Genomic DNA, 230686 nt, shown 5'->3' with positions numbered 1-230686 from the left:
CGTAGCCGAGATTAAGCTGGAGAACGGCGAAATTACGGTGCGAGAATTCATCCGAGCACTGGCGAAATCAAATGTATTCCGCAGCATGTATTGGACACCGCTCTACGTGATGAAGGCGGTTGAGTACATTCATCGTCGGTTGTTGGGACGTCCAACCTATGGACGGCAGGAAACCAACAAATACTTCGATATCTGCGCCAAGCAAGGGTTCTACGCTCTGATTGATGCAATTATTGACAGTGTTGAGTACTCTGAAGCCTTTGGAGAAGATACGGTTCCCTACGAGCGTTATCTCACTCCTGCTGGTCTTGCTCTGCGGAATATGCGGGTTGGCAGTGCGGCTGAAAAGGCTGTCAAAGTCCAGGCGGAGGGTACACCCCGCTTTATTGAACTGGGTCAGGTTACGGAAACCCGGACTGAGCCCGATGTTCAGTTCCGTATTGCTCAAGGTGTCACGAAGAAGCGGGAACAGACGAAGATCTTCAAGTTAACCAACCTGGTAGACAAGGCTAATCTGAAGACGGTAATTGGTGCTGCTTACCGGCAGATCTTCGAGCGGGATATTGCTCCCTACATCGTGAAGAACGAGTTCACAGTGCTGGAAACCCAGTTGAGCAATGGCGACATTACGGTTAAAGAATTCGTTGAGGCACTGGGTACCTCTAGCCTCTATACCAAGGAGTTCTATACTCCCTATCCCAACACCAAGGTGATTGAGCTGGGGACCAAGCACTTCCTGGGACGGGCACCGTTAGATCAGGCTGAAATTCGTAAGTACAATCAGATTCTGGCAACCCAGGGTTTGCGCGGCTTTATTCAGGCTATGGTGAGCAGTGAGGAGTATGGGCAGGCGTTTGGCGAAGATACGGTGCCTTACAACCGTTATCTGACCCTACCCGCGGCCAACTATCCCAATACTCAGCGGCTTTATAGCAAACTGACCAAGCAGGATAAGGAACTGGTTGTGCCCAGCTTTGAGCCGACTCACTCAAGTGTGGACACGGCTAAACTACCGTTGACGGGCAAGGCGATCGCCGAAAGTGCGAAAGCCAATGGTGAACCGGCCTATGTTGGGCTGGGCCGTTCTTCCAGTGCTGTGGATGTGCAAGCTGCTGGAAGTACCTCCCAAAAGCCTTCACGCATCTATCGTCTCAACCCTGGTATGTCCTCTATTGAGGCAGAGCAGGTGGTCAATGCCATTTACTGTCAGGTGATGGATTTGGCGAGTGGTTCAATTCCTGAATCATTCCGTCAGCGGGAACTGGAAGCTGCACTCCTCAACAACAACCTTTCTGTGAAGGAATTTGTCCGGGCTCTGGCTAGCTCAGATGCTTACCAGACCCGTTTCTGTGCGCCGTACCCCACTGGCAAGGCGGTTGAATTCCTGTTCCGGCACCTCTTGGGTCGGGCACCTGCTACCCAGTTGGAAATCTTCCAGTACAACAAGTTGTTGACTGACAGTGGATTGAAGGTGACGGTGAATGCGATCGTGGATGGGTCTGAGTACAATTTGTACTTTGGCAACGACACGGTTCCTTACAAACGCTTCCCCACCCTGTCGGATGGAAACTACCTGGGCAGTGTCAAGGTAGATAACGGTCTGGTGTAGTTGTTGATTGAAAATAAGAAGATATGAGTCAGGAGAGAGAGGGCAGAGTACCTTTCTCTCCTAACTTTTTTAGTTAGAAGTGTGATGGGGTGGAGGATGGATGAATTCTGAGTTTTGACTCTAATTGACTGACAAAACTTGAAAAGGAGGGAGGCTAAGCCCTTAGTAAAAGGGCACTCGCAGATTAGTATGAAAGTTACCACCCAAACACAACTGAACCATGCGAACCTCCCCAGCTATGGGACCTTCTGGGTCAATCCACTCAATGGGCTGATCAACGGCATCTGCAACCCCTGATTTGGATGGTGAACTGATTTGTGGATGGTGAACTGATTTGTAGTGAATGCATCAGCCAGACCCAATGGGGTGTTTACGTGCAGAGTCGAGCAAAATTCGCCCAAAGCCATCCACGCCGTTCAGTCGCTGGTTGCCCAATAGCCGCATCCATGTCCAAAGAGCCTACTACAGTCCGCTGCTTGCAGCCGCATTAGCCCAGTGAGGCGTTTCTGAAATTACCTTAATTGAAGACACGACGATGTTATGGGACGAGTTCTGCCCGATTCGCAGATCGATTCAGTACCGGGGATGTGCCATTCCCTTGATTGGGCGGGTACTACGCCACGGCAGTAGTAGTGTTCGCTTGGAGGTCTACCAACTATAGCTCTACGCGGGTGCATTAGGACATTGGAATTAGAGAGGGAGTGGGGGCTTCGCCCCCAGCCAGGGGTTCCACCCCTGCACCCCATCCTAAACATAATAATGACTACCGCTATACCAGACTGATCCACCGCGTCCTGCAAAAGAATTTTTGCCAATGATGTATGATCGGCCTAGTGAAGATCCGGAGGGAACCTGGTTTGCCGGACTAGCTTCACCTATGGCAACCGCGGCTGTTGGACGAAACCTTTCAACTGCAGACCTACTCCTCAGACGAGGTCCTTACTGCCAGTGACTTAAATCTTTTTTTTACATTGCAGGCTGATCGCTACACCGAATTGAATTTGCAAACCCCTGGGTTCTGGATGCCAACTCTGGAGCTTGGTTTAGGACTCTGGCGGGGACGCTATCACGGAATGGAGCGGCTCTGGTTGCGCTGGTACGATGCAACAGAAAACTAGACCCCGACTGCTGGTGAACGCCTAGAGCAAGAGCGACAACAGGTTCAGCAGGAGCGGCAGCAAGTTGAACGATTAGCTGCAAAATTACGCGAGTTAGGCATCGACCATGAAGCAGTATAGAATAAGCGACGGCAACAGGGTCAGGTGACAGGAGACAGGGGTTCGATATTAGAAGCATCGACGGGCAAGAGAACTTCTGGCTGATTTGCGTTGCCATTTTCTGGAGGGTTAGTAACCGGCTGTTCTTGATAGACTTTGAGATCAAACCAGAAGGTGGTTCCCTTACCGACTTCGCTGACCAGATGCACCCGGCTGCGGTGCTTTTCGACGATGTTTCGGACAATGGACAGCCCCAAACCAGTACCTTCCAGGGTATGAACCCGGTTTTCAACCCGGAAGAATCGATCAAAAATAGCTTCCTGATCTTCGGGATCGATGCCAATCCCAGTGTCGGCAACTTCCACTCGAACGAATTTGGGCGGGTCATTCAGATCACCGGATGGGTCACTGATGGGGGAGAAGTCAGCAGGCGGCAGTAGGAATGGGTTGGCGTTTGGTTTCTCGGCAGATGATTGTTTCTCACCCAACAAATAGGCTCGCATAGCGACTTTGCCGCCGGGTTCGGTAAATTTCAAGGCATTACCCACCAAATTTGTGAAAACCTGAAGCAACAAGTCGTAGTGCCCCACAACAGGAGGTAAGTCAGGTTCAACGTCTTGAATCAGTTCAATTCCTTTATCTCTGGCATTGAGCTGGTAGGTACGTAGGGTCTGCTCAATGGGTTGTGCTAGGTCCACTGCTTCCATCTGGTAGAGTTTGCAAGACTCCAGCCGGGACAGATCCAGCACATCATTCACCAGGCGAGTGAGACGATCAGTTTCTCGATTCGCGGTTTCCAGAAATTCACACCGCTCCTCATGGCTGAGGTCATCGCCATATTCATACAGAGTCTCAATGAAGGATTTGATGTTGAATAAGGGCGTTCTCAACTCGTGGGACACATTGCTGATGAACTGGCTCTTGGCTTCGTTTAGCTCGGCCTCGCGGGTAATGTCCTGCACCGTCATAGCGATGCCCCTTACGTTCTCGCGGGCCAAATCCAGCACGGTTGTGAGGAGAATGCGGACGGTGCGATCGCCCAGATTCTTTAACGAAATCCGGAACTCGGCCCCTTCCCTCAGTTCCCCCTTGGCGATTTGATACAGAGGGCGAGTAATCTCAGTTTGCACAGCAGCGGGTAGGAGATAAAGGATATTGGTGCCCTCAACGGGCTTTCCCTCCCAACCAAACAAGCGGCGGGCAGTCGGATTAACCAGAATCACCTGGAGGTCTGTATCCAGCAGAACAGCACCATCAGCAATGGTGGAAACCAGGGTTTCTAGCTTGGCTTTTTCGGCAGTGAGTTCTTCAATGTTTTGTTCTTCATATCGCTCCAGGCGCTCTGCCATTTCATTAAAACTAGCAATCAGTTCGCCCAGTTCACCCCCTAGAGGAAGATCAACCCGTTGTTTGAAGTTGCCAGAGGCGATATTTTTAACTCCGACCAGGAGTTCTTTAATGGGCTTGGTAATGGTGAGGGCATTGAACACTGCCCCCAGAATTACCATCACCCAGATGGAGACAAAGACAGCGATCGTCACATCCCGTGTCAGGTGAGAAGAAGTGACGACTGTGGGATTAGGGTTAGTCCCAATCGCCAGCACTCCTTTGTATTGCCCTTCATAAATCAAGGGCACAAAGACATCTGTCACTTCCCCATCGGGGGTTAGATGCTGCCGCACCATTGGCAGGTCGCTGTGTTCAGCGTAATTCTCTGGCAAGTGAATCTTGCGGCGAATAGTGAGGGAGTTTTGAACTTCGGACTCGGAGAAGGGAATGCCAAAAAAGATGTTGCCTTCTTCATCGGCGTAGAGCATGTAGCGAATGCTAGACGTGCTGCTGTAAAAGCGGTGGGAAAAGCGAGCCAATTCAGTGCGATTGTTTTCTCCCACCAGAGGAGCGACGTTGGCTGCCAGCAGCAAGCCCAGATCGCGACCAAAACGGGTGTCGTTAAGGCGGGCATCTTGCTGGATAGTATTGACTGCCCAAAAGGTCAAGCCGCTCATAACCAGAGATACCACAAGGGTTGCCGCGGCCATCAACTTGGTCTGGAGGGTAAACTCCGACCACCAATTAGCAATAGTTTCTCTGATCTTTTGCAGGAGAGCGAGCAAGGGTCTTGAAAGGGGGTAGGGAGTGGATGAGGAATGAAGTAACGGAGTAATGAAGTGGATGGATGAGGGAGTGATGGAGAAATGAAGTGGAGGAGTGAATGATGATGGAGGAATGGAATGATGGAATTAAAGAAACCTGGATGGAATTAAAGAAACCTGACCTTATCAATCCGTCACTCTATCACTCCCCCTCACCCCTCACTTAACTAACCGCTAACAACTAAGTACTAACTACTATATGTTAACTGGCGTTCGATCGCGCGGTCTTCACCTGGTAACCAATGTCTCGTCGATAGTACATGTCGTCGAAGTGAATACAATGGACGGCAGCATAGGCCTGGGCGATCGCTTCATCAAAGGTCTCTCCTATTGCAGTTACGCCCAGAACTCTACCGCCATCGGTGACGAGGTTTTGTTGCTTGAGTTGGGTACCTGCATGGAAAACCAGAGCTCCTTGGGCTTCGGCATTGTCAATGCCCGTGATGGGGGAGCCTTTTTTGAAGGAGCCGGGGTAGCCTCCAGCCGCTATAACAACGCAGGCGGCAGCTCCTGGCTTCCAGGTCAGGGGGGGCATATCTGCCAGGCGTTGCTGGGCGCAGGCGAGTAACAGATCTTCCAAAGGTGTTTCAAGCAGAGGTAGCACGGCCTGGGTTTCGGGGTCACCAAAGCGGCAGTTGAATTCAATTACTTTGGGGTCTCCTTGGGGGGTGATCATTAGCCCTGCATAGAGAACACCTCGATAATCGATTCGGTGTTTCTGGAGGGTGGCGATCGCGGGTTCCAAAATCTCTGCCTGGATCCGTTGCATCAGTTCCGGGGTGACAATAGGAGTAGGAGCATAGGCTCCCATACCACCGGTGTTGGGTCCAGTATCGCCTTCACCAATTCGCTTGTGGTCCTGGGCGGGCAGCAGGGGGCGAATGGTCACCCCATCGGTCAGGGCCAGAACCGAGGCTTCCTGCCCCCTGAGGCATTCTTCAATCACCACCAGCTTCCCAGCCTCACCAAAGTGCCCCCCGAAAGCAGCGGTGATCGCGGCTTCTGCCTCGTCCAGCGCTAATGCCACAGTCACACCTTTTCCAGCTGCTAACCCGTCGGCCTTGACCACAATTGGCACACCTTCAGACCGCGCGTAGGATATTGCTGCCTTCTCTTCGTTGAATACAGCTGCTCGAGCAGTGGGAATCCTGGCCTCTAGCATGAGTGCCTTCGCCCATGCTTTACTTGCTTCAATTTGGGCTCCAGCCCGGGTTGGTCCAAACACCGTTAACCCTTGCCCATTCAGAAAATCGGTAATTCCAGCCGCCAGGGGTACTTCAGGACCAACCACCACCAGGGAAATCCCATTCACCAGGGCAAAACGGGCAATTCCCTCAAAGTCGTTCACACCCAGTGCTAGATTTTGGCATCGCTTCATGGACGCCGTGCCACCATTGCCAGGAACACAAGTCACCTGCTGCACCTTAGGGGATTGCAGGAGTTTCCAGGCGAGGGCATGTTCCCGACCGCCACTGCCAACTACCAGAACTTTCACAATGGTTTTCCGTCTGATTATAAAAAACGACTGAGCCAACAGCACTCAGCCAAATGCAATCAATTATGTCATGCTCCTATTATGGAATAGTCACCTGGAAGGATGAAAAGGTCAAAACAATTGGCTGCTGCTCTTTTTGCCCTTTGCACCGACCATCTGTCATACAGCAGTTCCGGATCATTTTGAAAAAGGAGCGTTGGGAAAGGCTTTCCCAGTAGGGAAGTCCGTTCCCAATCCAGATAGCATTGCTATAAGTGCATGATTGGTTTTGGATTGATGGGTTTTGGAGTGAAGCGGATGGGGCGATCACACAGGTACCGTAACTTAATTGGGGTGCTGGTGCTGTTGGGATGTTGGCTCCCAGCAGCGCAAACACTGGCTCAGTTCGACCAACCGATTCAGACTGGGCCACCGGGACAACCTCCCCAACCAGAACCCAATCTTCCCCCCCAACCCGGTGAGGCTGAAAGCGATCGCACCAATCCAATCCGTCCAACCGATCCTACCGATCAACCAGCCCCTAACGAACCCCTTGAAGCCATTCCCCCTCTGGAACAGGAAAAACCTGCTTCCAGAAAAGATGAGTTTCCTCCCAACCCGTTGGAACTCAAAGTTCCTGACCCACTTTTGCCAAAGGGGGCTGACAGCCGATCCCTGACTCCGGCAGAACGCAAACGGTTGATTCCCCAGTTGAATCAGTTGGATGCCCAGGCAGCCGCGCAACTGAAGGCGGGCGATCGCGTTGGAGCCTTCGAAACCTGGAACCGGGAGTTGCGTCTGCGGCGATACCTGGGGCCAGTCGAGGAAGTCAAAGCTCTAGGTCGAGTAGGCGCCGCCGCCTGGCAAGAAAATGATACTCCCCAGGTGCGATGGATCACCGAGCGACTGGATCAGATCTTTGCCCAGGCTAAAGCTCCCACTCCTGGGTTGGGCAATAACGTCAGCCTCAGCAGAGCCAATGTTGCCGATCGGGTAGCACTGTTAGATGCCCTGGGTATCGCCTATCAGCAAGTTCGCCTGCATCAATCTGCCGTCGCAGTGTACGAGTTGTTGTTGGTAGAAGCAAGGCAGCGGAAAGATGAGAAGAAGATTGAAAGCACCTTAGTAACGCTGGGACAGCTTTACCTGAACTGGTTTAACTATCCCAAGGCGGCGGAAACCTACAATCAGTTGCTGGCCAGGGCGAGGGCCAGGAAAGATAGCCCTAACGAAATTGTCTATCTTACCCAACTGGCTTATATTCACGAACAGGCAAAAGAACCTGCCCAGGCCATTCCCTATCAGGAGCAACTGATTAGCCTCTATCAAAAACTGAATGATCCCAAACCGATTCCTGCCCTTCGGATTAAAATTGCCGACAATTACACTACCATTTCCCGGCTCGATTTAGCCGAACGGAACTATCAGGCAGCCTACCAGCTCGCCCAACCCTTGTTGCAACTCGGTTATGCCAGCGATGCGTTGAAAAAACTCGGCGTTCTCTATCTCGATAACAACCGTCTGGATGCCGCCCTGCGGGTTTACAACTTTCTGGTGGGAGTGGAGCAGCAGGCTTACAATGTCTACGGCATGATGGATGCCTACGACCAGATCGGCAAAATTTACGTCTCGCGCAAAGCCTACCCACAAGCAATCACTGCGTTTCAGAGGGGGTTGGCACTGGCAAGACAGTTGAAATACCGGGAAGACTACTTCACGGCTCAGATCCAGCAGGTTTCTAAGCAGTCAAGTCAGTGAAATTCTGATTGATCCAATTCTGTCCAGGGTGGTGTTCTATACAGTGTCTAATTTGCCATTAGTAACAGGTAATTGAGCTGCAAACCCCGGCTTAATCAGCAAAGCTTCCGCGATCGCCCCCCGCCAATCTTCCTTTGACCCAACATGGTAGAAGTGCTGACAGACTCTGACCTCTAATCCCGCCCAGCACTGTTGAATGTGATCATTCCTGCGGTGCTGATTTTCCAGCCACATTGAAACCGCAAAGCCACAGGGAAGAGTTTGGGTAACAGAGGCCAGGTTTTCCGCCTCTTCCAGACTCCAGGTATTGTAATAATCAGTATGACGACCAATATAGGGTGGGTCAAGGTAAACAAAATCAGTTGGGGTTGCTTCGCCCAGGACCTCTTTCCAGTGGGCAACTCGAAATTCCCAACTCTTTCCCGCCATGCGTCCAGCAATCCAGTTCACCTGGTTGGCAATTTTGGTAACGTAACTCTGGGTAAACCGCTGAGGTTTGCGACAAAAGGGAACGTTGTATTCACCTCGACGATTAAAACGCATCATGCCATTAAAGCAAGCCCGGTTCAGAAATAGAAAATCCAGTGGAGAGCCTTCTGCATTGAAGCGTTCCCGGACTTCGTAATAGTAGGACTCGCCCAACTCCTCCAACTTTTTCCCCTGCTGCTTGAGAAATGATTGTACCGTTTCCCGATTTACCTCACCACGTTGAACTGCCTGGTACAGCGCAATGATGTGCTGATTGGTATCGGCTATCAGTGCCCGTTCAGGAGCAAGGTTGAACAAGACGACTCCCGAACCTAAAAAAGGTTCAACCCATCTCGCAGTTTCTGTTGAAGTCCATTGAATGCTACTGAAGATGAAGGGAACGAGCTTCGTTTTAATTCCCTGGCATTTAATGGGAGGAACCCTGACATGCGGAAGTGGGGAGGGAAGATTGGGAATACTCATCCTGTGAGTGGGCAGGGGCAGTGGTGGTAAGGAGTAGATGGGGGGTGGAGTGGATAAGTTAGAGGCAGGTTTACTGATATTTCCAGGGCAGACGACTTGAACTTTTCAACCCCCTCAAACCAGTCTTGACAGACCACTAGTGGGTCACCAAGGGAACTTTGCCTGGTTATCTAAACCTGGAAAAACCAATTCAGGGGGTTTTGAAGGGTTTGCAACCCTTCAAAATCTGCCTGGCAGACTACTCGTGTTGCAAACACTAAATTTTGCAACCTGGGAGTTTGGGGGCTTCGCCCCAAGCAGGGGTGGGATCCCTGCACCCCAACAAGACTTTCATTTTGCTGTAAGTAGCTAGGCACAATTAAATTAAGGATAATTCCGGGGGTGGAGGGGGTGCCCCCCCCTGCCTGGGGGCGCAGCCCCCACTCCCCCCTTTACAATTAATGATGACACCTACTTACTAGCTACTTACAATACTCTGACGTTGCAAGTCTTGAACAAAAGTTGTGGCATAGATTTGCATCCAGAACTGAATCCAATCCCCAGAGTCGGTAAGATCAAAGCACTGACTTTAGGGCTTTTGAGGTGATGGAACTGCACCAATCAATTCCAGTGGAGGCAATTCAGTACGACGATCGCGGACTCGTCCCTGCCATCGTGCAAGATTACCTGGATGGCACAGTGCTGATGATGGCATGGATGAACCGGGAGTCTTTGCAGAAGACCTTAGACACAGGCGAAACCTGGTTTTGGAGTCGATCGCGACAAGCACTCTGGCATAAGGGGGCAACCTCCGGGCATCTCCAGATTGTGAAATCTCTCCGCTATGACTGCGATAGTGATTGCCTGCTGATTACCGTGGAACAGATGGGAGATATTGCCTGCCACACTGGAGAACGAAGTTGTTTCCATAAAGTCAATAGCCACATTCAACCACCCCCTGCAGATACGCTGTCTCAGGTGTATGAGGTAGTCTGCGATCGCCGTGACCATCCCACAGAAACCTCCTACACCTGCAAACTGTTTGAAGGAGGAGATAACACAATCTTGAAAAAGATTGGCGAAGAAACTGCAGAGGTGGTGATGGCCTTTAAGGATGACGATGCAGAAGCAATCGCGGCAGAAGTAGCCGACCTTTTCTATCACACGCTGGTTGCCCTGGCTCACCACAACGTTGACCTGAAAGCCGTTTACCGGAAATTGCAAGAGCGGCGAAGGTAAAGGGGTATGGCAGCGTTGCTGAAAAGGGGGGTGTTCTAGAAACGGGGTTCTAACTCCTTGAAACCCTGATTCCCTCGACTCCCTTTCCAGGATTGCCACAAAAAATTGACAAACCCCTGAAAAGCAGTATGAATCGAAACGAATTCCACCACACCCCCACCCATCTACTCCTCCACCCATCACCCACCCATCCATTGCTAACAAGTGGCATAACAAGTGGCAAAAGTTAACTTTGAGTGCTGGAAGTTTCGTGCATCATGCGATCGAGGATTTGCAGAACAAAGATAGCCACAATCACACTGGCAGCCATTCCCAACCAGAAGCTAGATACCACCGTTCTGGATTGGTCTAAGGCCCAACCCCCAATGGGAGGGCCAATCATATAGCCCATTGCCCAACATTGGGAATTGACCGCCAGGTAAACTCCGCGGAGGGAATCGGGAGCCAGTTGGACGGTGGTTGAGGCTGCTGAGGGCATATAAGCCGACGTTGCCAGTCCTAACACGCCAACTGCCAGAATTGCCCAGATCAGGTGGCCGGAGGAGGCGATTCCGGTCGCCCAAACCAGGATGAACCCGATCCCCCACTGCACGGCTGAAATAATCAACCCCTGGGGATGGGTGAAGCGATTAAGCAATCGCACCATTGGCATTTGGGAAAGAACCGCTGCCACCAGATGCCAGGCAAACAAGTTACTGATAACCACAGGGGAGAACCCCTCGCCCGTAGCGGTGGCTGGTACAAAGTTCTTCAAGTAAAGGGGTAAAGTACTGTTGATTTGCACCAGGTAGGTGGTGAACATGATGTTAGGGATTAGGTAGGTCAGCAGGCGGCGATCGCGCAGTGCCTCACCCCAACCTTTCAGAGCCTGGTGGTTGCTGGAGAATTGCCTGGATTCTGCGATCGCCCAATAGACAACACCCAACAGCACCAGAAACGACACCCCATCCACAATGAACAAGAGACGGTAAGACCCCGTTGTTTCAATCAGCCGTCCTGCCAAAACCACCCCCAGCCCCAGTCCCAAACTGTCACACAGACGAGTAATCGCAAAAGCTTCGTTGCGTTGCTCCGGTGAGGTTAAATCAGCAACCATTGCCTCATTTGGTGGCCAATAAAACCCCAGCCCCAAACCGAGCAACAAGTTCCCCAGGACAAACATTGGAAAATCATTCGCAACAGCCAGAACAAAGCATGCCGCGGATGACACAATCGCTGCCAGCATCAATGTCCGCCTGCGTCCCCAAAATTGGGAATCGGTAAACGACCCACCCAAAAGTCGGCCAATAATTCCAGAAATCGCTGAACTGCCGATACCCAAACCCACCTGAGTCGCGGATAACCCTACCTGATTGACAAAGAAGATGGGGGCAGCAAACATCGTAAACCCAGAACCCGTCTGGGATAAAAGCCGCCCCAGTGCCAGAATCCAGACCTGATAATTCAGTTTCGGTAGCCAGGACAAGAGCTTGGATGGAAGAAATGCCATTTAGCAATGTCGGGAATGTATTCGTAAAGTTTATGAGGAAAATGCTGAGATTGGCCGCCTTACTGATGGGAAAACTCAATTGAAAAAGACAATTTTAGTCTTGCAGACTGCGGCTATAGTGAAGCGGAGCCATTCTTAACCCCCAACCCCCCATGAATGCTGAAAACTTTTTTAACCAGGGCTTAATGAAAGCTCAAAAAGGCGACCATCGGGGAGCCGTTGAAGCTCTGACCGAGGCGATTAAGATCTTTCCAAAATACGTTGGAGCTTACCTGAACCGGGGCAATTCCCGGCTGGCGATGCAGGATAACCGGGGAGCGATCGAGGATTTCAATCAGGTTTTGCAGATTAGCCCCCTGGTGGCAGAAGCCTATATGGGAAGGGGGACTGCCCGTGCCCGTACCGGGGACAAATCAGGTGGATTGGAAGATATTAACCGGGCGATTCAGTTAAAACCTAAAGTTCCTGCATTCCTGGTTCAGCGGGGTACGGTGCGGGCGGAGTTGCAAGACCTGGAGGGCGCCCTGGAAGATTTAAACCAGGCGTTGCAAATGTCTCCCAACGCGGTGCCTGCTTACATTCAACGGGGAATTGTGCGGGCCGGGTTGGGAGATCAACAGGGGGCGATCGCTGACTTCAATCAAGCTCTTCAGCTTGCACCCAATGCGGTGCCTGCCTACGTGCAGCGGGGAGTTCTCTATGCCCAGATGGGCGACAAGGAACGGGCGATCGCCGACTTCGACCGGGCACTTCAAATCGCTCCTAAAGCGGCCCATATCCATCTAGAGCGGGGCATCATGCGGGCCAATTTGAAAGACCATCTGGGAGCTATCTCAGACTTTAATGAAGCCCTCCAGCTCAACCCCAACTTAATGCCTGCCTATGTCCAGCGGGGAGCAATTCGGGCGGCGTTGGGCGATCCGCAGGGAGCGCTGGAGGATCTGAACCAGGTGCTGAAACGTAACCCTCAGGCGGTCCCTGCCTACATTCAGCGGGGACTGGTTTGTGCAGAATTGGGCAACAAGCTACAGGCGTTAGAAGATTTCAACCAGGCACTCCAGCGGGATCCGGGTTCTGTCGATACCATTCTCAATCGCGGTATAGTGCGGGCAGAGTTGGGCGATCGCGAAGGTGCCATTAATGATTTCACAGAAGTCCTCAAGCTAGATTCAAATCGGGCCACTGCTCACCTCTACCGCAGTGTCATGTATCTGGAACTAGACGAACGCCAGAAGGCTTCAGAAGACTTCAATCTGGCAGTGCAGATGCTTCCTAGTTCTGCTGAAGCCTACATCGAGCGGGGCTTATTCCGCGTCAGGATGGGTGCCCTACGGGAAGCCCTGGAAGACCTGAACCGTTGTCTGCGGATGCATTCTGCTTCTGCCCAGGGTTACCTGCAACGAGGCATGGTTCGTCTCACATTGGGAGATACCAAGGGCGCGATCGCCGACTTTGACCAGGGGCTCAGCCTGGATGCGAGCCTGGATGAGGCTTACCTGCAACGGGGCATTGCCAACGCCCAGCAGGCAAACTACCCTGCCGCGTTGGAGGATTTCAATCAGGCATTGAAATTAAATCCCAGGCTGGTACCGGCCCATCTAAACCGCAGTGCCCTATCCATGAAAATGGGGAACCCAGAAGGAGCAGCGACTGACCTGCAAGTGGCTCTCAAGCTCAATCCCAATCCAGCAGCGGCCCACCTCAGCCGTGGCATCATCCTGACTCAATTGGGGGATGAGCAGGGAGCCCTGGATGATTTCAATCGGGTAATTGAGCTGAACTCTAAGGAGATCGCAGTCTACTACAACCGGGGCATTCTTCTGGCCTCTTTAGGGGATCAGCAAGGGGCGCTGGATGACTTTAATCAGGAGCTTCAGATCAATCCAGCTTCTGCGCCCGCCTACCTGCACCGGGGTACCTTGCGAGCAGAACTGGGCGAAGCCGAAGCCGCCCTGCAAGACCTGGATCGAGCATTGCAGCTTGCTCCCCGTTTCCTGATGGCACGATTCCACCGGGGTACCATTCGATCCGACCTGGGGGATCCCCACGGGGCAGTGGAGGATTTCAATCAGTTGCTGGCTACCAAATCCCCTGCGATTCCGGCCTATGTTCAGCGGGCGATCGCCCTTTTAGAGTTGGGTCAACACAAACAGGCCATGGATGACTTGAGCGAAGCCGTCCGCCTGGAGCCCAAAAGCCCGGAAGACTATTTACATTTAGCTGTTGCTTACATGCGCATGGGCGAACCCAAAACGGCCAACGAAAACTTTAATCAGGCAGTCGATAGCAGCCCTTACCCGGTACGCACCTGCCTGCAACGGGGTGCCTTCCAGGTCAGGTTGGGGGAAACAGTTGGAGCCATTACCGACCTGGATTATGTAATCCAGGTTAATCCCACCCTTGCCTCAGCCTATCTGTATCGAGGACGAGCCCGCGCTAAGCAGTCGGACTATGCCGGTGCGATAGAAGACTTCACTCAAGTGCTCAATTTCCACCCAGCGTCCACCCTGGCCTATCTCAGTCGCAGTGCGGTTCACCTCCTCCAGGGTAACCCATCAGCCGCCGAGCAAGACTTTGAACGGGTTCTAAAAAGTAGTACGGAGCCGGGTCAGGCCCTATTCCATCGAGGTAGAATCCGGGCAGAACTGGGCGATAGGCCAGGAGCTGTCGCTGATTTTGAACAGGCGATCGCCGAAAATCCCCAATTTTCTCCGGTACACCTGCATCACGGCAGGCTTATGCCGCCTTAGCACAACCTTTCTGCCGAATCGGAATTGAAGGGTAGACGAAATCGCTGCCAGGTCGATAACGCGTCATTTTGAGAGTTAGCGAGAAAGCCTTTTTGGGAACTTTAACCAATAACAAAACGGCGATGCTGGTTCGTGGATGCAAGAAGTGTTCAGGACATTTCTGGGTAGCCATGACCAGCATGGGCTATAGGAAGGGTTAGCGTAACTCATGCCCCCCAATAATGGATAACAAAAATAATGGATAACAAATTATTTATCACCCTTTGATTAAGCGGTTACAACTCGGTTCCTTCGCAGCTTTCATGCTATTTATATGTCGAAATGCCTATCCTTCAGGATTGGCACTTCCAGTACCCGTGCAAAAACAGAGCCGATGCGATTATCCACCAATGTAGCTCATGATCGCCCCTGGGGATTACGTAGATGGGTATTGCCGCCTTTAATTGCGGCGATTTGCGTGCTGCAGGGTACTTTTTTGTTCACAACCTCTCAAAAGCAGCAGCAAGAGCTAGAAACAACTAAACAAGCCACAGCAAGGTACGTTCAGGATTTATTTCAGGCGAAATTGGAGAATGATCGCCGCATGATGACAACCGCCCTGGAAGTCATCATCCGTGACCCAGTGCTGATGCAGGCATTTCAGGCCCGCGATCGAGCTACTTTGCTAAGTCGTGCTAAACCCATCTTTAATCAATTTAGGCAGCAGAGCCGGATTACCCATTGGTATTTTCATCAACGCGATCGGGTCAACTTCCTGCGCGTCCATAAAAAAAAGCATAGTGACCTGATTGATCGCATCACCCTTAAACGAGCCGAACATACTCAACAGCCCAGCATTGGACTAGAACAAGGAATTATTGGTGCTCCCGTGTTACGCGCTGTGTATCCCTGGTACAGTGGCTCTCCCATCCCTACAGATCATGATCTAGCGGGCAACCCTGCTCAGCATAAATTACCCCCCAACTTGATTGGTTATGTTGAATTGGGGATAGAGTTTCAGGATATTGCCAGCCAAGTCAGTAAGATTTTGGATGTCCATCTGGTAGTGCTGGTAGACAAAAAACACCTCGATCGCCCAAAATGGGAAGCTCAGATAATTAAGCAGGGCAAGCCTCTCACATGGGATCAATTCCCTTCCCATGTGGTGGTTGAACAAACTCTCTCAACACTACCAGAGGCCATTCATCAAGTCATTCCAGCCACTAGTCAAGCAAATTTGACGCAGAAACAATTTTCTGAAAATGGTAAGACTCAGCAAGTGATTGTTTTGCCACTACAAGATCTTGATGGAAAAAATCTGGGCTACATTGCCGCATTCAAAGACATTTCCAATACAGTCAATTCATTACACCAGTCTATTTTTCAGATCTCCATGGTAGTTAGTGCAATTGGTATTGGATTAATTCTGTTTTTTGTTGCTTTTTTACGTCAGGTTGAATTAACTTTGATGCGGCGCACAGTTGAACTCACTCAAGCCAAACTAGAGAAACAAAATATTCAACGTAATCAATCCCAACTCATTCAAACCGAAAAAATGTCATCCCTGGGGCAGTTAGTTGCCGGAGTCGCCCATGAAATCAACAATCCTGTCAGTTTTATTTATAGCAATTTAAAGCCCGCACAGAATTATATGGATGATTTGCTGAACCTGGTGCAGCTATACCAGCAGCAATATCCTGACCCAGTTCCCGCTATCGAAACTAAAATTGACGAGATTGATCTGGAATTCCTGAAACAGGATTTTCCTAAGTTGCTTAGCTCAATGCAACTTGGAGCCGATCGCATTAAACAAATTGTGCTGTCATTGCGCAACTTCTCGCGGGTGGATGAAGCAGCTTATAAAGCTGTAGACTTGCACGTAGGAATTGATAGCACTCTAGTGCTTTTGGAAAATCGCCTCAAGGCCGTTGGTAATCGCCCTGCAATTCAGATCATCAAAAACTATGGTGATTTACCCTTGGTTGAATGTTATGCCAGTCAGATTAACCAGGTATTGATGAATATTTTGGTCAATGCCATTGATGTGCTGGAAGAACCTTTTGTTTGTGATGAAGCGGCACTGATCAATTCTGATGAACTCAAAAACCATAAACAGCCTGTAATCAAAATCTCAACGGAAACCAGGGATGATCACGTCACCATCCGCATTGCAGATAATGGCCCTGGCATTCCAGAGGCTGTGCAAAAACGATTGTTTGATCCCTTCTTTACAACCAAACCAGTTGGCAAGGGCACCGGCATGGGGCTATCAATCAGTTACCAAATTATTACTGAAAATCATGGCGGCACTTTGACGTGTGTTTCAACACCCGACAATGGGGCTGAGTTTGTCATTCAGATTCCAATTCAGCAGACCAAATCACAGAAACTTGGATAGGTCGGTAACTTGGAAAGCTGACAAAGGGTAATCAATTTTGGTAGGGTGCGTACAGCTTCTGGTATGAAGCCTGGTTCCAATGCTTTCTAGGATTAAATCTTGTGAATCCTTTCCTATTTGTCACAGACCTGGACAATACCCTGGTAGGCGACGATGTTGCTATGGCGGAACTCAATCGCCAGCTAGATCAGCATCGCAGTGAGTATGGCACTCAAATTGTGTACTCAACGGGGCGATCGCTCACCCGCTACCGCCAACTGACTGCTGAAAAGTCGCTTCTGGAACCGGATGTTTTGATTTCAGGCGTTGGCACAGAAATTTACTACGGTAACAGTGACACCCCCGACCCCGTTTGGTCAGAAAAACTTTCCCATCGTTGGGATCGGGATGAAGTTGTCGCCTGTGCTGCCCACTTTGCCGACCTCACCCCCCAACCGGAAACGGAGCAGCGTCCCTTTAAAGTCAGCTACTTTTTAACAGAAAAGGCGGCTGTGGAGGTATTACCGCAATTAGAGGAAGTACTGGGCGATCGCGGTCTGGATATTCAGCTCATCTACAGCGGTAGTCAGGATCTAGACATCCTTCCCCGTCAGGCTAACAAAGGAATGGCAATGACTTTTGTGCGGCAAAATCTGGGAGTTGACCCTACGCGCACCGTTGCCTGTGGTGATTCTGGCAACGACATCGCCCTCTTTGCTAATCGACAGGAATACGGCATCATCGTTGGCAATGCTATGGCCGAACTACTCCAGTGGCACCGCACGAACCCCGATCCCAACCGCTATCTGGCAAAGGCCCATTGTGCCGCTGGCATTTTAGAAGGGTTGCAGCATTTCGGTTTTCTCTAAACAGCCGGAATGATTTGTGTAGCGCCACGAATGAAACAGGGAGTCAGGGGAATCAAGGGAATTATTGTCTACCACCCCGACTGTTGATCATCCCATTGAGTAACAGTAACCTCATCAGACAAAGCATCATCATGATTTTCTGCCATCAACTTCAATGCCCCATCCCAACCGGAGCGCGATCGCGCAGTCGCCTGAATCATTGCCTGATTACGAATCAATCGTTGAACGCTCACAAGCGCCCGGTTCAGTTCGTGGGGACGGCATTCTGGATGCTTGAGGTATGCCTGTTGTTCATCTTCAATCATCGCCACATCCTGAACAACCAGCCCCTTTAAAAGTCCCCTGGCAGTATTGAACAGGCAGTTTTTCAGGAAGCGACGAAAAGCGATCGGAAGTTTATGCAGCCTGGGAAACGCTTCTAAAGAGGTGAAGTGAACCAGGTAAGCGCGAGTGTGGGTTTTGCTGACCGGACAGAACAGGCAGTAGATTTTGAAGTCTTCACCCAGACGAGATTTCCAATGGGGGTAGATATAACTCACATCCAGTGGGTCGGGGTGGAGGCGGCGCAGTTGGGGAAAGAAAAGCTGGGAAACGGACCAGATCTTATCAATCCGATAGTAGTTCTGTGCCATGTAATGGGCATCAACGCGATCGCCCGTTTCCTCCAAACCTTGCAGAACTGGGTCTGCCCATGCCTGCCAGTCCTGATGCAGGTGCCCGTGGTACATATCCATCAGGTTCTCAATCAGATAGGAGAAATGGGCTTTGGTATCAATGACCGTAAATGAACCAATGTAATTCAGATGATTCCATTCCGGTAAACCCATTGGTGCCACCATTTCTGCTAAATCTGCATCACCGGGAAACAACCAGATAAAGCCATCCTGTTCCTTCACGGGGTAACAGCGAATTTTGCAGGTGGGAAGCTTCTGATTCTCAGCTAAATAGGGGACAGCAGCACATTCCCCTGCGGCATTAATCCGCCAGCCATGATAGGCACATTCCAGTTCATCCTCAACCACTTTCCCGCGGCTAAGTTTGACAAATCGATGCGGACAGGAATCCTCCAGGGCATGAATTCGACCCTGACTATCCCGGTAAAGAGCAATCGCCTGATCCCACAGCACAACACTCACTGGTTTATCTTTGACTTCATTGGCCTGGGCAACAACGTACCAGTGATTGGGATTAATCCCCAATTGGCGGACATCCGGTTGGGAAGAAATGAGGGGAGAAGCGGTCATAGTCACTCACGTAAAAATCGATAGCATCCCTTGTGGGTTGACAGTCAACAGTGTTCGGCGTTGCAACCCTTCGGCATGGAGGATGGCATTACTCGCCAGTAGCCCACTGCTGATGGCACGCTCCATTAATCCACAAGGGAAGGGCATTTTAACCCAATCTCCAGCGAAAAAAAGATTGGCAACAGGCGTTGCGGTTTCGGGGCGATCGCGATGGCTACCGGGTGGAAACCCAGAAAAGTTCTTCTGGTTCACCAGTTCCCGGTGAAGCAAAGCCGCTTCTCGCAGAGCAGGCACAATCTCATAGAGTTCTTCCTGAAAAGTGGTTAATAGGGCTTCCTGAGTGGGGAACTCCCTTTCCTTATAGCAGTAGGCATGAAGCTCTACCACACTGCCCCCCGTCTTTTTTGCCCAGGCAATGTAGTCGTCCTGAATCCGATGGTAGAGGGTAATGCTATCAGTCAGACGGTAGCCAGAAAGGGACGTGAACCAGCTTTGCTCCCACTCAAAGTCGCGGTCGAACCAGAAACGACAGACAGCAAAGGGATCGGCGATCGCCAGTTTTTCTACCTGCTCCTTCACCGGGACATAAACATCCCCACTCATATCAGCAAACAACCGTCGCATCCCTACCACGTCAGCAGCAAACACGTAATAATCGGCGGTTAGCGTTTCTGTAGCCGCTGGAGTAATCTCTGGCTTTGCGGCCACAAGCTGAAGCTGGTCATCCCCTCGCTTGAGAATTTTGAAGCGAGTCAGATCTCGCTGGGCTGGTCCCCGCAAAACCCGCCCTTCTTTATCAAACACGGCACCATGACAGGGGCAGTGAAACTCGCCGTTAACATTGGGTTTCACAGTACAACCCTGATGGGTACAGGTGAGCGAAAGGACCTGCCCATTCTCCTCGTCTTTGACGGCATAGACATCATCTCCACCCCCATAAAAGTGGAGATTGCCGAATTCCTGATTTAACACGGAATTTGTATCGACCCAGAATGGGACAGAACTACCTGCATTTCCCTTCTGGTAAGTCAGAGAGGCAATTTGTTGCCTCTCCCAATGAATGTTGCTGATGGTGGCTTCGGTCAGGATTCTGCCACCATTGCTCAAGATGGAATGGGCGATCGGCTGCACCAGGCTGGTGCTCATATCCTGCCGGGTGCCATTGAAAGCCAGGCCCTCAGGATTGCCAAAGAAGTAGAAATGGAAGAACTGCATCAGTTCTCCCGCACTCAGAACATCGGGCGCGTTGAGGCTAGATTTGGCGAAGGGTAGAAAGTACAGATCATACAGTCCCCGGGGAAAGTCCCGCTGCACCCATTCAGTGACGGAAATATCGTCGAGCCGCTGAAAACTTCGGGTTGAATCGAAGCCAGTGATTTCACGGAACACCTGCCAGTGTTCGTACTTAGTCAGATTCAGCCCCCAGCGGAGGCGATTGGTTGAGGAAATAGCTAGATCCACGATGTTCCAGGGGAATGCGGAGTGGCTGGGACGAAACACCTCTGGTTTGTAGCGATCGCCTTTGTAAACCACAGAGTAGAAATTCAACGACTTAAAGTTCTGGTTGATCCTCAATTCATCCACCAGACTCCAGAGGTTGTAGTACTGGGGAAAGAAGCCGTGAAAACCATGCTCCATAATGAAGGGCTGACCGTTGACATCAACCATCCAGCTGGCAATCTTGCCACCAAGCTGGGGTGCCTTTTCTAACAAAGTGACACTAAAACCACGCCGGCTTAGCTCATAGGCGCAAGCAAGACCTGCCAGCCCACCACCAACCACCACCACACTACGAGGCTCACTGATACGCTGAGGCAGGGTGAGTGCATCCTGTTGAAATACAGTAGGTTGAGGTTTTGAAAAACGAGAGTAACCAAGCATTCCCCCAACCGCCCCGACCCCAAACAGTTTGAGCATTGTCCGACGGGAAAAGGTTTGCTGGAGAAAGAAATCAGATAGCCGAGTCATGAACAGTCGTTAGAGGTTAATCAGGCAAAAGACAATTGAAAAACAGGGATTAAACAACACATATCTCCGATCTAACGCTGACATCTCTCCCTTCCAAAGCAGAGAGCTTGTCGCAAGCGAGGTTAATCCCTGGAGTTATTTAATTCGCAGTTCTTGGAAATGATCTCAGGAATTTTAGAAAAAAGAATAATTAACTCTCAGCTATTGAAAAGCCGAATCACCCAAAAACCAGAAGTTCTTTGAAATTGTTTAGCAAAATTTGGGACTATCCACTAAAAACAGAGATAGAAAGCTAAATATGATACCATGACAGTTGAAATTTTATAAGCAGATTATGCACGAGAAATCCCATCAAGAAATTTTGAGTTGGGGCGCAATCGTTATCAACTCTGCCAAGCGGAGTACTGCCAAAGCTTTCAACACTAAATTTTGCATCATGGGGGTTTGGAGACTTCGCCCATAAGCAAAGGCTCTAACCCTGCACCCAAACAGAACTTTCGTTTTGCTGTACTAGTTAACTATGGGACTCCTAATTTATGCAACACCCATAGGTTCTTTTCTTTTCACTGAATGATGAAGTATTGGCACGAAACACTTGCGGTGGCTCGCCGAATCTTGATTGAACTGAGACGGCGACGGCGGAGTCTAATTTTCTGGACGATTTTTCCAGTGGCCGTGTTGCTGTTGAATGGATTCATTTATGCTGAGCGGGCAAAGGAAAATTTGTCTTTCCAGGAAGCCTTTGAGCGGGCGGCTCCGGCAACACTTGTAGGGGCAGCGCTGTTCTTCAGTTGTTTGGGTGGAAGTGTGGCCACAGTGGTAGCTGAGCGGGAGCATCGGACTTTAAGGCGGTTGTTTCTATCGCCATTAAGTGGTACTTCCTACTTTCTGGGAATTTTTGTGGCGCACCTGGCGATCGCTCTTGGGCAGACTCTTTTGATTGGGGCGATCACCGCCAGTCTTGGAGCTCAATTCCACGGCTCTCTTCCTTTGGGCGGGCTCATTATTCTCCTGAGTATTTTGTCTTATGTGGGGGTTGGCTTTATATTGGGAACTCAATTTGCTCGCCGGACTGAAGATGTCAATGCCCTGGTCGCAACCTTTGGCGTACCCTTGCTGATTTTAGGGGGAGCATTTGTTCCAGCCTTTATCTTTCCTCAATCCTTGCTCAATCTCGCTCAATACAACCCGATTTACCACATGAATGAAGCCCTCACCCAGGTGACTGCGGAAGGAAAGAGTTTTTCAGAAATTTCAGTTCACCTCTGGTTTTTGCTCGGTTTCACCCTGGCTATGATTGGGGTAGGCTGGATTTCCTACCGTCGGATGCTAAGCATTGAGCGGCAATTGTAAGTAGCTAGGCGCAATTAAACTAAGGATAATTCCGGGGGTGGAGGGAGTGACCTCCCTCCACCCCCTTTACGATTGATTATGGCTACCTACCTAGCAGGTGATAGGCAACCGATGACAGGCAGATGACAGACAATCGTTGACAGGCAGCAGGTGAAAGTCATAGCCCAAAAAGAGAGCACACAAATATGTCCTTGCAAAAGTCCACCATAATCAAAGACTATGCCTTCTTACTTTGGCGGCGACGCAGTGCAGCCATTCCAGCTCCTGCCAGCGCCAAACCTGCCATTGTTGTGGGCTCTGGTACGGCAGCGGTCGCGCCAACCACCTTAAAGTCAGGACCATTGAATGAGCGACTGCTGGTTAGCTGGATACTCTGAATCGGTACACTGACTCCCAGATCCGCCAGACTTATCCCCAGAGAACCCACCCGTTGGGCTCCGCTGATTTCGGTGGTATCAATGCTGAAGCCTGCGTACTGCCAGGTGCGGCTATCCAGCGTCAAAAGTTTGCCAATCAGGTTACCACTACTGTCAAGGGCTTGAACTCCCAACTTACTGTTCATGCCCCTTTCCCAGAAAAACAGGCTGGAAACGGCTCGTTCAAAGGAAACATTGACTTTGAAGGAACCCGTATCCTCAGTATCAATGATGTTATTCAAATTGAGGTTGCCCAGGCTGGCAGCGATGCTGGCATTGGTTGCTGCCTCCAGTTTGACTCCTGATGCATTATCTCCCCGATCTGAACTGGCAGCACCAGTATTACCACCTGTCCAGGAATCATTGCTGATGATGGTGGCTCTATTAACCAGAGAAAAATTGTTTACAGTTGTGCCATCGCCCAGGGTAACGGATTGAAGAAAGATATTTCCCTTAGGGGCGCTACTGCCAGGAGCCAGGTTGGTAGCAAAATTAAACGCCTGCGCCGATGCACCGGAAAGTACGAATCCGGCAGTCAAAAGTCCAAAACCGGACAGAAAATATTTCAGGTTCATAGTGAAGCCTAAAAGAACTTAGTGGTAGTGTTGCCTAATTTTCTAGCATCGGAGGATTAAACCCAAACATCTAGGGAAAAGTCCGGGTAATCTGCTCCTGCTTTCAATTCAATAGTCATGTCAAGAGGGGGCCCTACCATTGTTCCCAATTCACTCCCCGCCAGTGCCACCTCTGGTGTTTCTTCTATGTCAATTTATAAACAGTGGCTCTATATGAAAGATAAATGAAAAGCTTTTCTAGCTTTAATTTGGTGCTTTAAATCAGATGGGTAGTGATCCGTGTTAATATTGAAAACTTTAAGAAATTACAGTAATTCATTTTATATTTTTTGTAGGAATTACAGGAAAAGGACAGCAGTCCTTCCAGGGATCCAAATCAAAGAGGAAGGCTTTAGAAATGGGGTTCTCTGAGCGGGGAAATGATACCAATTTATTAATGATGAACCTTGCACATCACCCCACCGCCTTCGGCACCTGCCCTTGGAAAGGGGAGATCAGGAGGGGTGGGATTTGCACTGTTTTCAAATCAAATTGGTATGAGGTAAGGAATATTGGGGGATTGCGGCAAAATGTGAACAATGCTAAGTTGAAGGATTGGGCAAATTCAGCGACCGCCCCTAAAATATCCAGCGTAACAGTCCGTCAAGATAGATTTGAGGGTAGCTCAAATCTATAAAATCTATTTCCCGAGTGTTTTGAGGGTTTTCACCCCTCAAAACAGTCTTGATAGCCCCTTACTTGATAGCCCCTTAAGCAGAGCCGTTGAATTACTCGTCCTCAGCAAATACATACTTGTAGAGATCCTCTGGTTTCGGTTCAGGGCTTTCCAGGGCAAATTGAACCGCATCCTCAACCACCGATTGAATCTTCTTCTCAATCGCTTTCAAGTCTTGCTGGGAGACTAGATTTTGCTCCAACAGATAGGCAGCAAACTTTTTTATCGGATCACGCGCCAGCCACGCTTCTTTTTCGGCCTTAGAGCGTAGTTCATCGGGGTCTGCTAGAGAGTGACCTCGAAAGCGGTATGTAAGGCACTCAATCAGGGTTGGACCCTCACCCGCACGGGCACGGGCGACGGCTTCCTGGGCAGCAGCACGCACTGCCAGTACATCCATGCCATCAACTTCAACCCCTGGCATGCCAAACACACTGGCTTTTTGATAGATCTCCGGCTGGGATGTCGCCCGCTCATGGGCCATTCCGATCGCCCACTTGTTGTTCTCTACGACAAAAATAATGGGCAACTTCCATAACGCTGCCATGTTCAAGCATTCAAAGAACTGCCCATTGTTTGTCGTGCCATCACCAAAAAATGCAGCAGTTACCTGGTCTGCGGTTTCATCACCCATGACCTCTCGCCGGTACCTGGTTTGAAAGGCAGCACCCGTCGCCACCGGAATCCCCTCGCCGATAAAGGCATAGCCACCCAGTAGCCGCCGCTCCGCCGAGAACAGGTGCATGGAACCACCCCGCCCTTTGCTGCATCCCGTCTCTTTGCCAAAGAGCTCTGCCATCACATTGCGGGCAGGAACTCCTGCACTGAGGGCATGAACATGGTCCCGGTAGGTACTGCACACATAGTCTTCACCGGGACGCATTGCCAGAATGACGCCTGTTGAAACCGCTTCTTGCCCGTTGTAGAGGTGGACAAAGCCAAACATCTTACCCCGATAATACATTTCGGCACATTTGTCTTCAAAGAAGCGGCCCAACACCATATCTTCATAAAGCCGCAATCCTTCTTCGCGAGTGACCTTTGCCGTGGACGATTGGAACTTCGGGAGTGCTCTTTCTTGAACCATTAGAACTGTCCTAGTTACAACTTTACTTATTTTCTAGCGGTATCTATCTAGAATTAATGTTACTTCCTAGAAGTTTTTGAATATTTTAGGGTAAACTGCCACTCTGGCAGAGTCCGGTTATTATGGTTGTATTTTTAGACCATTGACTGTGACATTAGCTTAACCTTACTTCTTAGTGCTGGGGAAGTGTACTGTGCGTATCCCGCTTGATTACTACCGGATATTAGGTTTACCGATTCAGGCTACGGCTGAACAGTTGCGACAGGCACACCGCGATCGCACACTCCAGCTACCTCGGCGAGAGTATTCCGATGCTGCGATCGCCTCTCGCAAGAAATTGCTGGATGAAGCCTATGCGGTACTTTCCGATCCCCAGCAGCGGCAAACCTATGATGCCAGTTTCCTTGCCAAAACCTATGAGCTTGAGCCAGAGCCATCGAAACCCTCAACTTCTGTTGCTGCCGGAGATACGGGGGCAGATTCCCATACTCCCAGTATTGAAATCCAGGACGACCAGTTGGTGGGTGCCCTCCTGATTCTGCAAGATCTGGGCGAATACGAACTGGTGCTCAAGCTGGGACGACCCTTCCTAACCGGTGGCAGTGCCAGTCTCAAAGGAGGGCAATACGGCGATCCCAATATTGTCTATTCCGATATCGTGCTTACCGTTGCCCTGGCTTGCCTGGAGTTGGGGCGGGAGCAATGGCAACAGAGCCAGTATGAAAATGCAGCAGAAGCACTGGAAACTGGACAACAATTACTTCTGAGGGAAGGGTTATTTGCCGGAGTCCGCGGCGAGATTCAAACCGATCTCTACAAGCTACGCCCCTATCGAGTGCTTGAACTTTTAGCCCTCCCCGAAGCTCAAACCGAAGAGCGGTACCGGGGTATGCAGTTGCTGCAAGACATGCTGCATGAACGGGATGGCATTGATGGGTCAGGGGATGACCAGTCTGGGCTAAATATTGACGATTTTTTACGCTTCATCCAGCAGTTGCGCAGCTATCTGACCGCTTCAGAGCAACAAGTTTTGTTTGAACAGGAAGCCCAGCGCCCTTCGGCAGTTGCCACTTACCTGGCCGTTTATGCTTTGCTGGCACGGGGCTTTGCCGATCGCCAACCTGTGCTGGTGCGACGAGCGAAGATGCTACTCATGCGCCTCAGTAGCCGTCAGGATGTACACCTGGAGCAGGCCGTTTGTGCGTTGTTGCTAGGGCAAACGGAGGAAGCCAGCCGTGCCCTGGAGTTAAGCCAGGAATACGGGCCTATCGCGTTTATCCGGGAACACTCCCAGGGCTCCCCAGATCTATTGCCAGGGCTTTGCCTTTATGCAGAACGCTGGCTTCAGGATGAGGTCTTTCCTCATTTCCGTGATTTGTCCCGGCAACAGGCATCCTTGAAAGAATACTTTGCCGATCCCCAGGTGCAGTCATATCTGGAAGAATTGCCGAACGAAACAGATACGGCAAGTGAGTGGATGGTGGAGCAAATCCAATCTGCCCCGATTCCTTCGGTGCAAACGTCTAACAGTTCAGCATTTGCTGCCCGTAGCAACCTTGAGCCGCATCCAGTAATGGAACCAGTCTTGGCGAGAAGAGAGCGGTCCTTTAATGAACGACCTTCGAATGAAGCTCTGATTGAAGCAGCCCGTAGCCGCATTGCCGCTCGGACTTCGACTGCAACCCTGACTGGCGATCGCTCTCTCACTGATATTCCTCCCATGGCAGCGGCTGAGCGAGTTGGACAAGCCTCAAGCACCCACCCAGTTCCCTCCCGGACAGGTGGGGAGCGGACACGCGGCGATCGCCCTCGCAGTGGCAGTGGTGGGCGCTCCAACAGCACATCCCCTGCCCCACGTCGGAGTGGAGATGCTGCCGAAGAGCGAGTCCATCCCCGCCCTTCCAACTCAAAGAGCAGCGGCATTTTCCGCTACCTGCCCTATGGCGCGGTAATTGTCGGCATGATTGCATTGGGCTTCCTCATTGCCTGGCTAATTAAAACCCTGCAAGTGTCGGGAGCGAGGCAAACTCAGCAAGCCCAACAAATTGCCGAAGAACAGCCCATGGTTGAGCTGGATGTTCCTTTAGTGAAACTGGAGGAGTCTGTTGCTGATGCCGCATCTGAAGCTACTTTAACGACGGAATCTGCCCAGCAACTGGTTGAGTCCTGGTTGGCCGCTAAAGCTGCTGCCATGGGTCCCGACTATGCCGTCGAGAAGCTAGACCAGATTTTGACCGAGCCCAAGCTGACTGAGTGGCGGACCGCTGCCGATGCTGAAAGGCAAGCAGGCTCTTACCGGAAGTACACCCACAAGGTAAAAGTCAGTTCTGTAGAGCAGAACAAGGATAAGCCAGATGAAGCTAAAGTAGCGGCTGAAGTCAGCGAGACAACTGAGTACTATAAAGGAGATCAGCTTGACGATACCCGCTCTGATCCGGAACTTCAAGTCCAGTATGATTTGATTCGTGTAGATAACAAATGGCGGATTCAGAACTGGCAGGTCGTCCAGTAAAGCTAGTATTGCAAACACTAACATTTTGCGACATGGGGGTTTGGGAGCTCCGCCTCCAAGCATAGTTTTCACCCCTGCACCTCCAACAGGGCTTTCTTTTTGCTCTACTGGCAGACAAAAAGCCAGGTGTCGCTGGTGGATCTAGAATAGTTATGAGATTCTGTAGGTTGTATAAAACTGCGATAGCCAACAGTATCAATCCATACAAAAGCTTTGACTAGTGGTAGAATCAGCCTGACAGACAGGAATCACCACCTTTATGCTACTCACCCTACCATTAGACTCCACCAAGAGTCAGTCCAGTCTCAAGATCAGTCGTGTTTTAGTTGTTGAAGACGAAGAACTCATTTGCGAGACGATCGCCCTGGCTCTGGCAGATGAAGGCTATGAGGTATTGACCGCTGAAGATGGGCGCACCGCTTTGGATTTGATTCATCAGGCCGAAGGGGTCGATTCAAATTCTGCCAATAGACCGGCTCTTTCTGGTCCTCGCTCAGCCCAGAATCAACAGTTTGATCTCATCATTTTGGACCTGATGCTGCCTTACATTAACGGATTGGACCTTTGCCGTCTGATCCGGCGTGAGGGAAATAGCGTTCCCATTCTGATGTTGAGTGCAAAAGGTAGCGAGACTGACCGTGTTGTTGGTTTAGAAGTAGGGGCAGATGACTATTTAACGAAACCCTTTGGCATGCGGGAGCTGATAGCCCGCTGCCGGGCTTTACTGCGGCGATATAACCATCTCCAGCTTGAACCAGAGCAACCTTCGCTCAAGTTTCGTGACATTACCCTATACCCCCAGGAATGCCGCGTTGTGGTACGGGGGGAAGAAATCAGCTTCTCGCCCAAAGAATTTAAGATTTTAGAGTTATTTATGAGCTATCCCCGCCGGGTATGGTCTCGTGAGCAGCTTTTAGAACGGATTTGGGGGCCTGACTTTATTGGTGACAGCAAAACTGTTGATGTTCATATTCGCTGGCTGCGCGAAAAGTTAGAAAATGATCCCAGCAATCCGGAGTATCTGGTGACGGTACGAGGCTTTGGTTATCGATTTGGCTGAAAGCTTAAGCAAACCCATGCGTATTCATCCGAAACCATCCGCTTAGAATATGGGTAGCCGTTTGCAGGCAGATTCTGCGATGGGCAAGTCCTCTTCTATAGCGATAGCCACCAAGCTTAGGACAGGGTGCAGAGGTTCCACTATAGCTGGGGGCACAGAGCCCCCACACCCTCTTAACGCCAGTGTCCTAAGCAACCTGTGTGATAGCTGTAAATGAGTTCACAATAGGCTGAATGCGGATGACTAATCGCGGATGGCTGGAGAACTGATAAATTCTTTGTGGTTCCTGGCCGGATTATTGGCCGGGTTGGTGCTTCTGAGCTGGTATCGTGCTCGGATGAACTCCAAGCTGAAGCAGCTTGTGCGCCTGTTGCAACCGGATGCCTTAAGCTGGTCTTTTTCCTCAACTTCCCAGCTGATAAGGGAGATCACAGCCCACACTGAAGAACACCAGAACTTATTGGCCAGGTTGGAAGTTTGGCATCAGATCTGTCAGTCGGCCCCAACAGGCTTCTTTCAAGTAGATCAGGATAATCAGCTCATCTGGTGTAACCCCAAAGCCTGTGAAATGCTGGGGATTCAGCCCAGCCAGTTGCCAGTCCGCCCACGCCTGCTACTAGAGGTGGTACGTTCCTACGAGCTCGATCAACTAATTGGGCAGACCCGTGCGGCCGGCAAACCCTGTAGCCAGGATTGGATCTTTCATCCCTCCACTCCAGATCCATCAATCTTATCCCAGCAATCGCCTTATCCATTGCGGGGATACGGAATTCCCCTACCAAATGATAGCGTAGGCGTCTTTTTAGAAAATCGTCAGGAGGCGGTTTCTCTGACGCAACAGCGCGATCGCTGGATTTCCGACGTTGCCCACGAACTCAAAACTCCATTGACCTCCATTCGCCTTGTCGCCGAAACTCTGCAATTGCGATTAGATCCTCCCCTGCGAGATTGGGTTGATCGCCTGCTTAAGGAAACAATTCGCCTCAGCAATCTGGTACAAGACCTACTGGACCTGAGCCAGCTAGAGGCACGCCCCTCTCCCCAGTTAAACTTTAAGACCCTGGACCTGAATAAACTGGTTCAATCCGCCTGGGCTGGGTTGGAACCCTTGGCTCATCAGAAGCGCCTGCAATTCAACTACATTGGTCCTGAACATCTACTGATTGAAGCAGACGAATCCAGGCTACATCGAGCTTTACTCAACTTGCTGGACAACAGCATTAAATACAGCCCTGAGCAGGCATTGATTCAAGTTCGGATTAGCCTTTTACCCACTGCTGAACAGCCTCAACAAATTTGTCTGGAAGTGATTGATTCAGGACCCGGTTTTCCAGAAAGCGCCTTGCCCCACGTTTTTGAACGATTTTACCGGGCTGACCCTTCCCGTACCCGTAGTATTGCTGGAATGAAGGTGCCTGGCAGCAAAGCAACGACCTGGGTGGGAAATGCCCCTGGTGCTGAATCCTTCAAAGAAAGCACTGGTAGTAGTCAGAGAACCCTTCTTTCTAGTGGGGGCAATGGGTTGGGATTAGCGATTGTTCGTCAAATTGTGGAAGCCCACGGAGGTTCGGTAAAAGCCAGCAATCATCCTGAAACCCATGGAGCATGGTTACAAGTATTCCTGCCTTATCAGGAATCCATTTCTTAACGTTTCTTAGTGTAGTATTACTATATACGTGAGCTACAGGCGGGTTCTTCCGGATTACTAGTGGACGATGGCATCAGTCCAGTAACCATTGGGTTGGGGAGTGGGGAGTCGGAGGAAGCCAGAAGGGTATCCGTATTCCCGCCGTGCTGTACTAGCGAAAGGTGGGCAGTATCCATTAAGCGCAAAAGTTAGCTTCTGTGGGCGTTCCAATGCAAGGTTTTACATAGAGAATTCAGAGGTTTCCATTGTCCTGAGCTTAACGTTTGTTGCTACTGATTTATCCCATCATCCATCACCGCTGCGCTACAGAGTTATGTCAGGCATTGTATCTAGAGACGAGCGAGTGCAAAAAATTCTGTCTCAATGGGGAATTGCATCTCGCCGTCAGGCAGAACAAATGATTCTGGAAGGTCGAGTTCGTTTGAACGGAACTATTGCCCAGTTAGGTCAGAAAGCAGATCCCGCGTTTGACCGAATAGAGGTAGATGGGATTGCACTCCAACCCGCCAGCCGCCCTAAGCCGATTTACCTTTTGCTAAATAAACCTTTAGGGGTAGTTTCAACCTGTACTGATCCTTGGGGTCGAGTCACTGTTTTAGATTTGCTCCCTCCTGAATTTCACCATCAACAGGGAATCCATCCAGTGGGCCGGTTGGATGCGGACTCTACCGGGGCATTGTTACTGACGAATGATGGGGATCTGACATACTTTCTGACACACCCCCGCCATTGCATCCCCAAAACCTATGAAGTTTGGGTCGCTGGTTTCCCTTCGGAAACTGTTTTGCGGCGGTGGCGACAAGGGGTTGGGTTGGATGGGCGCAAAACACTGCCTGCCCAGGTGGAGGTGCTGGAGCAACACCCGGAAGACAAAACATTGCTGCGAATTATTTTAAGGGAGGGTAGAAACCGCCAGATCCGGCGAGTTGCGGAACAACTAGGACATCCGGTGATTCATTTACATCGAACGGCCATCGGATCGATCGCCTTGCAATCGCCGGGTTCCCCCCCCTTACCGAGTGGCAGTTGTCGCCCTCTGAAAGATATTGAGATCGGTTTCTTGAAAACACAAATTGACCTACTATCAGAAAGGATGCCTGCGAAGAGGAGTGACGCTCATGAATGATCCGATTCTCCAACTCGATCGGGAACAGGCAAGAAAGCTATCTGAGTTGGGCGATCACCTGCGCCAACTTCGTCAGCACAATCAGCTATCGTTGGAACAGGTTGCTGAAAGAACCATGATACCAGTTCGGATCTTGGCGGCGATTGAGGCTGGTAATGTCGCTCAGCTACCTGAACCCGTTTATATTCAGGGTTTTATCCGGCGATTTGCAGACGCGATCGGTTTAAATGGAGCTGAGTTTGCAAGTGCTTTCCCAACTGAAACCCTCCAGGAAACACCCACAACTTCCTGGCGCGGCACCGTACAGGCGCAACTGCGTCCCCTTCATCTGTATTTGCTATACATGGTGCTGGTGATAGGAGCAGTTAGCGGATTGTCCTACCTTTTAAGCCGCTCCACACCACAAATGGTTGGTTTAACCGATAATGCCCAGACAGTGCAACCTTCTTCCCACACTCTCTCACCAACCGTATCAAGAGCATCCAACACATCTACTAACCAGGCACAGCTGGGTCCATTTCTCCCTGCAGCTAGTCCAACAATCCAGCCCTCTACCAATCCCCTCGTTGCCCAGAAACCCGTACGGATTGGCTTAACAGTCACAGCTCAGTCCTGGATTCGAGTTGAGGTTGATGGCAAGACTGAGTTTGAAGGAGTTTTGCCGGAAGGCACCCAAAGAACCTGGATGGCAAACAAGCAGTTAACTTTGCGAGCAGGTAATGCTGGTGGGGTAATGATTAGCTTTAACGATGGCACTGCCAGGCGGTTAGGTGAACCCGGTGCAGTAGAAGAAGTTACCTTCGATACAAGGACTCAGGCAAATTGGACATTGGGCACTGTTGACTCTGCCAATCTCACGGCATCCAACTCCAATCCCGACTCAGACGATCTCTGAGCGACGCCTGCGAGTGTTTCATAGCAGAAGTTTTGTGCCAGTACTGTGGAGGAGTGATGGATTGGAAGAGTAAACATCAAGTTTTGCCTCTACTGGTTACCTGAACCAAGCGGCTACTATGGGTAATGACTAATGAAGTGTAAAGATAGATTCAGCAAAATAAGCCCCAAAATAAACCCAGACCTTAAAAAGAGTCTGGGTTCATTTTTTTAATTCCAGCTGACCGATATGCAGTTTTGCTATATACAGCTTGCTAGCGTTTTTTATAGAGTAAGCAAGGCTTACATTTATTTAGATTAGAACACTTAAACAAAAATCCGCATTAATTCCTCTTTTCTTAAAATTTGCTTACTTTCGTTTATACATGGCAGACCTAATGGTTCGTGAAATGAAAGGGGTTTGTAAAAAGGAATTCTTAAGGGAGTTACCCCTCAACTCCGAAGTTATAGCTGTCGCCAGGTTGGGACATTGGCTTTAAGAGGATGTGGGGCCGCGGCCTGGTGGCTATAGCTATATCCTTAATTTAATTGCGTCTGGCTACTTAGAATCACGATTTTGGCAGCCTGCTGTTTTTACGGTTATCTCAGGGAAGTTTCATACGAGTTGGATAGGCTATTTGCATTGGCAGTTCTGGCGATCGCTCACTTAACGTCAGATTCAAGCCTGTGGTTTATGATTAAGAAAGTTAAAGATATCAAACAAAAATATAGAGGCAGAACTCATGGTGTTGTTTGGATTTGGCAAAAAACTGACTCTGCCTACGCCTGAAGAGGCACTGCCAGGGCGTTCAGAGCCAATGCCTGTGCCAGAGCGTCACTTCGTCAATGGCAATCCGCTTAAGCCCCCCTTCCCTACTGGAATGGAAATAGCCATGTTTGGAATGGGCTGCTTTTGGGGAGCCGAGCGCAAATTTTGGCAGCAGAATGGAGTATTTACAACAGCCGTTGGTTATGCTGCCGGGATCACGCCTAACCCAACCTACAGGGAAGTTTGCACAGGGATGACTGGACATAATGAAGTTGTTTTTGTGGTGTACGATCCCCAGGTGATTAGCTACGAAGCCCTCCTGAAAGTTTTCTGGGAGAATCATGATCCCACCCAGGGGATGCGTCAGGGAAATGATGTAGGCACGCAGTATCGCTCTGGCATTTATGTCTACTCTGAAGAGCAAAGGAAGTTAGCAGAAGCATCCCGTAATGTCTATCAGGAAGCCCTGAACAAAGCGGGGTACGGCAAGATTACAACCGAAATTCTGGACGCGCCTAAGTTTTACTATGCAGAGGCTTACCATCAGCAGTACCTTGCCAAGAATCCAAATGGCTACTGTGGTTTGGGGGGAACAAACGTTTCTTGCCCAGTTGGAGTTTTGAAGGCATAAGTTTTGGAGGCACAAGACTCAGGCTATTCTGTGCTTCGTATTTGCGCACCAACGTAATCATATCTGGATTGTGAAAGGACTTTTCCATCGGGAAAGCCTTTCACAATTTTTTTAGCTCTACGCAGGTTCGTTAGGACATTGGAATTAGAGAGGAACTAGAGAGGAAGTGGAGGCTTCGCCCTTAGCTAAGGGGTTCCATCCCTGCTCCCCCTCCTAACCCTCCTAACCCTCCTAACCCTCCTAACCATAAAGACTAACCCCATACAATTTCAGGGGTGCTAGTACATAGCCTACAGGCCTCAATTGGGTTGCTAACGCTAGATTGGCAGCACCTCTAACCGTAGGCGTCAGTACTGAAACATCAGCTCCTGATTCTTTAATTTTCAATAAATGAAAATTTATACCAGCTTTATACTGAAGCTCAGGCCGTTTGGTGAACTATACCTTTACGGCCCAGGCTTAAAACCTATTAAAGAACTATCAAATATTGAAGTATCAAAGAAGAACTGGTAAGTTGACATGCCAGTCATGCATGAGAAGCTGTAGGTCTTTGTAAACAATCAATCAGCATTAACCCAGAGATTAACCGGACTTAATTTGGCAGCGGTATTTTGCCAATGGATATGTCATGGGTATTTCCACGGCTGTTTTTCTATACACAGCTACCTGGAAGAAACTGGAAAAGTGTCACTACTTCTTTCTGAAGCCCGGACCTATCGTGAATTCTGTTGATTCTGCCACCTCTGCTGAACCTTGGAGAGAAGAAAATTCCATGTCAAAGCTTTCCCGCAGAAAATTATTAGCGTTTTTTGGGTGTAGCGCTGCGGCTACCGTTCTGGCTCCTACTGTTGAAAGAAAACTGTTTGGCTTTAATATAGGGGTCGCTGAGGCAGCTCAGTTGCCTTTTACTCCTGTGCGCCTGCCCCATCCTTTACCTATCTATCGAGATCAGAAGAACTTTTTACCAACGGGAATTGGTTCAGGTTCAATCCTTAACCCGACAAATGACACCCGTTTGGGACAATATCAGGTGTACGATGATGTGATTGTGCCACCGGAGTATGAGCGGTATGTACTCGTTAGTTGGGGCGATCGCGTCTTCCCCAATCGAGAAGATTACTTTGGCTACAATTGTGACTTTACTGGCTATGTGGGAAGTCCAACCGATGGTTATCTGTTGGTTAATCACGAATACGTTGGCTATCCCTTTGCGTTTCTTGCACCTGCTACTGCGGCAGATCTGGCTCCTTTCCCTGATGCGTTTACCCCGGTAATTGGATTTTCTTTACCTACAGCTGCTAATGTTGGTGCGTTGAGTCCTGACGATCGTCGTATCCTGTTTGGTGAATCCTTATATAACGTGGGTATGTCCATTGTTCGGATTTCCCGCAATAATCGCCGCAGTCGGTTCGCTGTTGTGTCAGGCGATCCTAAAAATCGCCGCATCCATGGGCTTTCTGGTTTAGCTGTCAATAGTCAACGGGGTGACGCCTATCAGAGTGTAACGTCCTGGGGCCCCAGAAGCTACCAGCAGGGAGATCAGAATTACTTGATTGGTACGGGTCCTGCAGCAACTGAAGTATTTCCGCTCAGTTCCGATGGACTGGGTAACAAAATCATTGGTACTGCCTTTAACTGCTCTGGTGGAGTCACTCCCTGGGGCACCATTCTATCGGCGGAAGAAAACTTCCAGGGCAGCTCTACTTTTTATGTTGGTGTGACAGAAGGCGTAAAGCCAGATGGAACCCAAACTGGTTACATTAGCGGTACAACGGGTGCTGAATTTGGGCAGGTTGGTGAGAAGTACGGCTGGATGGTGGAAATTGATCCAGGTAATCCCGGTTTCCGCCCGCGTAAGCATTCTTGGTTGGGTCGATACCGCCATGAAAACATTGCGATGCGAATACAGGCCGGTAAGAAACTAGTTGCTTATTTAGGAGACGATCGCCGCGGTGGGCATACCTGGAAATTCGTCAGCAGCGGCATAGTCTCTAACCCCAAAAACAAAGCTAATAGCAGACTATTTGAATCTGGGATTCTTTACGTCGCTAAGTTCAATCCCCCTAGCGATCCAACCCGACCCGAAGAAGGCACAGGTGAGTGGATCCCACTCCTGCTGGATACGCCGACCAACCCCAATAGACCATCTGTGATAGCTTCGACAGCGATCGCGGCTGGGCTGACGGGATCCCTGGCTCGTGGTCGGGTAGTTCTGCCTCGCCGAAATGGAATTGCAGGTCAAACTACGGATGGTGGCTTCTTCAACTGTGAGACCACCAACGAAGATACCGCTCTTCCCGGTTATCAGAACAAGCGGCTATCAGACTTCTACACTTCCCAAGGGGCAATTCTCTGTGATGCGTTTGCAGCCGCTAACTTGGTAGGCGGTACGCCAACTGCTCGTCCAGAGGACATTGAAGTCAATCCTCGTAATCCTCGTGAAGTCTTCATCGCTTACACAGATGGAGCCCCAGGTGGGGATGGTTATCCAGACTCCCGCATTTTTGTGGTTGCTAAGTATACAACAAATCCAACCGATACTCAGCAATCTGGTGGTTTGTATAAGATCATCGAAGACAGTGCAGACAATACAGGAACAACCTTCCGCTGGCAGCGATTTGCCCAGGGTGGGGAAGCTGGCTCTGAAGATGGCGCTGGATTTGCAAACTTAGACAACTTGGTGTTTGACAACCGTGGCAATGTTTGGGGTGTAACCGATATGTCTACCGATTTGCACAATGGCTTCAATGTAGGCCCAGCTGGAACCCCAACTACGATTAATCACACAGGTAGTGGCAACGTCTCCAGTTTTGTGGGTGTGTTCGGAAACAACTGGATGTTCTATATTCCTACCAGTGGACCAATGGCAGGTGAGACCGTGCCCTTTGCCTATGGACCACCACGTTGCGAGATGACCGGTCCTACCTTTATTGGAGACACCCTGATTCTTTCAGTGCAACACCCTGGTGAAGACTGCCCCTACACTCCTCAACAAACCCTGAGCCGCAGTATTGAAATGTTAAACCTGGATGGCTCGCTGTTTAATCAGGAGCGCTCAGTTCCACGGGGCAGCAACTGGCCCAGCAACATTGAGGGCAATCCAGGTGGGCCGCCCAAGCCAGCAGTGATTGGGATTCGCCGTAAGCGGTCGAATGGTCAGTTTGTGTAAGGACAATCTACCACACCTGAACAAAGCCCCCCTCTGCAGCCCCTTCTCGGATGCGGGGCCTTTTTTGCCATTCGCTGGATGTTTGCAGAAACAGGAGAGAGACGGCAAATTTATCCTCAGAGTTTTATACTCGGAGTTTTATAGCTGTCGCCAGGTTACTTAGGACATTGGTTTTAAGGGAGTGTGAGGGCTGCGGCGCTCAGCTATGGGGTTCAACCCCTGTGCTCCGTCCTAGGCGTTGCTGAATCTGGGTATGAAATTAGGTGCCGTATGCTCGGAACTTCGTTGCGATTCATACTGCTTTTCAGCAACGCCCCGTCCTAAACCTAGTGGCTATCGCTATATCAATTTATCGAGGGTCATTCGTAAATTTTTCCAAAAACTTACGAAAAGGTAGTATTCACCAAACTTCGACAGTCTGTCGTTTGATAGGAGCAAGATTGCTCTGCAAAATGGTGAGGGAATGTCTGGCTGAGAGTTTTGCAAGCCGACGCCAATTCTTTAGTTTCATCAGTCGTGTCTTACCGTTTAATTTGCACACAATCTTTCTGCGGGTTGGTTTTCCTGACCCTATCTGTAGGTTTTGCGATCGCCCACGAAGTTGAAGTAGCAGGGGACATCGCAGGGACCTGGCACATTGAGCCTAACCACAATCCCAAAGCGGGCGTTCCAACTCGAACCTGGATTGCTTTAACTCGCAGAGGTGGAAGGCTGCTGCCGCTGAATCAGGCAATATGCCAAATGGCGGTTTATACCAAACCCCGCAAACCTGGTGTAGCACCGATTCTGAGACCTTCCCTCAAAACCATTTCCGCTGAACGTTACCAGGACATTCCCGGAGCAGATATTATCTTCCCCAAAGTCGGACTTTATCAACTGGAACTAAATTGCACTCCAAAAAGCAGAGGCGATTTCAGACCTTTTCAAATGAAGTATGACGTAACAGTGACGAAGTAGGCTACTGAGGGGTGAGCAATTGTCAGTTGAGTTGTTACTGAGGGGTGAGAAAGTGTAGCAATAGTCATTATGGTTAGGACAGGGCGCAGGGGTAGAACCCCTGGCTGGGGGCGAAGCTCCCACTCCCTCTCTAATTCCAATGTCCTAATGCACCCGCGTAGAGCTATACCTGTAGGGTGTTGTTAGCGATAGCACAATGCACCAATCGAGTGAGAAGAACTGAGGGGTAAGAAAGTCTAAGTTTTCAGTTTTGAGTTTTTGCCTCCCCATTCTCTGCTCCCTCCCACCTCCCACTTATCACATTTGTTTCTCTCCTCCAGCAGGATCACCCACTCAGGTTACACAGTTTCATCTTTTTAGCTGATACAGCCGTACGAAGTATCTTTCTCTATGTTCAACGTAAGTTCATATATAGAAGAGTTCGGTATGCCTTATGAGAAATTGGAAAGTTGGACAAAGAGTAGTGTGCGATCGCTCCAATAAGCAATTGACTGGATGTTTTGTGAAAGCAATCGATTCAGACAGCATTGTAATTTTCTGTCCTGAGCAAAACACTGTCATCTGTGGACAGCGGAGCAATTTAGAGAAACTGGGCTGGGAGAGTGACAGAACCACAGGAAGAGATTGCCTAACTTTTATAGCCGTCTTAACCCTAGTTAGGACGGGGTGCAGGGGTGGAACCCCTAGCTGGAGGTGCAGCCCCCACTCCCCCCTTCACAATTAATTGTGGCTACCTACTTTATAAAGGATTTGAGAAGCTAGAGCCAAAAAAGCCAGAAGCCATATTTATTCTCACTCCTGGCGTCTGGCTCCTGACTTCTGGATGGATTGGGGATCTATATCTCATGGATTGGGGATCTATATCTCCGCTACTGCTCGTTCAATTAAACGACGGGCAAGGGTTTGCGTACCTGTATGAGAATAGTATTTAACCGTAATATCCAAAAATGCGCCAAGATAATCAAGCTTGTCTTTTGACACATCGACAAACTTCATCAGATTATCGACCACGCTTTCTTGCGTCAGCCCCTTAGATAAAACAAAGTCACTCATCCAGTCCTTCACCGAGTCAAAGCTCTGGGTAATGAAGTTGAGCTTGCCCACCGAATCATTTCCTGGAATAAGTTCGTTGACGCCCTTAAAGGTCTGGTTATGTTCCAATTCTGATGGGCTCAGGGCTCCCAGGGTGGAAAGGGCTTTTTCAATAAAGCTGGGGCCAAGGGGAATCAGACCATCAAAACAAACCAGAGCTGCCATTCGCATTAGAGACTCGCCCCTGTAGTCCCCCAATGCCGCTAAAAAATCTCCAATACTGTCACCGGGAATGCCGTTAATCTGGCAAAAGGCAACGAGCTCTGTGACCAACTTGACTGAGAGATCAATACTCTGAGCCTTTTCTGGCTTGGGCGTGAGCTTATCCAAAAAACCCAGGAACGAAATTCCTTCCCCTACTTTGTTAGCAGCAGCAGCATATCCCAGAGCCGTTGCTGCGCTATCTACGGTCTGGTACAGCCACATGGCACGCTGGTAGCCCTGGGATTTGTCGTTGTAAAGGTAAACGGCCCGATCGCCAATTTGCTGAATCAGACTCTCATCCGTCTCCCCAGTCACAGTTCGAATGGTATTCACAAAACCGACAAGGTTTTGCCACTGTCCAGGAATGACAAAATCGAGCGATCGCAACGCCATGACGGTTAAACCACCCGTCGGCAGTTCATCCACTAGTTCGTAAATGGGTTTACTCATAAAGCACTCTCAATTATGGATTGGCTGCGGTCTACTTCAAACGAGAGAGACCGTTGAGATCAAACTTTTGAATCCAGACTTTGCGATCGGCTGGGGTAAACGAAGGGTCACGGGAAAGCACCTTCACCTGATAGCGATTTGCAACCAATAACGCCGTCTGTGTATTCCCAATTTCCATGGCAGGATAGCCCGCAATTTTGGTTGTGCTGTTTTCAAACTTCTTTGCAGCTAACGGCAGACTAATGGTGTCAGAAATGGAGAGCATCGCCATATCCTTACCACCCTTTTTCAGCTTTGCTTCTGAAAATCCCTTTTTCTCCTGAGTGAAAACTCGCTCATATCCATCCTCTGGTTTTGGAAAGAACTTATTAAAACTGCTGCCCTGTTCAGCATTTTTGGCAACCGCTGGTTGGGCTCCATTACTGGTACTTTCTTGCTGGGCCTGAGAAAACTGGGAAGGAGCTTTGGGCGTGCATCCAGTTATCAACAGCAACACAGATAATAACAGCGGCGCGAGGGGCTTGCGCCAATTAAAACCAATCATTGAAGTCTCCTGATTGATGCCAGTAAACAAAATTGATGCCAGTAAACAAACATTTCCCTAACCCTATCAGATTATCCTATTCAGGTTGGTTAATGAATGGTGATCGCAACCTGGCATTACTGAATCTAGATATGAAATAGATGCTGTAAGCTCGAAGCTTGGTTTCGATTCATACTGCTTTTCAGCAATACCCGCAATTTTTTCCAAAATCCTCACCCCTCCCCTTCGTCCCTTGCACCTTCCACCGTTTGCCCCCCTTCCCCAATTCTTTGATTCCCTGCTACAGGAGGTATTTCTTTGCCAAAGAACAGATAGTAAAACACCACAGCCTGCACTAGAAAAGGAAAAAACTCAACCCGTGCATCTGGAATCACCATGCGAGTTAGCATTGCGGGTGTATCCAAAACAGAAACCCGGTCTCTCACAATTGCTGCTAAAAAAAGATTGTTAGCCGCATGACAGCCGATCGCTAACTCCAAAGAATTATCCCGCAATGTGATTAGCGATAAGAATACCCCAAAGGCGATATAGGTCAGAGAAAGCCATCCGGCACTGTTCGTCGCTCCGACCTCAGGGTTACCCAGATGCAAAGCCCCAAACAGCAGGCTAGACAGGCCAACTAAAAACCATCGATTTTTAGTTAGCAAACTTAAACTTTGCAGCACATACCCCCTAAAGAGCAATTCTTCTGCGGTGGTTTGAATTGGGGTAAAGATGAGTACCAGTGGCAGAAATACGAACCACTTCACAGGATCAAAAGTCAGCTCAAAACGAGCAGGTGTTACTCCTGCTTCTACTAAATAAGAAACCACCAACAGCAGTAACCAGACTCCCCCTCCCTGCATAATCCGACGACTACTGACAGTTGCATCCGGGCGAATTAAGGTACGAAACCGCCGTCGGTGAATGCCCGTCATGGCTAAGAAGATTCCCAGCAACAGAAAACAGAAGGATAGGCTAAACACGACATACTTCAAGATCTGGTCATCCTCAGCTGGAATCGTAAGTGTACCTTTAGTCAGATGATTGATCGCCAACCAGATGATCAAAGGAAGGCTCCCCAGAATCAACCAAAATGACACAATCAGCAGCAAGCTGAGAAGATATCGCCACCAGGCATTTCTACCCTGCTGGACGGCATCCAGATATAGACTACTCAAAACCCTGACCTCATCCGTGGAGTTTTAGCTACGGACTTTAGCGTAGGGACTTTGGCCTCCTCAAGTCTAGCTATTGAGGAGTAACTGGCGTGGTTGGAACGACAATCCCTCCGGGGTTGGTTGGGCTGACTGGGGCTGCGGAAGGGCCAGGTGCGTAGGGGCTCTGAGGAGAAGGGGTGCTGAGTGGAGCCTCTGGACTGACCGGAGTGGCTGGACTCTGTGGAGTAGTGGGGATTCCGGCATCCGGAGGAGTGGTTGGATTTTTGGGGGCTGCGGGTGCCATTGGGGTAGTAGGGGTTGCTGCAGCCACGTAAGGAGAAGGAATGACTGGCAACTGTCCTGCATCGACCAGCGCCTGATAAATAAAGGCTGCCACATCAGCGCGAGTGGCTGTGCGGTTTGGGTTCAATTGTTGAACACGGGGATAGTTAACGACAATTTTTTTCTCAGTCGCAGCGGCGATCGCCCCTGAAGCCCAATCAGGAATCTGAGCCGTATCCTGGAAGTAAGACAACACACCCGTATCAGTGGTGCTGTAATTTAGCCCATTGGCAAGGGCTACCAGAACCTCTAAGCGGGAAATGTCCTGGTTGGGCTTAAAGGTGTCATCTGGGTAGCCCGACATAAATCCAATTTCATAGGCGGTTTGAATGGCCCTTCTGCCCCAGAAATTGGGCGTAACATCTTTGAACGCGGCTCCTGCCCGCTCCCGCCTGGGTGGTAATGACGAAAAGGCTTTAGTCAGCATTGCCGCAAACTGCACCCTTGTCACTGGGTCATCTGGGCGAAACGTCTTATCTTCCGAAAAACCACTGACGATTCCCCGTTCTGCCAGAGCATCAATATAAGCTCGCGCCCAGTGGGATTGGGTATCAATAAACGCAGAGAGATTGATATCGGGTGGTACAGTGTCACTGGTCAAATAGACATGTCCCAATTCCTTATTGTCTTGAGTCCGCTTGGTCAGCCGCCAACCCGAATTCAGGTTTATCTTGGCAAATTGCCCGCTGGGTGGTATGCCATTAGTTCTGCCAACTTCAAGTACTGCCGCTTTGCGATTGGTAATATTGGTGGCAATCAGTACCAGATCCCCTTCACGTCGAACCACATCAAGATCATAGACCAAACCAAAATCGCGCCCAGCCATGCGAACTGAGTAACCATTACTATCTGTGCTGCGTCCACAAATGCCTGTGAAATCAAACTGAAGTAGTAGCGGATCGACAATGACAGGATTCGCTCCACTTTCACTCCAGCAAGGGCGCTCATCGCTAAGCTGTTCCAGGATAAGGAGTTGATAGGAATTACCGCTGCCGTAAGGAGCCGCCAGAACAATTAATTTATTTTGATCCACTTCTTTTTGACCGAAAACCCGACTGGTAGTAGCGATCGCTATACTGGCGAGACTCATTGCACCTAGGCAAGCAATTCCAAAACCAGCAACAAGCCGAGCCGTCCAAGAACTAAGGAGCGTAGCCATACCATCACCCTTCGCTTCACTAAAGATCAATACGTTCGTTGACGACGGGCATATCTATCCAGTGCCCGCGAGAATCCTAACCTACCCACAAGCAATTAGGGCAACATCCTCCTAAAGGTCGATGCTATAGCGATAGCCACCAGGCTGAGGACGAGGTGCCAGGGTTTCACCCCTGGCTGGGGGCGAAGCCCCCACACCCCCTTAAAACGAATGTCCTAAGTAGCCTGGCGACAGCTATAACGGCAAGTCTTAAGGTTAAGTCAGAATCGGAAATAGAAGTCAGGGCAAGTAAAGGGAGTGGGGGTAGATGGGTAGAGTCGATGGAGACCCCGCTTCCTCACACTCCTCCCACACTCATTCCTCATTCACCCCTCTCTAATAACCAATTATCATCAACTAATCAACTGTCCTTAAGAGGCTGCCAGCTCTGGAGTATTGGTGAGGCTTAGAATAATCTGGCGCATATCAGCGATCGCCTGTCGCTGCTCCTCTCCTGCTTCCTGCACCTGGGACATCAGGTTAACAATACTCTCCAGCTTTTGACGTAATCCATCGACTCCGTCCTGAATCGGTTGTAGCATCTCTTGATAGAGATTTACTCGACCCCAAATCTCTGCTAGTTCTTTACGACGGTTCAGCAAGCTTTCTTCGAGATGCTTCAATTCGTTACGTTTATTCTCTTGCTCAACCGTCTGGCTGTTTACTATCCCTTGAGCCTGATTGATCGCGCCCCGCATCTGCTCAATCTGGCTTTCCAGTTTTTGCAATTCATCCGATTGCTGATGTCGCTGGGCTTCAATTTGACTCAGCATTGGGCCCAGATCAATCCCGCTATCCTGCCCTTCGCCATCCGTAATTCCTTGCCGCCGCCGTAAGATTGCCTGATGCCGATTCAGCAGATTCTTACGCTCACGCAGGTTCCGCCGTTGCCCAACCAGCGTTTCATTCAACATCTGGTAGCCATCCTGCTCATCAGCCAGGTCATTTTCCAGGTTAAGGCGATCAAAATCACTGGCACTCTGAATCCTGACTTGCAGAGCCTCAATTTCCTGCTGCTTAAAACGCAACTCTTCTTCCTGGCTTTCCACAAATTTGGACAGTTTTTCCAGGTCACGCTCTAATTCCTGGACGAGCCTTTGTAAATCATCCACAGACATTTTTTCCAATATCTCCAGATCAACCTGTTGCCCAATCGTCACATGCTCAGATGTATCTGCCAGACGGTACATCTGTTGATGCAAGTCATCATGATTCTGCAATTGCACGCCCAGCATATGGACGTAGTCCTGCTTATGACTGAGGGCACTCTGCTGAACCTTGAGTTCTGCCCGTGCCTGCTCCAGAGATTCTTGAGCCTGGTGCCACTCCTGCCAGCGACGCTGAAGGTCCTGTGCCTGACGATCCACTTCGTCTTGCATCTGTTGAGCCGTAAACCGCTGTTGCTCCAAATTATGCCAGTGCTGACCCAATACCCCTTGCTGCTGCGTCAAAATCTCTAAAGAGGCCACCAGTTCTTCCCTGACTGATTCCGTTGCCGGAATACCATTCAATAAACGACTCAATAGCTCCTGGATCACCTGTGCCTTTTCATCATCTAAAACAGCCGCCTGCTGAAACTCTGCTTGCCGTTCTTCCAATCGTCGCATTTCACCCCGCAGATGCTCCCAGGCTCCCTCCAACTCCTGGCGATTGCGCTCAAACTCATCCCGCTGCCGATTCACTTCTTCTCGAAGAGTTTCAATCTCCTGCCGCTGTTGCTCTAACTGCTCAAAGTCTTCTTCCATTTGCTGGAGTTGCTCTCGCCGGGCTTCCATTTCCATTTCCCGACGGTTCAACTCCTGGCTCTGATAGGTGAGAGACTGTTTCCATTGCTCAATTTCCTCTTCCTGGGTTTTGAATTTTTCCTGCAAACGAGAGAAATTTTGCAAAATACTGACTAGCTGCCGGGCTGCTTCTTGAACACGCTGTACTTGCCTGTTGGAAGTTAAATCAACTAGCACTAAAGCACCCGCATTGTAGTTATTAGCCTCTTCACACATCACAGTTTCGTCACCAGGCACAGCGCTCCAGTTTTGCTCAGATCGTTGGCATGCAAGCAGCTTTAGCTCTGCCTTACCGCCACCCAGTAATCCGCCTTTACCCCTTTGTACTTCCGCTAGATACAGCACGCTGATAATCCTCTTATGTGTCTGTGCCTGAATTGAAATAAGTTACTTGAAGATTTGGTCTGCTTTGCTAGACCTATTTGCTTTGCTAGACCTAGTGTAGTGAGACAACCCTGCCAAGACAATCAATTAATTATTGATCACTGAATCTGTTGCACCCAGACCACCTCGTTTGAGCTTGGATTTGAGTTTGGAGATTAAGCACCACAAATCGCTAAAGGTGCTGTAACTCAATCGGCATGAGGCTAAATGTCCCATCTCTTTCAAGACCTATCAATCAACAATTAGAAGCTTGAGCCTCAAAAAGGTTCTACTTCGGATTCAGCAAGTTGCTCAAAGAACAATTGCGATAGGCATCAGTCAGCTAGATGAACTCGGAACCCGGTAGCGACAGTAGTATCCCATACATTTCTGCGAACCAGAAATCCTGAGAACCCAAAATATGCTAACCTTCCCCAACTATTTCTACTCCTGTATTGTGTTCCGTACTGGTTCCAATAGTAAGGAGACAGAAGGGGGAACAAAAGGCAATATAGTATCATCCCCTGCGTTGAATAATGCTAAATGAAGACCAGGCATCAAGCGCAGGACTGACTGCTCTCTAATCTAGCACTGCTCCATTCGGTTCTTCCAGCTTGCTGGGAAAGAGTAACACTACTATTCTTTCGCTCTATCAAAATTCCTGAAAGATTAACGTTGTTATTGGAGACAGGCGGGGCTTATCCCCAAAACCTCAAGAGTGCTTCCATCCTTCTTTTGTAAAGAACTATTAAACAACTATGAAGGATAAAGTGATGAAAGCAAAACTGATCACCATCCAGTTCCTGGCTCAAAAACCGGCTGACACAATGCTGACACAATATAAACAGGGCAAATTATCCCTATTAAAACAAACCTGATGATGTTGGCTCGATTGGGAAAGTATTTGTGGAAATGAAAGGAGGGGTATAAAAGTTGTATTAGTCAGGTGTCTTTGCAATGTAGGAACAACCTGATGATGCTGACGGGCTGCCAGAATAGGGGTTGGATGCGGTTGAAGTTTCACATCTTTTTCTGAGGAACGATCTGAGTTGCATGCAGGGTAAGTTGAGTGAGATAGACATTCGCAGCATTCTGCAACTCATTGAGTTGGGACAGCGAACGGGTGAGCTTTTTGTTGAAGCTTACCCGGCCCAACTGCCAGTTGGTGTAGGTGTGCCGCTTTTCCAGGATACCCGCCCTTCTCAATCGGTACCAGAACGTTCCTGGTTCGTTTTTTTTCTAAATGGGCGGATTGTGTATGCGTCTGATAACAATACAAGCCTGGCTCGCCTGTCGGACTATTTGCGACGGTATCGGGTTGATGTTCCTTTGAGCCAGTTAACAATATCCTCGATCGCCTCCGTTAATGCCCCGGAATATGGTTATCTCTGGGCATTGCTAGAAAACCACACTCTGACCCCGATTCAAGGACGTAGCATTATTCAAAGCATGGTGCATGAAACCCTGTTTGATTTGCTGAGTTTGCATCAGGGGTCGTTCATCTTTGAGTTAAGTCCAGCCCTGTCTCCCCAACTGACTACGCTGGAGATTGCTCCTTTGCTGGCCAAAATTATGAAGCAGATTCAGGAGTGGAAACAGTTCTATCCTCAAATTCAGACCCCCGATCAATGTCTGGTAATTGCGGATGCCGAACGGTTGCAAGCCAGCCTGTCAAAGAATACGTTCCATTCCTTCAGTCGGTATGCCGATGGTAAAACTTCGATTCGTCAGATTGCCAGGTATCTGAACCGGGATATTTTGACTGTCGCTAGGGCAATCTATTCTTATGTCCAGAAAGGCGTGATTCAACTCATTGATTGTCCGTACCCAGAATTAGAGGGAGCGGGAGGAGCCAGGGCGGTCCGTTCTAAAGATTTTGGGCGATGGCATGAAACTCGGACTCCGCGAATAGTGTGTATTGATGATGGCGTTACACTTCGTCAAACAGTAGAGCAGATCTTGAATCAGAATGGTTATGAGGCAACGGCGATCGCTAATCCCCTGGATGCGCTGAGCCAGGTGTTTCAACTCAAGCCCGATTTAATTCTTTGTGATATCGCCATGCCTGAGTTAGATGGCTATGAGCTTTGCGGCATGCTGCGGAAGTCAACTGCCTTTCGCCAAATTCCAATTGTCATGTTGACGGGAAAAGACGGATTTATCGATCGAGTTAAAGCAAGAATGGTCGGAGCAACTGATTATTTAACGAAGCCATTTGGAGAAAGTGAGTTATTAATGTTAGTTGAAAAATATGTTGGTGTGGGAGGTTCGGAATCCCGTCAGTCTGGTGAAGCTTTAACCCATTCTGCCAAGGACGGGCTGGAAGAAAACGATAGGACCGATGCAACTTCGAGCTCATCCCCATCATTTAGCTAATAAATGAGGGTACCTTATTGATTATTAGAGTTAAGGTGAATACTAGGGTAAGGAACGTTAGGGCTCCCCATCAGCGTTTCAGCCGCCAAGCAGGTAAAGGAATATGAGCACAGTTCTAGTCGTAGAAGATAGCGTTACTCAGCGGGAAATGATCTCTGATTTGTTGAGGGGAAGTGGCTTAAATGTAACGGAGGCTAGTGACGGTGTTGAGGCGCTTGAGCAAATCCAAGGGAGTCGTCCTGACCTGGTGGTTTTGGACATTGTGATGCCACGGATGAATGGGTACGAAGTTTGCCGTCGGCTCAAAGCAGATCCCAAAACTCAAAACGTCCCTGTCGTCATGTGTTCCTCTAAAGGGGAAGAGTTTGATCGCTACTGGGGTATGAAACAGGGCGCCGATGCTTACATTGCAAAACCGTTTCAGCCAACGGAACTGGTCGGCACCGTTAAACAATTACTGCGAGGTTAGATGTCAGTGGAATGGTAGGCAATCCGGACTTTTTAACGGGCAGAGGGCAAGACCAGGCTCCTGAGTTTCAGGAGCTGAAAAGCCCTGAAGGTGAACTCCACCTACGTTTCTATGTGGCATCAGGAAATGAGTTTGCCCTGCCTGCAACGGGAATTCGTGAAGTCATTTCTCCCTCTCCAGACCGGATTACCCCCGTCCCGAATGTTTCTCCGCTGCTTTTGGGTACGCTGAACGTGCGAGGACGGGTTGTTTGGGTAGCGGACTTGGGACAGTTTCTGGGAGATCCCATGGCATTGAATACTGATCGCCCCGAGATTCCCGTAATTGCGGTGGAGGACCAGGACATCATGCTAGGGCTGGCCGTAGATCGGATTGTGGGAATGGACTGGCTTGATATTGAAGAAATTCAAATGCCAACCAATGTTCCAGATAGTGTCGCTCCATTTCTTCGGGGCGAGTGGCTATTAGACAACCAGGCGGGTAAGTTTCTTCGCCTACTGGATCAGGTGGCCATTCTTCGGTCAGCTCGGTGGGCAGCTTAGGTAGGAGGGCAAGGGTGAAAAAAGCAAGAATTGGAAGTAAAACTGAGGAACGAGTTATAAAGACTGGGGATGGGGCGATCACTCACCCCAGAACAGAACAACCTTCCGACAAACCGAGGCTACAGCACTCAATACTCACCTGGGAGGAGGCAAATGGGATCAGGAACTGAGTTGGCACAGGGATACCAGCAAGCTCAAATGGCCTACATGCAAGGCAATTATGAAGAAGCTGCTAAGATTATCGATCGCCTGGCGAAAGAATTTCCCGATGATCCGAGCGTCTGCCTACTGCGCGGTCATATCTATTGTTATGGCCTACAGCAGTTTGATCTCGCAAGATCGCAGTATCAATCGGTGCTGGCCCTAACCTCCAACGAAGAATTTACCGGGTATGCCAATCAGGGACTGGAGTATATCAGCCAGTTTGAGGCTGGCAACATGGCGGGTGAGAACAGCCCAGACGGGACAGGTGAAAGCGAGAACAGTCTGGATGAAAACTTCAGCAGTTTTCATTCGGCAACCACCTGGCAGGATCAGGAGGAAGATTTTGGCTCCGCTCCTGACTTTAGCCTGGGGGACGAGGACTTTAGCCCTCGTGCAGAAGGGGATTTAGCCCAGGACTTTGACATTCCATCCCTGGATTTTGAGCTGTCTACGGAAGTAGAACGCAGCGATCTGGCGGATAAGTCGAGTCTGGCTGAAGACCTTAGCCCCTTTGTTGATCCCTTCGCCCTCGATGATGGGACAAACAATACGCCACTGGAATCGCCGTTCCAGTCAGTTTCAAATGCAGCTGCTAGTACCCCCAGTAGTGCTTCCGTATTCAATGAACCACCTGCGGGTTACAAAACTGACCTCAACGAGAATAATTTTTCCTCCGCCCTAGAAGAGTTTGATGATGCCTTTGCGCCCCTCGATTTACCGCAAGAATCGCTGACGCAAAATCCAGCTTATTCGCCGGAAGATAGTCCCCCCCCCTCAGGTGACCATTCCAGCTCATTTCAAGTCAGCCCAAACCATCGGGTGAGTGAGGATGAAACGTTGTTTATGGGCAGCACAGGGCTGTACAACCAGGAGGATCAGACTTTTGGAGCCCCTTCCTCTGAGAACCTGGAGGTGTCTGGCGACTTTGATTCGAATCTGGCTGGGAGTGCATTTTATCAGCCTGAAACAATTAGCTCTGAGTCTAGTATGACTGGGCAGAGCAATGCCGATTTCCTGGATGAGTTTGATGAATTTGATGATCTGGGGAATCTGTCTGACTTCGATCTATCCGAAAACTCTGCTGGTTTTACAAGTCCCGCAGTGGGGGCAAGCTTCGATTTGGGCGGTCGGGATTTTGGGGATGCGGCGATCAGCGATCGTACCTTCTCCCAGAACACCGATGCCATCAGCTTCAACGACAGCGGTAGTTCCCTTATCCGCGACGATGAAGTATTCAGTATTTCGGGTACCTCTGATCAGGTTCCTACCTTCACCCAGCTCGATCAGCAGGTGGCTGAACCCACTCCCACGGTGGAACAGGGCGCCTTTGCATTTCTAGAAAATGCCCCCGTTGCTACCAAGCAAATGATTACGGCGGGGGTAACCGGGGTTCTTTCTGCCGTTGCAGTGGCATTGGTTAGTAATCTGGCTGCCACCTATGGTCCGGGTAGCCAACGAGAAGACGTTGTAAACCAGCTCCGTGGCACCGGCTGGATGATGGCCGCAGCTGCTCTGGCAGCTGGTGGAGGATCAGCCTTCTTTCTGGGACAGGCCACTGCTAAACAAATCAAGCGTTCGACCGATGATTTGCAAGCCCAATTCCATTCTGTCTGTCAAGGGAATCTCAATGCCCGTGCTACGGTTTACTCCGAGGACGAGTTTGGGCAACTGGCAACGGGCTTTAACCAGATGGCACGGGTAATTCTAACCACCACCAGTGAAGCCCAGCGGAAGGCAGAAGAGCAAGAGCAGGCGAAGGAAGACCTGCAACGTCAAGTGATTCGCCTTCTGGATGATGTAGAAGGAGCCGCCCGGGGTGATCTGACAGTTCAGGCCGAGGTGACTGCCGATGTTCTGGGTGCTGTTGCTGACTCATTCAACCTGACGATTCAGAACCTGCGCGAAATCGTGCAACAGGTGAAGACGGCAGCCCGCCAGGTGAGTAAGAGCTCAACCGATAATGAGATGTTTGCCCGCAGTCTATCTTCTGATGCATTGCGGCAAGCGGAGGAGCTAGCAGTGACCCTGAACTCTGTGCAGGTGATGACTGAATCGATTCAACGGGTAGCTGAAAGTGCGCGGGAAGCAGAGGAAGTCGCCCGTTCTGCCTCAGCCACGGCACTCAAGGGGGGTGAAGCAGTAGAACGAACGGTTGCCGGTATTCTGGAAATCCGGGAAACGGTAGCAGAAACTACTCGCAAGGTGAAGCGGCTGGCGGAATCTTCCCAGGAGATTTCTAAGATCGTGGCGTTGATTTCCCAGATTGCCTCCCGGACGAACCTGCTGGCCCTGAACGCCAGTATTGAAGCGGCCCGGGCCGGAGAAGCGGGTCGTGGTTTCGCGATTGTTGCCGATGAGGTGCGTCAGTTAGCAGACCGGGCAGCGAAGGCATCGAAAGAAATTGAACAGATTGTACTCCAGATTCAGAGTGAGACGAGCTCGGTGATGATGGCAATGGAGGAAGGGACGCAGCAGGTGATTGAGGGAACGCGTCTGGCCGAACAGGCAAAGCGATCGCTGGAAGACATTATTCAAGTGTCTAACCGGATCGATGTGTTGGTGCGTTCCATTACCGCAGACACGGTTGAGCAAACCGAAACTTCTCGTGCCGTCGCCCAGGTCATGCAATCCGTTGAGTTAACTGCCCAGGAAACATCTCAGGAGGCCCAGCGGGTATCCGCATCCCTGCAAAACCTGGTGGGAGTCGCCCGCGATCTGCTCACTTCGGTGGAGCGGTTCCGGGTAGAGACGATCGAGCGCAAATAGTAGCTGAATTCAGGATATGGAGGCTTCCGTTATCATTTTGTCTAAAGCCTTGGGCTGATAATCCTCCAAATGCACGCGCTTCCGTAGCAATTCTTACTTTCCAAAGGGATGGGGTACTGCCATGCAGCCTGAACAGCAACAGCGAATCATGGGCTACTTTATTGAGGAGGCCAAAGACCACCTCAATACGATTGAGCAGGGCTTGCTAAATCTGCAAAGCACCATTGAAGACCCTGAGATGGTGAATGAACTGTTTCGGGCGGCTCACTCCGTGAAGGGGGGTGCTGCAATGCTGGGGCTCCATAGCATTCAGCAAGTTTCCCACCGTCTGGAAGACTTCTTCAAAGTTTTGAAAGAGTCGCGGGTTACGGTGGATCAAAAATTAGAAAGCCTTTTCCTGAAAGTTTTTGACGCTCTCCAGGAACTTCTGGAGCAACTCCAGGGACCGTTTGGGTTGACGGAGGAAACGGCGAATACCACCCTGTCTGCCGTTCAGCCAACCTTTGAGGAACTGGAACGGCACCTCGAAACCCTGGTGCTCAATGCGGGCGATGTGATGACATCCATGCCAACCACGGGCTTTCTGGTCGAAGAGCAGCCAATTCCCGCCGAATCACTGGACGTGGCTGTGGCCCAAGTTTTTGGCACCGAAATTCCCTCCCGTCTGCGCGAAATGCTGCAACTGTTTAAGCAGCCTGAAACCGATGCCAACAGCCGTCAACAACTGCAAGCCATTTGCCGTGATTTCCTGGAGGTGGGGGAACAGTTTGGGTTATCTGCCTGGTGCCAACTGATTGAAACAGCAAGGCAGGCGATTGCCAACCCCAACAACTCCTATCGGGCCCTTGCTCCAGTAGTAATTAAAGACATTAAGCAGGCACAGGAACTGGTTTTGGCTGGGCAAGCTGATGAAATTGCTCCTTGTTCCCAACTGCAAACAATGGCACCAACTGCATCACCCGTCACCATTGCTGCCGATGACGATTTTGCTGACCTCCTGGCAACTGTCAATAACACCGACCTGGAGATTGACTTCTCCGCTTCTTCTGAACAGGTGACGGAAGAAGCGCTCTTTGGTGATTTAGAACTGACGCCCACGACTGAGTTAGATCTGTCATCGGATCTGGACTTTGGAGCCAGTTTTGGGGGAGAAGGCCTTACTGCCGATACTGAGCAGCATGGTCCTGAAGTGGGGATGGCAGAACTAAACAGTCTGGCTGATCTGTTTGAAGGAGAGGTTCCCGATCTGGGCTCCACCTGGCAAGAAGAAGAGATTGTAGGTGATGTAGCCGATATATTTTCGACCAGTTCTACCAGCACCTCTGGCGACCTCGACGACTCAGCCGACTTTTCCGATCTACTGTTTGAAGAGCCATCAGCAAGCAATGCAACCGCTCGTGCCGACGAAGCAGGCCTGAGCGATTTGTTTGGGGATGATTTACTGGAGGATGAGCATGCAGGTAGTGACCCTGGAGCCATGGAGTTGGCCGCTTCCGAAAGCCTTAATGATTCAGACTTGGGCGACCTGGAAAATTTGCTGGCAATTTCAGAGATGGGCCAATCCCCAGCGGATAACCTGGATGCGATCGCTGAAACTGCAACTGAAACCGATCCCTTCGCAGGTTTCGTTCTGGACGAAGGAGCAGGGATGGAGAATTTAACCACCACTGACCTTAATCTGGAGTCGGTGGGTGAGTCAGAAACTGCCCTGGGAGATTTGGGTGAACTCTTCGCTGGGATGGATGAAACCGACCTTTCCGAACTTCAAACCGAATCAGAAGCCCTCTTCCCACCTGATACAGCGGGGGATGATTTCAATCCTTTTGCACCCCCCAATAGTGAACCAGCGACCGGCTCTGATTCTGCTACCAACGCTGCTGTTGCAGATCCCTGGGATGATACTTCCGGTAATCTAACGGGTGAATCTTTCAGTGAATTAACTCAAGAACTTAGCCCTGAACCCAGACAAGCTTCACCAATAGATACCTCTGATCTGGACAGTTTGTTAAACGATGACAGCTTAAGCGAGACCATTGAAACACTGACCGATCAAAGTGACCTGGACTTCAGTGGACTGTTTGAATCTCCCTCTACCTCAGATCAGGAGGCTTCAGAAAATCTGTTTGTTGAAGAGTTAATTGACGAGCCCCTGGATTTTTCGACGGAATCCTGGCTCTCTAACACCGACAATGCGGGAGTAACCGAGCCTCAAACGAAAGCTAGCCTGCCGAATTTAGATCAGCCTCCAGGGGAAGACGAGCTAGAAGCATTTGCTTCCCTGGAGACAGAGTTCGGTATCACCGATTCTTCTGCCAGTCAGGAAGGGGGGCTCGATCTGGATTTGAGTGAACTGAATTTAGACAATGCCGAAACGGCGACCGAAGTGACGGGAGCTGAACCTGGCCTCGATTTAGAAAGAATTGGTGTCACCGCTGAAACGTCAGATGCTTCTGCCAGCCTGGTTTCCGAAGAACGGTTAGAAGAGGATCTGGGCTTAGACTTCAGTGAGCTGGATCTGGGTTCATCTGAAGCGGAGAATGAGATTGAAGTCAGTGCCAAAATACCAGATGCCTCTGCTGGTCTGACTGTAGAAGAACGGGCGGTTGAAGAAGACTTGAGCCTGGACCTCAATGAACTGGATTTGAGACCGTCAGAGACAGAGAACCTGAATTTGGATGCAGATTCTGAACAGGACCTGGAAGACCTGCTGGGTGAAATGGGGTTGGGTGATTTGGATTCAGAGCAACCTAGCTTCATGCAGTCCTTTGATTTGCCAGAAACCATTGATTCAGGAATGGGGCTAGAGTCTGAGAACGGATTGTTTGCAGACACCGCAGCGGACCCTTTCGCTGAAGATTGGGCGGCGATTGTGGGAGAAGAGGCTGAGATTGTCCCTCCTGAGGTCAGTGAAACTCCCTCAGTTGATGAGCTTTCTCTGGGTGATTTCACCACAGAATCTCCCCTGGAGAGCCTGGAGACTGAATTGACGGGAGATGCGATCGATTTGAATCGCTTTTCTGAAGAGAGCCCAACTGACCTAGAGGACTTGTTACTGGATGAAGAAACGTCTCCACCTCAGGAAAGTACTCCTGAAACAGTCGATTTCAATGAGTTTTTGGAGAGTACTGACTCGGTAGCTGCTGCTGACGATTTTGCTGACCTGGGTGATTTGCTGGATGAACCTCTGGATGAACCTACCTCTGAACCCGCTAATGACCTGAGCGATTTAGAGAATTTACTGAGTGAAGAATCCTCCTTTGAGGCAGCGGACGAGGCTGAAAACCTGAACCCTTTGCTAGCTGACGAATTTTCCCTCGCAGCAACCACTGACCTTGGGGATTTAGACAGCTTTCTGAGTGAAGAAGCATCATTCTCGACGGAAGAGTGTGCAGACCTGGGAAACCTGGTAGAGGAAGAAGCTTTAGCACCAGACGACTCTAGCAACCTGGAGAACCTGTTTGAGGAAAATCCTGCTCCCTCTGCTTCCATAAATGCTTTAGACGCCCTGGAAACTATAGAGTCTGGGGCTCAAAACCTGACTGGGACAGAGGAATTTGCTGATTTGGAAGCGCTGTTGCAGGATGATGAATCAAGCAGCTCTCTCCCTCAACCAATCGAAACCTCCAGCATTTCTGAGTTTGATGAACTGGATGACCTGCTGAAAGATGCCGAAGAGAAAATGGGCGGGTCTCCTAGTGTATCGATCAGTCGCGGGATGGCTTCTCAGAACCGGAGGTTAACTCGACCGGGACGGGTCTTCAGCGAGCAAACAATGCGGGTCCCTGTTAAACACCTGGATAACCTGAGCAACTTGGTTGGGGAACTGGTGGTCAACCGGAACAGCCTGGAGCAAGACCAGGAGCGCCTGCGCCAGTCTTTAGATAACCTGCTCTATCGGGTTCAGCAGCTCAGTGACATCGGACAGCGGATGCAGGACCTGTATGAGCGATCGCTACTGGAAAGTTCCCTGCTGGCGAGTCGTCACAGCTATCGCCAGGGGTCGAGCAGTGCGGCACGACAGGGCGATACGGCAACCCAAACTGCCAGCGAGAACGTGGAATACGATCCTCTGGAAATGGACCGTTTCACAGGGTTCCACAGCCTTTCCCAGGAGATGATTGAGCTGATTGTAAGAGTGCGGGAGTCTGCCTCTGACATCGAATTCATCGTGGATGAGACCGACCAAGTGACTCGTATGTTCCGCCAAGTCACCACCCAGCTTCAGGAGGGACTGACCCGATCCCGCATGGTGCCGTTTGCTCAAACCGCCGATCGCCTACCCCGTGCTGTGCGTGACATTGCTATGCGGGTTGGCAAACAGGCAGAGCTCATCATCGAAGGGCGTGAGACGCTGATTGACAAAATGATTCTGGAACAGCTCTACGACCCCATGACTCACCTGGTGAATAACGCCATTACCCATGGGATTGAATCGCCAGAGGTGCGGCGGGCAGCGGGTAAACCTGCCGCGGGGCGGATTACGATTCGCGCCTTCCACCAGGGGAACCAGACTATTATCTCCGTATCCGATGATGGGGCAGGGATTGATATAGAACGGGTCAAGGCTAAGGCGATCGAAAAGGGATTAATTACCCCTGCCGAAGCCAGAAGCATGTCTCGCCTGGATGTTTATGACTTGCTCTTCCATCCCGGATTTAGCACGAAGGATCAGGCGGATGACTTCTCTGGACGAGGTGTGGGTATGGATGTCGTTCGCACCAGTTTGAGCGAGATTCGAGGGGTGATTAACACCGATTCCAATTTCGGCAAAGGAACCACCTTTACTATCCGTCTGCCACTCACTCTCAGTATTTCAAAGGCGCTGTGCTGCATCAGCGATCGCGCTCGCATTGCTTTCCCCATGGATGGGGTGGAAGATATGCTGGATGTTCCCAAAGAACGAATTCAGACCAATGCTGAAGGGCAGTCTTGCCTTCCCTGGCGCGACTCTTTACTACCCCTCCATCCACTCGTTGATTTGTTATCCTACAACCGCCACTTGAGCCGGGGTAATGTCTACGGCGGGAATCAGGAAGACGACATCGCCTCAATTGTCGTATTGCGAAGTGCGGGCAACTTCCTGGCTCTCCAGGTAGACCAGGTGTTAGGCGAACAGGAGATCGTAATCAAGCAGTTGGAAGGTCCCGTGCCCAAACCCATAGGTGTGGCAGGTGCAACGGTTCTGGGGGATGGCCGGATTATGCCGATCGCCGACGTGCTAGAGTTGATTGATTTGGCTATGGGACGGATTCGTAAGGATGCAGGTGGCTCCCTATGGGAACAGGGTGCTGCAACGGTCATTCAGGAACCGCCAGCCACTAAGACAGAACCGATGGTGTTGATTGTGGATGATTCCATCACCGTGCGGGAATTGCTCTCGATGACCTTCAATAAGGTAGGGTACCGGGTGGAACAGGCACGGGATGGGCAGGAAGCCTGGGAAAAACTGCGGTCAGGCTTGCCCTGCGACATTGTCTTCTGCGACATCGAGATGCCGAGAATGGATGGTCTGGAGCTTCTCTCCCGGATTCAGAAAGATCCCAACTTGAACCACCTGCCGATCGCGATGTTGACTTCACGAGGAGCAGACCGCCACCGTCAAATGGCGGCTTCTCTCGGAGCCAGTGGTTACTTTACCAAACCTTACCTGGAAGAAGCCTTGCTGGATGCGGCGCAGCGGATGTTGAAGGGAGAACGGCTGCTTTCCTAAAGGGGGTCAGATAAGTTGAATCCAGTCACCCTGGACGATCGCGATCGCGCCACCGGGAAGAGGATCGGTTTGAGAACGATTGGGTGCATTTAACAAAGGAATGATCTTTTCAATGTGCTCAAAGCCAGGAGCGCAAGGAAGCAACGACTGGAGAAACCGTCGAATAACCCGTCGTTGGAGGGCGAGGGGGGCTTGACGCACAAGCACCCGATTCAGTCTGAGCTGGTTTTGATGAAGCGACTGCTGTAGTAGTTGATTGGCTTCGCTTTCCAGATAATCGACCTCAGCCTGCAGCAGCTCAGCAGTTTGGGCGAGGGTTTGCTCGGCTTGAGGGTTGAAGTGGGTGCAGAGGTAGGGCAACAGCTCTCGGCGGATACGGTTGCGGGCATACTTCAAATCCTGATTGGATGGGTCATGCCAAAATTCCAGCCCCATCTCCTGACAAAATTGGGCTGTCTCGGCACGGGTAACACCAAGGAGGGGACGGATGAGAAACACTCCAGCGGCCAGAGGACGTTTCCAGGTGAGGGCTTGCAGCCCATCGGCACCGCTGCCACGCACCAGGTTGTAGAGTAGAGTTTCGGCGCGATCGCTGGCTGTGTGCCCGGTCACAATACAGGCAAGATGATATTGTTGCGCCATCTGAGCCAAAGCCTGATAGCGCCACTCCCGCGCCCCGGCTTCGGTCTTATCTATCCGTTCCGCAGTTTTCAGGTAGAATGGCAATTTCCAGGCATCAGCCAGGTTCTGGACAAAATCCGCATTGCCAGTATCTGGCTGCCAGCGATGGTCACAGTGAGCGACTGCCAGGTGCCAGTTCCATTTAGGCTGCAAATCCACTAACAATCGAAGCAGGCATAGAGAATCCTGCCCCCCCGAAACAGCCACCAAAATCCGTTGTCCCACTTCCAGAAGTTGCCGCTGTTTGAGAGTGCGATGCAGATGAGCGTGTAAAAGTGTCCAGGATGGAACATCACTCATTCATAGCAGAGGTTAGTTGTTGGTTGTTAGTCATGGGAGGGGGTGAGGGAGGGTCAGAGTGGATGGGTAGGGACAGTGCCTGCGGCCTGCCCTGATTGGAGAGGCTAGTTGTAAGAGGAGTAGAAGATTTGAAGGGTAATTGGGCTATTCAAAGTCACTGTTATCTCTGTAGGCATTATCATATCGGGGTTCCGTTTTTTCAGGACGGTAGACATCTTCGTAGCGGAGATCGGGGAGTTCGCTGGGGCGGCGTTCCTTCCGACGGCTATCCAGTAGTTTGGGAGTTGGGTCCTGATCTGGGCAAAACTCCAGGCGAATGCGGACTTTACCTCGTTGCCAGCCTTTAGTGCCAAATCTGAGTGCTTCACACTCCAAACCGTTGCCAAACCAGCCTTCATTAGCGTCGTCCCAGTCTTGTTCGCGATCGCTAATCGCCTGTGCCAGAGCATCAATAAACTCACCTACCTTGAAGGTTGGGTTGGTCATCAACACCCGCCCTACACTGACAAACAGCACTTCATCATCATCTAGCGGTTGAAACTGATCATTCATCGGAGGAATTCAACATGAAAAGTTCGAAGTTCAACGAGAAGCCACACAGGTAAAAGGGTGGTAAAAGGGTTAATTTTGCATTCTGACTCAGCTGGCTAGAAAAACCAGCCGTAGCTGTGCAGCCCTTTGCCCAACAAATTCACGCCCAGGTAGCAGACCCAGACGACCAGAAATCCAGCTGCGGCCAGAATTGCCGGACGGCGGCCCTGCCATCCCTTTGTCATCCTGGCATGGAGGTAGGCCGCAAATACTAACCAGGTAATGAGTGCCCACGTTTCTTTGGGGTCCCAACTCCAGTAAGAGCCCCAGGCTTCGTTTGCCCAAACCGCTCCAGCAATGATCCCAATTGTTAACAACGGAAAGCCCAGACCAATGATGCGATAGCTGATGTTATCCAGGGTGTCTGCCAGGGTGAGACGCTGGGGAGAAAGGGGAGTAGTGGAAGAGGCAGAAGTGGGTGGGGAAGCGGGGGGAGCAATCACAGCCGTTGCAACTCCATTGGATGCGATCGCTTCATTAGGAGAAGAGTCTATAGGAGAAGAGTCTATAGAACCATGAACAGCTTCTCCAGCACGGCGTAGCTGGTAGTTTTTGTGGCGGTAAGCACCTGTACCAACTGAACTACCTTTCAATTCAACATTTTGACCACGGGTAACGACCAGAAAGGCAATCGCCAAGAGCGCCCCAACCATCAGCGTGGCATAGCTCAACATCATCACGCTGACATGCATCATCAGCCAGTTAGACTTCAAAGCAGGCACCAGGGGAGCAGATTCCTGCATGTCGTTCGGCAGGGAAAGGGCCGCAAACGCGGTAATTGCCATGGCAACAGGAGCTGTCACCACCCCAACCAGTCGACTGCCGCTCATGTTCTCAGCAACGAAGTGAATGACGGTGACCCCCCAGGCTAGAAAAAAGAGGGATTCGTAAAGGTTACTAATCGGAAAATAGCCAGCTTCCAACCAGCGTGCACTCAGAAGTGCTGCAACACAGAGGTTGGCGATCGCCATCCCAGTGGTACCTAGTATTGCCAGGTAGGGCAGGCGCGGAAATGCTGCCCCTACCCAATACAACAACATCGTGACTAGTAGGACGGCAAACGAAGCGTTGTCTAAAACGTTCTGTAACCGAACCAGATCCATCGTTTCCCCCAGGGTGTAAAAAGTGCGTTCATTAATGCTCTTCCTCTATCCTACGATGGGGAGGGAAGGGGGAGTTTTGAGTTCTAAATAACTGGGCGCATTAAATTAAGGATAATTTAAGGATAATTTCGGGGGTGGAGTGGGTGAAAGCCCATGCCGGGGGCGCAGCCCTTACTCCCCCCTTTACAATTAATTAATTGTGGCTATCGACTTAAGTTGTGAGTTCAAGGGATTGAGTTCAAGGCGACGGGCTAGCAGCGGGTGGAAACTCTAAGGCTGGGTTTATCTGATCATTAAGACGGCTGCTGGAAGCTGAAGGAATTTTAGGGCTGGGAAGCGGTTTGACGTTGCCAGCTTTTTGAAGTTGCACAAAGACGTCGTACCGGGTACTGCGTTCATCACTAATTGCGGCTGTAATACCAATGGCGCGAATCGCCGCTACCAGATCCCGATTGCCAGGGGGCAGTTGCAACAGAGGTAAATTTTTGGCATTCACGGCGCGATCTACATTCACAAAGAAATGGCCGTTGTTGGGGTTTGGCTCTGAAGGCACCGCTGTTTGGAAGGGTTGACTATCTCCTAGAGATGCACTGGGTTTCGGTACCATCGTACTGGTAATGGGAGCCCCCAGAGTTAGAAAGACAACGTTTCCATCCAACCAGCCGTGGGTGATGCTGGGCCCTCCTGCTGGGAGTATCCAGTTTGTCACTGGCAGATCGCCGACTTTGGTCTCTTCAATTTTGAACTTATACTTGCTGGCCATCACTTCATCCAGTCGCTTGAGGGCGGTTTCGGCAGCACGGCGATCGCTCGACTGTACCATAAACACCAACCCAAACGGCAGCGTTGGGGTCCCTCCTTCTGGGGCGGCCACCAGTGCCAGCGAAAACTCGCCTGCCATCCAGGAAAGCAAGTCCTGGTCTAAATCCATGCCGACCGTAGACTTCAACCCATCCCGTAAGCCTTTTGGATTAATGGGAGAAACCGGGTTGGCGGTTGCGCCCTGGCTGTAGTCCTGCCAGAACTGCTTCAAATTGCCACCTGATACCATGATGATGGTATCTGCTGGTAGACGGCTGGGCATTGTTTTGGCGGTATTTCTCACCTCATATCGGCGCTGGCTATCGGGTTTGAGCCAGGAAATGCTTTTGAACCGAACCCCTTCCGACTCCAGAACAGCGGTGGCGGCTAACCCCTGTACTTGCTGCACCTGAGCCAGGCTTTGAGGGGAAACGGACTTGCCAGAGCTAGCGGAGGTAGATGCAGCAGCGGCTGGAAGGTTAATAAATAGTTTGCCAAAGGGCTGAGTGACTTGAATTTTGCCTAAAGCCTGGGAGTAGCCAGGTGTGGCCGCCAGAGCAGGTTCTCCCTTGTAGGTATCGATCGCCCGATCCATTGCTTTCGGGTCGTTGGCTACTACCATCAGCTTGTTATCCAGAATGGTTGCCGAATAATTTTGGGGAGTTACTCCCTGGGTTTCGCGAATCTGAAACCCTTTATAAACGCGATTAGCCACTTTGCCGGTCTGAGGCTTAAATTTATCTAATGTCTGCTTTGCCCTGGCAGCATCCTGCACGGGTAGTACTAGCAGGATTGCTTGCTGGGCTCTGGGGACAGGGGGGAGAGGATTGGAGCCGCTGGGAGGTAGGCTTGCATGGGGAGACAGGAATGCAACGGTGGCTTCTTTTCCAATCCAGGGTTGAATGTCTCGTTCGTAGTCAAATCCGTTGGCGGTAAGGATGCGATCGCGGACATTGGCCAGATTTTGATCTAGAGCAGCCTGGCTCTGAGCCGTGCCAAATTCTCGTAATTTCCGCCACTGCCCTGGATCGGTTGCCACTGAAATCGCCATCAATGCATCCTGAGGAACAACTTCAGCTCCCACTGGCATTTCGCCCGGACCCGCGCCCCGCTGCGTCAATATCCAATAGGCTGCACCGCCTCCTGCTGCTAATACGGCCACAGTTCCAAAGGTCAACAACAGGGAAGGCTTCTTCGTCTTTTTAATCATGAGGACAGGGCTTTCTTAACTCAACATTGGGCAATGCCCCTGCCACTCTAGCAAACCTGGAGGCGATCGCGATAGCAATCAACCATAGTTTGCAATCGCTGTGAGCTCCTTAACTGTCAGTTGCTTTCGATTAGCGATCTCGCTGCCTTAACCAGGCAACCAGGTCCTCTGTCCGGGAAAAATCCAATAACGCTTCTCCTAGAGACTCTAATTCTTCCAGGGACAATGTTTGAATCTGCTCCTGTAAATTAGTCTCTAAATTGCCCAATCGTCGGGTTAATAACCGCAGAACAAGGGATAAGGCTTACAGAGTTTGTCCTTGCTGGAGTCCTTGCTGGAGCCCCTCTTGTAATCCCTGTTGCAAAATGTCCTGATAAATTACAGACTCTCGCATCGCTTCCTCCCGAAACAACTGACGCCTTAGAGCTTTCTCGAAACGCAATCCTGCCAGGATTTCTGCACAACTTGCCAGATTAACCCGCTGTCTGCTGTCGTCAATTCTAGCGATTCTCGCAGCAACTTCCCTTAATAGGGTAGGTGGTGAGTCACTTTGAGCCAGAGTTGCAAATGGCAACAGAGAAGGGGTTGTCAGAAAAGTAGAAGGCTCCTGTTCCCATAGGCGAATGACCCGGTAGTAATGACAGGTAGTACGATCTTTGTACTCCTGAATCTGGACGATATTTGAACTGGTTGCTTTCAGGAACAGAATAACTTGCTCAACATCGCAGTTGTACTGGCGCTTCAGACGAACTGAATAATCCAGCATCCTAAAGGGGGAGTGGGGGAGTGGATTCGGGTAATGTTTGAAATTCCAGGTGGAGAATCTGATGATTGGCCTTTAGAAATGTCACTGAATCTGCTCGAATCGGTTCCTGGTTCAACTCAGTTTTCAACGGTTGAATATTCTCTATATCAGAGCCTAATAGCCAGCGAACAAATTCAAGCGGGTACTGCTCAGCCAGGAATTTACAGATATTGTCATAGCTCATGAAAAGTTATGGAGTAGTGATAGTCATACCGATAACGTTGGTATTTCTTAAGCTGTAGACATCCTTTGATAAAGGGTATCTCGTTGCTGGTAAGGTCGTCCGATGGAGACGATCGCTCCCTGCAAATCCGCCACTTCCATACACGTTCCCCCCTGAGCCCCTGCCATGGTGGTAATATGTTCTTCCATCAACGTGCCGCCGATGTCATTGCAACCCCAGGTAAGAGCTTCAGTGGCTCCTGCTAACCCCAGCTTGACCCAACTGGGTTGGTGATTCGGAATCCAGTTTCCCAGGTAAATACGGGCAACGGCGGTGAGGAGGAGCGCATCGGAGAGAACGGGTTGATCTCGTCCGACCCGGCGACGTAATGGTTTGGGGGCTTCCTGCCCAACAAAGGGAAGCAGGATGAATTCGGTGATTCCTGGATATCCTTTTTCCAGGGAGGATTGCTGGAGCGATCGCAATTTCTCCAGATGCTGGATTTGCTGTTCTGGCGTTTCAATATGTCCAGAAAGCATAGTGCTGGTTGTGTGAAGTCCTTGCTGATGGGCCGTGCTCACAATTTCGAGCCAGGTTGTGGTGTTGATCTTTTCGGGGCACAAAACCTTACGTACCTCGTCATCCAGTACTTCCGCGGCAGTGCCGGGCATAGAATCAACTCCAGCATCCCGCAGATTAGCAATAACCTTGGCATAGCTTAATCCATCTTCTCTGGCGATGAATTGCACTTCCTGGGGTGAAAAGGCATGGAGATGTAAGTTGGGAAACTGATTTTTAATACCTCTGACAATTTGCAGGTAGTAGTCGAGCGATCGCCCATTCAGTTTCGCCTTGGGGTTCAACCCACCCTGCATACAGATTTCAGTTGCACCCCGCCGAACAGCATCTGTTGCTTTCTCTAAAATTTGCTCCAGGTCAAGCCAGTAAGCACCTTCCCCCCCCTCGTCACGTCGGAAGGCACAGAAGCTACAGTGCTGCTCACAGATGTTGGTGAAGTTGATGTTGCGGTTGATGACATAGGTAACGATATCGCCTGCCTGCCGCCGCCTGAGCTGATCGGCAACCTGGCGAATTTGGTCGATAGTATTAGCCTGTCGGCCAGAATGTATTGTCTTGCTTAGTTCCTTCACAAAGGTGTTTGAGCCAGAGTGGGAGGCTTGGAACTTTTGCTTCAATAGAAACACTCCCTCCTCTGGAGCTAAATCATGACCCTCCAGGGCACGTTCTAAAATCGCTTCGGCAGTCGTAATCTTCACAGGTATAGCTCTCGCAGGTGTATTAGGACATTGGAATTAGAGAGGGAGCGGGGGCTTCGCCCCCAGCCAGGAGTTCCACCCCCGCATCCCGTCCTGTAACCATAATGACTATCGCTATGTATTAATAAACTATTAATAAACTCAATATTAATAAACTATTAATAAACTCAGAATTCCTTCCCATTGTGACGGTTATCCGAACCTTGCTACCCTATGCAAGGATTGATTGGTATCAAATGATGCAGCGTGAAAAGCGATCGCAGACAAAGAGGAGGGATAAAAGAGGAGATAGCTGCTTCTGAGTAGCAACCATGACTAACGTCGATATAGTCGATATACTAAAACTCCCCAAAACCTGTGGGGCTTTGGGGAATTGATGGGTACTGAAGGATGATTTTGGCTAGTTTAGTCAGCGGCTCCTTCGCCGCCCCGGCTAGCGCCCTCCTGATCACCCTCCGCATCTTCCATCCGGTTACCACCATCATACCGCCTTCTACCCATGCGACCTGTGTTCGACTTCTTGCGGAACTTGCGTGCGTATGCTTGATTGCGGAGAGCCTTTTCCTTTTTCTGATTACGGCGTTTAGCCATGTTTACCCCTTATAAGTAACAGTGTGAGAAGCGGGAAAACCATCCCAGATGCCAGCCCAGTTTGGGGCTTACGACAAAGCATCTCAATATCAGCAACCGAGAAAATCACTTTAACACAGTTCGTAAGGTGATCTAGAGACCAGATTGGGTGAATTTACTCCTCACACTTAACCAATCTTGCAGCCAGTTCTAAGGCCTCCTCGACCGTCGCAATTTTTCCCTCTGCCCGAGCGAGCTGAATCGCTGCTAAAAGTTGACCAATGCGGGGCCCGGCAGGGAGATGGAGGGTAGACATTAAATCCTGTCCAGTTAAGAATGGAACGGGATGGGCAACGGGATCGTTCGGGGTCAGAAAACGATGGATGAGGGGAGCGATCGCCTCCAGGGAAATACCATGGGCAATTGCCAACACTGCCACCGCCGGAAATACCGCCCCCACTCCTTGAAAAAACTCGTATTGCTCCCGTAAGGACAGGGTGAAGGAGCGGGAAGTCGATGATTCCTGACCAGTCAAGAAAGGATCAATAGCCGCGGCAGAACAGAGCCTGGGTAGAAATTTAAGGATAGTGCTGACTGCCTGAATTTCGTTGCGGCTGTATTTTAAGCGGCGGAGCTGGGCTTCTGCTTCAGAGGGTTCTGAAGGCAGCAAACAAGCGAGTTTTGCTGTAGACAACCCCGTGCGAATGGATGCCGATGGTGAACTCGCAGAAGCTTCTGACAGCGGGGACGAATCAGAAGTCGACAGGTTTGCTGCACGAACTCCCCTGGGCATACTGCGAATTCGGTTGTTCAGCTCTTTCGAAAATTCAGGCAGGGTTTCTTGGAGCCTGACATACGTCCGGTCGATCGCTGCAATCAGCTCCATACTCTGTCCACTAGCATCTGGAAACCAGGCTTTCAATAGGCCATCCTGCCAGGCAGCCGTCAGCCAGAAGGTGCCCTTAGAAGTCCCCAAAAGGTAATTGATTTCTGACTGAACCCGTTCGGCTGCAATTTGTTGCAGCAGGGGGGCAAGTTGCTGAATGGCAGAGCGGGTCTCTGTTTCGACCGCAAACCCAAGCTGAGCTGCCTGCCGAAATGCCCGCAGCAGGCGCAGGGGATCTTCTTCCAGGTTTTCTGGAGAAACCATGCGCAACAAGCGTTTTTGCAGGTCAGCGTAACCGTGTAGTGGATCGATTAGCTGGTCAGTGTGAGGGTTGTAGGCGATCGCATTGACCGTAAAGTCTCTCCGCTTCAGGTCTGCTTCCAGGGTCGGTCCCACCTGCTGGGCAAAGTCGGCAGTGCCCTGCTCAAAGACGACACGGGCAATTTGACGTTCTGCATCCAGCAAAACGTAACCAGCCTTGTGATGGCGGGCGATCGCCTGTGCAGTTTCTACTGCCCCTTCTGGCAGAACAAAATCCAGATCTAGATATTCACCCTGTCGTCCCAACAGGGCATCCCGCACAGTTCCTCCCACCAGGTATGCCGAGTGGGGCAGCCACTCAAGGCTAAAGGGCCACGTCCTAGGAGACAGTGCGGAAAACACTTCAGAGAATTTTGGAAGACAATAGGTTTGATTCAATCCAGTCCTTAGTAACGAAAATCTACCTGGCAACTAGTGAAATAATTTGCCCGTCTGAGCTAGAGTAACAGAAAAGCATCTAGATTCCGTAACTTCATGTTCCAGATGCTGAGGGAAAAGGCCATGTGTATTTGCGTTAATTGCCACTATGTTGATCGCTGCACCACTTACCATGCAGTTGAGCATCAGCACCAGCAGCCTCACCTGACCGAAACCCCAGATTTTGAGGCTACTGAACCCACAATTAATGTCAACATCCGCCATAGGGATGAGATTATTGAAATGGAGTGGGATGTGGTTGGCTGCCTTAGCTTCAAACAAGAGATGGGCAAGTGGGCAAAATTGCGACCGGGTGAACTGGTACCAACTTGAGACAGAAGTTATTCCAGAACTTCCTCTAGCTTATGCTGGTTCCAGAGAGTTTGGTACAGCCCAGGCTGTTCAATTAATTCTGCATGCCTGCCAACCTGAGCGATCGCTCCCCGATTCATCACAAAAATACGGTCGGCTGTGGCAGCGGCTGAGAGTTGATGGGAAATGAACACTACGGTTTTTCGGTGTGTGCCTTCAGATAGGTTTTTCAGAATCTGGATTGCGGTTTGATTATCTACGCTAGAAAGCGCATCATCCAGGATCAGAATGGGAGCGTCTATCAGTAGGGCGCGAGCCAGTGCTGTTCGCTGTCGCTGACCGCCAGAAAGAGTAATTCCTCGTTCGCCAACTACAGTTTCATATTGCTGCGGAAAATTTAATATTTCGTCATGAATTTGAGCCTGTTTTGCCGCATTCATTACTCGTGCTTCGTCAGCTCCAGGGTCGCCATAGCGAATGTTGTTTTTGATCGTAGTGCTAAAGAGAAAGCTGTCCTGAGGAACATAGGCGATCGCCCCTCGCAGGTCTTCTAAACGAATCTGGGTAATATCGTGGCCATCAATAAATAGCTGATTGGGAGCAATATCAAGCAGGCGGGGCAGGGCGTTTGCCAGAGTTGATTTGCCAGAGCCAATCGGTCCCACAATGGCAACGGTTTCCTGGGGTTCAATCACAAAACTGGCATGGTTCAGGGCGGGTTGAACAGAGACCTGGCCCGTCCCTGGATAGACAAACGTCAGGTCACGGGCCACTAACTGTCCCCGTACCTGCGATCTCGGCAAGGAAATAGCATCCGGCCTATCCCAGATCTTGGGCTCAACGGTCAGGATTGTTTCAATCCGATCAATGCTTACCTCGCCCCGCTGATAGGCGGTGATGGTGAAACCCAACAATGCCGTCGGAAATGCCAGTTGTCCCACGTAAAGTAGCAGAGCGATAAAATCTCCTACCGTAATGTCGCCTGTTTCCAGCGCTCTTCCCCCAAACCACAGTACGGCCAGCAGGCTTAACCCCGCCAGACCTCGAAGAACCGGAAACAAAACGTTGCGTGTCATAGCCAGATCAAGATTGGCGTCCAGAAGCTGCTGGTTGATCTGCCCAAATGCCTGCCGCTCATTTTCTTCCTGGGCATAAATCTTTACCAGGGCAATCCCACTAATGTCTTCCTGGATGAGTTCGCTGATGTTGGAAAGTTCTTCCTGAACGGCCAGTTGTTGCAGCCGGAGGCGATCGCTAAACAACCTGACCAGCAACAGCATCACTGGATACACTGACAGCGACAGCAGCGTCAACTGCCAATCAATCGACAGCATGATTGGCAATGTTAAACCGTAGGCGAAAATAATATTGGCCAGACTGAGGACCGCAAATCCCAGCAGTCGGCGAATATTATCAACATCACTGGTAGCCCGATTAATTAAATCTCCAACGGTATTGGTCGAAAAATAGGATGGCTCCAGCTTTAGCAGGTGGGTAAAAATCCGCTGCTTTAAATCAAACTCCACCTGACGCCCCACCCCAAATAGCCAAATGCGGGAAAGCATCCGCACTCCCCACATCACAGATGCTAAAGCAATCACTAGCACCACATAGTACAGAATTTGATCGAAGCTAAACGCCACACGCAGCTTGTCAATTCCGTTCCGAATTTCCAGGGGGATGTAAACGCTCAGAACATTGGTAATCAATAGTGCCAGGATACCCAGAGCTGCTTTTTTCCAGTGGGGGCGCAGGTAAGCCCCCAATTTTCGCAGTCGGGATTGAGCCATCGTTCGCAGACCTAATCAATAGAGAAACTCTTCGATCCTAAACGATTACAGAGGAACAATTGGTTTAATCCACCCACGCAGGAAGTAGTAAAAAGCACTGATATATTCATCAATCGCTTGCGTACTCAGGTAGAGAGCATCCGCACTGGGCAGAAAATCAGATGCCTGAAACTGACGTTCCACAACATCAGTTCCGGTGGCAAGTTCTTCTCCAATACTTTCAGGTGGAGGAAGCGTATGAAAATCCGTTGGACGCACCACAATCGTGGCCTCGTCAAAAACTTTGGCAAAGGTGAGCGCAGCCCGATTCATATTCAGGGCACTGGTGACCAGGGTGATCTGTCCCCCATAGTTGATGTTCTGATCTGCCAGCAGCTTCCTCACGTTTTCTGCACTCTGACGAACTGAGCGGCTGTTATGTTCTAACAGAATTCCAGAAGCTGGAATCCGCATGGTATTGGTTAAAAACCTCTGAATATCAGCCGATTCAGAAATATCTTCTCGTCTTTCTCCTTCTTTTTGGCGACGATCAGGACGGGTTGAGGCGCTCACTACGATCAGGGGGTTGTTCGCAGTTTCTTGCTGAAAGAGTTGAGCCGCATAAATCAAACGATTACCCCTCTCAGTAAGCTGAATGGGTTGCCCTGTTAAAATCGGATAGGCTTCTTCGGTAATGGCAATCTTGGGCTTTGGTCTTGGAGATGCGGCTGGAGAAGCTGGAGAAGCTGGGGTTGCTCTTTGACCTGGAGCAGCTCCATCTGCTGGAGGGGATGCCCTTTCCTGAGCTTCTACGGCTCTTGCCCGGCTTTCTTCTGCTCTCCGCTTTAGTTCCGCAGCCCTTTCCTCAATTTCTGCGGCCCGCTTTTTCATCTCATCGATCCGGTTTTGTCCCTCTTCTGCCCGTCGCGTTAAGTCATCAAGTCGGCTCTCGCCTTCTTCGGCTCTCCGCTTCATTTCTTCGGCTGCTCTTTCAAGCTCTTGAGCTCTTTGCTCCAATTCCTGGGCTCTTCCTTCATCTGGAATGGCACCGCCCGGATCTGTCAGGGCAGTAGGAGGTCTGCGGCGAGGCATTCTTCCGGGTCCAGGTGGTGCCTGAGCCAGAAGTATTTCTTCTTCACCCCAATCATCCAAATTGACTTCAGGAGTCGTATTTTGTAAGAACGCGGTTAGTACAAGAACTGGATCTTCTTCAACCTTTTGTAAGGGTAGCCGCGCTAACATTTGAGCCGCTTCCAGGCTAAGCGGCGATGCATTTTGAGGCGGCACAAAGGCATTAGTTGCTGGTGGCCTGAGATAGGAGCGAGTGGTTCCTTGTCCCAGGAGCACGATCACCCGCCGCCCTCCTGCTTCCAGATTGGGTGCGGCTGTAATCAGTTCAATCGCCTCCATCTCCAGTTCTTGAGCCAGATAGTAAGCGACGAAGGGAAAACTACCCAGTGCAAGAATGACCAACCCAATCAGAATGGCTCGGCGGGCAAATGTAGTTAATTTCGTTCCTGACAGCAGAATTGCCAGCAGGACGATCGCTAAACCCAACGGTGTGAAGGGAAAGGAAATGATACGCCAGAGAATTTCTAATACTCCACCATCCCTGGGAGGGCCCGTGACAAACGAAAGCGCCAGGACGACCAGGATCAGCAGCAAAACCAGCAAGCTCAGAAACGCCCTGGGTAGTGCTTTCAGCAGGACAAACCAGGCAACCAGCCCAACCACCAGCCAGAGGAGAACCTGGGTTAGCAGCAGAAAAACATCTGTAAGCAGTAGAATCATGCCAGGATTCCTTATCTGCCTCCTAAATAGGTGTCTTCACACGAGGGGAAGAGCTGGGGTAAAAACCAGGGTTGGTACAGATTGTTTGTGCGAATGCTTCATTCCTCCTGTAAGCATCTGGACAGTCACCATGATGCAACCCAATCTTGAGTTGGCATCATAACTCTCCAGGCAAACTTGCACAATATTCCCTAATCGATAACTTAGAGAATCGCTTCAGGACAGTGCTGGGTAAAAAATAATCAATCTAATCTGTGGGAGGGGTTAGTCGAGCATAACCCGCACGGCTCAACAAGGATAATTTTTTGTTCTATGAAGATCCCTGATAATAACTATGTACTAATCATGCCTGATGGGTTTCAATCTTGCAAGCTGAACTAGGTGCAAAAAGAGTTGAGACTTAGCTTATAGTTCTATCTATACTTCCTGAAACAGGAGTTTTGAGAAGGGAATTATGTCGTTTGAACTCATTCTGGCTGCGATCGTTCTTCTATTTCTGGTTTACTCGGTTGTTACAGAGATAAGCGGCAACAAGAAGTAGCCTCCTGTCAAAGAATTAAGGCATGGCAAAGAATCCGGATGTTGCTGGCCTGGAAAATAGAAGTCAGTTCGTCATAAGCAGTGCTTATTGCCAATGATGAAAGTTAGATTTTCTACCTGGAAGTTAGGAGCCAGGAGCTGGAAACCAGGGCCAGGATTCAAGAGAAACACCTATCACCCCATCACCCATCTACCCCTCGCCCATCCGCCCTCACCCCTTTTAATAGCTAACAACCAACAACTACGCTCTTTACCTTAGGACCAGAGGTACTGTGCTAGATTGAGGAGTTACTCCCAAATTGCGTTGAATGCTGGGAGGAAGCTGTTTGAGTGGAATTGGTGTAAATCCCAGGCGGGTGTAAAACGAAACTGTTGAACGTAAACACGCCAGGTAGAACGGCTTTTTTGCTTTTTGAGCTAAATGGTTGACCAGAAAAGAGCCTATGCCCTGTCCTCGCCATTCGGCAACGACAAACAGATCAAACAAAATGGAATGGGCGGGAAAACGGCATAGCTTAGCGCAGGCGATCGGTAATCCGCTGTACTCAATCACCCAGAAATTAGTCCACTCGTCCTTCAAATTGAACAAAGTTGCGATTCCAACCAGTACCAGCACCAGCAAAAGAACGATCGCCATCTGGAAAAACGCACTGCCTCCCAAAATCACCAACCCTACCACCAGCAGCCCCAAAACAATTACCCCAACCATCATCCGAAGACGAGAATCGACAGGCATGGTCTCCTGTTGTAATTGCATCAGAAATTGACTGAGAATTGGCTTATCTGTAACTCTTGCTGGGCGAAGAATGCATCCGGGTGGCAACAGAGGAGGAACCGCCATAGAAATTCAGAGACTGCAAATGCCACAATCAGATTGAACGACTTAGACAATCAAACATCCACCAGGGCATTAAACTCATTACAAACTGATCCAGAGCATGCCCATCCCTCAATCAAAATCACTCATAAAGTCATGGTTTCAACCTCACTTACCCCTCTGCCTGTTGATACTTCTCGCATTCGCAAGGATATTCAGGAACTTCAGCCTCAAATTGTGAAATGGCGCAGGCATCTCCACCAAAAACCTGAATTGGGTTTCCGTGAGCAATTGACTGCTGCATTTGTATCTCAAAAGCTTCAAGAGTGGGGCATTGAGCATCAAACAGCCATCGCTCAGACAGGGATTGTTGCGGTTATCCAGGGACGGCAACCAGGTCCAGTGCTGGCAATTCGGGCAGATATGGATGCATTACCAATCCAGGAAGAAAATGAAGTTCCCTATCGATCGCAACACGATGGCGTCATGCATGCCTGTGGACACGATGGCCACACAGCGATCGCCCTGGGCACTGCCCGTTATCTTTCCCAGCATCGGGATTCATTTGCGGGCACCGTTAAGCTGATTTTCCAGCCTGCTGAAGAAGGACCGGGTGGTGCAAATCCTATGATCGAAGCAGGTGTGTTAGCGAATCCAGATGTGGATGCCATTATTGGACTGCATCTGTGGAATTTTTTACCGCTGGGTACGGTTGGAGTTCGCAGTGGCCCTCTGATGGCAGCTGTTGACCTATTCAATTGCACGATTTTTGGCAAAGGTGGGCATGGTGCCATTCCCCAACATTCAGTTGATTCCATTGTGGTGGGGGCTCAGGTAGTCAACGCTTTACAGGCGATCGTCGCGCGTAACGTAGACCCGATCGAGTCAGCCGTTGTCACCGTCGGTAAATTCCATGCCGGAACCGCCCATAATGTGATTGCGGCTTCCGCCCAATTAAGCGGGACTGTACGTTACTTTAATCCGGGCTTTGAAGGTTTTTTCCAGGAACGAATGGAGCAAATTATCAGTGGTATTTGCCAGGCCCACGGTGCTCATTATGAATTAGAGTACCGTAGCCTGTATCCCCCTGTAATTAACAACGAAAAAATAGCTGAACTGATTCGCTCCGTCACGGCAACCGTTGTAGAAACCCCTGCTGGGATTGTGCCCCAGTGCCAGACCATGGGCGGAGAAGATATGGCATTTTTCCTGCAAAAAGTGCCTGGTTGCTATTTCTTTTTGGGTTCTGCCAATCTCTCCAGAGGGTTAGTTTACCCTCATCACCATCCCCGCTTCGACTTTGACGAAACCGCTCTGGGCATGGGTGTAGAAATCTTCGCCCGCTGTGTTGAGAAGTTTTGCCGCCCTGGCTAACGGGAGGAAACTACTGTGCAGGAAGCACTGAGCTCCATTGGTGGCGGCAACAGCGCAACCACATGGGGAACTGGACGAGGCGTATAACCCACGAGTGAGTTCCCCTGATAAGCCAGGGATGTACTGGCACCAGAATCCAGCATCACCGCATCCCGAAAACCAGCTTTTGCCAAGGCTTTACCTAAATCAACTGAGCCAATAGGTTCAACCGAAACCCCAACGACTGGTTGTCCCTGCTGATTAATGCCCCAAAAGGCCCGGTGTCTCGGCTCATTAAAATCAAAAAGCTTCCCAAACCGCGCAGGAGGTTGGGGCTGTCCATTTTCAACCAGGAACGCCGCTGCCACAAAAGCGTCGGTTACGTCTGGCATTTCTGCCTGGACGCCTTCCAACGTATTGTGCTTCAAATTATTAAACGGAACAAATTTGACCGCATTTGGACTGATCAGAACCAGCGGACGATTGTTAATGAGAGGAATTTCCCCTTTTCTACCGGGGATGAACCGACCATGAACTTGACTCAAAACTGGGCCCAGCATTTCGTTAGAGTCAAGCAGTTCCAGGGAGAAGAAGCCACCATCAACGGCTGCGATCGCCCCTGTCCCTGATTTCGCCAGAATCTCTGGTACCTGATACCGGCTATCAGCATGAATGGTAATTGGCTTCCCCCCTGAAATAAAGATAAATGGGGTGTTGTCAATAGCCGTTTCTACCTTTTGCACAGGTGATAAAAAATCAAATCCTGGGTTCCAGGCTTGCAACCTGGGGCCACCCCAGGCGATGTCTACCATCTCTGTCAGACGAGATTGACCAATGCGCCCAATGGCTAGCAAACTTTCCGATTGCCCCGCCAACTGCTCATTAGCATCATTCATTGTGAGTGCAGCAGTATAGCCTGCAGCCTGCACCGCCTGGGCAACTTGAGCATTATATTTTCCCTCTGGATAGGTAAAGTAGCGGATGGGAACTCCCAACGTGGCTTCTAGAATCTGCTTCGACTCCTTCAATTCTTTCTCGACTTCAACTGGAGACAAATCAGGCATCAGCCGATGACTGAGACTGTGGGAGACGATCGTCACTAGAGGATCAGCAGCCATCTCTCGCAGTTGCTCCCATGTCACGCCGGGACGTCCCAGGCGCTTGTCAATCTTGTCTGTGTAGATTGAAAAGACTGCTGGGTAGTTGTACTTCTTCAACAGTGGGTAAACATAGGTATAGTGCCCAGCATAACCATCATCAAAGGTCAGTAGAATGGGCTTTTCAGGCAGTGGTAGCCCCGTTCGCAGATGAATTACCAGTTGATCCATGCTGATTGGCGTCAGCCCCTTTTCCTGAATCAGCTTGAGATGCGCCTCAAATTCTTCTGGGGTGACATCAAAAAATACTTCTTTTTGCGGCAGGATATCGTGATACATCATCACAGGCACCCTCGCCTGCCGGGCCTGCGCATTGATTTCAGGAAAAGGGCTGGCATTGAGATAAGCCAGTAATTGAGGGCCTACCTGCTCAATTAGCGTACCGATACCAATCGCGGGCTGGTCTGCCCAGGTAGCGGTTTGAGTCAAATTACTCACCAGCTGAGCTAGTCTCGATGTTGAAGCAGGTAACGCCTGGTTGCAGTTGATCGCAGACGTTGGCATCGGCGCTCCTTCAGGATGGGCGATCGCAGTCTTCACCTTAAACATGAATAACCCATTTAACATGGGTAACAGAGCTGCCAGCCCTCCCATTACTAGAAACCAAAATCGAAACCGAAATCCAGATTTAAAGAAACTTCCCGGTTGGCGCTCACACCACAAAGGCATAGGGATTAAAAAAATAAAAATTCCTTGTTAGATCTACCCCATTTTCAGCACTTTGTCAGGTTTTTTAAGATACTCGTTTGCCAAATCCCAAAATAGTATAGCGGCAGTCATTGTGGTTAGGACGGGGTGCAGGGGTAGAACCCCTGGCTGGGAGCGAAGCCCCTACTCCCTCTCTAATTCCAATGTCCTAATGCACTCGCGTAGAGCTATAAGTAACTGAACAAAATTCAGTTGAAATAGATTCGGGGGTAGAGGGGGTGTCCCCCGCCTGGGGGCTTCGCCCCCATTCCCCCTTCTTACAATGAATTAAGTAGAGCTAATTAAGTGGAGCCGACAGGTGTTTCTCCTGACTCCTGGTTCCTTATTTTCTTTTTCCAAAAATAAAAGCCTCCAGTGGAGGCTGCTTAAATGATGGTGATTTGACTCTCCACAATTTCCGCTTCGACAATTTGTGCGGGCTGTGCGTCAAAGTGTGCGGTGTCCTGTGCGTCCTGTGCAAAATCCTGTGCAGGATCGTGCGTGTCCGTGCAGAGATTTGCACCCAAACCGTTCAATTGCTTGTCCATAAGATGTGTTTCAACGTTTTGACATTGTTCAAACCCTTGAAAATCAAGGGTTCTGACTGTGCAGAAAGGTGCGTAAACCGTGCGCGTAGCCTGTGCGCCTTCCGTGCGAAAACTGCGCGGTACTGCACAAAAAGCTGTGCAAAACTGTGCAGATGTACTAAAAAATAAGCCCCCCATTTCTGGGAGGCAAGCATTTCACTGTAAGCTATACAGTGAATAATTCCATTGATTTACTTTTCTAAATTACTACCGTCTTGCAACTTTTCCAGCACCAGGTCCAGCATGTCAGTCCTGGTGGAAACCCCTTCCAGCATTTCTCGAATGATGTCGGCATAGGCCAGGGTAACTTCATACTGCTCCGGCATCTTTTCGAACTCCAGCCCCTTGCCCCAGCGTTGAATGGTGTTCTCCCGGACCCGCAACACCTTAGAGAGTAGGACTACACAGCGCTCTCGATAGCCCCGTGTCTGCTCGTCCTCGTCCGTTGATTTGAACCACCGACGACAAAACTCTCGTGCCTTCATTTGCTGGTCTAGAACCTCATAGGGTGAAATCCTGACCCTATTGTTCCAGGTTCCTGTCCGCATTGGATTCTTGCCACAAAACATCTGGTTCTATTTTGCAGTTAATCTCTGGTTTCGTTACCGTGATTCTGTGGTAAAGCGGCTATCCTGTGAGACAGCACAATACATCCCAGGACAATGGACCCTACCACCACCACCATTGACTCCCTCCCCGTCTCTGCCTTACCCGATCGCTACGGCGTAGCCCGTTCCCAGGTCTACAACCGCATCAACGCCCTGGGCATCACCACCACCAAGCGCAGCAACAAAGCCTATGTCGATGCTGACCAACTCCAGCTCCTCGATGCCATCCACACCCTGATCACCGAGCAGGGCAATACTCTGGAGGAAGCCGCCGCCACCCTGCAACAGGACAGTCCTGTGAGACCGTCCCGCGAGACGATAGGACAGCTCACCAGACAGGACGTTTCCCCCCTGCAAGACAGTCCTGTAGGACAGTCCTATGACACCGCAGGACATCTGCTCTATTTGCTGAGCACCTTACAGCAGGGGGCACCACCCAACCCCCTGGAACGCTTTGAGCAACTACAGGCCATAGCGGATCACGGCTGGCAACCCAGCACCTCAGAGCTGGCAGATATTCTCGGGCTGAAGTCTCTCAGTGGGCAGCAGTTTGAGCGCTACGGCTTTCGGTTTACCAGGGCTGGGAAGAATGGCCAGCAGTCGGCATGGAGAGTAGAAAAGCTGTGAGAAGCGCTACCATCTCGACAGTGTGTATCTTTCCAAAACTCCCCTGACCGTCTTCGGTTGGGGTTTTATTTTGGAGGAGCGATTACTGTCCTCCCCCTGGGCATTCTGAAAGCATCAAGGTTCCTGCAAGCGACACAGCCCCCGCATTGGTGGGGGCATTTTTACGAACTGTATCGTTAGAGCATCTGCCGTCTTACCTGGGAAGCATAGGCATGGTGCTAATGCACTCCTGAAAAGTGCCTCCCCTTGCCATCGGTAAGAGGGGGTTTTTGTTGATCCAGCTTGTTCTGGGGGAAAGCTAACGATATCTGTCCTGTGTCTTGTCTGCCGTGTCCAGTAACAGCAAAAGGGGGTCATATGGCTCGAATGGTTCCTGAGTCCTGTCCTGCCAAGGCCAGCAAGGGGAGAAAAGCGACTCTTCGATATTCTCCAGCGATCGCTACCGGATAGCTTCATCGTCTGGTACGAACCCCAGGTGAATAACCTCTACCCCGATTTCATCGTCCTGGGGCCGGACTTCGGGCTGCTGGTGCTGGAGGTGAAGGGCTGGTATGCCGGAGACATTGAACGGGCAAATCACCAGTTCTTTGATATCCGCCGGAAACGACGCGATTTCACCAAGGTTGAAACCTATCAATCCCCACTGCGCCAGGGCCAGGGCTACGTCAATGGCCTTATGGATCGGCTGCTGGGCTATCCCATCCTCTGCAATCCCGATGGCAACTACCAGGGGCGGTTGTCCTTCCCCGTCGGCGTCGGTGCCATCATGTCCAACCTCACTGAAGCCCAGGCGCGAGAAAAGGGCTTGTACTGCCTCCTGGAAAAGCCTGCCGTGGCCTACCGAGATGAGCTGGTCGAGTGGCCCCAGTGTCGCCCTGAACTGGTCATCCAGCGGCTCAAGGCCATGTTCAAGGTGGATTTCAGCTTCCCCCCCCTCACCGCTGACCAGATCAGCACCATTCGCGGCATCATCCATCCCGAGATAGCGATCAAAGAAGTCCCGGCCACCCAACTCAGCATCCCCGTGTGGGAAGAAGACACCCCAGACACCCCAGCTCCCCCCGATGGCTCCACGGTGCTGCTGAGCCTGGATGTCGAGCAAGAGCGGCTGGCCCGAACGATGGGCAGTGGCCACCGCATCTTCTACGGGGTCGCTGGCTCTGGCAAAACAGTGATCCTGTTGTCGCGGGCAAAGGCGATCGCCAATCGCCTGCTCGAACATCGTGTCCTGATCCTCTGCTTCAACATCACCCTGGCCGCCCACCTGCGCTCCACCCTCCACAATGACAGCCGCAATCCTCACTACCAGTCACGCATTACCGTCCTACACTTCCACGATTGGGCCAAGACCATCCTCGGCAGCTTGCCCCACAGTCAGGAATTCAAAGACGACGAAGAATACAACGCCTTCCTCGGCCAAAGGCTAATCGAACGCCTCAGCCAAACTCCCACAGAGCACAAATGGGATTCCATCCTGGTCGATGAGGCCCACACCTTCTCCCCCAGTTGGTTCCTCTGCTGCGTGGCTGCCCTCAAAGACCCCCAGAACGGCGATCTGATGATCGTCAGCGACGGTAGCCAGAGCCTTTACAAACGCCAGCACTTTACCTGGAAGTCCGTAGGCATCCAGGCCCAGGGCCGCTCCAAACGCCTCAGCCAGAACTACCGCAACACCCATGAGATCATGTCTGCGGCCTGGTCGGTGGTGCAGTCCGTGGGCAATGACAGCGACGATGTGACCTTCCCCGCCGTCCGCCCCGATGTCGCCCTCCGACATGGCAAGAAACCTGTCCTCCACCTGGCCCGAACCAAAGAGGATGCCGTTGAAGCATTAGTGGACCAGGTGCGATCGCTCTGCGAGTCGGGCTATTCCCCCGACGATATTGCCATCCTGTACCGCTGGAAGTCTCGCCAGGATGAGCCACAGTTTCACCATCTCCTCACCCGCCTCGATGACCTGGGCATGATTCCCTACTGGATCACCGAGAGTAGCCAGAAGAAACGTTCTTACAACAGTCAAGCCCCCGGCATTCGCATCGTCACTGCCCTGTCTTCCTTGGGTCTGGAGTTCAAGGTAGTCCTGCTGCTGTGGCTGGAACAGTTTGCCGATTGTTGTTATGCCGATCCTGAAGTTGCGGCCCTGTCCCGCCGTCAGCTTTACGTTGCCATGACCAGGGCACAGGACGAGCTGCACTTATTCGTAGGCAAGTACGCCCGATTGGTCAATGAACTGGAGCATGGCGGCACCGTGGATGTCCGCAAGCTTTAGCCCGCTTTGCAGTACAACCGATAAACCAGTCAACCTCTTAAGCAGTCCGTTCCCTCTTCTCCATTTGCAACAGTGGAATGAATGCAAAGATGACTTGCCCAACCAAACCAAGAGCCTTGGGAAGGGATTGATAAGCTGCAAAATGCCCTTGTACCGTGCTGCCCAATAGCCAAAGCGATAAAGCCAACTCAGCCGCCATCAGAAGCCCAAATGCGCTTAGCCCCATAACCAGACGGGGCCACCATTGAGATGGCACATTGAATCTAGTCGTCAGGAAACCAGACACTATCCAGGCCGCACTCAAAATAATGGTCCGCCGCCTCACTCTCACTCAACCCCATCAGCTCCTCCTGGATCACCCGCACGGCTAATCCAGGATTCCCCCTCACCTTCTGCTGTAACTCGGCAAAGCGGCTGGGACTGAGGGCCATCCCCTTGTTTACCGCCTCGGCATACATCAGCGATCGCACCTGATCGGCACTCAACGGCTCCAGCTCCAGCCTCGGCATCTTCAGAAAAATGTCCTTCGCCGGGGGGTGGTCCGCCAACAGCAGCATCAGTCCTCCCGCCCTCAGCACATCCTCCAACCAGTAGCGCAACGAGGCAGGCCAGCGGTGGGCATCGTCCGCAATCAGTAGCCGCTGGCCCCCCTTCATCAGGTCCAGGATTTCCGCCCTCAGAATCTCTGCCGTCAGCTTTCGGGGTTTGCCCTCCTCCGTCTCCGTCTCAATACCGAAAGCCTCAGCAATGCCCATCAAGGTTTGCTTGGCGCTGCCGCCATAGGTCGCTACCACAGACCGGGGGAACCGCTGCGCGATCGCCTGCCCCAACTCACTCTTGCCACTGCCCGCTTCGCCCATCACCAGCAGCGACTGTCCCTTCCCCAACGATGCGGCGATCTGCTCCAACTCCGTCTCTCGAAAGTCCAGCACTATGCCGCTTGAGGCGTCCCGCCCTGGTGAGTTGCTCGGTGGTGGTGCAATAACTGGGCTGCAATCTCGACGGGATTCGCTTTTGGGTGGGTCACCGCCTGCACTTGGGAGATCTGAGACTGCTGCTCTGGAGTGAGGTCGTCGTAGGTCATCTGCTCTGCCAGTTCCGCCACCACCAGGTCCGCTGTCATCATCCGCTGAGCCGCTAACGCCTGCGCCCGTTGGATCAGCGTTTCGGCTGTATAGTCTGCCTCTGCCCCTGGAAGCCCTACCTCTACCCTTTCGGGGGGGCGTTCCCTGAGCCTCTGCTAGTACACCCGCTCTGAAGCCCTCTCGCCGCCCTGTAGCCGTCACATGCTGCCGTAGCTCCCGAATCAGGTCAGCGCTTTCTGGCTCCAGCAGCACCCGGTTATCGGCATCCTTTCGGGTCTGGATCTCCAGCCCCAGGCCCTTCAGAAACTTCAGGTCTTCGTAATAGGCATCTTTCTTGATCCCTAATTCGGCTTGCAGGTCTTCTGGGTGGACCAGGGTTTCGGTTCTGGCAGTAGACATGGATTTTTTTTATGCTCTGTCCATAATTATGGTTTTTTCAAAACTTTTTTAAATCGGGCATTCCCTGAATCGGTTTGAAGCTTCCATAAGCCGCATTTGATATTGTTTATTTATTCCTAGGACAGGCTCTATAGTTCTACATTTTCTTCTGCAAAACTGTATACGCGATCGCCATCCAGTTCTCAATTCAATACCTAGTAGCCAGTTGCTACGGTTGATTACTGGTCTGCGGAAGCCAAAGTGGTCGCTTAGTCAGCCATCTCAAAAATGGCGATGTTCATGCCGAGTGACCCACTAGTCAATCAAAATAAAAGTTTTGAAGGGGGCACCCCCTCCACCCCCCATGCTGCAAAATTAGTGTTCGCAACACTATGAGTATTTTCTGACAAAAGGTTGGATTGGATGTTGAACAGGGAGTTTCCTATGGGAACGCTTAGAGTGAATTGTTAAATTAAATGGATTTAATTCCAAAGGAGGAATTATTCTGAGTTCATTGTATTCATTAAACACCCAACTGGATGGGCGTTATGCAACCGATGTAGAACTCCAACCAGTCGAGCACTATCTCGACTCCTATACCCTGCGCTTGAATACGTACCGAAAGATTCAAGTTTTAGAAGTCCACATCATTCAGCAGGTGCACGCCCGGCTGAGGCAAGTTGACCCTGAGATTTTGGTCTATGACAACAGGGATGCCAGCGCTATCTGTGAACGAGACATGCTTTACGTGTTGCGCTATTCAGCGATCGCCCTCCTAATTAATGGAACCGACCTGTTAGAAGAACGCGTGTTACTCTGGCTGCAAACCATTATGCGCAGCTTTAAGGATCATCAGCATCGTTCTGACCTTACCTACCGCATCCTGCAAGAGGTGATCCAACAATATTTGCTTCCATCTGAAGCTGCTCTATTTTTGCCAATTCTAGAACTAAACCGCCAGTTTTTAGGTATGAATTGATCGTCCATAATCCTATGTCAAAAAACTTTACCTTCATCCCGGTTGGGAAGTTAGATCTTTGGGGTGCAGGGAATATTAATTTAAGAACAGCCATCCAGAAACACCCAGGGACTCTTCTACTATCCCTTCTACCCTAGCTAACTTGAAAACAGTCCCCTGTGGCTGCCTTTCACTCATAATGCTGTGCGCAGTTCATTGTCATTAGGGACTCTAAATGGCTGACTCTGCTTCCCCAATTTTTACCATGGCCACCTCAGCGTTGGAGCTGACTGGCTCCTGGCTCTCGCCTCAAACCCCTTATTCACTGAGACTGCCTTATCCACTCAAACTATTGTCGGTAAATAACTATGGTGATTGCAAATCCCTACCAAAACGCTGCTAAGCTCAAGAACCCTAAAAAACACAATCACTATGGGTTCCGTGACTTCTTCCAGTTTGATACTGAGCGGGGCATCATCACTGACTGGAATGATAGCCAGAATGTGCTGACAACGGAAGACTTTATCATTGGGTTGGTTGAGGGTTTAGAAGAAGAGGTAGGCGATGCTTCGGCAGTCACCATGTACACCATTGGTTGCGAGTGGGGACAAAAAGACGCTTTTTTCTTCGAGAAGTGGTTTCAAAAGGAGTTTGACCGCAACATTCGCCAGACGAACCTGCTGTTTTTGTTAGAAACCTGGTGGTGGCCCTTCACCTCCCAGGGCTGGGGGCGTTGGGAAGTGGATATGGGCGATCGCAAGCAGGGGTTCATGTTCATCAACATTTTTGACTCTGCCATAGCTCGCACCCTGGGCGACGTAGGTAAACCAGTCTGCTATCTCTACGCCGGGCTATTTGCCGGATTCTTCACCGAAATGGTTAAAAAGCAACTGAGCTGCATCGAAATTCAGTGCTACTCCATGGGTGAAACCTACTGTAAGTTTCTGTTAGGTGGGCAAGATCGGATTGATGCAGCCTCATTCTGGCTCAATGAAGGGGCTACCGCCAAAGACATTGAGAAGCGCCTGCGGGCAGGAGAACTGCTGCGATGAGCACTATAACCTTACTCCACACTAATGGTTCTAAAGCTCGCCATCTATCCCAGTCCTGGATGCAAATTTCCGTCCAGAAATTCTTTACCGCTATCAACTGGGAAGACAACCCACCCGAAATTCAACAGGTAAGGCTGGCTGCTTCTGAGCCCAACAATATCAGCACTCTCAGCATGACAATGAATGTGAGCCAATTTTTTGCAGCCCTGAATTGGGATGGCAATGAGATCGCCGCCGTTACCCAAGACCAGCCCTCTATTCAGCCACCTAAACCAGACGAAATTACCCTTGATGATTTCTCAAACCTCTTCTAGTCACGTGAGTTAGACCTTTTTCCCACCTCTACCCCTTCCCTTCTTCCCCAAGATCCTATGCATCCAAAAATTGAAGCCATTTTCAATGAAGCTGAAAACCGCTACCTCACCCCCGATGAATTGGGCCTTATCAGCCAATACGTTGATTCTTTGCCTGAGCGACTGGAAGTTTATCGCATACTTAGAGACCGGGAGCTAGAAATGATGCAACAGGTAGCAGATCAGTTGCAGGCAGCCATGCCTGGAGAAGATATCACAAATCTGGAACGCAGTATCAAAAATGCCTTGCTGCTGCTACGCTACTGTGCCATGGGCATGCTCCTAGATGATGAGTCCTTCGTTAAAGACAGATTGTTAGGCTGGCTTCAGGCAACCCTGAGTTCATACAATACCCAGGCTATTGATACCACTCTCCACCGCCTGCTCAACCAGCAACTATCCCAAACTCTCAGTGCAAGCCAATTGAATCTGTTCACCCCCATCCTCAGCATGGCTCAAAACACCCTGCTGCAAAAGGCAACCACCCCAGAGCTGGTCCCGTAGTAAAGGATAGGCGATAGGCAAAAGCAAAAGGCAAAAGGGAGAAGCCAGAAGTCACGAGTGGGGAGTGGAAAACTCAAAAAAACTCAAAATTCAAAATCCATCATCTCTTCACCTAACTACCCATTCACCCTTCACTCCTCACTAAACTGAAAACCAGCTAGCGCTCACAAATCGTTTGTAAAAAAAGGGGGGGAAAGTCCTACACCCCGTTAAATTTCAAGCAAGATCGCTATAAAAACTAAAAACTATTCCTCATCCTGGTACTTGCCCTATGATTTCTGTCGCTGATCTTCTGGTTGATAACCGAATTCCCGGTAATTACTACGCTACTGATGCTTATGTACGCAGCGATCTGGAAATGGGTCTGTTGGAAAACCGTCGCGGCGATCGCCTGCTGGCGCTTCCAGAAACGCTGATTCAAGCAATTTATTCTGGATTAGAAAAAGAAACTGGACAGGCATCTCGCCTGGTACTACGCAATTGTGGTCGCTGGTGGGGCAAAAATTTTTACATCCGCTTTCGGGAAGAACTCACCGAGTACTACGGCACCTCGCTAGCGGACATGCCTATGATTGAGTTTTTGCAATGTCTTCAGTCCTGCTGGATAACTTACGGTTGGGGGAAAATTGAGCTGGAGCAAACCTACCATCAGAGAGGCTTCCTCATCATTAAGACATGGAATTCCCCGTTTGCGAGGTTGGCACCCAGGGGCGATCGCCCCGTATGCCACCTGGAGGCGGGTGTCTTAGGTGCCTTCTTCAGCCAATTAACGGGTAAAGATTTATCCTGCGTTCAAACGACCTGCGAATCGCTAGGAGCAGATTGCAATCGTTTCATTCTCGGCTTAACCAGGCGGGTAGAGCCGATTGAAGCCATGGTTGAAAGCCATTTAGATCACGACACCATTCTGCAAAAGATTTGTGATTAAATTGGGATTGAGTGATAGGTTCGGGGTTGGGCGATCGCTCACCTAGAATCAAACAACACCATAAGTACCATTACAGTTAAAGTGTGCAGGATGAGCTAGCACAGCACAATCCGTTTCGGTGTAAGAACCTTCCTAAAACAATAAACCACCATCGAGATGTGTCCAACTTCCTTGCAAAAGAGCTAAAGGGCTCCAGGTATCGGATCCTTGGCCTAGTTGGACAAGGGCAGTTTGGACAGGTTTATTGTGCCATTCATCGTCCAACAGGTCATCTCGTTGCCCTCAAAGAACTTGATAGAGAGCGGTTTCCCACCCACAAGTTTTTGCGTGAACTGCGATTTCTGTTGAGCTTGCAGCATCCTAACATTGTAAATTGCCGCGCCCTGGAGCATACCCAGACAGGGCGTTACCTGGTTATGGACTATTGCGAAGGAGGAACGCTGCGGAGCCTGATGGAGGAAGATGTTCGCCTGCATCCCGCCCAAGGTCTGAAATTGATTACCGATGTATTGGCAGGGCTAGATCATGCTCACAGCCGGGGTATTATTCACTGTGACATTAAACCAGAAAACATCCTGCTGACGGTAGAACCCAGTGGTTGGACGGCACACATTTCTGACTTTGGCATTGCACGGCTAAATCAGGAAATTTTTAAAGATGGAACGGGGAATACGGGTTCTCCTGCCTATATGGCTCCCGAGCGATTTTATGGACAGTACTCACAGTCATCTGACCTGTATGCAGTCGGTATTTTACTGTTTGAGTTGCTGGCAGGTTATCGACCGTTTTCTGGTCCTCCAGCAGAACTGATGTCTGCTCATTTGAATCAGCCCGTCAAACTGCCTGACACGATTCCACCAGGTCTACAAACTATCATTCTGACAGCGTTGCAGAAACTACCTGCTCGCCGCTTTCGTTCTGCATTAGATATGTTGACCCAAATTCAGGCAGCCAACGAAAGTTTGAAATCAGAATTGGGTGAAGCGTGGCGATGTCCTACGCTATTGCAATTGACTGTCGGCTTGCCGATATCTCCTTTAAAGCCTCTACGCCAAGAAATTTTGCAGACTGAAGTGAAACAGCTGACAGTAGAAGGCTTTCAGCATTCGACCCCCTTTGGCGCTGCTGACTGGCGGATGGAGCAGCCGCAGTTAGCTCAAATCGCGAAAGATGCAGAAGGCGAGCGGATATATTGGGCATCTGGTTGTTATGTAGGATGTCAATTTTATCCTGATGGAATTTTGCAGCAAGGGGCGGGGCCGGAAAAGGTAAGCGTGGCAACGGTTCGCTTACCTGACCCAGTGCGGCAAGTAATGGTGCGCCCGCAAGGATGTTTTGTTGTTACCCATCGCGCTATTTATCGAATTCCACCCGTCTTGTTTCGACCAGAGGTGGCACACCATGGGCAAAAGCGGTTGCAGCATTCAGGGCTTGAAAGTGAACTGCCCATCCAGCATCAGGTGCCCCAGCTCATTGCGGAGTTTCGGCAAGATTTTGTGGCGGCGATCGCTCCGGATGGATCATGGATGGCAACAGCCATTGCAGAGCGAGGCAGCGGAAATACGCGGCTTAGCATCTGGCAGTTATCTAGGATGCAGCCAATTAAATTGATTTACGGCTGTTCGCCCCATCCCTTTCAATTAATGGTGCTAGACTCGCGTCACATAGCTGTGTTTTCCTATACTGTGGATGCGCAAAGCACGATTTGCATCACAGGGGTCTTGAGTGAAGTGTTTACCCGGCGTGGCGATCGGGTGGGCTCTCTCAATCTGCCTGTTCCTTTGGGTGGCCTAATTAGAAGTCCAGTTCCCTACAGGCTAATGGCAATGGAGTCAGCCGATTCTGACACGGTGCTCTTAATTGATTTGAAGCCCCTCAGAATTTCGCGGATTGGAGTGGGAATCTCGCCAGTTCTGGCGGAAGCTGCTTCCTGGGGTTACATCCTGATGGATATGAATGGACAGATTGTGCTGCTGGACAGGTATGGACAGCCTTTTGGGCAAATTGATGGACCAGCTAACCCCACTGCGATCGCCATCGTTGATCCCTATGGCTTACTCATTTCAACCTGGAAGGATGGGCAGGGAAGCTTGTATACGCTTGATCTACGGCAGGCAGAGCTAGGTTTCTTATTTTGATGCTAAATTAACTGTTGATCGAGTCTCAGTTTTTAACTTCATGCCTGATTGGTTAACGCCTAGCCATTTTGTAATGGTTGGATTGTTGGTTGTTTTTGCGATCGCCCATAGTGGGTTGGCGGCCCTTCGCCCTTACGGTGAGAAATTGATAGGTGCCCGTCTGTATCGAGTGCTGTTTGCCCTGGTCAGTCTGCCTTTGGCAACAATCCTGATCATTTATTTCTTCAACCATCGCTATGATGGGTGGCAACTCTGGCAGATACAGGGAGTTCCAGGTGTGGCAACCACGGTTTGGATGCTGTCGGCGATTTCATTTTTGTTTCTGTACCCGGCAACGTTTAATCTGCTAGAAATTGCGGCAATTCAGAAACCCCATGTGCACCTTTACGAAACGGGCATTATCCGGATTACCAGACATCCCCAGATGGTGGGGCAAATTATCTGGTGTATTGCCCATACCCTCTGGTTAGGTACGACGTTTATGCTGGTTACCTCTGTTGGGCTGGTGCTGCATCACCTGTTCGGGGTCTGGCATGGCGATCGCCGTCTCCGCGCTCGCTATGGAGAAGCCTTTGAAGTTGTCAAAGCTCGCACCTCGGTCGTTCCCTTTCTGGCAATTCTGCAAGGACGACAACATATGAACCTGGTTGAATTTCTACGACCTGCCTATTTGGGAGTTGCCGTATTTGTTCTACTAATTTGGTGGGCACACCCAGTTCTAATACGTGCAACTGGGAGCATACCTTGGTAGGATGATCCCTAACTAGATATAAAAATTCAGAGTTACTACGAATGTTTTTGATCTCTATGGGTGAACAGGCATTTAGGAAAGAAGTTTTAGAATCGACAACTCCCGTTCTGGTCCATTTTGGAGCTCCCTGGTGTGGTCCCTGTCGAATGATTGAGCCACTTTTGACCCGGTTTCAATCGGAGTGGGGAAAGTGCTTCAAGCTCGTTGGGATCAATGCCGATGAGAATTTGAAACTGTCAAGTCATTACCGCATTACAACACTGCCAACTATTCTTCTGTTTGAAGGAGGCAAAGTCATTCACCGGTTAGAAGGTCTGTACAAGCGCGATGCTCTCTGGACTGAGCTTCATAAGCTAATGAATAATTCGCTTCAGGCAAGTCCTGCTACTGCCACTGCTGAACCAGTCGAACCCCGCAGGTGATTTTGATTTTACCTCTGTAGATCGCCGTAAATCCCCCACCCCAGTCCTCTGCCAGTCCTTTCAGGTCGAGGCTATTCTTTGCCGCCTTCATGTAATCTGCCTAGTGGTCTGTCAAGACTGTTTTGATGGGTTGAAAACCCTCAAAACACCTGAGAATTGGGTTTTGTAGATTTGAGTTATCCCTCAAATCTATCCTGACGGACTACTAGTGGTTCACCAAAGGAACTTTGCCTGGTTATCCAAACTCAGAAAAACCAATTCATGAGGGGATGAAGGGTTGCAAACCCTTCAAAATCTGCTTGGAAGACTATAGCTCTACGCGGGTGCGTTAGGACATTGGAATTAGAGAGGGAGTGGGGGCTTCGCACTCAGCCAGGGGTTTCCCCCCTGCACCCCGTCCTAACCATAATGACTACCGCTGTACTACAGCAAAACGAAAGTTTTGTTCGAGGTGCAGGGGGGAACTCCTGCTTAGGGGCGGAGCCCCAAACCCCTATGTTACAAAATTGAGTGTTTGCAACACTAGCCCTTCACTCCACTGCCTGCTTCGGTGGGCACTACATACCGCTGCATTATCAGAAAGAATAGAACAATCGGCGCGATCGAAATTACCGAGCCCGCCGCGACTAGTCGCCAGTCCAGGTTCAACTGTCCGGCTAACTGAGCCACCCCAAGGGGCAGTGTGTAGTATTCAGGCCGATCCAGCACAATCAGGGGCCAGAGAAAGTCACTCCAGGAGCCAATGAAGACAAAGATTGCCAGCGTCACCAGAGCCGGACGGATTGATGGAATCATGACATACCACCACAGCCCCAATTCCGAACAGCCATCCATCCGTGCCGCTTCCTCCAGTTCCTTGGGCACCCCCTGAAATGCCTGTCGTAGCAAGAAAATGCCAAAAGCAGAGGCGATCGCCGGGAAAATGATCCCCCAATAGGTATTCCGCAACCCCAGTTGCACAGTCAGCACATACAGTGGAATCATCACAATCTGAAACGGAATCATGATTGTGCAGACGATCGCAATAAAAATCCCCTCCCTGCCCCAAAATTTCAACCGCGCCAGGGGGTAGGCTGCCAGCGCACAAACCAATAAATTCAGGCAGACTGTTAACATCGCCACCAGTGTACTGTTGAACAGATAGCGCCCAAATGGATTCGTCCGCCAGACCTGAACAAAATTCTCCAGGGTTGGCTGGCTGGGCAAGAACTGGGGCGGATACTGGAAAATATTTTCATTCGGTGACTTCAGCGATGTACTAACCAGCCATCCTAACGGAACCAGCATCGTGATCGCGATCGCCCCCAGCAGAGCATACATCCAGAATGTTTTCCAGTGTCGAATCAGGTGTTTTTGAACCATTGGAAAGGGGAGTTTTGAGTTTTAAGTTCTAAGCTTCAGGTGAAAGGGATAGTGGAGGGGTGGATGAATTTTGAGTTTTCACCTCATACCTCACCCTTCAATTAATTAACAACTAATAACTGACCTTCACCCCCTTACCCCTCTTCCTACTGCCTGTCGTTTCATGCCCAGGAACAGAAGGGTGAGAAACAGTAAGCCCATAATACCGGCCAGGGGATTGCGATCAATGCCAGTAATCCACGCAGGTGCCTGACTGGAGTAATCAACTAACTGCCCCACGTTCACGATGTAATAGCCCCAGACCAGACCGGCATGCAACCCAATGGGTAGACCCAAACGTCCCCGCCAAAATCCGTCTTCCCAGTTACTGCGCGATCGCTTAGCCCAAACCAGCGTTGCCCCTAACAGTAGTAGTGCTGGAAACGTAATAATCGTGCGGAGCAGTTCTTCTAGGGGTTTAATAAAGTGTAAAGCCGCATAAATTCCCGCACTTGCCCAGAGAGCAGTTTTCGGTCGGTAGTCTCGCTGAAACTCATCCAGCAACCATCCCCGAAAGAACAATTCCTCTGCAAAGCCAAGACCGAGGGAAACCAGCCCTCCTTCCAGAACAATTCTCAGCCAGGAGGCAGAAGGCACTTTCCAGATAACCCAGCCCAAAATGCTCTGGGTACCAAACAGAGCAAACAGGCTGAAAACTCCAATTGCCAGACCAGTCAGTAGCTCTAAACCACTACGACGAGTAAATTCTAAACCATAGCGCCATAACAGGTTGGGCTGCCCATAAACCTGCCATCCCCAAAACCGTACCAGCAAGATAAATTCGGTATAGAGGAGCAACAGCGTCAAAATACTGACTGTATTCTGTATGGCGTCTGGAGTTCCGCCGGAATTGGCCACCACAAAATAAACGAGTCCCGCTAAGGGGACCCAAAGCGCTAACAGTGTAAGGATAAAAACTCCAAGCCTTAAAAAATCTGGATACTGTGACAGCCTGGATAGTTTCTGCTTTGTCAATTTTGCTTTGTTACTTTAGCTTGCTGGCACTCAGCTATTCATCCGGCTCAATTGTGCTACTCAAGCCGTGACTCTTCAAGGTTTCGCAGTAAAACTCAGCATGCTCCTGGGCACAGGTAATCACCAATGCCACCCCATTGGTGTGAGCTTCCATCATGATATCAACGGCTTGAGGCTGGGTCAGGCTAGGCACAGTTTTCATCAGAACCTGTACCACATACTCCATGGAGTTGAAGTCGTCGTTATGTAGCAAGACCCGATAACGGGGGGCCAGCTTACGGACTGTTGAACGTTGTTCAAGGGTTTCGACAGACACGGCTCTATCCTCTCCCTATCCTTTACATTGCTTAATCTCTTTTATACCATTTCAGTTCCTATTCCGGCAGTGACCAAATCGTAATGATTTTAGAGTTGTTAGTGATAGCGGCTAGCGCCGCGCATCATTACCTAGCTTAACCCCTATTCTGACACCTCCCCATTCCCCTAATCAATTGGCCCTCCTGAAAGCTTTAAAGTAACCAAATGATCAAATTCAGCATTGTAACGGTAGGGGAAGAAAAAGCTGCTGCTTAGAATTGAGTAAAGAGATATGGCAGGTGATCTATTCTCTATGGGCTTTTCGTCGAAGCAAGAATTCCTGGGAGCGCGATCGTTTCAGCCTTGCCAGATTGTTTGCCTGGAGCATGAAACTAGCCGTTTGTATGCTGAAGTGATACAAATTGTTGAGTCCCGTCAAATTTGTTGGGTGCGTCCATTGATTTTAGCTGTGGACGCTTCACTAGATTCAGGCCAAGAGAATGCTACTGATCTCTCGTACTGCTATGACCTCCGCTCTGGAGCCGATTTGCTTTACCCGTTAGTTCTCTTTCGAACAGTTCTAGACTCTGAAGTGATTCCACTGCTAGCTTTTCTCTACAATCCAGAGCGGGAGTTGAGAAATCACCCATCGAACCAAAGTGGCCACCAGCAGTTCAGACAGTTGATTCAGAAAATTTGGCAAGCTTATCCAGAAGCTTTTTGACCCATAGGCGCCATTCTTTTGGGCTTGGAAAAGATTTATGAACTGGGAACAAGCTGAATGCGCCCTGCATCCATCTCATCCATCAACAGTTCCAGTGCCTCATAATCGACATCAGAGATATGCCCCAAACGAGTCAATTCATAATTGATGGCATTTTCAATGTCGGGCGTCAGCTTCTTGATGTGGAGCGCTTTTTCTACAAGTTGCCGAATAATTACTGAGTTTTTCATTGGATATGGCAGGAACTCTGCATTAAATTCTCTGCTGAAAACCTGGGAAAAGGAGTGATCTAAAACCCAAAGTTTAGGTGATTCAGATCACTGATAGTTTGGTTATCTTACAGATTTTCCACAAAGTAGCTCCTCAATAAAAGAAAACTTTGCACTTCTTACTATCACAGCCTTTTCGCGATAAGACAAGCCTCTGGGCAATGAGCCAGAGATGGACGATAAATCAGGATTATTGAAGAGTTTTAGACAAAATTCAATTTCAAAAAATTTAACCACATAACAGTTCTGGCTCTATTTAGAGTTCTCCTTTTTGAAAGGTAAAAGGGTGAGATTTTTCTTAAATTTCTAAATCGAAATTTAGAGATGAAGTGAGCAGCTTTAAGGGAATTGTCAAGTGAGAAAAGACCAATTATCTAGAGAAAATTTAGGTAAGGGGATGGATGGGTAGGGAGTGATGGAGCGGTGGGGTGATGTCAGTTGTTAGTTGCTGGTTGTTACAGTTGTTAGTTGCTGGTTGTTAGTTGTTAGGGGAGCAAAACTCAAAATTCCTCGTCCTATCACTCCCCCACTCATCACCCTCCCACCCCCTTACTCTTCCCACTCCCCCATCCTTCACTGACCCCGGCTTCTGACTTCTGGTTTTTTGAAAGAAATAACCTCCGGATTACGCTCAATCCAATCGCAGATGTCTTTTAACACCTGGTTAGGCATTTCCCAAGGAAACAAGTGGGCTGTGTTTGGGTAACACCGCCATTCCGCATTGGGCAAATGGTCTGCGGTTTCCTGACTGGAGGCTGGGGTGATATGGCGATCGCCCGCACCCGCCAGCACTAGGCACGGACATTGGATTTTGGGAAGGTCTGCCAGACGGTTATATCCCTGATTCAGAGCTTTGTAGAGGGCCTGGGTTGCCTGCCGAGAGGTTTGCAGGTAAGCGTCCATAGCTTCCCTGGCCAGATACTGATAAGTTTCTGGAGTGTGTTGCTGGATCAAGTAGCGATAGAGCGATCGCTGCCCAAAGGTATCAATATTCCACCGCCAGCCAGGGTTCAGGCGATTGAATACCGAAGCCAATCCTGTGTAGAGATTATCCTGCCAGGTTACTGGAGGATGATTTCCCCAGGGACGGGCTGCCGTCGCCACCAGAATTAGCCCACTCACCCGCTTTAACTGCCGCAATGCCAGTTCCAATGCCAGGATGCCTCCCAAAGACCAGCCCAGAATCAAACATTGGTCAATTTGATGACGATCAAGTAATGCCTCCAGATCAATCAAATGGTCTGGCATCTCAAAATTCTGAACCGTTTGACTGCGGCCATACCCGCGCAAATCTGGTGCCAGGGTTTTGAACCGCAGAGAAAGGGCGTTCGTAAAAACAGACATGCTGCGCCCCGATCCGGGATGGCCATGCAAGCAGAGGATTGGAAACCCTTCACCCTGGATCAGAACATTCAGGGGAAAGGCTGATGAAATAGTTGGATGGGTCGATGAATCAGGCATGGATGAATAAACAAAATCTTATGCTAGCGATTATTCGTTTGCCTCTGGTTCCTGAAGCATCCTTCTATTAAGATGACTCAGAGGGACTAGTTTCCCACGCGATACCCAACGATGATAAGGATTGATTTGAGGCATGGCCGAAGAAACGACTCCCAACCGTACTGGAGAAGCAGCCCCTAGCCCTGCTGAAGAGCAAGCACCAGTGGGTTCCCCTACTGCTGAGGGGGGAGAGAGACCAGCAAGGAAGCCCAAGCCATCTAAAGCAGCCGAGGGTGGAGAGGGGGCTGAAGCAGGCAAACCCGCAGCCAAAGCAGCGAAGAAGGAAAAAGCACCCGCAGTTGAAGACAAGCCCTTTGCCGACTTTATTCAACAAGATTTCTTGCCTGCTTTGAAAGAAGAACTGGCCAAACAGGGAATTGAGGCGGTTGAGCTTTCTTTTGAAAAGCAGAAGATTGCGGTTACGGGCTTTGCCAATGAACCAGACTGCTGGCAGGTAGTTGGTCGCTGGAGTAGTGGCCGAAACCAACCACGCCAGTTCAATCTTTATTTTCTGAAAGAAGATATCCAGGGACCAAAGGTATTTTCTTACTCTGAGAGTGGTGGCAAGGCCAGTACCCTGGAGCCGTTCTTGGGTGATGAACGCAAGATCACATTATCACTGCTGGTGTTTGGTGTGGTTCAACGCCTGATTGCCCAGAAGTGGCTAGTGAGGAATTAGGTTCTACAGCCAGGAAGGAAGCCACATTCGTAATTGAAACTCCGTGGGAGACAGCGGCAACCCCAGATAAATCGGCATCCAAAAAATAAACGCCAGCGCGATTAAGACAATGGTGCCGATCCCCATTGTTCGCAGGCGGGGCTGGGTGCTATAGAGCCAGCGGTCTACGAGCCAGGCGATCGCCATCGTTGCAAAGATTCCTGCTCCCATGTAATGGTACAGAAAAACACAGCGCGTCACAGGAACCCAGGGAAGCAGATTGGCAGTGTAATTGACTATCAGGAAAACTCCCAGCCACAACTCTGTTGGGGTCAATGCTAGGGAAGAGTTCTGAGAAGAAATGGTAGACGGTACTTGAGGCGACTTTTGGGTTATCCAGGACATGGTATGTAAAAGGAGGACTCCAGCCACGAGGATAATGGCGATCGTTGAAAGCCACCATAAAAAGGGGTTCCCGATCGCATGAACGTCGTAAATGACTGTATCTGGAGTTGCCGCCAAATTTGAATTGCCATTGGGTAATGGTGCGCCCGGTTGAGTAACTTGGTAAAAGTAGGCCACCGGACGGATCATCAGCAACCAAGTATACCAGTCTGAGCAGTAGGGATGCACCCTGGGGCCGTCCCCCACCCGCTGATGATAGAGCAAAATTTGCTTTTGTAGTTCCCAGAAGCTGCTATCCGGGTTGAACCGCAGGTGGGGAATCCAGGTAATGCGGTAGAACAAAGCTGGAACCACGGCCAGGTAAAAGATAATTTGCCCTGGCTTGAGGTTGGTAAGTTGCGGTAAGGGGCTTTTTTTCCCATCATCCCGTCTGGTTTCAGCCAGAGCACTGGCTGGCTCCCCCGTTTGTTTCGCATGAAAAACCTGAGCGCTACGCACGACCCAGGCACTGGCCCACAACCCATAGGCACCCAGGAGAAACCAGAGTCCATTCCACTTAATGGCAGCAGATGCTCCAAAGGAGAGGCCAGAGAGAAGCAACCACAGTTCTTGCCGAAGCGATCGCGGACCACTGAGTGCCAGCAGAAAACACCACAACCCCAGTAATCCAAAAATAATCAGGTAGACGTTGTTAAGGGCGTAGCGCGACTCTACCAACAACATCCCATCCAGGGCTACAAAGAGGGCAGCAATCAGGGCATAACTGTAGCGGCGCGTCAGTTGATAGGCAATTCCAGCAATAGCTGGAGGGATCAACGATCCCGTCAGGGCATTTAACCAGCGGTAACTCCAGGGGGCATAGGCTCCTCCGGCCAGTCCATTCACTGCATCATGCCCAAAGGGAAGTTGTTTGGCGATCCACATACTAGCCGCGATCAGATACTTGCTTAAAGGTGGATGCCCATCAAAAAAAGGGGTCTGGGTCAGGTAGTTATGGGCAAACTTGACATAATAGACCTCATCAAACACAAGAGTATTAAATCGCCCCAGTCCCCAAAATCGGAGAACCAGCGATAGCAGCCAGACAGCAAAAATTCCCGCTCTAAACCAGGCAGCAGAACGCTTTGAAGACTTCTCAAAGGAGGGCATAGGTCACCTTGGGCGTTCACATGCCTTCTCACTTTCGCACATGAATGAGCGAATACAAAGTTTCAAAAGAAGGTAGTAGCTGGGCGCGATTAAATTTAAGGACAATTTCGCGGGTGGAGGGGGTGAAATCTCCTGTCTGGGAGCACAGCCCCCACTCCTCCCTTTAAAATTATCCCTTTAAAATTAATTGTGGCTACCTACTGAATATAAAATAATTTAAAGTTAAAAAAATCCTCGCCATTTCTGACGAGGGCTCAGGCAGCACTTCATCGGAGCAAGAACTTCTTGTCCCTGAAAATTTCCATGCCACTGAAGTCGGCTACTCAGATAGCAGCCGATCTCCCACAACCACGAGACATCATCGGCCTTCTCATCAGAGCCGGGTTGCGGGTAGTGGGACCGTTTGGTTGGCAGGGACAGGCTTGTGTCCCCCCTGATTCCCTCATGGCTCCACAGCCACTCCCACAGCCACTCCCAATAGCATTTCCCGAAGAACGATAGGGTACGGTTCCTGCCGTAACTCGGTTTGCCCTGTTTCCCTCACTCAAACTAATATCCGCAGGCGCTTCCAGCATGGAAGTAGAGACATTTTGGCTGCCACCAGCTTCAGCAGGTTGCCAGGTGACTCGACCACTCGTTGCGGAATTAGTAGGACGGGCAATGGAAATCAACCCGGCTTCTTTGAAGAGGTTGAAGGTTCTCACCGCTTCATCCACGCTCACACCATCGATATTCCAGGTGGCGTTACCTGTTTTGGCGGAGAGACACCACTTCCCTTGCAGATTGTGCTGTCGGACAACGGCATCAATCTTTTCTTTACGTCCAGAGTTTTCTCCTGGACGATCGCCCTCAATCAGTACTCCAGTCGTTTTTTGGTCTGGAGTAGGGCAGGGCGGCAGATTTGCATTCGCAGCGGCCACAGACGTTGCAGCAGTGGAAGCCGCAACGAGGGAATAATCGCGATCGCTTTCTGCCACTTGATCTACCGTCTGCCCATTCGCAGCCTGGGTGACTTCGGCACGTTCCTGTGCGTAGGACGGGGGCTTGAGGCTATGGAAGAGTGCGACAGAGCCCAGAAGGGCGATCGAGGCTCCAACCACTCTGGCCCAGAGATTAGTCTTCATAGAACAAGTGTACTAATAAAGAGCTTCTTTAGGCTACCTCCAAGGCTGCTAGAGGTCAAGCTGTTGTTAAGATTTGATAGTACAAATGAATGAGTCTTGAGTAGGGTGGGCATTGCCTACCTTACTATGGCGTGGCTTTATTTCGTAGCGACTACAGCCAGGTTCCAGGCGAAGCGTTTCATCAACGGCAGCTTTTTCAACCAGTGATCGCACCGTTCAAGCTGTCGATAACTCGGTTCTAGACGCCTGTGTTCAAGAATGATTTTCTTCCAGTAGCGCTCCTCATTGGGGTTAACCTGCTCAATCAGATAGAAGCGCAGGAAGATCCAGAGGGTAGCGAGCCAGAAGGTATCACAGACAGTGTGGGAAAACTGCGATCGCACAAAGTTCACAATTCCAATATCCAGCGGCGTTTCATCCTCAGTCCTCACCCGGCTTGCCATCCGGCGATAGACATTGATAATTGGATTATGCTTCAACGGATCCCAGAAGCAAGCTTTCCCCCCTGGTTTTAGTACCCGATGCATCTCCCGAATCGCGAGGCGGGGATCAGGGATGTGATGTAACAAGTTAGACGCGTACACAATATCAAAGGTATTGTCCGGAAAGTCAATCGCCATCGCGTTGACCACATGCCCCGCCACTTTAACGCCATTTTTTTCTGCCAGTTTCAGCGCAACTTCTACCATCCCCGGTGAGTAATCTGCGGCAACACATTGGGCCCCTTTCAGTGCGAAATAAACGCTGTTTTCTCCCGCTCCACAACCCAGGTCAAGCAAATACTTGCCTCGCACCTCTCCCAGTTGCTTCAAAATAAAACGGTTTTCAGGAGCGGTACAGGCTTCAAAGTAGTCGGCAACCCGAATGCCGTCTACATCGATCGCTGCCGCCCATTGATCGTGAAATGCCTGCTCTTTGCGTAAAACCTCATCTTGCATTACTTCTCCAGGTATTCTGTCTATGTAATAGGTAGCTGGGCGCGATTAAATTAAGGATAATTTCAGGGGTGGAGGGGGTGAACCCCCCAGGCTGGGGGGTTCACCCCCACTCCCTTTGCAATTAATTGTGGTTACCTACTTATTTGTATCAATTCATTAACTTAACGGGTGAGGAAATTGAGCAATGATCTGGAGTCCCAGGCGATCGCTGTTCCTGATTCTGGTTACCTGCATTGCTATTCTAGGGCTACATTTTTCGGCCAAAGAGTCAGCGATCGCCACGGCTCCCCAGCCGCCTCAACTGGTTATAGCAAAGCTGGGCGGTAAGCCTGTTCATGTGTTGTATATGACCCGCTCCGGAGATAGGGTTTTGGTTCGTTGCTATCCTGGCCAAACTCCAATATTGACCGTTAAAGATATGGGGGAGCAACCAGGGGTGAAAGAAGGAATGCTGGTTTGTCAGTAGGGTTTGCCAACCAGAATCCAGCCTTCTGCCTGGTTGATTCTTTTAATGGGGGTTAGGTCCAACTGATTCAGCGTTGTCTGATCAGTCAGCAGAAATGCCTGAGGATCATTCCGCCAGCGATGTTGGATAGTGGCAGTTGGAGTTGGGATAATCTGGCGATCACTATAAAAGTCGAGCGACGGGCGAGTATTGGGGTAGGTCGTCATAACAAGCTGGCCGGGAGGGGTGCCCTGCCGAAGGATGGCAGCCACTGGCTGAACCGGAAACTGTTCATTCAGCTCCCAGACCCAGTAGGGAGAAAGCATCAGCAGTAGCAGAGAGAGGTAGGAACCCCAGATCAGCACCGGGATGAATTGGGAGTCCCGCTGTGCCGCCAGAATCATGGCAGTGGTCAGGGTGAGTGCAGCCGCCGTCAAAATAAGCTGCAAATGAGGCTTCGGTTCCAGTCCAAGGTTGCTGAAATAAAAGCTGCCTGCCCAACCCGCGATCGCCACCAGTCCCAACAACACTACCCACAGTTTTGGATAGGGACGGTTCACATGCCGAAAGCCCATCAGATCGGAGAAATTCCAGACTTCCCCCAACAACGCACCCACTACCAGGGCAAACGCTGGATAGACTGGCAGTACATACCAGGGTAATTTGGTGCTCATCAATGAAATGACGAGCAGAAACCCCACTGACCACACCAGAACCAGCTTTGCCCAGCCTAAGACCCGATTCTCCCAAACTAGCCGAAAGCCCCAGGGCAAAAACAGAAGCCAGGGCAGGCTGTATTTCAGAATTTCTATCAGGTAATACCAGGGTGGCCCGGTGTTAGCCTCAACAGGAATCCAAATGCGGTTAAATGATTGGCTCAACAGGCTGATACCAATAAATTTTTCACCATAGCGCTGCCACTGGGCACCATACCAGGCAATGGCAGGCAGACTGCCCAGCCATAAACCACCCCAAACATAGGCAGAAGTGAGCAGGCGGGGAGTATCCAGCAGAATGAAGACCGCTGCGATCGCCCCCAGCAGTAACGCTAGAATTCCCTTCGTTAGGCAAAGCAGCCCAAAGGCAACGCCCACCCCCAACCCCCAGCGCAAATCTCGTCGGGTTCGCAGCAGGCAAAACAACAGCAGCAGAAAGAAACAGAGGACAGCCCCATCCAGCATCGCCAACCGTCCGTGACGCACCACTGGCAACAGGGTTAGATAAACAAGCGCTGCCAAGATTGCTGGCGTGCGACGGGGAAACACTTCTCGCCCAATCCCAAACAGCAGGGGAACGGAGAGTGCCGTCAGAATGGCTCCTGGGAGACGAGTAGTCCACTCATTGACACCCCCCAACTGGTATGCCAGCGCAATCAACCAGTGAACCAGAGGAGGTTTGCTGAGGTAGGGAGTCCCAGCGATCATGGGATATAACCAGGTCATTGAGCCAGGGCCAGCCCGGTAAATCTCCCGTGCAACTTGAGCCACCGTGCCCTCATCCCAATCGCGCAGGGGCAAGCCCCCCAGGTTAACTGTGAATAGCAAAAGTGCTGCTAGCAGTAGTCCTGCAAACCAACCTTGATCGACCCGCTCTTTGGAAAAAAGAGCAGGATTTCTAAACCATTCTAAAGTAGACATTTTGCGAATCATGGCTTAATCATCATCATCCCGCCATAGGGGGATAAATCGCTCAAGTGACTTAGCTCCACTGAGGATGAGTAGCACCAGCAATGTGCCCAAAATAGCAACCTGCCACAGGCCGCAGGCAGCAACCATGCCCAGTGCGGCTGTCGTCCAGATAGAAGCCGCTGAAGTCAATCCCTTCACCTTTGGTTTTCCTCCAGACAGACGAGATAACTGAATAATTTCCCCGGCCCCCAAAAAACCGACTCCAGTTGCTACTCCCTGAACTGCTCGACTGAGCGCATCAGAATTGGTTGAACCGTCTGTGAGAGTGACTATGACAAAGAGTGCCGCTCCAAGGCTCACCAACATATGGGTTCTCAATCCGGCCGCCTTCCCTGTTATCTGACGATTCAAACCAATAGCCCCCCCAATCAGCATTGCCAGAAATAGCCGGAATGACAGATTCAACCAATCTCCGGGATCTAACCAAATAGAATTGACAAGCGTTGCCAATAAATTGTCCTGCAATAAACAACTTACCCTCCACCCTCCACCGCACCCCTTGTCTTCAGCTAATCCTTATGGGATCGACTACATCTAATAAGCCATGGGCAGGGGAGTCATGGATTCGTCAGATCTGGGCTCCGTGCCTGGAGGGTCTGAGGTGGGAAAGCTGGCAGGGTCAGGCTGGACGATGGTCTGGACAACTGGGGAGGCAGTTTCGGTTGCCTTGCTGGCCGTTTTTTCCAGGATTGGTTTCAAATACAGGGTTTTGTTGGCTGATTTTGTGGTCGGTTTTGTAGATTTTGCCTTCTGCTTGAGATCCTTTGATTTGCTGCTGGCGCTCCTGGTACTTCCGCCACTTAAAGCCGCTTCAATTTCGTTTAGGGTGACGGGTTTTTCTGACTTGCCGGGCACTTCGACCACTACCATATAACCCGCAAATTTTTTGCCGCCCACCATTTGTAAGGCATCCAGGATCTTAGGCATGTGGGCTTCTACAAGCTGCCCTCTTTCGTTATACAGCTCCAGAGCCGAAAGGCAGCCAATGGTGGGGTTCCAGCTAAAGGTATCCGGGTTGCTACCCTTATTACTAAAGAAATCGGGAGATTCACCCGTGCCGTGAATTCGAAATTCACTGCGACCGACCTTACCCGCCCAGTAGCTCTGCTGAATTGCCCAATAGTTTTGCCAGGAAGAAGGCAGGAGTTTTTGGTAATCCTTTAAGGTACCCCTGAAAGTACCCGATTTGCCGGGTAGAAATTGCTTCGCACCCGGTTCAAACGGTACAAATAGCTTGACTAGAGAAAAGCGACCGTAGGCGCGAAAATACTTATCGTCAGGTTGGGGAACGACGCCTTCCAGCCGAAAGATGCCTTGAGGCGTTTGTCCTCGAACGAAGTTCCAATTCAGTTCATGGATAGAACGCAGTAGCAAGGGAACTGACCACAATGTGCCATCCCCGTAGCGAACAAACTGCCCATCCCGGTCTTTCAAAATTGCCTGACAAAGGATATCTCGCTTTGGGCGACAAAGGACGTAGAGATGGAGTTGTCGAGGGGCGATCGCCCAATTCAACAAATCTCCCAGTGGTGGCATGGCGCTAGGAGCAATGGATTCAGCCACCTCTCGCACAATAGTATAGAGATGGACATTCTTCGTCCAGTTCGGGAAGCGCGATTTCACTCGCTCCGTCAGGCTCTGGAGTTGCCCCGGAGAGGCACCACTCTTGACCAGGGCAGCCAGGGAAACGGCAATCCATTCCGGGTCGGGACTGCTTTCTATCGCCTGGAGAAAGCGCTGGCCAAATCGTTCGTAAAAGGTGGGATAGCGCAGATAGAGCTGGGTAGCCACCTTCGTTGCAGCATCAATGGTTCGCATTTGGGAGTTGGACAGTCCACGCAGGGTCGTCATCCCCAGGATCTGGTCGATCGCTTCAGCCACAAACGTTTCCTGGGGTTCCACAACCGCAGTTGTCCACAAAATATTGCGCCAGTGATTTTCGTTCTGGTTTGTGACTGGAAAGCGGGCCAAGTCATAGTTTTCGGGGCGAATCTGGCGAATTTGCTCTTGCCGCTGTTGCGATCGCGCATCTGCTGTCGCCTGGCTAACCTTTGCCTCGTTGCCAGACAATGCCTCCGGAGGGCGAGCGATTGATATAGCAGCCGGTTTCATAGCCAGACCCGCTACCACCAACCCACCGAATACAGCAAACTTGCCATATTTCCGAATCAGATCAATCTGCCATTTCTGCAAAATGCGTTTCATCACAGGTGGCTAAACGTTAAGAGGTGGCTGAACGTTAGAGCGATTTGAATGATTAGAGATGATAAAAGCATTCCCCCAGTTTTAGCATTCATCCGTTGCAAAACCAGGGATGTTCAAAAACTTAAAAGCATTCTTCAAAAAAAACTCCCGGCTTGTCAGTAAAGGAGTGGCGTAAGTTATTCTTTTACTCTCAACAAAATCTCATAGTCCAGGGATTTTGTTGGAGTAATAAACAACGCTTATCACCAGACTCTCAGAAGAACCCAAAAAACTCTTGTTCTGGGAACTCAATGTTTGCTTTGAAATTCTTCATAAATAGAGACACTATGCTACCATCTGGATGGTTAAGGTAGATTGTTGCTATTTATAGCTTGATTCTCTGTGGTGGAGGAGAGTACGGGAGTGCAAGATAGTTTACCTTTGGGGTTTCCAGGCGCCTATTTACAGCGCAACCATGCTGACCCCATTCGTGTCGGGGTTATTGGGGTTGGCAATATGGGGCAGCATCATACTCGCATTCTCAGCATGCTGAAGGATGTTGAGTTGGTGGGTATCGCAGATATTAATATCGAACGAGGAATTGATACGGCCAGCAAATATCGGGTTCGCTTTTTTGAGGACTACCGCGATTTGTTGAAGCATGTTGATGCCGTGTGCATTGCCGTACCCACCAAATTGCACTATTTGGTGGGTATGACCTGCCTCCAGGCAGGGGTGCATGTCTTGATTGAAAAACCCATTGCTGCCAGTATTTCTGAGGCGGAGTCGTTGGTAAATGCCGCGGCTGAATCGCAATGCATTTTGCAGGTTGGTCACATCGAGCGGTTTAACCCCGCCTTCCAGGAGCTCAGCAAAGTCCTTAAAACGGAGGAACTGCTGGCGCTAGAGGCTCATCGCATGAGTCCTTATTCTGATCGGGCAAACGACGTTTCGGTCGTCCTGGATTTAATGATCCACGATATTGACCTGCTCCTAGAATTAGCCGCTTCTCCTGTAATCAGGCTAACTGCTAGCGGCAGCCGGGCGTCGGATTCTGGTTATTTAGACTATGTGACAGCTACCCTGGGCTTTGCCAATGGTATTGTGGCAACCCTAACTTCCAGTAAGGTTACCCATCGTAAGATTCGGCGGATTGCGGCCCACTGTAAAAATTCATTAACCGAAGCAGATTTTCTCAATAATGAGATTCTGATCCATCGGCAAACTACTGCGAACTATATGACTGACTACGGTCAGGTGCTCTATCGGCAAGACGGTTTGATTGAAAAGGTCTATACCAGCAATATTGAACCGCTGCATGCCGAGTTGGAGCATTTTGTGACCTGTGTTCGAGGTGGCAATCAGCCATCAGTAGGTGGTGAGCAGGCCCTCAAAGCCCTCAGACTGGCAAGCGTCATTGAGCAGATGGCTCTAGATGGTCAGGTCTGGCAATCACAGGATCTCAAAGTTAATGAGGATTTCAAAGTTAATGGAAATTGTCGCTCCCTCACTCCTTCTGGGGCAGGGTGACTGTAACTGTTGTCCCAGCATTGGGCGTACTCTCGATATGGATTTGCCCCTGATGATTTTCCACGATCGCCTGGGCGATTGCCAATCCTAATCCTGAACCTGCCGCTGAAGTTTGGCTGCGGGAAGGATCGACTCGGTAAAAGCGATCAAACAGTTTCGATAATGCTTCGGGTGGAATGCCAATTCCAGTATCACTAACTGTGATTTGGAGAAAACGATTGCTCTGTCGTTTAATCTGCTTAAGTCCAACGTTGACCTGTCCTCCAGTTGGAGTATACTGAACTGCGTTGCCAATCAGGTTGGTGAAGAGGCGGGCAAGTTGGTCGCGATCGGCATAAAGAGTTGCCCAGGTGCCAGGGAGTGTGTCTGGGGCAGCTGTAAGGGCGGATTGCACCAATGAAGTGATAGGTGGTTGGGTGGGCACTGAAATTGCTGACAATTTCAGCGTAGGTTCTTCCAAATGCAAACAAAGCTCAATTCCTTTTTCGGCGGCAAGAGTTTCTTGTTCCTCGCAGACCTCTTTCAACAGCCCATCCACCGCCACCGCCGACCGTTGAAATTGAACCATGCCGCTATCCTGTCTGGCCAGAAAGAGCAGATCATCGACCAATCGCCCTAAACGCCGCGTCAATCGTTCGACTACTTTCAAATGCTGTTGCTGAGTTTGTGGCTGGGGGTCTGGGTCTGCCAGGGCAACCTGAACATTGGTTTGAATGATAGCGATTGGACTTCTAAGCTCATGGGAGGCATCGGCAGTAAACTGCTTCAACCGCTGATAAGATTCCCGCACCGGCTCCATTGCCAGTCCGGATAAAAACCAGCCGATCGCCCCTACAGCGGCAATGATCAATGCAGTCCACAGAATCAAATCGAAAAACAACTGGCGGGTTGGCTTCGTAACCTCGAACCAGGGATGGCTGACCCTGAGGTAACCAAGAACCTGCCGCCCAATTTGAATACGATGGGTAACCTGGCGGAGAATGAGTGGTTCTTCAGGCTCCTTCAGGGACTTAACTGTTTCCCCACTGTTGCTGGGGTTAAGTGGAATATCGAGTGGTTCAGTAAAGGTAGACCAAACAAGCTCTCCAGTTGGGCTATACCATTCCAGGTCAATGTGGTCATCTTCATCTGTCGCAGCACTATCTCGGAAACTCGCTTCTACATTCACGCGTAGGGGGCTACCTTCAAGGTGGGGATTGGTGGGTTCAATCACGAGCGATCGCTCCACAACCTCGACTACATGGTTCAACGTATCATCGATTCGCTCGATCAGCGTTCCCCGCACATACAGGTAAAATCCACTGGCAAACAGTAATAGCAGCACGGCCGTCACCGTGGTGTACCAGAATGCGAGCCGCCGTCGGGTCGTTTGAAACATAAGTCGTATTTACTTGTGAACTACAACTGGAGTTCCAACCGTTGCCCAGTAGAATAGCCAGCGGGCATGATTCACTGCCACATTTACACAACCGTGGCTAACAGGGGTACCAAAGCGGCGGTGCCAGTAGGCTCCGTGAATGGCGTAATTGCCAGAGTAATACATGGTGTAGGGAACGTCGGAAATGTCATAATCATCGCCCTGCATGCGCGCGTAGCGATGCCGCGTCTGGATTGAGAAAATCCCTGTGGGGGTAGGAGTAGACGATTTGCCAGTGGAAATTAGAACCGCGTAGACTGGAGATGCTCCTTCCCAGGCGATTAGGCGTTGATGGGGTAAGTCAATTTGAATCCAGCGCTGATTTGATTGTTGCAAATCCTGAATGACTTTCGCCAGCCTGCTGGGCTTAGCTGTGAGTTGGGGACTTTGGGCGAAAGCGGTAGAAAAACTAAAAATAGATAGAAATGCGATCGCCAGAGCGACCAGGGCAATTTTGCTCTTATACCATTGGCTAAATTTCATTAGGGGTTGCATACCTCTTCTCTTCTCAACAAGGTACGGCTGGGAATCCACACACCCAGGAAACTTCAAAATTCCCTAATCAGAAATTCAGAATTGTTTACGCCCCAATTTCCTGCCATGATTTCACCAAAATCTGCGCTCGCCGGGTAATTTCATGCCAGTCCTGCCGATAGATGGCCGATTGGGGGAATAAATTGCCAGATAGCCCCACTGCGATCGCCCCGGCCTTGAGAAATTCTGAGGCATTTTCAACTGTCACTCCGCCCGTTGGAATCAGCGGAATTTGTCCTAAGGGTCCCTGCAAGCTACGAATGTACTCCACTCCGCCCAGGGAATGAACTGGAAAAACTTTGACACTACTAGCTCCCACTTGCCATGCCCGCACAATTTCGGTGGGCGACAATGCCCCAGGCACTACTGTAATCTCCTGTTTCGCAGCTAGCCGAATCAACTCTGGCTCAACATGGGGAGTAAAGAGAAACTGGGCTCCTGCCGCGATCGCGGCCTTCATCTGCTCCGGCGTTAATAACGTGCCTGCCCCAATCCAGCAATCTGGTAAATCAGTCCGCAACTGATGAATCAACTCGGCGGGGCGATCGCTATTCCAGGTGACTTCGATCAACCGCATTCCTCCTTCGGCTACGGCCTTCGCCATATGCCAGCCCAACTTCCATTGGTTACAACGAATCACCGCAACCCCGCGAAACTGCCTGGCTACAGTTAACCAATGCTGTCTTTCCATAGAATGAAAGTTCTTCCTGGTTTGCAGATATTCAGTAAGGATACTAAGTGGCTCGATAAATAAACTGGAAGATGACTAATGGTCGATAAAATGATTCCTGGTCTTTACACGTTAAACGAACTGAAGTGGGCGATCGCAGCTCATCCTCAAAAGTGGCGACCCCTCATCCTCACCAACGGTTGTTTTGACCTTCTGCACGCTGGTCATGTACGGTATTTACAAGCCGCCAGAAATCTGGGACGAGCCTTGGTCGTGGGTCTAAACAGTGACCAATCTGTGAGAGCAATCAAACCACAGGCTTCAGGACTTCCCACCCGACCTATCGTGCCAGAACTGCAAAGAGCTGAAGTGCTGGCGGCCCTCAAATCAGTTGATGGAGTCATTATTTTTGCAGAACCAACCGCTGATCGGTTGATCGAAGCTCTCCAACCAGACATCTATGTCAAGGGAGGAGATTACACCATCGCCACTCTGCCGGAAGCACCTGCTGTTAAAGCTTACGGCGGTCGTATTGAATTCATCCAGGTTGAGGTGCCTAGCTCGACTTCGGCGATCGTCAACCGAATCCTTAGCTATAACCACCAGTAAACATTGTTAGACTCAATATCAGTCAAGCAATTTGGAAAGTACCAGAATTTATTAAAACCCCCTTTCGTGCTTCCCTTTATTTCAATTGGTTTTATTCATGGACAGTTTGCAGCAGACTCAATTAAGCGACTCAACCAGTAACTCATCCCAGAGAACTGCCTTCACCAACACCTCCCTAATTTCCGATGCTGGAATCGATTACACCCCTTTACAAACACTGCTTGCTGAACAAAACTTTCAGGCAGCCGATCAAGTGACGCTTCAAAAACTTTGTGAGTTAGCTGGACCCGCAGCGATTCAGCGGAAATGGCTTTATTTCACGGAAGTTGAACAATTCCCGGTGTCCGATTTGCAAATCATTAACGATTTATGGCTTCACTACTCAGAAGGAAAATTCGGTTACTCCGTTCAGCGGGAAATTTGGTTGGGCGTGGGCAAAAACTGGGACAAATTTTGGTCAAAAATTGGTTGGAAAACTGGAAATAATTGGACTCGCTATCCTCAAGAATTTACCTGGAACCTGACGGCCCCCAAAGGACATCTTCCCTCGTCTAATCAGCTCAGGGGCGTGCGGGTAATCGCTTCCCTGCTGGCTCACCCCGTTTGGACCAAGTTGAATTGAAAAGAGGGAGAGGTTAGGAAGAAAAAGAAGGAAGAAGGAAGAAGAAAGAAGGGGGAGTGAGGGAGTGAAGAAGTAAGGGAGTGAAGGAGTAAAGAGCAACTACCCTATCACTCATCCACTCATCCACCCTCCCTAACAAATAGAGCTAAAACAAATAGAGCTAAAACAAATAGAGCTAAAACAAATAGAGCTAACAGCTACTAGCCAATGGCTATGTGCCCTTTTCCAACAGGAACCCGAAAGCTCAGTATTCTTCCTTGTTTGCAAACCCTGTGAATTAAAAAATTCCGTAATCTCCCCTATCTGTTTTACGTTCATTGCCTTGAATGTTAGGGAACGCTGTGTATAGTTAAAAACTCTTGAAAATATCAAGGGTTCTACGCGGACGCACGGGGGTTACAGCTCAGAATGATCAACCCGGATAACAGATTATTTTGCCGTCTTGACAGTATGAATGTGACAACGCGCGAGCGACAACGCTTGTTAGTCATGGAGGAACTCGGCATTCTGGATTCCGAAAGTATTCCAGTTTTTGAAGAAGCCACCCAAACGGCTGCCCACTTCCTCGATACCCCCATCTGCATTTTGGGGTTGATGGAACAGGACCGCCAGCGCTTCAAGTCGGCAGTCGGATTATCAAGGTTGGGGCTGATGAATAAACTAGCAACTTCACGCCAGTTTCCACGATCAGAATCCTTCTGTGCCTATGTTGTGGATAGCCATCAGGCTCTGGCGATCGAAAATACCCTCACCCATCCTGCCTTTGCCAGTAGCAGCCTGACTCACCAGTATGGAATTCGCTCCTATCTTGGTGTTCCGTTAATGACATCCAACGGTTTCTGTGTAGGAACTCTAGCAGTTATGGATGTTATCACCCGTCGCTTCACCGAACGAGATGTTCAGTTTTTGGAACTGACCGCCCGCTGGAGTATGAGTGAATTTGAACGTAATCAAGCAGGCGTCGCTAAGCCCATTCCATCGTTAGAACCACCCTTTGATCTCAATTCAGTTGATTTCAATCCATCTGAACAGCCAGTAATTGCTGACCAGGTAAAGATTCAATTACTCAGCCATTTGACTCAAGAACTGCGGACTCCCTTAACTTCTGTTATGGGAATGGCCAGCGTTTTAACTCGCGAAATTTATGGACCATTAACGGCTAAACAGAAAGAATACCTGGACATTATCCACAATAGTGGACAGTACTTACTTTCCTTGGTCAATGAAATCATAGAACTATCAAGCCCCAAAGATAGTCCCCGAGGCCTGAATCTGGCATCGGTGGACATTGAAATGTTGTGTCAGCAAGCCATTAACACGCTAGAACATGCAGCCCAGCGGCGTGAGCAGGAGATTCGCCTATCAGTGGAGCCCGGTCGCCGTATCTGGTTATTGGACAAAGACAAGATTCGGCAGATTCTCTATCATCTAATTTTTGATGTAATTCAGTCCTCTAATGCGGGAAGCATTGTTCGGTTGCATGTATCCCATCGAGGAAGAAACCTGAATATTGCAGTTTGGGTTTCTCATCCCTGGCTAGGTGAGGGCTTGCCCTATGCTGAGGTTTGTGCTCAACCGTCGCTGGTAATAACCAATGTAAACAGTACAGATGTTGACCCATACAGCGGTTTTTCCTTATCTGAGTTAGATAGCGATCTGGTTAGCGATGGACTGGGGTTGACCGCAGTAGTGGAAGAAGACCCTGCGGAGAAATGGCGCAGTGGTGAGCTAGAAGGAGATCGTGAAAATTCGCCACATTCCAAGCTAGGATTGTTGCTCAGTCAACAACTAGCAGAAATGCATGGTGGGCAAATTAAAATTCAAGGTACGCCAGAGTCGGGTTACCGCTATATGATTAATTTGCCGCAGCTTGCTGAGCCTGGTGAGAATCTGTAAAATAGGGCGCATGAACTAGCGTAAGGGTCGGTGCCGTCATGAACATCTTCCAGCGCGTGTGGAATGCCATTGGACTTGGAGAACGGTATGACGACGAGTATGAGTATGAATACGAAGAGGACATGCCTCCAGAGTTCTATTCACCACCAAATGGAGCCTATCCTGGCGATCCACGTCCAGCCCCGGTGAATGCGCCTGCTAATAATGTTGTGGGGATGCCAAATCGCATGGCTTACACCGAGATGTGCTTGATGGAGCCTCGTACCTTTGAAGATATGCCACAGGCTGTGATGGCCCTACGGGAGCGGAAATCCATTATCCTCAATTTGAGCCTGATGGACCCCGACACGGCTCAGCGATGCGTAGATTTTGTTGCAGGAGCTGCCTTTGCCATTGATGGACATCAGGAGCGGCTGGGAGAACATATTTTTCTATTTACCCCTAGTTTTGTGCACATTAGCAGTTACCCCTCCACCACCGGGATTAATTCTGGGCAGGTACCCGTTCCTCCGCCGACACGCTTGACGCCACCTGTTCCCAACTGGGCAGCAGAGAAATCTCGGATGATGTAAAGAAGTTCAGTGTAATGTCCTCAAACTAATGTAATCACTGTGACTTCTGGGGGGCAAAATAGGCGACCGGGTAGGTAAGTTCCCAGCCCTCGATTGACATAGAGCGGATGGTTGGCAGTGGAGTAAAGCCCCTGTACCCACTCCCAGTGCTTTACAGTTCCAAAGTAAGAACGCATGGCTGGCATAAGCCGTTTGATTGACTTCGGAATTCTTTTGTAAATCTTAGCGAGGGGTAAGGATAGGGGGCCGATGCCAGGCAGAGCGATCTGCCCGCCGTGGGTGTGTCCTGATAGCTGGAGATCGATGCGCCACCGTTGCAGGGAAGCAGCACTATCGGGGTTATGGGACAGAACAATGCGAGGAATCGTGTCTTCTAGCTGGGTCATCACAAGAGATGGATCAAATTCGGATGACCAAAAATCTGCCAACCCTACCAGGGCGAAGTTTGGTCCCAGAGGATAGGCAATTTGGTTCCAGAGAACCTGAATCCCAGTATCGTCGAGGGCACGAGTGACGATGAAACGCGATCGCCGATAACGATGATCATGGTTACCCAGGACGGCGTAAATTCCACAGCGACTTTCCAGCTTTTGCAGCCATGGCACCAGATTGTAAATAGCATCTGGCTCATCTGTTATAAAATCACCCGTCAGAACCACCAGGTCTGGCTGAGCAGCGTTACTGGCGGAGATCGCCTGCGCCAGAAGCTTTTCGGAAAGACGCAATCCATCGAAATGAAAGTCTGAGAGCTGGGTTAATCGGGTTCCTTTGAGGGCAGATGGCAGATCAGCGATTGGAACCTGGATGTGCTCTATGGTTAGAGGACCTGTCAGTAATCGGTGCATGCACTGGCTCAAGAAAAGCATATATAGCCTAGCAGAGGCGATAGCGGGGAATGGGCGTTAGCTTGGTGCATTCTTCAGATTTTGAAAATATCTTCATAATGTTCTCCAGTAGGAATACCACTGCCCTCTGTTGAAAGCAGTGGTTAGGATGGCACCATTCTTCTGCTAGTACTTTGTCAAATTTGATTTGACGGTTAGCGGACATCCAAGAAGTTAGTGAAAGTTATAGCGGTAGTCATTATGGTTAGGACGGGGTGCAGGTTTCCACGCCCGCACGCATGGACTGAACTGATTTCCGCCTACCTGCATTAAACCTCAGAGGTTGCCGCCGTGGAGGGCTGAACTTGAGGCTGGAATTGGAACAGAGAGTACACCACATCGCGGCGAATCTCAGTCATCATTTCCAAGAACAGTTCGTAACCTTCGCTCTTGTATTCAATAAGAGGATCTTTCTGTCCATAGCCTCGTAAGACAACTGACTCCCGAAGCGCATCCATCTGCTGCAGATGTTCGCGCCAGAGGGTGTCAATCCGTTGCAGGATGAAAAAGCGTTCTGCTTGCCGCATCAAACCAGGCTGAATCTGGTCAATCTGGGCTTCTTTAAGGTCATAGGCAATTCGTACTTGCTCGTGCAGGAAGGTCTTGATCTCGGTGATGCTCATATCTTCCAGATGCTGGGGTTCCAGATCAGACAGAAGATAAACAAACTCCTGCACCTTGCTGACGAGTCCTTGCAAATCCCATTCTTCGGGGGGCAGATCAGCGTTAATTTTAGCGTCTACGATGTCATCCATCGTTTGCTCGGCGTATTTAATTACCTGCTCCTTCAGGTCTTGTCCTTCCAGCACCCGCCGACGCTCAGCATAAATGGCACGACGCTGATTGTTCATCACCTCGTCATACTCAAACACTTGCTTCCGAATGTCGTAGTAGTAGGTTTCGACCTTCTTCTGGGCTCCTTCAAGCGAACGGGTCAGCATCCTGGACTCGATGGGCATGTCTTCTTCAACGCGGAAGGCATTCATTAAGCCAGCCACCCGATCGCCTCCAAAAATCCGCAACAGGTTATCTTGCAGACTGAGAAAGAACTTGGTGGTACCAGGGTCTCCCTGGCGGGCAGAGCGGCCCCGCAGTTGGTTATCAATCCGGCGGGATTCGTGCCGTTCTGTTCCAATCACGTGAAGACCACCCAAGCGAACCACTTCTTCGTGTTCCCGCTGCGTATAAACCTCGTACTCCTGCCGAACGCGATTGTAGACTTCCCGCAGTCTTTGAATAACAGGATCATCCGTTGGCGCTTTCTCAGACGCGATCGCTACTCGATCTTCTGCTTCCAGTTCCGACAGGGAACGTTCGCCATAGGTTTGAACGGCAAAATCCACCGCAGCTTTGAGCAGTTTTTCCGTTTCTTTTGTCAATTCGGTTGGGTAAATCTGAGGTGATGCCTTCCAGGTCTTGACCTTCTTGCCAGGAACAAACCCCTGTCCCCCTTTCCGTTTATGCTCTGCACCGGGCACATCGGTGATGCCAAAGCTGTCTTCGTCTTCCGGTTGCACAATGCGGGGCATGAAGTATTCCCGCACCTTTAACCGGGCCATATAGTCTGCGTTACCCCCCAGGATAATGTCAGTTCCGCGGCCAGCCATATTGGTGGCGATCGTGACCGCACCTTTCCGTCCCGCCTGAGCAATGATTTCAGATTCCCGCTCCACGTTTTCAGGTTTGGCATTCAGCAGGTTGTGGGGTACTCCCCGCTCATACAGTAATCGCGACAGCAACTCTGACTTTTCCACACTGGTTGTACCCACCAGCACCGGGCGACCCTGTTCATGCATTTCGGCACACTCATTGGCAACTGCTTTCCACTTAGCCTCTTCAGTCTTGTAAACTACATCAGATAAGTCTTTTCGAATATTCGGTCGGTTTGTGGGAATCGTGGTTACTTCAAGGTTATAAATCTTGCCAAACTCTGCTTCCTCGGTTTTTGCCGTACCCGTCATTCCCGCCAGCTTCGGGTACAGCAGAAAGAAATTCTGATAGGTAATAGTGGCCAAAGTTTGGGTTTCAGGTTGAATTTCAACCCGCTCTTTGGCTTCAATCGCTTGGTGCAAACCGTCACTCCAGCGCCGTCCTGGCATCACTCGCCCGGTGAATTCATCCACAATCACGATTTCACCATTGCGAACAATATAGTTAACGTTTTTAATAAACAGTTCTTTCGCCTTGATGGCGTTGAAGATGTAATGCGCCCAGGGATCCTGAGGATCAAACAGGTCGGTTACCCCTAACATTTTTTCGGCTTCGATAAAACCCTCATCACTCAAGATGATATTGCGCTGCTTTTCATCCACTTCATAGTGACCATTGGGGTCTTCTTCATTCGCTTTCCGTACCAGACGAGCCGCCACTTCTGCTGCCCGGATGTACTTTTCACTGGGACGCTCAACTTGTCCAGAAATAATCAACGGGGTACGGGCTTCATCGATCAGAACAGAGTCTACCTCGTCAATGATGCAGTAGTGGAAGGGACGCTGCACCACATCTGCCATCGAGGTTGCCATGTTATCGCGCAGGTAATCAAAGCCCAGTTCGCTGTTGGTAGCATAGGTAATGTCGCAACTATAATTGCGTTGCCGTTCAACCTGACTCATACTCTGCTGAATCAGCCCTACGCTTAATCCCAGAAAACGGTGAACCTGCCCCATCCACTCCGCATCTCGACGGGCCAGATAATCGTTGACAGTGACGATGTGTACTCCCTTCCCGGTAAGCGCATTTAAATAGGCAGGCAGGGTGGAAACCAGGGTCTTTCCTTCCCCGGTCTTCATTTCGGCAATATGCCCTTTGATTCGTCCACCTTCGTTATCGTGTAGAATTATCCCGCCCAGAATTTGTACATCAAAGTGGCGCATATTCAGGACACGACGAGCAGCCTCTCTCACAACCGCAAAGGCTTCTGGTAGAAGGTCATCCAGGAATTCTCCCTTTTCAAGACGCTGCTTAAATTCGGCAGTTTTGCCCTGTAGCTCCTGATCAGGCAGCGCTTTGATCTCGTCTTCAAGTAGAGCAATTTCAGTCACAATTGGCTGATATCGCTTAAGTTTTCGTGCATTGGGGTCGCCCAGCAAAGTCTTCAACATGGCAGGAGATAGTAAATTCCAAAAAGCTTGAATGAGGTTGTGGCACCTTTCGGATGCCTTTAGCAAACCCGAAGCAGGAGCAGCTTACACTCTTCATCCTATCACTCTGGTTCAAAGTGACCGGCGAAGGAGAAAGGATGAAAAATGTAGGATTACGGTGCGTTTTGCCACTCACTACTGAGGGTGCGAAAGTCATACTTGTCGGCACCAGGGTGACAGGAGATACAGGTTGAAAGCCCAGGTTTTGACGGGAGCTTGACTCTAGGATGGAGAATTTTAAAGTATTTGGATTGATAAATGCGATAGGGAACTTCTTCTTCTGCGGATTGGGGACGAGAAAAGTAGCGGATGTATTCCCATACCACTAGCAAATATGGACCACTGAGGGGTTTTAGGTTGACTCCATAATGTTCTGGGTCTTGCAGGAGTTGCCGCCAGGTTTCTGTAGGCATAACAGCAGGGGGGAGTCCCACATGGCAGGTCGCGCAGTTTTCCAGGTAAATGGATTGCCCCAGCTTGAGGCGATCAGGAACAGCATCAACGGTACCAATCGCAGGGGAAGCTTCAGCGGGATTGGAAGGGGCCGTTCCCTGGGCAACAGGACTGACTGCACGCGGCTCAGTTGCGAGGGAAAGCCCCCAGCCCAAACAAATGCTCCAAAGAAGAAGGAGAAGAAGCAAAACACCAATTGATCGCCCTCGTCTGGGGGAACGACGCCGAATACTTCTAAAGTATGGACGAACTGAGTAAGGCACGTTTTGCGGAGAAAGGGGGAAGGGGTTCTAGAGGCTGGGGATTAGGGGCGAGGGGCTAAAGTGTGGCTTATGCAGTTGAAAGTCGCAAGTCTGAAGTAATTTTGACAACTCATTGTGTGTATTTTAGCGAGCGTCGAGTGAGAATTTCATGATTTTCTAACAGTGGCTGTAAAGGCTGTAAAGAGAGGAGGGTCCTAATAGTTAAAAATACGGTCTTCGAGCCATTCTCCGGTCAGAGGTAGGAAGCAAATTCCACCTATCGTATGACCGAGTCTTTTTGCAAATTGAATTATTTTGAGAATGCACACCTTCATTGTTAACCGTTGGGATGGATTGCAGTCATATTCAGTTTTGTGATCAGAAGGAGCGGATCGATCTCGAACAATTGCAAAGGCTACTCCAGGTTGCAGCCTTCTGGGCCAGGAATCGCCGGGTAGAGGACTTGGCGGTAGCGATCGCAAATAGTGAGCCAGTTATCACAGCCTGGGATGGAGAACAGCTAATCGGCTTTGCCAGAGCAACATCCGATGGGATCTACCGGGCTACGATCTGGGATGTAGTGATTCACCCCGACTACCAGGGCGCAGGTTTGGGACGCAGATTAGTAGAAACAGTACTGGGGCATCCTCGTATGAACCGGGTCGAACGGATTTACCTGATGACCACTCACCAACAATCGTTTTACGAACGGATTGGGTTTGAGCGTAATAGCAGCACAACAATGGTGCTGCACAACCCGCTGGTTGCCGACCCGGCGGATTTGCTGGTGGCAATGAATGGGGAAGTGGGCAAGTAGAACACTGTTCTCCTTTTGCCTTCTCCTGACCCTGACTCTTATCACCTGGTGTGTACGCAACTCCAACAGGAGACATGGAAGGTGTTTTAGAATTTAGGTATTGTTCTTTTTCCAGAGGTGTTCTTGGAGAATTTCCTGCACTGGCGGTATCGAGTAGGCAATCAGCGGGACTGGGTTTGGCGGGGATGGCAGACTCGCTATGCTTACCTGCGAGCGGCAGTAGGAGAGAGTTCGACCCCAATCATTTTACTGCATGGGTTTGGCGCATCTATCGGCCACTGGCGGCAGAATCTGTCAGCATTGGCCCAGTACCATACTGTCTACGCGTTGGATTTGTTGGGGTTTGGGGCTTCTGAGAAGACTTCTGCTCCCTATAGTGCTGTATTTTGGGCAGAACAGGTTTATGACTTCTGGAAAACCTTTGTTGGTCAACCAGTGGTGCTGGTAGGGCATTCAGTAGGGTCAATGGTATGCCTAGCAGTGGCAGCCAGATATCCGGAGATGGTAAAAGGAATCGTCATGATTAATCTGCCCGATTCTTCAGTGCTAGAGGCTCCCAAGTGGTTGCAGAAATCCATCGCCAGGCCCTTACGCTGGAGCATGTCTGCTCTGGCGGTAGTTACTCAACCCCTGCTGGGAATTACGAAAGGTGTTCTCACGTCGCCCCTTATTTTCTACCCTTTGTTTCGCTTAATCCGCAGTACTTCGGTGATTAAGCTGTGGGCAAGACAGGCTTACGCAACGCCAACCGCTATTACCGATGAGGTGTTGGAAATCTTTTCCAGCCCAGCCTATGACCGGGGAGCAGTAAGGGCTTTGCGGGCGATGATCCACCCTAAAACTAAAGCAGAAATGGATTGTACGGCTCGCAATGTTCTACCCAAACTGGATATTCCAATGCTGTTGCTGTGGGGCAAAAAAGATAAAATGGTGCCGCCTAAATTGGGGCCGCTGTTTGTCAGGTACAACTCCAAGCTGACCCTGGTTTCCATTGAAAATGCAGGTCACTGTCCCCATGATGAGTGCCCGGAGACGGTGAACAGGATTATTCTGGATTGGTTGGCTTCCTGGCAGTTAAGCAATACTGCCTCGTTTGCGGGCTTCCTTGTAAGAAATCCCGACGTTACGAAGTCCGGCGCGGATCATCTGTTGTTCTAAAAGGGCGAAGAAGCGGGCCCGATCGCCCCCTCGCACAACTGCTTGATTGTGAGCTTCTGCCAGTGCCACCGGGTAGCCGTATCCTTTCTGGACCTGAGCCAGCGTCAGACTAAGCGCTGTATCCAGTAGATGGGTATCGTGTGCTACCCATTCGGGAAACTCGATGCGGGCGATCTCCGTTCCTACATGGACATAGCAGAAATAAATGCGGTGATCGCCATAGGCATCTAAGATGCGGGCAGAGCTGCGCCAGAGGGGACTGCGCTGCCCTGGTTCTAAGTGCATTCCCCAAAGAACGGTGTCTTTCAGCGGATCCAGCACCTGGCAGGGGGCGCGATCGCTCTGTCCAGGGCAGTGAGTAACGCAGTCTGGTTCCTGGTAGGGGCAAGTCTGTAATCGCAGGAAATTAATGGATTCTCCACTCCGAGAGGCACTCAGGTAACCTACCAGGGGAATTCGATTGGTTCGTAACCGCTCCCAGGATTCAAGAATGGGAGGAAGAATGCGCTCTCGTGCCTCCCCTGGCAAGGGTTCTAGAAACCAGTGGATCAGGGAACCATCCACCATGGCAAGGGTGGAGGGGTAGATGGGTAGATGGGTAGATGGGGGTTGAGTTCTGAGTTTTGAGTTTTGAGTTCTGCGACGGGCGACAGGCGACGGGCGACAGGCGACAGGTGTTTCTTCTGCCTCCTGGCTCCCGTCGCCTGACTCCTGGCTCCTGGCTCCTGGCTCCTGCCACCTGCCACCTGCCACCTGTTCCCCCAACTCCGACAGCATAATGGCCTCTGACACCGTGCGCCGGTACCCCATCCACTCTTCGGTGCGAATGCCCCACTGACGAGAAATATAGAGGTCTTCAGGACGGTAAAAAATTTCGGGCTGGCTGTCTAGCAAGGGCAGTCGGTTTTGCCCGTAATGGAGAACGATGCGTCCGACGTTAATTAAGTAGCAGTAGGCAATTTCATGGTGGCTGGGGGCAATTTGGGAACCATCGGTAGCAAGAACTGTATGGGTAGCAGGGGCGATAGGAAGACTGGCGCGAATGTTCAGGGGTTCGACGGGTTCTGCGGCAGTAAACCCCAGGCGATCGCGCCAGGTTTGCTGCCGCTCCACTAACGCCGCCTGTTCCAGATACGCCTGAACCAGCAATGCTTGAGCCAATTCAAGCCGTTGACGGGTTGCCGTTGCCTCCTGCGTCAACTGTTGACTGATGCCTTGCATTTGTTGAGCCAGTTTTGTCAAATCGAGCATGGGAGGAGATAGGAAGTTGTAAGTATTTATTGGTTGGTTGAAGCAATGAGGCTTAAGGAATAAGGTGAAGGAGTAGACGAATAATCGGGTGATGGGGGGATAGGGTAATATTCCTTAGCTCCTCCGCTTCATTGAGCTTCCACCCCCTTACCCTTTCCCTTTTCACTTTATATTCGTGAAATGAAAAGGTTTTGTGATGCTTATTTCTTACTTGTCTTAGTTCCTTACTTGTAATGACACGAGATGCTATTCTTACTTGATCGGTGCGTCACGCTATCGCTAACAGCATCCTACAGGTATAACCTTGTGTGTCAATACACACTTAATTCTCCATTCCCTACGACTGGCACCTGGCTCCCTCAATTCCTTTTTCAGAATAACTACAAAAAATTTGACCAACCCCGTTTACTTTATAACGTTTCACTTTTCACTTTCTCACTTCCTACCGTATCAGCCCCTAAACTTTCCCTGTTTTTCTAAAATTTTTTGCTCAACTCTCAAAATTGTGTGTAACATCACTGATGAGTAAGCATATTCAACGCATAAAGGGTAGTTTTTTGAGGGGGCGATCGCGGTCAGTTAAAACAGTTTGAAAACCACTCCAGGATCGCTCATTGGTTCAGCAAATCTATCAAAGATTCAGGGTGTAGTTCCGGTCATAATCCTGTTTTCAGGAGCGATCTAAGTTAGCGCGAGTCTTTTATCATTCTCTTTTACGGCACACTTTGTAGGATGGCGTAGGGGTTTACGGTTTGTATCTTTCTCTTAAAGTTTATCGATCTAATCTAGATTGAGTAACATGTATTAGCAATATTTCTGAGCTATTTTCAAAAATCTTCTTCTGAACATTTAAGTAAGTAGTGAGCGGGCAGCATTGTGATTAACTCTCTGAAAGGCTTGTTTTCTGGGAAGTCTAAAGGCATCGGTGTTGAACTGGCTGCTGACCGGATCAATATCTCTCAACTAAGGAAACAAGGGCCTGGATTAAAGCTGGTTACGCTGAATTCTGTTCCTGTCCCAGAGGGCTTGTTTCATGAGGGGCAGATAACTGACTCAGCTGGTATGGCTGAATTGATTCAGTCGGCGCTGGCGGAGAACAAAGTCAAGGCAAAGCGGGTCGCAACGGCAGTTGCGGGTGGGCGCGATACAGTGACTCGGATTATTCCAATTCCGGCAGAGTTGAATGATCAAGAGCTGCGGGAAATGGTGCTGAACCAGGAAGCAGGTCTTTACCTTCCATTTCCACGGGAAGAGGCCGATGTTGACTATCAGAAATTGGGTCTATTTGTGGATGAGGATGGAATCGAAAAGTTTCAGGTTTTGCTGGTAGCAACACGCAAAGAAATAACCGATTCTTACCTTCAGACATTTCAGCAGGCAGGCTTACAAATTGATGTTTTAGAAATCAGTAGTTTTGCGTTAATTCGCACCATTCGGGATCAATTACGCCAATTTTCGCCTCAGGAAGCGGTAGCGATCGTCGATATCGAATTTGAAAGCACAGAAATATCTATTGCTGTAGATGGAGTGCCACAATTTTCGCGGACGGTTCCGATTGGGACTTACCAGATTCAGAGTGCACTTTCACGGGCTATGAATCTACCCCCATCGCGCAATACCGAGTTGCTTCAAAGTATGACCATTCCGGTGAGTCCTGCCGATACTACAATTGGCGGGCCAGGCAAAATGGGCGGCACCAATCCAGGGGCTGCTGCAATGTTACGAATCATTGGAGAGTTAGCCGATGAGTTGCGGCGATCGATTGATTTTTACTTGAATCAGGGAGACAACCTGGAGGTAGCACAGCTGTTGCTGGCAGGGCCGGGGGGAGCTATTGGGCAATTAGACGAGTTTTTTACCCAACGGCTGAGTCTGCCAAGTAGCCAGATTGATCCCATCACGGCTTTGGGTTTGGAAGTTAATCAGGACATTCCCCAGACTCAACGACCGGGGTTGGGGGTAGTACTGGGTCTAGGTTTGCGGGAGGCGATGTGATATGCACAGTCTGGATATTAACTTCTTAAATGATCGTCCGGAGTACAGGCCGGATGGTGGCGTCCGAACGAGAGGAGCACGAGCAGTTCCAACGGATAGTCGGCAGCCCCTGATTCTGGGGTTGTTGGCAGCGATTCTGTTGCCTGCTCTTGCCGGTGGGCTGCTGCTCTTTTTGCAGTCGAGAAATGCCGATCTGGAGCAGCGCCAGGTGGCTCTAGATAGCCAGCTAGGAGACATTCAAGCAAAGCAAAAGCAAATTGAGAGTCTGCGAACAGAGACGAAGCAGGTCAAGGAAGAGACTTTAGCGCTGGCGAGTGTATTCAATACGTTGAAACCCTGGTCGGCGGTAATGCAGGACTTTCGCGATCGCATCCCACCAGGAGTTCAAATTTTGCGGGTGAAACAACTACCAGTTCAACAGGGACAGCCTCAACCCAGCCCCAGCCCCAGCCCCAGCCCTGGTGCGACACCCGGTGCACCCACTCCCCCTGTGATTGGCAACGTCGAAATATCGGGAATTGCCAATTCGTTTAATGATGTCAACGATTTCATGCTGGTACTGCAAAAGTCAGCCTTTCTGGATCCCAAGGAAACCAGGCTGGTTGCCTCTGAGCTTCAGCAAACGGCTCCGACGCTGAGCACCCTTCAGTTAAAGAATGCTCCTGTGGGGACGGTTGATACCAATAACTTACCCAAGCTTCCCAGCCAAATCGAGTTTACGATTCGAACTGCATTTAACAACATACCCGCATCCGATTTGTTGCAAGAGCTAGAGAGAAAAACCGCCGTTGGCCTGGTGACGCGAATTGAAGAACTACAGCGTAAAGGGGTGATTCAGAAATGACCGTCAGTGACGACTTTGCTCCTGGTTCTAGCCTTGACACTGGACCTAATTATCCGGTTGTTTTTGGCATCCCCTTGACGCCTACAGTCAGTGGAATTTTACTGGGGTTATTGGGGCTGGGGGGAGCCGCTTATCTCCTCCTCAACCTGGTGCAGCCGGAATGGCAAAAGTATCAGGATCTGGAAGCAAAGGTGAGGGATAAGGAAGCCCAGATTCAGCAATTTCAGACAATTAACAAACAGATTGAGGAGGTCCAAAAAGAGCTGGAAGCTGCTAAAAAGCAGCGGCAAGGCGTGCTGACGATGTTTGCAGATGAATCCGTGCTGGATACGCTACTGCTGGATATTAACCGCCAAATTGATGCCCGTAACGCCGGGTTGGAAAGGGCCAGACAGGAAAAGTTAGCTGCCTGCCCCGCCTGGGTTAGGTCTAACATCCGCGAGATTGAAGAGCAGGTTGGTGATCTCGTTGTCAAATCACAACTGAAAAAGTTTACTCCTGATCCCAAACTGTCAGGTGTAATTGCCGATAATTCCTATGGGTCACTGGTCAACAACAAGCTCAAACGAGAAGTGGTCAACGTATCGTTTGAAGGAAATTTCAACCAGACACAGTCAATATTGCGCAGTATTGAGCGACTTCAACCGCTACTGGTATTGAAGAATGTGGAATTTGTCGTCGGAGACGGGACCCCAGGTAAGGTCGCCGCATCTCGTTTGTATGAGATCCGGGGGAATAACCTTCGCTTCCTGACCAATTGTCAACCGGAACCAAGGATAACCTCCACATTCCAATTAGAAACTCTGATGCCGCTAACACCAGAGGAAGCTGCAAAGGTGAACCCACCTCCAGCCCAACCACCTAAGTGAAGGATGAGCCAAACCATTGTTTGTCCGTCTGTGCAGTGCCTCCGCTGCGGGATCGCCTGTAAAACCTAACATACACGCTCTATTCAACCATCATTTTTCGAGTGAGGAAGAAATCGTGAAACAGTCTCAGGGATTGAATGAAATTATGCTGGGTGGAGCAGCCGTGTTGATGGCGATCCAACCTGCGTTTGCTGCACCATCGGCGGAAATAACAGCTGTTCAACTCAATCCTACAAAAGGTGGAGTGAATGTTTTGCTGCAAACTAAGCCGGGTGAGCGTCCCCATGTGTTTGCGGTCAACCGCAGCGATCGCTGGACGGCAGACATTACGGGTACCCAGCTCCGTTTGCCTAATGGTAAGAGTTTTACAAAGGAAAATCCAGCCCCCGGAATCTCCCGAATTACGGTTGCACAACTGGATAAGGACAGTGTGCGCGTCACGGCGATTGGTCAAAATGGTGGCCTGGTGGGGGACGTGCTGCGTCCCAATGCAGGCGGTGTGCTACTCAGCTTGAGTCCTTCTACAGGCAAGCGGACAGCCAGCGCCGTTCCTGCGACGTTACCACCTGTGCCTTCCAATCTTCAAAGGGCAACGACACCTACACAATCGCAGCCCCCCCTGGCGCAGGCTACCCCACCCCCTCCCAGACCTGCCGCCCCGCCACCAGCTACTACCCCACTGCCTCCCGGCCCTAATCTTAGAAGCCCAACGCCTCCCCTGGTTCCCAACCCAAACATTACGATTCAGGGAGGTTCCCCGGGTGCTACCAACCCTGTAGCACTGCCGGCCTTACCACGGGCACTACCCCCACCAACCGGTGATATTGCGATTTCTCAATTTAATCCAGCCACCAGTACCATTGACCTAGGTACCGCCGAACGGGTTCCTCGTCTGGTATTACGGGATGCACCAGCACGGGAAGTGTTGGCTCTACTGGCACGAGCTGCCGGACTGAACCTCGCCTATGCCCCTCCCAAAGTAACAGATCCGGGACAGCAACAACAGCAACAGCAACCCGGTGCGCCTGCGGATGAAGGTCCGAGAGTAACCCTGGATGTTGAAAATGAATCTGTCCAGGATGTTTTCAACAATATTTTGCAAATCACAGGGCTGGAGGCCAACCGGGTTGGGCGAACGGTGATTGTGGGTCCCCGGTTACCCGATGATGCCCGTAATGTGGCAACGCGCATTTTGCGATTAAATCAGGCCAGTGCAACAGAAGCTGCTAACTATCTCGTTTCTCAAGGGGCAGAGTTTCAGTTGCCCATCACGCGTGTCACGATCGTTCCAATTGGAACTCAGGGCCCCAACCAGGTTTTGACCCGAATTGAGGAACCCGATATTAAGCTCATTCGTGCTCAGAAAGGTGATGCTCCTCTCACCCTATCGGGTTTAGCCGTGAGTGTGGATTCCCGATTGAATTCAGTCGTGGTGAGTGGTACTCCTCGTAAGGTCGAAATTGCATCCGCTCTGCTGGCTCAACTGGATGCTCGTCGTCGTCAGGTGGCAGTGAATGTGAAAGTAATCGACATCAATTTGTCGAATGCCGAGCGAGTAGGGTTCAGCTTCTCGTTTGGTGTGGGTCAAAACCGCTTTATTAACCAGGGAGGATTGGGTATCTTTAACTTTGGTACCTCTTCTCCAGCGACAGTTTCGGCACCAGATCCAACCCAAATCGGAGTTACTCCCTTCACGAATCCCACCAACATCCCGTCGCGGGAATTTAACTTTGCCAGTAACTTCTTTGCTCAATTGCAGCTGGCAGTTGATACGGGCAATGCCAAGATTCTGACCGATCCGACGTTGGTTGTTCAGGAAGGGCAGACGGCGAGAGTTGATCTGACGCAGGAAGTGGTGACCAATATTGAAGTGGAATCAACGGGTTCTGGTGATTCTGCAACTGTGACCGTGACCACTGAAAAAGGGAATGCCGGTGTAACCTTAGAAATTGTCGTTGATCGAATCGATGACAATGGCTTTATTCAACTGGCGGTTAACCCTGTGGTGTCTGCGCCATCGTCACTCTTTAACATTACCATCCCTGGTTTTGGTGGCAGTCCGGCGTCTTCCCAACAAATTACCCTGTTGCAGACGCGATCGCTCCAGTCAGGTCGTATTCGTTTGCGGGATGGTCAGACCCTGGTTGCTTCAGGAATTATTCAAGATGCCGATCGCGCAACCGTCAGAAAGATTCCCATTCTGGGAGATATTCCCATTCTGGGTGCCTTCTTTAGGCGCACTGAGCGGGTAAATGAGCGGCGCGAGGTGGTAGTAGTTCTGACTCCGCGCATTCTGGATGATAGCGATCGCTCCACCTTTGGTTACAGCTACACTCCGGGTCCTGGTGTGCGCCAGGTTCTGGAACCGCAGCCAGTACCAGTTCGTACTGCCCCCTAGAGGGTTTGTTGGTTGTTAGGTGTTAGGTTTTTCCCTGACTCAGATCCCCGACTTCGCTAAGAGGTTGGGGATCTTTAACATGGAAGGGATAGGGAAATAGGGAGTAGGTATAGTGGATAGAAGAGTCAAGGCTATTGGCAGGAGCAGGCTTCAGCACACAGACTGCTTCAAAGCTTGCCACCTACCACGTGTCCTGGGTTCTAACTTGTGCTATTTCTGGATTTCAGTGCTGGTTGGGGTAAGTCTGGTGGCGTGTAATGTGGCTGATCATTCCCCGGTTGGGCAGTCTTCTTCAGCCACTCCAACTGTGGGTTCGGCAGAGCCTGTTAAACCATCTCAGCCAGTGATTTCCCCAGTGGCCAAGGGGATTCAGACGGAAGTTTTGTCGCCCCAACCAATCCGAATCACACTGGCGAATCTGCCCCAACCATTTGCCAGCAATAGTGCTTCTAAACCGCCCAATGTGGTGCCGATTCCTCAAAATCCTGTTCTAAAGGTGCCTCCGGGTTTTGTGGTCAATGTCTTTGCTGAAGGGCTCGATCGCCCCCGCTGGTTAGCCCTTACCCCGACGGGCGATGTGCTGGTGACGGAAACGCCCCAGAACCGGATTCGCCTGCTGCGGGATGGGGATGGAGATGGCGTGGCGGAAGTGCGTAAAACCTTTGCGGGGCCAGAAAATGGTTTAGAGATTCCGTTTGGGATGGCGTTCGCTAAGGATGCCTTTTTTCTGGGGAATACAGCGGAGGTGCTGCGGTTTCCCTACAGCCGTGGACAGGAGCAATTGAGCGGAAAAGGACAGAAAATTACAGACCTGCCTGGTGGTGGCTATCGGCAACACTGGACTCGCAATGTCATTCTTTCCCCGGACCAGAAGAAATTGTATGTTTCCATTGGATCGCGATCAAATGTGGATGTGGAAGAGTTACCCCGTGCCTCGGTGCAGGTAATGAACCTGGATGGCTCAGAGCGACAAACCTTCGCCTCTGGTTTGCGAAATCCGGTTGGATTAGCCTTTCATCCCACTACAGGAGAGCTATACACCACTGTCAACGAACGGGATGGCTTAGGGGATGATCTGGTACCTGACTATCTGACTCGCATCCAGCAGGGAGAGTTTTACGGCTGGCCGTTTGCTTACTTGAGTCCCAACTATATTGATCCTAACCACTTACAAAACGGACGTAGCCCACGTCCTGATCTGGTTGCCCGCACGCGCACCCCAGATGTTCTGTTCCAGGCACACTCTGCCGCTTTAGGGCTTCAGTTTTATAATGGCAAAACCTTTCCAGCCAAGTATCACAATGGTGCGTTTGTCGCATTTCGAGGTTCGTGGAACCGTGATCAGGGAACTGGTTACAAAATTGTGTTTGTTCCGTTTGGAGAGAATGGACGCCCCAAGGGGTACTACGAAGATTTCCTCACCGGATTTTTGATCAACCCAGCAGGTCCCGATACCTGGGGCAGACCAGTAGGACTGCTGGTATTACCCGATGGCAGTTTGCTGCTGACTGAAGAAGCTAATGGACGGATTTATCGGGTGCAGTATCGGGGGGAACAGGAAGTGGGGTATAGGGCCAGGGACGGGGAGCCAGCGGATTAGGAATAGGGGTTTGGGGAGTTTGTGGAGCTGATTTCTTTCTTCGCGGTTGGGAGGATTCTACCTTCGGTTGCAGCGGACAACTGGCGGCAGTGTAGTATTCGGTCTGGCAACCCTGGGCTGTGCAAACTTGTTTAGGGCACATCTGCGACTGACCGCGGAGTTTACCTTGCTTGATGGTTACCGTTGTATCGCCAACGGCTCCGACTACTTCGCCTTGTAGCTCAATGGAACAAGCAGTTTGGCAGACGGACTTTTCCGTTGAATTAGGTTTGATTGACAACTGAACGACACGGTTGGCTTCGACGATTTTGACCTCATAGTTTTTGTTGTCATCGTTCTGCAAATCGACTGCGAGGGCACTACCCGTTGATAGGAGCACACCCAGCAGCAGCGGGGAATACTTAAATCTCCAAATCCAGTGCAAGCTGTTGATATAGCTGGGTATTCTCATCTTCATCTCCCAGATTTGAAACAGAGATTCCTAAAAGCCGGACTTTTTTACCCCTCAAGTCAACAGTGGACAGTAGCAACTCCTGAGCCAGGCTGAGAATCAACATTTCGTCGCTGGTTGGAAAGGCTAGCGTCCGGCGGCGGGTGATTAGATGATAGTCGACGTACCGAATTTTGAGCGTAATTGTTCGTCCATGGGTGTTTTTCGCATCCAGGCGTTCTTTCAGCTTGTGGGCTATTTTTTCTAACTCTGCATACAGGGTTAGAAAATCGTCCAGGTCGTTGTCAAAGGTTTTCTCAGTACCAATGGATTTGCGGGTGCGGTTGGGGTTAACGGGGCGATCGTCCTGGGCTCTGGCAATTCTGTAATAGAACTGTCCGACCTTACCAAATCTTTGAACCAGTGCTTCTTCAGTCCACTGCTTCAGGTCGGCACCCACTAAAATTCCCAGCTTGTGCATCTTGCTGGCCGTGACTTTGCCAATTCCATGAAATTTTTCAATGGGCAGTTTTTCGACGAAGGCTGCGGCTTCTTCGGGGGGAATTAGAAAAAGACCATTGGGTTTGTTCATTCCAGAAGCTACTTTTGCCAGGAATTTGTTCATCGAAACCCCGGCTGAAGCGGTGAGCCCAGTTTCTTTGCAAATGCAATCTTTGATTTCCCTGGCAATCACTGTTGCTGAGGCTATCCCTCTGTGGTTGGTGGTGACATCCAGATAGGCTTCATCCAGTGAAAGCGGTTCAACCAAGTCCGTATAGCGGTAAAAGATCTCCCGAATTTTCTCGGACACCGCCCGGTAAACTTCAAACCGGGGTTTGACAAAAATTACCTCCGGGCACTTTTGAATGGCAATTCGGGAAGGCATAGCAGAACGAATGCCAAATTTACGGGCTTCGTAACTCGCTGCCGCGACCGCACCTCGCTTTTCGGGAGAGCCACCGACAACAATGGGTTTGCCCCGGTAGTTGGGCTCATCCCGTTGCTCCACCGAGGCAAAGAAGGCATCCATGTCAACATGGATAATTTTTCTAACCGCTTGCATGGAAGGCGAGATAGGGAGTGGAGGGTGAGGGCACCATGGCCTGGGAGATGCCTGTAAATCGGGTAATTGGAAAGGGCACCGTTACCTGGGGGTTGAGCAGATGGGTTTGTTGATGCTGGATGCCATCTGCCAGGGTTGCCTGCAAAACAGACACTTCAATCACGCGATCGCGGCCTGCCTGATGCCCAGTTGTCTCAACATCAACCACTGTTAAAAGCTGCTGGCTGATCTGGCGATAGTAGGAGAGCAGTTCCGTTGAAATCACTGGGATAGGAGACGACCAATGGTGCGGTTTTGGGGGTTAAAGGTTGACTGCGCCACACGTTGAATGTCGGCGGCAGTCACGGCTGAAATCTGATCAATCGCTTTAAACAAGTTGCGCCAGTCCCCTGTTTTCACGTCGTACTCTAACAACAGTTGAGCCATTCCAGCGTTGGAGTCGAGCGATCGCAATAACCCTGCCCGTGCCTGGGTTTTCACCCGGTTCAGTTCCTTCTCAGAGACAGGTTCCGTTTTGAGGCGATCGATCTCAGCTCTTAATGCTTTTTCCGCCTCATCAACAGTATGGCCTGGAGCCGTCATAACATAGAACAGCATCAGGTTGGGAAATTTGTTACCAGGAAAGCCGTTAGACCCTTGAGCAGTGAGTGCCAGTCGTTGTTTTTCCACCAGCGATTTGTAGAGTCGGGAAGTGCGGCCATCGCTCAGGATGCTGCTGATCATTTCGTAAACCGCATTGTCAGGATGGTTCAGGCTTGGTCGGTGGTATCCCTCCAGATACCAGGGCTGGCTCTTTAGGCGCAGGGAGACTTCACGGGTGGCAGTTTGGGGGGGCTCGGTCGCCAATACATCCGGTGGAGCGGGTTTTGCCCGGTAACGACCAAAATAAATTTGAGCCAACCGCTTTACCTCAGCAGGATTGACATCGCCGACAACGGCGATTGTCAAATTATTGGGTGTGTAGTGAGTTTCAAAAAACTGCTCCACATCCTGCCGCGTCAAGCCCCGAATGTCTTTGTCATAGCCAATCACCGGGCGACGATAGGGATGGACTTTGAAAGCAGTATCCAAAAAGGCTTCCACCATTTGACCGATTGGCGAATTATCCGTCCGCAGGCGGCGTTCTTCCAAAATCACATCTTTTTCCTTGTAAAACTCCCGAAACACAGGCTCCAAAAAGCGCTCTGATTCCAGCGACATCCACAATTCCAGCTTGTTGGAGGGGAAACTGTAGAAATAACGGGTTGCATCGCTGGAAGTATTGGCATTCAGCCCAACTCCTCCAGACTGTTCTACAATCCGCCCCATTTCGTTTTGCTTCACCAGACGAGTGGCCTGTGCTTCAACTTTGGCAAATTCTGCCCGTAGTTTTTTCTCTTCTGCTTTTTGCCCCTTTTCAGCCGCCGTTTGAATTTTCGCAGCTAGTTGATCCAGTCGGTCGAGTAACGGCTTTTCTGCACTGTAATCCAGCGTGCCAATTCGAGTGGTGCCCTTAAAGGCCAGGTGTTCCAGGAAATGGGCCACACCCGTTTTACCATCGGGTTCATCGGCCCCGCCCACATCGGCATAGGTCAAAAAGGAAACAACTGGAGCCTGATGCCGTTCCAGCACAATGAATTTCATGCCATTGTCCAGTTGAAACTCAGTCACCTGCTGAATCACCCGATCTAGGTAGGGCTGAATCGACCTTACTGGAACTGCCTGGCTGGTTGATGGTTTAATCTGTGCCAGCACAGGTTCTGCGATGGTGCCCACCAATACCAGGGCAGCCGCGATCGCACAGAGTGCTAACTGTATGGATCGCTTAAGTAAAGGTGTAATGGCCAGGGATGAGTACAACAAAGCAGATAGCCGCAAATTGAACATAAGTGAAATTCAGCAGATGATAGGCACAATCCAAATTACACAATCCAACTTATCAACACCAGGTTTTGATAACCCGCCCTGACAATTTATATCCCAGCCAGGGGGTGTTACTTGAAAGAGACTTGAGCGTGCGGGGTTCTACCGTCCAGGGCTGGTTGGGATTAAACAACGTGAGTTCTGCGGCAGTGTCAGGCGCGATCGCTCCAGGCGGCTGCTGTAAACAAAAGGCTGGATTTGTGCTGAGGCAACGCCATAATTCCAGCGCAGACCATCTACCCGTTTCAACCAGTCTCTCCCAGAGTAGCGGCAGTGCCAGTTCCAGCCCAATTGCACCGGAAGGAGCTTCGGAAAAAGCGACGGTTTTTTCTTCATAGGTGTAGGGGGTGTGGTCAATGGCGATCGCATCCAGCACTCCCTCCTCTAACCCTCTTAAAAGAGCAATCTGGTCTTCGGGATTTCCTAAAGGAGGGGTTAATCGCAGGTTGGGGTCATAGCTACCAACGGCTTCACTATTAAGCAGCAGATGCATCCAGGAAGTGCTGGCAGTCACAGGCACCCCGCGAGCTTTGGCTGCGCGTATCAGTTCCACACTGCGAGCCGTGGAAATTCGCATCAGGTGAACCGGGGTAGCAATAGTTTCGACGCATTCCAGCAAGGCAGAGAGGGCAGCCGTTTCCGCGATCGCAGGCACTCCTGCCAAACCAAACTGAATCGACTCCTGACCTTCCCGCATGACGCCATTGCCCGCCAGTCCAACATCCCACGCCCAGAGTGCGATCGGTTTACCAAAGGGCTTTAAGTACTCTAGCAAACGGCGCACCATCGTCAGATGATGCAATGGTTTGCCATCAGCAAAACCAACAATCTTAGCCGCTGCCAGTTCTGCCAACTCGCTCATCTGCTGCCCCTGCACATCTACTGTAAGCGCAGCCCAACAGTGGAGATGGGGATAGTAAGGAATTAAAGGGCGATTGGCTATGTCTCTCCTGGCCTGCCATTCTCTCAAACTCCTGGTCTTTTCTTTCAACCACGTCACACTTGCTGGATTATCGATGGCAGGCACCGTGTCAGGCAAAATAGCAACCTGGGTAAAACCGCCTGCTGCTGCAGATTGCATGAGGGATTCCAGAGTTTCTCGCTCTTCAAAACCAGGTTCCCCCGAATGGCTATAGAGATCCACTAGACCAGGGCCCAGGACAAGCCCCTGGCAGTTGCGAACGATAGTTTCAGTAGACGGCTCAGCAATATTATCACTTACTTCCCGAATGGTACCGTTTTCGATCAGAACATCCGCGATTCGATCAGTCTCCGTGATCGGATCGATAATCCGCACCTGCTTTAATAGTTCAACAACATCCATATTCTGAAGAGAGGAAGAGGGGTCGGGAAACAGAAAGATGGAAGAATGGAGACAAGAAGAGGAAAAGAGTGGATGGGGGATGAATGGAATCCCCTTTTCCCCTGCTGCCTGTTGTCTCCATCAAAATTCACTACTCAAAGCTCTAAAGGGCTCCAGCGGCTGTTTTATCAAGCACCCCACCCAGGTGACTGGTGATGTTCATCGCAGTCAGGACTGGTTTTTCAGATCCCTGGGAATAGTCAATAACGCTAACGGCTCCATTGCCCTGCTTAAAGTTCCAGAAATGGTCTGGTCCCAACCCCAGAACGTAACAGAGGATGGCCTTATTAATCGCATCGTGGGCAACAACCAGAGTAATTCCAGGTTCTTCTCGCTGGTAAGCAGCCTGTACAATACTATCCCAGGCGGCGATCGCCCGTTCCCAGACCTGTTGGAGGTTTTCACCCTCTGGCATCTGCACAGTTTCTGGTGAGTTCTGCCACTGCTGAAGCATACCCGGATAAGATGCTTCAATCTCAGACTCCAGTTTGCCTTCCCAGAGCCCGTGGCTGATCTCCCTCAAGTTATCCTCCAATTCCAGCTCAATATCAGGATGATATTGCAGAATAACTTCAGCAGTCTCCCTAGGGCGCAACATGGGACTGGTAACTGCGGCCTGAATTGGAACAGATTTCAAAAACTCCGCAGCCTTCTGCGCCTGCACACGCCCCATATCGTTCAGCGGCACATCAATCTGCCCCTGAAACCGTTTCTGGCGATTCCAGTCGGTTTCTCCATGACGTACCAGCAGAAAGCGTGGGCCCTTTCGTCCCTGCTTCGGCTGTGGTAAGAGTTCTCCCAGATGGGCAGTGAGGTTGAGCGACTCTAGCTGAACGGGATCGCCCCATCCTCCCGAAAAGTTTAGGACACTGATTCCGCAGTTGGACTGGTGAACAGATTGGTAGCGGTCCGGGGGCAATCCCACAGCCGTACTCACCAAAGCTCGATTGATTCCACTGTGGGCAACAATCAGAAGCGTTTGACCCACGTGGCGCGGCAGCAAATCCTTCCAAAAATCCCTGGCCTGATCGTAGAGAGCCAGAACAGGGTAAAAATCCATCGATCGCCCATCTGGTCCATCAATGACCATCCGCACCTTTTCGGGGGTTTCCTGCCAGTTGCGGTATTCCTCCGGATACTTCTCCGCCACCTCTGTAAACAACAGTCCTTCCCACAGAACCAGGTTAATTTCCTTCAGGCTATCGGAAACCTGTAGAGGGGTTGCAGGGGGAGTGTTTAGCCTTGAAAGAATAATTTCAGCCGTGTCTTTCGCACGGCTGAGGGGACTGGTATAAACTGCATCAAATTTCATCTCGTTGAGGGCATCTCCAACCTGACGAGCCGATTCCTGTCCTTTTTCGGTCAGCGTGGATTTGTCCCAGTGTCCCTGAACTCGGCGCTCAAGGTTGAAGCTGCTCTCGCCGTGACGAACGAGAATAACGCGGGTCGGTGAGGATTGAGTTGGCATGGAGGGTGAGAGATGAGAGGAGGGAGGGAAGTTTTGAATTTTGCGTTTTAATTTTGAGTTTTGAGTTCTAAGTTGATTCTCCTGAGAGTTTGATGATAAACCTCACTTATCACCAAACCCAAATCAATATTCCAGGAAATTTATTGGGATGAAAAAGTAGCATACGCTACTCTTTCATCAGCAAGCCAGGAGAACCTCTGAGTTTTGAGTTTAAGGTGAAGGGGGAAGGGATCGATGGTGGATACCTGATGGAGTATGAAATCCCCTATTACCCTATCACTCCTATTACCCTATCACCCCCTACCCTCACTCCTGACTCCTGGCGTCTTTCTTTCTCCTTTCTTCTTCCTTCTTTCTCCTTTCCCTATTCAATACAATCCTCTTGCAGAATGACGGGTGGAAGCAACTACAGTGTCATAATCCTCTCAGGCAGTTTACCGAAATTGCAAAGGCAAACTGGCGGGTCTTGGTCATTGGGGAAGGGGTTATGACATTCAAGCGATTGGTTTTAATTGTGCTGACGGTGTGCGTAGTGTTTTCCGTCGGTTTGCGGCTATGGCAAAGCTGGAGTCAGCCTCAATTCCAGAGTCGATTGGAGCTTTATCAAACGAATCTGGTGCTGCAAGCATCGGAATATCGGGGTGATGATACCAATTTGAATTCTGCCCGTCGGGCTTTGCTGGGAGCAGAACCCATCAAAATCGCCACAGAAGAGTACCAGACCTTCCGTAAGTCGGTCCAAAAAAACCTGGAGCGCACGCAATCCTTACTCAATGCATCTCCAGTTGAACCGGGCACACTGGAGTTGACCGCTTCCAGGCAAAAGCAGCTTGCACTGGAGCTGGATTTGAGAATGGGGATTTTGCAGGTTGCTAAAGGACAAATCGATGACGCTCAACAAACCTGGGCCGAGGCAATTCAGCAAGCAGGGTCTGAGGCAAGTTTAGAGTCTCTCAGCAAGACGGCAGGAGCTCTGGTTGGTTTATGGAGCACGCCACCCCAGTTAACACCCGATGCGGAACCGTTGCTGAAAAAGAACCTGGATGGGTGGTTTCGCTATCGATCGCTGACTCAGCTTTACCAGTTACAACAGCGTCAGGATGCGCTGCTCCAACTGCAAGCGGAAGAACAACAGGCAGCAGAACGCGCCTACCGCAATTTGGCGATCGTAGGCGGCATTCCCGTTCTGGGCTGTCTGATTGGGATGGGTATTCTGCTATTTCTGCTGGGGCAGTGGCTTGTAAGGCGGAAGCAATCGTTCCTTGCTGCTGATGGAATGGCAACCTGGTCAGTTCCCTGGGATGGGGAACTGGTCTGGCAGGTGCTGATTTTTGGCTTTTTCTTGATGGGTCAGATTTTGCTGCCGCTTGTTCTGGACATTGTACGAGCGCTTTCCGGGTTTAGTCCATCAGCAGTGGGTGTGCGGGCGAAGGCCGTTTATGTCTTGGTGGACTACCTACTGCTGACCATTGGAGGATTGGGGGTACTTTACCTGTCAATTAGAGAATTTTTTCCCCTCCCAGAGGGCTGGTTCCGGTTCAATTGGAAGGGAGGCTGGTTCTGGTGGGGTTTTGGGGGTTACTTTGCAGCGCTGCCTCTGGTGATTGTAGTCTCGCTAGTTAATCAGGCAATCTGGAAAGGGCAGGGGGGAAGCAACCCAATTCTACCGATCGCCCTGGAGGTGAAAGATAACGTTGCCCTGGCCATTTTCTTTTTAACAGCTTCGGTAGCAGCTCCTATCTTCGAGGAAACCCTGTTTCGTGGCTTTTTGCTGCCTTCTCTGACCCGCTACATGTCCATTTGGGGTGCGATCGCGCTCAGCGCTCTGATTTTTGCCGTTGCGCACCTCAACCTGTCAGAGGTGCTGCCGCTGACTACACTGGGAATTGTACTGGGTTTCGTTTATTTCCGATCGCGGAACCTGCTTTCCTCCATACTGCTTCATAGCCTATGGAACAGTGGTACACTTCTGAGCCTGATGATCCTGGGCAACTCTGGCTAATCTCATTTCCAAACGACTGGAAATCATGGCAATACTCAAACAGAAAAAAATACTTCTAACAGGGCTACTGGCGATCGCTGGCGGAGCCTATTTCAGCGCCTATTCCAGCCTGGATAGTCATTTTCTACTCAGTGTCTGGGTGGTGCTGCCACTCCAGGTGGGGGCGTGCCTCTACCTGCTTTATGTTTATTGGAGCGGGCAAGTCAAAGGAACATCCCGGTATCAAAAGCAGCGGCGAGAAAATGATTCCTGACCGATGATGACCCTGCAAAAATGGTGCTTTCTGCACAGAACCAGCGAGACCAATTGTTTTTTAGATTCCATGCAATTCTCTTCAGTAACGACACTCCCTTCTTCTAAAACAGAAACCATTACCCTCAATGTCAGTGGGATGAAATGTGCAGGTTGTGTCAAAGCGGTGGAAAACCAATTGACACAGCAATCAGGCGTAATTTCAGCCTGCGTGAATCTGGTCACGGAAGTGGCCGTCGTGGAATGTGAACCGGGAGTCGTCAGCCCAGAAACTCTAGCCGAAAAACTGACCGATGCTGGATTTCCGGCCCAACCCCGCTCTCCCCAACCAGGCGCAACGATAGATACACGAGAATTGAGCAATCTGGAAGAACGCCGACGGTTGGAGTCGCAGCAACAAACGAGACAGTTGGCGATCGCAACCCTCCTGCTGGCCCTTTCCTTTCTGGGCCATTTGGGACAACTGGGTGGCTTCACAATTCCCGGTTTAAGCAATATCTGGTTTCATTGTGGGTTGGCAACTGCTGCCCTGCTCGGACCGGGACGCTCTATGCTGGTAGAGGGCTGGCGCGGGCTACGCCACAATGCCCCCAATATGAATACCCTGGTCAGTTTAGGAACTTTAACCGCTTACCTGACCAGTCTTGTTGCACTGTTATTTCCCCAATTAGGCTGGGAATGTTTCTTCGATGAGCCAGTCATGCTGGTAGGCTTTATCCTGCTGGGGCGGACTTTAGAACAAAAAGCCAGGACTCGCGCGGCATCTGCCTTTCATGCGTTATTAGCCTTGCAGCCCAGAGTGGCAAGGGTGATACGGAGAGCGGGCAGTGAAGAGCAGGAAGCCATTGCTCCTTCTGACCATTCCCGGTCCTTTATCCCCCAATCCTGTATCGAAATTCCGGCGGATCGTGTTCGCATTGGAGAGTGGCTACAGGTGCTACCGGGAGACAAAATTCCTGTGGATGGGGAAATTGTGGTTGGACAAACCACAGTCGATGAATCGATGTTGACTGGGGAACCCATGCCCGTCTTAAAGCAGCCCGGAGACTGGGTAGCAGCAGGTACCCTCAATCAATCTGGCGCGATCGCTCTGCAAGCAAGCCGCACGGGGCGGGACACCACTCTGGCTCAAATGATTGCCCTGGTTGAAACCGCACAGACTCGCAAAGCGCCGATTCAAGCCGTGGCTGATACCGTTGCTGGTTACTTTACCTACGGGGTAATAGCGATCGCCTCCCTCACCTTTCTTTTCTGGTATTTCATCGGCACTCGCCTCTGGTTCAACAGCTTAGACAACAGTGGGCAGGGAACTACTTCTACCCTGGCCACAAAAATGATGGAGCATGGGCATTCGATGGCGCATCACCTGCTGACCGACCCTGCCCTCCTCCCTGCCGTTTCGCCCCTACTGCTCAGTCTCAAACTGGCGATCGCAGTCCTTGTGATTGCCTGCCCCTGCGCCCTCGGCCTGGCAACTCCAATGGCAATTCTAGTCGGCTCCGGCATTGGCGCAGAACGGGGATTGCTCATTCGTGGCGGAGATATCCTGGAGCGAGTTCACCACCTGGACACCGTGGTTCTGGACAAGACTGGCACCCTGACAACTGGTAAACCCACTGTGACCGACTGCATTATTCTCCAGCCAGGGGGGAGGCAGGAGGAATCTCTACTGCCTATTGCCTGTTGCCTGTTGCCTTCATCCAAAACTCAAAGCTCAAAACTTGAAACTCAAAACCTCCCCTCACTAAGAACTAATAACCAACAGCTAACAACTTCTCTCCTCCTCCAACTTGCGGCCAGTGTTGAAACGGGCACCCGCCACCCCCTCGCGATCGCGATTCGGCAAGCCGCCGAGCGAGAAGAACTGACGCTTCTGCCAGCGCGGGACTTTGTAACTGAACCGGGGTTGGGAGTCGCGGCTACGGTTCTGGTTGGCGAACAAGGGATTAATCCGGGCCTTCGAGTGGTGTTGGGAACTCCAACCTGGTTGCAGCAAAACGGGATCGAAGTGACGGAGGAGGCAAAAGTACAGGCGCAGAACCTCGCCAGTAGTGGAAAGACGGTCATCTATGGAGCCGTGGCTGGAACACTCATCGGACTGATTGCCGTGGCGGATTCTTTAAGACCAGATGCGGTCAACACTATCAATGCCTTAAAGCAAATGGGGCTCAAAGTGCTGCTGATGACTGGCGATCGCCAGGAAGCAGCGCGGGCAGTCGCCCAACCCCTGGGGCTATCCCTCGACCATATCCTGGCAGAGGTGCCGCCAGACGGTAAAGTGAAAACCATTGCCCAACTTCAGGAACAGGGCCATCACATTGCTATGGTGGGCGACGGTATCAACGACGCCCCGGCTCTGGCTCAGGCCGATGTAGGAATCGCGCTACACTCTGGAACCGATTTAGCCGTAGAAACTGCTGGAATTATTTTGATGCGCGATCGCCTCAGCGATGTCATCGAAGCCATTCGGCTCAGCCGGGCAACCTTCAACAAAATTCGCCAGAACTTGCTCTGGGCATTTGCCTACAATATCCTGGGGATTCCCCTGGCCGCAGGAGTGCTACTGCCGACCTTGGGTATTCTGTTGAGTCCCGCTGCGGCAGGCGCTATGATGGCGTTTAGTTCGATTAGCGTTGTGACTAATTCCCTGTTGCTTTACCTGACTTTCGCTTCATTGCAACCCACAGAAGCGACAGCTACATCCGTATGATTGAGTCGAAAAAGAGCGTGTTTACCCTGCCTGTCTTAGTTCACATCGTATCGTTATTGTCCAATGCCCCTGGAACCCAGTCAAAAGCACCTGTTAATTATTGAAGACGACAAAGGAAATCGTCAGCTTATCCTCGACAAGCCAGTGTATTCGATTGGTCGTGATGTTGATTGCGACATTCGCCTGGCATCCCTGTTTGTCTCTCGTCGTCACGCCACACTGGTACAGGTCGCCAGTGCACAAGGTGGCTACTCCTACCGCATCATCGATGGCGATCTGGATGGGCAGCGCAGCGCCAACGGGCTGTTGGTAAATGACAAAAAAATCCAATCCCATGACCTACAAAACGAAGATGAGGTCGTTTTTGGCCCCCAGGTCAAGTTTACTTACTACTGTCTCAGTCGTGATCCAGCACCAACTGAACCTCCCGATGGCACATTTGATGACGTGACGCTGATTAATCCCCGGACAGCCGATAAGTCCTACACTACAGACTCGTTGGATGCTCTGGAAATTCCTTTGAGCAAACCGCCGCGACAGTTCAATTTAGTAGGTAAGCGCGGACAATCCCTGCTCAAGTTTCTGAACTTCAGGCGAGAGAGGGGGATTACGCTTCAGAAGTGACAAATCACCGTAATTACCGATACCTCTGTGTTCGTGAGCATAGAGTAGCCAGGATTATGCTGATGCACGATCGCCAGAGTGACAGTGTAGAATCGATTGGTTGGACCCGGTGATATTGATAGAAGCACTGTTCCCTCATCAGCATTGTTTAATTAGGGCAACAGTGGCTCTGCTTGTTCTCTACGTCTATCAGGATTGGTTCCTTGAACTCAACTGCGCCATCCCATCATTCAATGCCTTCAGAACCACATCAAAATCATCTGCTCATTATCGAAGATGACAAGGGACGCCGAGAATTTGTTCTGGATCGTTCCGTCTATTCCATTGGCCGAGATCCCAAGTGTGACATTCGGCTGGTCTCGCAGTTTGTTTCCCGGCGGCATGCTACGCTCGTGCAGTTGCTCAATGAAGACGGCAGCTACTATTACCGGATCGTAGATGGCAATTTGAAGGGCAAGCCCAGCGCTAACGGGTTGCTAATCAATGGGCGTAAGCTTCAAGCCCATGACCTTCGGAATGAAGATGAAATTGTCTTTGGTCCTCAAGTCCGCGCAATCTATTATTTATTGAAGCGGGATGCAATTTTGACAGTCCCACCAGATGAATTTGATATTACGCTGATTAGTCCAAACATGGTGGGCGATCCGGAGGACTAAGGACTAGCCTGCCACGGCTTCTATAAGTTGCCATTGATTGTTCTCTGCGATCGCCCGGTTAACGCGATCAAACATTTGTCGGCAGTGATTGTTGCTATGAAGAGGGAGTTCTTCATTCTTCATGACAAAATTCATGCGGACTCCCCGCTCTTCCTGAGGGGTTTCGTCAATTAAAACTTCAACCGTCACCAGTTTTGGGTAAGCAACGCCACCGGGAACTTCGCGGGCAACAAGGTAATCTCCCGCTTCATAAATGATGTCAAAGTTGCAGGATTCTAGCGTTTGGCCCAGCGGTTGCTTGATGCCGCTTTCCGAAGCTTCAACGGTGACTAAACAAGTGTAACGAGCCATGATTAACCCCTAGCGCGTGACGTCAAGTTTTTAGCCATCATAGCTTTTCTTTAAGCATGGCATGGTTGTACACAGTCTAGAGTATCAACAGTTGCCGATGTGTGTTGAGTAAACCGAAGAAATCTCTGGTCTGGGAAGTTTTTCAAATGGGATGAGGGATGAACGAAAAGCTAGGCAAATTTATCGTGTTTGAGGGGGTGGAGGGATGTGGAAAAACAACTCAACTCCAGCGATCGCAGCAATGGCTGACAGAAAGTGGCTGGCTGGCGCTATTGCAATCGAAAGGGTATCTCCAGGAGGTCATCGCTACACGGGAGCCTGGCGGCACCGAATTGGGTGCGGCTGTCCGCCAGATTTTGCTAGGGCAACCCACCCAGGAAACCATTCAAGATCGGGCTGAGTTATTGCTGTACGCGGCAGACCGGGCTCAACATGTAGAAGGATTTCTGCGCCCGCATTTAGCAAAGGGCTCCCTCATTTTGTGCGATCGCTACACGGATTCGACCATTGCCTACCAGGGCTATGGTCGGGGGCTGGACCTGGCTCTTATTGACCAACTAAATCAGATTGCAACAGGTGGCCTGGTCAGTGACCTGACACTCTGGCTTGACCTGGATGTCAAAACTGGACTGGCAAGAACCCGGCAGCGGGGAACTCGCGATCGCATCGAGCAAGCAGACCTCGCCTTTCACCAGCGGGTCCAGCAAGGCTTCACCGAACTGGCCCATGCCCATCCCCATCGCATTACCCGCATCAACGCCAGCGGCTCTGAAGCCGAAGTGGCTGAACAAATCCAACAAATCTTAACCCAGCGGCTGGAGGAGTGGTATGGGAGTGGATGAGTGAGTGATGGAGTCATGGAGTGGGAGGGTGGATGGGTGGATGAGTAGCCTATCTACCCCTTGTTAAGGTTTTCCTTCCTTTCAAACTCAATCCGATTTGTATAGCGGTAGTCATTATGGTTAGGACGGGGTGCAGGGGTGAAACCCCTGGCTGGGGGCTTCGCCCCCACTCCCTCTCTAATTCCAACGTCCTAACGCACCCGCGTAGAACTATATTCTAAAATACAGACATGATCGACCTGATGGGCAGTAGATCTGGAGTTTTTGGCTCCTGACTGCTCTGATGGACTCAGGTTTGGGAGTTTGCGCTGGAATAAGCGCGATCGCGAGGCTGCTAGTTCTCAACCTTCAGAATCGCACCCACCCCGGTAAAACCCCCTACAATTTTTATTTCATCCAAACTACTCCATCACTCCATTACTTCATTACTCATCCACCTCTAAAGCCCTCACCCATACCGCTTCTACCACTGCCTCTAAACCAGATTCACCTACTGGAATCAATGTCACCCGTCGCCCTGAACCACTGCAGGTAAGCTGGGCATGCAAATAGGCTGGGGGGCGGTAAGGCAACCGTTCAGCCCATTCGATCGCCACAATTCCTGGTTCAGCCTCAACCCCTTCCCAATAGGTTTCGGGATAAAGATCAGCCACCTCCGCCGAATTTAGCCGGTAAAGATCCAGGTGGTAAAGCGGCAATCGCCCGCCCAAATACTCATTGATCAGCGTAAACGTCGGGCTGTCAACCGCATCTGGAATTCCTAAACCCTGCCCAATTCCTTGCACCAGCGTTGTTTTACCACTACCTAAATTACCCTCCAACAGAACCACAGTTCCAGCCGGAAGCACCCGCCCCAATTGCACTCCTAATTGCCGGGTAGCTTCCGCATCTGGGAGAAAAAGGATTCTGGGTGGAGGAGGATTTCTCATTCTAAGAAAGGAAAATATAGCGGTCGTGATTGTGGTCAGGACGGGGGGCAGGAGTTCCACCCCTGGCTGGGAGCGGTGCCCCCCCTTAAGCCCAATGTCCTGACGCGTTTGTGTAGAGCAATACCAGAGGTGCAGTTGTTAGTTGCTTAGAACTGGTTGCTTAGAAAGTGACAGACAGCAGGCACAAGAAGAGAGAATTGCCCATTGCCCGTCGCCTCTGCTCCTACCTTTTGCCTTGCTATTTCACAACTCCTTCTACCCGGCTATACCAGCGCAGTAAAACTCTCGCCAGAGCGATGGGATCATGGCGAATTAAGCCTGTTTGCTCATCTTCGTGCATCACGTCTGCCAGGATGGCGCGGCGGCCCAAACGGGTCAATACATCCCGGTCAAGGGGAACAGGGTTGGAGTTTTCTTGAGCATAACGAATCAGGGCTCTGGCTGAGGGTACTTTTTTCTGCACCAATACGGCTTCAAACAACTTTTTGCCGCAGGCTTTGTCGATCGCCCGGATGTGATCCCCGACGCTGTACCCTTCCGTTTCGCCTTCCTGAGTCATGATATTGCAGACGTAAATGCGAGGGACATCTCGCTGGGCGATCGCTTCAGTAATCTCCGGCACCAGTAGATTGGGAATAATACTGGTATAGAGGCTACCTGGGCCAATGATAATGAAATCAGCTTCCCGAATTGCCTTGACCGCCTTCGGCAAAGCAGGAGGGTTGGCTGGAGTGCAGCCGATTCGCACGATCTTTCCCTTCGCTTCGGTAATACTGGACTCGCCTTCAATTCGACGTCCATCCGCCAGTTCTGCCCAGAGGCGAACATCGGTCAGGGTTGCTGGCAACACCTGCCCCCGCACTGCCAATACTTGGGAACTTGCGGCGATCGCCTGCTCCAGATCCCCAGTCACCTCACTCATAGCAGTCAAAAACAGGTTGCCAAAACTGTGCCCAACCAGCCCATCCCCGGCCCGGAAACGGTACTGAAATAGCTCAGTCACTAACCGTTCCTCATCAGCCAGAGCTGCCAGACAGTTGCGGATATCGCCCGGTGGTAGCACTCCAATCTCTCGCCGTAACCGACCTGAAGAGCCACCATCATCAGCAACGGTGACAATTGCTGTGATATTCGCACTGTATTCCTTTAAGCCCCGTAACAGGTTAGAAAGCCCTGTTCCACCTCCAACCACCACAATCCGAGGGCCACGGTGCAGTCGCCGATGGGCTAATAGCAAATCCACCAACTCTTCATCTCGGTCGGGCATCAACACTTCGGTGATGGAACCTAGGGTGCGGGTTTGCCCCCACCAGACTAACAACAGTCCGGTTGCGATCGCTAGCGGACCACTGACATGGCTGGGAAGCACATCGGTAATGGTTTGAAGAACATCCCCAATGAACTGGGTGATGTAGTAGACCGGGGTACGCTTCATCCAGATCGCAAGCCCCAGAAATGTCAACATCACACCGCTGGCGCTCAACAGCAGCCAACGCTTCACCAACAACCCGGGAGACAGCCACTTGAACCACTGGTTCACCCGGTTAGGAGTGCGGTATAGCGACTCTTGCCGAAGTACATGAAGCGCGTGTTTCAGTAAACCGATTGTCATGGTTAGGCACAAACAGGGACTGAGGGAAGGGTTTGCCCGTAGATAGGATTGCTACAGCAGCAGAATAACCCAAGTTCTTCATTTCAATTCAACGAACTGAAATATGAATCGGTCGAGGTATAAAACTCTCTGATGCGAATACGTTTGGACGCTACAGGTCTCAATGAGATGCCCTGATTAACCATACCATCCGCATTTTGGAGAGTCAGGAACCCCGAGTTAGAATTCCTAAAGATTTTACTGATCGGTCTAAAAATCAGGCCGTTTGATTGCATTAGCTAAGTGTGAGACGAGCCAGGCACAACAAGTAAATTGAGCGCTGCTAAAACTGAATTATTGGTCAAGTAAAACCCAGGAAATTCTATCCCATTCCTTTCAAAATCTTCACTACATTAAGCGTGCTGACGATCATTCAGTGTTAAAGAATGGTGTAGGATACCGCTTTATATTCCCCCAAGGCCTATGAAGTAACGTCTACAGACTTTGGTAAGGTATAGATTTCGGCATTTGTTAATCCTGGAGAGAAGAGAGGGTGTACAGCGGCGATCGCCCTCATTGCGTACGAACGATCCACTGCTCTATACATAACCTGTAAACCCCACCCACTCCCTGTAGACATTCCAAGCAGAGATGTTTGTTTTCCAAGATTTAGACTGGTGGTTAGGCTGTCCCCATTGCTAATGGCTGAACCGTTGATTGAACTTAAGGGAATCTCCAAAGCCTTTGGCAGCAACGTTGTGCTGGATAATGTTGACCTGACCATTTATCGGGGAGAAGCACTGGGCATTATTGGTCCGTCAGGCACCGGTAAATCAACCATTCTGCGAATTATTGCTGGGTTGCTGGCCCCTGACTCAGGGGAAGTGTATGTCCAGGGGCAGCGGCGGCAAGGGTTGATTGATGACTCAGAAGACCCGATTGGAATTGGAATGGTATTCCAGCAAGCAGCCTTGTTCGATTCCTTGACGGTGGATGAGAATGTTGGTTTTTTACTCTATCAGCACTCCAAATTGCCCCGCCAGCGAATTCGGGAACTGGTAGAGCAACGGCTAGAAATGGTGGGGCTATCCGGCATTAGCGATCGCTTCCCGGCAGAGCTTTCGGGTGGTATGCGAAAGCGGGTCAGCTTTGCCCGGGCAATTATGTCCAACCCCGATAATCCCAAAGACACCCCTGAAGTGCTGCTCTATGATGAACCAACTGCGGGCCTTGACCCCATCGCCTCAACGGTGATTGAAGACCTGATCCGCCAGCTCCAGCACATCCCTGTTGGATGTAGCACCTACGTCATGGTCACGCACCAGGAAAGCACCATCCGCCGTACAACGGATCGGGTTGTCTTTCTCTATCAAGGAAAGGTGCAGTGGGAGGGATCCGTTGACGCAATTGACTCTACAGATAACCCCTTGATTCGGCAATTTTTTAGTGGGAAGGTTGAAGGACCCATTCAAGTGATTGGCTAAGGCACGATTGGGAGTATCTTGAGGAATTGACAACTCAATCACTGCCAATTTTGTCTGATGACAACCAGAAGCTGTGAGGAATATGATGCGATCGCGAACAATTCGGGAGGGCTCCGTAGGGTTGTTGATTCTGGTAGGGCTCGGTCTTTTTGCCGGGCTTATCCTGTGGTTACGGGGACTGACCCTGGGTCAACGTAGCTACAAGGTCATCATCGAATTTGCCAATATTGCAGGCTTAGAAGTGGGAGCTCCCGTTCGATACCGGGGTCTCAATGTTGGCAAAATTACGGAAACCCGACCCGGTCCCAATGGGGTTGAGGTTGAGGTGGAAATTGCTCCAGCCGATCTAATCATTCCCAGAAATGTCGTTGTAGAAGCCAGCCAGTCAGGGCTTTTAGGCAGTACATTCATTCAAATCAATCCCACAAAGCCCCTCGCAACCACCGCTGTCGCCAAACCCCTTGACCCCAAGTGTGACAGCAATCTGATTGTGTGCCACGAAGATCGTCTACCTGGCCAGGTGGGGGTCAGCGTGGATGAATTGATCCGGGCTTCTACTCGTTTTGCCGACGTATACAGCGATCCAAAATTCTTTGAGAATGTGAATGCTGTTGCCAGAAACACTGCTGAGGCTGCATTAGAGGTGGCTAAACTGAGCCGCGAGTTCGGTGCTACTGCCAAAGTTGCCAAGCAAGAAATTTCCACCTTTTCTGGGGCCGCCCAGTCTGTATCCGAAACCGCAGGCAAGCTGGGACTGACAGCCGATGAAATTAACGCCCTGCTGGTCAGCAACCGGGCAACCCTGGTCAGTACGCTAGATAATATCAATCAGATCACAGCCCAGTTACGCACGACAACCACCAATCTGGATCCCCTTGTCAGCCGGATTCAGCAGGGGCGGCTGCTGCAAAATCTGGAAATTTTGGCAGCGAATGCGGCAGAAGCCTCTGCTAGCCTGCGAGATGTTTCAAAGGCACTCAATAGTCCCGCCAACGTTTTAGCCCTGCAACAAACCCTTGACTCTGCCAGAGCGACTTTTCTCAATGCCCAAAAAATCACATCCGATCTGGATGAACTGACCGGAGACCCTGCGTTTCGGGAAAACTTGAGGAGGCTGGTGAACGGGTTAAGCCAATTGGTTTCCTCGACTCAGCAGTTGCATCAGCAGGCTCACTATGCTCAGTTTTTAGCACCGATGGCCGCGATCGCTACCGAGCTCGACTCAACTTCCCCTGCTTCAGAAAAGCCCACCAGTAAAGCCAGGACTCCTACGCCTGAGCCCAATGCCACCCCCCTCTAACCCCTTAGAAACTAGGGAATGAAGGAGTGAAGGAGCTAAATCCTTTCCCCTCTTCCCCCATCAACTCTTCTTTATAACTGTCGCCAGGTTGCTTAGGACATTGGTTTTAAGAGGGTGTGGGGCTTTGCCCCAGCCAGGGGTTCCACCCTTGCACCCTGTCCTGAGCCTGGTGGCTACCGCTATATTTCTTTACCCCACCACCTTTCCTCTTTTGGCTCCTGCCTTCTGACTCCCGACTCCTGACTCCTGACTCCTGCTACTTCCCCCTTCCCCCCCCTCTAACTCCAATCCTCCCGCTGCGTTCCGCGCCCTTTATAGACCTGGGTTGTGGCATGGATCTGACGGGTTTTTTTCGTGTAGCATCTCTTCGGTCAGATTCCACCGTTTGAGAATTTTGTTCAAATCTGTCTGAATATCTCTGGCACCAGGGAAACCGTGATAGCGGATTCGCAGGCGTGCCAGTTCTGCCAGGTTGTAGTCGGTAGGCTCTCCTGCCAGCAGAGTGTTGACGATCTGACGATCGCTACTCCAGAGAGGATGCTGTTGGTCTTTCTTCTCAAACTCCTCAGCCATTTTGAACCTCTTTAAGCAAAGGCTTAACTTCCGGCTAGTATCCTAACAGTCAATGCTAGGGAGCGATCGCTTATCCTGTAATTTTTGTTTACAATGTGGATATTTTGGACAAACCCTGATATCGTTGCACTGGATTATTCCAATCAAAATTCTTACCTGGAGCTAATAGTCCGTCAGGATAGATTTGAGGGTAGCCCAAGTCTATAAAATTGATTTTCGGGGTGTTTTAAGAGTTTTCAACCCCTCAAAACAGTCTTGACAGACCCGTAGGTTCATTTGGCAATGAGGATTGTGGGAGCTTCATTGGCAGAGACAGCGAGAGGAGTTGATGAAAAGCTAATGTCCAATGCGTACAAGTCCCAAACTCGTTCTCGGCGTTCTTCTTCACGCTGTCCTCCGCTTTATCCGATACCGGGCCAATCGAGTTCTGTTCGCAGTATCCGGCAAGCCCCTCGAACGGCCCCAACTCGCTCAGGGCCGCTTCCCTTCCCTACGAACTATTCGGGTTCGACTGTGCGGCGTTTGCCAGTATCACAACCAATGCCGTTGTGGCTACGATGGCTGATTGGTCTACACCGAGGTTCCGTCATTGTGGTGTTTTTGCTGGCGATCGCAACCCTAATTGTTTATAGCAGCACAGTTTATACTCAGCACCTCTGGAGCCGGGACTATCACAAGCTGAAGGGGTTGCAGCGACAAGAACGGGAAATGATTGCCGCCCGTGAAAATATGCGAAATTACATTGCCAGGCAGGCAGAACGGCCCGGTGCAGGGTTGATTAGCAAAACCTCCGCCAGCACAATCTTTTTACAGCCTGCTCCCAAGCGCCGTGGGCAGCCAATCAAGCCGCCAGTTCCCCTGGTAGAACCCCAGCCCAATAAGCCATTGAGCTACTAAATTGAGCTACTAATTTGAAAATAGCCAACTGCTAACAGCGAGTAGCTTATTTTCATTCGCAGCACCGTATGCAATTCATCGTCGCTAGTACAGCACGGCAGGAATACGGATACCATTCTGGCTCCCTCTAATGCCCACTCCCCAACCCAATGCTTACTGGACTTATGCCATCGTCCACTAATTCCCTTCCGTCTAGCTATGGGTAGTCGCTCTCGCTCTCTTCACTCTCATCGCAGTCGTCGGCTTTCGGTTGCAGGCAGTCGATTCCGGCAGAGATTATCCATCTCCAAAGCAGAACCCTCTCCCCTCAGGCTGATGCTTGTTTGGGGAACTTTAGTCGCAAGCGCAGGGGGGCTGGCTCTGAATCTATTTCGGCTTCAGGTGGTGCAGGCTCCTGAGCTTCAACGAAAGGCGCGGGACCAGCAAATGGTTTATCTGCGTCCGTTTGTTCCTCGCAGACAAATTATTGACCGCACTGGAGCCGTCCTGGCTCTGGATCGTCCGGTCTACACCCTCTTTGCCCATCCCAAACTCTTTAAACAATCGAAAGAAGAAATTGCGGCTAAACTTGCGCCTGTTCTCAATCTATCAGTCGATAAGTTAATCAAAAAGTTGGGTGAAGGGGAAAGTGGCATTCGCATCCAAAATTCTTTGTCTGAAAATATTGGCGATCGCATTACCAGCCTTCGTATTGACGGGCTCGAACTGATTCAGCATCAACAGCGCTTTTATCCTCAGCAAGACCTGACGGCGGATGTTGTCGGCTATGTCAACGATGACCAAAAAGGGCAGGCGGGAATCGAACTGAGCCAGCAAAACTTATTAGAACGAAGAGCCAAAGATGTGATACTACGCCGAACTGGGGATGGTTCATTCCTACCCGATGATGTACCATCCGGTTTCTTAAACATGGATGCGTTGCAATTACAGCTAACCATCGACAATCGGCTGCAACGAGCTGGTTTAAACGCCCTCCGGCAACAAATCAAGCAGTTCAATGCCAAGCGCGGCGCTGTGATTGTTATGGATGCATGGGATGGTTCCCTCCTGTCTCTGGTCACCGCCCCGTCCTACGATCCCAACCTTTACTACAAGTACCCGGTAGAACGGTTCAAAAATTGGGCCATTACCGATCTCTATGAACCCGGATCAACCTTTAAGCCCATTAATGTCGCGATCGCGCTGGAGGATGGTGCAATCAAATCCAACAGCATGTTTTACGACGAAGGGCAAATTACTATCGCTGGCTGGCCGATCCAAAACTACGACTTTTCCACCTCTGGCGGCAGAGGAACCATTAGCGTCACCGACATTATCAAATTCTCCAGCAACGTCGGCATGGTGCATATCATCCAGCAAATTAAGCCTGTCACTTACTACCGCTGGCTAAAGCGCCTCGGCATAGGTGAACTCACCGGAATTGACCTGCCTTCCGAATCACCGGGTCAATTTAAGGACAGCGATACCTTTATCAACTCCTCTATAGAGCGGGCAACCGCAGCCTTTGGTCAGGGTTTCTCACTTACTCCTATCCAACTGGCTCAGTTACATTCCTCCCTGGCAAATGGTGGCAAAATCGTTACCCCCCATGTAATTCGGGGATTGTTTGATGCCAATGGACAACTCTACTGGCAACCCAACCTCCCGGCCCCCCGCCCCATCTTTTCTAGAGCCAACACTCAAGCGGTTCTGGCCATGATGGAAACCGTTGTGACAGATGGCACCGGCAAGAGCGCTCAAATTCCGGGCTACCGAATTGGCGGTAAAACAGGAACGGCTCAGAAAGCAAATCCCAATGGCGGCTATCTCGAAAATGCTAAAATCACGAGCTTCGTTGGCGTTTTTCCATTAGACTCACCTCGCTATGTTGTGGTTGCCGTTGTTGATGAGCCCCAGGGAAGTGACGCCTTTGGTTCAACGGTTGCCGCACCCATCGTTAAATCGGTTATCGAAACACTGATCGCCCTGGAGAAGGTTTCACCCAGCACCAAAGTCGTTTCGCCTAGCCCCTCGCCCAGCCCAGAACCGGAAACGGAAGAGACTCCCTGAGGAGGTGATGAGGTGTATGGGTTCTACTCATCTACCCTCTCTCTCCTTTTCCCTTCTAGTAGCGCATCCAGCTTAATTTGTTGAGTAAGTCAATCGCTTAATTTGCTTCTGAGACTGCTTTCACTAGATTTGATAAACCCAATGCCTTAGGCTTGCTGCGCTACTAGTGGTTCACCAGAGGAACTTTGCCGGGTTATCTAAACCCAGAAAAACCAATTTACAGGGTTTTGAAGGATTGCAAACCCTTTAAAATCTGCCTGGCAGACTACCAGGTAGAAAGTCAAATTTTCATCATTGATAGTGGGCACTACTCCTGACTCTCGACTCCTCACTCCATCACCCCTCCACTCCATCACCCCTCCACTCCAACCCCTTCCCCCATCACCCTGATCATTTCCAAAGGCAATCCATCCGCATCGGCAATGAAGGCCACTTCGTAAACGCGATCGCCAATCATTTGCTGTTCTGGCTCTAGCAATACTTTTAAGGGCTGTATCTGGTCGGGATATTCCTGGCTGGCAATTGTGAAGCGATCGCCCAGTTCTTTTAACCAGGTGGGTAGGTCGTCGGTCACGGAGGTGAGATCAAAAGAGAGATGGTAGTAGCCGACGTAGCGTTCATCCCCAAAGGCATCAGGGGCAGGTTTGGGGTGTGGAATTTGAATCAGCTCAATCCGTCCGCCCCACCCTTCCATCCAGCAGGCCAGGGTGTAGCCCGTGGTAAAGCGTTCTCGCATTTCAAATCCAAGCTGTTCATAGAATGCGATCGCCCGATGAATGTTAGCTGTGCGAATTGAGACATGATGCATAATGTGATCTCCCCTTGTCCCCTGCTATATAGTCTAAATTCATTAGACCCAGGGAGTTGTCATGCATCGAGTTATGAAGCTGTTGTTTATTCGCCATGCTCAGTCAACCGGGAACGTGGAGAAGCGAATGCAGGGGCATGGAGACTTTGCTCTATCAGAAACTGGCAAGCAACAAACAGAAAAGCTTGCCCGTAGCCTTCTGGCGGAAGGCTGGTTTCCCTCCCATGTGTACAGCAGTCCTCTCAAACGAGCCGTTGAGACGACTCAAATTTTGTTGGATCATTTTCTGGCAGCTCCCCTTCCTGCCGCTGTTAGTGATTTGATTGATGGGGCAGCCACCCCAGTCGATTTGCCTGAAAATGAACCAGGTACCATTCCGGTAAGGTATGCCGAGGAGCTTAAGGAGTTTCAGAATGGTATTTTTCAAGGACTGACCTGGGCAGAAGCGATAGAGCGCTACCCGGCACTGTGCCACCAACTGGAAGCTTCTCCCGATTGGATTCCGATTCCCAATGCCGAAACGTTAAAGGATGCAAGAGAGCGGGCCAACCAATTTATTCAGCGGTTGATGAGCCAACATCGCAATGGCGATCACATCTGGATTATCACTCATAGCTGGATTTTACAGCACCTGGTTGCTGAACTGCTGGGGTGCGATCGCTCCTGGCGCTTGCGGGCTCAAAATACTGCCCTGTTTGAATTCTGGATTGATCAATCCCGCTGGCATCGCATAGACCAGAATCGATTTAATACAGACCTCTGGCAGGTGCGTCGATTCAACGATTGTCACCACCTGCAAACTTGAACTTGATCCCAACTTTGACATAAAGTGTAATGTCGACGATATTGCAACTGAGGCAAACGGTTCTCTCCATCCTGATACTCCGGGTCGCCAGCTAAAAGCAACCCTTCCCAGGGGGGGCGGTTAATCTCTCAAGCATGCAGTATGTTGGAGTATTCTGAAGCGAAGGCTTGATTCAGAAGTCGGGGTTCAGTTTGAAGCTACCAACCGGATTCAGAGATGAGCGACGAAGCAAACAATATCCTCAAACAAGCGAGCCAGGGAAGCGTTGCGGCGATTATCCAGGTACTGAATGAGAAACTCGCCGACTCTGGAGTTCGAACCCGTGCTGTTTTTGCCGACGGCGTCCTGCAACTACTGTGTGAAGCCGCCACCCTGGAACAACTGGAACAATCCGTTCTCGTTGAGCGTGTGCGGCAAATTTTGGAGGCGATCGCTCCTCGCAATATTCGTCGCGTCAACATCAACAGCCGTATTGTCCGCGAGCAACAACTCCTCTGGCTGGAGGAGATCAGCCGTGATCCCCAAAATCAATTGCTCTGGTCGGAAGAAATTACCCTGCGCAAACCCAACTTCTTTCAACAGTTTTTGACCGATTGGAAAACAAGCCGAGGGGAATCCACCAGAGCAGAATTACCCCGATTCTCTCCCCGTCGCCTGCGCGAACAAAAGCAATTCTGGCGTGGACTCACCGGAGGCGCAAGCTTGAGTCTACTGTTGCTTCTGGTAGGTTGGGCACTCTACCAAAAATTTGGCACTTCCGCCCTCAAGCAAACCCAGCTACACACAGGTCCCACAACTGCCTCCAGCCCCCCTGCCAGCCCAGTCAGTACCCCTGCGGTCTCCAGCAGCCCTTCTCCAGCACCCAATCCCCCAGTTTCCCAGGGAGATGCCTTTGTCAGAGCTGTAAGACTGGCGGAGCAGGCATCGCGGGCAGGGTTAAGCGCAAAATCTTCAGCCGAATGGCTAGAACTGGCTGCCCGCTGGCAACAAGCATCCGACTTGATGGCCAGCGTCCCTGACAAAGACCCTCGCTACCAGACTGCTCAAAATCGGGCCGTTGCCTACCAGAGAAACAGCGAAGCCGCCCTCCAACAAGCCGACAAGTACAAAGCCCAGCTTTCTGAAACTCCTGAACAGACAGACTTTTCTGAACAGAGCCAGTAGGATCTGTTACTCAATACTGACCCCCTGAACCGTCTTTGATCGCGATCGTGCGGCTACCGGAGCTTGCTGAATTTGCCGCTCCCTTACCCGATGGGGCTGGAAATGCTGTTGCCACAGGTCGGGCGCATCCAACGTTGCCCCTCCGTGCTGAGTCAGACGCTGGCGTACCTGGCATAGAACAGGCGTATTGACACAGGCTCCCGCAATGATTACCTGCCCTTTCGTTAAAGCAGGCAGTTCCTTCAACAAATCGCGTCCAGCGGCTTCCACCCCATACTTGAGGCTGTCCTGATCCACCGGGTTCACAATCCGCATAATAAACTGGCTCATGCATTGCGATAATACATCCGAGTCCAGCTTGCCGGGCCGTTGAGTAATCAGTCCAACCCCCAGGCCAAACTTACGTCCCTCGCTCAGAATCGTACGCAGGACAGCCTTACAGCGAGATGGCTCATGGGCAGGGGCAAAACGATGGGCTTCCTCCAGCAAAATAAAAACGGGGTAGGGCAGGTAGTTCTCATCCTCTGGGCCAATCAGTTCCTTCAGAGTATTCATGCGGGCCTGGTTAGCCTGTCGCAAAATGGCTGCACAAATTACCTGCTGCTCTTCCTGATTAATCTCATTCATTTGCACCACCGTGACCTGCCCTGGCTCAAACAGATCTCTGGGAGCCAGATGCTCCAAGGCATGGAAGTAGGGCGATCGCTCCATCCGCTCCAGCTTCCACTCCAGTGCTGGGGCAGAGGAACCTGATTTTTCGTTGCCATCCTCATCGGTCTGTCGGTCTGCCTCCCGCACAGCCGCCATCAAGTCCTGTACACCCCAGCGATATTCCCCAGAGCGATGCTTCCTCACCAGCGAAAAGGCTTTGCTGAGAATGGATTTCTGGCGCTCCGTCATCTCCGGTAGCAGAATCAAAATATCCGAGTAGTCCAGAGAAGATACCCGAATTCGGATGTCTTCCGGTTTCAAAACCTTGACCTTGGGGGCATAGCCATCTTCGGCCTTGAACAGGGGATGCCCCCGCATTTCTGTCAACGTTTCGTACTCGCCGTGGGGGTCAAAGATCAGCACGGCTGCCCGGTTACGGGGCAACAGTAGTTCCTCCACCAGTACTCCCGCCGTGTACGATTTTCCTGACCCGGTTCCCGCCAGAATAGCCATGTGGGTGCTAACCAGTTCTTTCACATCAAGGGCGATGGGAACAGCATTTTCTTCTCGCAATAGCAGTGAACCGATATGCGCCGAACCCACTTGTCCAGGCTGTTTCCGGTTCAGGACTCGCTTCAATAAAGCGTCGTCTGCCAGATACACCTTTGCTCCTGGATCAGGAGTCTGACGGGGATTTATAAAGCCCAAGCGAGCGTCAAAGTAACCCATGACGTCAACAGTAACTTCGTAGACTTCAGGGTTAGTGTAGGTAAACCCAACCAGGGCAGCGATCGCCTCTGGACTGATTTCTGTGTCCACAAAAATTCGATCCGGGAGATGGTCAATCAAACAGCGATTAGAGATCTTGCCCAAGATTTGGAGGGGCGATCGCGCTGTAGCCTTTTCTCCGCCAACTTCGTAGTAGACGAACTCGCCAATTTTGACGTTTCGATTATCCGCTGTGATGAACACATATTGATTACCATCCTCACCCGGCCCCTTGACCGTTCCAATCACATTGGCCGAACCTGTCGTTCCAGCCAACGGTAGTGAATCTATCTCCGAATCATCAACCTTCATGGGCAGTTTGCCTGAACAGTTCTTTTCTAACGGTTATAGCAGCTTCTTAAGTAAGCGCAGCTAGCAATCAAAACGGTAAATCATCGGCATGGAAAAGACTCAGTAAGCAGTGTCCCTTGCTAAAAATCCAGTCCAGATTTAATTTCAAGGTATTTCTGGGATATTTTCTATTCCCTAGAGTCGAGAAAATACGGATACTCTGGTGGTTTAAGCAGTGTAATCTAGAGCAAACTGGGCTGACTGACCTACCGGGTAAAAAAACTATTAGGCTTTATCTTAGGCTTTATCTACGTTTCCTGAAAATCTTCTGCTAGGGATCTAACTGATTCGGGAACTCTAAAAATTCAGGAACTCTAAAAATTAGACGTGTAGCCTTAAGCAAACAGCCAAAACAGACTGGAGTTCAGCAATTCACGGATGGGGAATAGGAGACAGTACTTTTTACTCACAGAACTTTTTACTCGGAGAGAGCTAACCCATTACTCGGAGTGGAATGCCTTAGATGTTGCCCAATTCCTCTATGTCTTCCTCTATATCTTCATTAATCCACACCATTGGCGAAAGCCCCCTCATTCCAGCCATGCGGCATAATGAAGACTTCACCAACCTCTGGCATCAAATTCTCCAGATCACTTTAGCGCATACTGATTTTAATTTAATCCTCGGCGAACTCGCAGCCTCCTTGGGGGAAGCTTTTCAGGTGGATGGTTGTATCCTTGCCTTCCCCAATGCTCAAGTCGCTTGTTGGCATTCTGGAAACTTCCAGCTCATTCCACGTTTGCAGGCGGCAGAGATGGCATTCAAAAATTTATCGACTCAATCAGTCGTGATTATCCCTGATGTTGCTACACCCCCAAAAGATAGCGCTGATGAATTGGCCTGGAAGTTTGACCAGATCTGGCAGGCGACTCTACAGGTAAAGCAGGCTTCTTTACCGGCCAAAGCCCTTCTTGGTGCCACGATCCAGTTTCAAGGGGAAACCAACGGGCTCATCAGCCTGATGAAATCACTTCCCTACCTGTGGACAGAGGCAGAAATTGAAGGATTGCAAATGGTATCACAACCGATAGCGATCGCCCTCTCCCAACTCCAGCTTCAGCAACAGCTCAACAAGCAGGTTAAATACCAGGCAGTTGTCAATCAGCTTACAATGGCAATTCGGAACTCATCGAACTTGCCTGAGATTCTACAGCTTGCCACCGAAGGCACAGCAAAAGTCCTTCAAGCTAAACGAGGGATGCTGCTTCAACTCAAATACTCAGATCCACTCTTTAAAAGCCGATTTCAGGAACACCTGCCCAAAATCCGGGCAACAGTTGTCTGTGAATGGTTGGGTGAACCAGATCCGAACCAGCGTGCCTGTATACCCGCCAGTGCCCTTCACCAGTCGTTTTGGGTGGCCGAATGCGCCCTTTGCCAGCACGTGGTGAACCATTCCAGCGGCCCCATTAGCGCGACAGATCGGCAGCATTTACCCAAATTGGACAATCACTCTGGTATTGCCCCCATCTTCAACCTGGAAGAGTTACCAGCCCTGCTGCTGTCTCCCCTGGAAAGTCAAGGAACCATTCTGGGCTTTCTCGTGTTTCAACACAGTTACCCCTATGTCTGGCAACCCGAAGAGATTGAACTCGTCGAGCTAGTCAGCGCTCAGGTCAGCACGGCCATCATTCAAACAGAAACCCTGCGGCAAGTTCAGGCGCTCGTCGAAAAGCGCACGGCAGAGCTACAGCAGAGCCTTTCGGTCCAGGCCAAGCTGTATGAGCGGACTCGTCAACAGCTAGAACAACTTCGTCGCCTGAACCAGTTGAAAGATGAATTTTTGAGCACCGTGAGCCATGAGTTGCGCACCCCCCCTGACCAGCATGACAATGGCGATCCGAATGCTGCGCCAGGTAGGACTTTCCAGCGATCGCAGTGCCCACTATCTCGACATTCTGGAGCAGCAATGTGCCCAGGAAACCAGCCTGATTAATGACCTTCTGGCACTTCAAGAACTGGAATCGAAGCAGGTTTCTATCCAGCTTGAAGAAATTGACCTCCAGGCTCTGATCCGCGATCTGGAAAGGTCATTCAACCAGCAATGGGCCGAGAAAGGGCTGAGCCTTGTCCTTGACCTTCCTCAGAAGACCCTTAAACTCAATAGCGATCGCGACAGCCTCAACCGTATTCTGCTTGAGTTATTAACCAATGCGGGTAAGTATTCTAATCCCAACAGTCCCGTCCACCTCAAAGTCACTCAACAATTCGACCAGCCTGTTAATAAAGTCATCCTGACCCTCACCAATACCGGACCTGGCATTTCTCCGACTGAGATCCCCTTCATTTTTGACAAATTCAGACGTTGCCAGGGGGCAACGCAAAACGCAATTCAGGGAACGGGATTAGGGCTGGCACTCGTAAAGTCATTGGTTCAACTGCTAAACGGGAGCATCACCGTCTCTAGCTGTCCGACCGAAAATATTCAATCCTGTGATACCAGCTTTATTCTTACCTTGCCTCAGTCATTCGATATTTCCGGGTCATTGCCTGGTTGAATAGATTTTTAATTAGGAAAGCCTGAATTGTCGAACCATCGGTATTTGACGGGTAGACTAGATTTAAACACCCATGGCAATGCTGAACCCTGCTGCAACATCTAAACCTCTGCGTTGGCAGCGCGCCCACTATTCTCCTCTGGCGCGCCAGATGGATGTATTCTTGTCGGCGGCCCAGCTCATGGTCTATCTCTGGTGGGACAGTGCAACCGCCCGGCGATCCTCCAAATATCGCAATCTGCGTGCACAGTGGCTGGTTGGAACCCTCCTGGAACTGGGCCCCACCTTCATCAAAATGGGGCAGGCATTGTCTACCCGTGCCGATCTACTGCCTATTGAATATATCAAAGCACTGGGACAACTCCAGGACCGGGTACCAGAATTTGATCCGGAGGTTGCGATCGCCATCGTCGAATCTGAACTGGGAAGCCCACTTTATAAGCTATACAAAGACTTTGATCCAAAGCCTATCGCTGCCGCCAGTCTAGGGCAGGTTCACAAAGCCCGCTTACACACTGGAGAGGATGTCGTCGTTAAAGTTCAGCGCCCCGGCTTAGAAAAACTGTTTGATTTAGATTTCAAAGTGCTACGTAAACTGCTTCGATTTTGCCAGCGCTACCTCCCCTGGACGAAGCAGTATAATCTGGACGCCATCTACCAGGAATTCGCCTACATCCTCTACCGAGAAATTGACTACATTCAGGAAGCAATTAATGCTGATCGCTTCCGCTACAACTTTCGACACCACCCCCGCATCATCGTGCCCAAAGTCTACCCTGACTACACCACAAAGCGGGTGTTAACCATGGACTACGTGCCAGGCATCAAAGTTAACGATCGCCGTAGCCTGGAAGCCTGTGGCATTAATTTTAAAGAAATTAACCAAATCGGGATCTGCTGTTACTTGAAACAGTTGCTTCAAGATGGCTTCTTTCAAGCAGACCCCCACCCTGGCAATATGGCAGTTAGCCAGGATGGCTGCCTTATCTTTTACGACTTCGGCATGATGGCAGAGGTGCAGTCCATTGACAAAGACCAGATGGTCAGAACGTTCTTCGCAGTCCTGCGTAAAGATGCAGACCAGGTCATTGACACTCTGATTACCATGGGGCTGATTGAACCCACCTCTGACATGATCCCCATCCGGAGGATCATGCGCTTCATTCTAGAAAGATTTACCGAAAAACCTGTCGAACTTCAAGCCTTCAACCAGATGCGGAATGAGGTTTACGCTTTGTTTGAGCAACAGCCGTTTCGCCTGCCAGCCAAAATGACCTTTATCTTAAAGGCACTCACGACTCTAGACGGCGTGGCGCGGGATCTGGATCCTCAGTATAACCTGCTAGCAGCGGCCAAACCCTTTGTCAAAAGCATCGCCACGACTAGAGGACAGGGCAACAGTCTGGGAGAACTGGCTAAACAAGCCAGGGAGTACATTGCCTACAAACTGCATCAACCTAATGCAGTCGAACGGGTAATTCAGCGGCTAGAGGAACGGTTAGAACAGGGTGAACTGGAGATCCGTGTGCGTTCTCTTGAAACGGAGCGAGCCCTGCGCAGCCTCAACTTGGCCCTGCGCAGCTTGATTTATGCTAGCCTGATGGGATTTGCATTGCTATCCGGCGTGGTGCTACTGGTGGGGAGCTATAAGACCTGGGCGATCGCTGCCTTCGTTCTGGCTGGGCTCAGCGTCCTGTTCCTGATCCGCTCCCTGATTGACCTGGCTATTCGAGATCGGTTCGATCGTCTGGCTGGCCGATAGCGTGGACTTGCCGGGTTTCCTGCACAGAGGTTGCCACGATACTTCCCAATTGCACCAGGCCTTTAGTGAGCCGCGCCATCCGTTGGGTATTGGCTTCTTGTTGGTCGGCAACTTGGTCTAAACTTTTCGCCTACTCGTTCGAGCCTTTCATCAATCCGCGCCATCCTTTCTTCGTGCTGTTTTAACCGAGTTTCGTGGTGTGGGATCGCCTCTTCAATGTTAGAGCTGTCGCCTGTTAGAGCTGTCACCAGGTTGCTCAGGACATTGGTTTTAAGGGGGGGTGGAGTCTGCGCCCCCAGCCAGGAGTTTCACCCCTGCACACCACCCTAAGCCTGGTAGCTATAAATCAACCAGATAAATCAGGCTTTCAAAAAACCAAAATAATAGAAAAAAAGTTAATAGAAAGAAGATTTAAGTCTCCTCTCTACAAAGTACTTCATGATACCCCCAGGGGAATTCGAATCCCCGTCGCCTCCGTGAAAGGGAGGTGTCCTAGGCCTCTAGACGATGGGGGCGCAATGGCCACTCGCGTATTAACCAGACCTTTATTAAGGTAACGAATGGGGTTACATCTTGTCAACTCAAAACTTCGAAAAGTCATAAGCCACCTCTATAGCTGGCCTGCTTCAGCAATTAAGATCTGATACAGACCTATGCCAAATCCCTGGAATTACGCAACCGAATCAACCGGCGCCGCATTTGAGGTGAAGCCTGGACTTCAGGAACTTCGTGGGCTTCCACCTCAATCTGGATTGGCTCCATATACTCATCTGAACCACAGGCAAAGGCTTCAATCAACATTTCAAGGAGCTTGTCGCGATCGCTCAAGACCCCTTTTTCCTCAATCAGCCTGAACTTGAGATGAATTTCACACTCATAAACGCCCACCTCAGTGTTTGCGGGTTGACATTCTAAATCGTGTTTCATTGGTGAAAGCAAACCTACCTGCACTACGAGAGAAAACGAATCACATTTGACGAGTTGCCGTTAGAAATTTTTCAACATCCAGTTAGCTGGGCTTTATGAAATTCCTCGTCTTAACTTAAAGCTAACATTTCCACAATTTGATCTAGATCCGCTAAATAGCTGAACCTAAAAACAAACAATTTTGAAGTCTTGTTTGTCCCCTTTAAAGAAGGTTTCTACCTTTACAAATAATCATGAAATTTTGAAATCGAGGGATATATTAGCTAATGAATAACACTGATTCCCTAAATTGGGAACCAAATCGAATAAATTTTTAGTGAGGAAAGATGAGTAGCATTTGAAGCAAAATTAAAGACTATTTCTGCAGATCTCAGTGAAGCTCTATCACCTCAGAGGCTGGATTCCATTAGAAATTTACTAGTAAGGCCACACATTTTCGGCTGAAGGTTTATTTTTTTACATCTTTTTTTACATCTTTACTGTGTAGGTACTTTCTTGTAGGCATTTGCATTATTTAGCATTGTCTTTAAATATTCATCCGTTAGCAAAGATAGCAATGGTTCTTCCACCACTTCAGGATACTGATTCAAGCTGACACCAGCACATATCTTCCAGATTTTGCTAGAGGATTGTACGGACATTTTGTTATTAACCGATACATCAACAGAATAATTTCTTGGAGAAGATTATTTGGATTTGCCCCGATTATTAGTGCTTAAACTATCGACTGATTGATTCAATCGTAGTCGATGAGAAAGTGCACCATAAAAGTGTGATCTTTATCACTCTGCAAGTTGTTGGCTGGTTTGAAATCAGATTGAGGAAAACCGCTGTACAGTGAAAATGGAGATATTTTCAAGATCCGCGATTTACCTAATGGAGCCACTTTCCCAAACATCTAACTTATCTTTTCAGCAATCCCATCAATTACCTGTGCCGGAGCTGCCAATCTCTATTTTCAAGATTTCTCCTCTCATTCGCTTCACGTTGCTGAGCCTCTATGTGGCTTTAACCATTCCATTACCATTTTTGCCCCAGGTAGGGGGAACCGTAATTTCACCTCTGTTTTTGTGGGCTGGAATTTGTTTGGGAGGGATAGCTTTGTATGGAGCCTTGGCTGAACAAGTCATTTTAGATAGGCAGAGCATTCAAGTCACCTATCCCGTTTGGGTTCCTGGTTGGTTGCGCCGCGGCTGGTCTTTGCCGTGGTCAGAAATTAAGGCTTTGAAACCCCGCTCTACAGGGCAAGGAGGACTGGTCTATTATTTTGTGAGCCACTCAGGCAAAGCGTATTTGTTACCCATGCGCGTCGCAGGCTTTGCACAACTCGTACACCAGGTTCAATCCTATACAGGAATCGATACCACTGATGTGCGTCCTCTTTCCCAACCGTGGATGTATTTCATCTTGTTGGGATCGACATTGCTGCTGCTGACAGTTGATGGTTGGATTATTTGGACAGCGTTTAGCCGACCTTTTGGGCTCTCCTGATAGTTCGGGGATAAGTGTTGCTAATTCCTAAAACAACATCAGTAAGTAGCCAGGTGCAGTTAAATTAAGGATAATTCCGGGGGTAGAGGGGGTGAAACTCCCTGCCTGGGGACGCAGCCCCCACTCCCCCCTTTACAGTTAATTATGGCTATCTACTTATTTCAGGGATTTTGTTCAGGCTGAAAGAACTTCCTACGCTGTTTTTAGCGACAAGTCAGGAGATCTGCCTTTTAAGGATGGGTGAAATGAGCGTCGGGATGCGAGGGGCTGAAATTCGAGTTGAGCGGGTTAGCTTTGCTCCCAGGTTAGTTTCTTCTAAGAAAGGCAGAGGAACTGCTGATTTTCCCCTAGAAACGAATTATTTGTTGAGAGATGTTTCATTTGCGATCGCGCCGGGCGATCGCGTGGCCATTGTAGGTTCATCTGGGGCAGGCAAAACGACTCTGCTGCGGCTTTTGAATCGACTAATCGAGCCAACCAGCGGAGCGATTTACCTGGATAACCAGGTACTCGACCAAATTCCTGTCATTCAGTTGCGCCAGCAAGTGGTACTGGTGCTGCAAGAGTCAAAACTACTGGGAATGACCGTGCGGCAAGCGCTGGAGTACCCATTAGTTTTGCGCCATCTGACAAAGAGTAAAATTCAACAGCGAGTGGAAGAATGGATCGAGCGGTTGCACATCCCGTCAGACTGGCTGGAACGGACGGAGCTTCAGCTTTCGCTGGGACAACGGCAATGGGTAGCAGTCGCTCGCGCCCTGGTCATTCAACCCCATGTGCTATTGCTGGATGAACCCACCTCTGCGCTGGATGTGGGCAAAGGTGAGTTTTTGATCAAGGCATTGATGGAATTCGCCCAGAACTATGGAGCGGCTGTGCTGATGGTAAACCACCAATTAGAGCTTGCAGAACAGTTTTGCGATCGCGTCCTGCATCTACATCAAGGAATTCTGATGGAAGATTTGCTTGAAGAGCAGACAGACTGGGAAAGGTTACGGCAGAACCTTTTGCAGGCAGAAACGCAACAGGCGAAGGAGTGGGAGTAAAGATTAAATAGCCTCCAGATTCTTTTCACCAGTGCGTATACGGATAATTTGCTCGACTGGGCTAATAAAGATTTTGCCATCCCCAATTTCACCTGTTCGAGCCGCGACAATGATTTTTTCAACAACCATGTCAACTTGCTCGTCTTCAACCACAATTTCAACTTTGAGCTTTTGTAAAAACTCGACCGTATATTCTGAACCCCGATAGCGTTCAGTCTGTCCCTTTTGCCGCCCAAACCCTCTGACTTCAGAAACGGTCATGCCTACAATACCAGCATTGACCAAAGCAATTTTGACCTCGTCAAGCTTAAATGGGCGAATAATGGCTTCTACTTTCTTCAAATTCTACACTCCTTCCTTACACATAGGGATCATGCTGCTATCCAGCATGACAATTTCTACCACCGTCAAAAGTGAATCTTTTGTAGATAAAGATACACTTTTTCTATGATGCGATCGCCACCCCAGTCAATAGACCCCTGTGCTTTTGCTTGGCAGGCAGCTCCTCGTCTAGCCACAGGCACAGGAATCCAGGTACAGGCGCAGGGAGAGGTCTATCGACTGGGTAAGAGTGGGCGTACAATCAAGAACCCGGTGCCAAAGGCCGTCACAACAATGACCAGGATTGCCAGCACCAACCACCAGCCTCCAATATCCGAAGAGCGGGGCGAATCGCTTTTGCGCCGTGGTTGGGAAGGTTGTTCAGTAAACAGCGATTTTTGTGAAGGGGGCAACTCAACCGTATCGTTCTTGGCGACTCGGGGGGCTACTGGCTGAGGGGGAGGAGATTCGAAGTGGATTTCCACATCCGGTGCAGGCGAGTCCGAGGTGGGTAAATGTCCCGCCTGATGGGCATCTGCCACCTGTCGCAGTTGCAAGGCTGATTGCACAACTCGCTCAATTTCAACCCGGAGTTGTTGATTCTGCTCCAGCAACTCCTGGTTCTGCAATCTTAATGACTCTAGTCGGGTCTTCGCAGACTGCAACTCAGTGGTCACTTCCCGATAGAGTGAAATAGGCACAGAGGGCGCGTAGGGGGTATTTGCCGGAGGTTTAGGAGATTCAGGCACTTTAGAATGAGGCTTGGTGTTCGTTCTGGGCGTCATAGGTCGAAGGGTAATTAATCGGGCTCAATTATGCATGAGATCAGTCGATTTGGAACATTCTCATTGCAATTAGTCAAAAAATTTACTGAGAAAGGAGTATCAAAAGCTGGCGACCCATCACAGGCGATGGCGACTGGCAACAGGAGTAAATTGTACCAATAGAGAACTACTGCCTGTTGCAGGACAGGTAGAGTGCAAAAGTAAGCGGAGGAACCTAAGATGAAAGGTGAGAACACCACGGAAATCCCTATGAGTCACCCTTCTATATCACCAATGTCCGGATTTGAACTAGATACCCAGGAAGCAGCAGAAGTGAAATACGGTGAGCGGTTGATTGCTGAAGGTCAGTTAATTACCTTTCCAAATCCCAGGGTGGGACGGCGCTACAACATCCATATCACTCTGCCAGAATTTACCTGCAAATGTCCGTTTTCTGGCTATCCGGATTTCGCAACGATCTATATTACCTACGTACCCGATCAAAAAAGTGGTGGAATTGAAGGCGATGAAGCTTTACATCAATAGCTATCGCGATCGCTACATCTCCCATGAAGAATCGATCAATCAAATTCTGGATGACTTTGTGGCCGCCTGCGCTCCTCTAGAAGTCAAAATCAAAGGAGATTTCAACCCACGCGGCAATGTGCATACGGTAATTGAAGTCGAGCATCACAAAGATAAATAATGCCAGGAGCCGGACTTGAACCGGCGACACGAGGATTTTCAGTCCTCTGCTCTACCAACTGAGCTATCCCGGCGGGGAAACCACATTTCAGCGTTTAATTAACTTAGCAAATCCCTGTAACCAATTGCAAGTGAAATCTGGAGTATCAAGGCAACCAAGTTGGAGAGACCATTATTTGGTCATCAGCAATTTGGATTATCCCTATTATCATGCACCCATTACCCGCTCTCAACTGCTACAACCAGTTATGGAACTCACCTCACCAATAAACCATGGACTGGCTGGAAATTTCGGGTAACTGGGTCCTGTTGCCGCAAAGGCCCACGGCGATCATCCATTTTTTGGGAGGGGCGTTTGTGGCAGCCGCTCCCCCAAGTGACCTACCGGCGCTTATTAGAACGACTGGCTTTACAAGGATATGCTGTTGTAGCTACCCCATTTGTCAATACTTTCGACCATGTAGCGATCGCCCAGACCGTGGCACGAAATTTTGACCGAGCCCTGGAAAATCTCTGCGCGAGTCGGCTGCGTAAACGCTATCTGCCAATCTACGGCATCGGCCATAGCATGGGCTGTAAGCTCCATCTCCTCATTGGCAGTCTGTTCTCCGTTGAGCGGGCAGGCAATATTCTGATCTCATTCAACAATTTCTCTGCCCGTGACGCTGTTCCTCTGGTTGAGCAGTTTTCCCCAATGTTCTCCGTCGAATTTACCCCTTCTCCACTGGAAACGAATCAAATTGTTATCCAAAAATACCAGGTGCGCCGCAACCTGCTAATTAAGTTTACAAACGACACCATTGATCAGACCGCTGCCCTGACAGAACTGCTTCAGAAGCGCTTTCCAGGGATGGTGGTTGCCCAAAATCTGCCTGGCAATCATTTAACACCACTGGGAACCGATGCAAACCTGCAAGCAGGAACTGTTTTCACCCCATTTGATGCAATCGCCCAATGGATGCGGCAAGAAGTTTATCGGGAACTTCATCAATTGGAGCGGGCAATTTTGCAGTGGCTCAATCCCTTTGCCAAATTCTAAAATCCTAAGTAGGTAGTCATCATTAATTTGTAAAGGGAGTTTGTAAAGGAGGGAGTAGGGGCTGCGCCCCCAAAGTAGGGTTTTCACCCCCTCCACCCCCGAAATTATCCTTAATTGATTGTGCCTAGTTACTTATTACTTAACTGCTGCGATCGGCTTGAAAATAGCTAACAGTCAGCATCAAAGAATATATATAGCGATCCTTCTTGAAATTTGAACGAGGTGCAGAGGTTCCTCCCCTGCGTGGGGGCAAAGCCCCCCCTTTGTTCACAAACTATTTGTGAACGCTATAGCAGTCCTAGATGATTCGTGAAATGAAAGGGCTTTGTGAAAAGGGATCTTGCTGAATCCCTTTCCACAATCCAGATAGGATTGCAATAGTCTATTTTCATTCATAGTGCTGTACGCAGTTCCCTATCACCAGTAAAGATCTCGTAACGTTGTCAACCGTTTTCTGTACAGGCACAATAAACAGTAACAAATATGGCCGTATTGGACCCCCCCGCCCATGCTACATCCTGGAGGAGATTACAGTGAAATTAACCTGGCAGGACACAACCTACAAAACTTGGATTTAAGAGAAGTCAATCTCAGCAGAGCCAATCTCACAGGAGCTAATCTGGCAGGAATCAACCTCACAGGAGCTAATTTAAGAAATGCTATTCTCATCAATGCAGATCTGAGCGGTGCCAATCTAAGTAGCGCAATCTTAAACAGAGCTGACCTCAGCGATGCTTCTTTAAAGGGAGCTAATTTGCAATTTGCCCAGTTGAGGGGAGCCTATCTGAAGGGAGTGAACCTAGAGGAAGCCAATCTAGAGCAGGCAAAATTGCAAGGTGCCAATTTACGTAACGCAAATTTAATTAAAGCAACTCTGAACTATGCCAAACTCACGCGTACTCAGTTAAGAGGCGCCAAAATGCTCCAGGCTCAACTATGTTACGCCCGATTAACCGTTGCTAACATCACCTGTGCTGATTTAAGGGGTGCAAATTTGAGCTATGCAGACATCGAAGCTGCGGATTTGCAGGGCGTGAATTTGGATGGTGCAAACCTGGAGCATGCAGATCTACGTCGTTGTAATCTAATTGCTGCCAGTCTGATCGAGGCGAAACTACAAAATGCTTGTCTAAGCAAAGCTGACTTGACTGCTTCCCTATTGAATCGGGCAAACTTAAGTGGAGCGAAATTGATCGGTTCTAGTCTGATCGCCTCTGACTTAGTAGAAGCTAATTTGCCTAATGCTTATCTGCTCCGTGCCAATCTCAGTTATGCCAATCTGCAAAGAGCAAACCTGTGTTTGGCTGATTTAAGGCGTGCCTATCTGAGTGGTGCTGATTTGAGTAGCGCACAATTACGAGCAGATTTATGCAGAGCAAATTTGCTGATGGCTTGTTTATTTAGTGCAAATCTACATGAGGCCCTTTTAAGCCGTGCTTACTTAAATAGTGTTAATTTTGAAAGGGCTAACTTATGCGGTGTTAATCTCAAATCTGCTGATATAACTGGAGCCAATTTAAGTAGTACTTTGGTAGAGGCAGCTGAATTTGGCAACAATCCAGGTCTTTATAAGGAAATGGCTGAAAGTTTGCAACAACGGGGAGCCAATGTCATGAACTGCTCGTCAAATATTGCAGTACTGGAACTTCCCCCTGAGATGGCAGATGAAATCTCCCTCGAAGTTTTCAGAAAACTCATGGGTTATTTCTGCTCTCAAAACTTTTTTCGAGGAGATGATCATCAGGAAATCAGGCGAAGAAATGATGACTTTCGCTCCAACATTCAGGATCGCCTTGCTGATTTACAAGGAGTTTTCGAGATGCTTCAAAGAAATGTGACTTTAATCCAAAGTAGATTGGATGAGTTAACCAACGTTGATAATGATAATAATGATTTTCCTGAGATAGTTGAGAGCCTCCCAATAGTTCGTCAAGCTTTAGCAGAAGTGGTGCCAGAAATTTCAGAAATAGAAAACTGGATCAATGAGTATGTAAATACAATGCAAGATAGATTCTCAAATACCAACTTAGAGTCTTTCTCTTCAGAAGAAATGAACGAGCAACTGAATCATTTTAGCCATTTAATTTCAAGGCTTATCAGAGATATCCGATTTACACAATTGCTAATTAACTATTTATATGGTGGTAACAACAGTATATTTGAAGCTGCCTAGACTGAATAGACTGAATTTTGAAAGGTTCAAGAGCCCCAATAGTTTTATGTAGTAGAAGAACTACTTTTCCCAAACACGTAACCAGCAACGGCAGTCGCGATCGCCGTCAGTGTTGATCTGGCCCACGTTTTTGATTCCTCAGAAGCACTTTTGTCGAAAAGGATAACTGAACTGGTTGAACCCAATGCGATAATTAACAAAATTCCAATCACATAAACTGATGCTTCCTTAACCAGGAATCTATAACGTTCCAGAGCTCGTTTATGAGAATCGTCCAGTCTTTCTTTTTCCAACCTTGCCACGCGCTCAGTATTTTCCTTTTCCAAACGAGCATTCAGTTCAATCTCTTCGCGCCTGAGTCTGGCTTCCATCTCTGCACGGCTTTCAATTTTTCCGCTGAAACCGATCGCAGAAGGCTCCAGTCCAATTCTTCTTAAGAGATCATCAGGAGATTGGATAATTTCAGGCGAAGCTGATATTCCTTCAGAAATTGATATTCCTTCAGCAGGAGAAGTTTCAGCAGGATTTTGAGAGAACGAATCCATAAAAACTCCTCCTTGCGAAGAAAATATCCGCAGATGCCAGGTGTTAAAAAGTGTGAATCACCTAGATCGCTACGATTTTGGTGACAACTTTGCCATCTTCTTCAATCGCTAAGCTACGACCTTTACGGCTCTCTTCATGGGCAAGTCCATAGAGTGCTAACCCGGTTCGTAATACATCTGCCATATTTTTACCAGACTCGTCTGCCAGCTTCTGAAGCAACTCATAGGCTTCTGGGGTGAGGTCGAGGTTGAGGCGTTTCTTCTGCCGAGAACTTTTCTCTTGAGTAGGAGAGGTTTCTTCTGGAACAACGGAATCCGCTGCTTGAGGTGCTTGAGGGTTTGACATAGACACTCCTTATCTCTCTACGCGTATGGGATGTCCTTTTCGAACATTTAGTCTGAGCGAACATTAGCTTGAACATTAGATCAACCAGCTTTAACAAGTCGGCAAAGCAAACTACAACCTGCCAACTTGAAATTACGCATATTCCTTACACATTTAATCATATATTCTCTGTATCTCATTTAATTAAACTAAAGGCAGACTAAACGCAGACTCAAGAGAAAGCTGGCGTTTATGAAGATCTCGTAAACGCCAGATAAGTAGGGATTATTCAAAGTCCGTTTCCTCCAGAGCGCCATCGGTTTCAGATGGAGGGTCGCTTTGGGAGTTATCGGTTGAAGCAGAAACAGTCTGTGGGATAGAGAGACGAACTTTCCTCGGCCTCTTTAGCGATAATCGCTTACGTGTTACACGGTATTGAGAGGCCGAAATTCTGAAATAGGAAGGATGCCTTGGGCGATCGCACCGATAATGATGGCGTACTCTTATCCAGGGAGCTGTGCGGTTCATACATTACCTCCATTTATGTTGATCAATCCCTTTAATACAGCGGTGCCATTATTCGATAACTGGCTCAACAATGAGCGTCAAGTTTTCACGGTCGATGACATATACACTCACGCCACTGGGAAGAACAATGTTTTGTTCACACCTGGCAAACCACCAGGTCCCCTGAAACTTGATTCGACCAAGATGGTTCGGGCGAATAGTTTCGCTAACTGTTGCGGTGACAATGTGATTGGTTGACCCAAGAGGAAGTAGGGTTTGAAGGCGGTCAGTGACTTGAGGAGAAAATTTAGGGTCTGACATAACCTGACTCCTGAGGAAGTATCGGGATAAAAATCAAATGTAGATGCGGTTGATATGGATAATATATACATAAAAAATATGTGTGTCAACCTCAAAAAAAGTGTATCAACTCCGTAGACATATCATCACCACTCAACTGCATGGCTCTCCTGCATTGTCTTTTTGCCATCATTGGTTTGATAGGAGCGCGATCGCCCTGCTTCACCCAGTTAGGTGACCTATGAGGGGAATGTCATCGCTACTCAATGGAGCTATTCTGAAATAAGTTAAAAATAATCATTCAAGGCTAAATATTTTCGAGGAGGCTTTATGGAATATCTGAGACCTGTCTTACTCTTCCTCGCGCTATTCATATTGACGTCTCTGCTGTGCTGGCTGTCTTACGATTTGTTTTTGCTGAGCCCGCTATTCAGCATCGGTTTTTTCTTGCTTGGGGTACTGGGTGTGGTGATGGCTGTTGATATCATTAAGTCCGTACTTTCCCCGTAGGCCTTAACCCCAAAGAAAGTTAGCAAAATTCGCCAATTTAACTCTTACGCTAGTGTGGCACTCTGCCAATCTAATGCTAAGATTCCCTGAGTCTAGGGATAAAACTCTGCGAATGGTTATGGAGACGGAAGTTGGCATTGAACAGAACGGTTTGATGGATATTGAAGCAGTTCAAAAGGCACTCAATCGTTCCAGGGCTTCAATCTATCGCTACGCCAATACAGACCCTACATGCTTGAATCCACCTTATAATCCCCAGCGACTCAATCCAGAACTGCGTCTCAGCAAAGATGATCCGTTACTGTTCCATCCCAATGAAGTGGCCCGGTTCGCAAAAGATGTTCTGAAGATCAAGCAGGTAACAATTGAGGTTCGCGACGCAACTCCAACCCCAACCCAGGAGCTTCTGCAAGCGATTTTAATTGAGCTACAAAATATTCACCATCTGCTCAAAACCCGTAACTGAGAGCCTTTCAGGCAGGCTTCAAGGGGGTTGGGTCTTCTTTTCAATTGTTTGTCATCAACTTTCTCGCCAGAGGGAGACGTTAAAATGGTAGACAACACCGTTTATGGGATCTACTCTCGCTGAGTTGAAACTATGATGAATAGCAAGATAAATGGCATTAACGTCAGTGTAGATCAGTCGCTAAACCTCTGAAATCTCGCGCCTTGTTATGCCAATTTTGGCTTTGTGTCAGTGACATTCAACTTGACATTTAACCATAGATTGTTGTTTAACAACCATTTATCTCGTTATGGAATCAGGTAGCCAGTCTGCTAATTCGCCCGATCGAACGTCTAGCCGATTTGCAGAAATTATTGGGACGTTGATTGCCCTATTGACCCTCACCTTACCGTTAACGGTGGTATCTCACTATTCCACCAATACAGAATTTCCCCAACCAACTGTCAACCGACGATAAACGACGCGCCGAATACTTCTTAAAGCTCTTGAGCATTGGCTCTCCTGGGAGTTTGGTGATAAGCTTCGCTGATCACCAAAATAAAATCAATATCCCAGCAGTTTTGGCTGGGGTAAAAGAGTAGCGTAAGCTATTCTGAGCTATTCTTTTACTGGCAAGCTGGGAGAACCGGGCATTTACTGGTAAGTCTCTAGGGTTTGTGGTATTTGTTAAATCGCTTGATTGAGCGATCGCCCTTGCATTCTGCGGTTGAAATCCTGGAGAATGATCGCAACTCCAATCCTCCTTTTGAATCGCTATGATCCAGGAGGAAGGTTTTTTTAGTTTTAATTTCTGGGTTAACCATGACATCATACGCATCCTCGTCTGCAAAAGCTGAAATGAGTGAATTGCGGCGGTTGAGAACCTTGCTCCCTCCAGAGCTACAAAGCTGGGTTTCGGTAGAAGGGACAACGGCAGTCAATCCACCCCTAATCCAGTGTGAAGAGATTGGGCGGGACGAGGTAGAAATTCAAATTGACATGGTGAAGTGGGAGCAGTTAGCGCTCGACCAGCGCAATTTGCTGTTCTGGCACGAAGTTGCCCGCATTCAAAATGACACGATCCCTAAAGATGGCTGGGAGATGGCGGCATTAGCGATCGGCCTGGGCGGTGCGGTAGGTGAACTCTGGGTGCAGGATGGGCTATTGCTGCTGCTGGCACTGGCCCTCTGTGGAGTCTCGGGATGGCGCCTGTGGCAGAAGAATAGTGGCGAAAAGGTGATGAATGACCTGATTGAGGCAGACGAGCGGGCGATCGCCCTCGCTCAACGCTTCGGTTACACTCTCCCAAATGCCTACAAGAGTCTGGGTAGCGCGCTTAAAACTTTAATTGAACAATCTCTTAAAAAACGCCTGCGGGCAAGGTATGAAGCTCGGCTAGATGCGCTGAAGAAGAGTGCCGCCAAGGCAAAGGCGAAACTTAAAAATCAGGCAGGTGAGGTTTATTAAATAAAGTCTATTGAATAAAGGGGGGCAGCAACCCCAGGCAGGGGGTTTCACCCCCGAAATTACTCTTAATTTAATTGCGCCTAGCTACTTAGAAATCCAATTTCTATTACCAATTTCTATTACAAAGTTTTCCACAGGAATTTGAAGTTTTTTGGGAGTTTTCCACAGAGTTTAGGGGGTTTTCCACAAAAGGTTGTTGAAAGGAGTCAAAAACCATAGGCCAGAACTTTGATTTCCGGCCTATGGACTTTTTTATTCCCACTCAATGGTTCTTTATTCCCACTCAATGGTTCCAGGGGGTTTGGAGGTGATATCGTAAACCACCCGATTGACACCTCGAACCTCATTCACAATCCGATTGGCAATTAGTTCCAGCAAGTCATAGGGAACCCTGGCCCAGTCAGCCGTCATACCGTCTTCGCTGGTCACAAAGCGAAGCACGATGGGATAGGCATAGGTCCGCTGATCACCCATTACGCCCACACTGCGAATCGGCAGTAAAACAGCAAATGCCTGCCAGAGTTCACTGTACATGCCGCAACGGTTGATCTCCTGACGAACGATGAAGTCGGCATCTCTCAAGATTTCTAACCGTTCTTCAGTTACTTCGCCCAGGATGCGAATTGCTAGACCGGGTCCGGGGAAGGGATGACGCTGGACAATTTCTTCTGGTAAACCAATGGAACGCCCAACTTTGCGCACCTCATCCTTAAATAGTTTGCGCAGAGGCTCTACCAGCTTGAATCGCAGGTCCTTTGGCAGGCCACCAACGTTATGATGGCTTTTAATCTTAACGGCAACTCGTTCACCCGTCTGGGGATCAACGTTAGTATCGGCGGACTCGATCACATCTGGATAGAGGGTTCCCTGGGCCAGGTAGTCAAAGGGGCCAAGCCGTTTGGATTCTTCTTCGAAAACGCGAATAAATTCATGCCCGATGCGCTTACGCTTTTCCTCCGGATCGGTAATGCCTGCGATCGCCGCCAGAAAACGCTCACGGGCGTTCACATATTCCACCGGGATGTGAAACTGCTCCCGAAACAGTTTGACCAGGCGCTCTGGTTCATACTTTCGCATGAAACCCTGGTCGATGAACATGCAGGTGAGCTTTTCTCCAATTGCTTTGTAAAGCAAAAACGCCAGGGTAGACGAATCAACCCCACCCGACAATGCCAGCAGCACCCGCCGGTCACCAACCTTCGCTCGAATTTCGCGAATAGATTCTTCCACAAAGGCAGCGGTGGTCCAGGTGGGCTGACAGTTGCAAATGTGGTAAACAAAGTTGCGAATTAAGGCGATTCCCCCAACAGAATGCACTACTTCGGGGTGAAATTGAACTCCGTAGAGTTTCTTCTCCTGGTTGGCGATCGCTGCACAGGAAGTGTTGTCGGTATGGGCAAGTAACTCAAAGCCTTCAGGCAAACGCGTTACAGAGTCGCCATGGCTCATCCACATCGTGGTGCCATCTTCAACATTCGTCAGTAGATCTGTAGGATCATCAATGAACAGAGAGGCTTTGCCGTACTCGCCGCGATCAGAGCGTTCGACTCCGCCACCGAGTTGCTGCACCATTAACTGCATTCCGTAACACACACCCAGAACTGGGATGCCCAGGTTCCAGAGTTCCGGGTCACAATGGGGGGCACCTGGGTCATAAACAGAACTTGGCCCCCCTGAAAGGATAATACCTGCAGGGTTCAGTTGTCGCAGTTGTTCAGCAGTGGTGCGGTAGGAAAGGACTTCAGAGTAGACCTGGGTTTCCCGAATCCGGCGGGCAATTAGTTCAGAATATTGGGAGCCAAAGTCTAGGATGGCGATCATTTGGCGATTGATCTGGGTCTGTTCCAGCGATGCAACCTGGGGCTGCGATTCTGTCTGTAATGTCACCGAGATATCCTGCTTTATACTGCGAGGGTGAACTTAAAGACTGAAAATACTGGTTTGGAAAAGAATTTCAAAAAGCAGTCGCTAAATTTTTGCATTATATCTAGCCTAACAGTACTTGTTCAAATAGGGTGTCTCCTATTCTGCTCTTTGTAATAATCTGGCGATCGCGGTCAAATAAAACGGTTCCAATGCGGACTAAACGATTGCTGTGAGTATGAATGTACTTTTGAGTCCGCTGATCGATCGCCTGCGCGATCGATCCATACACCCGCTCTACCCAATCACTTCCCGTTTCAGCATCCTGACTTCTTAGGTAATTCAAACCATCTTCTGCGGTAGCACAAGCAGAGATCGCCAGTAAATCCTGTGTCAGTAAACCGGCCTTCACACAGTGAGCTGTCAAAATTTCGAGGCGTCCGTCTGCGACATGGTGGTGGGTGTGGAAAATACCTCCAGCCAGCTTGATCAGCTTACCGTGATAGCCAAACAGCAAAATCGATTGCACTCCCTGTACCCCAGCCTCTACCAGTAATGGGCCTAACCAGTTAGCCGTTTTAACCAGTTGAGCAGGATTCGCCCCCATCTGTTGGATTAAATCCAGTCCGTTCTCTCCGATGCAAAACACCAAGTCATCAAAGCGATCGCCTTTTTGCTTCAGTTCTTCCCGGTACGCCTCTAGCTGGCCAGGCGCACTCAGGGGCTGCGAAATGCCTGTGGTTCCCAGGAGGGAAAGCCCCTCTACGACCCCAAATGCCTGATTGGAAGTGCGCTGAGCCAGTTCCCTTCCCTCTGGCAGAATCAGGCAAACCCGAATCGTTTTTCCTGGTGCCAGCCACCGCTCCAGGTTGGTCAGTAGCAGCCTTTTGGCATAGGCATAGATGGCTGGTTGTTCAGTTTCCTTGTGCTTCCCGATCCCTTCTCCACCAGTGAGGACAATCGGTTCGGCCTGGTCTGTGTCTCCCCATTCCACCATTGCCCAGACAGGGGTATGGCGAGTTAAGTCCAGATTGTCGCCCGGATCGCTGCGGGTGATGGCTAAAGCTGCATTCGGTTTGAGTTTTGCGACCTGTTCAATGGAAATGTCAACGGTTTTTGGGGGGGCAAGCAGGTTTACCTGAACATTGCCAAAGGATTCAGCCGTTTGCAGATGGCGGAGAGCCGCGATCGCGGCAGCACAGGCAAAAACAGGTAAAGTGTAACCGGCACGGGGAGAAGAGAGATACATAGTGATCAAGTTTCACAGCTTTGGCTTTATTGTGATCAGCCTCATATGCCTCGCTGATCAAGAACACATCGGCACAGTGACACTTTACAACCTGGCAACCCACCCAAAACACAGAGCCAGAGTGACTCATTACAATCCGGTTGGCTGAGTCTTGCTCCATGCTGGAGGCAGTCAGGAAGTGGCTGCTTTTTAATCTTTGATTTTTCATCTTGTTGAAACGGTCTCACCTCTGCCCCCACCCAGCGTTCCTGGAGATAGTCATGCATACAACTGTCGACTCTACTGCAACCTGTGCTAAGACAGCAACTGATGTAGCTGCTGTCAATTCGATAACTTCCCATCAGGAGACTAGACCCAATACCGTGGTTCTTCAGCCAGGTGGTTCCCTGGATTGCACCAGTAGCCTTGAATTTCAGAGGATGTTACAGGAATCTCTGGAGCTTGCGCTAGAGGGGGTCATTGTTGATCTGCTTTGGGTTGGTTCTACCGACACCCACGGAATAGCTGCCCTGGCTGCAGGAATTCACCACGCGGCAATGTTGGGGAAAATGTTATCCTTTCACTCAATGGACGTTCGCACACGCGCAGCTCTAGAAGCAGAGTGGATTCGCCAGCGCGAAGTGAGTGTTGGCCCCTGGAATGAGATTTACGGGGAGGAACTGAAAGGTTTTCTAGATAGCCTGATTCAGAATCAATCCTAAAAGATTCAGTTCCCTAGCTTGACCGGGAGGAATAGCAAACGGCATCCCCTCCTTCTCAGCAATCTGTCTAATGAATGATTTATGTACTTGGGAACTGGGGTTTTCTTAATCAAAAGATAGCCATAATGCCTGGATGGAATCTAACGATCTGTGCAAGGCATTCGCTTACCATTGATAAGAACGCAGAAGGTTAATCTCAGTGCTTTGGCAATCGTGAAGGCTGAAACGGTTGAACCCGGAATATCGGTTGGGCAGGTAGTCATTGAACAACCTGCTTCAGAATTGTTGCCTCCTGCTCAACCTCCAGTTCCAGTCACCTCTAAAAACGCCATTAGAAGAAGCTTGCGAGCTTCAACGCTGGATGGAGTATTTTCAACCATTTTCTCTAACATCACGGGAGGAGTGCTGCTCAGCAATTTTTTGGTAGAACTTGATGCCAGTCCTACGCAAGTTGGGTTATTGGCATCTATTCCCATGCTGGCAAACCTGATTCAGCCTCTGGGAGCGTTTCTGGGCGATCGCACCACCAGCCGCCATTACTACTGCCTCTGGGTCTATGGTCCGGCCCGGTTTTTGTGGCTGATTCTGGCAGCCATTATTGCGCTTGCAGGCTGGCATACCGTAGAGCCTCAGTTGCTGGTACTGTGGACGCTTGCGATCGTCTTTGTGACCAACTTTTTGGGAGCATTGGGCAGTGCTTCCTGGCTCAGTTGGCTGGCGTCCCTGGTGCCCCGCCGCCTACGGGGAAGGTACTTTGGCATTCGCAACAGTGCTTCTAGCCTGACTAATTTGTTGAGTGTACCCGTGCTGGGATGGATCATTTCTGCTTTCCCGGGTGGTTCGATTCAGGGATACGGCATCATTCTGGTATTGGGGGTCGTTGCTGGACTTGTCAGCCTGGGGTTTCAGTATTTAATAGTGGATGTGAATCCGCAGGTGCAAGATGCCAGTGGAGAAGCGCCAGGAGAGAGCAGGAAAAGTGCAGGAGTTGACGAAATCGAAGGTGCGATCGCATCCTCTCCATCTTCCCTTCCCTCAGCGCCATCGTTTATCAAAGACACCAATTTCCTTTTCTTTTTGCTCTACTTCAGCCTGTGGATGTTTGCCGTCAATCTCAGTGCACCTTTCTTCAATCTCTACATGCTGGACAATCTTTCCATCGATGTGCGCTGGGTGACAATCTACAACAGCCTGCAAGCTGGAGCGAATATGCTGATGCTGGTGCTTTGGGGGAAGCTCGCCGACCGGGTGGGCAATCGGAACATTCTCATTACCGTTGGAATTCTGGTGGCAGTTACCCCCCTATTTTGGTTGGGAACCGGGATCAATGCCTTATCCACCTGGCTTTGGTTACCGTTGCTGCACGTATTAGCTGGGGTGACGTGGGCGGCGATCGATCTCTGTAACAACAACCTGCAATTGGGGGTTGCTCCCGTCCGCCATCAAGCGAACTACTTTGCAGTAGCCGCCGCCGTAGCAGGGGTGAGTGGGGCATTAGGCACAACTGCTGGCGGCTTTCTGGCAGAATTTGCCAACTATGGAGGAATTCCTGGATTGTTTGCTCTTTCCGCCATTGTCCGGCTGGTGGCAATTCTGCCGCTGGTGTTTGTCCACGAACAACGGGGACAATCGCTCAGGCAGATGATGGGAGTTTTGTTTCCAACCAAAACCAGCGAACAGCACGGCGATTAAACGTTACACCTCACCCCACACCTGACCTCTTCTGGCTCCTGACTCCTGACTTCTAGAAGTGGATTGAACCGAACCTGGGAAATCCGTCACAATAGTGGCATGAACCAGGTCGATTACCTCCGCATTAGTCTGATTGATCGCTGCAATTTCCGCTGTCAATACTGCATGCCAGAGGGCACAGAAATTGACTATGTTTTACGGCAAAATTTTTTGACGCAGGAAGAACTGCTGACGCTGTTGCGCGGAGTGTTTATCCCGCTTGGGTTTACCCGATTTCGGTTGACAGGGGGTGAACCTCTCATTCGCCCCGGTGTAGTTGAGATCGTCAGGGCGATCGCCTCCTTCCCCGAAACCCGCGACCTCTCCATGACCACCAATGGCTTTCTATTAAAGCTTCTGGCGCAGGATCTCTATAATGCCGGACTACGCCGTATTAACATCAGCCTTGACTCTCTGAATCCAGAAGTCTTTGAGCAGATAGTGGGTAGCCGTGGACGGACTCGCTGGCAACAGGTTTGGGATGGCATTCAGGAAGCTTACCGGGTGGGCTTTAACCCCTTAAAACTCAACGTGGTCGTAATTCCCGGAGTCAATGACCAGGAGGTACTGGATCTGGCAGCACTGAGCATCGAGCGGGAATGGCATGTCCGGTTCATTGAGTTTATGCCGATTGGCAATGATCACCTGTTCAACGACCGGGGCTGGGTTAGCTCCGAAGAACTGCGGCAGCGTATTCGGATGCGGTGGGGGTTGACGGAAGGACAGGTACAGGGCAATGGCCCAGCGGATGTGTTCCAGATCCCTGGTGCCAGAGGGACGGTGGGTTTTATCAGTCAAATGTCCGAATGTTTTTGCGATCGCTGCAACCGCATGCGCCTCTCTGCCGATGGCTGGCTGAGACCCTGCTTGCTAAACGAAACGGGACAGATTAATTTGAAGACAGGGCTGCGATCTGGCATCTCTTTAATCAATCTGAGGCAACAAGTGCGTACTCTGCTAGCCATCAAACCCGAAATCAACTTCAAACTGAGGGAATCCGGAGCGATAACCGGAACCTACAGTCGCACCATGTCTCAAATTGGAGGCTAAGCCTGCAACCAGTTTGGGGTTACGGGCTCAACAGGACTCGAACCTGTGACCGACCGCTTAGAAGGCGGTTGCTCTATCCACTGAGCTATGAGCCCACCAGAATCAACAAATTCGGACATTCATCTACTTTCTGACTAGAAAGTTCTGACTAGAAAGTAATACAATGATTTCCCCAAGGTATAAGCTTAACAGTAACGACATTCACTGTGTGTGTCCAGATCTCAAGGAAATTTAGTATCTCTACACTCATCTATCAAGATATCGAAAAAGATATAGAAGTTTTCCCAACTTGCCAGTGAAAAAGTTGCTTACACTACTCTTTCATCCTAAACAAAAACTGTGGAATATTGATTGGCTTGATGATAAGCTCCACTTATGATCAAAAACTCTCAGGAGAGAGTATCGCAAAATATCAACAGGATGTACACTGGCAGCCTGAAAATGGGAGCTGATTAAGGTAATGTTTGAGTTAACATGGCTTGAACCAATGACTCGCCTCATCTGGTAACGCGATTCTGCTTATGGTTTCTCTGGTGAGACTGTTGCTTAATCATACGCCCAAACTCTTCCGCCCTGATAGAAGTTTACTGGCAGTGTCATGTTTATTCTGAAACGGCAGGATGTTGAAATCTCTAGCATTCAGCACCCCAAGAAGGATCAACAGATTCCGATCTTGACCTATCAGGGGCAAACCTTCCGCCTGATTAGTGTATTTAACGCCAGTCAGGAGGAAGAGGCAAAAGCGTTCTGGCGTGACTTGACCGACAATCAGGGGAAGGCATGTGTTTTGCTGGATGAACCTGAACGGTATAGCGTTTGGGGAAAAATTCGATTGGAACAGCTCGCCAGTGAAGGAGAAGCAGCAACAAGCAGCAATGCAATTTCGCCCGTCTACATCAAAGCCTGTATATTGATGTTACAGGCAGTTTACATTGACGTTGAAGATTTATTAGGGGGCAGACAGGCAGGGCTTTTTCAAAAAGATATTGCAGAAGTATTCAAGCAGTGGCACTTCCCCAAGGGAGAGACGCCCGATGCAGTGAAGTATTTGCTAACGATGGATCCCCTCAATGCAGCCCAGGTTCCCTCCTGGCAGGAACATCATCTGAACACTCTGCTGCAAGAACTACACCGTTTAGGCAAAGCCTATTTTGGGAACACTACGTTCGTTGAGCGGGCCATTGATACTCTACAAGATCTATCAGGGAGCGATCGCGTACAATTTCAAGCCTGGTTAAATCAATCTCCCCTTGGCAAGCTATGGCGCTAATGGTCAGCTTGAAGAAATGTTCAGGATATGTTCCATATGCTCCAGTTTCGACTACCATTCGACTCTTGTTGAAGGGTTGATCGCAAATCTGACCCTAGCCATCCATTTCCGCTGTTCGCATCTCCCCTTTGAATTTCGGTAGGCAGTTCCTTGAACAAGTCATCTGGTTCCAAATCGGCACTTTCGGTTCAGACCATCGTTCTTGCACAGATTGGCTGGGCAGTACTGGCATTGCTATTCTTTTTGCTTTTCAGTGTGCCAGCACCGGGTCAGCCACGCCCCTACTGGTACTCAGTTGGAACTTCCATTCTTGAGACGATCGCCTTTGTCACCGCGGCCATCCTTTGCTTTAGAAACTGGCAAAGCCCTCAGATTGTCAGCGGTCGCAATGTCTGGTTGTGCATTGGACTAGGAATGCTGTGCTATTTCATTGGCAACCTGTTGTTTTCCTACTGGGAGTTGGGGCTGGGAATTGAACCGGACGTCTCCCCTGGAGACTTCTTTTTCGTCTTCGCTTACATCTTTCTTCTTATTGGGATGCTCCTGGTGGTCATATCCAGGCGGTTGAATCTGGAAATTTGGCAGTGGGGTATTGTTGGCGTAATTGCAGCATTGGGCATTATCTTGGCCTATCTGGTCTCTGCCCCGGCCACAGACGGCACAGCCCAATCTTCATTCCTTTCGCCTGCCATTGCTCAAACAGCTCCAGCAAAACCCGCCCAAAAACCAAGATCTACCGCCCAGACCGCCCCAGCAGCAGCAAAGCCTAAGTCTCCAACAGCGACATCGCCAGCACCTGCGACATCTGACAAAGCGCTTCCAGCTCCGGTGATTCCCACAGAAAAAGCCTCAACCCCTGTAACAACTGGGGAGAATTCCAAAGTGCCCGCTTGGGCGCAAACATTAGATAACATCCTGTCACCATTGAAACCGTTTCTTGACTGGTTTTATGTCATCAGCGATATCTTGCTGTTGATTATTGCCACAACGCTACTGCTGGCATTCTGGGGAGGGCGGTTTGCTCAGTCCTGGCGCATGATTGCTGCTGCCGCTTTCTCGTTTTATATCGCCGACATCTGGTTTAAGTATGCGACGAATCGGCTGTCTAATTATCAGAGCGGTGGATTGTTGGAAGTGTTCTGGATATTTAGCGGAGTGCTGTTTGGCATTGGGGCAGCATTGGAGTATGACGTTTCGAGCCGTTCTCGCAGCCGAACTGGCGGACGTAGACGGACATCTTGAGTTAGGATAAGCGACACAAACCATCGGGTACATTCAACCCAAGAAGATTCTCCTGAGAGCCTTACCTGCTTTAACGCGCAGGTGACTTTCTTCAGCATAGAATGAAACAGGTGGGGCTACTTCCAAGAACGACAGCATGACCTCTCGTAAGCTTTCTGAATCTGACAAAAAGAAAATACTCGAACTCTATCGAAAGACAGGTGAGACGAGTTCATCCCTGGCCAGTATGTATGGGGTGAGTACCAGCACTGTGAGCCGCCTCCTCAAGAGCACCCTATCCGAGGAAGAATACGAGTCTTTGATTCAGCAGAAACGGACGGGGCGTTTTAGCGAAGTCACACCAGCGGTTGCTGAACCTCCTGTGGAGCAGCTGGAAGTCCTTCCAGTTCCAGCAGCACAAGAAGCTCCGGCTTCGAGTGGGCGGCGATCGCGCAAACGCTCGTCTGCCACCGCTGAGCCTCCCCAATTAGTAGAACCCAAAATCCAGGCACCCCCTCTCCCCATTGAAGAGATCGCCCCCATCGCCAAAGAAATTGTCGATGAAGTCATTCCAGTTACCCAATCAGCAGATCCGGACTATACTGCTGAGGCTAATGTTTTGCAGGAAATGCTGGGGGAAGAACTGCTTGATCAGGAAGAGGAAGACGACCTGGACGAAGACGATGACCTGGATGATGATCTGGATGAAGATGACCTGGACGAGGACCTGGAAGGAGCTTTAGAAGAAGGTGCCCTGCTGATGGGCACCGGGGGGAGAGCGCTGGTGCAGGTTCTTCCCTTAGCAGAGGCTTCCCTGCCAAGGACATGCTACCTGGTGGTCGATCGCTCTGCTGAGTTGATTGCCCGTCCATTAAAAGATTTTGGGGATTTAGGGCAAATTCCTGAAGCCGAAACTCAGGAAAAAACGCTGCCAGTTTTTGATAATCACCGGGTTGCCAAGCGATATTCCAATCCAAGAACACAGCGAGTGATTAAATTGCCCGATGGTAGAGTTCTGCAGAAAACCTCCTCCCATCTGCAAGCAAAAGGAATTACCCGACTGCTAATCGATGGACAGGTCTATTCGCTCAATTAGTCTTCAGTCTCTTAGTTTTCAATCTCATCGGCTTCTTCGTAGTTGGGTGCGCTTACCAGAAGTTGAATGAGTGCTGTTCCTACTATTCCTAAACCAACACTAAACGACAACACTAACCCCACTGGCATGGGGAACAATTCAAATTGAAAAAATTTTAGGGTGACGGACGAAAAATTTTGAACCGAGAGAATGGCGATCGCGCCAATCCAGCCAGCGATGATGAGAGATGTGAGAAAGGTGGCAATGGTTTTCATAGCCTCGGTCGAGATGAGAAATCACTCTTCCAGTTTGCAATAAAAACCCGCCAACAATCTTGCAGCGGGTCGGTGTACCTATGAGTGCTTCGAAGATAACCACACCTCGGATGACTCATAATCCGGACATTTGATTCCGTTTCTACCGAAAAACTATAGCGATCCTATTTGGATTGTAAGCAAGGTTCCGCAGGAACCCTTACTCACACAAAAAGCCTCTCCATCTCATCACTGATTTAAGGTTGCTATAGCGAGCGCTCCTTCTTGAAATTTGAACGGGGTGCAGGGTTCCCCCCTTGTTCACAAATAGTTTGTGAACGCTATATATAGCTCTACGCGGGTGCATTAGGACATTGGAATTAGAGAGGGAGTGGGAGCTTCGCCCCCAGCCAGGGGTGGAACCCCCTGCACCCCGTCCTAACCATAATGACTACCGCTATATCACCTCATTATCGAGAAGGTCGGAACAGATGAGAGTGAGCAGGATGATACAGCTGCGATCGCCGCCCATTCAATCCATTCAATGAACGCTGTTTCACAAACTCTGTGGGTACCGTTGCTGCTGCCAATGCTGGACTGACGATATAGAGGGTTGTACGAATCAAATTTTCTCGCCGGGTCACCTCCGCCATATGCTCCAATGGCAACAGCCAAATTTTTTCATCCGGCCAACCCAACCGAAAACAGATAGCTACCGGTGTGTTTGCAGGGTAATGCTTCAACAGCTTATTCTGCGCTTCGTCCACATGGCGGGCACTCAGGTAAAGACACAAGCTTGCCTGGTGAGCTGCCAATGTTTCCAGCTCTTCGGTTTCCGGCACCTCAGTGCGTCCGCTAATCCGCGTCAAAATAATGGATTGCACAACCTCTGGCACAGTCAACTCAACTCGTAACCTGGCCGCCGCAGCCTGGAAAGCACTAATACCTGGCACGACCTCAAACGGAATAGCAGCTTCAACCAGTGCCTGCATTTGCTCCTGCACTGCTCCATAGAGACTGGGATCACCGGAGTGCAGTCGAACTACTGAATAACCTGCCCTGACCCGTTCGATCATCACAGGCAAGATATCTTCCAGAGTTTTGTGCGCAGTGCCAATTCGCTCTGCATCAGGGCGTGCCCCCGCTAAGATCTGCTTGGGTACCAGGGAATCAGCAAATAGAATCACATCCGCCCGGGCCAGAAGCCGTTGAGCTTTGACAGTGAGCAATTCCGGATCGCCGGGACCTGCACCCACAATGTAAACCGCAGGGAGCAGACGTAATTCAGATACAGAATCAGATACAGGAAAAGATTGGCTGTTCATTCTGGAAAAGAAATTTTAGAGAAAATTTGTTACCTGGCACAATTCTTCCGGATGCCTTTCTACCCAACAGAAGAATGGAATGGTAGATGCACCCTGATTTAGCCCTGGAGGACACTCCAGGGTTTTTCTTTGGATTTGAATCTCCTCTCCCTGGTTGGTAGTGCTGGCTACGAAACCTCATCAGACTGAGATGAGGTGTCCAAATTAACCTGCGATTCCTGAACAGAAACCACATCGAGCAATGGTCGGCGCACCCAGTAAAGCCAGACTAAACCCAACACGCCCAATCCAATTTGAACCAGGCTAACAACCTGCGCAATTCGCAGTGGTCCCAACATCAGACTATCCATCCGCAGTCCCTCAATCCAGAATCGACCGCAACTGTACCCGATCATATAGACCAAAACCAGCGTGCCAATTTTTAGTTTGGATTTCGACTTCAAACCCCAGAAAAACAAGCTTATCAAAACAGCAAAGATCATGAGATTCCAGAGCGATTCATAGAGAAAAGTAGGATGAAAATAGGCAAATCCCTCATAACCAGGAGGGCGGTGTTTGAGGGGAATGTAAAGCTTCCAGGGTAAATCAGTGGGACGTCCAAATGCCTCAGAGTTGAAGAAATTTCCCCATCGCCCGATCGCCTGCCCCAAAATGAGCGATGGTACTACCAGGTCCGCCAACTGCCAGAAGGAAACGTGCCGCGCACGGCAAAAAATCAGGCTGGCAATCAACCCACCAATAATGGCACCATGAATCGCAATTCCTCCCTTCCAGATGGCAATAATCTGGTCAGGATGCTGGGCATACTCATGCCACTGGAAGAGGACATAGTAAAGTCGGGCACTGGGAATTGCCGCAATCACCAGCCAGATAGCCAGATCACTAATTAACTCAGGATTTACATTGCGGCGCTTTGCCAGCCACTGGGAAAGGGTAACGCCAATCAGTACTGCAGATGCAATAAGAAACCCATACCAGCGGATAGAAAACGGCCCCCATTCAAACAAAGTGGGGCCTGGAGAAGTAAATTGAAACGCCAGCGACAGATTTGCAGAGGAAAGCATGGGTTGGAGAGCGTAACTGCGCTTAAATTGTAATCGCTCAAGGCCTTTTACCAGAGATTCCACCTGAATGATTTGAAAGGTTTGCGGGTCAGGAGAGCTATCTGCCAGAAATGGGAATGCTTAAAACTAAGCCCTCTGTAAACAGGGCAGGCAGGTTATAGCGCCTAAACCTACGAGGTGTATGATTCAAGCTTCCCTACCCACTACTAATGCACCTACAGGGGATTGCACCCATTTGCCCCCAGACTCTTCACTCGCGTTTGAAGTTGCCGGCAAGACTGTTCTGAAGTGGGCAAATTTGCCCCTCTTCAGTCAGCAGGGCGAACGCTCCTTCCTCTCCCACTCGGCTCTTGCATCGATGCGGCAACTGATGGGGATAATCCATCGGCTGCGATCGCTGACCCTATCCTCACAAGAATTGGGGGCAGACAGCTGGCAACCAGAACGACCCCTCACTCCAAAAAATCTTGTTCCCTATGTGAGTGAAGAAGCTTATGAAGTGCTGGATGCACTGGAGGATAACACACCAACAGACCCACAGTTGCAGGAAACTAGAGAGGGGAAGGCTATCCAATTACCAGTCCCCCCCTCCTATCTCACAGTTGAAACACTCGCTCCCTATCTTCTCTGGGGAATCGCCCGCAGTTCCTACTTGCTGATGCAGTTGATTGAAGGTATCAGCATCCAAAAGCGTGAACCAAATGAGCATTGGGTCTCTGGAATGCTACGACTGGTCGTGCTACTACAGGGACAAACTCCCACCGTCCAATGGTGTTTTGATCTAGCAACAGGTATCCCTCCAGGCGCATTGTTGAATGGAAATACCCTGATTCAGTTGAAAGCGGATCGGCTGCCGATGCAGAACCACCTCTTTTCGTCTGGAGAAGCCCCTTCATCTGATGCACAAACAGGTGTTGAAGTAGAATCGATGCCAGAGAAACGTACTGAACAGGCTGATCATTGGCTTCAGGAACTCCAGCATCAAATTCAGGCTGAAATGCCTGCGCTCCAATCTCTCCTGGCAGGTGTTTCGGTTGAATGTCTCCAGCCTGGGCAGCACTGGCAGTCGGCACACCTTCAGCTCAAACTGGGTTTTGAGTTTATGCCGCAGGAGGCGGAGATGTCCCCTCAACCTGCACTGTCTTTCCCTGACCTGATTGAAGCAGAACTTCTGGAAGACATCCTGATTCCTGGATCTCCCTTCGGCCCCGGGTCAAAACTCTCCTCTGCCCAGGTTTCAATCGTTGAACTACCACGTCAGGCATTGGGAAGTGCCACACTCATTCGTCTGACTGACCAGTTCACCTTAAATCGCTATATCCAAACCATCACACAGTCACAACTGGCGGCAGCGATTTCCAGATTGCAGCAGAATCCCGTTAGCCAGGAGGGTGAAGCTTCCCTATTGCAAGTTGTGACTGAAGCCTGTAACGCAATGACTAGGTTACAAAACCAGGCCGATTGGGCGATCGCATTCCTGCAACCCCAATTACTGACTAATGAATTCATCCCCGGGTTACTCTGGCAACTCACCCGCAGTTCCTATGAAATGACTCAATTGCTTAGTGGAATCGAGGTTCAAGTACTTCAGCCAGGGTCAGCCTGGACAAAGGGCATCCTCCGGTTGCTGGCTGCTCTAAACATTCAGGCGGCAGGAGTCCAATACAACATTGATCTGGCAACTCGACAGTTCCTCATAAACGACCAAAACTCACTCCATTCAGACACTCTCTGTCAAGGGACCATTCTTCCCAGTTTGATGAAACAATCTGTTTCCAATCCTGTCTTGCCACAGAGTTTTCAAACCCAAACACTCATCCACCATCTGCTCCAGCAAATCCGACAAACATCCCCTGAAATGGAGTTACTCATGGATGGAGTTGCGATCGCATGGTTAGAAGGAAACCGAGACTGGCAACCCGGAACCCTGACCCTGACTATAGGCTTAGAGTTTACTTCCAATAACGGAGCACTCACCCAGCGCACACCACTGGTTATCTGCTGATGTATACCTACGCTTTCCTCAAAACTTCAACCATACCTTTGACTCTACCGAGCGGCATTGAGAATCCAGTTCAAACGATCGGTATTGCCCAAGTTTCAGCCATCGTAGAGCCTGAAATTTCTGAAAGTAAGCTCAATGCTCTACAAGACCAAAATGAAGCCTTAATACAGGCTGTTCTCGCGCACGATCGCGTCTTGCGGGAGCTTTTTCTGCAAACCACCATTCTGCCTTTGCGGTTTGGTACCTGTTTCGCTTCACGACAGGGGCTACTGACCCACCTGGATGCCTACCAGCAAAAGTATTTAGAAGCGATCGCACGCTTCGAGGGCAAAGCCGAATACACCCTCAAACTAGTTCCGATAAAAATAGCAGATACCTCCATCTCAGCAGAGCTCAAAGGGAAAGATTATTTCCTGGCAAAAAAGCAACAATACCAGGCCCAACTTGAGTGGCAAGAGCTGCAACGTAAAGAACGAGAAACCATCATCCAGCAATTTGCGACAGCATGTTCCCAGTACCGACTCAGTTCTAACTCGGGAGATAGTGAGAAGATATACCTACTGGTTGATCGTCAGAACAAAGATCAACTGCTTGAATACTTCAGAAACAGACAATCTCAGTATTTTTACTGGCAGCTAACATTGGGAGAAGCACTCCCCCCCTACCATTTTCTGGAAATCTAGAAACTTACAGCTCAAGTCCACACTAGAAGAGATGACTTTACCCAGAGCTTTCTACTGGCCATTGCTGAATTTGGGTATAAAACAGACCCTGTATGCTGGAAACTTCGTTTCGACTCACACTGTTTTCCAACAATGCCTGAAGTTTTCCAACAACGCCTGAAGAACCGCTTTAATCGACATCAGGTAACCATAGGAGAGCGAGAAACTTCCTTAACTCGTTTGCAAAGTCTAAGCTCCGTCCCCTTAGCATTCCATTGCACCTGATCAAAGACTTGATGTAAGATAAATATCCCTCGCCCGCATTCCCGGTCATCACAGGGGAGATCTTTGCTGAGGTCTTTGAAGCAATCATGCGAAGGCCTGAACCCTTCTCCCTGATCTGAGATGACCCACCAGTACTGATTGGCAACCGAAGAAAAACGCACCAGTACAGTTTTACTGGGATCCAACTTGTTACCATGCTTAGCAGCGTTAACAAGTGCTTCTTGAAGACCAAGGCGAACTTCCGCTCGCCAACGAGGGGGAATTTCAGCTAGCAGCAGATCCAAAATTGGGATCAAGTAGAGTGTGGAAGCAAAGCTAACTGTGTTCCATTGGCGTCTAACGGGACGAGATGAGACAGCAATCACTCAAAAAACCCCGTAGCTTTCAAGTGGACAGATGTATTCAACCAGAAAAACAATGCAATGAAAAACAGTAGAATTGACTAGACGCTGGTTATTTACCTAAATCTTTCAGCAGAGCCAACTTCGGGGATACTGATATTCATTAACTGCATAAGGTGCCAGCCAATGCTAAAACTGACATTTCAAAGACGGTCAGGATTTTAGAATAAGCCACAGTAGAAATTTCCTATATCTTTATGCTACCAAAGTAACTCCGGAAAAACCATATCTGATACGAATTTTCAATCGTTTGCATCTTTTCACATCTGCATTCTGAACTTCAGATCTAATACATTGACGCTAGAAAAGTTGCTCCATATACCGAAAATCTTTTTCGACTTCCGCCCAAAGTGAACGATTGTGGGGATCGGTGCGTAAAGCTTTCTTCAGGTAAATCCGTGCTTTATCAAGCTGTCGTTCCTGGATTAAGTGACGCCCCCAGCGCTGGTAGATAATGGCTTGCCACTGAATCACTTCAGGATCTTGGGGAATTCGGCGAGCCAAGCCTTCAATCAGAGCGATCGCCCGTGGAAATCGATGCTGCTTCAACAATCGCTGAAGCTGTTGATAGGAGCTTGCCTTAAGCTGCTGTTCCAAAGGTGACAGGTCTGGGTTGAATTGTAAAGATGCGGGCTTAGGCGAAACAGCCGCTTTGACGAAATTCCCGGCATCTCTGGACGGGGCGGCTGAGTCTGGGGTAGGCTTGCGCGCAACTGTCAACTGATTGACTTTCCCACTAAATTCGGAACTTACCTTGACGGATAAAAGATACTTGTAAGCCTCTGTCACAGCCATAAATTTTTCTCTTGCCCGCTCATCGCCGGGATTCACATCAGGGTGGTACTTTCTCGCCAGGCGGCGATAGGACGCCTTAATGTCGTCAAATGACGCTCCTGACGGCAGCCCCAATAACTGGTAACACGTGGCAAGGTTCATGAAGTGGCGATAGCAAAAGGTAGCAATGGCAAAATAATTAGCATTTTGCCATTGCCAACCCAATTTGATAAGGGGGGGTCAGGCGATGTTCTCAATGACGCGGTCAATTAAACCATAATCTTTGGCTTCCTGAGCCGACATGAAATAGTCGCGATCAGTGTCTTTTTCAATTTTTTCGAGGGGTTGCCCCGTTCGTTCTGCCAGAATCTCGTTCAACTGACGCCGAATTCGCAGAATCTCTCTGGCTTCGATTTCAATGTCGGTTGCCTGGCCCCGCGTTCCTCCCAAAGGTTGGTGAATCATAATTCGGGCGTGGGGAAGTGCCAGTCGTTTGCCCTTACTGCCTGCCGTCAACAGGAAGGCCCCCATGGACGCCGCCAATCCGACGCAGATAGTCACCACCTCTGACTTAATGTGCTGCATAGTGTCATAGATCGCCATGCCAGCGGTTACTGAGCCTCCGGGGGAATTGATATAGAGATAGATGGGCTTGTTCTGGTCATCGGAGTCGAGATAGAGCAAATAGGCCACGATCGCATTGGCAATTCCATCATCAACTTCTTCAGACAGAAAAATAATGCGCTCACGGAACAGCCGCTCATAAATGCTGATCCACTGCTCATAAGGACTACCGGGAAGACGGTAGGGAACACTGGGAATACCAATAGGCATAGAAAAACTCCTGGAAATGATGAAAGAGAAAGGGGTTAGGAGAATTTTGAGTTCTGAGTTTTGAGTTCAAGATGAAAGGGAAAGGGCGAAAGGAGTAGTGGAGGGGGGATGAGTTTGAAGGGTCGATGAGGGAATTTACCCATCGACTCATCGCCCCGTTCACCCCCGACACCTCTCTAGCCTGCGATCGCAGCGGCTGGTTTAACCAGTTCCTTGGAACTTTCTAAAACCCGATCAATCAGGCCATATTCCTGAGCCTGATAGGGCGTCATGTAGAACGTGCGGTTCATATCATTAGCAATTCTTTCAGTGGATTGGCCTGTGTTCCTGGCAAGAATGTCGAGGACCAGAGCTTGCTTAGCCAATACGGCTTCCGCATTCACCTGGATGTCCGTTGCCTGCCCTTGGGTTGCAGCCTGGGGATGGCTGAGGGCAATCATGGAGTGGGGCAAGCTACCTCGTTTCCCTTTTGTCCCAGAGGACAGAATCAGTGCTGCCATGCTGATTGCCTGGCCAAGACAAACCGTTACAATCTCAGATTTGACGTGCTGCATGGTGTCGTAGATGGCTAATGCAGCAGTAATCGACATCAAGCCTGCCGTTTCGTTGGCCATCCCAGCCGCCACAGGATCGCCATAGGAGTTGATGTAGATATAGATCGGCTTGGTTTGGTCTTCGGAATCAAGGTACAGCAATGCTGAGACGAGCGAGTTTGCCAAACCAGTAGTGATGGGCTGGTTTAAGAAAATAATTCGTTCCTGGCTAAGCCGGGTGTAAATGTTAATCCACTGCCAGTAGGGGCTACCAGGGATGTTATATGGAACGCGCAGGATTTCATCCATAGGGAAGGCGATAGAACAACTATGAGACACCAGCAGGCAGGGTTTTTGGCAAGTCTTTTGTGCTTTCCAAAACGCGATCAATTAGCCCATACTCCTTTGCCTGTTCGGGAGTCATGTAGAACATGCGATCGGTGTCTTTTGCGATTTTTTCAGGGGTCTGCCCTGTATTGCGGGAAAGGATATCGAGCATGGCTGCTTTGTTTGCCAGAACTTCCTTAGCCCGAATTTGAATGTCCGTTGCCTGGCTGCGTCCCATCCCAATCCGCGGCTGGTTTAGCACAATGGTGGCGTGGGGCAGACTGGCACGATAACCTTTCGTTCCAGCCGACAGAATCATGGCAGCAGTTCCCATCGCCTGGCCAATACAGATGGTATGGACTGGGGGTTTGACGTAATTAATCGTGTCACAGATGGCAAAGGCTTCCGTGTCTTGACCGATCGCATCACCGGTATACCAGGACGTACCCGTTGAATTGATATAGAAAAAAATGGGCTTCTCTGGGTCAGCAAACTGCAGGTAGAGTAACTGGGCGATGATTAACTTGGTAACATCGACCCCCAATTGACGCTTGAAATCATCGGAAGACACAAGGGGCAATCCCAGATAAATGATGCGCTCCTTCAATAGCAGCGACGGCAAATCGGGTGGAGGCGTGCGGTAATACGCATCGCCGTAGTATTGAGATTGCATGGCTTGGATAAACCTCATAGCAGGTGTTACCTGAGATGTGCGGCTGAAATTTTTTGTAATGAAAGACGCTGTTTATACATACTAGCGTGATGGGGCAGGGGTAGGGAGCTAGGGAGCTAGGGAGCTAGGGAGCTAGGGACTAGGGGGTTGGGGACTAGGGGCTAGGGGCTAGGGATGATAGGCAGTAGGTGATAGGGGAAGGGGAAAAGCCGACAGCCATAGCTAACAGTCAACAGCCAGGAGCCACTCAACACTCAAAACTTCCCTAGCCTTTAGCCTCTACTCCTTAGCCCCCCTTAGCCCCTCCTTCACTAACAACCGATAAACAACTCTCTCCAGCACCATCCCCACTGTGCTCCCTGGCAAATGGTTGCGTACAATATTTACGCGGGAATTAGGAATAGTCGTTGCTAGAAGGATTCCGAATTCAGTGATTTGCGGCTTGAATCTATTACGGAGGGAGATAGCATTCGTCTTGAGCGTTTAGACGATGTCTGGCTCTCGGTTAATCAGGAGCTTGGTTTTATGAAAGTTGGTTTGCGGCTTGCTTTGAGCGATATGAATATTGATGCGGCTCAGTCGGTTAGTCAGCGTCAGCTTGCAATTTCGATTTCAGCGATCGCAGAAGAAATCGGTCGAGATGCCCCTCTAAACCTATGTTTAATTCTGGATCACAGCGGTTCTATGGGTGGACGGCCGATGGAGATGGTGAAGCAGGCGGCGCAGCGAATTGTGGATCGGTTGTCCCCGGGCGATCACCTTTCCATTGTGGCCTTTGACCATAAAGCGAAAGTTCTAGTACCAAGCCAAACGATTCATAACCCTGCCAGTGTGAAGTTGCAAATCAGTCAGCTTAAGGCGGGGGGAGGCACAGCGATTGACGAAGGGTTGCGGCTAGGTATTGAGGAACTGGCAAAGGCGAAGCGAGATACCATCTCTCAGGCATTTTTACTGACGGATGGTGAGAATGAACACGGCGATAACGAGCGCTGCCTGAAACTGGCAAAGTTGGCAGCAGATTATAATCTGACTGTCAATACTCTGGGTTGTGGAGATGCCTGGAATCAGGATGTCCTGGAAAAAATTGCCGATGCTGGTGGGGGAAGCCTTTCTTATATTCAACATCCAGAGCAGGCGGTAGATGAATTTGGCCGTTTATTTACCCGGATTCAATCAGTTGGGCTTACCAATGCGCATCTGTTATTGTCGTTTATGCCCAATGTGCGTCTGGCGGAGATGAAACCGATTGCGCAGGTCTACCCCGACACAATTGAGCTGGGAGTATTACAAGAAGCCGATCACTGTGAGGTACGTCTGGGTGATTTAATGGTGGATGTTCCCAGGGTGGTGCTGGCAAACCTTTACGTGAATAAGTTGCCGGAGGGTCTGCAAACGATCGCCTATGCCCAGGTGCGCTATGATGATCCGGCCTATGCCAGAGAAGGCATTCTCTCCGAAAAAATTCCGGTTACGGCCAACTTCATCAGCCCTTACTACCCCGCACCCGATCTCCAGGTACAGCAGCATATTCTAGCTCTGGCGAAATATCGGCAAACGCAAATTGCAGAAACAAAACTTCAAATAGGCGATCGCTCTGGAGCCATCACGATGCTACAAACCGCTGCAAAAACAGCTCTTCAGATGGGAGACCAGGGAGCTGCTACCGTGTTACAGAACAGTGCGACTCGCCTTCAGTCTGGTGAGGAGCTTTCAGAAGCTGATCGCAAGAAAACACGGATTGTTTCAAAGACAACATTGCAGGGTGGATAGGGATTGGAACAAGTTCCCTTCATCCCCACCAGCCGAAATACAGCTTCACTGGCAGGCCAGTTAAAGAGTCTCGGTAATAGTGGCTTTAAGCAATGACCGACGCCTTCGGACGAGCAAAGATCATTCTTCCTGCGGAGGTTTGCAATGCGCTAGTAACGACCACCTGCAACTTACCACCGACGTAACTGCTGCCATCCTCCACAACAACCATAGTGCCATCATCTAGATAACCCACCCCCTGAGCGGGCTCCTTCCCTTCTTTAAGAATTTTCAGGTCGATACTGTCACCCGGTAGATAGCTTGGGCGAACTGCCTGGGTCAGATCATTAATATTTAGAACAGGCACCTTTTGGAGATTGGCAACCTTGTTCAGGTTGTAATCATTGGTAAGCAGCGTGGCATTGATCTCCTGTGCTAACCGAATCAGCTTGGCATCAACGGTAGGAACGTCATCGTAGTCTGCCGGGTGGATCAGGATGCGATCGGGATAGGCTTCCTTCATCCGATTCAGGATATCCAGCCCCCGTCGTCCCCGGATCCGCTTCTGGTCATTAGAAGCATCGGCAACCTGCTGCAATTCTCGTAAGACAAACTGCGGCACCAGAATTTGCCCTTCCAGGAACCCGGTGTTCAGGAGTTCTTCAATACGACCGTCAATAATGCAACTGGTGTCCAGCACCTTGGTACTTGCAGGCTTGAGGGTACCTTCTGCCAGCAACAGTGTTTCAACAGTATGGGGATTGATCAACCGCAGCAAAGCTCGGCCATGCACATCTGCCAGCGTGATGCCAGAAACTGCAAACATCACACTACCTACCACAGCCGCTAAAGGTTTAATGAACGAGAATTCCGACGGAATCGGCAGCAGAAAGATGGGAGCCAGAATTAGATTGGCGACCAGTAGTCCAAGCACCATCCCAACCGCACGACTGAGTAGAATGTCAGCAGGCATGGTACGGAACTGCCGCTCTAACCGCCGGTAACTGGTTTGCACAACTAAACCGATCGCCAGCCCAATAATGGCTCCAAAGCCAGCGCTCACCCAACGCAGCCCCTCTTCGTTCGTCACCTGCTGTAAGGTGCTGGTTGGCAACTCTTCGATGCCATGAAAACCGATCCCCGCCCCTGCTAGGATGAAAGAAATGATAATGATTGCATCAAGCATAATTTCAGGTTGATTGGGGGGAATTTGTTCCCAACTTTAGAAAGCTGAGAACCTGCCAATCCAGATTAGGAGCCAGTGAGAACAATCTAAACTAATGACAAGTTACGTAAATGACAAATAAATCTGGCTTCATCATCAGACCGGCATAACTTTATTATACTCTTCGTCTCAAACAATGCTTTTGGCTAAAGAGTACGCTGGACAAGCCGTTTATCCGTTTGAGGCTCCCACTTCTGCTTATGTTCATATTCCTTTTTGTCGCAGGCGTTGCTTTTACTGCGATTTCCCGATTTCGGTAGTCGGGGATAAGCCGCTAATCAAGAAGAAATCAGGGACTAGGGAACAGGGGAAGGCAGCTATCCAAGATCGGATTAATGGTAGCAACTCAGGGACGATCGCCCATTATGTTGAAGTCCTTTGCCAGGAAATTGGGCGTACTCCTTCTCAGGGGCATGTGCTAGAAACGGTATTTCTGGGGGGAGGAACGCCTTCCCTGCTCTCCGTTGAGCAACTGAACCAGATTCTGCATGCTTTAGATCAGCAGTTTGGGATCGCTGCGGATGCTGAAATTTCAATGGAGATTGATCCCGCTACGTTTGATCTGGAGCAGGTGCGAGGCTATCGCTTAGCGGGGGTCAACCGGGTGAGTTTGGGCGTGCAGGCTTTCCAACCAGAATTGCTGACAGCTAGTGGGCGATCGCACACCGTCGAGGATATTGTCAGAGCCATCGAACTGATTCACCAGGCAGGCTTCCAGAACATTAGCCTGGATTTAATCTCTGGTTTGCCCCATCAAACCCTCAACCACTGGCAAGAATCACTGGAGCGGGCAATTGCCCTGTCCCCCACCCATCTCTCTTGCTATGACTTAACAATTGAAGCCGGTACCCCCTTTAGCCGCCAGTACAAACCAGGGGTAGCCCCTCTACCCTCAGACAAAACCACTGCCGACATGTACCGCCTGGCTCAGAAAACCCTGACCGCCGCTGGGTTTGACCATTACGAAATTTCTAACTATGCCAAACCGGGTTATCAGTGCCGCCACAATCGAGTGTATTGGGAAAATCGCCCATTTTATGGATTTGGGATGGGAGCCACCAGTTATGTGGGCGGTGATCGCTTCGCCAGGCCCCGCAAAATCCAAGAATATTACACCTGGCTGGAGGAAATTCAAACAGCACTCACCAACGAGATAAATCCTTTTCCATCCCTTGTGCCCCTTTCTTCCTGTGATCTTCTCCTTGATACGCTCATGCTGGGGCTCAGACTGGCCGAAGGACTGAGCCTGTTAACCCTTTCCCAAAAATTTGGTCAGGAAACCGTGGAGAGAATCTGGAATCGTCTCCAACCTTACTATCAGAAAGGGTGGGTCGAGGTGCAGGAGAGGCCAGAGGCGATCGCTCCGGACGGAACCTTTCCACCAGTCACAGGCCGCATCAAACTCACCGATCCAGAAGGATTCTTGTTTTCAAACGTCATCCTGAGTGCCCTGTTTGAAGAATTTTCTTGAACATCCACTCCTCTTCCCCCTCACTCTCTACTCCTCACCCCTCTCTAACAACCAGTAACTAAGCAACTGACTCAAATCCCAAACAACGTCTGCAAGTGCTTGCGAATCTTTAGCAGCGGTGTTTCCTCGGAAAACTCCGACAGAATTCCCATTTCACGTAAAGTTTGCTGCCGCTCCATCAGCTTTTGAGCAATCTGGTCAGCTAACCCCCGGTGATTCTCCAATAGCCGTTGCAGGTCATTCCGTTCAATCACAAACAGAATTGTGTCCTCCAGGGTACGGACGGTTGCCGAACGTGGAATCCCCAGTAACAAAGACATTTCACCAAAAAACTCCCCCTCATTCAGCGTGGCGATGTACTGCTCTACTCGCTTTGAAAAGATTTCGACGGAACCATTGAGGATGAGATAGAAGGATTCCCCTGGCGTATCTTCTTCACAGACAATCTGTTCTGCGGGAAAGAGTTGCCGATAGCCATACTCAATCAGTTGCAACAGCTCTCCATCGCTGCACTGTTCAAAGTAAGAAATCCGTCGCAACAGATCACGTAATGTCACATTACTGGGAGGTCTGGGTGCCGCTTTCCGTTGTTCCCCTGAAGGTGCAGGTAAGGTGGGAAGTTCTGGGGAAGGGGGGTTACCATTGTCTGCTTCACCGTTACGCCCGCTCCGATCAAACAGCGGCACAATTTCTTCCAGGTTGCGGATCCACAGCTCGCGCTGCGGAAACGGCACCTGAATATTGCGCATTCGTAGTTCTCGCTCGATCTGAAAATTCAGGGCACTTTTGATCGGTTCGCTTTCCGTGGGCTGGTTAATCCACACCAGCAGTTCAAATAGCAGGGCGCTGTCTGCGAACTCTCGAAACCAAACTTTAGGAGGGGGATCATTCAAAACCCGCGAATCTTTTCGAGCGGCTTCCAGAAGTGCCTCAGAGACCAGCAGGGTATCGCTACCATAATCAACTCCGACTGGAATGTGGAGGCGACAGCGGGGATCGCGGTAGCTCCAGTTAATGACATTATTTTCTACAAATTTAATATTTGGCACGATCACGAAAATGCCATCCAAAGTCCGTACTATGGTGGAGCGAATGGAAATATTTTCGACGGTGCCTAACAGATCGTTGACTTCAATAAAGTCCCCTACCCGAATTGGTTGCTCAACCAGCAGAGTCAGACCACTGATAAAGTTGCTGGCGAGGTTTTGCAGCCCAAAGCCCAGACCAATACCCAGAACCCCGGCAAACAGAGTCAGAGAACTCAGATTCACACCTGCGGTTTGCAGCACAATGAGAAACCCAAGCACTGTGAACAGGTAACGAATGAAGGAGGCGATCACTTCACGGGTACCCCGATCCAGCCCCATGCGGATCAGCACTCCACGCTTGAGCCAGTTGCTAAAGGCACGGGAAACCCAGAAGACTGCGATCGTAATCAAGATGAGGGTTGCAATCAGGTTGAGAGAATAGCGGTTGTTACCAATCTCAAAGATGGGATTGGCTAACAACGCCCCAAGCTCTGCAATGATTTCCTGAAGCTTGCTAAGGAACCAGTTCATGTTATCGGAGAGGGGTGCAATGCTCCCCACTCTAGCAGACAAGACAGAGTCAAATTGGTTTATCCTGGAAGCAGGATTGTTACGGAACTTAACAGTTTTCTTCTCTAGGGCGACCAAATGAAATGCATTATTAATCGCCGTGCCCAGTTCTCAGCCAGTCATCGCTACTGGTTACCTGAACTGAGCGAAGCAGAGAATCTCAGGCAGTTTGGTGCCTGTACTCGCTATCCCGGACATGGACACAATTACGTGCTTTATGTCTCGATGGAAGGTGAGTTGGATGAGTATGGCATGGTGTTGAACCTGTCAGACGTGAAACACATAATTCATCGAGAAATCACCAGCCAGCTCGATTTTTCCTATCTAAACGACGTTTGGCAGGAATTTCAGGAAACACCGCCCACGACCGAAAACATTGCACGGGTCATCTGGCAACGACTGGTACCCCATCTCCCGATTGTCCGCATTCAGCTTTTTGAACATCCCGAACTTTGGGCAGACTACTACGGAAACGGTATGGAAGCGTATCTCACTATCAGCACCCATTTCAGCGCTGCCCATCGGTTGGCACGCCCTGACCTCAGCTACGAAGAGAATTGTGAAATTTATGGTAAGTGTGCCCGTCCCAATGGTCACGGGCATAACTACCATCTGGAAGTGACGATTAAAGGTGAAATTGACCCGCGTACTGGCATGATTGCGGATCTGGTTGCCTTTCAAAAGGCTGTAGATGAGTACGTTGTGGAGCCGTTTGACCACACCTTTTTGAATAAGGACATTCCCTATTTTGCGGAGGTGGTACCTACCGCTGAAAATATTGCGGTTCACATTCGCGATCTGCTGAAAGAGCCAATTCGCCAGATTGGTGCTCAACTGCATAAGGTGAAGCTGGTTGAGAGCCCGAATAACTCTTGCGAGGTTTACTGTGTGGAAGAGGAGTCAGCGGCAACCCATGTCCAGATGGTCGAGCCTGCTTTAATTGGGGCTTAGGGAGTAGCTGTACTCTTGATTGTTTTGGGAAGCTGGCATAGACTAGCGTGATTGAACCGGGATTTTAAAGTCCTCTTCGTCTCTGCATCTAAGCTTCCCTGTGAACCTGCGCCTGCTAATTCCTTTTTTTGACACCACTGCCCAGGATTGGGCGGCTGAAGCACGCTGGCTGCGCTGGCTCACGTTTTTGTGGCTGCTGGTGGGGTTGCTGGTGATGTTTTCGGCATCGTTTGCGATCGCCGACTCAGAGCTAAAAGATGGTTTTTACTATCTCAAGCTGCAATTAGCTTGGATGGCGATCGGCATAGTGGGGTTTAACCTGCTGGTTCATTTCCCCTTGCGTTATATCGTTGGCATTGCTGATTGGGTGTTGCTGCTACTGCTGAGTTTCATTCTGGTAACCCTTCTGCCGGGGGTGGGAACAACGGTGAACGGGGCGACTCGCTGGTTGTTTGTGGGTCCGTTTCCCATCCAACCTTCGGAACTGATCAAACCATTTTGAGTACTGCAAAGTGCCCGCATTTTCGGGCAGTGGAATCGGTTGAGGTGGGCAACTCGGTTGGCCTGGTTGGGCATTTTTGGGCTCGTGATTCTGGGAATTCTGCTTCAGCCAAATCTAAGTACGGCAGCTTTGTGTGGCATTCTGTTATGGCTGGTGGCTCTGGCGGCGGGGCTTCCCTATTTTCAATTGAGCGCAACAGCGATCGCAGGCTTTTTGCTAGCTCTCATCAGCGTCAGCCTGCGCAGTTACCAGCGGCGTCGGGTGATGTCGTTTCTCAACCCCTGGGCTGACCCTACCGGCGATGGTTATCAGTTGATTCAGAGTTTACTGGCAGTTGGTTCGGGTGGCCCCTTTGGCGCAGGGTTTGGCCTCTCCCAGCAAAAGTTGTTCTATCTGCCGATTCAGGACACAGACTTTATTTTTGCGGTGTTTGCAGAAGAGTTTGGGTTTGTCGGCAGTGTGTTATTACTGGTCCTGCTGGTTGTCTACGCAACGTTAGCGGTGCGGGTTGCAATGAAAGCGCGGAAGCCTGTGTATCGGCTGGTCGCGATCGGGGTGATGGTATTGCTGGTGGGACAGGCATTACTCCACATCGGCGTGTCAACTGGGGTTTTGCCAACCACTGGCCTACCTTTCCCATTGATCAGCTATGGTGGCAGCTCTATGATTGCAAGCCTGGCAGCGGCTGGAATTTTAATTCGGGTGGCACGGGAAAGTAGCGAAGCCAAAGTTGTTTCATTACAGGACCATCAGCCCCTCAATCGGGGGCGAGGGGCTGCCAGAAGACGATTTGTGTAGGGGTTTTCTACAGGGGTTTTCTACATTTGTGTAGGAGTTTTCTACATCTGACGGAGATTGGGCTTCGGTAAGATATTAGATGAGTTTAGAAATCGGTTTGATTTCTCTGCCTGATAGACGTCCATTTTGGCTGACGGATGCTTGAAACACTGAAAACTCAACTGTACTGGCTAGAGCGTTTTGCTGATACGCTAGTCTCTCAACAATTGACTCACCTAACCCTGGTCAGTGTGGGAATTATTTTTTTGGCGGGGTTGCTGACCAGTCTGACTCCCTGTATGCTCTCGATGCTGCCGATTACGGTTGGTTACATCGGCGGCTACGAAAATCAAAGTCGGCTCCAGGCGGCTGTTCAGTCGGTCTGGTTCTCCCTGGGATTGGCAACTACACTCGCAGGGCTGGGAATTTTAGCTGCCGTACTGGGTCACATCTATGGGCAGGTGGGGCTTGGTTTACCAATTGTCGTCAGCGTGGTTGCCATTTTGATGGGGTTGAATCTGCTGGAAGCCTTACCGCTCCCTTTACCTGCCTGGGGTGGTTTGGAGTGGATTTCTAAAGATTTGCCAGCGGGTGTCCGATCCTACTTGATTGGATTGACGTTTGGACTGGTTGCCTCCCCCTGCAGTACGCCTGTCCTGGCTACTTTGTTAGCGTGGATTTCAACCACCCAGGACCCGGTTTTAGGAAGTGTGCTGCTAATGTCCTACGCGATCGGCTATGTGTCTCCCTTAGTGCTGGCCGGGACGTTTACTGCATCGATTAAGAAGCTGTTAGAGCTACGTCGCTGGTCTGGTTGGATTACTCCGACCAGTGGTGCCCTGTTGGTTGGGTTTGGGGTATTTTCACTGCTGTTGCGTTTGCTCCCAGACAGCAGTATCTAAAACTGGAGCATTTCTCGCAAGTTTACGGGTTTTGTCCTGGCTCTGATAGGGAGCATTAAAGTCAATGGCTGCAAAAGATTCATTTCCCCTCAAGCTTTCCCATCTGGGAGCCGCGCCTCAATATTTTTTTAAGCGAGAACTGGTGCCGCTGCTGGCAGATTTGCGGCTGGCGATCGCCCTCCTCCTGATCATTGCTATGTTCAGCATTTCTGGCACCCTCATCGAGCAGGGGCAGTCCGTCGAGTTTTATAAAGCCAACTATCCAGAACAGCCTGCCCTGTTTGGATTCCTGAGCTGGAAGGTGCTTCTGACGCTGGGGCTGGATCACGTCTACCGTACCTGGTGGTTTCTGGCACTGTTGATTCTGTTTGGTTCCAGCCTCACCGCTTGCACATTCAAACGGCAACTGCCAGCACTCCGGTGGTTTTCTCGCACCTGGAATTTTTACACCCAACCCCGGCAATTTCAGAAATTTGCCTTGAGCGCAGAATTTAATCAGGCGGATGTGGAAAAGGTGGTGCCCCTTCTGGAACAACGGCGATATCGAATTTTCCGTCAGGGCGACTCCCTCTACGCCCATAAGGGAATTTCGGGACGGATTGGTCCAATTATCGTCCATGTGGGGATTCTGGTGATTCTCGTAGGAGCCATCTGGGGAGCATTAACGGGGTTCATTGCTCAGGAAATGGTGCCCAGTGGCGAAACCTTTCAGATTTCAAACATTACCGATGCAGGGCCGCTGGCTACTTCCCAGATTCCCAAAGACTGGTCGGTCAAAGTCAATCGGTTTTGGATTGACTACACCCCGGAGGGCAGTATTGACCAGTTTTACTCTGATATGTCTGTTCTGAATCGGGAGGGTACAGAGGTCAAGCGCAAGACCATTCATGTCAATGAACCACTGCGCTATCGGGGGGTGACCCTGTATCAGGCAGACTGGGCGATCGCAGCCGTGCGAGTCAAACTTAACAACAGCCCCATCTTCCAGATTCCAATGGCGCAACTTGATACAGGCGCAAAGGGACGGGTCTGGGGTACCTGGGTTCCCACTAAACCCGACCTGAGTGATGGAGTGTCCCTGGTGGCGAAGGATCTTCAGGGAATGGTGCTGGTCTACGATATGGCAGGAAAACTGGTTGCAACGGTGCGGGCGGGCATGTCTACCCAGGTCAATGGCATCACCCTGTCCGTGAAGGAACTGGTCGGTAGCACGGGCCTACAGATTAAAGCAGACCCCGGCATCCCCATTGTTTACGCAGGTTTTGGCTTGCTGATGCTGGGGGTATTGATGAGCTACGTCTCCCACTCTCAAATCTGGGCTTTACAGCAAGGCAAGCAACTGTTTATAGGCGGCAGAACGAACCGGGCTCAGGTGGCTTTTGAACGGGAATTTTTGGCGATTCTAGATCAGATGGGAGCAGAGAATCAGGCGGCTTCACCTGTTCCAGAAACAGCTGCCTTGAATTGAATCTGGATCAGCTATCCATGCAGATTATCGATCTCACTGGCGACAACCAATCGGCGATCGCCCAAATTGTCGATTTCTTTGTTGCAGGCTTTCAGGGGCGCTCTTCAGAACACTTTGCCAATCGCGACAGTGCTCTGGAAGAAATTCAGGCATCCTTCGCTTCCGATCGCATCAGTCGCATCGCTGTGGATGAGGATGGCACAGTCTTGGGTTGGATTGGTGCTATCCGGAGCTACGAAGGCCATGCCTGGGAACTTCATCCCCTGGTAGTCAGGGGCGATCGCCAGCGGCAGGGAGTTGGCAAAGCTCTTGTTGCTGACCTGGAAGAACAGGTCAGGCAGCGGGGTGGTGGCACGATTTATATCGGTACCGATGACGAGGCTGGCGAAACCAGCCTCTTTGGTATCGACCTTTACCCCAACGTCTGGGAGCACATTGCCCAGATCAAAAACCTGCGCCACCATCCCTACGAGTTCTATCGGAAACAGGGCCACACCATTGTGGGTGTCATCCCTGATGCGAACGGCTTTAGTAAACCCGATATCCTGATGGCAAAGCGAATCAAAGAGAAAGACTAGTACAGACCGCAAAACAAAAGTTTTGTTGGGAGTGCAGAGGGTGAAACCCCTGCTTGGGGGCGAAGCCCCCAAACCTCCATGTTGCAAAATTTAGTGTTTGCAACATTAGACTATTTGAAACTTGCTACGGATCATTGCCTCTACAGAAACTCAACACTCAGGTTGAAAACTGTTTCCATACTGGCTCCAGGGTCTAGATAAATCAAGCGCTCCCCCGTGTTCAAAGCATTGCGGGGTGCCGTCCAGGGTTCCAGACAATAATAATCCTTCCCTTTAATTGTCCAGAAGACCAGCGTTGAGAAAGCGTTGCTGTATTCCAGCAGGAGCCGGAAAGACTGACTGGGATCAATCACTGTTGCTGACTGACGAGTGACGCCAATAAAAGCAACATCAATTTCATCCTGCTGAAAGTTAAAATGACCGTCAAACGGATGCACAGTTTTCGTTCGCTGATCGAGAAAGCTGCTGGCAGGGATGTCAAACTGCAGTTGGGATTTGTCCGTCACCTGAAAGTAGGGATGAAACCCGGCTGAAAAAGGCATGGATACAGGCGAATGGTTCGTATAGCGCTGATGGGTTGCCAGGGTGCCATTGTGCAGGGTGTAAGTGAATATCAGTTCAAACTCAAAGGGGTAAAAGGCACGGGTTTGCTCGTTGCTAACCAGTCTTAAAACTAAACTGCCCCGGTCTTGAGTCATCTGTTCCACCACGTCCCAGGGCAAATCGCGGGCGAAACCGTGTTGCTTCAGAGTGTAGAGTTGGCCGTTATGAGTGTACTGATTGTCTGGCAGGTTACCGCAGATGGGAAACAGGATGGGGATGCCACCCCGCACGGAAAGGGACGGATTGGCAAACCGCTCCTCATCCAGGTAAAGAATGTTTCGCCCATTAACCTGCCAGCGAGTGACGATGCCACCCCGCTCTGGCACCACTTCCAAACTGGCTCCGGTTTCAGTGCTGGACAGAACGTAAGTTTTGTAGGGTTCCTGCTTGAGGGCGATCGCAAACATGACTGTCACCAAATAGCGGCTGCCATCAATGCGACCGGAGGAGCGATCGCCGTGTCTTCTTCTGGCACCGAAGCATCCTCGTCAGACTCCTGATATTTCAGATCATCAGCCAGGGATTGGTGTAAGCCGGACAGGTATCTGAGGGCGATCGCCTCCTCACGACGAACTTCTGCCCCATCGGGTGTCGGTAAAATCTCTGGGTAAATCAATGAAGTATCCATTGAAGAGTCAGCCGGTTGCTCAATCGGTTGCTCAGAAACCGATTCGGGGACAGACTCTGTTACTGAATCTTCAGAGATTGCTTCTGCCGCTGGAACCTCCGCCGGAGTTGAGGTTTGGCTGGACGCATCCTCCTGGGGAGCGGGGGGTTGGCTGAAGTCCACTGGGGCTTCAGACGTTGAAGCATCAGGCGTACCCGATTCAACCCCATCGGTAGAAGAATCTTTATAGGAATCTACCGGATCCGCAGGCCCCCCAACTGCCGAGGGTGGATCAACCGTATCCGCGGGTGGGGTTTCTTCCTGAAGGAGCTTCTCCGCTTCTCGCAACAGGCGATCGGCTTCGGCAGGATTGGTCAGAGAATCTGTCGTATCGGTTGAATAGTCCGAAGAATAGTCAGAAGTGGCCGTATCTTCTGAAGCAGGAACGTCAGGATTTACGGCTTCGTTGGAATAGGAAGGAGTGGTATCGGTCGATGGATCTGATGATTCCGAATATTGGGCATCAGGAGAAACGGTGTTGTCTAGATGATTGGGTTGGGCATTGGGTGATTGGGAATCACTTGCCGTTGAGTCCGAATCCTGGGGTTGGACAGAATCGGTTGACAACACAGGATCCGCGGCTGGGGATGCCATGTCTTGAGGAATAGTGGGCTCTGGCGAAGGAGAGATCGCTTCCCCAGAAGGAGTGGGTTGGACTGAGGGGGTTGAACTATCTTTAGGAGTTGAAAAATCTGCTGGCGGAACAGAACTATCCGATGGCAAGGTTGGTTGGGGAGAGGGCGTCGCAGTGTTGGCTGAGGGGGTCGGTTCTGTTCCCGGAGCAGAGGTGTCCGCTGGAGGAACCGTTGCCTCCGGTGAGGGAGAGGTTGCCTCTGTAGGCGGTGAGGATTCTGGAGAAGAAGAGTCGGCCTCTGGAGTTTTGGGCTCAATGAATGGAGTATCGCTTCCAGTTGGGCTGGAGGATTTATCCGCAGGCGTTGGCGCGGTGGATGGTTCGATTTTGGGAGAAATGCGGGCATCCAGGACTGTGGGCGATCGCATCGGTTGGGTGAAGCTTGTGGATAGATCGTGAATCTGCTTGAGGATTTGAGCCCCGCGATCGCCCCCCACCACCTGAGGCTGATAGTTGCGCACCTCAACGGGTAAGAACTCTACCTTCATCTGTCGGTCTTTCAAAGCGACCTTCAAGACAGCCGTGTCATAGTCCTTACGAGAATTGCCGCCGAAGATAAAGTTGCCCAGAGAATAGGCGATCGGGCGTCCTTTATAAATCTCGGCCCCCTGCAATACATGGGGGTGATGCCCAACGATCAAATCCGCTCCCTGATCCACTGTAAAGTGGGCCAGATCAATCTGCCACTCCGCGGGATAGTTCGCCAGTTCCTCCCCCCAGTGAAAGTTCACCACAATCCAATCCACCTGATCGCGGATGGACTTGATATCGGCAGCAATCCGAGCTTCATCGGCGAAGTTCGTACCTGCCTTGCCCTTACCGGCTGCGTGGAAATCGGCACCGTAGTAACCCAGGTACGCAACCCGTTGCCCCTTCACTTCCACAATTTCTGGACGACGAGCTTCCTTCTCATCCCGCCCTGCCCCTAAATGCAAAATCCCTGAACGGTCCAGGGTATCGATCGTTTCAGTGAGCCCGGCTTCCTCAAAATCCATAGTATGGTTGTTAGCCAGGGTCACCAGGTCTACCCCACCTTTTTCCAACACCTTCACCGACTCAGGATCAGCTTTAAAGTTGAACTGCTTATCCGGCAAAGGAATAGTCGCTTTTGTTAATGGATTCTCCAGGTTGACCATAGCCAGGTCCGCCTGGCGATACTCATCCATTGCGGCAAAGGCATGATCATAGTCCTTGCCAATCGTTTCTTCAAATGCCTCTCCCAGAGTGACGTCCCCCGAAAACATCAGTGTGACAGTCGGATCGTTGGGGTCGGCCACCTTGTCGTGCTTCACAACGGGAACCGCTTCCAGGGCGGCTTGCACAGTGTCGGGCCGGACCGTTGCCTGCTCACCAGAACCTGTCTGGCTTTTATTCGTTTCTGGCTGGGAGGAAGCAACCGCATTAGTCTGTTCCACCGGAGCCTTTGAGAACCCCAGAAAACACCCAAAGAAAAAAGCAAACAGGGGAGCACCACTGACCAAAAAGGCCCGCATTGTCTTCAGTTGGGTTTTGCGTTGAGCTGTCTGCTGCACCTGGGTACGAAGTTGCTGTGACTGCTGCTGCCTCAATCGCCGCGCCGGAGAAACCACCCGCACAGACTGCTGCCACAGAATCTTTGACTCCCCCGCAAACTGGGCAGCGATCTGTACCCCTTCAATCACCGCAGAGTTCAGGTGCCAGATGCGGTGACAAATGTATCGCACCAGGTAGTCGCGCCGATCGTCTGGCAAGTCTTCCGATTCAACCCAGGGCAACTCTACCAAAACCTTCAAGTAGCCAGGACGAATAGCCCCCACCGAAGCATGCATGCCATAAGGCACCAGAAACTGGTTAATCCAGTGGGCGATCGCCTGAAAATTCCCTGCCTTTGCCAGTTCTACAATCGGTGGTTGATATAGCTTGTCCGTGTAAACCATCGCTGCTAACCCTCACTATCCGCCACGCTCATCTCAATATGAGACCCACTCCCTCAAGATATGAGACCCACTCCCTCAAGTCACACTGCAACACACTGCAACTAATAGTTCATTAATACTCCATAATCTTCGAATTTCTCAAAAAATCTCGGTTAAAGTGGCAGGTTTTATCCAAAAGTGTGTGAGATGGGAAGTCAGGGGTGTGACAGACATCACATAATTTACAGTTAGATGTCACGGCTCAAGCTGCATCGCATCACACCTGGCCAGCGATCCCAATCAATTTTTTAGTCAGACAAATTGCTGATATTAGAAGAAGCGATCGTGGATGAAGGATTGGTGCTTCTATGATTTCTTCTCTGGTTGAATCCGCATTTCAAACTGGCTGCCTCAGCGTCGAATCAGAAGGCTTGATCCGCCAAGTCCTGGCAGTTGGTGGTTGCCGCTCCACAGATTTACAAGCCTTAGAAAAGCTGTACGACGCCATCAAACTGGGCCATATTCGTCGGGAAGCCCGCCAATCCCTTCAAATGCCATCTATCAAATGTCCTACTATTCGGTGAGGGGAGGTAGTGTTCCGTCAGGAAAATTTTGACAGGTCGAAGACCCGCAAAATTCAACTCTACTCAACAACCTGGATTTTGGCTAACCCGTCAGTTATAGCTATAGCCACCAGGCTTAGGACGGGGTGCAGGGGTGGCCCCCCTGGCTGGGGGCGCAACTCCCACACCCCCTTAAAAACAATGTCCTAAGCAACCTGGCGACAGCTATATTGATTGATTGACCAGTAGTAGATGTGGCTCTCCTGGGAGTTTTGTGATAAGCTTCGCTTATCACAAAAACAAAATCAATATTCCATGGTTTTTGTTTGGGGCGAAAGAGTAACTTACGCTACTCTTTCACCGGCAAGCCAGAAGAACCGTGGATGTTGGGGTGAGAGGCGAGGGGAAAACTCAAAATTTAAAGCTCAAAACTCTCCTGCTCCCTGGCCCCTCACCCTTTTGCAACCGCACTCAAATCATTGCAGAATGGAGGCAGTCCACCTTACCTATTGATGGTTCGCCATGGCCAGCCTGCCTGCTAACATAAAAGATTTACTCTCTGACCTGATTGCTCGCTATCGCTCTCAAATTGACTACCTGGCAATTCGCCTGGAAGCGGCAGAAGGGTCAGACATTCTCCTGCGGGGTAATCGGATTGAAACTTTGAGTGAAGGCATCTCCATTGGGGGGCAGGTAAGAGCTTGCTACAGAGGTGGTTGGGGGTTTGCCAGTTTCAATCAGCTCTCGACTCTGGCAGAACGGATTGAGGAAGCGATCGCTGCTGCTCGTCTGGTTGGTGAGGAGGAGACATTGCTAGCCCCTATTCCCCTGGTTCAAGATACCTGCGTCTTACCTCTGACTGGCACCGATCCACGACAGGTTCCCCTTCTGGAAAAGAAACTCCTTTGCCAGCACTACGGCGAAATTCTTCGTAGTGTCAGTCCCAAGGTGGCAACAGTTTCCGTACGTTATGGGGATAGCTCGCAGCGGATTATCCTTGCAACGTCGGAAGGAACCCTCCTGGAGCAGTCGTGGGTTGATATGGAAATGCGATTTGCAGCGACTGCCCGCAATGGAGACACGGTTCAAACTGGGCGTGAAACAACTGGTTCTCGCAAGGCTTATGAAGATCTGGTTGGGCTGGATGCCCAGGTGCGTAGTGCGGCTCAAAGAGCAGTGGACTCCTTGGTACTGCCTCCGGTGAAGGGGAATACCTACACCGTTGTGATTGACCCGATTTTGACTGGACTATTTGTCCACGAAGCGTTTGGACACCTTTCGGAAGCAGACATGGCCTACGAAAATCCTGACCTGTTAGAAGTCATGAGCCTCGGTCGGCGGTTTGGCCCCTCTGAGTTACAGATTTTTGATGGAGCCGCTCCTGCTGGTCACCGGGGCAGCTACTTTTATGACGATGAAGGTACGCCCGCCACAACAACCCAGCTAATTAAGGATGGGGTTCTGGTGGGACGACTCCATTCTCGTGAAACAGCAGGTAAGTTGGGCGAGGAGGCCACAGGGAATGCTCGCTGTCTTAACTATCACTATCCTCCCATCGTCCGTATGACTAATACCTGGATTGAGCGCGGGAATACGCCTGTCCAGGATTTGTTTAGCGGTATTGAGGAAGGGGTTTATGCCCGCAACTGGTTGGGTGGCATGACGAACGGTGAAATGTTTACTTTTGCCGCTGGGGAAGCCTGGATGATCCGCAATGGCGAAATTGCTGAACCCGTTAGGGATGTGACCCTTTCAGGAAATGCGTTTAAGACGCTGGCCGACATTGAGGCGATCGGGGATGATTTTTTCTGGGATGAGTCGGGTGGATGTGGTAAGGGAGGGCAGAGTGGCCTGCCTGTTGGATGTGGCGGTCCCAGTTTACGCATTCAGAATGTAGTGGTTGGTGGGGAGACAGTTTAGACTCAATCCCCCTATCAGCAGGCCGTTAGGATAGATTTGAGCTATTCCTGCCATTACTCAGAGGGAGGTAGCCTTCCTCGCCGCTTGCGGGCTTCCATCGCCTTTTCCAGCGCATTTAAGAGGCCGGGCGCTTCTTCTTGCAGACGGAGCAAGAGGCGTTCACCTTCTGTGATGTCACCGGGATCCTCGCCGGTATCCATAACTGCTTTAAGACGAGGAAGGGCGATTTCATCAACTAACTCGATCAAGCTGTAGAGGCAGCGGTTGAATTGGCGCTCGGTAAGGGTGGAGTCTTCCAGGGGGAATTCGATGATGGCTCGAATTTCACCATCGGAAGGATCGTATTCCCACTGGAGCATTTTGGTTTCCCAGGAAATGCAAAGCATGGTTTGCAGGATAGCGGATTTATGAGGATGATCCTTTACTCCAGAAAGAACACGGGGCGCGAAAAGTTCAAAGAACTCTCCGTCTTCATCTAGTTGGATCACAATCAGAAATTCTTCCACGTTATCGGCATGAACGCCAGTGAGAATTCGGCATTCTTCCTCGTCTACACGATATTTCCAACCCTTGTTATCCAGGTAACCAGCGATCTGTTGCAGCGTTGCGCCCATAAATATGATTACGTTTCACAGTCGATATTAGCCCTGAGGAACAGTCAGCTGGTTGGGCTGCTGAGCCAATCTAAGATCCACTTGTTTATAGAGATTCTCCGGAGTGGATGAATTATCGAGAACTACATCTGCTCGGGCAGTTTTCTTTTGAATTGCCATCTGGCTGCTGATTCTGGCCTGAGCCTGCTCCAGAGTGAGGCGATCGCGCGTCATCAATCGCTCCAATTGCTGTTCTAAAGAACAACGCACGACCCAAATTTCGGTGACCAAATCGGTCATCCGGGCTTCAAACAGGAGCGGGATTACCATAACAACAATAGGATTTAGTTGAACATCATCCAGAGGAGGGGTGTTGATGGCCTCAACGAGGCGATCGCGTACATGGGGATGAATTTGCTGCTCCAGCCAGAGCCGTTCCGCGGAACTGCTGAAAATGATATCACCCAACCGATGCCGATTCAGCATTCCATTTGGCAATAGAATCCCAGAACCATACCGGGCTGCGATTTCTTGTAGGATTGTCGAACCCGGTTCAACCGTTTCTCTGGCATAAACATCCGCATCTAATACGGGAAGCTTATGGACTTTTGCCAGATAGTCTGAAACCGTTGTCTTTCCCATCCCAATACCACCCGTCAGCCCAATGATGCGCTGATGCTGCTGAGTCTGCTTGTTGTGAACATCCATAGGTATTTGGAGACTCTAAGACTTCACTGTAAGTAGCTTTTCCGATAGAGAGGTGCTTTTGAGAATATAAGGCGGGTAAAAGTTTGGGTGAGGTGTCACGCTTGTTGCTACTTACTGATTCTGCCAGTTTTCTGGAGAGGGGGCCAGAATTTGGCTGAAATCCGCTTTGGAGAAGACAGTTCATCCATCACAGCGCCACTCTCCTTTTAGAGAGCTCTTGATAGTTAGAGAGCTCTTGATAGTGCTCTCCGTTCCTTATCGAGGGGATCAACGCTCTCCAACGAGAGTCTGTACTTTACTGGCAACAAGAGTATAGGAAAATCTCAATAGACAGGGATACGATTGAGTCTAGTGCAGAGGACGATCGCCCTTTTACAATGAGCAGTAGAACAAATCCAGCGCGTTCAATCTAGCGGAGTTACCTTATGTTGCTAAAGTCTACAACTCGCCATATCCACATCTTCACCGCTACGGTTGAAAACAATGAGTTGGTGCCGAGTAAAAATGTACTAACCCTTGATGTAGACCCTGACAACGAATTCAACTGGAATGAAGATGCCCTGCAAAGGGTTTATCGAAAATTCGATGAACTGGTGGAAGCCTACGGGGGGGCAGATCTCACTGAGTACAACCTGCGCCGTATTGGTTCCGATCTAGAACACTTTGTGCGATCGCTACTACAAAAAGGTGAAATCTCCTACAACCTGAACAGCCGCGTTCTCAACTACAGCATGGGGCTTCCCCGCCTTGAAACCCAGGAAAGCTGATGTTTACAAACTGTTACCTGCTGTCTTCACAAAGATTTTGAGTTAGTCGCTCCAAAGGCCCATTCTATAACGCTAGTAAGATTCGTAACTATTGTTATTCATCCACTTTGTGGAAAAACCATGCTTTGTGGAAAAACCAGGCCTAGAGAATTGGGATTAGTAGCCATAACTTCAAAATTTTTAACAAAAACGTTCATCAAATCAGTTTACCTTAACGATTTAGGGGTTATTTAGCGTTAGGACTTAACGCTTCACCGCATGCCAGGACCCGAAAATCAACGATAGGTTGGATGATTTAGCATGAGCAGTAATTTAGCAACCAAACTGCGTGAGGGCACCAAAAAGTCCCACACAATGGCAGAAAACACAGGTTTTGTCGCGTGTTTCTTGAAGGGAACCGTTGAAAAAAACTCATACCGCAATCTGGTTTCCAACCTCTATTTCGTTTATTCCGCTATGGAAGAAGAAATGGAGCGTCAGCGTGAGCATCCTATTGTTTCCAAAATTTACTTTCCTGAATTAAACCGTAAAGCAGCTTTAGAAAAAGACTTGCTTTACTATTACGGTCCCAACTGGCGCGAGCAAGTTGCTCCTTCAGCGGCGGCAGAAGAATACGTTGCTCGCATCCGGGAAGTGTCTAATACCGCTCCTGAGCTGTTAGTGGCTCACTCTTACACTCGCTATCTCGGCGACTTATCCGGTGGTCAAATTTTGAAAAAAATCGCCCAGACAGCCATGAACCTGTCTGACGGTGAAGGAACCGCTTTCTATGAGTTCAAAACCATCTCTGACGAAAAAGCGTTTAAGAACACCTATCGTCAGGTAATGAACGATCTACCCGTTGATGAAGCCACCGCCGATCGCATCGTTGATGAAGCCAATGATGCCTTTGGGCTGAACATGAAAATGTTTAGAGAATTAGAAGGCAGCTTGATCAAGGCAATCGGGCAAATGCTGTTCAATACCCTTACCCGTCGTCGTAACCGGGGGAGTACTGAATTGGCAACTGCTGAGTAAGCATAATCCAATTGGCAATTCTGGATTGTCGATCTTGGGGTCCTGGCTACTAACATCTGGTTACTAACAATGGTCAGTGTCCTCTATCGATAATCAACAATCGACAACCCTTGATGAATCCTGAGGATTTGGTGGTTTCCCAAAGCTATCAAGACTCCAGGATTCTTGGCTATAGCAATCCTTCTTAAAATTTGAACGGGGTGCAGGGGTTCCACCCCTACGTGGGGGCTTCGCCTCCCCGCTACCAATTAATTATGACTACCTACTTAGGATCATGGATTCAATAACACCACATTTTTTGAGTGAACTGACCTCTCCCCCTTCCCCTCTCCGACTCGGAGAGGGCTGCCAAAGACGGGATGAGGTTTTCGGAGTTATTTAACTCTCATTCCTTAAGTTGTTGGTTGCTGGTTGTTAGAGAAGGTAATATCAAATCCAGCTTAAAGATGAAGCGTGCGAAGATGAGTGAAGCACTCAAACCTCAGAACCCAAACCTCAAGTCGCTCCCCTCTCTCTGTAAAAATTAACAACACCTTATCAAGCGAGGCATGGCAACCAAAATTCCCGTCACAATCATCACAGGCTTTCTTGGTAGTGGTAAAACCACCCTCATCCGTCATTTATTGCAGAACAACCAAGGCAGGCGAATTGCTGTACTTGTCAACGAGTTTGGAGAACTCGGCATTGATGGAGACTTGCTGCGCTCTTGTCAAGTCTGTGACGAAGAGACAGCAACTGCTATCACAGACGAACCCGGCAGACAAAATCATTCTGCCGCCACCAACATTGTTGAGCTCACCAACGGCTGCCTTTGCTGTACCGTTCAAGAAGAATTTCTTCCTACCATGCTGGAGCTCATCCAGCGTCGAGACAGCCTTGACTGCATTTTGATTGAAACTTCCGGGTTAGCCCTACCCAAACCTTTAATCAAAGCTTTTCGCTGGCAAGAAATCCGCAATGCCGCTACAGTCGATGGAGTCATCACCGTTGTGGACTGTGAAGCCGTTTCCACTGGAACTATCGCCAGCGACTTGCGGGCACTGGAGGCTCAACGCCAGGCTGATCCCAATCTGGATCACGAAACCCCAATTCAAGAATTATTTGAAGACCAGCTAGCCTGTGCCGATCTGGTGATTCTCAATAAAGCTGATTTAGTGGACACCCAAACTTTCAATCAGGTTGCGGAACGAGTTCGAGGAGAGCTACCCAGAGCAGTTAAAGTAGTTCCAGCCAACTACGGCAGGCTTGATCCAGAAATCTTGTTAGGGTTTGAAGCGGCGGTTGAAGAGAGTTTGGAAAGCCGCCCCAGTCACCACGATCAAGAAGAAGATCATGACCATGACGATGAAATTCATTCAACCTACGTGATCCTGGAGCGTGGGTTTAACCCGGAAATACTCAAGCGGCAACTAGAAGCTCTGGTGCAGGAGCAGGAAATCTATCGAATTAAGGGATTTGTGGCTGTTCCACAAAAGCCGATGAGATTAGTCCTACAGGGAGTAGGAACTCGTTTTGATCAATTCTACGATCGCCCCTGGAATCCAGAAGAACCTCGACAAACACGACTTGTGTTTATTGGTCGTTCCTTGGATGCTGAAAAGATTGAGTCAAAGCTGGCTGCTATGCTAAGTTAGAAGGTTTAGCGGGCCAGGAATTAGATAGACTCACCGCACACATCAACCAGGTAGCAAATCGAGCGAAAACGTAAACCAACCAGCTGTTCGTAGAGGGGGTTGAGCTTGCAGAGCGGCGGAATATGCGCCAGCTTCCGGCCAAATAGGATGACGTCTCTTTCAAATGGACACTGACCGGGGATCGCTTTGTAGAGGAAACGGGCTAGTTTGGGGTTATCAATTTGCAGCCCATCGAGCCAGTGGCGAATCGGGTTTAGAATGCTGAAGTTGAAGGGGTAGGGTTTAGCGGCTTGGGTAGGGTACAGCCCTTTACCAAATACGAAATCAGACATGGTATCACTCCCTCTTGTCTGTTAATCTCATTCGTTCATGCGGGTTACTGAAATTTTTGATGCGTCCATTCATCATTTTGATGCGTCCATTCATCAATTGTTCCCTCACTAACAAGATACAAATCAAAATTAGGATTTCCGTAAAGCCAGTAAGAGAAGTGGCACTCTCCAGGTAAAAATCCCAATGAATTGTTCAGGGTTCTCTCTAACAAGGCACTAGCTTGAAATGAATTGTTCAGGGTTCTCTCTAACAAGGCACTAGCTTGAACTGTCTCCAGGGAAATGAGTAGAGCTTAAGAAAACCTTGAGCAAAAGCACAAAAAGTGAGGGGGTTTAACAGGAATAGAGATCCCTCTATAGAAAATAGCCTAATAATAGAAGAAGCTTGGAAGCTTTATCTAGAAGATATTTAAAGCTACTTAGTGTAATCCGGATTATCATACTTTGCTTCACGTTATCTTTAACAAAGCAAAGCCTTCGTAGAAATACACAGTACCCAGGGGGGGAATTTTCGAGTATTTATAAAGTCTAGGTAAATATCAGGAATTTTATTTTTCTTCTCATTCTCAGGATATAGTTGGCTATTCACTATCGACTTAAACTGTGATTGTTATCACTGTGATTGTTATCACAGAAAATAATGACTAAGATCTCTAAATTCTTAATGGAAATATTTGAAAATTAGATGAATTGAAGGTACGATCGAAACTATTCCAAAATGAAAAAGCAGGCTCATCTACCCCGTCCGAATATTGAGGAAATGGTTAATAAAATTGTGGCTTGTGGCAAGATCAGCCGTGCGGATCAGCACCAATTCATGTCTGCTCTCTTGTCTCAAACAAGTATCAATCAGGCAGAACACGAATTGATTAACCGTGTGTTTGAGCTCTTGAGGGCAGGACGGCTCAGAGTGGTGGATTAAGTAGGTAGTCATCATTAATTAGAATTAGCAAAGGGAGGAATGGGGGCTGCGCCCCAAGGCAGGGGGTTTTACCTCCTCCAGCCCCGAAATTATCCTTAATTGAATTGCGCCTAGCTACCTATTTAACATAGCCCAGATCAACTGCCACTCGATGGGCACAGGCAAATCCAGAAAATGCTACGGCATTGAGTCCCTGCCCCGGAAATGTACTATCCCCAACACAGTATAGACCTGGAACTGCTGTGCGATTGAATGGCATTCCCAGTAAACCTCTGAGTTTACGTGCCGGGATCGGTCCATAGGTACCATCATCTCGCCCCAGAAAACGACGATGAGTTCGAGGAGTGCCCACTTCTTGATAATCTAGACTGGATGAGAGACCCGGAAAAATTTGTTCCAGACGCCCAATTAGACGGACAGCAGCGTCTTCCTTATGTTTCCGATACTCCGTGGGGGACAGTCCCTGCCAATCTTCTATCCAGCTTGGGGTGAAGGTATGGATAATATGATGGCCAGGAGGAGCCAGGTCCGGATCGAGTAAAGTTGGGATTGAAACAAAGATGGTTCCTTCTGGCGATTCCATCTCCTCCCAGTTTTCTAGCAGAACGTGATGGCATTCAGTACCCACCGGCAGGGCTTCTGCTTTGATTCCCAGATGCAAGCTCAAGAAACTGGGAGATTTCTGATAACGCTTCTGCCACCTGCGCTCGGCAGCGGGCATTTGGTCGGGGGGAATGAGTTTTTCAAATGTGTCCCAACGGGTGGCATTGGAGATAATTCGCCTGGCCTGGTAAACTTCACCCGACGCCAGTTGAACACCTACTGCCCGCCCATTTTCTTGCAAAATACGGGTCACTCTGGCTTTGTACTGAATGTGCCCACCAAATTTTTCTAACCCTTCAACCAGTTTTTGGGCAATGCGGCCAACTCCTCCTTTGGGATAGTTGATGCCACCGTAGTGGCGATCGCTAAATACCATGCCTGCATTAATCATTGGCGTCAGATCTGCCGGAACTACTGACCAGCAGTAACACTCTATATCAATAAATTTCAGGAGAATGGGGTCACTAATGTATCGACGGGCAATATCTCCTACATTCTGAGGCAAATACTTCACCAACCCCAAACAGGCAAACGGATGCTGAAAAAAGACCCGCATCAAATAACGAGGTTCTTCCAGGGACAGCAATTCCATCGCATTGAGGCAATTAAATACTTTCCAGCACTCGTCATAGAAGCGCCGAATTCCTAATTTTTCGTGGGGGAATTGGTGAGTCAGTTCCTGCAAAAATTTCTCATAATCCCGGTGCACTTTTAAATCTAGCGCATTAGGCAGATGGTAATGAATCTGCACCGGATCAGGGATGGTTTCTAAGCCAACATTAACGGCTTGCAGAGCACGGGTCAATAGATTGGTGGTTCCCTTCGTACCAAAACCAAAGATCATGGAGGCCCCAACGTCAAACCGATAGCCCTGCCGCTCAAAGTATCCTGCACTCCCCCCTGGAATCAGGTAGCGCTCTAAAACAAGAACACGGGCCCCTTTTACAGCCAACTGAGTTGCAGTAACAAGCCCTCCAATTCCTGAACCAATGACGATCGCATCCCATTTCTGATCAGGGAGAGATGGGTCAAAGCGATGCTCCAATAGCCGATGACTCGATACCCCCTGGGCGATATCAGATGTAACAGACATGAACTAAAGACAGCAACAGGTACCTCCCCAGTGTATCGGAGTTAGGCAGTGAAGAAAAAAGGGATTGATCGATCGCCGACCAACCCCATCTGCCGATCCTTCAGAGAGGAGAACACTTCACTCAATCTAACCTTATTGAGACTAATTGTCAATAAATTAGTGAGAGCAGTTTCAGCTTCGGTGGAGTTTGAATTTTGAGTTCTGACGAAGGCAACAAGCCACAGGGTAGAGTGGAGGAGTTTTGAGTTCTAGATCAAGGCGACAGGCAGCAGGCAACAGGTGACAGGCGGTTCTTCTGGCTCCTGACTCCCAACTTCTGGCTCCTCAGTGCATGCGCTTGGTGGCATTCCCCAAATAAATCGGTAGCAGGCAAGCATCCTGGCATGAACATCCTGAGTTACAGGAAGGGGGTTATGATAGGGCAAATTTCTGACCAGAGTTCTTTTTTTAAGCTATGACTCTTCAAATGCGTGTCTACGTTCCGCCCCATCCACTCATCAAGCACTGGTTGGGTGTGGCTCGCGATGCGTCTACTCCCTCAGCGTTGTTTCGTAGCGCTATGACGGAACTGGGACGATGGTTAACCTACGAGGCAATTCGAGACTGGCTGCCCACGAGGGATGTAATGATAGACACGCCACTCGCTCCCTGTCCAGCCACATTCGTTGATCCAGAGGTTCCCATTGTTGTGATGCCAATTCTGCGGGCAGGGCTGGCGCTTCTGGAAGGTGCCCATGCTGCCCTGCCACTGGCCTCGATCTACCATATCGGTTTTGTCAGAAATGAGGAGACGCTGGAACCCAGTTGTTACCTGAACAAGCTACCGGAGAACTTTGCGCCTCAAACGCGGGTACTGATTACGGAGCCTATGCTAGCCACAGGAGGCACCAGTATGGCAGCCATGACAGAGCTCACCCGGCGTGGGATTGACCCATCTCTGGTTCGAATCATTTCCGTCGTGACGGCTCCACCTGCCCTGCAAAAGTTGAGTGTAGCTTACCCAAGCCTGACGGTTTATGCCGCCGCGATTGATGAAGGACTCAATAATCGGGGATTTATTGTGCCAGGTTTGGGAGATGCGGGCGATCGCACTTTTGGTACATGAGATGCTAATCTGTAGCCTTGATACCTGTGTGGGCAGTCTGAGCCACAATCGTTAAGCTTGGGATAGGAACTGTACCATCAGTTTTTTCGCTGTACAGCTGAGATGGTAGTTGAGCGATGAGTCAGCAAGATGAATTTGCCGGTGGTTTTTTATTAGGCACCCTTGTGGGTGGCATTGTGGGAGGAGTGCTGGGCGCATTAGTGGCGTCCGGTAAATTGAAAGAACTGGTTTCATCCGAGGAAGCACCGCTTCTGAATTCAGACCAGCCGGATGACAAGGGGGGTAAAGCAAAGAAGCGTTCATTGAAGCCCCAGGATGCTCAACAGGTAGATATTGAGGCGGCGCGGCGCAGCCTGGAAGATAAGATTGCCCAATTGAATGATGCGATCGATGATGTGCGTCAAAAACTGGGGGGGGTTAACGGAACGTCCAGCAAAAGTAGTGAGCCGTCTGCTTCTAAAGAAGCCTAGCTAAAAATTAGGGAGTGGGGATGGGGAGGGAATGGGGGTGGGTACAGGAATAGGAAGCCAGGTTGAGATTTGTATCACCCCTTGCGAGGGATGATAAATTCTACTTGATCAAGCTGAAGACTTGGTGAGATTCCGCTAGACTAAGTTTAAGTATCAAAAACCTTCGACCTGAGAGGATGTAACCACACATGATTTCTTCTCCAGTCTATTTAATCGTTCAAACGCTCGTAACTTTCATTAGTATTTACACCATTCTTCTGGTAATTCGGATTTTGCTGAGCTGGTTCCCAAACATCAACTGGTTTGACCCTCCATTTTCTTTCCTGAGCCAGCTGACCGACCCTTACCTCAATATCTTCCGCTCCTTCATTCCTCCTCTCGGTGGTTTGGACTTTTCCCCAATCCTGGCTTTGATGTTGTTACAAGTTTTGGGGCAAATGATTACACGTCTGGCCTATGCCGTCGCTTAGTGATTCTTACAGGAACTTCAGTCGGTTTCTGTTTTCTTTTTAATTTGTTTTTGTAGCATGATACCTCGCTGCTCTCAGGTCAGTAGCGAGGTATCATGCTTTATGGATCTTCATAAATGGGTGGATTATCGACGAACAACGCCAGCGAATCCGGCTGCCTTAAACTGTTCTAGCTTGAGGGGAGTGGGTTGATTTGCTGGAACTGAAATTCTCAATTCAAAATCGCTAATGCCCGGTGGAACTTCTTCGATCGCACCTAAACGTGTCCGGTTTTGCATCACCGAGTCATTGTTGGCATCGTAAATTCGCCCAAAAATATCCGCGTTGATGACGGGCTTGCCCGATTTGTTTTCTGCCTTACCCGTCACAATGAAGCAATTGGCAGCCATGGGAGTTCCGCTGTCAACTGCACCTTCTGCCAGTTCTGGCGGGCATTCATGGTAGGACAGATCAAACAACCTGACCTGAGTGAGGGCAAAAGCAGGAGGGGTGACCCAGGCGGTCAGCAACCAGAGGACACTTGCCGCAACGACAATCGTGAGCGCTCGAAACTTCATAGCTTGTGAGGTGAGGGGACAGTTTCTTGATTACTCAGAATACTGCATTGAGGGGACGGGGGAGTAGGCAGGAGCCGAGGAGCCAGAAGGCAGGAATCGGGAGTTAGGAGCCAGGAGTCAGGAGAACCGCCTGTTGCCTTCATCAGAACCAGAACCCCTTCACCCTCCTACTCATCCCTCCTCCTTTGCTCTCAATTAAAATAAGGTAAGTAGCTAGGCACAATTAAATTAAGAATAATTTTGGGGGTGGAGGGGATTTTACCCCTTGCCTGGGGGTGCAGCCTCCACTCCCCCCTTTACAATTAATTGTGACTACCTACTTATGTCGATTTGGAGTAATTTCGCTTATCGAGACTGTTTACGGAAACCTTCAAGGGTTAAAGACTAGCCAACTCAAGCAATTGCAGCGGCTTTACCATCAGCGGTTGCCGGGCGATCGCCTCACAACACCTGAGTTTGCCCAGCGGCTTGCTGCCATCAGTACTGAGTTGAGCCAACCTGTTTGCGCCTATATCAACCGTCGAGGGCAGGTCATTCGGGTAGGCGTTGGGACACCGCGCCAGACTCAAATTCCCCCTCTAGAACTACCTCGTTATGGGGCAGAGCGGCTTTCTGGTATTCGATGCATCTCTACCCAGTTAAAGCATGAGCCTCCTACTGAATCGATTTTGACGGCGATGGCAATCCAACGGTTGGATGCGCTGGTGTCGCTCACGCTTACGGGCGGGGGCTTTGAGCGGCGAGGTGGAGGAGCGACTGGCTATGTCAAGGAAACCTACCTGGCGCACCTGTTGCCCCATCCAGAAACGGCATGGACTGTTTCACCACCTTTGAGTCTGGATATCCTGGCAAACCATGATTTCCTCCGCCTGGTGGAGGGGCTGGAAGAGGAATTTCGGCGGGAGTATATTGCCCGCCAGGTTGACCGAGATCATGATCAAGTTCTGCTTGTGGGATTAATGACCGATCGCGACACGCCCCAACAATTTCAAAATGGGCTAGCAGAGCTGGCACGGCTGGTTGAGACGGCAGGCGGCGAAGTTTTACAAACTCTGAAGCAGCGGCGACCCCATCCCCATCCCCAAACAGTTGTGGGCGAAGGAAAGGTGCAGGAAATTGCCCTCACTGCCCAAACCATTGGTGCCAATCTGGTGGTGTTTGATCGGGATCTTTCTCCCGCTCAAATTCGGAACCTGGAAACCCAGATTGGAGTGCGGGTTGTGGATCGAACGGAGGTCATTCTGGACATCTTTGCCCAGCGAGCCCGCTCTGGAGCCGGGAAGTTGCAGGTAGAACTGGCCCAACTGGAGTACATGCTGCCGCGTCTGGCAGGAAGAGGACAGGCCATGTCCCGCCTGGGCGGTGGAATTGGAACCAGAGGACCTGGAGAAACCAAACTGGAAACTGAGCGTCGGGCCATTCAGCGTCGTATCTCCCGCTTGCAGCAGGAAGTGAACCAGTTACAGGCACACCGCAATCGCCTGCGCCAACGACGGCAGCATCAAGAAGTTCCTTCGGTAGCGGTGGTGGGCTATACCAATGCAGGCAAGTCTACCCTGCTCAACGTACTGACCAACGCAGACGTTTATACCGCAGACCAGCTATTTGCCACTCTGGACCCAACCACTCGCCGTCTGGTTGTTCCAGATGCCGTTACCCAGGCACCCAGGCCCATTTTGCTGACAGATACCGTTGGTTTTATTCATGAACTGCCGCCATCGTTGGTGGATGCCTTTCGGGCGACATTAGAGGAGGTAACTGAGGCCGATGCGCTGCTACATTTGGTGGATCTTTCCCATCCTGCCTGGCAGACTCAGATTCAGTCAGTGATGACGATTTTGTCGCAGATGCCGATCGCCCCTGGCCCAATCTTGCTCGCCTTCAACAAAATCGACCAGGTGAATGGCACGCGCCTGACCCATGCCCAGGAAGAGTATCCGCAGGCAGTGTTTATTTCAGCGAGTGATCGCCTGGGGTTAGAAACTCTCCGACTCCGCCTGGGGCATCTTGTCCATTACGCGATATCTTCTTAAGCGATATCTTCTTAAACCGCTTACCGTTGCCCGGTCACGATGTAGGCGACTCGTTTGCCAATATTGGTGGCATGGTCTGCCATCCGCTCCAGATGGCGAATGATGAGAACCATGAGCACAATGGGTTCGACTACACCTGGAAAATCTCGCTGTTGTGCCAATTCGTTATACAGGGTTTCGTAGTCCAAATCAACCGCATCGTCTCGAATCTTAACTGCCAGTCCTGATTCTGCATCCATATCCGATAGGGCGGCCAAGCTCATAGCCAGCATCGCTCGACAGCGATCGCACATCATCTGCATTTGCCCCATGTAAGGCGGAACGGGGTAGGGAAACAGACGCACAGCAATTTCCCCCAGGTCTTCAGCATAGTCACCAATTCGTTCCAGATCGCGTACCAGCTGCATAATGGCACTCAGCAGGCGTAGATCCTGAGCAACAGGGGCTTGTAGAGCAATTAGACTGACACAATCTTGTTCAATCTGGCGATAAAAGTGGTCAATCTGCTTGTCCTGAATTGCAATCTGACTAGGTGCTTCCAGATCCCGCTCAAATAGCGACCGACGGGCTAGAAAGAACGAATTCTCTACCAGAGCGCCCATACGTAGAACATCTTGCTGGATACGCTTAAGTTGACGCTCAAAATGAGTGCGGGTGGTGGATCGTGGAGTGTTCAATGAAGTGGTTACCAAAGTTAGATGTTAAAGTTTTTAACTTTCTGAACTGCAGCAGATTAGCATTCAAGTTATCCCAAGTATAGCTACCAACTCCTAGACAATGGAAACATTTTCGGAAACAATTGATTAAATCTAAATTATGGGTACTTGAAAGTTAGAGTTAAACCCATCGGCTTCAAGATTGCACTGTAACTTTAATGACAAAAAGCAGTTCTAATATTTATCTAAGGAAGTTGGTCAAGTGATTTTAATTTCTCTTGAATCCTTAAAGTTCTCAGTTGCGTACTCTCATACTAATTTAGCTATCAGGAATAGGGAACTAGCCTCAATAATCTTGTCCGAATTCTGGCTTTTGGTTGTTCAATTTTTGTTGAATCACTATTCTTTGTTGATTTGGAAACTACTATCGGTACACTCATGACATTGAGAGATGTCTTAATCCCTATCAACTGTTTGTATAAATTATGTCTGAATCTGTTAACTTTCACTCGTTATTAACGCAATTACAAACCCGCTATCCAACTAGCAGCCTGATTTCAGAACTTGTGCAGGTTCATGGCGATCGCTTTGTAGTGCGTGCGCTTGTTCAACTGGGTGGGGTAGCGTTGGTAACGAGTATGGCCGCCGCCGCAACCATTGAACAGGCTGAAGATCAGGCAAAACTACGGGTGTTGGCCATGCTGGGCATTGGTGTGGGCGATCACTCTCCTCTCCTTCCTTTTTCACCCCCCAGCCCAGCCTCTGATGCTGATTTTTCCTCAAACTTGCCTAAGCATCAGGAATTTCCACCGACCACGTCCGTACCCACTTCCTTTGAAGAAGCCGCTGCCGATGTGGCATTTCGTTCCGCCCCCATTCCACCTCTACCGCTAGAGTCCCGGCCTGTTTCTAAACCCATCATTCAGTCCAGATCCCATTCATCCCATCGTAGTCGGGTAAAATCGCCCCCTGGGCTTGAGGAATTGCCCCAATTGAATGGAGCAACTGCATCAGAACCAATCCATGAAGGAGGTTTAGAGCTTGTAGAAGAACCATTTACAAATCAGAATTTTCAGAATACAGACACTGATTTCACCCCGGAACCTGCTGATGAAACCTCTAGTGAACCTGTCGATTTGTCAGAACTGATCGCCCTTACCGATGTTGAAATGGAGCGGATTGGCTGGAGTAAAAAGCGTGGTCAAAGCCACCTGAAACGAACCTATGGCAAACAAACACGGGCTGAATTAAACGAAGACCAACTGATGGAGTTTCTTCACTATTTACGAGCACTTCCCTCCGGCAGTAGTTCGTAAGGAGGGCCAGAACCTAATCTCTCAGCACATACCCCACACGCCGAATGGTTTGAATTAATCGCTTTTCACCCTTCTCTTCCAGCTTCAAACGCAGATAACGAACGTAGACTTCAATAATGTTTGAATCTCCAATAAAGTCATACCCCCAAACGCTTTCTAAAATCTGGTCACGAGTATAAACCTGGCGGGGGTGGTTAAGCAGATACTCCAGCAAGTCAAATTCCTTTGCCGTTAGCTCGATCGCCCGCTGCCCCCGAAAAACTTCACGGGTACGGCGATTCAGACTCAAGTCATCAAATTGCAGGGTATTCTGGTCTGCCTCCTGGGTACGGCGCCGGTGGGCCCGCACCCGGGCTAGCAATTCTTCAATACTGAAAGGTTTGACAACATAATCATCTGCGCCCGCATCCAAACCCGCTACGCGATCGCCCACCTCATCTTTTGCCGTTAGCAGAATCACCGGAACTTTAATGCCCGTTGCCCGCAACCGGTGACAAATCTCAACCCCCGTCATCCCTGGCAACATCCAATCTAAAATGACTAACTCCGGTGCAGACTCCCGTGCCAGAGTTAAGCCCGCCATGCCGTCATGGGCAACGCTGATGCGGTACCCTTCACTGGTCAGTTCCAGTTCAATGAACCGAGCCAGTTTAACTTCATCTTCAACTAAAAGGATGTGGGCTGACATAAACACCTCGCTTTTTAGGGGCGGGATTGCACTGATCAACAAGGGAGAACTACGGTAGATGGAGAATGGAAGTTACCAAGCGCTTTCCTCATAATTTATTCTTCTACTGATCGAATGAGTTTTTACTGAGAAGGCGATTAAGTGTCGCCTCATAAAACTTCCTGAATAAATCAACCCAAAACTCTTAGGACTTTTTAATCTTTCAATTAGAAGAATTTCAGCCTGGTTCAGCAATCTGTTAATCAAAGGCAATTGATTGATTTAAGTACCTGACCGATTGCTCTGCTTTACTACCTTCGAGGATTGAGACATGAAAGGTTCAATGTATGGTGGTCTTTCTGCATTGATGGTGGCGATCGCTACATCCGGTATCATCGCTCCTGCGTCTGCTCGCCTAGGGATTACTACTGGCAATCCCAATGCATCTGCACCATTGGTAATGGCAGGTGATACCTCCATGGTGTTTAACTTTACCGCTCCCTTTATCACCAGTTCAGGTGTGCGGGGTAGCGCCCATTTTATTCGGTTAGCTGTGGTCGGCATGTCGCTTAACGACCTGATGATTTCGCTTCCCAGTCAGATGGAAGACTATGACAATATTTGAGTCACAGACCAAAACGGTCGGGATGTTCCTGCTAGAATCACACCTACTAAAAACAAAGTTGCCATTGTCTTCAACCAACCTGTCGCGCAGAGTACCTATCTGGAAGTTCAATTTACTGGGGTTCAAATGCGCCGTTCCGATGGAGATATCATTTTTTATGGCGTCACTGCTGAGCGAACAGGCCTTATGGGAGAAATCCCCATTGGCACTGCCAGCGTGCAAATTCCCAATCGTAGCTAAAGCGGCTTAAAACCAATCAGACACTAATCTTGCAAACACTCGATTTTGTGACATGGGGGTTTGGGAACGAAACCCCCAAAGCAAGAGTTTCACCCCTGCACCCCCAACAAAACTTTCGTTTTGCTGTATTAGAGGCGGGTAGTACTCGCCTTTTTCATTTCTTGAAGCCCAGGCACCCCCCCAGAAAACTTTAGTTAAGCTTAAACTATGGCGATCCTATCTGGATGATGAAAAGGGACTCCGCAGGAATCCCTTTTCACAAATCCCTTTCATTTCACAAATCATTTAGGACTGCTATATAATAATTTTTCTACACCATAGAGTCTGTTTGCTTTTCGGTTAATCACACCGTCAAGTTTCAGTTTCTATGCCATATTGCTTGTGCTGTTTACTTTGAGATTTTGGTGTCGGCAGTTGTTCAATAGGAAGTACTTTCAGGCTGAACTTTTGTCATATGGTATTCGAATTGATCAGCGCAATCAGAATTAGCAACAGCGCATTAAATAGGTAGTCATAATTTAGGTAGTCATAATTATTGGTAAAGGGGGGAGTGGCGGCTGCGCCCCCAGATAGGGAGTTTCACCCCCTCCACCCCCGAAATCATCCTTAATTTAATTGCGCCTAGCTACTTACTGGATCAAAAAACCACAAAATTCGATGCCTGATTACTCAACACAAATGTGCTTATAGCGTTCACAAACTATTTGTGAACAAGAGGGAGTGGGAGAAGCCCCCACGCTTGGGTTCCACCTCTGCACCCCGTTCAAATTTCAAGAAGGATCGCTATAGCTTTATCAGGTGAGTTGAAATGGCTTTAAAGATTGAAAAAAAGGTTAGCCCAAAATCCACGTTCGAAAATTATCAGTCATTAACCCTGGGCGACTTTGCTTACAAGGTCATTAGTGCACAATATCAGCTAATGACCAAATTAGAGAAAAAAGTTTTGGCAGATAAAGATCCTGAACATTTGCACGATATGCGAGTTGCCAGCCGCAGGCTACGCACAGCCCTTCAAGTGTTTGGTATCGCCGTTGAGCTACCTAAAGCGGCCCAGGCAAAGCGCATTGGGGCGATCGCAAAAATTCTGGGCAACCTGCGCGATTTAGACGTTCAAATTGCCGATTTGCGAGAGGTTTATCGTCCGCGTGCAGGCAAAGCAGAACAGGCATTACTGGATGAAGCGATCACCGCCCTCCAGCAGGAACGACGAAAGGCCTTTGCAGCAGTGGAAGTGACCCTGTCGCGATCGTCCTATCAGGAACTAAAAACCGCCTACGAAATTTGGCTGAGTGAACCTCGCTACACAACCCTGGCCCAACTCCCGCTGTTGCCACTGCTGCCCGATCTGCTCAGCCCTCTCCTGTCTTCCCTATTGCTGCATCCGGGCTGGCTGATTCAGTCCAGTGATTTGTCTGAAGAAGCAAACCAAACCTTGCATGACCTGCGAAAAGCCTGTAAAGGTACCCGCTATCAAAGTGAATTCTTTGTCTCCCTGTATGGCAAACCCTTCAAAGAATGGATTGGAGAACTGAAGGGTATCCAGGATTGCCTGGGCAAAGTGCAGGATGGTCAGGTGCTGGTTGAACTGTTGGCAAAGCATTTGCCCAACCGGGCAAAATTACCCAAACTGCAAGCCAGTGTTCGCCAATGCCAGGTTGAAATGATGGCAAACTGGGAACCAATACGGCAGAAGTATCTCGATTCAGCCTTCCGCAAACACCTCCACGAGATGCTACTGGAGCCCGAATCTTCTCCTGCCCTCGTTGGGTGAACACTCAAACTGGCAACTTTCTGGCAACTTTAATCTGGCAACTTTAAAATTTACTGAACCTTTAAGGGGGCTTAACCCCAAATCTATTGGCGATTGATTAAAGTTGTGGATGGAGGGCACAAAATCATTAACCATTGGATTTATAACTGTCGCCAGTTCGCTTAGGACATTGGTTTTAAGGGGCTGCGCTGCCAGCTAGGGGTTCCACCCCTAACAAAAGTCTTGTTGGGGTGTAGGGCTTCCATCCCTGCTTGGGGGCTTTGCCCCAAATCTCTAGGTTACAAAATTGAGTTTTTGCAACACTATCGGACTGTTTCGTGCAGTACCTGTATACCGTTCATACCTGCTAGCTGCTTATGTTACCCTTTCATCCCAACTAAAATCTCTAGTGGACGATGGCGTAAGTTCAGTAACCATTGAGTTGGGGAGTTGGGGAGTGAAGATTAGGGAATCAGAATGGTATTCGTACTCCTGCTTTACTGTACTGGCTACATGAAAGGTACTCGTGTCTGTAGGGACATTTCATAGAACGTTTCTACACGATTAAGCGGATACCGCCAATCCTAAACCGGTTTGTCAAGCCCCATTCCTAAATGGCATCAAGGGTTTGCCATTGTTGCGTTCAAGCAGGTTGGTTTCTACCTCAGGGTACAGGTACGGGGCGCATCAATACTTCCATCAATACTTCACTTCCATCAATACTTCAAAGTGTTTTTTGTGGAGATTCGAGGGTTGTCATGAAAACCAAGGCAGGAAAAGACCAGAACACTGCTGAGCAATCTGCTGGTAGCAATGGACAAGAATTTAATTTTGAACTGTGGGCAAAGCAGGTTAGACCGCTGCTGCTCGCTTCATTAAGCAAGCGAGGAAACTGCTGCTGAATTGAGCAGGCAGCACTGGAGCGATACTTCCCCTAACTGACCCTAACCAGACGGATCTCGGTTCTTTGGTTTTTGGAACTGCTGGGTGAAATGCCCGGAAGCGGTTGACTAAACCCTTTTCCTTCTGCCAAGATATTATGTTGAACGCCTTTTCTGCGTAGATAGTTCACTACAACCTGGGCCCGCCGTTGACTCAAAACTTGGTTTAAATTGGCGGAACCTGTTCGTGAGGTGTGTCCAATTACACGAACTGCGACGGTCTGGGTGTTGAACTCCTTGATTTCCTGTGCTAGTTTATCCAGAGTTTGCTCTCCGGCAGATGTTAGATTAGCTGAGCCTACACTAAAGCTGACCTCACCCTGCACCTGTAAGTTACCAATGTCTGGGGCACTTTTGACCTGAGTAGCGGTCAGTTTCTGCTTGGGTGTGATGGTTCTGCCTCTACCTGCCAGCCGATCTGCCAGTTCCGGGTTATCTGCCCTTACCAGGTCAATCAAGGTTTTGGTGTTATTTGCTGCTTTAGTAATGAATTGGTTGGTAAATAAGCTGTCAGGCTGTTCAGGTAACTGGTTCAGGCGTCCAGTCAGGGTTAATACCGCTGCAGTTGAATTAATCCGTCGGGTCAGAGTTCCCTTTGTCATCCATTCTTTCGCTTCAGTGGCGGTAAAGAACTGAATTCCTTGCAAAACCGCGGCTGCTTCAGTGGAAGACAGTTTGCCATCTTCCGCAATTTGCGTTTGCAGTTGAGAAGTATCCCGAACGTTAGTGTCAATTTTGCGATAATAAACTTCTAGCAGTTCAGAGATAACTTGAGGCTGGGATTGTAGCAAGCGATCGGAAGCAACCAGTACATCGATGATCACTTCTGGCGCATCCTGGCTAGATAGTACAATCGTGTATCCCTTTTGCCGTGCCTGAGTAACGTAAGGTTCCCAGATAACCGCGATCGCCACATTCTGGCCAGGCTCTTGCAACTGTTTCCAGGCTTCTGAGGCATCACCGACCTTATTGATCTGAAAGTCTTGCAGATTAAAGGCTTCAAACTTTGAATCTAGCACCAGGGCTAAATATTCACTAGGAGTGTCCCCAGCAAATGTGATGCCTAAGGACTGGCCCCGCGTGCGTGACTGGTTCACCAACTGGTTGAGATCCAGTAGTGATTTGAGAGCGGGATATTTTTTCGTGTTTAGAACCACCGCATCGGCACCGACCGTTCGATCAATCAGGCCCACAATTTTTCCCTGGGGCTTTTGCTTCAAAAATTGATCGAGGGTCGTAACCAGCAAGTCTGCCTGTCCCTGGTTTAGCCGCTCGGCTCGCCTAGTCTGATCAAACTCATCCTCATAGCGAAGTGTAATGCCAGTTTCCTTTAACCCATCCTGAAAGGCACGATTGCGGAAGGTGCTGTAGCCACTGAAGGTATCTCCCAAAATCGTGATCTGAACTTTTTGCTGAGAATTGATGGGCTTATCCCCAGGCTGGGAGGTGGTCTGTCCCATCAAACTGGGAATCAGACCTGGCGAAATCTTATTGAACAACCATAGCCCGCCAATGCTCAGGCTTGCGGTGATCATAAATGCCAGAATTAGAGCTGGTTCAGTGCGCTTGCTCATTAATTTCTTACAACTATTAGGAGACAGGCAGCTTTCACTTAGGGGTTAGGGTTGGAGCCCCTTTATTTTTTGGCAGACCAGAGATAGAGGCATTGCCTCAACGCCCCTCAATCGCTCTTCAAAAGGGAGCTCCTGAGTTTGGTGAGAAGCTTCGTTTACCATCAGACACAATCGATATTCCAGGGATTTTGTTTAGGATGAAAGAGCTGCGTCAGCAATTTTTTCACTGGCAAACCAGGAGAACCTTCAAAAGTGATACAATTTTGGCTTAAAAAATTCCATGCGTGGTCAGCAAAATTGCGCAGAGGTTACATGGCTAAACCCTTCAACCGATGTAACAGTAGGTATAAGAGCCGCTTCTGAGCCGGATGATAGGTGAGATAATCTTTCAGAACTTAAATAGCTACTGGGAAAAATTCTAATGAATCGTCCAGCTCAAACCGCAGGGGGCATTCTTGGAGTCTCACTTTTGCTGGGCGGTTCCCAGGGAAGAACGCAGCAATCCTTCCAGGTTCGGATTAATCGCTGGTTGGAAGTTAAACAGGTGTTGGGCAAGGTGATTCGTGAACAGGGGGCAGCCTCCTACGTTGCACGGGTGGGCGATCGCTTGAAATCTGTGAACGATGGTATTACGACGGGCAAAAACTCGTCGGCGACGTTGTTTGTTGATACGGGTATTGGCACCATCAGCCTGACAGAAAACACCCGGCTCAAAATCCAGGAACTGGCAATGGCTCCCGACAATGGGCGAATTACTCGCTTACAGGTCATGAGCGGTCAGGCAGTTTTGCGCGTCCGGCGGTTTACACACCGGGGTTCCAGACTTGAAATTCGCACTCCTGCTGGGTTAAGCGGTGTTCGTGGAACAGAGTTTGGACTTACCATTCAACCCAGTGGTAAGACTGGACTGGCAGTACGTGAAGGCAACGTTGTTAGCTCTGCCCAGGGCCAGGCAGTTGCCGTACCCCATGAGTTTCAAAACTTCACAATTCCTGACGAGGCACCCTCGACACCTACCCCCTTAACAGAGGATACTCGAATTCAATATCACTTTCAGCAAGTGATTGAACGCAGGGTGCGGAAGATCCGCCTGGTTGGTAAAGTCGATCCAGTCAATAGCGTCATTGTGGAAGGAACTCCCCAAAGCACAAACCGAGATGGGGTGTTTATTACAGACTTCAAACTACTGCCTAATTCCTTAAAGATTCAAGTTGAGGTTATCACACCCCTGGGGAAAAAAGAGATCCATGAGTTGGCGTATCGATGAGTTGGGCTGGCGAATCCTGCCAGGTAGCCTGGTTAGTATTGCATTCGCTATCTTGCTCAGTTTAGGTAGCTTCCAACCTCTGGAGCAGATTGCTTACAATGCCTTGTTCCGCCTAAGGGGAGAACGTTCCTGGGATGATCGCCTTGTTGTGATTGCCATTGATGATGCCAGCATCAAGCAGTTGGGGCGGTTTCCCTGGAATCGGCAACGATACACTCAGCTACTGAATGTGCTGAACAAAGCAAAGCCCAGTGTTGTTGCATTTAATTTAATTTTGTCAGAATCGAGTTCTGATGACCCTCAATTGGCGGAGGCAATAGTACGTAACAGTCAAGTTGTTCTGGCTCAGGGTTGGGACCATAATGGGCTGTTGTTGTTTCCAGTGCCCGATCTTCAGAAAGCAGCGATCGCTACCGGGCATATCCTCAAACAGCAAGACACCGATGGACTAACCCGCAAAATTGACCTATACATCCAGGGAGTACCTGCCTTCAGCTTGTCCATTATCCAGGCTTATTCCCTGGTGCAAGCGACCGTTCCTCCCCCCAACTCAAATCAACCTTTCTGGATTAATTGGGCAGGTCAAATCCAGCATATCCGTCAATTTGCCTTTGCCGATGTGATTGAGGAAAAGATTTCTCTACACGAGTTGAAGGGCAAAATTGTTCTGGTTGGTGTGACAGCGGCAGGTATTGATTCTCTGGCAACCCCGTTCGACCGAAATCCCCCTGCCAGCGGAGTTTATTTCCATACAGCGGTGGTGAATAATTTGTTACAACAAAATCCTTTGCAGCCCCTTCCGGCTATCTGGCTGCCGCTGATCCTACTCCTGGGAGGTCCTGGTTTAAGCCTGCTGCTTAGCCATCAGCGAGAAGAACGCCAAGCTTTGATGTGGGCTGCGGTGTGTCTGGGATGGGGAGCGGTCGTCTTTTGCCTGTTTCACCTCACGCACTGGCTCCCACTTGCCTTTCCGCTTTGCCTGGTGACAACTACAGCAGGGGCGGTTTTTGTGAGGGAGCGATTGAGAATGGGCACACTGTTGGATCGACAAGTGCAGCAACTCTGGCAAACCTATCGCCATGATCTGGTTGCCCATCAACAAATGATGGCTGGTTTCGGCCTCCATCAGACAATGGCGCAAACGAGTTTTGTGCAAAGCGCAACCCAACTGGCTGCACTGGCTGAGCAGCTAGGTCGCTCCCAATCAACCCAGGCCGCGATCGCCCGCAGTTTGTCGATGGGGCTACTGGCTGCCGATTGGGATGGATGGGTTTGGTTCTGCAACCCAATCGCTAGTGATTGGTTAGGAATTCAGGTTGGCAATGACTTGAGTACCCATCTGGTGCCCGAATGGCTCACTGAAAAAGAATGGCAGACAGACCTGCACATGCTCAAACAACAGGAACCCGTTCCACCCCATGAGTTGCATTGGGGCGATCGTTGGTTTGCCCTCAAACTAGAACCCCTGGTCTACTGTGCCCCTAAAACCCAGGCAGCCACTGAAAGCTCCCCTTTAGATGGACTGTTGCTCGTCCTGGAAGACATCACTACTCGTAAACAGGCAGAAACCGCCCTGGAAAAACAAGTTGAAGAACTTCAGCAAGTCGCTCAACTCAAAGACGACTTCCTCAGCACGGTTTCTCATGAGTTGCGATCGCCCATGGCTAATATGAAAATGGCGATCGAGCTACTCAAAATCGCCAAATCCAAAGAAGCCGCCGACCATTACCTGAAAATTCTACAAACCGAATGCGATCGCGAAATTGAACTCATTGAAGATTTGCTAGATTTGCAACGGCTTGAAGCTGGAGCCCAAACCCACACAATTTCCGAAATTGATCTACAAAACTGGCTGTCCTCTATCCTGGCCCCCTTCCACGAAAGGGCTGAAAACCAACAGCAAACCTTACAGGTTCACCTCCCGCCCCAACTGTCTCCCTTAAGATCGGACCAGGTCGGTCTAAAACGAATCATTGTAGAACTGGTCAATAACGCCTGCAAATATACTCCGGCAGGAGAAACCATTACAGTTGCCGTTAGCCTGCCAGATACCGCTCACCCCCTTCTTCAAATCCGTATCACCAACTCTGGTACCGACATTCCAGCATCCGAGTTAAGCCGCATTTTTGAAAAGTTTTATCGTGTCCCCAAAGCAGACCCCTGGAAACGCGGCGGTACTGGTTTGGGGCTGGCCCTGGTAAAAAAGCTAGTTGAATCCCTCAAAGGAACCATTCACGTCCAGAGCGGCTCAGGCCAAACAAGCTTCATCGTTCAGTTACCCTTATACAGCGATAGTCATGATGGTTAGGACGGGATGCAGGGGTAGCCCCCCCTGGCTGGGGCGAAGCCCCCACTCCCTCTTAAAACCAATGTCCTAAGCAACTTGGTGACAGCTATAACTATTTCCAACTGTAGGGATGGAAAAGGTTTAGGATAACTGAAATGAGGCTCCAGGCGTCTTGCCTTTCAGCCACGCCGCCCCCTCAACGCTCAAAAATCGCTCCCCGCCTCTTGAGATCTAGCACCGAGTCTCTGGTCAATCCCTCATTGCTACCCAGTCGAGTTTTCTCAAAGGTCGCACCGGCCAGGTTTGCATCACTCAAATCAGCCCAGCGCAAATCAGAATTACTTAAGTTTGCCCCATACAGGCTGGCACCACTTAAGTCAACACTAGTGAGACTAGCCCGGCGCAGGTCAGTGTGACTCAAAATTGTTGCCCGCAGACTAGCCCCATCAAGTTTGGTACCCGTCAAAACCGCACGGCGTAAATCCGCATGGTTCAGAACTGCATTCGTCAGCGTAGCCCCAGTCATGTTTGCGCTCCACAACTTTGCGCTGACCAAATTTGCACTCGTCAAATCCGCGCTGATCAGATTGGCATGATTCATTTGAGCGCTGATCAAGTTTGCTGCGATGAGATTAGCGCTAATCAGGTTAGCTTCTGATAGATCAGCATTCACCAAGCTAGCATATGCCAGATTCGTGTTGATTAGATTTGCACCAGCTAAACGAGCCGATCGCAAATCCAACCCACTCAAATTTGCAGTTGAAAAATCTTCTGCTGGATTGAGCCCAGCAATTTTCGCCAGTTCAAAAAAGTCGTCAGTATCTGCCTCTGCAACAAGCTGGATCAGTTCTCGAAGTCTCTGAAGAGATTTTTCACCAATCATTTTGCTAGACTGTCCAGCTAACATAGGGCTACCATCCAGGGCACAACACAGCTACGACTACAGCAAGGGCCCTCACATTTTCGCAATGCCCTAAAAGTTTGTTGCGGTTGAGTCAAGAATAAAGCCCAACCTTAAAAGCCTCTTCACCTTAAAGGGTAATCACTTGTGGTTATTTTAAATAACTTAAGGGTGGCTGTCGTTGACCAGAGCCACCCTCCCCAAATATTTTGCTTTCAATATCAAGCGACGTCTAACTTGGAATCGGCTAACCACAGGGTTACCAGCCTTTCGATAATCGCTTGCTTTGCGGGGCTAACCCCTTCTGGCATTAGAAATTCTAATAGATCAGTCCGTTTCTGAACAGCACTTGTAAAACTTTGACTCTGGCTGGTGACCTGAGACTGGGCGTACTCTCCTCCATCAACTGGATACCTGCCCATACTTTCAGAGTGAATCGAGTTTAGCTGACGCATTGTAAACAACCACTAAGTCAAGTTTCAAATAGGATAAAAGAACATTCCATGGTTAGCTGCTCAAACAGAACATCGAATATTTTGAGGAGTCAGAGATAGAATTCCATCAAAATACCTAAGCAATATCTAGCTCTAACACAGTATCAACCTTCAGACTCGAATCGTCAAGTGGGTGATACCCATACCTGGCTACTTAATTAAAACCGAACTTTGCGATAGCGCTTTATGCAACTTTGAGGTACAGAAACCTCAGAGTAATATGCTCTATTTGATATAGCATAACATCGGGCTTTCGATGTAAAGAACGGTTACACCGAATCTTTATATTACTGGTGTAGCTCAGATGGAAGCGTTTTGAGGTCACCCGTTTAGGGGAATAGGGCTTACCCAGTCAGGCTGATCTTTCCCATGGCGTGATGCAAGAGGTTAGAGTTTGGACATTTGAG

195 protein-coding genes, 3 tRNA genes and 3 pseudogenes (1 of these 201 cut by a window edge) are annotated in these 230686 nt (G+C 49.9%); 105 read left to right on the top strand and 96 right to left on the bottom strand.

The annotated features are described in order from the left end of the window. The 3 genes from P4D80_RS20110 to P4D80_RS20100 form a co-directional block, all read left to right on the top strand. Positions 1 to 1609 carry the 3' end of a phycobilisome rod-core linker polypeptide gene (locus P4D80_RS20110; RefSeq protein ID WP_421655800.1) on the top strand. The gene continues 1754 nt to the left of window position 1, outside the view, so the window shows 1609 of its 3363 coding nt (coding positions 1755–3363); its start codon lies off the left edge, out of view; its stop codon occupies positions 1607 to 1609. Between the two features lie 343 nt (positions 1610 to 1952). Beyond that, entirely contained in the window at positions 1953 to 2108 is a 156-nt protein-coding gene (locus P4D80_RS20105; RefSeq protein WP_421655799.1) for a hypothetical protein, read from the top strand. 394 nt (positions 2109 to 2502) lie between these two features. Beyond that, a complete protein-coding gene (locus P4D80_RS20100) occupies positions 2503 to 2727 on the top strand; it encodes a hypothetical protein (protein ID WP_421655798.1) in 225 nt (74 codons plus the stop codon). A 140-nt stretch (positions 2728 to 2867) separates the two neighbouring features. On the opposite strand, the gene nblS is transcribed toward P4D80_RS20100, so the two are convergent. Continuing rightward, complete coding sequence (gene nblS, locus P4D80_RS20095) at positions 2868 to 4865, bottom strand: two-component system sensor histidine kinase NblS (protein ID WP_421655797.1); 1998 nt, start codon at positions 4863 to 4865, stop codon at positions 2868 to 2870. A gap of 316 nt (positions 4866 to 5181) precedes the next feature. Next, positions 5182 to 6474 carry a phosphoribosylamine--glycine ligase gene (gene purD / locus P4D80_RS20090; RefSeq protein ID WP_421655796.1) on the bottom strand — a complete coding sequence of 431 codons (1293 nt, stop codon included), beginning with the start codon at positions 6472 to 6474 and terminating at the stop codon, positions 5182 to 5184. A 258-nt stretch (positions 6475 to 6732) separates the two neighbouring features. Here purD and P4D80_RS20085 point away from each other — a divergent pair, with 258 nt between their 5' ends. Next, positions 6733 to 8211, top strand: a complete 1479-nt coding sequence (locus P4D80_RS20085) for a tetratricopeptide repeat protein (protein ID WP_421655795.1) — start codon at positions 6733 to 6735, stop codon at positions 8209 to 8211. Positions 8212 to 8247: 36 nt separating this feature from the next. Here P4D80_RS20085 and P4D80_RS20080 read toward each other — a convergent pair whose 3' ends face one another. Then, complete coding sequence (locus tag P4D80_RS20080; RefSeq protein WP_421655794.1) at positions 8248 to 9162, bottom strand: DNA adenine methylase; 915 nt, start codon at positions 9160 to 9162, stop codon at positions 8248 to 8250. A 585-nt stretch (positions 9163 to 9747) separates the two neighbouring features. On the opposite strand from P4D80_RS20080, the gene hisIE reads away from it, so the two are divergent. After that, entirely contained in the window at positions 9748 to 10380 is a 633-nt protein-coding gene (gene hisIE, locus P4D80_RS20075) for a bifunctional phosphoribosyl-AMP cyclohydrolase/phosphoribosyl-ATP diphosphatase HisIE (protein ID WP_421655793.1), read from the top strand. Positions 10381 to 10606: 226 nt separating this feature from the next. Here hisIE and P4D80_RS20070 read toward each other — a convergent pair whose 3' ends face one another. Continuing rightward, positions 10607 to 11845: an MFS transporter gene (locus P4D80_RS20070; RefSeq protein WP_421655792.1), complete on the bottom strand. Its 1239-nt coding sequence runs from the start codon at positions 11843 to 11845 to the stop codon at positions 10607 to 10609. Positions 11846 to 12021: 176 nt separating this feature from the next. Here P4D80_RS20070 and P4D80_RS20065 point away from each other — a divergent pair, with 176 nt between their 5' ends. From P4D80_RS20065 to P4D80_RS20055, 3 genes are all read left to right on the top strand, one after another. Beyond that, the gene (locus P4D80_RS20065; RefSeq protein ID WP_421655791.1) at positions 12022 to 14619 is read left to right on the top strand and encodes a tetratricopeptide repeat protein; all 2598 of its coding nucleotides are present in this window, start codon (positions 12022 to 12024) and stop codon (positions 14617 to 14619) included. A 313-nt stretch (positions 14620 to 14932) separates the two neighbouring features. Continuing rightward, complete coding sequence (locus P4D80_RS20060; protein ID WP_421655790.1) at positions 14933 to 16996, top strand: ATP-binding protein; 2064 nt, start codon at positions 14933 to 14935, stop codon at positions 16994 to 16996. A gap of 101 nt (positions 16997 to 17097) precedes the next feature. Continuing rightward, positions 17098 to 17844 carry a sucrose-phosphate phosphatase gene (locus P4D80_RS20055; protein ID WP_421655789.1) on the top strand — a complete coding sequence of 249 codons (747 nt, stop codon included), beginning with the start codon at positions 17098 to 17100 and terminating at the stop codon, positions 17842 to 17844. 68 nt (positions 17845 to 17912) lie between these two features. On the opposite strand, the gene P4D80_RS20050 is transcribed toward P4D80_RS20055, so the two are convergent. Both P4D80_RS20050 and P4D80_RS20045 read right to left on the bottom strand, forming a co-directional pair. Then, a complete protein-coding gene (locus P4D80_RS20050) occupies positions 17913 to 19088 on the bottom strand; it encodes a Rieske 2Fe-2S domain-containing protein (RefSeq protein ID WP_421655788.1) in 1176 nt (391 codons plus the stop codon). 6 nt (positions 19089 to 19094) lie between these two features. Then, positions 19095 to 21056, bottom strand: a complete 1962-nt coding sequence (locus tag P4D80_RS20045) for an FAD-dependent oxidoreductase (protein WP_421655787.1) — start codon at positions 21054 to 21056, stop codon at positions 19095 to 19097. Positions 21057 to 21626: 570 nt separating this feature from the next. Between P4D80_RS20045 and P4D80_RS20040 the strand changes: the two genes are divergently transcribed. Next, positions 21627 to 22409 (top strand): ABC transporter permease, encoded by a 783-nt coding sequence (locus P4D80_RS20040; RefSeq protein WP_421655786.1) that lies wholly within the window; start codon positions 21627 to 21629, stop codon positions 22407 to 22409. A 217-nt stretch (positions 22410 to 22626) separates the two neighbouring features. On the opposite strand, the gene P4D80_RS20035 is transcribed toward P4D80_RS20040, so the two are convergent. Next, on the bottom strand, positions 22627 to 23400 hold the full coding sequence (locus tag P4D80_RS20035) for an exosortase-dependent surface protein XDP2 (RefSeq protein ID WP_421655785.1): 774 nt from the start codon (positions 23398 to 23400) through the stop codon (positions 22627 to 22629). Between the two features lie 767 nt (positions 23401 to 24167). Beyond that, positions 24168 to 25202, bottom strand: a complete 1035-nt coding sequence (gene pdhA, locus P4D80_RS20030) for a pyruvate dehydrogenase (acetyl-transferring) E1 component subunit alpha (RefSeq protein ID WP_421655783.1) — start codon at positions 25200 to 25202, stop codon at positions 24168 to 24170. A 193-nt stretch (positions 25203 to 25395) separates the two neighbouring features. On the opposite strand from pdhA, the gene P4D80_RS20025 reads away from it, so the two are divergent. The 8 genes from P4D80_RS20025 to P4D80_RS19990 all read left to right on the top strand — a co-directional run bounded on the left by P4D80_RS20025 (position 25396) and on the right by P4D80_RS19990 (position 37947). Continuing rightward, the gene (locus tag P4D80_RS20025; RefSeq protein ID WP_421655782.1) at positions 25396 to 27714 is read left to right on the top strand and encodes an IMS domain-containing protein; all 2319 of its coding nucleotides are present in this window, start codon (positions 25396 to 25398) and stop codon (positions 27712 to 27714) included. A 259-nt stretch (positions 27715 to 27973) separates the two neighbouring features. Then, complete coding sequence (locus P4D80_RS20020) at positions 27974 to 28774, top strand: response regulator transcription factor (RefSeq protein ID WP_421655781.1); 801 nt, start codon at positions 27974 to 27976, stop codon at positions 28772 to 28774. A 253-nt stretch (positions 28775 to 29027) separates the two neighbouring features. After that, positions 29028 to 30422, top strand: coding sequence for an ATP-binding protein (locus tag P4D80_RS20015; RefSeq protein WP_421655780.1), 1395 nt, complete (start codon positions 29028 to 29030; stop codon positions 30420 to 30422). 313 nt (positions 30423 to 30735) lie between these two features. After that, positions 30736 to 31548 (top strand): pseudouridine synthase, encoded by an 813-nt coding sequence (locus P4D80_RS20010; protein WP_421655779.1) that lies wholly within the window; start codon positions 30736 to 30738, stop codon positions 31546 to 31548. After that, positions 31541 to 32443: a helix-turn-helix domain-containing protein gene (locus tag P4D80_RS20005; protein WP_421655778.1), complete on the top strand. Its 903-nt coding sequence runs from the start codon at positions 31541 to 31543 to the stop codon at positions 32441 to 32443. The genes P4D80_RS20010 and P4D80_RS20005 overlap by 8 nt, the downstream gene beginning before the upstream one ends. Positions 32444 to 33164: 721 nt before the next feature. Beyond that, the gene (gene msrA / locus P4D80_RS20000) at positions 33165 to 33821 is read left to right on the top strand and encodes a peptide-methionine (S)-S-oxide reductase MsrA (RefSeq protein ID WP_421655776.1); all 657 of its coding nucleotides are present in this window, start codon (positions 33165 to 33167) and stop codon (positions 33819 to 33821) included. Between the two features lie 772 nt (positions 33822 to 34593). Beyond that, positions 34594 to 36990 carry a PhoX family protein gene (locus P4D80_RS19995; RefSeq protein WP_421655775.1) on the top strand — a complete coding sequence of 799 codons (2397 nt, stop codon included), beginning with the start codon at positions 34594 to 34596 and terminating at the stop codon, positions 36988 to 36990. A 516-nt stretch (positions 36991 to 37506) separates the two neighbouring features. Then, a complete protein-coding gene (locus P4D80_RS19990; RefSeq protein ID WP_421655774.1) occupies positions 37507 to 37947 on the top strand; it encodes a hypothetical protein in 441 nt (146 codons plus the stop codon). Between the two features lie 858 nt (positions 37948 to 38805). On the opposite strand, the gene P4D80_RS19985 is transcribed toward P4D80_RS19990, so the two are convergent. From P4D80_RS19985 to hmpF, 5 genes are all read right to left on the bottom strand, one after another. Then, entirely contained in the window at positions 38806 to 39693 is an 888-nt protein-coding gene (locus P4D80_RS19985) for a hypothetical protein (RefSeq protein WP_421655773.1), read from the bottom strand. 31 nt (positions 39694 to 39724) lie between these two features. Then, positions 39725 to 40237, bottom strand: coding sequence for a hypothetical protein (locus P4D80_RS19980; protein WP_421655772.1), 513 nt, complete (start codon positions 40235 to 40237; stop codon positions 39725 to 39727). 212 nt (positions 40238 to 40449) lie between these two features. Beyond that, positions 40450 to 41397, bottom strand: a complete 948-nt coding sequence (locus tag P4D80_RS19975; RefSeq protein WP_421655771.1) for a CPBP family intramembrane glutamic endopeptidase — start codon at positions 41395 to 41397, stop codon at positions 40450 to 40452. A 70-nt stretch (positions 41398 to 41467) separates the two neighbouring features. Further along, complete coding sequence (locus P4D80_RS19970) at positions 41468 to 42808, bottom strand: DUF3747 domain-containing protein (protein ID WP_421655770.1); 1341 nt, start codon at positions 42806 to 42808, stop codon at positions 41468 to 41470. A gap of 479 nt (positions 42809 to 43287) precedes the next feature. Beyond that, on the bottom strand, positions 43288 to 45045 hold the full coding sequence (gene hmpF, locus P4D80_RS19965; protein WP_421655769.1) for a pilus motility taxis protein HmpF: 1758 nt from the start codon (positions 45043 to 45045) through the stop codon (positions 43288 to 43290). Between the two features lie 1071 nt (positions 45046 to 46116). Between hmpF and P4D80_RS19960 the strand changes: the two genes are divergently transcribed. The 5 genes from P4D80_RS19960 (at position 46117) to P4D80_RS19940 (ending at position 57130) form a co-directional block, all read left to right on the top strand. Beyond that, on the top strand, positions 46117 to 47439 hold the full coding sequence (locus P4D80_RS19960; RefSeq protein ID WP_421655768.1) for a response regulator: 1323 nt from the start codon (positions 46117 to 46119) through the stop codon (positions 47437 to 47439). 103 nt (positions 47440 to 47542) lie between these two features. After that, positions 47543 to 47908 carry a response regulator transcription factor gene (locus P4D80_RS19955; RefSeq protein WP_421655767.1) on the top strand — a complete coding sequence of 122 codons (366 nt, stop codon included), beginning with the start codon at positions 47543 to 47545 and terminating at the stop codon, positions 47906 to 47908. 11 nt (positions 47909 to 47919) lie between these two features. Continuing rightward, positions 47920 to 48450 carry a chemotaxis protein CheW gene (locus P4D80_RS19950; RefSeq protein ID WP_421655766.1) on the top strand — a complete coding sequence of 177 codons (531 nt, stop codon included), beginning with the start codon at positions 47920 to 47922 and terminating at the stop codon, positions 48448 to 48450. A 153-nt stretch (positions 48451 to 48603) separates the two neighbouring features. Continuing rightward, entirely contained in the window at positions 48604 to 51420 is a 2817-nt protein-coding gene (locus P4D80_RS19945; RefSeq protein ID WP_421655764.1) for a methyl-accepting chemotaxis protein, read from the top strand. A 121-nt stretch (positions 51421 to 51541) separates the two neighbouring features. Beyond that, the gene (locus P4D80_RS19940; protein ID WP_421655763.1) at positions 51542 to 57130 is read left to right on the top strand and encodes a response regulator; all 5589 of its coding nucleotides are present in this window, start codon (positions 51542 to 51544) and stop codon (positions 57128 to 57130) included. 6 nt (positions 57131 to 57136) lie between these two features. Here the strand turns inward: P4D80_RS19940 and tilS are convergent, their stop codons facing one another. The 10 genes and pseudogenes from tilS to P4D80_RS19890 all read right to left on the bottom strand — a co-directional run bounded on the left by tilS (position 57137) and on the right by P4D80_RS19890 (position 66111). Continuing rightward, positions 57137 to 58111, bottom strand: coding sequence for a tRNA lysidine(34) synthetase TilS (gene tilS / locus P4D80_RS19935; RefSeq protein ID WP_421655762.1), 975 nt, complete (start codon positions 58109 to 58111; stop codon positions 57137 to 57139). 144 nt (positions 58112 to 58255) lie between these two features. Continuing rightward, positions 58256 to 58663, bottom strand: coding sequence for a KGK domain-containing protein (locus tag P4D80_RS19930; RefSeq protein ID WP_421655761.1), 408 nt, complete (start codon positions 58661 to 58663; stop codon positions 58256 to 58258). A 95-nt stretch (positions 58664 to 58758) separates the two neighbouring features. After that, a complete protein-coding gene (gene ccsB, locus P4D80_RS19925; RefSeq protein WP_421655760.1) occupies positions 58759 to 59805 on the bottom strand; it encodes a c-type cytochrome biogenesis protein CcsB in 1047 nt (348 codons plus the stop codon). Between the two features lie 238 nt (positions 59806 to 60043). Further along, the gene (locus P4D80_RS19920) at positions 60044 to 61816 is read right to left on the bottom strand and encodes a DUF3352 domain-containing protein (protein ID WP_421655758.1); all 1773 of its coding nucleotides are present in this window, start codon (positions 61814 to 61816) and stop codon (positions 60044 to 60046) included. 130 nt (positions 61817 to 61946) lie between these two features. Next, a pseudogene (locus tag P4D80_RS19915) lies at positions 61947 to 62108 on the bottom strand (DUF4351 domain-containing protein); the annotation flags it as partial. A 12-nt stretch (positions 62109 to 62120) separates the two neighbouring features. Beyond that, complete coding sequence (locus P4D80_RS19910; RefSeq protein WP_421655757.1) at positions 62121 to 62582, bottom strand: hypothetical protein; 462 nt, start codon at positions 62580 to 62582, stop codon at positions 62121 to 62123. Between the two features lies 1 nt (position 62583). Then, on the bottom strand, positions 62584 to 62805 hold the full coding sequence (locus tag P4D80_RS19905) for a hypothetical protein (RefSeq protein WP_421655756.1): 222 nt from the start codon (positions 62803 to 62805) through the stop codon (positions 62584 to 62586). A 47-nt stretch (positions 62806 to 62852) separates the two neighbouring features. Then, the gene (gene cofH / locus P4D80_RS19900) at positions 62853 to 64061 is read right to left on the bottom strand and encodes a 7,8-didemethyl-8-hydroxy-5-deazariboflavin synthase subunit CofH (RefSeq protein WP_421655755.1); all 1209 of its coding nucleotides are present in this window, start codon (positions 64059 to 64061) and stop codon (positions 62853 to 62855) included. Positions 64062 to 64466: 405 nt separating this feature from the next. Beyond that, positions 64467 to 64652 (bottom strand): hypothetical protein, encoded by a 186-nt coding sequence (locus P4D80_RS19895; protein ID WP_421655754.1) that lies wholly within the window; start codon positions 64650 to 64652, stop codon positions 64467 to 64469. 154 nt (positions 64653 to 64806) lie between these two features. After that, positions 64807 to 66111, bottom strand: coding sequence for a CCA tRNA nucleotidyltransferase (locus P4D80_RS19890; protein WP_421655752.1), 1305 nt, complete (start codon positions 66109 to 66111; stop codon positions 64807 to 64809). A gap of 228 nt (positions 66112 to 66339) precedes the next feature. Between P4D80_RS19890 and P4D80_RS19885 the strand changes: the two genes are divergently transcribed. Further along, on the top strand, positions 66340 to 66588 hold the full coding sequence (locus tag P4D80_RS19885) for a Ycf34 family protein (protein ID WP_421655751.1): 249 nt from the start codon (positions 66340 to 66342) through the stop codon (positions 66586 to 66588). Between the two features lie 8 nt (positions 66589 to 66596). Here the strand turns inward: P4D80_RS19885 and P4D80_RS19880 are convergent, their stop codons facing one another. From P4D80_RS19880 to P4D80_RS19870, 3 genes are all read right to left on the bottom strand, one after another. After that, on the bottom strand, positions 66597 to 68357 hold the full coding sequence (locus tag P4D80_RS19880) for an ABC transporter ATP-binding protein (RefSeq protein WP_421655750.1): 1761 nt from the start codon (positions 68355 to 68357) through the stop codon (positions 66597 to 66599). A 45-nt stretch (positions 68358 to 68402) separates the two neighbouring features. Next, positions 68403 to 70127: an ElyC/SanA/YdcF family protein gene (locus P4D80_RS19875; RefSeq protein ID WP_421655749.1), complete on the bottom strand. Its 1725-nt coding sequence runs from the start codon at positions 70125 to 70127 to the stop codon at positions 68403 to 68405. A 790-nt stretch (positions 70128 to 70917) separates the two neighbouring features. Next, positions 70918 to 71508 carry a GNAT family N-acetyltransferase gene (locus P4D80_RS19870; protein WP_421655748.1) on the bottom strand — a complete coding sequence of 197 codons (591 nt, stop codon included), beginning with the start codon at positions 71506 to 71508 and terminating at the stop codon, positions 70918 to 70920. Positions 71509 to 71640: 132 nt separating this feature from the next. On the opposite strand from P4D80_RS19870, the gene P4D80_RS19865 reads away from it, so the two are divergent. Next, positions 71641 to 72858, top strand: a complete 1218-nt coding sequence (locus P4D80_RS19865) for a M20 metallopeptidase family protein (protein WP_421655747.1) — start codon at positions 71641 to 71643, stop codon at positions 72856 to 72858. On the opposite strand, the gene P4D80_RS19860 is transcribed toward P4D80_RS19865, so the two are convergent. The 3 genes from P4D80_RS19860 to P4D80_RS19850 all read right to left on the bottom strand — a co-directional run bounded on the left by P4D80_RS19860 (position 72855) and on the right by P4D80_RS19850 (position 75816). Continuing rightward, on the bottom strand, positions 72855 to 74663 hold the full coding sequence (locus P4D80_RS19860) for a polysaccharide deacetylase family protein (protein WP_421655746.1): 1809 nt from the start codon (positions 74661 to 74663) through the stop codon (positions 72855 to 72857). The genes P4D80_RS19865 and P4D80_RS19860 overlap by 4 nt on opposite strands. Before the next feature lie 404 nt (positions 74664 to 75067). Then, the gene (locus tag P4D80_RS19855) at positions 75068 to 75229 is read right to left on the bottom strand and encodes a hypothetical protein (protein ID WP_421655745.1); all 162 of its coding nucleotides are present in this window, start codon (positions 75227 to 75229) and stop codon (positions 75068 to 75070) included. A gap of 230 nt (positions 75230 to 75459) precedes the next feature. Continuing rightward, entirely contained in the window at positions 75460 to 75816 is a 357-nt protein-coding gene (locus tag P4D80_RS19850) for a hypothetical protein (RefSeq protein ID WP_421655744.1), read from the bottom strand. A 114-nt stretch (positions 75817 to 75930) separates the two neighbouring features. On the opposite strand from P4D80_RS19850, the gene P4D80_RS19845 reads away from it, so the two are divergent. Both P4D80_RS19845 and P4D80_RS19840 read left to right on the top strand, forming a co-directional pair. Further along, positions 75931 to 76503 (top strand): hypothetical protein, encoded by a 573-nt coding sequence (locus tag P4D80_RS19845; RefSeq protein ID WP_421655743.1) that lies wholly within the window; start codon positions 75931 to 75933, stop codon positions 76501 to 76503. A 355-nt stretch (positions 76504 to 76858) separates the two neighbouring features. Beyond that, entirely contained in the window at positions 76859 to 78772 is a 1914-nt protein-coding gene (locus P4D80_RS19840; RefSeq protein WP_421659572.1) for a 3'-5' exonuclease, read from the top strand. A 37-nt stretch (positions 78773 to 78809) separates the two neighbouring features. On the opposite strand, the gene P4D80_RS19835 is transcribed toward P4D80_RS19840, so the two are convergent. Together P4D80_RS19835 and P4D80_RS19830 are read right to left on the bottom strand one after the other, a co-directional pair. Further along, the gene (locus P4D80_RS19835) at positions 78810 to 79028 is read right to left on the bottom strand and encodes a hypothetical protein (RefSeq protein WP_421655742.1); all 219 of its coding nucleotides are present in this window, start codon (positions 79026 to 79028) and stop codon (positions 78810 to 78812) included. 7 nt (positions 79029 to 79035) lie between these two features. Then, the gene (locus P4D80_RS19830; protein ID WP_421655741.1) at positions 79036 to 80256 is read right to left on the bottom strand and encodes an ATP-binding protein; all 1221 of its coding nucleotides are present in this window, start codon (positions 80254 to 80256) and stop codon (positions 79036 to 79038) included. A 493-nt stretch (positions 80257 to 80749) separates the two neighbouring features. On the opposite strand from P4D80_RS19830, the gene P4D80_RS19825 reads away from it, so the two are divergent. The 8 genes from P4D80_RS19825 (at position 80750) to P4D80_RS19790 (ending at position 87341) form a co-directional block, all read left to right on the top strand. Next, complete coding sequence (locus tag P4D80_RS19825; RefSeq protein WP_421655740.1) at positions 80750 to 81214, top strand: phycobilisome protein; 465 nt, start codon at positions 80750 to 80752, stop codon at positions 81212 to 81214. A 347-nt stretch (positions 81215 to 81561) separates the two neighbouring features. Beyond that, a complete protein-coding gene (locus P4D80_RS19820; RefSeq protein WP_421655739.1) occupies positions 81562 to 82245 on the top strand; it encodes a V4R domain-containing protein in 684 nt (227 codons plus the stop codon). Continuing rightward, positions 82242 to 82559, top strand: coding sequence for a hypothetical protein (locus P4D80_RS19815; protein WP_421655738.1), 318 nt, complete (start codon positions 82242 to 82244; stop codon positions 82557 to 82559). Before P4D80_RS19820 ends, P4D80_RS19815 begins: the two co-directional genes overlap by 4 nt. Positions 82560 to 82616: 57 nt before the next feature. Beyond that, positions 82617 to 83102: a hypothetical protein gene (locus P4D80_RS19810; RefSeq protein ID WP_421655737.1), complete on the top strand. Its 486-nt coding sequence runs from the start codon at positions 82617 to 82619 to the stop codon at positions 83100 to 83102. Between the two features lie 271 nt (positions 83103 to 83373). Beyond that, the gene (locus P4D80_RS19805; RefSeq protein WP_421655736.1) at positions 83374 to 84030 is read left to right on the top strand and encodes a V4R domain-containing protein; all 657 of its coding nucleotides are present in this window, start codon (positions 83374 to 83376) and stop codon (positions 84028 to 84030) included. Positions 84031 to 84188: 158 nt separating this feature from the next. Continuing rightward, positions 84189 to 86168 carry a serine/threonine-protein kinase gene (locus P4D80_RS19800; RefSeq protein ID WP_421655735.1) on the top strand — a complete coding sequence of 660 codons (1980 nt, stop codon included), beginning with the start codon at positions 84189 to 84191 and terminating at the stop codon, positions 86166 to 86168. A 40-nt stretch (positions 86169 to 86208) separates the two neighbouring features. Continuing rightward, a complete protein-coding gene (locus P4D80_RS19795; protein ID WP_421655734.1) occupies positions 86209 to 86919 on the top strand; it encodes an NnrU family protein in 711 nt (236 codons plus the stop codon). A 41-nt stretch (positions 86920 to 86960) separates the two neighbouring features. Then, on the top strand, positions 86961 to 87341 hold the full coding sequence (locus tag P4D80_RS19790; protein ID WP_421655733.1) for a thioredoxin family protein: 381 nt from the start codon (positions 86961 to 86963) through the stop codon (positions 87339 to 87341). Between the two features lie 522 nt (positions 87342 to 87863). Here the strand turns inward: P4D80_RS19790 and P4D80_RS19785 are convergent. The 3 genes from P4D80_RS19785 to clpS all read right to left on the bottom strand — a co-directional run bounded on the left by P4D80_RS19785 (position 87864) and on the right by clpS (position 90033). Further along, positions 87864 to 88703: a carbohydrate ABC transporter permease gene (locus P4D80_RS19785; RefSeq protein ID WP_421655732.1), complete on the bottom strand. Its 840-nt coding sequence runs from the start codon at positions 88701 to 88703 to the stop codon at positions 87864 to 87866. Positions 88704 to 88829: 126 nt separating this feature from the next. After that, a complete protein-coding gene (locus tag P4D80_RS19780; RefSeq protein ID WP_421655731.1) occupies positions 88830 to 89603 on the bottom strand; it encodes a CPBP family intramembrane glutamic endopeptidase in 774 nt (257 codons plus the stop codon). Between the two features lie 148 nt (positions 89604 to 89751). After that, positions 89752 to 90033, bottom strand: a complete 282-nt coding sequence (clpS, locus tag P4D80_RS19775) for an ATP-dependent Clp protease adapter ClpS (protein ID WP_421655730.1) — start codon at positions 90031 to 90033, stop codon at positions 89752 to 89754. Between the two features lie 273 nt (positions 90034 to 90306). On the opposite strand from clpS, the gene P4D80_RS19770 reads away from it, so the two are divergent. After that, the gene (locus tag P4D80_RS19770) at positions 90307 to 90738 is read left to right on the top strand and encodes a hypothetical protein (protein ID WP_421655729.1); all 432 of its coding nucleotides are present in this window, start codon (positions 90307 to 90309) and stop codon (positions 90736 to 90738) included. Positions 90739 to 90773: 35 nt separating this feature from the next. On the opposite strand, the gene P4D80_RS19765 is transcribed toward P4D80_RS19770, so the two are convergent. After that, complete coding sequence (locus P4D80_RS19765) at positions 90774 to 90968, bottom strand: hypothetical protein (protein WP_421655728.1); 195 nt, start codon at positions 90966 to 90968, stop codon at positions 90774 to 90776. 612 nt (positions 90969 to 91580) lie between these two features. Beyond that, positions 91581 to 92468, bottom strand: coding sequence for an alpha/beta fold hydrolase (locus tag P4D80_RS19760; RefSeq protein WP_421655727.1), 888 nt, complete (start codon positions 92466 to 92468; stop codon positions 91581 to 91583). Positions 92469 to 92601: 133 nt separating this feature from the next. Between P4D80_RS19760 and P4D80_RS19755 the strand changes: the two genes are divergently transcribed. After that, a complete protein-coding gene (locus P4D80_RS19755; protein ID WP_421655726.1) occupies positions 92602 to 93186 on the top strand; it encodes a DUF2996 domain-containing protein in 585 nt (194 codons plus the stop codon). 3 nt (positions 93187 to 93189) lie between these two features. Here the strand turns inward: P4D80_RS19755 and P4D80_RS19750 are convergent, their stop codons facing one another. From P4D80_RS19750 to P4D80_RS19740, 3 genes are all read right to left on the bottom strand, one after another. Then, entirely contained in the window at positions 93190 to 94719 is a 1530-nt protein-coding gene (locus P4D80_RS19750) for a dolichyl-phosphate-mannose--protein mannosyltransferase (protein WP_421655725.1), read from the bottom strand. A 323-nt stretch (positions 94720 to 95042) separates the two neighbouring features. Further along, entirely contained in the window at positions 95043 to 95843 is an 801-nt protein-coding gene (locus tag P4D80_RS19745; RefSeq protein WP_421655724.1) for a hypothetical protein, read from the bottom strand. Positions 95844 to 95980: 137 nt separating this feature from the next. Beyond that, a complete protein-coding gene (locus P4D80_RS19740) occupies positions 95981 to 96781 on the bottom strand; it encodes a class I SAM-dependent methyltransferase (protein ID WP_421655723.1) in 801 nt (266 codons plus the stop codon). A 184-nt stretch (positions 96782 to 96965) separates the two neighbouring features. Between P4D80_RS19740 and P4D80_RS19735 the strand changes: the two genes are divergently transcribed. Next, positions 96966 to 97247, top strand: coding sequence for a hypothetical protein (locus tag P4D80_RS19735; RefSeq protein ID WP_421655722.1), 282 nt, complete (start codon positions 96966 to 96968; stop codon positions 97245 to 97247). On the opposite strand, the gene P4D80_RS19730 is transcribed toward P4D80_RS19735, so the two are convergent. From P4D80_RS19730 to P4D80_RS19720, 3 genes are all read right to left on the bottom strand, one after another. Beyond that, positions 97241 to 98863, bottom strand: coding sequence for an ArnT family glycosyltransferase (locus P4D80_RS19730; RefSeq protein ID WP_421655721.1), 1623 nt, complete (start codon positions 98861 to 98863; stop codon positions 97241 to 97243). The genes P4D80_RS19735 and P4D80_RS19730 overlap by 7 nt on opposite strands. 15 nt (positions 98864 to 98878) lie before the next feature. Beyond that, positions 98879 to 99364, bottom strand: a complete 486-nt coding sequence (locus tag P4D80_RS19725) for an MgtC/SapB family protein (protein ID WP_421655720.1) — start codon at positions 99362 to 99364, stop codon at positions 98879 to 98881. 84 nt (positions 99365 to 99448) lie between these two features. After that, positions 99449 to 101119 carry a hypothetical protein gene (locus tag P4D80_RS19720; protein WP_421655719.1) on the bottom strand — a complete coding sequence of 557 codons (1671 nt, stop codon included), beginning with the start codon at positions 101117 to 101119 and terminating at the stop codon, positions 99449 to 99451. A gap of 402 nt (positions 101120 to 101521) precedes the next feature. Here P4D80_RS19720 and P4D80_RS19715 point away from each other — a divergent pair, with 402 nt between their 5' ends. Next, positions 101522 to 102628 carry a Gfo/Idh/MocA family oxidoreductase gene (locus tag P4D80_RS19715; protein ID WP_421655718.1) on the top strand — a complete coding sequence of 369 codons (1107 nt, stop codon included), beginning with the start codon at positions 101522 to 101524 and terminating at the stop codon, positions 102626 to 102628. On the opposite strand, the gene P4D80_RS19710 is transcribed toward P4D80_RS19715, so the two are convergent. From P4D80_RS19710 to P4D80_RS19700, 3 genes are all read right to left on the bottom strand, one after another. Continuing rightward, on the bottom strand, positions 102606 to 104006 hold the full coding sequence (locus P4D80_RS19710; RefSeq protein ID WP_421655717.1) for a sensor histidine kinase: 1401 nt from the start codon (positions 104004 to 104006) through the stop codon (positions 102606 to 102608). The two genes, P4D80_RS19715 and P4D80_RS19710, sit on opposite strands and share 23 nt — an antisense overlap. A gap of 9 nt (positions 104007 to 104015) precedes the next feature. Next, positions 104016 to 104528 carry a L,D-transpeptidase gene (locus P4D80_RS19705; RefSeq protein ID WP_421655716.1) on the bottom strand — a complete coding sequence of 171 codons (513 nt, stop codon included), beginning with the start codon at positions 104526 to 104528 and terminating at the stop codon, positions 104016 to 104018. Between the two features lie 97 nt (positions 104529 to 104625). Beyond that, entirely contained in the window at positions 104626 to 105270 is a 645-nt protein-coding gene (locus P4D80_RS19700; RefSeq protein ID WP_421655715.1) for a bifunctional 4-hydroxy-2-oxoglutarate aldolase/2-dehydro-3-deoxy-phosphogluconate aldolase, read from the bottom strand. A gap of 78 nt (positions 105271 to 105348) precedes the next feature. Between P4D80_RS19700 and P4D80_RS19695 the strand changes: the two genes are divergently transcribed. From P4D80_RS19695 to P4D80_RS19680, 4 genes are all read left to right on the top strand, one after another. Beyond that, positions 105349 to 105858 carry an adenylyltransferase/cytidyltransferase family protein gene (locus P4D80_RS19695; protein ID WP_421655713.1) on the top strand — a complete coding sequence of 170 codons (510 nt, stop codon included), beginning with the start codon at positions 105349 to 105351 and terminating at the stop codon, positions 105856 to 105858. A gap of 97 nt (positions 105859 to 105955) precedes the next feature. Next, a complete protein-coding gene (locus P4D80_RS19690) occupies positions 105956 to 106480 on the top strand; it encodes a GUN4 domain-containing protein (protein WP_421655712.1) in 525 nt (174 codons plus the stop codon). 450 nt (positions 106481 to 106930) lie between these two features. Then, complete coding sequence (locus P4D80_RS19685) at positions 106931 to 108376, top strand: GAF domain-containing sensor histidine kinase (RefSeq protein WP_421655711.1); 1446 nt, start codon at positions 106931 to 106933, stop codon at positions 108374 to 108376. Between the two features lie 38 nt (positions 108377 to 108414). Next, the gene (locus P4D80_RS19680; RefSeq protein WP_421655710.1) at positions 108415 to 108948 is read left to right on the top strand and encodes a cell division protein SepF; all 534 of its coding nucleotides are present in this window, start codon (positions 108415 to 108417) and stop codon (positions 108946 to 108948) included. Positions 108949 to 108968: 20 nt separating this feature from the next. Here P4D80_RS19680 and P4D80_RS19675 read toward each other — a convergent pair whose 3' ends face one another. The 3 genes from P4D80_RS19675 to P4D80_RS19665 all read right to left on the bottom strand — a co-directional run bounded on the left by P4D80_RS19675 (position 108969) and on the right by P4D80_RS19665 (position 113613). Further along, positions 108969 to 109793, bottom strand: coding sequence for a metallophosphoesterase (locus tag P4D80_RS19675; RefSeq protein WP_421655709.1), 825 nt, complete (start codon positions 109791 to 109793; stop codon positions 108969 to 108971). A gap of 308 nt (positions 109794 to 110101) precedes the next feature. Beyond that, positions 110102 to 112933 carry a preprotein translocase subunit SecA gene (secA, locus tag P4D80_RS19670; RefSeq protein WP_421655708.1) on the bottom strand — a complete coding sequence of 944 codons (2832 nt, stop codon included), beginning with the start codon at positions 112931 to 112933 and terminating at the stop codon, positions 110102 to 110104. Positions 112934 to 113085: 152 nt separating this feature from the next. Continuing rightward, entirely contained in the window at positions 113086 to 113613 is a 528-nt protein-coding gene (locus P4D80_RS19665; protein WP_421655706.1) for a diheme cytochrome C, read from the bottom strand. A 403-nt stretch (positions 113614 to 114016) separates the two neighbouring features. Here P4D80_RS19665 and P4D80_RS19660 point away from each other — a divergent pair, with 403 nt between their 5' ends. Further along, the gene (locus P4D80_RS19660; protein ID WP_421655705.1) at positions 114017 to 114484 is read left to right on the top strand and encodes a GNAT family N-acetyltransferase; all 468 of its coding nucleotides are present in this window, start codon (positions 114017 to 114019) and stop codon (positions 114482 to 114484) included. Between the two features lie 123 nt (positions 114485 to 114607). After that, a complete protein-coding gene (locus P4D80_RS19655) occupies positions 114608 to 115642 on the top strand; it encodes an alpha/beta fold hydrolase (RefSeq protein WP_421655704.1) in 1035 nt (344 codons plus the stop codon). Here the strand turns inward: P4D80_RS19655 and P4D80_RS19650 are convergent. Next, positions 115559 to 116893: a DNA double-strand break repair nuclease NurA gene (locus P4D80_RS19650; protein WP_421655703.1), complete on the bottom strand. Its 1335-nt coding sequence runs from the start codon at positions 116891 to 116893 to the stop codon at positions 115559 to 115561. The genes P4D80_RS19655 and P4D80_RS19650 overlap by 84 nt on opposite strands. An 876-nt stretch (positions 116894 to 117769) precedes the next feature. Here P4D80_RS19650 and pilM point away from each other — a divergent pair. From pilM to P4D80_RS19630, 4 genes are all read left to right on the top strand, one after another. After that, positions 117770 to 118888, top strand: a complete 1119-nt coding sequence (gene pilM / locus P4D80_RS19645) for a type IV pilus assembly protein PilM (protein WP_421655702.1) — start codon at positions 117770 to 117772, stop codon at positions 118886 to 118888. A 1-nt stretch (position 118889) separates the two neighbouring features. After that, entirely contained in the window at positions 118890 to 119732 is an 843-nt protein-coding gene (locus P4D80_RS19640) for a PilN domain-containing protein (protein WP_421655701.1), read from the top strand. Beyond that, positions 119729 to 120601: a hypothetical protein gene (locus tag P4D80_RS19635; protein WP_421655700.1), complete on the top strand. Its 873-nt coding sequence runs from the start codon at positions 119729 to 119731 to the stop codon at positions 120599 to 120601. The genes P4D80_RS19640 and P4D80_RS19635 overlap by 4 nt, the downstream gene beginning before the upstream one ends. Positions 120602 to 120716: 115 nt before the next feature. Further along, entirely contained in the window at positions 120717 to 122999 is a 2283-nt protein-coding gene (locus P4D80_RS19630; protein ID WP_421655699.1) for a secretin N-terminal domain-containing protein, read from the top strand. Between the two features lie 22 nt (positions 123000 to 123021). Here P4D80_RS19630 and P4D80_RS19625 read toward each other — a convergent pair whose 3' ends face one another. Continuing rightward, a complete protein-coding gene (locus P4D80_RS19625) occupies positions 123022 to 123180 on the bottom strand; it encodes a hypothetical protein (RefSeq protein WP_421655698.1) in 159 nt (52 codons plus the stop codon). A gap of 78 nt (positions 123181 to 123258) precedes the next feature. Between P4D80_RS19625 and P4D80_RS19620 the strand changes: the two genes are divergently transcribed. Continuing rightward, positions 123259 to 124599 (top strand): PQQ-dependent sugar dehydrogenase, encoded by a 1341-nt coding sequence (locus P4D80_RS19620; RefSeq protein ID WP_421655697.1) that lies wholly within the window; start codon positions 123259 to 123261, stop codon positions 124597 to 124599. Here the strand turns inward: P4D80_RS19620 and P4D80_RS19615 are convergent. The 6 genes from P4D80_RS19615 to P4D80_RS19590 form a co-directional block, all read right to left on the bottom strand. Beyond that, the gene (locus P4D80_RS19615) at positions 124517 to 124978 is read right to left on the bottom strand and encodes a hypothetical protein (protein ID WP_421655696.1); all 462 of its coding nucleotides are present in this window, start codon (positions 124976 to 124978) and stop codon (positions 124517 to 124519) included. The two genes, P4D80_RS19620 and P4D80_RS19615, sit on opposite strands and share 83 nt — an antisense overlap. 22 nt (positions 124979 to 125000) lie before the next feature. Beyond that, a complete protein-coding gene (gene dinB, locus P4D80_RS19610; RefSeq protein ID WP_421655695.1) occupies positions 125001 to 126092 on the bottom strand; it encodes a DNA polymerase IV in 1092 nt (363 codons plus the stop codon). Beyond that, the gene (locus P4D80_RS19605; RefSeq protein WP_421655694.1) at positions 126079 to 126357 is read right to left on the bottom strand and encodes an exonuclease domain-containing protein; all 279 of its coding nucleotides are present in this window, start codon (positions 126355 to 126357) and stop codon (positions 126079 to 126081) included. The genes dinB and P4D80_RS19605 overlap by 14 nt, the downstream gene beginning before the upstream one ends. Then, entirely contained in the window at positions 126354 to 127958 is a 1605-nt protein-coding gene (locus P4D80_RS19600) for a M16 family metallopeptidase (RefSeq protein WP_421655693.1), read from the bottom strand. Before P4D80_RS19600 ends, P4D80_RS19605 begins: the two co-directional genes overlap by 4 nt. A gap of 52 nt (positions 127959 to 128010) precedes the next feature. Continuing rightward, complete coding sequence (locus P4D80_RS19595; RefSeq protein ID WP_421655692.1) at positions 128011 to 129318, bottom strand: dihydroorotase; 1308 nt, start codon at positions 129316 to 129318, stop codon at positions 128011 to 128013. Between the two features lie 142 nt (positions 129319 to 129460). Beyond that, entirely contained in the window at positions 129461 to 130825 is a 1365-nt protein-coding gene (locus tag P4D80_RS19590) for a histidine phosphatase family protein (protein ID WP_421655691.1), read from the bottom strand. Positions 130826 to 131312: 487 nt separating this feature from the next. Between P4D80_RS19590 and P4D80_RS19585 the strand changes: the two genes are divergently transcribed. The 4 genes from P4D80_RS19585 (at position 131313) to P4D80_RS19570 (ending at position 136413) form a co-directional block, all read left to right on the top strand. Next, a complete protein-coding gene (locus tag P4D80_RS19585) occupies positions 131313 to 132827 on the top strand; it encodes a type II CAAX prenyl endopeptidase Rce1 family protein (protein ID WP_421655690.1) in 1515 nt (504 codons plus the stop codon). Between the two features lie 25 nt (positions 132828 to 132852). Continuing rightward, positions 132853 to 133080: a hypothetical protein gene (locus P4D80_RS19580; RefSeq protein ID WP_421655689.1), complete on the top strand. Its 228-nt coding sequence runs from the start codon at positions 132853 to 132855 to the stop codon at positions 133078 to 133080. Positions 133081 to 133149: 69 nt separating this feature from the next. Next, positions 133150 to 135789, top strand: a complete 2640-nt coding sequence (locus P4D80_RS19575) for a heavy metal translocating P-type ATPase (RefSeq protein WP_421655688.1) — start codon at positions 133150 to 133152, stop codon at positions 135787 to 135789. Positions 135790 to 135852: 63 nt separating this feature from the next. Further along, positions 135853 to 136413 (top strand): FHA domain-containing protein, encoded by a 561-nt coding sequence (locus P4D80_RS19570; RefSeq protein WP_421655687.1) that lies wholly within the window; start codon positions 135853 to 135855, stop codon positions 136411 to 136413. On the opposite strand, the gene P4D80_RS19565 is transcribed toward P4D80_RS19570, so the two are convergent. Further along, positions 136404 to 136541, bottom strand: a complete 138-nt coding sequence (locus P4D80_RS19565) for a hypothetical protein (protein WP_421655686.1) — start codon at positions 136539 to 136541, stop codon at positions 136404 to 136406. The two genes, P4D80_RS19570 and P4D80_RS19565, sit on opposite strands and share 10 nt — an antisense overlap. 105 nt (positions 136542 to 136646) lie before the next feature. On the opposite strand from P4D80_RS19565, the gene P4D80_RS19560 reads away from it, so the two are divergent. Next, positions 136647 to 137069: an FHA domain-containing protein gene (locus P4D80_RS19560; RefSeq protein ID WP_421655685.1), complete on the top strand. Its 423-nt coding sequence runs from the start codon at positions 136647 to 136649 to the stop codon at positions 137067 to 137069. Positions 137070 to 137072: 3 nt separating this feature from the next. Here P4D80_RS19560 and P4D80_RS19555 read toward each other — a convergent pair whose 3' ends face one another. Next, positions 137073 to 137420, bottom strand: coding sequence for a hypothetical protein (locus P4D80_RS19555; protein ID WP_421655684.1), 348 nt, complete (start codon positions 137418 to 137420; stop codon positions 137073 to 137075). Positions 137421 to 137578: 158 nt separating this feature from the next. Here P4D80_RS19555 and tmk point away from each other — a divergent pair, with 158 nt between their 5' ends. Then, the gene (gene tmk, locus P4D80_RS19550) at positions 137579 to 138262 is read left to right on the top strand and encodes a dTMP kinase (RefSeq protein WP_421655683.1); all 684 of its coding nucleotides are present in this window, start codon (positions 137579 to 137581) and stop codon (positions 138260 to 138262) included. A gap of 425 nt (positions 138263 to 138687) precedes the next feature. Here the strand turns inward: tmk and tsaE are convergent, their stop codons facing one another. Both tsaE and P4D80_RS19540 read right to left on the bottom strand, forming a co-directional pair. Beyond that, positions 138688 to 139191, bottom strand: a complete 504-nt coding sequence (tsaE, locus tag P4D80_RS19545) for a tRNA (adenosine(37)-N6)-threonylcarbamoyltransferase complex ATPase subunit type 1 TsaE (RefSeq protein WP_421655682.1) — start codon at positions 139189 to 139191, stop codon at positions 138688 to 138690. Positions 139192 to 139429: 238 nt separating this feature from the next. Further along, the gene (locus P4D80_RS19540; RefSeq protein ID WP_421655681.1) at positions 139430 to 140803 is read right to left on the bottom strand and encodes a gluconeogenesis factor YvcK family protein; all 1374 of its coding nucleotides are present in this window, start codon (positions 140801 to 140803) and stop codon (positions 139430 to 139432) included. A gap of 680 nt (positions 140804 to 141483) precedes the next feature. On the opposite strand from P4D80_RS19540, the gene P4D80_RS19535 reads away from it, so the two are divergent. Further along, positions 141484 to 142266, top strand: a complete 783-nt coding sequence (locus P4D80_RS19535) for an ABC transporter ATP-binding protein (RefSeq protein ID WP_421655680.1) — start codon at positions 141484 to 141486, stop codon at positions 142264 to 142266. A gap of 82 nt (positions 142267 to 142348) precedes the next feature. Then, positions 142349 to 143566, top strand: a complete 1218-nt coding sequence (locus tag P4D80_RS19530; RefSeq protein WP_421655679.1) for an MlaD family protein — start codon at positions 142349 to 142351, stop codon at positions 143564 to 143566. A 312-nt stretch (positions 143567 to 143878) separates the two neighbouring features. Here P4D80_RS19530 and P4D80_RS19525 read toward each other — a convergent pair whose 3' ends face one another. After that, positions 143879 to 144139 (bottom strand): DUF3288 family protein, encoded by a 261-nt coding sequence (locus tag P4D80_RS19525; protein ID WP_421655678.1) that lies wholly within the window; start codon positions 144137 to 144139, stop codon positions 143879 to 143881. A 339-nt stretch (positions 144140 to 144478) separates the two neighbouring features. On the opposite strand from P4D80_RS19525, the gene P4D80_RS19520 reads away from it, so the two are divergent. Beyond that, entirely contained in the window at positions 144479 to 145036 is a 558-nt protein-coding gene (locus tag P4D80_RS19520) for a hypothetical protein (protein ID WP_421655677.1), read from the top strand. 198 nt (positions 145037 to 145234) lie between these two features. Continuing rightward, positions 145235 to 147085, top strand: a complete 1851-nt coding sequence (locus tag P4D80_RS19515) for a peptidoglycan D,D-transpeptidase FtsI family protein (RefSeq protein WP_421655676.1) — start codon at positions 145235 to 145237, stop codon at positions 147083 to 147085. 352 nt (positions 147086 to 147437) lie between these two features. Here the strand turns inward: P4D80_RS19515 and P4D80_RS19510 are convergent, their stop codons facing one another. After that, positions 147438 to 147893, bottom strand: a complete 456-nt coding sequence (locus P4D80_RS19510) for a VOC family protein (protein WP_421655675.1) — start codon at positions 147891 to 147893, stop codon at positions 147438 to 147440. Positions 147894 to 147954: 61 nt separating this feature from the next. On the opposite strand from P4D80_RS19510, the gene P4D80_RS19505 reads away from it, so the two are divergent. Further along, entirely contained in the window at positions 147955 to 148698 is a 744-nt protein-coding gene (locus P4D80_RS19505) for a histidine phosphatase family protein (protein WP_421655674.1), read from the top strand. A gap of 216 nt (positions 148699 to 148914) precedes the next feature. Beyond that, a complete protein-coding gene (locus P4D80_RS19500) occupies positions 148915 to 149862 on the top strand; it encodes a hypothetical protein (protein ID WP_421655673.1) in 948 nt (315 codons plus the stop codon). A 6-nt stretch (positions 149863 to 149868) separates the two neighbouring features. On the opposite strand, the gene P4D80_RS19495 is transcribed toward P4D80_RS19500, so the two are convergent. Next, a complete protein-coding gene (locus P4D80_RS19495; RefSeq protein WP_421655672.1) occupies positions 149869 to 151593 on the bottom strand; it encodes an ATP-binding protein in 1725 nt (574 codons plus the stop codon). 520 nt (positions 151594 to 152113) lie between these two features. Between P4D80_RS19495 and P4D80_RS19490 the strand changes: the two genes are divergently transcribed. The 3 genes from P4D80_RS19490 (at position 152114) to P4D80_RS19480 (ending at position 155892) form a co-directional block, all read left to right on the top strand. Continuing rightward, complete coding sequence (locus tag P4D80_RS19490; protein WP_421655671.1) at positions 152114 to 153568, top strand: GAF domain-containing protein; 1455 nt, start codon at positions 152114 to 152116, stop codon at positions 153566 to 153568. After that, a complete protein-coding gene (locus P4D80_RS19485) occupies positions 153459 to 154130 on the top strand; it encodes a sensor histidine kinase (RefSeq protein WP_421655670.1) in 672 nt (223 codons plus the stop codon). Before P4D80_RS19490 ends, P4D80_RS19485 begins: the two co-directional genes overlap by 110 nt. 73 nt (positions 154131 to 154203) lie before the next feature. Continuing rightward, on the top strand, positions 154204 to 155892 hold the full coding sequence (locus tag P4D80_RS19480) for an ABC1 kinase family protein (RefSeq protein WP_421655669.1): 1689 nt from the start codon (positions 154204 to 154206) through the stop codon (positions 155890 to 155892). Positions 155893 to 156334: 442 nt separating this feature from the next. Here the strand turns inward: P4D80_RS19480 and P4D80_RS19475 are convergent. Together P4D80_RS19475 and P4D80_RS19470 are read right to left on the bottom strand one after the other, a co-directional pair. Then, positions 156335 to 156407: transfer RNA gene (locus tag P4D80_RS19475), tRNA-Glu, on the bottom strand. A 136-nt stretch (positions 156408 to 156543) separates the two neighbouring features. Next, the gene (locus tag P4D80_RS19470) at positions 156544 to 156819 is read right to left on the bottom strand and encodes an Npun_R1517 family heterocyst differentiation transcriptional regulator (protein ID WP_421655668.1); all 276 of its coding nucleotides are present in this window, start codon (positions 156817 to 156819) and stop codon (positions 156544 to 156546) included. Between the two features lie 933 nt (positions 156820 to 157752). On the opposite strand from P4D80_RS19470, the gene P4D80_RS19465 reads away from it, so the two are divergent. After that, on the top strand, positions 157753 to 158310 hold the full coding sequence (locus P4D80_RS19465; RefSeq protein WP_421655667.1) for a hypothetical protein: 558 nt from the start codon (positions 157753 to 157755) through the stop codon (positions 158308 to 158310). A gap of 236 nt (positions 158311 to 158546) precedes the next feature. After that, positions 158547 to 159356, top strand: a complete 810-nt coding sequence (locus P4D80_RS19460; RefSeq protein WP_421655666.1) for an ABC transporter ATP-binding protein — start codon at positions 158547 to 158549, stop codon at positions 159354 to 159356. Between the two features lie 3 nt (positions 159357 to 159359). Here the strand turns inward: P4D80_RS19460 and P4D80_RS19455 are convergent, their stop codons facing one another. Together P4D80_RS19455 and P4D80_RS19450 are read right to left on the bottom strand one after the other, a co-directional pair. Beyond that, on the bottom strand, positions 159360 to 159698 hold the full coding sequence (locus P4D80_RS19455; RefSeq protein ID WP_421655665.1) for a P-II family nitrogen regulator: 339 nt from the start codon (positions 159696 to 159698) through the stop codon (positions 159360 to 159362). Between the two features lie 212 nt (positions 159699 to 159910). Continuing rightward, positions 159911 to 160462, bottom strand: a complete 552-nt coding sequence (locus tag P4D80_RS19450) for a hypothetical protein (protein WP_421655664.1) — start codon at positions 160460 to 160462, stop codon at positions 159911 to 159913. 249 nt (positions 160463 to 160711) lie between these two features. On the opposite strand from P4D80_RS19450, the gene P4D80_RS19445 reads away from it, so the two are divergent. Together P4D80_RS19445 and P4D80_RS19440 are read left to right on the top strand one after the other, a co-directional pair. Next, positions 160712 to 160987, top strand: a complete 276-nt coding sequence (locus P4D80_RS19445) for a preQ(1) synthase (protein ID WP_421655663.1) — start codon at positions 160712 to 160714, stop codon at positions 160985 to 160987. Next, positions 160968 to 161147, top strand: coding sequence for a hypothetical protein (locus P4D80_RS19440; protein ID WP_421655662.1), 180 nt, complete (start codon positions 160968 to 160970; stop codon positions 161145 to 161147). The genes P4D80_RS19445 and P4D80_RS19440 overlap by 20 nt, the downstream gene beginning before the upstream one ends. On the opposite strand, the gene P4D80_RS19435 is transcribed toward P4D80_RS19440, so the two are convergent. Next, positions 161148 to 161220, bottom strand: a tRNA-Phe gene (locus tag P4D80_RS19435). 199 nt (positions 161221 to 161419) lie between these two features. Between P4D80_RS19435 and P4D80_RS19430 the strand changes: the two are divergent. From P4D80_RS19430 to P4D80_RS19420, 3 genes and pseudogenes are all read left to right on the top strand, one after another. Further along, a pseudogene (locus P4D80_RS19430) lies at positions 161420 to 161485 on the top strand (hypothetical protein); the annotation flags it as partial. A 37-nt stretch (positions 161486 to 161522) separates the two neighbouring features. Beyond that, on the top strand, positions 161523 to 162185 hold the full coding sequence (locus P4D80_RS19425; RefSeq protein ID WP_421655661.1) for a DUF1350 family protein: 663 nt from the start codon (positions 161523 to 161525) through the stop codon (positions 162183 to 162185). 508 nt (positions 162186 to 162693) lie between these two features. Next, entirely contained in the window at positions 162694 to 164358 is a 1665-nt protein-coding gene (locus P4D80_RS19420) for a pentapeptide repeat-containing protein (RefSeq protein ID WP_421655660.1), read from the top strand. A gap of 44 nt (positions 164359 to 164402) precedes the next feature. Here the strand turns inward: P4D80_RS19420 and P4D80_RS19415 are convergent, their stop codons facing one another. From P4D80_RS19415 to P4D80_RS19405, 3 genes are all read right to left on the bottom strand, one after another. Next, positions 164403 to 164903 (bottom strand): hypothetical protein, encoded by a 501-nt coding sequence (locus tag P4D80_RS19415; protein ID WP_421655659.1) that lies wholly within the window; start codon positions 164901 to 164903, stop codon positions 164403 to 164405. Positions 164904 to 164964: 61 nt separating this feature from the next. Further along, complete coding sequence (locus P4D80_RS19410; RefSeq protein ID WP_421655658.1) at positions 164965 to 165249, bottom strand: hypothetical protein; 285 nt, start codon at positions 165247 to 165249, stop codon at positions 164965 to 164967. A gap of 555 nt (positions 165250 to 165804) precedes the next feature. Continuing rightward, on the bottom strand, positions 165805 to 166056 hold the full coding sequence (locus P4D80_RS19405) for an NfeD family protein (RefSeq protein ID WP_421655657.1): 252 nt from the start codon (positions 166054 to 166056) through the stop codon (positions 165805 to 165807). Between the two features lie 601 nt (positions 166057 to 166657). On the opposite strand from P4D80_RS19405, the gene P4D80_RS19400 reads away from it, so the two are divergent. The 3 genes from P4D80_RS19400 (at position 166658) to P4D80_RS19390 (ending at position 168457) form a co-directional block, all read left to right on the top strand. Then, positions 166658 to 167011: a resolvase gene (locus tag P4D80_RS19400; protein WP_421655656.1), complete on the top strand. Its 354-nt coding sequence runs from the start codon at positions 166658 to 166660 to the stop codon at positions 167009 to 167011. A gap of 289 nt (positions 167012 to 167300) precedes the next feature. After that, positions 167301 to 167468, top strand: coding sequence for a hypothetical protein (locus P4D80_RS19395; protein ID WP_421655655.1), 168 nt, complete (start codon positions 167301 to 167303; stop codon positions 167466 to 167468). A 344-nt stretch (positions 167469 to 167812) separates the two neighbouring features. Continuing rightward, positions 167813 to 168457, top strand: a complete 645-nt coding sequence (locus tag P4D80_RS19390) for a DUF3318 domain-containing protein (RefSeq protein WP_421655654.1) — start codon at positions 167813 to 167815, stop codon at positions 168455 to 168457. A gap of 273 nt (positions 168458 to 168730) precedes the next feature. Here the strand turns inward: P4D80_RS19390 and guaA are convergent, their stop codons facing one another. Beyond that, a complete protein-coding gene (gene guaA, locus P4D80_RS19385; protein WP_421659571.1) occupies positions 168731 to 170278 on the bottom strand; it encodes a glutamine-hydrolyzing GMP synthase in 1548 nt (515 codons plus the stop codon). Between the two features lie 166 nt (positions 170279 to 170444). Then, positions 170445 to 171569 (bottom strand): cobalt-precorrin-5B (C(1))-methyltransferase CbiD, encoded by a 1125-nt coding sequence (gene cbiD, locus P4D80_RS19380; protein WP_421655653.1) that lies wholly within the window; start codon positions 171567 to 171569, stop codon positions 170445 to 170447. 1 nt (position 171570) lies between these two features. On the opposite strand from cbiD, the gene P4D80_RS19375 reads away from it, so the two are divergent. From P4D80_RS19375 to moaA, 4 genes are all read left to right on the top strand, one after another. After that, positions 171571 to 171717 carry a hypothetical protein gene (locus P4D80_RS19375; RefSeq protein WP_421655652.1) on the top strand — a complete coding sequence of 49 codons (147 nt, stop codon included), beginning with the start codon at positions 171571 to 171573 and terminating at the stop codon, positions 171715 to 171717. A 112-nt stretch (positions 171718 to 171829) separates the two neighbouring features. Then, the gene (locus tag P4D80_RS19370; protein ID WP_421655651.1) at positions 171830 to 172270 is read left to right on the top strand and encodes an STAS domain-containing protein; all 441 of its coding nucleotides are present in this window, start codon (positions 171830 to 171832) and stop codon (positions 172268 to 172270) included. A gap of 213 nt (positions 172271 to 172483) precedes the next feature. Then, the gene (locus P4D80_RS19365) at positions 172484 to 173962 is read left to right on the top strand and encodes an MFS transporter (RefSeq protein ID WP_421659570.1); all 1479 of its coding nucleotides are present in this window, start codon (positions 172484 to 172486) and stop codon (positions 173960 to 173962) included. Positions 173963 to 174025: 63 nt separating this feature from the next. Further along, positions 174026 to 175051 carry a GTP 3',8-cyclase MoaA gene (moaA, locus tag P4D80_RS19360; RefSeq protein WP_421655650.1) on the top strand — a complete coding sequence of 342 codons (1026 nt, stop codon included), beginning with the start codon at positions 174026 to 174028 and terminating at the stop codon, positions 175049 to 175051. Between the two features lie 22 nt (positions 175052 to 175073). Here moaA and P4D80_RS19355 read toward each other — a convergent pair. Beyond that, positions 175074 to 175146, bottom strand: a tRNA-Arg gene (locus P4D80_RS19355). Between the two features lie 503 nt (positions 175147 to 175649). On the opposite strand from P4D80_RS19355, the gene P4D80_RS19350 reads away from it, so the two are divergent. The 3 genes from P4D80_RS19350 (at position 175650) to P4D80_RS19340 (ending at position 178638) form a co-directional block, all read left to right on the top strand. Then, positions 175650 to 176321, top strand: coding sequence for an Npun_F0813 family protein (locus P4D80_RS19350; protein WP_421655649.1), 672 nt, complete (start codon positions 175650 to 175652; stop codon positions 176319 to 176321). A gap of 150 nt (positions 176322 to 176471) precedes the next feature. Continuing rightward, positions 176472 to 177563: a hypothetical protein gene (locus P4D80_RS19345; RefSeq protein ID WP_421655648.1), complete on the top strand. Its 1092-nt coding sequence runs from the start codon at positions 176472 to 176474 to the stop codon at positions 177561 to 177563. A gap of 136 nt (positions 177564 to 177699) precedes the next feature. Continuing rightward, entirely contained in the window at positions 177700 to 178638 is a 939-nt protein-coding gene (locus P4D80_RS19340) for a hypothetical protein (RefSeq protein WP_421655647.1), read from the top strand. Positions 178639 to 178649: 11 nt separating this feature from the next. On the opposite strand, the gene P4D80_RS19335 is transcribed toward P4D80_RS19340, so the two are convergent. The 3 genes from P4D80_RS19335 to lgt all read right to left on the bottom strand — a co-directional run bounded on the left by P4D80_RS19335 (position 178650) and on the right by lgt (position 181260). After that, the gene (locus P4D80_RS19335) at positions 178650 to 178892 is read right to left on the bottom strand and encodes a DUF1049 domain-containing protein (protein WP_421655646.1); all 243 of its coding nucleotides are present in this window, start codon (positions 178890 to 178892) and stop codon (positions 178650 to 178652) included. A gap of 449 nt (positions 178893 to 179341) precedes the next feature. Next, positions 179342 to 180196, bottom strand: coding sequence for a precorrin-4 C(11)-methyltransferase (gene cobM / locus P4D80_RS19330; RefSeq protein ID WP_421655645.1), 855 nt, complete (start codon positions 180194 to 180196; stop codon positions 179342 to 179344). A gap of 167 nt (positions 180197 to 180363) precedes the next feature. Then, positions 180364 to 181260 carry a prolipoprotein diacylglyceryl transferase gene (lgt, locus tag P4D80_RS19325; RefSeq protein ID WP_421655644.1) on the bottom strand — a complete coding sequence of 299 codons (897 nt, stop codon included), beginning with the start codon at positions 181258 to 181260 and terminating at the stop codon, positions 180364 to 180366. Positions 181261 to 181441: 181 nt separating this feature from the next. Between lgt and P4D80_RS19320 the strand changes: the two genes are divergently transcribed. Then, positions 181442 to 183265, top strand: coding sequence for a hypothetical protein (locus P4D80_RS19320; RefSeq protein ID WP_421655643.1), 1824 nt, complete (start codon positions 181442 to 181444; stop codon positions 183263 to 183265). Further along, the gene (locus tag P4D80_RS19315) at positions 183265 to 183948 is read left to right on the top strand and encodes a GvpL/GvpF family gas vesicle protein (RefSeq protein ID WP_421655642.1); all 684 of its coding nucleotides are present in this window, start codon (positions 183265 to 183267) and stop codon (positions 183946 to 183948) included. The genes P4D80_RS19320 and P4D80_RS19315 overlap by 1 nt, the downstream gene beginning before the upstream one ends. Before the next feature lie 179 nt (positions 183949 to 184127). Here the strand turns inward: P4D80_RS19315 and P4D80_RS19310 are convergent, their stop codons facing one another. From P4D80_RS19310 to P4D80_RS19290, 5 genes are all read right to left on the bottom strand, one after another. Then, entirely contained in the window at positions 184128 to 184577 is a 450-nt protein-coding gene (locus tag P4D80_RS19310; RefSeq protein WP_421655641.1) for an ATP-binding protein, read from the bottom strand. Positions 184578 to 184913: 336 nt separating this feature from the next. Further along, on the bottom strand, positions 184914 to 185549 hold the full coding sequence (locus P4D80_RS19305; protein ID WP_421655639.1) for a DnaJ domain-containing protein: 636 nt from the start codon (positions 185547 to 185549) through the stop codon (positions 184914 to 184916). Positions 185550 to 185627: 78 nt separating this feature from the next. Beyond that, positions 185628 to 186221 (bottom strand): ATP-dependent Clp protease proteolytic subunit, encoded by a 594-nt coding sequence (locus P4D80_RS19300; RefSeq protein ID WP_421655637.1) that lies wholly within the window; start codon positions 186219 to 186221, stop codon positions 185628 to 185630. A 176-nt stretch (positions 186222 to 186397) separates the two neighbouring features. Then, a complete protein-coding gene (locus P4D80_RS19295; protein WP_421655635.1) occupies positions 186398 to 187063 on the bottom strand; it encodes an ATP-dependent Clp protease proteolytic subunit in 666 nt (221 codons plus the stop codon). Positions 187064 to 187082: 19 nt separating this feature from the next. Continuing rightward, on the bottom strand, positions 187083 to 187754 hold the full coding sequence (locus P4D80_RS19290; protein ID WP_421655634.1) for an ATP-dependent Clp protease proteolytic subunit: 672 nt from the start codon (positions 187752 to 187754) through the stop codon (positions 187083 to 187085). 435 nt (positions 187755 to 188189) lie between these two features. On the opposite strand from P4D80_RS19290, the gene P4D80_RS19285 reads away from it, so the two are divergent. Beyond that, positions 188190 to 189524: a vWA domain-containing protein gene (locus P4D80_RS19285; RefSeq protein WP_421655632.1), complete on the top strand. Its 1335-nt coding sequence runs from the start codon at positions 188190 to 188192 to the stop codon at positions 189522 to 189524. An 85-nt stretch (positions 189525 to 189609) separates the two neighbouring features. Here P4D80_RS19285 and P4D80_RS19280 read toward each other — a convergent pair whose 3' ends face one another. Further along, complete coding sequence (locus P4D80_RS19280; protein ID WP_421655631.1) at positions 189610 to 190689, bottom strand: PIN/TRAM domain-containing protein; 1080 nt, start codon at positions 190687 to 190689, stop codon at positions 189610 to 189612. Between the two features lie 175 nt (positions 190690 to 190864). Here P4D80_RS19280 and hemW point away from each other — a divergent pair, with 175 nt between their 5' ends. Beyond that, positions 190865 to 192199, top strand: a complete 1335-nt coding sequence (gene hemW, locus P4D80_RS19275; protein WP_421655630.1) for a radical SAM family heme chaperone HemW — start codon at positions 190865 to 190867, stop codon at positions 192197 to 192199. Positions 192200 to 192270: 71 nt separating this feature from the next. Here hemW and P4D80_RS19270 read toward each other — a convergent pair whose 3' ends face one another. Then, on the bottom strand, positions 192271 to 193758 hold the full coding sequence (locus P4D80_RS19270) for a mechanosensitive ion channel domain-containing protein (RefSeq protein ID WP_421655629.1): 1488 nt from the start codon (positions 193756 to 193758) through the stop codon (positions 192271 to 192273). Between the two features lie 117 nt (positions 193759 to 193875). Here P4D80_RS19270 and P4D80_RS19265 point away from each other — a divergent pair, with 117 nt between their 5' ends. The 5 genes and pseudogenes from P4D80_RS19265 (at position 193876) to P4D80_RS19245 (ending at position 198975) form a co-directional block, all read left to right on the top strand. Further along, on the top strand, positions 193876 to 194748 hold the full coding sequence (locus P4D80_RS19265; protein WP_421655628.1) for a 6-carboxytetrahydropterin synthase: 873 nt from the start codon (positions 193876 to 193878) through the stop codon (positions 194746 to 194748). Positions 194749 to 194848: 100 nt separating this feature from the next. Then, positions 194849 to 196048 (top strand): annotated as a pseudogene (locus P4D80_RS19260) (FtsW/RodA/SpoVE family cell cycle protein). 137 nt (positions 196049 to 196185) lie between these two features. Next, positions 196186 to 196929 (top strand): cytochrome c biogenesis protein CcdA, encoded by a 744-nt coding sequence (locus P4D80_RS19255; protein ID WP_421655627.1) that lies wholly within the window; start codon positions 196186 to 196188, stop codon positions 196927 to 196929. Positions 196930 to 196993: 64 nt separating this feature from the next. Continuing rightward, positions 196994 to 198397 (top strand): cytochrome c biogenesis protein, encoded by a 1404-nt coding sequence (locus tag P4D80_RS19250; protein WP_421655626.1) that lies wholly within the window; start codon positions 196994 to 196996, stop codon positions 198395 to 198397. A 17-nt stretch (positions 198398 to 198414) separates the two neighbouring features. Further along, positions 198415 to 198975 (top strand): GNAT family N-acetyltransferase, encoded by a 561-nt coding sequence (locus P4D80_RS19245; protein ID WP_421655624.1) that lies wholly within the window; start codon positions 198415 to 198417, stop codon positions 198973 to 198975. Between the two features lie 140 nt (positions 198976 to 199115). On the opposite strand, the gene P4D80_RS19240 is transcribed toward P4D80_RS19245, so the two are convergent. Both P4D80_RS19240 and P4D80_RS19235 read right to left on the bottom strand, forming a co-directional pair. Continuing rightward, positions 199116 to 199985 (bottom strand): aldose epimerase, encoded by an 870-nt coding sequence (locus P4D80_RS19240; protein ID WP_421659569.1) that lies wholly within the window; start codon positions 199983 to 199985, stop codon positions 199116 to 199118. Between the two features lie 5 nt (positions 199986 to 199990). Beyond that, on the bottom strand, positions 199991 to 202795 hold the full coding sequence (locus P4D80_RS19235; protein WP_421655622.1) for a CapA family protein: 2805 nt from the start codon (positions 202793 to 202795) through the stop codon (positions 199991 to 199993). A 347-nt stretch (positions 202796 to 203142) separates the two neighbouring features. Here P4D80_RS19235 and P4D80_RS19230 point away from each other — a divergent pair, with 347 nt between their 5' ends. Both P4D80_RS19230 and P4D80_RS19225 read left to right on the top strand, forming a co-directional pair. After that, positions 203143 to 203358: a hypothetical protein gene (locus tag P4D80_RS19230; RefSeq protein ID WP_421655620.1), complete on the top strand. Its 216-nt coding sequence runs from the start codon at positions 203143 to 203145 to the stop codon at positions 203356 to 203358. A gap of 501 nt (positions 203359 to 203859) precedes the next feature. After that, positions 203860 to 205257: a TldD/PmbA family protein gene (locus P4D80_RS19225; RefSeq protein WP_421655618.1), complete on the top strand. Its 1398-nt coding sequence runs from the start codon at positions 203860 to 203862 to the stop codon at positions 205255 to 205257. A 53-nt stretch (positions 205258 to 205310) separates the two neighbouring features. Here P4D80_RS19225 and P4D80_RS19220 read toward each other — a convergent pair whose 3' ends face one another. Further along, positions 205311 to 205871 (bottom strand): hypothetical protein, encoded by a 561-nt coding sequence (locus P4D80_RS19220; RefSeq protein ID WP_421655617.1) that lies wholly within the window; start codon positions 205869 to 205871, stop codon positions 205311 to 205313. A 27-nt stretch (positions 205872 to 205898) separates the two neighbouring features. Then, entirely contained in the window at positions 205899 to 206558 is a 660-nt protein-coding gene (coaE, locus tag P4D80_RS19215) for a dephospho-CoA kinase (protein ID WP_421655616.1), read from the bottom strand. Positions 206559 to 206983: 425 nt separating this feature from the next. Here coaE and P4D80_RS19210 point away from each other — a divergent pair, with 425 nt between their 5' ends. The 3 genes from P4D80_RS19210 to cobW all read left to right on the top strand — a co-directional run bounded on the left by P4D80_RS19210 (position 206984) and on the right by cobW (position 209976). Continuing rightward, positions 206984 to 207325, top strand: a complete 342-nt coding sequence (locus P4D80_RS19210; protein ID WP_421655614.1) for an NAD(P)H-quinone oxidoreductase subunit M — start codon at positions 206984 to 206986, stop codon at positions 207323 to 207325. Between the two features lie 300 nt (positions 207326 to 207625). Continuing rightward, positions 207626 to 208342 carry a heme oxygenase (biliverdin-producing) gene (locus P4D80_RS19205; RefSeq protein ID WP_421655612.1) on the top strand — a complete coding sequence of 239 codons (717 nt, stop codon included), beginning with the start codon at positions 207626 to 207628 and terminating at the stop codon, positions 208340 to 208342. A 548-nt stretch (positions 208343 to 208890) separates the two neighbouring features. Beyond that, the gene (gene cobW, locus P4D80_RS19200) at positions 208891 to 209976 is read left to right on the top strand and encodes a cobalamin biosynthesis protein CobW (RefSeq protein ID WP_421655611.1); all 1086 of its coding nucleotides are present in this window, start codon (positions 208891 to 208893) and stop codon (positions 209974 to 209976) included. A 20-nt stretch (positions 209977 to 209996) separates the two neighbouring features. On the opposite strand, the gene P4D80_RS19195 is transcribed toward cobW, so the two are convergent. Then, positions 209997 to 210308, bottom strand: a complete 312-nt coding sequence (locus P4D80_RS19195) for a Mo-dependent nitrogenase C-terminal domain-containing protein (protein ID WP_421655610.1) — start codon at positions 210306 to 210308, stop codon at positions 209997 to 209999. Positions 210309 to 211026: 718 nt separating this feature from the next. Here P4D80_RS19195 and P4D80_RS19190 point away from each other — a divergent pair. After that, a complete protein-coding gene (locus P4D80_RS19190) occupies positions 211027 to 211230 on the top strand; it encodes a hypothetical protein (protein WP_421655609.1) in 204 nt (67 codons plus the stop codon). A gap of 118 nt (positions 211231 to 211348) precedes the next feature. Here P4D80_RS19190 and crtH read toward each other — a convergent pair whose 3' ends face one another. Next, positions 211349 to 212926 (bottom strand): carotenoid isomerase, encoded by a 1578-nt coding sequence (gene crtH / locus P4D80_RS19185; RefSeq protein WP_421655608.1) that lies wholly within the window; start codon positions 212924 to 212926, stop codon positions 211349 to 211351. Between the two features lie 454 nt (positions 212927 to 213380). Between crtH and upp the strand changes: the two genes are divergently transcribed. The 3 genes from upp to P4D80_RS19170 all read left to right on the top strand — a co-directional run bounded on the left by upp (position 213381) and on the right by P4D80_RS19170 (position 214971). Continuing rightward, positions 213381 to 214031 (top strand): uracil phosphoribosyltransferase, encoded by a 651-nt coding sequence (upp, locus tag P4D80_RS19180; protein WP_421655607.1) that lies wholly within the window; start codon positions 213381 to 213383, stop codon positions 214029 to 214031. Between the two features lie 116 nt (positions 214032 to 214147). After that, entirely contained in the window at positions 214148 to 214501 is a 354-nt protein-coding gene (locus P4D80_RS19175; RefSeq protein WP_421655606.1) for a hypothetical protein, read from the top strand. 188 nt (positions 214502 to 214689) lie between these two features. Beyond that, entirely contained in the window at positions 214690 to 214971 is a 282-nt protein-coding gene (locus P4D80_RS19170; RefSeq protein WP_421655605.1) for a YggT family protein, read from the top strand. Positions 214972 to 215096: 125 nt separating this feature from the next. Here P4D80_RS19170 and P4D80_RS19165 read toward each other — a convergent pair whose 3' ends face one another. After that, a complete protein-coding gene (locus P4D80_RS19165) occupies positions 215097 to 215528 on the bottom strand; it encodes a hypothetical protein (RefSeq protein WP_421655604.1) in 432 nt (143 codons plus the stop codon). 308 nt (positions 215529 to 215836) lie between these two features. Between P4D80_RS19165 and hflX the strand changes: the two genes are divergently transcribed. Further along, entirely contained in the window at positions 215837 to 217561 is a 1725-nt protein-coding gene (hflX, locus tag P4D80_RS19160; RefSeq protein ID WP_421655603.1) for a GTPase HflX, read from the top strand. Between the two features lie 20 nt (positions 217562 to 217581). Here the strand turns inward: hflX and phoU are convergent, their stop codons facing one another. Beyond that, entirely contained in the window at positions 217582 to 218238 is a 657-nt protein-coding gene (phoU, locus tag P4D80_RS19155; RefSeq protein ID WP_421655602.1) for a phosphate signaling complex protein PhoU, read from the bottom strand. 464 nt (positions 218239 to 218702) lie between these two features. On the opposite strand from phoU, the gene P4D80_RS19150 reads away from it, so the two are divergent. Further along, entirely contained in the window at positions 218703 to 219533 is an 831-nt protein-coding gene (locus tag P4D80_RS19150; RefSeq protein WP_421655601.1) for a hypothetical protein, read from the top strand. A 13-nt stretch (positions 219534 to 219546) separates the two neighbouring features. On the opposite strand, the gene P4D80_RS19145 is transcribed toward P4D80_RS19150, so the two are convergent. Beyond that, complete coding sequence (locus P4D80_RS19145) at positions 219547 to 220221, bottom strand: response regulator transcription factor (RefSeq protein WP_421655600.1); 675 nt, start codon at positions 220219 to 220221, stop codon at positions 219547 to 219549. Between the two features lie 310 nt (positions 220222 to 220531). Between P4D80_RS19145 and P4D80_RS19140 the strand changes: the two genes are divergently transcribed. Both P4D80_RS19140 and P4D80_RS19135 read left to right on the top strand, forming a co-directional pair. Next, positions 220532 to 220825, top strand: coding sequence for a hypothetical protein (locus P4D80_RS19140; RefSeq protein WP_421655599.1), 294 nt, complete (start codon positions 220532 to 220534; stop codon positions 220823 to 220825). Between the two features lie 1048 nt (positions 220826 to 221873). Beyond that, positions 221874 to 222836 (top strand): CHAD domain-containing protein, encoded by a 963-nt coding sequence (locus P4D80_RS19135; protein ID WP_421655598.1) that lies wholly within the window; start codon positions 221874 to 221876, stop codon positions 222834 to 222836. 913 nt (positions 222837 to 223749) lie between these two features. Here the strand turns inward: P4D80_RS19135 and P4D80_RS19130 are convergent. Continuing rightward, positions 223750 to 225330: an OmpA family protein gene (locus P4D80_RS19130; protein WP_421655597.1), complete on the bottom strand. Its 1581-nt coding sequence runs from the start codon at positions 225328 to 225330 to the stop codon at positions 223750 to 223752. 421 nt (positions 225331 to 225751) lie between these two features. Between P4D80_RS19130 and P4D80_RS19125 the strand changes: the two genes are divergently transcribed. Further along, complete coding sequence (locus P4D80_RS19125; RefSeq protein ID WP_421655596.1) at positions 225752 to 226597, top strand: FecR family protein; 846 nt, start codon at positions 225752 to 225754, stop codon at positions 226595 to 226597. After that, positions 226578 to 228905, top strand: a complete 2328-nt coding sequence (locus P4D80_RS19120; RefSeq protein WP_421655595.1) for a CHASE2 domain-containing protein — start codon at positions 226578 to 226580, stop codon at positions 228903 to 228905. The genes P4D80_RS19125 and P4D80_RS19120 overlap by 20 nt, the downstream gene beginning before the upstream one ends. Before the next feature lie 175 nt (positions 228906 to 229080). On the opposite strand, the gene P4D80_RS19115 is transcribed toward P4D80_RS19120, so the two are convergent. After that, the gene (locus P4D80_RS19115) at positions 229081 to 229791 is read right to left on the bottom strand and encodes a pentapeptide repeat-containing protein (RefSeq protein ID WP_421655594.1); all 711 of its coding nucleotides are present in this window, start codon (positions 229789 to 229791) and stop codon (positions 229081 to 229083) included. Positions 229792 to 230006: 215 nt separating this feature from the next. Next, positions 230007 to 230240 (bottom strand): hypothetical protein, encoded by a 234-nt coding sequence (locus tag P4D80_RS19110; protein ID WP_421655593.1) that lies wholly within the window; start codon positions 230238 to 230240, stop codon positions 230007 to 230009. Positions 230241 to 230686: the final 446 nt, after the last annotated feature.

The organism is Leptothermofonsia sp. ETS-13, from assembly GCF_049200465.1.
GTDB lineage: Bacteria > Cyanobacteriota > Cyanobacteriia > Leptolyngbyales > Leptolyngbyaceae > Leptothermofonsia.
Note: the sequence above shows the minus strand (reverse complement) of the source record. Positions and strands in the feature narration are given on the sequence as shown.

What these genes read in the sequence shown, in the direction of transcription:
- P4D80_RS19420 (WP_421655660.1), top strand. Translation starts at nt 162,694, where the DNA reads ATGCTACATCCTGGAGGAGATTACAGTGAAATTAACCTGGCAGGACAC.
- secA (WP_421655708.1), bottom strand. Translation starts at nt 112,933, where the DNA reads ATGTTGAAGACTTTGCTGGGCGACCCCAATGCACGAAAACTTAAGCGA.
- P4D80_RS19315 (WP_421655642.1), top strand. Translation starts at nt 183,265, where the DNA reads ATGTATACCTACGCTTTCCTCAAAACTTCAACCATACCTTTGACTCTA.
- P4D80_RS19845 (WP_421655743.1), top strand. Translation starts at nt 75,931, where the DNA reads ATGGACCCTACCACCACCACCATTGACTCCCTCCCCGTCTCTGCCTTA.
- P4D80_RS19135 (WP_421655598.1), top strand. Translation starts at nt 221,874, where the DNA reads ATGGCTTTAAAGATTGAAAAAAAGGTTAGCCCAAAATCCACGTTCGAA.
- cobM (WP_421655645.1), bottom strand. Translation starts at nt 180,196, where the DNA reads ATGAACAGCCAATCTTTTCCTGTATCTGATTCTGTATCTGAATTACGT.
- P4D80_RS19240 (WP_421659569.1), bottom strand. Translation starts at nt 199,985, where the DNA reads ATGTTTGCGATCGCCCTCAAGCAGGAACCCTACAAAACTTACGTTCTG.
- P4D80_RS19370 (WP_421655651.1), top strand. Translation starts at nt 171,830, where the DNA reads ATGCATACAACTGTCGACTCTACTGCAACCTGTGCTAAGACAGCAACT.
- hisIE (WP_421655793.1), top strand. Translation starts at nt 9,748, where the DNA reads ATGGAACTGCACCAATCAATTCCAGTGGAGGCAATTCAGTACGACGAT.
- P4D80_RS19125 (WP_421655596.1), top strand. Translation starts at nt 225,752, where the DNA reads ATGAATCGTCCAGCTCAAACCGCAGGGGGCATTCTTGGAGTCTCACTT.
- P4D80_RS19250 (WP_421655626.1), top strand. Translation starts at nt 196,994, where the DNA reads ATGGCTGCAAAAGATTCATTTCCCCTCAAGCTTTCCCATCTGGGAGCC.
- P4D80_RS19860 (WP_421655746.1), bottom strand. Translation starts at nt 74,663, where the DNA reads ATGCCTTTGTGGTGTGAGCGCCAACCGGGAAGTTTCTTTAAATCTGGA.
- P4D80_RS19510 (WP_421655675.1), bottom strand. Translation starts at nt 147,893, where the DNA reads ATGCATCATGTCTCAATTCGCACAGCTAACATTCATCGGGCGATCGCA.
- P4D80_RS19210 (WP_421655614.1), top strand. Translation starts at nt 206,984, where the DNA reads ATGTTGCTAAAGTCTACAACTCGCCATATCCACATCTTCACCGCTACG.
- P4D80_RS19525 (WP_421655678.1), bottom strand. Translation starts at nt 144,139, where the DNA reads ATGGCTGAGGAGTTTGAGAAGAAAGACCAACAGCATCCTCTCTGGAGT.
- P4D80_RS19700 (WP_421655715.1), bottom strand. Translation starts at nt 105,270, where the DNA reads ATGGAAAGACAGCATTGGTTAACTGTAGCCAGGCAGTTTCGCGGGGTT.
- P4D80_RS19885 (WP_421655751.1), top strand. Translation starts at nt 66,340, where the DNA reads ATGTGTATTTGCGTTAATTGCCACTATGTTGATCGCTGCACCACTTAC.
- P4D80_RS19190 (WP_421655609.1), top strand. Translation starts at nt 211,027, where the DNA reads ATGAAAAAGCAGGCTCATCTACCCCGTCCGAATATTGAGGAAATGGTT.
- P4D80_RS19120 (WP_421655595.1), top strand. Translation starts at nt 226,578, where the DNA reads ATGAGTTGGCGTATCGATGAGTTGGGCTGGCGAATCCTGCCAGGTAGC.
- P4D80_RS19750 (WP_421655725.1), bottom strand. Translation starts at nt 94,719, where the DNA reads ATGCCCTCCTTTGAGAAGTCTTCAAAGCGTTCTGCTGCCTGGTTTAGA.
- P4D80_RS19230 (WP_421655620.1), top strand. Translation starts at nt 203,143, where the DNA reads ATGATTTCTTCTCTGGTTGAATCCGCATTTCAAACTGGCTGCCTCAGC.
- P4D80_RS20040 (WP_421655786.1), top strand. Translation starts at nt 21,627, where the DNA reads ATGATGAAGTATTGGCACGAAACACTTGCGGTGGCTCGCCGAATCTTG.
- tmk (WP_421655683.1), top strand. Translation starts at nt 137,579, where the DNA reads ATGAACGAAAAGCTAGGCAAATTTATCGTGTTTGAGGGGGTGGAGGGA.
- P4D80_RS19880 (WP_421655750.1), bottom strand. Translation starts at nt 68,357, where the DNA reads ATGGCTCAATCCCGACTGCGAAAATTGGGGGCTTACCTGCGCCCCCAC.
- P4D80_RS19795 (WP_421655734.1), top strand. Translation starts at nt 86,209, where the DNA reads ATGCCTGATTGGTTAACGCCTAGCCATTTTGTAATGGTTGGATTGTTG.
- P4D80_RS19790 (WP_421655733.1), top strand. Translation starts at nt 86,961, where the DNA reads ATGTTTTTGATCTCTATGGGTGAACAGGCATTTAGGAAAGAAGTTTTA.
- P4D80_RS19875 (WP_421655749.1), bottom strand. Translation starts at nt 70,127, where the DNA reads ATGATTCTACTGCTTACAGATGTTTTTCTGCTGCTAACCCAGGTTCTC.
- P4D80_RS19320 (WP_421655643.1), top strand. Translation starts at nt 181,442, where the DNA reads ATGATTCAAGCTTCCCTACCCACTACTAATGCACCTACAGGGGATTGC.
- P4D80_RS19930 (WP_421655761.1), bottom strand. Translation starts at nt 58,663, where the DNA reads ATGAATGATCAGTTTCAACCGCTAGATGATGATGAAGTGCTGTTTGTC.
- P4D80_RS19560 (WP_421655685.1), top strand. Translation starts at nt 136,647, where the DNA reads ATGCCTTCAGAACCACATCAAAATCATCTGCTCATTATCGAAGATGAC.
- P4D80_RS19945 (WP_421655764.1), top strand. Translation starts at nt 48,604, where the DNA reads ATGGGATCAGGAACTGAGTTGGCACAGGGATACCAGCAAGCTCAAATG.
- P4D80_RS19290 (WP_421655634.1), bottom strand. Translation starts at nt 187,754, where the DNA reads ATGCAATCTCAATACTACGGCGATGCGTATTACCGCACGCCTCCACCC.
- msrA (WP_421655776.1), top strand. Translation starts at nt 33,165, where the DNA reads ATGGTGTTGTTTGGATTTGGCAAAAAACTGACTCTGCCTACGCCTGAA.
- P4D80_RS19405 (WP_421655657.1), bottom strand. Translation starts at nt 166,056, where the DNA reads ATGTCAGACCCTAAATTTTCTCCTCAAGTCACTGACCGCCTTCAAACC.
- P4D80_RS19635 (WP_421655700.1), top strand. Translation starts at nt 119,729, where the DNA reads ATGACCGTCAGTGACGACTTTGCTCCTGGTTCTAGCCTTGACACTGGA.
- P4D80_RS19985 (WP_421655773.1), bottom strand. Translation starts at nt 39,693, where the DNA reads ATGAGTAAACCCATTTACGAACTAGTGGATGAACTGCCGACGGGTGGT.
- P4D80_RS19300 (WP_421655637.1), bottom strand. Translation starts at nt 186,221, where the DNA reads ATGCCTATTGGTATTCCCAGTGTTCCCTACCGTCTTCCCGGTAGTCCT.
- dinB (WP_421655695.1), bottom strand. Translation starts at nt 126,092, where the DNA reads ATGCAAGCGGTTAGAAAAATTATCCATGTTGACATGGATGCCTTCTTT.
- P4D80_RS19485 (WP_421655670.1), top strand. Translation starts at nt 153,459, where the DNA reads ATGACAATGGCGATCCGAATGCTGCGCCAGGTAGGACTTTCCAGCGAT.
- P4D80_RS19590 (WP_421655691.1), bottom strand. Translation starts at nt 130,825, where the DNA reads ATGCCAACTCAATCCTCACCGACCCGCGTTATTCTCGTTCGTCACGGC.
- guaA (WP_421659571.1), bottom strand. Translation starts at nt 170,278, where the DNA reads ATGATCGCCATCCTAGACTTTGGCTCCCAATATTCTGAACTAATTGCC.
- P4D80_RS19335 (WP_421655646.1), bottom strand. Translation starts at nt 178,892, where the DNA reads ATGAAAACCATTGCCACCTTTCTCACATCTCTCATCATCGCTGGCTGG.
- P4D80_RS19580 (WP_421655689.1), top strand. Translation starts at nt 132,853, where the DNA reads ATGGCAATACTCAAACAGAAAAAAATACTTCTAACAGGGCTACTGGCG.
- P4D80_RS20010 (WP_421655779.1), top strand. Translation starts at nt 30,736, where the DNA reads ATGTCAGGCATTGTATCTAGAGACGAGCGAGTGCAAAAAATTCTGTCT.
- P4D80_RS20035 (WP_421655785.1), bottom strand. Translation starts at nt 23,400, where the DNA reads ATGAACCTGAAATATTTTCTGTCCGGTTTTGGACTTTTGACTGCCGGA.
- P4D80_RS19830 (WP_421655741.1), bottom strand. Translation starts at nt 80,256, where the DNA reads ATGTCTACTGCCAGAACCGAAACCCTGGTCCACCCAGAAGACCTGCAA.
- P4D80_RS19870 (WP_421655748.1), bottom strand. Translation starts at nt 71,508, where the DNA reads ATGGCGGTTCCTCCTCTGTTGCCACCCGGATGCATTCTTCGCCCAGCA.
- P4D80_RS19960 (WP_421655768.1), top strand. Translation starts at nt 46,117, where the DNA reads ATGCAGGGTAAGTTGAGTGAGATAGACATTCGCAGCATTCTGCAACTC.
- P4D80_RS20065 (WP_421655791.1), top strand. Translation starts at nt 12,022, where the DNA reads ATGAATGCTGAAAACTTTTTTAACCAGGGCTTAATGAAAGCTCAAAAA.
- P4D80_RS19195 (WP_421655610.1), bottom strand. Translation starts at nt 210,308, where the DNA reads ATGTCTGATTTCGTATTTGGTAAAGGGCTGTACCCTACCCAAGCCGCT.
- P4D80_RS19245 (WP_421655624.1), top strand. Translation starts at nt 198,415, where the DNA reads ATGCAGATTATCGATCTCACTGGCGACAACCAATCGGCGATCGCCCAA.
- P4D80_RS19770 (WP_421655729.1), top strand. Translation starts at nt 90,307, where the DNA reads ATGGCAGGTGATCTATTCTCTATGGGCTTTTCGTCGAAGCAAGAATTC.
- P4D80_RS19740 (WP_421655723.1), bottom strand. Translation starts at nt 96,781, where the DNA reads ATGCAAGATGAGGTTTTACGCAAAGAGCAGGCATTTCACGATCAATGG.
- P4D80_RS19350 (WP_421655649.1), top strand. Translation starts at nt 175,650, where the DNA reads ATGTTTATTCTGAAACGGCAGGATGTTGAAATCTCTAGCATTCAGCAC.
- P4D80_RS19305 (WP_421655639.1), bottom strand. Translation starts at nt 185,549, where the DNA reads ATGAACCTTGCCACGTGTTACCAGTTATTGGGGCTGCCGTCAGGAGCG.
- P4D80_RS19760 (WP_421655727.1), bottom strand. Translation starts at nt 92,468, where the DNA reads ATGCCTGATTCATCGACCCATCCAACTATTTCATCAGCCTTTCCCCTG.
- P4D80_RS19865 (WP_421655747.1), top strand. Translation starts at nt 71,641, where the DNA reads ATGGTTTCAACCTCACTTACCCCTCTGCCTGTTGATACTTCTCGCATT.
- P4D80_RS19570 (WP_421655687.1), top strand. Translation starts at nt 135,853, where the DNA reads ATGCCCCTGGAACCCAGTCAAAAGCACCTGTTAATTATTGAAGACGAC.
- P4D80_RS19785 (WP_421655732.1), bottom strand. Translation starts at nt 88,703, where the DNA reads ATGGTTCAAAAACACCTGATTCGACACTGGAAAACATTCTGGATGTAT.
- P4D80_RS19650 (WP_421655703.1), bottom strand. Translation starts at nt 116,893, where the DNA reads ATGCTCGATTTGACAAAACTGGCTCAACAAATGCAAGGCATCAGTCAA.
- P4D80_RS19205 (WP_421655612.1), top strand. Translation starts at nt 207,626, where the DNA reads ATGAGCAGTAATTTAGCAACCAAACTGCGTGAGGGCACCAAAAAGTCC.
- P4D80_RS19295 (WP_421655635.1), bottom strand. Translation starts at nt 187,063, where the DNA reads ATGGATGAAATCCTGCGCGTTCCATATAACATCCCTGGTAGCCCCTAC.
- P4D80_RS19805 (WP_421655736.1), top strand. Translation starts at nt 83,374, where the DNA reads ATGATTTCTGTCGCTGATCTTCTGGTTGATAACCGAATTCCCGGTAAT.
- P4D80_RS19600 (WP_421655693.1), bottom strand. Translation starts at nt 127,958, where the DNA reads ATGTTCAATTTGCGGCTATCTGCTTTGTTGTACTCATCCCTGGCCATT.
- P4D80_RS19595 (WP_421655692.1), bottom strand. Translation starts at nt 129,318, where the DNA reads ATGGATGTTGTTGAACTATTAAAGCAGGTGCGGATTATCGATCCGATC.
- P4D80_RS20105 (WP_421655799.1), top strand. Translation starts at nt 1,953, where the DNA reads ATGCATCAGCCAGACCCAATGGGGTGTTTACGTGCAGAGTCGAGCAAA.
- P4D80_RS19270 (WP_421655629.1), bottom strand. Translation starts at nt 193,758, where the DNA reads ATGAACTGGTTCCTTAGCAAGCTTCAGGAAATCATTGCAGAGCTTGGG.
- P4D80_RS19685 (WP_421655711.1), top strand. Translation starts at nt 106,931, where the DNA reads ATGAATGTGACAACGCGCGAGCGACAACGCTTGTTAGTCATGGAGGAA.
- P4D80_RS19495 (WP_421655672.1), bottom strand. Translation starts at nt 151,593, where the DNA reads ATGAAGGTTGATGATTCGGAGATAGATTCACTACCGTTGGCTGGAACG.
- P4D80_RS19675 (WP_421655709.1), bottom strand. Translation starts at nt 109,793, where the DNA reads ATGCACCGATTACTGACAGGTCCTCTAACCATAGAGCACATCCAGGTT.
- P4D80_RS20060 (WP_421655790.1), top strand. Translation starts at nt 14,933, where the DNA reads ATGTCGAAATGCCTATCCTTCAGGATTGGCACTTCCAGTACCCGTGCA.
- P4D80_RS20085 (WP_421655795.1), top strand. Translation starts at nt 6,733, where the DNA reads ATGATTGGTTTTGGATTGATGGGTTTTGGAGTGAAGCGGATGGGGCGA.
- P4D80_RS19220 (WP_421655617.1), bottom strand. Translation starts at nt 205,871, where the DNA reads ATGGGCGCAACGCTGCAACAGATCGCTGGTTACCTGGATAACAAGGGT.
- P4D80_RS19820 (WP_421655739.1), top strand. Translation starts at nt 81,562, where the DNA reads ATGGTGATTGCAAATCCCTACCAAAACGCTGCTAAGCTCAAGAACCCT.
- P4D80_RS19640 (WP_421655701.1), top strand. Translation starts at nt 118,890, where the DNA reads ATGCACAGTCTGGATATTAACTTCTTAAATGATCGTCCGGAGTACAGG.
- P4D80_RS20050 (WP_421655788.1), bottom strand. Translation starts at nt 19,088, where the DNA reads ATGACCGCTTCTCCCCTCATTTCTTCCCAACCGGATGTCCGCCAATTG.
- hemW (WP_421655630.1), top strand. Translation starts at nt 190,865, where the DNA reads ATGCTTTTGGCTAAAGAGTACGCTGGACAAGCCGTTTATCCGTTTGAG.
- P4D80_RS19255 (WP_421655627.1), top strand. Translation starts at nt 196,186, where the DNA reads ATGCTTGAAACACTGAAAACTCAACTGTACTGGCTAGAGCGTTTTGCT.
- upp (WP_421655607.1), top strand. Translation starts at nt 213,381, where the DNA reads ATGACTCTTCAAATGCGTGTCTACGTTCCGCCCCATCCACTCATCAAG.
- P4D80_RS19170 (WP_421655605.1), top strand. Translation starts at nt 214,690, where the DNA reads ATGATTTCTTCTCCAGTCTATTTAATCGTTCAAACGCTCGTAACTTTC.
- P4D80_RS19815 (WP_421655738.1), top strand. Translation starts at nt 82,242, where the DNA reads ATGAGCACTATAACCTTACTCCACACTAATGGTTCTAAAGCTCGCCAT.
- ccsB (WP_421655760.1), bottom strand. Translation starts at nt 59,805, where the DNA reads ATGGATCTGGTTCGGTTACAGAACGTTTTAGACAACGCTTCGTTTGCC.
- P4D80_RS19765 (WP_421655728.1), bottom strand. Translation starts at nt 90,968, where the DNA reads ATGAAAAACTCAGTAATTATTCGGCAACTTGTAGAAAAAGCGCTCCAC.
- P4D80_RS19410 (WP_421655658.1), bottom strand. Translation starts at nt 165,249, where the DNA reads ATGTCAAACCCTCAAGCACCTCAAGCAGCGGATTCCGTTGTTCCAGAA.
- P4D80_RS19810 (WP_421655737.1), top strand. Translation starts at nt 82,617, where the DNA reads ATGCATCCAAAAATTGAAGCCATTTTCAATGAAGCTGAAAACCGCTAC.
- P4D80_RS19695 (WP_421655713.1), top strand. Translation starts at nt 105,349, where the DNA reads ATGGTCGATAAAATGATTCCTGGTCTTTACACGTTAAACGAACTGAAG.
- P4D80_RS19110 (WP_421655593.1), bottom strand. Translation starts at nt 230,240, where the DNA reads ATGCGTCAGCTAAACTCGATTCACTCTGAAAGTATGGGCAGGTATCCA.
- P4D80_RS19235 (WP_421655622.1), bottom strand. Translation starts at nt 202,795, where the DNA reads ATGGTTTACACGGACAAGCTATATCAACCACCGATTGTAGAACTGGCA.
- P4D80_RS19515 (WP_421655676.1), top strand. Translation starts at nt 145,235, where the DNA reads ATGGGTAGTCGCTCTCGCTCTCTTCACTCTCATCGCAGTCGTCGGCTT.
- P4D80_RS19145 (WP_421655600.1), bottom strand. Translation starts at nt 220,221, where the DNA reads ATGTCAGCCCACATCCTTTTAGTTGAAGATGAAGTTAAACTGGCTCGG.
- P4D80_RS19115 (WP_421655594.1), bottom strand. Translation starts at nt 229,791, where the DNA reads ATGTTAGCTGGACAGTCTAGCAAAATGATTGGTGAAAAATCTCTTCAG.
- P4D80_RS19690 (WP_421655712.1), top strand. Translation starts at nt 105,956, where the DNA reads ATGGACAGTTTGCAGCAGACTCAATTAAGCGACTCAACCAGTAACTCA.
- cobW (WP_421655611.1), top strand. Translation starts at nt 208,891, where the DNA reads ATGGCAACCAAAATTCCCGTCACAATCATCACAGGCTTTCTTGGTAGT.
- P4D80_RS19460 (WP_421655666.1), top strand. Translation starts at nt 158,547, where the DNA reads ATGGGTGAAATGAGCGTCGGGATGCGAGGGGCTGAAATTCGAGTTGAG.
- P4D80_RS19855 (WP_421655745.1), bottom strand. Translation starts at nt 75,229, where the DNA reads ATGGACAAGCAATTGAACGGTTTGGGTGCAAATCTCTGCACGGACACG.
- P4D80_RS20020 (WP_421655781.1), top strand. Translation starts at nt 27,974, where the DNA reads ATGCTACTCACCCTACCATTAGACTCCACCAAGAGTCAGTCCAGTCTC.
- P4D80_RS19150 (WP_421655601.1), top strand. Translation starts at nt 218,703, where the DNA reads ATGTCTGAATCTGTTAACTTTCACTCGTTATTAACGCAATTACAAACC.
- P4D80_RS19140 (WP_421655599.1), top strand. Translation starts at nt 220,532, where the DNA reads ATGAAAGGTTCAATGTATGGTGGTCTTTCTGCATTGATGGTGGCGATC.
- P4D80_RS19950 (WP_421655766.1), top strand. Translation starts at nt 47,920, where the DNA reads ATGGTAGGCAATCCGGACTTTTTAACGGGCAGAGGGCAAGACCAGGCT.
- P4D80_RS19450 (WP_421655664.1), bottom strand. Translation starts at nt 160,462, where the DNA reads ATGACGCCCAGAACGAACACCAAGCCTCATTCTAAAGTGCCTGAATCT.
- P4D80_RS19955 (WP_421655767.1), top strand. Translation starts at nt 47,543, where the DNA reads ATGAGCACAGTTCTAGTCGTAGAAGATAGCGTTACTCAGCGGGAAATG.
- P4D80_RS19400 (WP_421655656.1), top strand. Translation starts at nt 166,658, where the DNA reads ATGGTTATGGAGACGGAAGTTGGCATTGAACAGAACGGTTTGATGGAT.
- P4D80_RS19735 (WP_421655722.1), top strand. Translation starts at nt 96,966, where the DNA reads ATGATCTGGAGTCCCAGGCGATCGCTGTTCCTGATTCTGGTTACCTGC.
- P4D80_RS19280 (WP_421655631.1), bottom strand. Translation starts at nt 190,689, where the DNA reads ATGCTTGATGCAATCATTATCATTTCTTTCATCCTAGCAGGGGCGGGG.
- P4D80_RS19530 (WP_421655679.1), top strand. Translation starts at nt 142,349, where the DNA reads ATGATGCGATCGCGAACAATTCGGGAGGGCTCCGTAGGGTTGTTGATT.
- P4D80_RS19265 (WP_421655628.1), top strand. Translation starts at nt 193,876, where the DNA reads ATGAAATGCATTATTAATCGCCGTGCCCAGTTCTCAGCCAGTCATCGC.
- nblS (WP_421655797.1), bottom strand. Translation starts at nt 4,865, where the DNA reads ATGGCCGCGGCAACCCTTGTGGTATCTCTGGTTATGAGCGGCTTGACC.
- P4D80_RS19660 (WP_421655705.1), top strand. Translation starts at nt 114,017, where the DNA reads ATGGATTGCAGTCATATTCAGTTTTGTGATCAGAAGGAGCGGATCGAT.
- P4D80_RS19470 (WP_421655668.1), bottom strand. Translation starts at nt 156,819, where the DNA reads ATGAAACACGATTTAGAATGTCAACCCGCAAACACTGAGGTGGGCGTT.
- P4D80_RS19445 (WP_421655663.1), top strand. Translation starts at nt 160,712, where the DNA reads ATGAGTCACCCTTCTATATCACCAATGTCCGGATTTGAACTAGATACC.
- P4D80_RS19940 (WP_421655763.1), top strand. Translation starts at nt 51,542, where the DNA reads ATGCAGCCTGAACAGCAACAGCGAATCATGGGCTACTTTATTGAGGAG.
- cbiD (WP_421655653.1), bottom strand. Translation starts at nt 171,569, where the DNA reads ATGTATCTCTCTTCTCCCCGTGCCGGTTACACTTTACCTGTTTTTGCC.
- P4D80_RS19390 (WP_421655654.1), top strand. Translation starts at nt 167,813, where the DNA reads ATGACATCATACGCATCCTCGTCTGCAAAAGCTGAAATGAGTGAATTG.
- P4D80_RS19720 (WP_421655719.1), bottom strand. Translation starts at nt 101,119, where the DNA reads ATGAAACGCATTTTGCAGAAATGGCAGATTGATCTGATTCGGAAATAT.
- P4D80_RS19130 (WP_421655597.1), bottom strand. Translation starts at nt 225,330, where the DNA reads ATGAGCAAGCGCACTGAACCAGCTCTAATTCTGGCATTTATGATCACC.
- P4D80_RS19395 (WP_421655655.1), top strand. Translation starts at nt 167,301, where the DNA reads ATGGAATCAGGTAGCCAGTCTGCTAATTCGCCCGATCGAACGTCTAGC.
- P4D80_RS19175 (WP_421655606.1), top strand. Translation starts at nt 214,148, where the DNA reads ATGAGTCAGCAAGATGAATTTGCCGGTGGTTTTTTATTAGGCACCCTT.
- P4D80_RS19680 (WP_421655710.1), top strand. Translation starts at nt 108,415, where the DNA reads ATGAACATCTTCCAGCGCGTGTGGAATGCCATTGGACTTGGAGAACGG.
- P4D80_RS20015 (WP_421655780.1), top strand. Translation starts at nt 29,028, where the DNA reads ATGGCTGGAGAACTGATAAATTCTTTGTGGTTCCTGGCCGGATTATTG.
- lgt (WP_421655644.1), bottom strand. Translation starts at nt 181,260, where the DNA reads ATGCTTTCCTCTGCAAATCTGTCGCTGGCGTTTCAATTTACTTCTCCA.
- P4D80_RS19500 (WP_421655673.1), top strand. Translation starts at nt 148,915, where the DNA reads ATGAGCGACGAAGCAAACAATATCCTCAAACAAGCGAGCCAGGGAAGC.
- P4D80_RS19340 (WP_421655647.1), top strand. Translation starts at nt 177,700, where the DNA reads ATGACCTCTCGTAAGCTTTCTGAATCTGACAAAAAGAAAATACTCGAA.
- P4D80_RS19920 (WP_421655758.1), bottom strand. Translation starts at nt 61,816, where the DNA reads ATGATTAAAAAGACGAAGAAGCCTTCCCTGTTGTTGACCTTTGGAACT.
- P4D80_RS19745 (WP_421655724.1), bottom strand. Translation starts at nt 95,843, where the DNA reads ATGAAGACTAATCTCTGGGCCAGAGTGGTTGGAGCCTCGATCGCCCTT.
- P4D80_RS20045 (WP_421655787.1), bottom strand. Translation starts at nt 21,056, where the DNA reads ATGACTCGGCTATCTGATTTCTTTCTCCAGCAAACCTTTTCCCGTCGG.
- P4D80_RS19575 (WP_421655688.1), top strand. Translation starts at nt 133,150, where the DNA reads ATGCAATTCTCTTCAGTAACGACACTCCCTTCTTCTAAAACAGAAACC.
- tilS (WP_421655762.1), bottom strand. Translation starts at nt 58,111, where the DNA reads ATGAGTGATGTTCCATCCTGGACACTTTTACACGCTCATCTGCATCGC.
- P4D80_RS20005 (WP_421655778.1), top strand. Translation starts at nt 31,541, where the DNA reads ATGAATGATCCGATTCTCCAACTCGATCGGGAACAGGCAAGAAAGCTA.
- crtH (WP_421655608.1), bottom strand. Translation starts at nt 212,926, where the DNA reads ATGTCTGTTACATCTGATATCGCCCAGGGGGTATCGAGTCATCGGCTA.
- P4D80_RS19905 (WP_421655756.1), bottom strand. Translation starts at nt 62,805, where the DNA reads ATGAGCTATGACAATATCTGTAAATTCCTGGCTGAGCAGTACCCGCTT.
- P4D80_RS19895 (WP_421655754.1), bottom strand. Translation starts at nt 64,652, where the DNA reads ATGGCTAAACGCCGTAATCAGAAAAAGGAAAAGGCTCTCCGCAATCAA.
- P4D80_RS19415 (WP_421655659.1), bottom strand. Translation starts at nt 164,903, where the DNA reads ATGGATTCGTTCTCTCAAAATCCTGCTGAAACTTCTCCTGCTGAAGGA.
- pdhA (WP_421655783.1), bottom strand. Translation starts at nt 25,202, where the DNA reads ATGGTTCAAGAAAGAGCACTCCCGAAGTTCCAATCGTCCACGGCAAAG.
- P4D80_RS19490 (WP_421655671.1), top strand. Translation starts at nt 152,114, where the DNA reads ATGTCTTCCTCTATATCTTCATTAATCCACACCATTGGCGAAAGCCCC.
- P4D80_RS19165 (WP_421655604.1), bottom strand. Translation starts at nt 215,528, where the DNA reads ATGAAGTTTCGAGCGCTCACGATTGTCGTTGCGGCAAGTGTCCTCTGG.
- P4D80_RS19705 (WP_421655716.1), bottom strand. Translation starts at nt 104,528, where the DNA reads ATGAAATTTAGCCAATGGTATAAGAGCAAAATTGCCCTGGTCGCTCTG.
- P4D80_RS19730 (WP_421655721.1), bottom strand. Translation starts at nt 98,863, where the DNA reads ATGTCTACTTTAGAATGGTTTAGAAATCCTGCTCTTTTTTCCAAAGAG.
- P4D80_RS19555 (WP_421655684.1), bottom strand. Translation starts at nt 137,420, where the DNA reads ATGGCTCGTTACACTTGTTTAGTCACCGTTGAAGCTTCGGAAAGCGGC.
- P4D80_RS19540 (WP_421655681.1), bottom strand. Translation starts at nt 140,803, where the DNA reads ATGACAATCGGTTTACTGAAACACGCGCTTCATGTACTTCGGCAAGAG.
- P4D80_RS19710 (WP_421655717.1), bottom strand. Translation starts at nt 104,006, where the DNA reads ATGTTTCAAACGACCCGACGGCGGCTCGCATTCTGGTACACCACGGTG.
- P4D80_RS20080 (WP_421655794.1), bottom strand. Translation starts at nt 9,162, where the DNA reads ATGAGTATTCCCAATCTTCCCTCCCCACTTCCGCATGTCAGGGTTCCT.
- P4D80_RS19850 (WP_421655744.1), bottom strand. Translation starts at nt 75,816, where the DNA reads ATGCGGACAGGAACCTGGAACAATAGGGTCAGGATTTCACCCTATGAG.
- P4D80_RS19535 (WP_421655680.1), top strand. Translation starts at nt 141,484, where the DNA reads ATGGCTGAACCGTTGATTGAACTTAAGGGAATCTCCAAAGCCTTTGGC.
- tsaE (WP_421655682.1), bottom strand. Translation starts at nt 139,191, where the DNA reads ATGAGAAATCCTCCTCCACCCAGAATCCTTTTTCTCCCAGATGCGGAA.
- P4D80_RS19980 (WP_421655772.1), bottom strand. Translation starts at nt 40,237, where the DNA reads ATGATTGGTTTTAATTGGCGCAAGCCCCTCGCGCCGCTGTTATTATCT.
- P4D80_RS19755 (WP_421655726.1), top strand. Translation starts at nt 92,602, where the DNA reads ATGGCCGAAGAAACGACTCCCAACCGTACTGGAGAAGCAGCCCCTAGC.
- P4D80_RS19440 (WP_421655662.1), top strand. Translation starts at nt 160,968, where the DNA reads ATGAAGCTTTACATCAATAGCTATCGCGATCGCTACATCTCCCATGAA.
- P4D80_RS19585 (WP_421655690.1), top strand. Translation starts at nt 131,313, where the DNA reads ATGACATTCAAGCGATTGGTTTTAATTGTGCTGACGGTGTGCGTAGTG.
- coaE (WP_421655616.1), bottom strand. Translation starts at nt 206,558, where the DNA reads ATGGATGTTCACAACAAGCAGACTCAGCAGCATCAGCGCATCATTGGG.
- P4D80_RS19970 (WP_421655770.1), bottom strand. Translation starts at nt 42,808, where the DNA reads ATGAGTCTCGCCAGTATAGCGATCGCTACTACCAGTCGGGTTTTCGGT.
- P4D80_RS19520 (WP_421655677.1), top strand. Translation starts at nt 144,479, where the DNA reads ATGTCCAATGCGTACAAGTCCCAAACTCGTTCTCGGCGTTCTTCTTCA.
- P4D80_RS19505 (WP_421655674.1), top strand. Translation starts at nt 147,955, where the DNA reads ATGCATCGAGTTATGAAGCTGTTGTTTATTCGCCATGCTCAGTCAACC.
- P4D80_RS19910 (WP_421655757.1), bottom strand. Translation starts at nt 62,582, where the DNA reads ATGCTGGATTATTCAGTTCGTCTGAAGCGCCAGTACAACTGCGATGTT.
- P4D80_RS19225 (WP_421655618.1), top strand. Translation starts at nt 203,860, where the DNA reads ATGGCCAGCCTGCCTGCTAACATAAAAGATTTACTCTCTGACCTGATT.
- P4D80_RS19995 (WP_421655775.1), top strand. Translation starts at nt 34,594, where the DNA reads ATGTCAAAGCTTTCCCGCAGAAAATTATTAGCGTTTTTTGGGTGTAGC.
- P4D80_RS19480 (WP_421655669.1), top strand. Translation starts at nt 154,204, where the DNA reads ATGGCAATGCTGAACCCTGCTGCAACATCTAAACCTCTGCGTTGGCAG.